The following is a 230,383-nucleotide window of genomic DNA, read 5'->3' as shown; positions in this document are numbered from 1 at the left end:
AACCGCCAGCGACGGCATTCCCGGCTGGGGAATCGCTCGCCCGCGGCATTTGCCCAACGGTGGGCCCGTCAACAGTCGGCGGCGTGAGACTGTCATTCATGGCGTCCACTCTTGACAACCGGGGTCATGGAGAGTCGCCCCGTGTACCCCTTGGTCTGGAGCTCCCGAAAGATCACCACCGCATTCCAGACGTTCTCCGCTAACAGCCGGTCAATGTCGGCTCGATCGCGGGGCTGGCGCCCCGCCGCGGGCCAGTGCGCGCCGCACGGTTCGAGGATGCACGCCCACCTGTGTCGCAATGTCACAGAGATAGAGCCCACGTTGCGCCAATGCCTGAATCATCATGAAGTCCTCCTTTCGCAGCATCTGTCCCTCCTCCGTCGTGATGAGCGGTGAAGGGACATTGTGACTCGGTGTTTAGAGGACTTCTCAGTTCGGTGATGTGAGGACTTATAGCATCGGCGCTGACACAAGGTTGCATGCTCTCGTCTCAACCGGGCGAGTTCTTCCTGTTCTGCACGCAGTGACTGGCGTGTATGGCCCTGGTGTTCGGCCTGTTGCTGCTCAGCCCGCAGCGGTAGAGCAGATGGTCAGCAATACCCAGATCTCTGGCGACGTGTGCAACCGGTCGTACCGAGTCTCGGACCAACCGAACTGCTTCTGCCTTAAACTCTTCCGTATACTGCCGTCTGGTCTTGGTGCTCATCCTGTCCTCCGATTTCATCCTGTTCCTCCTTATACAGGTGTCTGTGAAATCGGGGGAAGATCAGAGTGTCAACGAGTCGCGTGAGTAAGGGAAGGGGTAGAAGCATAACAAATCCTAGGGTATAGAACTTGTGCTTCTTTGTGCAGAGCTGATCCTAGGTTGACCGACTTGATCCTGTTGGCATTGATCTACGTCCGAACATGCCCGTCTCCAATGTCCGGCTTCTCATGAGAGTAAAATAAATTACTTATATATACCTAGTGCTAACGATTGGCAATAGGTGAGGGTCTCCGGGACTCCAAGTCCTGTCACGAGAGGCCGTGTGACGCGTATCTGCCCATCTGGCCTGTGCATCATTGGTAGATATAGATGGCATAGTTTGAAACAGTCTAATCCTACGTTGGTCTAGCCCTCATCCTCGATCGCATAGTGTTCAGATCAGCTTTGGAATACTAACCATGCATGCTGTGGGTACCCACTATGACACTACACGGTTGCACCAAGTTGTGCTCAGAGGAAATTCCGATGTGCAGGTTACCAATATGGATGGGGAGACAGTGCTCTTGGCTCTCAGTGCGGGCGCGCAGACTATCGGCAACATTCATTCAGCCCTCTGTCATCGTTTTGATGTCGTTCCCGAGCGAGCCCTCGACGATCTTGTCATCCTGGTCAATCAGTTGATCCAGGAGGGGCTACTTCAACAAGAAAGGAGGTGAAAAACATGACGAAAGAGACATATGTGCAGCCAGCAGTTACCAAGCACGAACTCTTGCGGGATATCACCACCAAGAGGTCCGGCTATTGTGGCCCTTCCTATAGGGGATGGGGCCGCAACTAAGGCAGCGAAGGAGATGCTGGGGCTGGCTAGTACGAAAGTATTGGCTAGCTCATCCCTCTTAACCCACGCTTGTACAGCATATGAGCCAGATGGGCCGTGGAGGAAAGCAGAATAATGGTGATGGACAACGAACAGTGGGCTATTGGACTCCATCACGAGGGCAATGAGGGGCATGTCAATGGCCAAGATGGGCATCCTGATGTGGTTTAGAGGGAAGGGGGAGTTGAAGCCTGCCGACCCTACTTTCTTTCAAACTCCCTCCCTCGAAAGCATAGCTATCGCGGAAGTCTTTCGATGCTACACATATCAAAGTGCTTGTGGATGAGGCTAGCTAACAAACTGCGTCATTGTTGATGGAGGAAACAGCTATGTCAGGCACATCGCAGGCTCATTTAGTTAATACCGAGGTCTCCCACTGTGACTCTGTTCTGCTGCACCAGGTGGTGCTCAGAGGAAGCCCCGATGTGCAGACTAGCAACATGGATGGGGAGACGGTGCTTCTGGATCTCAGTACCGGCCGATATTACACCCTCAACCGATTGGGGAGCCTAATTTGGGAGCTCTGTACCGGCACACAGACTATCAGCGACATCCATACGATCCTCTGTGATCGTTTTGATGTCGCTCCCGAGCGAGCCCTCGACGATCTCGTCACCCTGGTCAATGAACTGACCCAGGAAGGGCTACTTCAACAAGAAAGGAGGTGAAACAACATGATGAAAGAGATGTATGTTCAGCCAGCAGTTGCCAAGCACGAACTCTTGCGGGATATCACCGCCAAGCGGTCAGGACATGGCAATAATGGTTGGGGTAACAGCGGTTACGATGGCGTGCCAGGAAAGTCAACATTTCAGGACGTCACCCGTTAAGTGAATTGGCTGGCCAATCCTACGGCCAGCTAATTTTTAAGCCAGTTCGGTAAAAGGAAGGGAGGTGAAGTGACATGACGAAAGAGATGTATGCGCAGCCAGTGCTTACCAAGCACGAGCTCTTGCGGGACATCACCGCTCAGCGGTCTGGTTCTGGTAGTCCTAGCGTTGGTGGTGGAGGACATGGCATGGGCGGTGGGCGTCTGTATCATCATTATAATCGGTTCGGTCATAAGCATTGGTAGAGGTATAGGGGAGACGGTCACCAGATTGTCCAACGGGCTGGCTGATTCCACGGATCAGCCAGCTCACCCTGATAGCCGCCTCACGAAGAGCTGTAACCTGGTACGAGGTGGGGAGAATATGACTACGGTAACGGCTGAACAGCCTCTAACTGAGTATCTTTTCTCGCTGCATGGAACGCAGATACGATATGTTACGGCTTCTCCCTGGCTCGCCGCCCCGGTGAATGAATTTCTCAGGCATTTTCGGCAGGAAGTGCGTTGCCCGTCAATTCCGCTCACCTTATATTTCCATGCCGTTGAACATCGGGCTGATATTCCAGTGACCATCTCCTCTTCGGCGCGCCAACTGGCTGTCAATATGGGTGTAGCGGGTGTTGATTGCCCGGAGACCGATTTGCCTTATGAGGTGATTCTTGATGGCGAGCGGTTGATCGCCGACTTCTTCAATGTCGGGGTGTTGGTGGTTGATAGTGTGCAGGGGAGAGCCGATGGTTATCTGATCAATCCTCAGATGATGCCGGAAAGTTTGATCGAATATTTGTTTCACATAGCTTTGATTGAACTCTTGCGACGTCGAGGGCTCTACACTATTCACGCTACGGCTCTGGAGAAGAACGGCAGAGGAGTATTGATTCCTGGCAATAGTGGGCGTGGGAAGACAACCTCATTCATTTCATTGCTTCGGTCAGGGTATCGCTATCTCTCTGATGATCATCCCCTCCTTCGAGATGTCGGAACTCACGTCGATCTACTTCCTTTCCCGATTAAGATCAATGTGACCGAACAAACCGTGGAGTTTTTCCCTGAACTGCGCACTGCCCCTGCTCAGGTGCTTCAGCCTCGATTTCCGAAGCGAGCCTTTCATGCGGAGGATGTCTATTCCACGTCGATTGGTGAGTGTTGCCGTCCGGCGCTCGTACTGTTCCCTCATGTTATTGATGCTCCTCACAGCCATCTCGAATTGCTTCCAAAGAGTCGTGCGTTAGAAATGCTCCTTCCTCAAGCCCTATTGGTCTATGACTCAGAGGTTGCAAGACGAGAATTTCAGGTCTTGGCGAAACTTGTCCAGCAGGTGGATTCTTATCGTTTGCACTTTGGCCGAGACATCCTGGAGCTTCCTCAACTCATCACACCTCTTCTTGAGGGGGAAACGCGATGAGCGACTATTCCTGTACGCGGAAGATCCCGTTGGGATCGGAAGCGGAACTGCTTGTCTGGTGTGCCCGCACAGGGATCACTCAAGATCTCCTGGTGCGAATCCGCCAGAGACTTCAGGAACCATTGGACTGGGCGAGCTTTCTCCAGATGGCGGAATACCATGGCGTGGAGCCTTTAATATACGCAAGTCTCTCTAAAGTCGCGCCCGACCTGGTACCTGCCGAGGCCCTAATCCGATTGCGACAGAAGGTACAAGTCGGGGGCTTGCTGAATCGATCGTTGGCACAGGAACTGATCAAATTGTGCGACGAGTTTGCCCTACGGGGGGTTCCCATTATTCCGATTAAAGGAGCCACTCTTGCGGCGGTGGTGTACGGTGATTTGGGTCTTCGTGACTTTACCGATCTTGATTTGCTTGTCCCTGAATCTGCCGTCGGAGAGGCGCAGGCGGTTCTTACGACATTTGGTTATGAGCCTAGAGATGTCGTTGATGCGCAGAGCGACGACCATGATGATGGCCCACACCAGGTGTTCGTCAAAAGGCGTAGCCTTTGTCGTGTCGACCTCCAGTGGGTGATGGCCCATCAACACTTTGCCTTCCGATTAGATCGTCCAGAGTTCTGGGCACGACGAGTTTCGGTAACCTTTGAGAACCGGACGGTTCCTGGATTGGCGCCGGAAGATTTACTCATCGTACTGTGCGTGCATGGGTCGAAGCATGCATGGGAACAGCTGAAATGGGTTTGTGATGTAGCGGAGCTTCTTCGCTCCCATCCGAACCTGGACTGGACCTCTATCCTGTCCAGTTCATCGGCATGGGGTTGCCAGCGACTGGTCATGATGGGCCTGTCGATTGCCCATCGACTCCTAGATGCCCCTCTACCTGCTGAAGTTTTGGCGCGGCTTGAGAGTGAGGTGGAGATAGAGGTTCTGTCGCATCGCATGCCGGCCACCTTACTGGAAGATGGTCGGGAAGGTGTTTGGGAGGAACAGTCGGCTGCGCTCTATTTTTCACTAAAAGACTCGTGGTGGGCGCGTTGGCGCTTTGGACTTCAGCTTTGTCGCCTCCAGAGTCCTGTGACCGTGACTCCTCCCATATGGTTTCGCTGGCGCAACTCTTTGTTTTGTTTTGCTCGTCTTATTCAACCGGTGCATCGAACGATGAAACGGTTCCTTTCTCCTGGAATTCGAGGAGCCATTAATCGGTGGGTGCCACACAGTGCCTAGGTCTTTGAAACAGAGATCTCTGTGGCCACCTCTTCTGGTAGCGTTAATTTTCTAACGCAATGACGATTTCTTAGCGGATTCTAGCTGGTATTCATCAGGTGGAACAAGGCTCTGCTACACTGAAGATGGGCATAATGGGACAGCTGGACAAATATTGGAATGTGCTTCTGATCGGCCTACTGATTCTATGGGTTCGGCTTCTTTTGCGTCTGAGAAGTCTACCAGCCGTGCTTGCTACATTGAGCTCTGGGTCAGCAATGGGAACCCCTGACGAGGCTGAGATTAGGAAGCTGACATACTACATCGATCGGTGGCTGCGGCTGTTCCCATACAATCAGAAGGGGAATTGCTTTCCCCGATCGTTGGCACTATATCGGCTGGCCCGACGTCGGGGATATCCGGTACGGTTTCATTGTGGTGTTAGAAAGGACCTGTCTGGCCTGGAAGGTCATGCCTGGCTGACACTTGAATCACAGACATTTCATGAGCCCGGGACGCTCTGGCGAGACTTCACTGTCACCTTTTCCTATCCTCCTGACTCAGGACAACAGTCTGCGGCTCTGGGTGTCAACATTCAAGCTCGCAATCGATGGAGCCCCAAAGCGAACTGTTAGGGTGCTATTGCCGATCATGAACACGATACTGAATCGCGTAGGGTCTTTCTTGCACACGGTCCGACGAGCCTTATCGTTCGTATGGCAGAGCAGTCCAAGTCTGGGCAGTGCAAGTATTGTGGTCCGCGTTATTCAGGGGCTCCTTCCACTCGGGGCGTTGTACTTGACGAAGCTTTTAATTGATGCCGTAACTGAAGGACTAAAGTCACCCTGGGATGACGCGTCGTTGACTCATATTCTTGCGATTCTTGCCGGTGTAGCCGGTGTGGCTGCGGTCAGCGCCATTCTCAGCGCTGTGGCAGGGTTGGTTTCAAAAATACAATCCGAGGTCGTGACTGATCATATGTACTCGGTCCTTCAAGAAAAGTCAGTTGAGGTCGACCTTGAGTACTATGAGAATGCACGCTATCAAGATACTTTGCATCTGGCACAGCAGGAAGCACCCTATCGACCAACCGCCATTCTGAATGCGCTGCTCCAGATGGGGCAAAACGCCATTTCCTTGCTTACGATGGCTGCCCTCCTCTGGTGGATGCATTGGGGGGTGATTCCAATTTTAGTCCTAACGGCTATTCCATACTTCATCGTCAAGTTGAAACAGTCCAATCAGCTCTATGCGTGGGAACGGGAGCGGGCGCCACTTGACCGAAAGGCCTGGTACGCTCATATGCTGCTGACCCAAGCTGGTGCGGCGAAGGAGGTCAGGCTATTTGATCTTGGTAACCGGCTGCGGCAGTGGTTTGCCGACGCGCGTCTGATATTGCGTCGAGAACGAATCGCGTTAGAGCGACGATGGGTGTTTTCCGGGTTTGTTGCACAGATTATTGGTATTGCCGGGGTCTTCGGGGTCTGCAGTTTGTTAGTCGTGAGGACCATTGACGGACTGCTGACTATAGGTGACCTTGTCATCTGTCTTCAAGCCGTGCAACGCGCTTCAGGATATTTGGAAGGCCTTGGTCAGAGTGTGTCCAGTCTCTATGAGAGCAATCTCTTTCTTGCCACGTTGGATGAGTTCTTAGGCCTACAATCTCGATTGAGAACTTCAGCAGCTCCCAAAGCGTTTCCTCGCCCAATTGTCGAGGGGCTGGTCTTTGAGCATGTGTCGTTCCAATATCCACATGAGGAACGCGTGGCGATTCGGGACTTCACTTTTTCGATCAAACCTGGGGAGCATGTCGCATTTGTCGGGGCGAACGGTGCGGGCAAGACGACATTGGTGAAGCTCTTGTGCCGTTTGTACGATCCGTCGGGCGGGCGTATCACGATCGACGGGACGGATCTTCGTGATTACCCGATCGCTGATGTGCGAGGCTCGGTGAGTGGAGTGTTCCAAGACTTTGTGAAGTTTCAGTTGTCCGCAAAAGACAATATCGCGCTGGGCGTGAGGGCTTCCGGTGTTGACCCCTTCGCCATCGTGCAGGCCGCAAAACAGGCTGGAATCCACGAGGCTATTGAACGACTACCGAACGGGTATGAGTCATTACTCGGCAAACTCTTCGATGGTGGGCATGAACTGAGTATCGGCGAGTGGCAGAAAGTCGCTCTCGCCAGGTCGATTCTCCGAGACTCGCAAATTCTTATTCTCGATGAACCCACCAGCGCGATGGATGCCAAGGCGGAAGCAGAACTGTTTGAACGGTTTCATGAACTTGCCCAGGGGCGGACGGCGATCTTCATCAGCCATCGGTTGTCGACGGTCAAGATGGCGGATCGAATCTTCGTCGTGGATCAGGGGCAAATTGTGGAGCAAGGGACACACGACGAATTAATGGCACAGCATGGTCTCTATACCAGCCTCTTCCTCACTCAAGCCCAGCATTACCAGTAACACCGATACAGCGCAGCAGATCATTTGGCCCTTGCGGCACTGTCACTTTGAATTACCGGATTTGTTGGTGAGCAGATTCGGAGGCGGTCCGATCGGCTCAAAGTTCTTCAGCAATGGAACATCGTCTTTCTTTACCCACATGATATCGTGGTTATAGGAGTCACGAGGGCCAGATCCACCCGTGAAGGTCTTGCCGTCTGGGGTAAAGGTCCAGCACATATCTTCACCGGGGGTGTTGATGGTGTCGCCAAGATTCAGCGGTTCTTGCCATTCGCCTTTAGGATTCTGATAGGAAATCCACATATCGTGACCTCCTCGCGATCCCATGTCAGGGCGAGTGCTGGTAATAAGGAGGCTCTTGCCATCCTTTGACAGGCCAGTCCAGTGCATATGGTCACGGTAGGGCGAATTGATTCGTGAGCCTAGACTTTCCGGTTTTTGCCAGGCCCCATTTTTCTTCTCGACTTTCCAGACGTCGCTATCTTGGGTGACTCCAGGCTGCTGATAGTTGAAATAGATCAGGCTGTCAGAAGCAATGATCGGACAATGTTCTTCGCCTGTTGGGGTATTGATATGGGGGAGTTCCGGAACATCGTTCCAATTCCTAGCTGGTTGCCAGACCCCATTGATCTTTTGGGTCACGTAGAGGTCCCCAGTAGAGAGATTGCCAGGCTGGTATCTTGTGAAATAGATGATGTTGCCATCATTAGAGAGACTCGGCTCCAGCTCCCAGGCAGACGTATTGATATTTGGTCCCACGGTGGGATCAATACCCGGACCCAAATGAATAGGTTCCTGCCAGGTGCCGTCCACACTGTGCGACATCCAGATGTCGAAGTTATAAGGCACTCCCGGTGAGGAGATGCTGCCTTTACGTCCGGAGGCGAAGATAGCGGTTTTTCCATCCGCACTGTAGGTGATCTCAATCTCGGCTTCTGATGAATTGATCGGTTTGCCTATACTTTCCGAGAGAGAGGTGTCTCCCTTCACATGTCCGCTATGCGGCGCGTCCATTCCTGACATCCCATACGTGAAGGTAGGGATAAGCAAAAGAGAGAGCACCGCCAGAAGGTGATCGAGAAGTAACTTGTGCAATTTCATACAACCTCCGTAGTTCAATGCTGAGCGTTCAGCTACACCATCTGCCTGAGTTTGCGAAGCGTTGTCGTCGTGTATTCGGTCCATGAGATCTCCATCCCATTCCCAATCTCTTCATAGATAGGAGACAATTCAGAATCCCAAGATATTCCCATCGAATCGGGACTCCGTCAGACTTACAACAAGAACATGGCATTGCGGCGGACCTTAAGTGCAGGGCAACTTCCAGTCAACTTGTGGAATATGTTGGGTTACATCGTACGCTGAGGTTGTGGGCTGGGTCCAGATCAATCGCTCTATGGATGCTGGTGGAACCAGAAATCAAGTCGGTGACACGTTTACCTTAGCTAGAAAATAGTAACGCTTGTTTTGCTCAACTCAGCTCAGGGTGCGGCATTACTGCTGGGGCTATTCGGTTGCAGAGCCGTAATCAGTGCGGCTCGCAATTCTTGTGGTAGAGAGGCCACGCCTTTGATCACTCCGGGTCCACCGTTCTGCCAGCGAACAGTGAAGGTTCGGGTTGGGATCTCGACCGGTGGGGTATACTCATCGACCTGGAGCACGACGTCCGTTCCACCATCTATGAGCGCCAGGGATGAGAGTAGCTTGATTACCGGTCCAAGCTCCCGAAGTGTAATGACAACTACCTTGTTGAACAGTCTATTCGTCGAGCCGACTTCTGAGGCAACTCCGGTAGGAGTCAGAACTGCTACGCGGCGAAGCTCATAGTTTTTGAAACAACCCGACGTTTGCAGAAACTCTTTCAAGCCGGTCTGGGCAGCAGCTTCCCGGTTCGACACATCTTTCTGATTCGGGCGCCACTGGGCCGCCCAGAAAACGAGTGCTGAAGCTGTACCATCACACACTGGAGCTTGAGGGGATGGTGAGATGTCAACTCTCGTCGTCGCACAACTAACCAGCATGGCAGCGACTACCAACACCGCTAGAGAGGGCAATAAGATTAATCGGTTACACGTCGGTGGCATCAAATGCTTTGTATGGAGTGTGTGGTCGGAGACTGTGCTTCGTCAAGCGTAGGTTTTCAGCGAGAAAGTGCTGAGATGGAGGGGGGACGGTCGCAGTTAGCCGATGTCTTGGTCAGAGCTTTTCCTGAATTTTCTGCGGATGTGGGTGAAGGACTTCGTGAGGGAGCTATCGGACGAAGCTCTCGAGGCCTGCTGCGTAGGAGTTGCAGTGGCGCAAAACCGGTCCACATCGATCCAGGCTTCGCATCCAATGGAGATCGGCTCTGTCAGGAGGTGATGATCGTTTGAGTTATTGAAGAGGAAAGTCATTTCATCCTTTACGAACCTGGGCTAACCTTACCGCGCAGTTTCTCTTCTGCCTATTCCTCTCTCGTAGGTCAGGCACGTTTTGGGCTTCATAGCGTCCATGTTGTCAGTGCGCCGTATGCGCACTCCTATTTGGTGAACCCCGGTCGGACTTGGGCTTATGTTCGGAAAAGCAAGGAGGGTGCCACGAGGATTTCTTTATTCATCGCTTGATTCTGAAGGATAGTGGAGACTTCCGGGAGTGTCATGATGTGGTATCGCTGTATTCGAAAGGATGCAGATCTGTCTCTTAACCTGTATGGAGCCGAGGCGATGATGAATTCCTGAGGTCGTTCAGACACCTGAAGGAAGGGTCGAGAGCTAAATCTCTCCGGCGTTCACTTGCCGAACTCGTTCGGCGGGGATACTGAGCGCAGCCAAGAGGTAGTCTTTCAATTCGTTACTATAGGGTTGGACGGCAAGGGCCCGTTGCATGCAGAGGAGCCAGGCGTCACGTTCTTCGTATCCGATGGGGAACCGTTTATGTGCTCCAGGGATACTGATGGGGCCGTAGTGTTGCTGAAAGAGCCTCGGACCTCCCAGCCAGCCGCAGAGAAAGTATGTTAATTTTTTTCGTGATTCCGCGAGGTCAGGTGGGTGCATGGCTCGGATGACTTTGGCTTCCGGCAATGTATCCATATTGATATAGAACTCGTCTACCAGCTTGGTAATGCCTTCAAGGCCACCTGCAGCCTGGTAGGGGGTGACTTGGGCGCTGTCTTCTTGTTCATCAATGGACATTAGGTGTTTAGGAGTGTTGAGGGGGGATACCGTTACGGTCTGGTGTAAAAGGGGAGAGCATGAATGGTCGCTGCGTGCTTGCTCCCATCGCATTCCACAGTGAGTTCTGTCCCTGCGGTACTGAAGTCTCGCAGCGGGAATCCAAAGGCGATGGGCTTGTTGAACTGAGGAGAATGGATGGCGCTGCTCACCCAGCCCACCTCACGATCGCCGCTATAGAGTTTGGCTCCATGGGGAGGTATGACGGAATCCTGCAAGACCAGCCCGACGAGTTTGCGGCGCACATTGCCATAGGTATCCATGCGCGCGACAACTTCTTGCCCTGGATAGCATCCTTTATTGAGACTGAACGCTTTCCCCTCAAGGTTGGCTTCAGGTGGAACAATCTCTTCGTTCAAATCTGGCCCAGCTTTCGGGAGACCGGCCTCCATGCGCAAGGCCTCTCGCGCCTGGGTTCCAATGGCTCTGATCCCAAATTTGGCACCGGCTTGCAACGCGCTCGCCCAGGCGGTGAGGAGGCTTTCAACGGGAAGGAGAACTTCGATATCAACCTCGCCCGTTTCTTCGGTGCGTAACACCAGCGCTGAATGTCCTCCGATCTGTGCCGTGATAAAATCGACAGGCTTCAAGTCTGTGACGTCCACGCCGAATGCGGATTGAATGACCTGAGTGGCTTTGGGGCCGCTGACCAACAAGAGCCCCCACGTCTCGGCGCAGTTCTCCATCTTGGCCTTGGTCCCATAAAGCAGGAATTTGCGGAGTGCTTGGAATGTGGCTTCACCAATCTCGCCGACGTCTTCCACTATAACTGTGTCGCTGTGCATGTACAGGCGGAAGTACGTGAGCATCTTGCCTTTGTGGGTTAATAAGCTGGAATAGAGGCCTTGTCCGGCTTGGAGGGGAAGGATGTCGTTGCTGATGACGCTTTGCAACCACTTTACGCGATCCTCACCCGTGACCCGAAGCTTGCCGCGATGGGAGAGGTCGGTTATTCCAACGGCTTCGCGGACAGCACGATGCTCTGCCGCTACGTCTCCATAGTGCACTGGCATCTCCCACCCAGTGATCTCCTCAAATGTCGCGCCCAGTTGGCTATGTTGTTGGTGAAGGCGTGAGTGTTTCATGTTCACTTTCTGTGAGGAGGTCGACTAAAGGTCTTTCAGTCGAAAGTCCTCCACCTTATGACTTGAAGACTGAGGAGTTGATGACCTCTTCAACCAACTCTCTGGTTCGGGCTGAAAATTCATTGCGGGAGACGACCTTCGTCACACCGAGCGCTCTTGCACGATTCCAAGCTTCGACCTCTTCGTGATTGGCAAAGGCCAGGGTTGGAATATCTTTCAGTCGTGGATCCGCTTTGAGCTGTTCCAATGCGTGAAAGGCATTAATGGTCAAGTCGTTCATATTGAGGATGATAGCCCTGGGGCTCACCGCAAGGGTTTTATCGATAATATCCTGCTGCACGCGAACTTTTTCAAGCTGATAGTCCGGTTGGCGCAATGCATCGCGGACTTTGGTGTAGAAGAAGAGATCAGTCACGGCCACAAGAATGGGTTTGGGGTTTGTTTGGTTCATGGGATTGATCTGCTGTTCATCCGGAGAAAGAGGAGAACCCAAAATAGCTCAAGTACACCCCGTTAATTCAACGAGCTCACCAACCGTCCAAGTGCCTTCTTGGCGAGTGCATAGTTAGGATCCAGGGTGAGCGCTGCCTTATATGAATCGATGGCTTCCGTCCAGCTCCCCTTTCGCTCGTAGACGCGACCAAGATTGAGGTGGGGATAGGCAGGGCTTTCATAGCGCTTAGCCTGCATCGCCTTTTGAAACCAGGAAATCGCTTCGTCGAATTCTCCCTTTTCAATCAGGTACGCGCCGATATCGTTGTAGGGATTGCCGAAGTCGGGATCCTGCTCGATGGCTTTGTGGCATTCCTCAATGGCATCATCGAGTCGTCCCATGAAGCTATAGGTCCATCCCAGGAATGTGTAGGCCTCGGCGGTTGGATGGGTCGCGATCGATTGTTTGTACAGGTTGACCGCTTCTTCGAGTTCGCCCTTCATCTGTCGCGCAAAGGCTTGCTGAAACAGCTCCCACGCGTGACGTTTGTCCTCTTCGTGTCCTTCACCTTGGACGAGAAAATCTTGGATATTCATAAGGATTTGGCGAACAGCTTTCAGCCGTTCGCTCCTATCGATCGCTGACGACTCAAGCCTATTCGTTCTTCAGTTTTTTGGCAATCAACCCTGCCCCATACCGGCCTGATAACAACATTGAGCCGAAGGCCGGCCCCATTCGTGGTGTGCCATAGACGGCTGCAACGGCCAATCCAATAACGAAGCAATTCGGATAGACCTCTCCAGTACGATCCATCACCTCTTCCTCGGAGCGCGAGACCCACATGGCCCCGTTTCCCGGAATTTTCTGATACAGGTTTCTCTTATGGAGAAGCTCAACCACAATGGCATCATGGCCGGTGGCATCCACGACGATCTTGCTTTCAAGTGCGATGGGATCGACATGGATAACGTCGTGGCCTGCCATCTCGGCGGTTGTATTGTTGACGACGACACCTTCAAGAATGCCGTCGCGGCGCAGAATCAAATCAACCACGCGGGTCAGGTTCAGCACCTTGGCCCCAGCCTTGTAGGCGGAGGCGATGAGTGCACCCGTCGCGTGTGGAGGATCGACCATATACATGCCCTCGCATTCACGGATCTTCTTGCAAGGTACGCCGATTTCTTCGAGGATCTCGTTGGCCGGCTCGCAGATCGTGGCTTTGTTCATGAGATATCCGCCGTGCCAGAAGCCGCCGCCAAGGGCGAGGCTCTGCTCGATGATCAGGGTCCGGAAACCCATCTTGGCAAGGTCATGGGCGCAGATGAGGCCTGACGGCCCTGCTCCGACGATGATGACGTCGCTTTCGATCAGCTGATCGAATTCTTTATAGTATTCCCGTGCGATCTGACGGGTAATGTCTCGTTCGCGCAACGGCGCTGGTCTTGGCTTTGTCATGGGATGCTCCTACCGATAAATCTCGGAACCGGTTTTTTTGAACTCTTCGGATTTCTCTTTCATCCCGATCTGAATCGCTTGCTGTTCATCGACCTTGAGCTGTGCGGCGTAATCACGGACGTCTTGCGTAATCTTCATCGAGCAGAAGTGAGGGCCGCACATGGAACAAAAATGCGAAACTTTGGCGGCGTTGTCAGGCAAGGTCTCGTCATGGAAGTCTTTCGCGGTATCCGGATCGAGTGAGAGATGGAATTGGTCTTCCCATCGGAACTCGAACCGAGCTTTCGACAACGCGTTGTCACGGATCTGCGCGCCGGGGTGGCCTTTGGCCAGGTCGGCGGCATGAGCGGCGATTTTGTACGTGACCACGCCTATTTTCACATCATCGCGATCGGGGAGGCCGAGGTGTTCCTTTGGCGTCACGTAACAGAGCATCGCGCAGCCGTACCAGCCGATCATGGCAGCACCGATGCCGGATGTGATGTGGTCATAGCCTGGCGCGATGTCGGTCGTCAGAGGCCCGAGTGTATAGAAGGGCGCCTCTTGGCATTCCTTGAGCTGTTTGTCCATGTTCACCTGGATCATATGCATCGGCACGTGGCCGGGCCCTTCGATCATGACCTGCACATCATGCTTCCAGGCGATCTTGGTCAGTTCGCCGAGCGTTTCCAGCTCGGCGAATTGGCCTTCGTCATTGGCATCCGCGATGGAGCCTGGCCGAAGCCCGTCGCCCAGGCTGAACGACACGTCGTAAGCCTTCATGATCTCGCAGATCTCTTCGAAGTGCGTGTAGGCGAAATTTTCTTGATGGTGCGCGAGGCACCACTTGGCGTGGATGGAGCCACCGCGCGAGACAATCCCGGTCATCCGCTTGGCGGTCATGGGAACGTAGGCGAGGCGAACACCGGCGTGGATGGTGAAGTAGTCAACCCCCTGCTCAGCCTGCTCGATCAGGGTATCGCGGAAAATCTCCCATGTGAGGTCTTCGGCCTTGCCGTTTACTTTTTCGAGTGCTTGATAGATCGGCACCGTGCCGATCGGGACCGGCGCGTTACGAATGATCCATTCACGCGTTTCATGAATGTTTTTTCCGGTCGAGAGGTCCATCACGGTATCAGCGCCCCAGCGGATCGACCAGATCATTTTCTCGACTTCTTCTTCGATGGACGAGGCGACGGCGGAGTTGCCGATGTTCGAGTTGATCTTCACCAGGAAGTTTCGACCGATGATCATCGGTTCGCTTTCCGGATGATTGATGTTTGAGGGGATGATGGCCCGGCCACGAGCCACTTCATCACGGACGAACTCCGGGGTGATGATGGCGGGGATGCTGGCGCCCCAGGATTGGCCGGGGTGTTGGGTCACCCCGCCGCCTTTGCCGTTGCGTTCAGCCTGTTCACGCGCCACTTCACGCGACTGATTTTCACGAATCGCGATAAATTCCATCTCCGGTGTCACGATGCCTTTGCGTGCGTAGTGGATCTGAGTGACGTTCCGTCCGGCCTTGGCGCGGAGCGGCTTACGGATATGTTGGAACCGCAGGCTGTCCAGCTTGGAGTCGGCAGCGCGCAGGCGGCCGTAGTGCGAGGAGATCTCGGCCAGCTCTTCAACATCCTGCCGGCTTGTGATCCAGGAGCGGCGGAGCGGCGCGAGTCCTGCTCGGACGTCGATCGTCACGGAAGGGTCGGTATAGGGGCCTGAGGTATCGTAGACAGTGACTGGTTGATTCGGCGTCGGAGCTTGGCCGTTTATGGATTTGGTCGGGCTCAGGCTGATCTCTCGCATGGGCACATGCACCCCGGGATGGGTGCCAGCCACGTAGACCTTGCGTGAGGCGGGGAACGGCGCGGTGGTCAATGTCGTGGGCTTCTGTCCGTTGCCGGTATATTCGCTCATGGTCGCATCCTTTCTAAAGATGAGGAGCGTTGAGGAGGCATCTCAATAAAAAAGCCGTACTCCCTGGGGGGAGGTACGGCTGAGTGCTCACAACGACTGCGGCTGTCGGCTTCCCTACGCTGGTATTACCCAGGTCAGGTTGTGAGGGTCGTCCGCGTGCACGGACTCTCAGCCTCAGGGCTCCCCTAGCTATGAATGGATGATCGTAGTACGCCAAATCACCGAAGTCAATCGGCTATTAGGCCCATGCCGTAGCTTCTCCTTTTGGGACAGAGGGATAGGACTTTTCCGCAAGGTGGGATTCGTTGATTGTAGAAGGGGCCTATCGTAGAATCAACATGCCCTGACGTAGGAGGAGTATTGTGACAGCAACTGCGACGCTACCAAAGCCCATTACCGACTATCAGTCGCTCTCAGCCGATGAGTTGTTTCGCCGGACGGTATCGGCCAAGCGACTGCTGGGTGACCGTGTGATGATCCTTGGCCATAACTACCAACGTGATGAAGTCATTCAACATGCCGACTTTCGCGGGGATTCGCTGTTGCTGGCCAAGCTCGCGGCTGAACGTTCTGAGCGGCCCTACATAGTGTTTTGTGGCGTGCATTTCATGGCCGAGACAGCGGATATTCTCAGCCGCTCCCAGCAGACAGTGATTCTGCCCGATATGGCTGCGGGTTGTTCCATGGCCGATATGGCTGCGATTGAGCAAGTGGATCAATGTTGGGAAGCGTTAGGACGAGTCATTCCGGTCGAAGAAACCGTGATGCCGGCGGTGTATGTGAATTCAGCGGCAGTCCTCAAGTCGTTTTGTGGCGAACATGGCGGAATCACTTGTACGTCATCTAACGCCAAAGCGGTCATCGAGTGGTGCTGGGCCAGGCGCGAAAAGATCTTGTTTTTTCCCGATGAGCATTTGGGCCGGAATACGGCAAACAAGATGGGGATTCCCCGGGAGCAGATGATCGTGTGGGATCCCTATCAACCCAACGGTGGAAATACTAAAGAGGCCATCAAACGGGCCAAGTTGATCCTCTGGAAGGGGCACTGTAGCGTGCATCAAATGTTCCAACCGGTGCACGTGGATCACTTTCGTAAGCAGTATCCTGACGGCAAGGTCATTGTCCATCCGGAGTGCCATGAGGATGTCGTGAATAAAGCCGATCTGATCGGGTCGACCGAGTTCATAATTCGGACCGTGACGGCTGCACCGGCAGGGACGACCTGGGCGGTTGGGACGGAGTTGAATCTCGTCAATCGCTTGAAGCATGAACTCACCGATAAGAAGGTGTTTTTCCTCTCCTCCACGGTTTGCCAATGCGCGACCATGTTCCGCATTGATGCCGCCCATCTCTGCTGGGCCATGGAGAATCTGGCTGAAGGACATGTCGTCAACCGGATTGTTGTAACCGAGGACGACAAGCACTGGGCAAAGGTCGCGCTGGATCGCATGATGGCCGTCAGCTGACGGGATTGTGAAAAGCACTTCCCGCCTTCTGCTCGTGTTGTTCAAGAGCTCAATGTACTGCAAGAGTACGCCTCGCATCCTCGCTTGCTTCAGCCTTGCCGGGAGATCTGTTTGACGATCCCGTATGTAGGCTAAGGACTAGTACCTCGCCCCCCATTCAGGTATATTCACCCGTCGATTCTCTTTATCTTTTCGAAGACGCGGTATGTCCATGGATTACAAAGCCACGCTCAATCTTCCGAAAACCGACTTCCCGATGAAGGCCAATTTGCCGCAGCGGGAGCCCGAGATGCTGGCCTGGTGGGAGCAGCAGAAGCTCTATGCCCAGATCCAGGCCATGGGGCAGGGTCGGCCTCGATATGTTCTGCATGACGGTCCGCCCTATGCCAATGGCCGTATCCATATCGGACATGCCTTGAACAAAGTGTTGAAGGACATCATCGTGAAGTCAAAAACGATGGCGGGGTTCCAGGCGCCCTATGTGCCGGGATGGGACTGCCATGGCCTTCCGATCGAGCATCAAGTCATGAAGGAGCTGGGAGAGAAGAAAAAAGACTTGGATGTGTCGGCGATTCGTAAACTCTGTCGCGCCTATGCGCAGAAGTATGTCGATCTTCAGCGGGAGGAGTTTAAGCGGCTCGGTGTCCTTGGAGAGTGGGAGCATCCCTATCTGACGATGACGCCGAGTTATGAAGCGACGATTATCCGGGAGTTCGGGAAATTCGTCGAGCAGGGGGGCGTCTACAAGGGGCTCAAACCCGTGCTCTGGTGCACGCAGGATCAAACCGCATTGGCGGAAGCAGAAGTCGAATATGACGACCATGTTTCGCCATCGGTCTATATCAAATTTCCCGTGGTGACCTCACCGGCTGTCTTGGCAAAGACCTTTCCTGGCGTGACCTTTCCCGACGGAGCCAAACTGGTTTCCGTAGTTATCTGGACCACGACACCCTGGACGTTGCCGGCTAATCAAGCCGTCTGTCTGCATCGCGACATCGACTATGCGTTTGCTCAGGTCGGTGATGAGATCTTGATCATTGCCGAGAAGTTGTTGGAGGCCGCGGCCAAAGCCTGCAAGTTTGAGGGCTACCGTGTTCTTGGAGTGAAGAAAGGGGGCGAGGGGTTTGCGGGGCTGGAAACTCAGCGCCCGCTCTCGACCGGACTGTCGCCTATTTTGCTTGGTGATTTTGTCACACTCGACCAAGGCACCGGCTGCGTGCACATCGCGCCCGGCCATGGAATGGAAGACTACATTCTGGTCCTCAATCATAATGCCAACGCGTCACCGGGCGAAAGGCTGGAAATTGTGGCGCCGGTGGATAACGGGGGCCGTTTTACCGACATCGTGAAAGAATTTGCCGGGCAGCATGTGTTCAAGGCCAATCCGAAAATTGTGGACTATCTTCAGGCGAACGGTCGCCTGCTCGGCCATGGCTCATTGAGCCATTCATATCCCCACTGCTGGCGTTGCAAGAGCCCCGTGATCTTCCGCGCGACCGAGCAGTGGTTTGTGTCGATGGAGAAAAACGACTTACGGAAAGCGGCTCTGGCAGAGATCGAACGGGTCCGATGGATTCCAAGCTATGGTCGCGATCGGATCTTCGGCATGATCGAGAATCGGCCGGATTGGTGTCTCTCGCGCCAGCGAGTGTGGGGTGTTCCGATACCGGGATTTACTTGTGAAGGCTGCCGGCATGTGTTGGCCGATCCGGTTGTGATTGAGCATATTGCGACCCTCATGGAGTCGAAGGGCGCGGATGTCTGGTTCGAACAGTCCGCCGCTGCGCTCTTGCCCGTTGGAACCGCCTGTCCGAAATGCGGAGGGGCAACGTTCGAGAAAGAGCGGGACATCCTTGACGTCTGGTTTGAGTCTGGGGTGAGTTACGCGGCTGTGGCAAAACCAAAGAAATGGTGGCCGACGGATTTGTACCTGGAAGGGTCCGACCAGCATCGCGGCTGGTTTCATAGTGCCCTGCTGGCCGGCGTGACCACGGATCATCGAGCGCCGTACAAAGCCGTTTTGACTCATGGCTTTGTGGTCGACGGGCAAGGGAAGAAGATGTCCAAGTCGGCAGGGAATGTCGTGGCGCCGCAGGACGTCATCAAACAGTCAGGAGCCGAAATCCTTCGTTTGTGGGTTGCCGCACAAGACTATCGTGAGGATCTCCGCATCTCGCAGGAGATCCTGAATCATCTCATCGAGGCCTATCGGAAAATCCGCAACACGTCCCGATTCCTTCTGAGTAACCTCTATGATTTCAATCCGGATATTCATCGTGTTCCGTACGAGCGGTTGCCTGAATTGGATCGTTGGGCCTTGATGCGCCTCGGCGAACTGATCACCAAAGTCAGGCGGGCGTATGACGATTTTGAATTCCACACCATTTTCCATGCCTTGAATAATTTTTGTTCCGTCGATCTCAGTGCCGTCTATCTGGACATTTTGAAAGATAGGCTCTATACGTTTCGCGCGGATTCTCCCGTGCGGCGCGCGTCCCAAACCGTCCTATTTGACATCATGGTGGCGTTGGCCAAGCTCATGGCGCCGGTCTTGAGCTTTACGGCCGAGGAGATCTGGCGTATGTTGCCGGACGTGGTGCGTCACGAAGCGACGAGCGTCCACCTTACTTCCTTTCCCGAGGATTCCCCGGTTTGGCGAGATGAGCAATTGGCGGCACGCTGGGAGCAACTACTGGCCTATCGATCACTGGCGCAGGGAGAGTTGGAGGCTCGTCGTCGAGAGAAGGTGATCGGATCCTCGCTTGAGGCGCATGTGCAGATCGAAGCCGGGCCTGAGGCCTACCAGTTTCTGACCTCCTACACCGAACATCTCAGTGCGCTCTTCATTGTGTCACGAGTGACGGTGAAGCGAGCCGAAGGCAATCTAAAAGACATTCGCATGACGGTTGAGCGATCGAGTGCCGCGAAGTGCGAGCGTTGCTGGAATTACCGGGACGCTGTCGGACAGGATGCCACCCATCCGACCCTTTGCGACCGATGTGTGGAGGCGGTTCGTTGAGTCTATCGATGCTTCGTAATATGGTGCTGGCGTCGGTGACCGGAGGAATTATTCTTCTGGATCAGCTGACCAAGCAGCAGATCATGCAGACGATGCGGCTCCATGAGTCGATTTCCGTCATTCCGAATCTCTTCAGTCTCACCTACATCCGGAACCCTGGGGCGGCCTTTGGGCTCTTGGCAGGCAGCAGCAACGCCTTCCGCATGGTCTTCTTTGGGTTGACGTCGATCTTTGCGCTTGGCCTGCTAGGGACCATCCTGTTACGGATGCCGGAGGAGGATTGGATGGGGCGGGTCAGTGTCGCCGCAATCCTTGGGGGGGCCATCGGCAACTTGATCGATCGGCTTCGCTTCGGCGAGGTCATTGATTTTCTGGATGTCTACGTAGAGAGCTATCACTGGCCGGCGTTCAACGTGGCGGATTCAGCGATTACCGTCGGCGTGATTGTCCTCATCATCCATTTTGCGTTTGAAAAACGAACAGACTCGTCGGAACCAGAAGCCTCCTCGGCTCCATAAGCCCGTGTAACAGATGCTAGGTTTGAGTTGTGCGTGTTGAGTTCAAACTCAGCACTCACAACTCAGCACCTGTGGTTAGGCCGGCATCCTGACGATAAACCCGCCCTTTTCCTTCGCTTGTTTTTGCTGTTCTGCCGAGAACATGAACAGCGGTTCGCTGTGACAGAACTGGCATTCCTTGGTCGTAATCGTTGCATCGGGTTCCCCAATGCTGACCAGGTATTCCTTCGCGAGTTTGAGCGCGGTGGGCTCATCCGTCGTCATGACATCAAAGTGGATGCGGCCGCTCTTGCCGTGAACCCAGGTATCGTAAACGTGAATCGTATCCGAAGACATGCACAACTCCTTTCAGCGGACAACCAACATGACCACAATGCCGAGAATAATACGATAGTAGGCAAAGACGCGCAAGGTATGCCGTTGGACATAGGTCAGAAACACGGCGATGACCGCCCAGGCGACCAGGAACGAGATCGCCATCCCAAGGCCCAGTGCCAGAAAGTCTTGATCGTTGAACGCTCCGCGTGCCTTCCAGGTTTCATACAGCGTGGCGGCGATGATCGTCGGGAGCGCGAGAAAAAACGAATATTCCGTTGCCACTTTTCGATCCAGCCCTACAAGTAGTCCGCCGATGATCGTGGAGCCGGAGCGCGACATGCCGGGAATCAGTGAGGCGCATTGAGCCAGCCCCACCCAGAAGGCATGCTGTGGTGAGACCTGCTCGAGACTCGTGGCGGAAACGGTGCGTGTGCGTGCTTCGACAAGGAGGATGATGATTCCGCCCAAGATCGACGTCCAGGCCACCGTCAGGGGAGTGAATAGGTATGATTTGATCCATCCATGAGCCAACAGGCCAAGAACGGCGGCAGGCAGGAAGGCGATGCCTAGCCCGAGAATGAACCAGAGGTTGGGGTGGGTCTGCATGGAAGCTTTGAGTCGGTTCCCCCACGTCGTGGTGGGCGAGTTGCCGAGAGAGGACCAGAGCGTCTGACGTTCCCGCCAAGCACCGGACAGAAGCCGACCGATCTTTTCCCGTTCGAAGACAATGACCGCGAGGATCGCGCCCAATTGAATCGAGATTTCAGCATTGGCAGCCACATCGCCGGTGAATCCCAATGCATGGCCCACCAGGATCAGATGACCTGTGGACGAGACGGGTAAGAATTCGGTCAGTCCTTCGACGACTCCAAGAATCACGGCGAGAATCGGGCCCCATTCGTTCATGCGTACACCACCTAGGATTGAAGGACATAGAGGTGTGACCCTCCCTGACCGGCTTTGACACGATGTGAGGGATCATCACAGAGCCGTGGTGATCCGTCAAGCGTCAGATGGAGGATGAAAGGTGTAACGCGACTCGGGGGGTGAGGTGTTCGTACAACAGTAAATATATTGACAACGCCTTGATGTTGGCATACACACAATGCATGGTACGGGTTCAATACTAAAGATACGTGGTAGGATTTGATGGAGGGAGGATCGCATGAGACGTGAGTGGATGGTGGTAGTGCTGGTCGGGGCAGTATTGGCCACAGGATGCGTATCCAACAAGAAGTACCAGGCGGCCTTGACCGAAGCCGATAATGCCAAGATGGAGCTGGAGAAGGCTCGGCAACAGAAGGGCGCTATGGAGCAACAGGTCCGGACCCTCAAAGAGCTGAACGTGAAGTTCGGCAATGACGCGCAGTCGGTTCGTGATGAACTCCAACGCATCGAGCACGGACGAGACGCTGAACGAGGGGCGATCGAAGGACGCACGAAGGAACTTGAAGAGAAGGTGAAAGCACTCACAGCGCAGAACCGAAATGTGAAACAGGAATATCAGGATGTGAAACGCAATAACGATACGTTGAAGTCGCTGGTGGCGCGGTATCAGAAAGAGCTGAAAGATCGCTCCCATGCCGGGCCTGCAGCGGGGGCTGCCACGCTGACTCCCAATCAGCCTTCTTCGGGAACGGGTCAGGCAGCCACGGCCGCTGCATCCGCGGCGATGAATATCAATAAAGTTTCGGCGAACGACATGGTGTTGTTCCTCGGTTTGAAACAGGATGAGGCGGAGCGCATTGTGAGCAATCGTCCCTATCGTGTGAAAGGCGAGTTAGTCGCGAAGAACGTGGTGCCAAAAGAAACCTTTGATCTGATTAAAGATCGGATCTCAGTCACGCCGTAGATCAGATCGCGATCCGTTTGCCGGTAATGTCACGGGCCGTTCTCTTCCCAAAGAGAACGGCCCATTTTTTTGAAGTGCCATCAACTCAGGTTGCTTGGCTCTGTCTATCGTCGTGGGAGAACGATTTGCACAACGATTTCCGACAGAGAGGGGTCTTGGTTGACGATGTAGTGGATTGGTGGAGGGAAACCGGAGGTGTCGCCAGTCATCACTGATTCCCGTAGTTGGCCACGAGTGAACTCATCCAGCAGCCTGCTATCAAAAGTTGCCGAAGGTATTGCGCCTGTATGAGCAAATCGAAGGACGAGCATGCCAGGCGTCGATGGTATGGAAAGCGTCAGTGGCGTATGGGCCGAGAGTTTGGCGTGAGACGGTTCTGTTTCAGCGGTTGGGAACAGGAGTTGGAGATTTGACGAGCTCACGTGCCTCCAGATCTGTAAGTAACCTTCTTGATTGGACTCAATGGTAAGCTCCGACGCTCTCTCCGTGGTGCTATCTCGGAACTGTTCAGCCGGTTCTCTGTGGGTGAGACTATACCGAATGCCCACTGGTTGAATGGGGGAGGCAGGCTTGCTCTTGGCCATCGCTAAGGGTTGGGATGAGAATTCAGACCGATTTGGAGGCTGATCAGACTCGCTCATGGCCTTCTCACGTCGTCGGGTATCCTGTGCCATCGACTTCTTTTGGTCTGGCGGTCCTGCTCCATAGAAGAGCAAACGGGCACTCAGAGAAGCACGTTCTTGGGAGGACACTGCGCTGTCTACTTCGGATTGGTCTTGCAGAGATGGGGAAGCTGGCTGAGACGGCGCAGAGGCAGACACGGTCGGTTGATGCGAGGACGGCGAGGATTCGTCAGTTGATGTGTGTAACAGATTGGTGACTGATTCGGTCTTGTTTGGAACCGTATCCGCCTCCGCATGCGACGCTGGAGCGTCATGGCGTGACTGGCGGGCGCGTCGTTCTACTGGCGCTGTGTGTGAGGGAGGAACGCGATCTGATGTCTTGCCGGTGAGTGCTTCTTTCATCGGTGGAAGTGACGAAGGGGACTTTGGTTCTGACGTGGCCTGAGGTTCGTTGGTTGGAGGAGGGGGCAGTTGCGAGGGGACAGGAACGGGCTGTGAAGCGGTAGGTCCAGCTGTCTCTTCTTTGGTTGTTAGTTGGGATTCTTGTCGAAGACTTTCTTGGTAGACATGTGTTCCGAGCACGGCGGCAAGGACTGCGCCGGCAAGCCCCCCGACCCAGGCAAGTCCGCTTGGGCGGCGGAACCAATCAAGCCATGAACGAGAACCACCGGTGCGTTCTTCGCGAGTCGCTTGCAAGGCCTGCAAGAGCCTGCGGCGTACAACGGGATCAGTGAGTAATTCTTTGAGTGCTTGCTCATCAGCGAGTGCGTTGAACAATTGTTGATCAGTGAGCGCGACCTTGTAGAGCTGTTGTTTTTCCCCAGCCGTCAGCGTATCTGACGCAAACCCACCCAGTAGTTTTTCAAGTTCGTGACTCATCCGTTCATACACTCAACATTCACAGCTCAGCACGTAACACTTTTTTACTCCCAAGATCCTCCCATGAGGCCAAGGAGTTGTTTCCGACAGCGCAGGTCCCAGGTGTAAATCGTATTGATGGAGACTTGGCCCATCAAGGTTTGGATCTCTGGAAAACTCTTTCCCTCTAACTTCCATGTGAACAGTTCTCGGCAGCGTTCGCCCAGTTGCACGATGGCTGTCAGAAGCCGGTCAACTCGTTGCTTCTGATCGAGTCGAATCATAGGATTGTCGCCGGTATCGGCGAGCGGCAAATCTTCGACCGACTCCTGACTATACTCACCGCGACGTAAGGCCTTGCGATGGGCATCCAGCATCTTGTACCGCAGAATCTGAAAGGCCAAGGGGACAAGTTCACCCAGTTCAGTCACGTGTGAATACTTGTCGTACAGGACGGCTAAGACGTCCTGTGTCAGGTCTTCAGCGTGATCCCTCGATACACGTGATGTCGCAAACGCAAGAATCCTTTCGCGAAGGGCCGTTAGTATCTGGTCGTGATCCATTAATGGTCAGTGGCCCTAGTGGTCGTCGGTTCAGATAATAGCTCTCCGATCGATCGGAAGCGGAGACTGAGCCCTGCGCAGACTTCGACTTGCCGGTCAAATCGGTTCTTTGTGCGGATCATCGTCCACAAGTTGCCCAATCCTACGCGACCCCAAGCCGCCAGATGGAATACCGATAGCGGATAATCTGTCCCGAAGAGCAGGCGAGATTGGAGTTCCGGATGATGCCTGAGGTGCAACAACATTTTCAGTCGATGAGGTTGGGTGAGTGCAGAGATGTCGGCATAGAAGTTCGGATAACGTTCGCACAAGTCTCGAAAAGTGGGAAGAAACTTTTCATACAGCATCAGGCCATAGCTGCAGGCATGAGCCGCGATGACCGTCACGCCTTCGTCCAGCGCCAGGCGGAGTCGATGAGGGTCTCCCAAGGATTGGTCCTTCCCGATCAGGCTGAATTCATACCCTACGTGGCTCAAGAAAGGCAGTTTGCGCTGGGCCAATGCACGATAGAACGGCCTGTAGTTCTTATCGGCTGGGTTGAAGTCCTGGGCGTTCGGCAACACTTTGATCAGGACGGCTCCCGCATCGGCGCAACGATGGACTTCGTCAATGGCATCTTCACGCTGCGGGTTGATTGAAGGACCTGCCAGAAACGCATCTGGGTGAGCCTGCACGGTTTTAAAGACATAATCGTTACTGACGAGAAAGTCCGTGTGCTGGCGGTTGAGGAGACCAGTGTGATCATAGACGCCATCCATCCCGAGGAGGACGACTTTCTGGACGTGCCGTGAAGCGTGTAACTCCGTCAGAAGATGGTCGAGGTACTTCTGGTTGGTGTCACGCGGATGGGCGGGTGAGAGGCCATATTTCCACAGGAGAAAACGAAAGAGGGGGCTTCGCAGCAATTTCTGTGAGATGAAGCATCCATTGTCTCCGTCCGGCAGAGCGGCCAGGTGGACATGGCAATCGATCAAGGTCTTTGAAGCGATGTCCTGAGGCATCATCTACGGTGGCGGCAGTTCCGTGACCTGTTGATTGTGCCGTGTGCTCAGGAGTGTTTGCGCCGTGATTGATCCGATCAACGCCAAGAACATGTCCCACTGGGTGTCCCACGCGTCTCCTTGGGTTCCAAGGAATGCATCGGCTGCTTCGCCGGTCCAACGCGCGACTCCCCACTCGAACAATTCGTACGAGGCGCTGAACGCGAGGCAGATAGAGCACACCAGAAAGAAAAGCCAATTTCCAGGCGGAAGAGGGACACGTCGCATCAAGATTTCTCGTGCGAGGATCGCGGGGATGAAGCCCTGGGCGAAATGACCGATACGATCATAATGGTTGCGGGCGAAATCAAATAGGTCCTGCAGCCAATAGCCGAGCGGGACCTGTGCGTAGGTATAATGGGCGCCTACAATCAAGATTCCGGCATGGAGTGCCAATAGGCGAGCGAGTAACGGTGTCAGCGGGAATACGTGATGCGTTCCGATAACGAGGGGAATGCCGATCAGCACCGGCAAGGCTTCGAGAAACCACGTGAACCGGTCTGTCGGTGAGAGCCCAGAGAGAAGAAGCCCTGTGCCGACCAAAGCCAGTAGCAGGTGGGATTCGTGATCTTTGGTAGCCCGCATCAATAGATCACGTGCTCGACCCCAGCCGCTCCATAGCAATGCGCTTCACGCCTCGCAGATCGAGTTTGCCGGTACCAAGGACCGGCAACGCGTCGACCTTCACGAACTGGTTGCGGGCTGGGATGAAGAGATTCGGAAGTCCGAGCGTCGATAGCTGTTCCACAATCCCCGGGATACGATCTTCATCGAGCGTATAGAGCACCGCGAGCCGTTCACCTTTTTTGGCGTCCGGGAGTCCGGTGACGGCAAAGACCTGGGAGTCGGCTCCGGCCACCTGATGCAAGGCCTCTTCAACCTTCCCGTGAGGAACCATTTCGCCACCGATTTTAGAAAATCGCGAGAGCCGGTCGGTGATGGTCAGGAATCCATCGTCATCTAATGCGGCAATGTCTCCTGTGATATACCATCCATCCCGCATCACTTGGGCAGTGAGGTCTTCTCGGCCCAAGTACCCGTTCATGACGTTCGGCCCTTTCACCAGCAACATGCCCGGTGTGCCTGAAGGCAGGGGAGTGTATGTGTCGGGATCGACGATTTGGACCGACACACCAGGAAGGGGCTGGCCCACGGTTCCACGGCGTGAAGCCGGTTGGTAGTAGCCGGCGGCGCGAAAGTCCGGGCAATTGACGGCAATCACGGGGGCGCATTCTGTGACTCCATAGCCTTCGATTGGTCCAACTCCAAATGTGTCCTCGACCGCCTGGGCGAGACGAGCATGAAGCTTTTCCGCACCAGTGAGGATCACCCGGACCGAACTGAATTGCTCCGGAGTACAACGACGGGAATAGAGCTGCAAGAACGTCGGCGTGGTGACGAGAAAGGTGATGCCATGTTTCCTGATCAGTTCACCGATGGCGGTCACATCAAGCGGCGAGGGATGAAAGATCATCGAGGCATTGTTGGACATCACGAACCAGAACACCATGTATCCGAAGGAATGGAAGAAGGGGAGGATGCCGAGCACACGTTCATCTTGATACAGATGGAGCATCTGTGTCGCGCCTTGGCAGTTGGAGTCGACGCTGAAATGGGAGAGCATGACGCCTTTGGGTTCGCCGGTGCTGCCGCTGCTGAAAATGATCGTGGCTAGGCTGTCAGGGGTAAGTGGGGTGGTCTGCCCGCAGGCCCGTTCGATGATGTGACAGGGAGCGAAGAGGGCCAGCAAGGCCGCCTGAAGTTTGTGCTTCGCGCCGATCGTTTTTGCGAGGTCTTCCAACCAGATGATCGATGGACCATCCGGCAGGTCAAGCTTGGCCTTCTCGACGAACAGACGGCTGGTCACAATGGTACGAAGTCCGGCGAGTTGTACCGCGGCTTCCAATCCGGACTTTCCGACCGTGTAGTTTAGATTCACGATGGTCTTGCCGCAGAGAGGAGCGGCGACGTTCACCAAAGCACCGGCGACTGTGGGTGGCAGAAGCACGCCGACCCGCTCCTGTTTGCTCCAAAAAGGGCGAAGGGTTCTCGCCAGGACAATTGACCCGATTAAGGCTTGCAACGATGAGACGTGGGGGCGATTCTGGTCGGCCATGGCCAGGCGGAATGGAGCACGGCGCATCGAACGAATAAATTCCCGATGGAGTGGACGGCGATGGGGCTTCCTCAGCTGCCAAGCGGCTTCACCCAGCTGGCGGATCGTTCCGCGCAGCTCATGGACAGACGTCGTGGGAGGCAGAGGAGCTCCAAATGAGACGGTGACGGGGTAGGGGAGCTGCTCCGGGATCTTCCACAAAAATTTCCCACGATTGAAGCTGAAGATGCTGCCCCACACGCGATCCAAGTGGACTGGAATAATTGGAGTAGAGCGCCCCTTGACGATCCGTTCGAATCCTCGCCGGAACGGCAGGAGCGTTCCGGTGCGGGTGATCTGGCCTTCAGGGAAGATGCAGACGAGATCACCACGATCAAGCGCAGAGCTCGCTTCCCGGAGCGCCTTGAGAATGATCCGCAACCCACCATGGGATGAGATAGGAATCACGCCGAGCGCCTTCATGAAAGGTTTGAAGATGGGTAGCTCGGCATACTGAGAATCCACGAGAAATCGCACGGGGCGATCCGAACTGCTGATCAGCAGAAACCCGTCGATAAAGGAGACATGATTGGGAACAAGCAGTGCCCCTCCGGTTTGGGGAACATGGTGTTGTCCCACGATTCGGAGACGGTAGAGGGTGTTGGTCAGAATCACGAGCATCATCCGGATGGCGGTGTCCGGCAAGATCCATAGCGCCCACAGTGTGCCGATCACGGTCATCCCGGCCGTCGTCAAGAAAATGCCGGTAGTGGAAAGACCGGCGTTTGCCAATGAACCCCCGGCCAGGGAGCCCAAGAGGATGCCGGTGAAGACGCAGGTGTTGGAAACTGAAATCACGGCACCACGCCGGTCTGGCGGTGATTTCCACTGGAGAATGGCATTTAAGGACACGAAGATGAACGCACTGGAAATCCCAAGGGCTCCCAACAAGAAGAAGGTTCCCATGAGAAGAGGTTTCAGGATGCCGAGTAGAAACAGCGCCAGGAACACCCCGATGGCACCCAAGGGGATCAGCCCGTACTCCACGCGGTTTCGTGAGATTCTGCCGACCAATATGGCGCCGATTCCGATGCCAACCGATAGCACTGTGAGCGGAAGTCCCGACTGCGCGTCGGAGAGTTGGAGCACCGCTTTCGCATAGACGATCACATTTTGCATAAACAAACTTGCGATCGTCCAGAAGCAGATTTCCATGGGAATGGCCATGCGCAACATGCGCTCGGTCCGAATTGCCTCCCATGCGATGCGGAGCGTTGCGCCCACGCCACCCTCCGTGCGGGCTGGCACCACCGGCGGAATGGAAAACGCTGTGACAAGGCCGATGACCGACAGGATGGTGAGCGCCAGCGGAGCCAGCCACGTCCGGTCGCCGGCCAGCTGCAAGAGAAAGCCTCCGGCAGCAGTTCCCAGTAAAATGGCCGAAAAAGTCCACAGCTCCAAGAGCCCGTTGCCGGCGGCCAGCCGTTCATGAGGGATCAGCTCCGGAAGAATTCCATATTTCGATGGGCTAAAGAGCGCACTGTGGACACCCATCCCACAGAGGACGATCAGAGGAAGCATGCCACCGGCTGGATTGATCCAGAGTGCGACGGTACCGGCTGCCATCAAGAGGATCTCGACGACTTTGATCGTAATGATGACCGTCCGCTTACTCACGCGATCGGCGAGGGTGCCGCCGATAAGTGAGAGAAGCACCAACGGCAGGGTGAAAATGATGAAGGCCTTTGCGGTTTGGGTTTGCGCGACGGTTTCCAGCTCAGGTCCTGGAGCCATCCCGGCGGTCGCCTGCCGGATGGCGAGCAAGGCCACCATCAGTTTCCAGGCATTGTCGTTGAAGGCTCCGCAGAACTGTGCAGTCAGGAGGCCATGCAGGGAGCGGGAAACAGGTTGTTGGTCTGGACCGGCCGCGGTGGTCATTCGTGTGGGCTATTGTGCCTGATTGTGATGGCTTGGGGAAATAGGCAAGCCGTCCAGTTCCATAATTCTCAGGGCATTTGTCGTTGGACAGGGGCCTGGCCTCAGCTGGTAGTCGAACGTGAGAGCCCCGTCCGACACCGGTTCTTGGAAATGGGCGTTCCGTAGTCGTGGGAAGACCTGTTCTCGGTTGGCTAACTCCAAATCATGCGTGCTGACCAGGTCGAATCCTTCTCCCTTCGAAAGGGCGGTGATATGGGCTTGGCTGCCGATGAGATGTTCGCGGTTGTTGGTGCGCTTGAAGATTTCGTCGAACTGAACAATCAGGAGGCTACGCAGGGAGCGGGAAACAGGTTGTTGGTCTGGACCGGCTGCGGTGGTCATTCGTGTGGGCTATTGTGCCCGATTATGAGGGGCTTGGGAAATAGGCAACCCTTCCAGTTCCATGATTCTTAACGCGTTCGTCGTTGGGCAAGGGCCTGGCCTCAGCTGGTAGTCGAACGTGAGAGCCCCGTCCGACACCGTTTCCTGGAAGTGGGCGTTCTGTAGTCGTGGGATGGCCTGTTCCAGGTCCGCGAGTTCCAAATCATGCGTGCTGACCAAGCCGAATCCTTGTCCCCTCGAGAGCGCAGTGATATAGGCCTGGCTCCCGATAAGCCGTTCACGGTTGTTGGTACCCTTGAAGATCTCGTCGATCAGAAAAAGTACGGGAGCCACGGTACGCTCTTCGGTGACATCGAGGATCGTTTTGAGTCGTTTCACTTCCGCGTAGAAGAACGACAGACCGGCATCGAGCGAGTCGCCAACACGGATGCAACAGGCCAACCGGCTCCAGGTCCACTCAAACGACTGGGCACACACAGGGGCACCGGCTTGAGCTAAGCAGAGATTAATGCCGATGGTTCGGAGAAACGTACTCTTGCCCGACATATTTGAGCCGGTGATGAGGTAGATCGAGCCTAGTTCGGTCAGCCGCACATCGTTCGCGATACGTGTACCTGGAGGCAGCAAGGGGTGTGCGAGTCGGTGTGCGCGGAGAGTCGGGGGAACGCTCTGTTGTCCATCAGCGACGGTGAGAGGAGTCGGCCAGATGTAGTCATGATGCAGATAGGCAAAGGTCGCAAGCGCCGACGCGGCTTCGACTTCAGCCAGGGCATCGAGCCATTGCGGGAGCGCCTGTTGGATCTGGTCTTGGATATGGATCAGTCGGCGCAGAAACCAGAGGTCCCATGGACCGATCGCATTCATCGTCAGGTGGACGAGGGGGTGGGCTTTAATACTGATGGCGTGCAGCGTGCGCGCGGCCTGCTGGAGTTGTCGTGTCGGACTAACGGTGCCGATCAGGGTGGCCCAGGTCGACGCCAGCGTGGTATCCCGTCGCGCGGCGTATCGCTCAATCGAGCCAAGAACCGTAGCGAGACGTTCAGTTTCGTGATGGAGGCCGACCGCATGTTCGAGCAACTCCTCTCCCTGATCGGTCATAAAGTAGATGGCTACATAGGCGGCGAACGAAAACATCCAGTAGCCGGGGAGCAGTCCGAACAGCGTGGCGAAGCCCAGTCCGAGCGTCGTCAGGGCAAGGAGGGCCTGGACGGAAAGGATGGTGTTCAGGTGGGGAAGGCCGAGCCGGTGCTCGATGACCGCAGCCAACCGCTTACCGTTGATCTCTTGGTCGCCCGTGAGTTTGGCGTCGAGTGTGAGTCGGTCACGCAATAAGGGACGAGAGGTCAGTTCCTTGACCAGCGCTTGCCTGCGATGCCACTCCGCCGGGGACGGCGGCTGGTTGAGGAGCCAGCTGTGCAACCGTTCCCGGCCCTGGTCAGAGATGGTGGTGTCGAGCAGATGGGTCAGAGAATGGGGACCAAAGAGATCGAGGTCTGTCGCGTAGGGGTGAGAGCTCGGTCCAACCGCCGATCTTGTCGGGATGTTTGCCCAATCTAACGCGATGCGGGCCAGGTGGGTCTGCTTAATGTGCTTCCACTGGCGGAGCCGATGAATCTGGGTCTCCACCTTGTTATGATAGGCCGCCACGGCGACAAAGATGGCGAGGAAGAGCGCGAGTGACAGGTTGCCGCTGTTGTACCAGTTGAGTTTATAGAGGGTGACGGTACACATGAGGCCGATCAAGAAGAGCGCCAGCCGCCATCTGGTGAACGTGGCGCTGGTTTTCGTGCCGTGAGCAATGAGGCGGTCTGCTCGCCTGATGATCGTCTCAATCTGGAGGGTGCGTGGGCGTACCATAACAGGCGACCTTACTGGAACGGGTGGGGGACGTCAAATCATGAAGCGTATCTCGTGAAGCGTGACAACTCAGATAAACCATCGAGACGAAAAGCGGACCATTTTTGACAATGCCGAATGATTGGGTAGATGTGTGCATTCATGGTTCTTTCGATACTGGCGAATTGCTGAGCCGCCTGGACGATGCAGAGGTGCAGGGAGCCTGGGAAGATGAAGGGAAGGTCCATCTCTATTGGGCGGAGGCCCAGTGGACTGAGGCTCGGCTTTCATCGCTCCGTGCAGCCCTTGCTGATGTGACGGAATCAAGTCAGGAGCAATCGCTGTCCGTGACGCTGGTACCGGCTCAAGACTGGAACGACGCCTGGGCTCGTTCCGTCAAGCCGCTTCGTATCGGTCGAGTCGTCATTCGTCCCAGTTGGGAACCGGTGACGCTTACTCCTCGTGATCTCGAGATCATCTTGGATCCCAAGCAAGCCTTCGGCACAGGGCACCACGCGACGACACGCATGTTGCTGGAGTGGTTGCAAGAGCACATTCGCGGGGGTGAAGAGATTCTGGATGTGGGAACTGGTAGTGCGATTCTGGCGATGGCGGCGGTCAAACTTGGTGCAAATTCTGCCATCGGTATCGAAATTGATCCGGTTGCCGTCGACTGCGCGAAAGAATATGTCGAGCAGAACGGGTTGCTTGATCAGATCGAGCTTGTGTGTGGAACGCTGGCTGATCTGCCGCAAGAGAAACGGCAGGATGCCGGTCTGGTACTGGCGAATCTTGATCGGCAAACGGTCTTAAGCCTTGGGGAGGACTTGGCATCCGTTGCGTTTGGAGGGGCGAGGGTTCTGGTCTCCGGCATTCTTGTGGAGCAAGAATCTGAGATCGTCGAGCGGTTTTCTAACTTAGGTCTAGTCTGTGCTGACCGGCGGGATGATGAGGGGTGGGTGGTGATGCAGTTCTTGAAACCAGAATCCTGTGAGGGAGAAGCCTGACGATGTCGACCGGACCACCGTATCCACATGTGCATCAGATCAACATTTCCGATGGAGGTGTGCCGAAACTTCCAGTCTTGGAAGCCAAGGTGAGCGAACAGGGTGTGGATGGCGATCGGCAGCGCAATCTCAAGTTTCACGGAGGCCCAGACCGCGCCGTCTGTTTGTATTCGCTCGAGCTGATTGAGCGGCTTCAGGATGAAGGTCACCCCATCGATCCAGGCTCTACCGGAGAAAATCTGACCCTGTCCGGCTTGAACTGGGACCAGGTGTGTCCTGGCGTGCGGCTCAGGATTGGTCCTGAGCTCCAGCTTGAGGTGACGAGCTATACCACCCCCTGCCACCACAATGGTCGATGGTTTCGCGATGAGGATTTCTCACGCATTGCACAAAAACTGAACCCCGGCTGGAGTCGGGTCTATGCGAAGGTACTGCGGGGTGGGATCGTCAGACCGGGAGACGTCGTAACAATTGAGTCGTAACACGTACAAATATTTGGGGCTAGAGTTACGGGTTTGGAGTTTCTCGTCTCGAACGTCATGCGAAACGTTGAACTCGCGACTTGAAACCTTAGACTCACGAGTGACGAAGGGTGAGGATGATGGATCGAACACTTGAACCAGAACTCATGGATGATCTTAAACAGGCGGAGGCCTACGCGCGCGCCGACTTCGAAGAAGAGAATCAGGGATTCGTCGAACGGTTTAAAGAGTACTTTCCAGATTTTTCGCAAGGGACGGTATTGGATATCGGCTGCGGGCCAGGCGATATTCCCATCCGGTTCGCCAAGTTCTATCCGACCTGCCAGGTCATCGGCATCGATGCTTCGATTCCGATGATTCAGCTGGGGGAGCAGGCGGTAAAACAAGCAGGTTTATCCGATCGCATTACGCTGCGCTGTGAACGGTATGAAGAGGTTGCTGGAGCGAGAATCGCCGATGCCGTGATCTCGAACAGCCTGCTTCATCATCTGCCGTACCCGTTACAGTTCTGGCAGAAGATTCGCCAGCTCGTGAGGCCAGGAGCGCCGGTGCTGGTGATGGATCTGCTCCGTCCGGAGTCTCCGGAAGCAGCCCAAGCCATCGTCGATCAATACGCCGCCAACGAGCCGGATATCTTGCGCCATGACTTCTATAATTCGCTGCTCGCAGCTTTTACCGAAGACGAAATCGGTTCCCAGCTGGCCCGCATGAATCTCACGCGGTTGTTGATCGATGTGCCGGATGATCGGCATTGGGTGGTCGGAGGGATCATTTATTAGGCGTGGTAAGGAAGGGCTGTCATTCCTCGCCAAGCTCAGATAAACCAGACCTCCAGGGCTTGACCCAGAATAGGCGGTCAAGGAGCATTTAAAGGGTGGTTCTTGGCGGAATCTGATTGATTGCGTAGTATCTACCATGTAGATACTTACCGGAGTATGCAGCATGAAAACGAGAGCGCAGAAGTGGGGGAATAGTTTGGCGGTACGAGTCCCGAAGAGCGTTGCCGCGCAAATAGGACTCAAGGCACAAGACGATTTAGACATCGAAGTTCGAGATGGCAATGTCGTCTTGAAACCACAACTTCGCTGGGTATATCGGCTCGACGATCTGCTTAGACGAATTACCAAGAAGAACGTTCACAATGAAGACGATTCAGGGGGACCGGTGGGGCGCGAGAGCTGGTGATGAAGAAGTCCAAATATGTTCCGAACCGTGGCGAGATCGTCTGGCTGCAGTTTAACCCACAAGCTGCTCACGAATAGGCGGGACATCGTCCGGCACTCGTTCTCTCGCCGGCCAGGTACAATAAGGTCAGTGGCCTCACGCTATGTTGCCCGATGAGCAGTCACCAGGAGGGCTATCCCTTCGAAGTTGTGGTCAGTGATGACCCCCATCGAACAAGTGTCGTTTTGGCGGATCAAATCAAGAGCCTTGACTGGAGGACTCGACAAGCGGTCAAGAAAGGTGTCGTCTCATCTGCCGTGCTCGCGGAAACCTTGAGTAAGCTGCAGACGTTGCTCTAAGTAGGGTGCTCAAGCGATGAAAGACGACCTTCGATCCGAATACGACTTGACTAAACTGAAAAAGGTCGGGCGGGGAAAATATTATAAGCAGGCCATGGCGGGAACAAATCTTGTGCTTGTCGATCCAGATTTGGCAAAAGTGTTTCCCGATTCGGCTTCCGTAAACCGAGCCTTGCGGGTTTTGTGTGACGCGGCTGGTAAGTCAGCTCAACCATCCCGGCGTTCCACCCAAAAGTCGGCACCTCAAAAGCGATCAACTGCATAGTTGCTCCACGCTTCTTTGGCGTCCTTCTTAAGAATTTGACCAAAGTGTTGGAATCAGGTCTCCGAGTGAGTCCCCTTCACTGAGGACGAGGACGAGAGCGGCTCGCAACTTGCCCGCATGAATCTCACGCGATTGTTGATTGACGAACCATGAGTCTAAGGGGTCGCCCATCTCGAAGGCTCCGGTCAAGAGGGCACAGCCGATCATGCCCTCCGTATCCTACAAACGGGGCGAGGTCTCCGACGACGTCTTCCCTCGCCATGGTGGTCGCGTGACTCCGTCGCATCCCGGTTGTCGTCGTCAGCAGTGTCAGCTCGGATTTGAGCCGCACCAGTCACCCATCAGGATCAAGGCGTGGGAGCGAGCCCCGTCGGGGATCCACTCCAGCCCCTGGCACCTCGTGCCCCAGACAACCGTCGGTTCCCGGCCGTGTCCAGCATACCTACGCACAGGACGTCTGGCTACCAGCGGGCTGGCGCCAACCCCATCATGGCTCACGGTCGAGGCGTCTCAGTCCCCACGCCAGTGGCGAGGGAGTTGAAGGGGGAAGACCGGGGCTAATCGGGAGTGCGAGGTGTGGCCTCAACCCCTTTGCGAGCTCCCAGCTCCCCCCAGCTCTGCCGCGCCTAGCCAAAAGCGCGGGACAGATCGAATGGCACCTGCGCACGGAGCATGTGATAGCAGGCCCGCGCCAATTTATGGGCCACGGCCTTCAGCGCCACAAGGGGATGCGTCCGTGCCTGCTTGCGCTGATAATACGTGCGAATCACGGCCTCATAGCGAATGGCGAAGTGCGCCGCCTCGATGAACGCCCAGCTTAAATACTTGTTGCCGTTCTTCGTGTTGCCAGCCCCTTTGCGTTTGCCGTTACTCACATGTTCGCTGCCGACACAGCGACAGTAGGAGGCGAAGTGTCCCACGGTCGCAAACCGCCGCAGGTCACCGGCTTCCAGGAGAATGGTGCCCGCCAAGATCGGCCCGATTCCGGGGACGGTCTGTAAGAGCACATAGCCCGGCTGAGTCCGCCCCGCTTCCCGAACCGTGCCCTCAATCGTGTGAATCTCGTGCTCCAGACATTGCAGCACAGCCAACGAACTGCTGACCGATTGCACATGTTCGGGAAATGGCACAAGTGCCTGAATGCCCTCTGGGGTGAGCTGTCGAAGCCGAGGGAGGGAGAGCCGATTGCCAGTCAGTCGTGTCAGCAGGCTTTGTAGGCTCAGCACGACCATGGTCTTGTGCCGAACCAACTGACTGCGCTTCCGCAACAAGTCCCGCACGGCCCGTTCCGCTTTGGGGTAAATGTACCCGGTAGGGAGCAAACCTAGCCGGAGTAAATGGGCTAACCACTGCGCATCGTGTTGATCGTCAACATGCTTGAGCCCACTATACTGCGGCAGGGCTGGTGCATGAGCGAGGTGGACCCGGTACCCTGCTTCCATGAGCCCGTCGACTAACCAGTACCAATTATAGGTGGACTCAACGACCACGCCCTGCAGCGTGGTCTGATACGGTGTTAAGGCCGTGAAGATCACGGCCAGGTCATTGCGGAGGCGTTTCTGATACAGCACTCGATCCGCTTCATCAATCACGACCAGCACACTATTCGTGGCATGGAGATCAATGCCCGCATAACACATCATCGCAACCTCCTCGGTTAAAGTGGATGAGCCCGTCGCGTTAGCAACGACTCTACTCTTCAAGAGAGGAGCCTTCGAGATGATTATCGGGAGTCTTTATGTAACGTTTGAGAGGCAAGCGATATCAGAAACAGACTCCCGACCTTTGTCTTCCGCTCTCGACTTGAATTTCAAGCTCACGAGATCTCTGTTTACCCTACTGCAACGGTCTGCGGCTCTCGTGCCGCTAGGCTCTTTCGACGGTTGCTGGCAATGGTGCGGTCGATCATCGCGCCGCAATTGAGGCATTTCCAGGCGTAGAACACGACAAAGAAATCCGAGAGCCGCTCCAACATCATCGTCCCCTGACACTTCGGACATTCCATCGATTCCTCCTAAGGTGGTAGGTTCACAACTGAATATATGTTCAAGCAAGAGCTGCGCCATGCTGATGCAGTTCAGTTTCTCAAGGATTATGTAATACGTAAGAAAATATACGTTATATAATTACAAAAGATTGACGCTGTACGAGAGTTATTTCGTCAATGTTTTGTCTAGAAGGGGATCATGGGAGTATTCAGCTGGGGGTGAATCGTGAATTGAGCGGGATGGAAGGTCTAAGGTCGGATACCTCCCATGGCAATGCTCTGGCGGGTAGCTTCGCGTACCTGATGTGGAGAACTATATTCGTGGAGTCATTCAGAGCCAAGACGCTGTGGTAGTCTCTGACCCGAAACGGATGGGAGCCAATGTTAGAAGCTGATTCTCATTGGAAACGATGGGATGTATACAGAGCCATCTCGTTTCTAGCCTCTCATTTCTGCAGGGGCACTGATGTTCCCTTATTGCTCCCGTTTGTATGAGTGTGTAGGATTGGGCATTCTGTACACCGCATTTCGCAGAGGTATCATGCCTCAAAGTATTGTGATAGGTAACAGCCTTATGCGACAGGAGATGAAAGCTACGGAGCCCCCGACTAAAAAAGGCGGTAGTCGAGGAGGGACTTCGGTTGCTCATGAAGGTCAAGAGACAAGAGAGCATTCGTCGATTGCGGGGAAAGGTCGCGTGGGAAGGGCCTCAGTGTGGCGGGTGAGAGCGATAGTCACATAGTGCCTTGCTCATGGTAGTCAGGTTCCTGCCCAGCTGTGCAGTCTAGGCCATCGTAAGGTTGAGGAGTATTGTGAAACAACTGTGTGATCGTGCCATTGTGATCGCATTCCTCGTTCTGTACGCCGCCGTTTCTGTTGGCTGCAGTGATCATGAGAGTATTCTGGTGATCGAGAAGCCAACGGAAGTCTATGCCATCACGCAGGCCGCTTCTGCGCCAGACCCGAACGTGAACATTGAGCCGGGGAAGGTTATTACGACGCTCCAGGCTGGTGAGACGGCCAATGTGGTGGCGGTGTATCACGGCCAAGCGCATGACGGTTTCAAGGTCAAGCTCGCCAACGGGACCGAGGGACTCATCATGGCTGGCGATACATTCAAGGTCACGTCCCGGTGAGTTCTTTGTGTCCTATGAAGTTCAGGCACCTTTTTTGCGTTCATTTCTAGCCTCTTGTACAAGCCTGCCGTCATCGATTACTGTTAATGCCCATGGAAGAAGAGTCGCGAGAACCAGTAGGGCCGGATGACGCAGCCGACAAGGTCATCATTTACTGGGAGCGGGAATATTCCACCGCCTTTCCGCCGGAGCGCCTGAAGTTAGATTTCCATCCGCATCGGCCAATGATGAGCAACATGGCGCTGGAGGAGCAGCGGGCACTTGCGGCCAGCGGATACAAGGTGTTGCCGGACGACTGTGGACCGGTCAGGACGGTAGGGAACTATGGGTGGCTGATTCGCTGTCCGGTCGACGTGAAACTTCGGCGCACGGCGTCCGGAGTTCAGTGGCAGTCGCCGCCTATTTTGCCGGAAGAGCGACTATTGGGGTACAAGAGCTTCACCGGGATGTATGTCGATTTGATTCTGAACAGCGGCTATCCAAAGCTCTGTTGCGGAGTCCGTCTCTACTATCCCAAGCATGTCGGCCTGATGATGAAGGATTTGCCCAACCATTTCTATCACTACCCGGACCGGACGTTTTCTATTTGGGAGGGGATCAAAACACAGGAGTACAAGCGCACGCCGAATCAGTATGCCTGGTTGTCCGACTATGAAGCCTTCACGGCCAATTTTCTGTTACAGCTGCACAAGCCGACGACGATTAAACGTGGTGATCCCATCGGGGTGATCCTGCCGGTACTCCTCCCAAAACAGTTCGTCCTCCAAGAAATTCAGCATCCCTGAGTTATTCCAACCATGCTTGACTCATGGGCACTTCTGCTGCAGTTGCAGGTGGCGCGCAGGTGGGCCAACAGGCCGCTGCGACGCTTCACGAGATCCGTGATTCGCAGCGAACCGTCACGAAGGATGCGGGGCAGCGCTCTGTAGGGGATCTCTCTGGAAGGCTATTGGAGCGCATCCGGTGGGGTTTTGAGGAGTTTGGCGAATCGATTCTTGTCGATCGCCTTTTCATAGGCCTCTTCCGGCGAGATCCATTTTTTTGTGAGGAGATCCTGAATGGCATCATCCAGCGTCTGCATGCCGATGTTTTTCCCGGTTTGCATCTGCGACGCAATCTGAAACGTCTTCGCGTCTCGGATGAGATTACCAACGGCTGGGGTGCATACCAAAATCTCCAGGGCCGCACAGCGACCCTTTTGATCGATTCGCTTGAAGAGGTTCTGTGCAACGATGACACGCAGGGCCGTGGAAAGGGTATTCCGAATCTGCGGCTGTTCGGATGCGGGAAAGACTTCGATGATGCGGTCCACGGTCTTGGCGGCGTTCTCTGTGTGGAGTGTCCCGAATACCAAGTGTCCGGTTGCCGCAGCTTCGACGGCCAAGGCGATTGTTTCGAGATCCCGCATTTCCCCGACGAGAATGATATCCGGATCCTCCCGAAGGGCTCCCCGCAGCGCAGATCCAAACGTGATGGTGTGTAAGCCGACTTCACGGTGATTGACGATGCAGTTCTTACTCTGGTGGACGAACTCGATCGGATCCTCAACAGTGAGAATATGGTCCTTCCTGTGGCGGTTCGCATAATCGACCATGGCTGCGAGCGTCGTGGACTTTCCGCTGCCGGTCGGACCGGTGACGAGGACCAACCCTTTGCGTAGCATAGCCGCGCGCGTCAATACCGGCGGCAGCGCGAGGTCTTCGGCGGAGACGATGGTCGTTGGAATCTTCCGAAACACGGCTCCAATGCCGTGCTTGTGGTTGAAAAAGTTTGAGCGGAAGCGGGCGACTCCGGGAATCTCATACCCGAAGTCGACATCTCCTGTTGATTCAAAGACTTCCTTCTTCGGTCCTGGCGTGATCTCGTAGAGAAGGTCATGGAGGGCTTGGTTATCGAGGATCGCATTCCCCGGGAGACGTTCCAGCTCACCGTGGATGCGAAATGCGGGGGCTTGTCCTGCAATCAAGTGCAGGTCCGAGGCCCCATGCTCGATCATCATGCGGAAGAGTTCATCTATCTTGGGCATCGTGCTCAGCCTCCTGTCCTTCCCGTTGTAGTATACGGATTCTTGTTGTATCGACAAATGAAACTCAGATCTTGGACAAGCCTTTAGCCCACGGTATATATGGACACTTCGGCCGTAATCGCCGATCCGTTGTTGCGACAGGCCGGCGGCCTGCGGGCTCACTCCGCGGACTCTCGACGTACCGCACGAGTACGTTTTAGCTCGTCTGGGATCCGCGCGACGGTCTCACGAGGCGGCTTGGTGATTTCGTTCTTCGACGGTGCTCGGGACTCTGAGCTAGTCGATAGGCGACGAACCGTCATGAATAATGCGGACTGGCCCAAGCTTATCGGGCGTCGGTGTTGGGTGACTCTTGTGGTTCCGGTGGAGGTAACATTTCTGCTTCAGGTAGGGCATCCTCGGGATTGTAGGATTGGGAGGTGATTGGTGGAGAATCAATCGGTGCCCAATTGCCGGGATCTACTGGCGAGACTTCCGCCACGGGTGAGACAGGTGTCGCTGGTCTCTTCACGACTTTTCGATGAACGGACTGCAACGGTGTTGATCGCGACGGGGGAGACGATTGGAGTTGAGACTGAGGTTCAGAAAGGGCTGGTGTGAGGGCTGGAGCTGGGTGAATCTGTGGACGATGGATCAGGCTGTGCCGGCCACGCCCACCGTCGGCACCTTCTGCAACCTGCCATGAGGAGAGCATGACCAGCATCATCAATAGAGGGAGAACTGTTGATTTGTGAACGTCAATCATGGTGATGGATCCCCCCTCCCAGAGGGCCGGAACACAGTCTAGAAATCAGGGGGTTATGCAACCCACATGCTAGCCGCGCGCACAGAGCTGGACTAACGAGGCCGGATCGAAGCCCTGCGTTATGCTTCGTTTGTGTCAGATAGTGACAAGAATGGCCGCGGGTAACTTGCCAGTCTGTACGAATTGCCACCGTAGGGGTGAACCAATTGGTACAGCTTTCCTGCCAGGGTGAGGCTTCTCAGCAGCAAAACTAATGGAGACTGGTTAGTCTGGCTGGTTAGAAAGGTACTGAATCAACCAGTCGGTGATCACCGTCGTCATCCGCTTGAAATCCTCACCCTTTGTAAACTGATGGTCGGCGCCTGGGAGCATTTCGAGGTGTTTCTTCACCTGTAGCCTGTCGTACAACTGTCGGCTCTGATGAAGCGGGACGTGCTCATCCTTGTCACCCTGGACGATGATGGTCGGTGCGTTGATCGACCGTGCAGGGTCATAGGCAATTCGATGCAGAGCATCGTCATAAAAGGCGTAGCGGAGCCGGATTCGGTCAGGACCACCCATGATATTGGGAATCGTGTCCGTTGCCTTCCATCGTGCCATCTCATCGTCCCCGAATCCCAAGCGTAATTCCTCCGCGAAATCGACGACCGGGCATTTGAGTGCCAGGCAAGCCAGATCGGTCCGCTGAGAAGCCGTCAGAATTGCAACCAGCCCGCCGAAGCTCGATCCCATCAGTCCAATCCGTCGATAGCCTTGTTGCTTCAGTAGGTCGATGGCGGCCTGTGCCTGCTGCACTCCGAGGGTCGTGGTGATCTGTTCGAAGGGGCCGTCGCTTTCCCCCTGCCCAAAGAAGTCAAAGCAACAGGTGCCGATTCCATGGTCGATCAGCAACCGCGTGAGGGTCTTATTCGTTGAGCTGGTTTTTGAGGACAAAAACCCGTGGCACAAGACGGCAATCTTGTCCGTTCCTCCTGGAGGGAGGGTCACAATCGAGGCGACTCGATGTCCCTGGGGATCAAGAAAGGAGAAGCGTTCTTCCACGAGGGCATTCTACCAGAGTTGGCGTGGGTGGGTAGAGGCGAGACCAAGATTGTAAGCGAGGTCTGTCACTCCCGCTCCAAGAAGTAAAAATGATCAGTCGGGCCGTGGCCGTGGCCGATTGCCAAGCCATGCCGAATGGCTTGCGTGACGTAGGCCTTCGCCGCTTGTGCGGCATCCAAAACAGAACGACCTCTGGCAAGGTGCGCGGCCAGCGCAGAGGCAAACGTACAGCCGGTGCCATGGGTATGGCGTGTCTCGATGAACTCGCCCTTCAGGACATTGAAGAACCGGCCGTCGTAGAGGAGATCCGTCGCCCGTTCGCTGAGCAGGTGGCCTCCTTTGATCAGCACGTGCTTGCACCCGAATCCATGGATGACCTTTGCGGCTCGTCGTGCATCGGCCAAGGAGGTGATCTGGATTCCCGACAACTGCTGAGCCTCATGAATGTTCGGAGTGACCACGAAGGCGAGCGGCAGCAGCTGCGTCTTTACGGCGTTGACGGCTTCGGGTCGTAAGAGGGGATGGCCGCTCTTTGAGACCATCACCGGGTCTACCACGAGGGTGGCGATCTTTTGAAGAGTCAGCATCTTGACGACGATCTCCACGATGGCCGTCGACGACAACATCCCGGTTTTCACGGCAGCGACATCGAAATCGTCGAAGACGGCATCGAGTTGGGAGGCGATGATGCTCGGTGGCAACTCAAAGACGTCCGTCACTTCCTCGGTATTCTGAGCGGTGATGGCCGTGATGACCGACATGGCGAAGACACCATTGGCAGACATGGCTTTAATATCGGCCTGAATGCCGGCTCCTCCACCGGAATCCGATCCGGCAATCGTCAGGACTTGCTTGATGGTCTGTGGCATTGGTCGCTCTCTAATTCGGATGCTGAAAAATTCCGCCAGCGTCGTTCTCGCCCCACTCAGAGGCTCAACGTACCGAAGCGTACGCCTCACCTCTTCGCTCGCTGAGGCCTTGCCGGACGGTCTTTTTGAGCATCCTCACGTTGTTGTGGTGTGAATGCCGCACGGAACACTCCAGCTCCGTTGTTGGCAAAAACCGATTGTCTCTGAAATCTGCTAAGGCACGACTGCTCCGGGACTAGGAATTGGTTCCAATCTCAATCCATCGATGGTAAATGAGGCATCGTGCCTTGGTAACTGCTCATGAAACAATAATGCGAACTTAGAACCTGAGGCGGTCGACGGTTGAGTGAATATGAAAACTGCGCGCTGCTTTCGACGAGGAGACAGTTCGATGCCCCTCGTACAGAGGCCTTCACGGTTCTGTGCAACGGTCTGATGCCATACGCTTCCATGTTCGTCCTTCAGCACCGTGTTTTGCAAGTGACAGAGCAGCTTGAGGTCACGCAGTGAATGATTTGCAACCGTGACATCCAGCTTGACCTGGCCGTTTAGTCGTGTAATCGATGTAATGATAAACTCATACGCGTCGTTTCGGTGCGTTCCTATTCCGAGCGGTGGGGCTGGTTCTTTCGGCTGCTCGACGGGCAGTGCTCCAGGGAGAACATCTTCCTTTTTGAAGAACGTGCTCAGGGGGCCGGTTTTCGGGAAGATCGTGCGGGTGGCGCTGATCGATTGAGCCTGTTTCGGCGTGATCAGCCGGACGGTCACTTGTAGGCCTTCGGGTGTTTCGCTGTAGGTGCCGGATACGAATAGGTCGGCGCGTATGGCCTTGGCGGCACGCCGGACCGCCTTGGCGTGGGGTGGATCGATGTGCTCAAGCTGCATCTTTTTCATGGTTGAGTAGAGCAGTGTGCGGTCGACTGTGGTCAGTTCACCTGCCACCATGATTTGTGTCCCAAGCTCTTCGGCGAGAAATTGTCCAACCGGTGTCGGTTCACCCTGTGAGTCGGTAAAGTCGAGCACGGCGAGGCGTTGCTTCTTCGCCTTGGCAGCTCGCTCTGTCACATCTTCTGCCAACTGTTTGAGGCTGTCTTCGTAACTCGCAGACGCCCATGATAATGGTGGAAAGGGAAACGGTAAGACAAGGGTGATCAGAAGGAGCAGCAAGCCAATCATACGCATGAATGGTTGTCATTATACTCAGCATGATGCCGGTGTCTAGCGGGCCACAAAAACCGGTTCATGGTCGGAGTCCCGTGGTGCTTGTTCCCGTGCTGTATTTGAGGAATCTCAGATCATTACGAATGTGAAGTCGCTGATGGAATGGAGGCGATGGGTTCAGTTTCCTTGCCATACCAACCTTTCTCGCGATAGGTTGTGCGCTCTCCTCGATCGATCTCTGCTCCTATCCAAGTAGCTACTGCTTCATCTTTGAACTCGACACCATCTTCCCTCGAGAATGGTTCTGCGGATCAGCGAAGCCACACGTCTCAGTCGTAATCCCCTCCTCCTAGCAATCGTATCCTTTTAGATAAGCGACATATCTTTTTAGATATGCCACGAACCGCAAGAATTTAGCATGAATCTCGGAAAGTGTTGAAAAATATACAGACAGCAATGGGAATCGCATTGGTACGTATCTTGATCTATTCGCGTATCGAAGTGAGTCATGGACCATCGTTACCGGGGAACGGAAGGGACATGCGATGCACCACAAGTATAAAAAAGGTGGTAGGACGCAATGAGTAACAAGTCGGGGACTTCAAGCCAAATCATTTCGCTCCCTCAGGGTGGTGGTGCCGTGCGCGGCATCGGAGAAAAGTTCTCGCCGGATCTGCATACTGGGACAGGCAATTTCTCCGTGCCGATCGCCCTCCCTGCAGGACGAAACGGTTTCCAACCAGAAGTGAGTCTTGTCTATAGCACCGGTAACGGGAACGGCCCGTTCGGACTCGGCTGGAGTCTGAATGTGCCAGGGGTGGCGCGTAAGACGTCGGATGGGTTGCCGCGGTACGTCGATGCGCGTGATACCTTCGTGCTGTCTGGGGCAGAGGATCTGGTTGCGGTTGATGTACAAGCTGATCGAACCCGCTATCGGCCTCGTACGGAAGGACTGTTTGCACGAATCATCCATCACCACGATGCCTCGCAAGACTATTGGCGAGTTGAGAGTAAGGATGGTCTCACCAGCGTCTACGGCACCCCAGCGCCGGCTGGTCTCGATCCTGCAGCGATTGTAGATCCTGCCCGGACCAACCGTGTCTTCGCTTGGAAGCTCAGCCGGACGACCGACGTGTTCGGCAACCGCATCGATTACGTCTATCAGCGTGATGCGGTGCGGAACGATGGTCCCCATCGCTGGGATCAACTGTATGTGTCGGAGATGCGCTATGTGGATTATGGCGATTCGGCCAATCCACAGTTTCTCATCCGGGTGCAATTTGTCTACGATGAGCGTCCCGATCCGTTCTCAGAATACCGCGCCGGGTTTGAAATTCGTACCGTGCGTCGCTGTACGAAGATTCGCATCTACACTCTGGCCGATCAGGAACGGCTGACTCGCACCTATCATCTGGATTATCTGGATCAGCAAGAGAACGTCCCCAAACCCCTGAATAAGGTCTCACTACTCCACCGCGTTCGAGTCGAGGGGCATGATGGCGCCCAATCGGAGTTTTTACCGCCGTTGACGTTCGGGTATAGCCGTTTCAGCCCAAATGACCAAACGTTCAGTGCCGTGCAGGGAGCAGAGTTGCCGTCCGGGTCGTTGGCGCGACCGGAATATGAACTGGTTGGACTATTCGGGAACGGTTTGCCGGATATTCTCGAAATGAACGGCACCGTGCGGTACTGGCGCAATTTGGGAAACGGCCGCTTCGATAGACCACGCACAATGGCTGAGTCACCGTCCGGTTTGTTCTTGGCTGACCCAGGTGTGCAGATGCTCGATGCCGACGGGGACGGTCGCGTTGAATTGCTCGTCAGTCGAGAAGGTTTGTCCGGTTACTTTCCATTGCGGTTTGACGGGGTGTGGGACCAAAAATCTTTTCACCGGTATGAGACCGCACCGAGTTTTCGTCTCGACGATCCGAACGTCAAGCTGCTTGACCTGACCGGGGACGGCGTGACGGACGCCATCCGTTCGGGCAATCGCCTGGAATGTTTCTTCAATGATCCCACACGCGGATGGCACCAGACTCGTGTCGTCGAACGTCGTGACCTCGCCGAGTTTCCAAACGTCAGTTTTTCCGATCCTCGTGTCAAATGGGGGGACTTCAGCGGAGATGGGCTCCAGGACATCGCACTCGTGTACGACGGCCATGTTTCCTACTGGCCCAACATGGGATATGGCGACTGGGGTCAGCAGATCGTCATGCGCAATAGTCCACGGTTACCCTATGGCTATGACCCCAAACGCATTCTCATCGACGACGTGGACGGCGATGGCTTGGCCGATTGTGTGTATGTCGGGGATCGAAAGGTGTGGCTCTGGATCAATCAGGGTGGCAATGCGTGGAGCGAGCCGATCGAAATCGCTGGAACCCCGCCGGTCACCGACATGGACGCGGTGCGTTTAGTGGATGTGCTGGGTCATGGCAATCGAGGTGTGTTGTGGAGCCGCGATGCTGATGGATCACGTCGCCCCACCATGTTCTACTTGGATTTTTCCGGTGGGATCAAACCCTATATGATGACCGAGATGGGCAATCATATGGGGGCCCTCACGCGGGTCGGCTATGTCTCCTCCGTACAGTTCTATCTCAAGGACCAAGAGGCACCTTCCACACGCTGGAAGACTCCATTGCCGTTTCCTGTCCAGGTGGTTGCGAAGGTTGAGGTTGTCGATCAGATTTCTCATGGGAAACTCACCACGGAGTACTCCTACCATCATGGGTATTGGGACGGTGCGGAGCGCGAGTTCCGGGGCTTCGGGCGGGTGGATCAACGCGATACGGAACAATTCGACCAGTTTCATGGACTAGGCCTGCACGCCGGACCGGCATTTCTCCCGGTGGCAGAGCGGCAGTTCTCGCCACCACTGGAAACCCGCACCTGGTTTCATCAAGGACCGATTGGTGACGAGTTCGGCGATTGGGATGAACTCGACTACCGCCAGGAATATTGGCCGGGCGATCCGATGGTCTTCACGAGACCCGCAGAGATGACTGCGCAGCTCGAGGCCTTGCCGAGGCGTCGAAAACGAGATGCCTTGCGTGCCCTTCGTGGGACGGTGCTGCGCGCGGAGCTGTATGCCTTGGACGGAACGGAGCGTGAGGCACGGCCCTATACCGTGACGGAACAGTTACAAGGCGTTCGAGAGGAAGTGCCGCCCGCAACCGGCAGTGACAGACGAGCCATCTTCTTCAGCTTTCCCCTTGCTCAACGCACCACGCAATGGGAACGCGGCGACGACTCGCAGACCCAACTCACCATGATGGGGGAGCATGACCAGTATGGTCGCCTGTTATGGCAACTCAGTCTTGCCGTGCCACGAGGCCGCGAGTACCGGTCGGCGGCGGCAAGCAGTGAGCCCTATCTTGCGATCTTCAGCGAAACGACCTATCTGCAGCGCGACGACTCACAACGCTATCTGATCGATCGAGTCGCCAAAACCAGCGCCTACGAAATCGTCAACGACGGGAAGTCCTCGGTCTTCACGCTGTGGGAGACGGTCAAAGCCGGCGGCGCGGTCAAACAGTTGATCGGCCAGACCATCAGCTTCTATGACGGGCCTGGGTTTCAGGGGCTGCCGTTTGGTCAACTGGGCGAGTACGGCGCATTAGTGCGTTCGGAAAACCTTGTCCTCACGGATGGGTTGCTGGCCGATCTGTATCGCAGCGGCGAAAGCCAGACCAGTCCACCAGAGCTTCCACCGTATCTCAAGCCAGGGACGCCGGTGTGGACCGCTGACTATCCGGAGGAGTTTCGCAAGCTCCCGATGTTGGCCGGCTATATCTATCGAAAGGGCGGCCCCGGTGCGATCTCGGCCCAGGGGTATTTCGTGATGGCCGCGAGCCATCTCTATGATTTCCAAGTCAGCGGTGCCAATGGCAAGGGGCGCGGTCTGCTCATGCAGCAGCATGACCCGCTGGGGCGGCGGACGGTTATTTCATACGACAAGTATCACCTGCTCCCGATCAGGGTCACTGATCCCCTGGGGCTGAGCACAGAAGCCAAATACGACTATCGCGTGCTGCAGCCGGAGGTGGTTGTTGATGCGAACCAGAATAGTCAGCGCGTTCGCTTTACGCCGCTGGGTCTTGTGAAGGCGACGTTCATACAGGGCAAAGCCAACGCGGCGGAAGGAGACCGTACTAGGCCGAGTCTGGAACTCAGCTACGACCTCTTGGCATTCAGCGAACGGGGTCTGCCGGTATCCGCCCGCAGCCGCCGATATCAGCATCACGATACGGAGACGGATGTGCCGCTTTCGAAACGAGATGAGACCATCGAGACGGTGGAATATTCCGACGGGTTTGGCCGTCTACTACAGACCCGCGTGCAATCGGAAGAGATCCGGTTTGGTGATGCAAACTTTGGGGGTGGTCTCCTCCCGGTCGATCAAGCCGATGACGCGGGGTCTCGCGCGGCATTCAGTGGGATTCGCAACGGGGATTCACAGCACCCCAATGTACTGGTCAGCGGTTGGAAGACGTACGACAACAAAGGACGGGTCGTTGAGCAATATGAGCCGTTCTATTCGCAAGGCTGGAGCTACTCCGCTCCCGGCGAGGCACAGCTCGGGAAAAAAGCCGTGATGATCTACGATCCGCGCGGTCAGGTGATCCGCACGCTCAACCCGGATGGCTCTGAGCAGCGGGTGATATACGGGATCCCGACCGACTTGGCAACTCCTGAGCAGTTTGCACCAACGCCGTGGGAAGCCTACACCTACGACGCCAACGACAACGCGGGCCGCACCCATGCGGAGCAGGCGCGAGGCTATCAGACCCACTCGAACACGCCGGCGAGCATCGCCATCGATGCCTTGGGCCGTACCGTCCAAGCCATTGCCAGGAACGGCAGCTCGCAAGCTGATTGGCTGGTCACCCGATCCCACTACGACATTCGGGGCAATCTGGTCAGCGTGACGGATGCAATGGGCAGAGTCGCGTTTCGGTATGGACATGACTTGGCCAATCGACCCTGGCGAAGTGACAGCATTGATGCAGGGTTGCGTCGCACAGTCCTTGATGCCGTCGGCAATCCGCTTGAGAGCCGCGACAGCAAAGGCGCGTTGATCCTGTATGGCTATGATGAAGGGAATCGTCCCAATCGACTCTGGGCACGAAATGGACTGAATCAGCCGCTGACTCTCCGTCAAGTGCTGATCTATGGTGACCGGCCTGAGTCTGGATTCACCACGGACGCGGCCCGACAGAAGAATCTGCTGGGCAAACCCTATCAACAATATGACGAAGCCGGGCGAGTCACGGTTGCCGGGTACGACTTCAAGGGCAATCCAGTCAGCCAGAGCCGGCAGGTGTTGAGCGATGCCAAGTTGCTGACGGCCTATGAGAATGCAGCTCAACGCAACTGGGCCATCGAAACCTATCGCGTGGATTGGCAGGCTCCGGCCAACGTCTCCCTAGCAGCCCAGGCGCAAACCCTGCTGGATAGCGCCCTGTACGAAACCAGCAGCCGCTACGATGCCCTCAATCGGATTAAGAGCGCACTCTATCCACAAGACGTCACCGGCCAGCGGCAAGAATTGCTTCTGGTCTACAACCAAGCCGGTGCCTTGGCGCAGGTCATACTCAACGGCCAGACGTACGTCCAGCAGATCGCCTACAGTGCCAAAGGCCAGCGGGTGCTGATCGCTTATGGCAATGGCCTGATGACTCGTTACGCCTATGACGACAAGACGTTCCGGCTGATGCGTATGCGGTCGGAGCGCTACAGTCAACCACAGCCTGACCGGTTCCAACCAAACGGTGAACCGTTACAAGATTTAGCCTACCGGTACGATCTGGTCGGCAATATCTTGCAGATCCTCGACCGCACGCCAGGTAGCGGGATCATCAACAATCCCTCCGCAGCGATCGTCAATGAGAGCAGACTCGCGCAGTTGCTGGCCTCCGGCGATGCATTGCTCCGGCAATTTGACTACGACCCGATCTATCGATTGTTGTCCGCGACCGGAAGGGAGTGTGATCAAGCACCGGAGGCACCGCCCTGGATGGATCAACCGCGCTGTACCGATGTGACCCGCGCGCGCGTCTATACCCAGCGCTATCGGTATGACGCGCTGGGCAATATGCAGGAGCTGAAGCATCAGGGAGCGGGAGTGGGAAGCAACCGACTGTTTGCGACGGCCACGGGGAACAATCGCTTGGATTCCATGACGATCGGCCAGAGTAGCTACCGTTATGTCTACGATGCCAACGGCAACATGCTCAGCGAGCACCAGATGCGGCAGTTCGAGTGGGACCACAGTGACCGACTGAAAACCTTCCGTACGCAGGTCGCGGGCAGCGAACCCTCTGTGCATGCGCAGTATTGCTACGATGCCGGCGGCATGCGAGTGAAGAAACTGGTGCGCAAACAAGGTGGCCAGTACAGCGTGACGGTCTATGCGGGGGGCCTCTTTGAGTACCACCGTATGGTGCAGGGCACCACGGTCCAGGAGAACAACACCCTGCATGTGATGGATGACCAAGCGCGTATCGCCGTTGTCCGTGTCGGCACGCCGTTTCCAGACGATGCGAGCCCCGCCGTGAAATATCACCTGGCAGATCATCTGGGGAGCAGTCATGTCGTGGTCGGCGTCGACGGGGTTTGGATCAATCGCGAGGAATATACGCCGTATGGAGAAACCAGCTTCGGCAGCTTCACCAAAAAGCGGTATCGCTTCACCGGTAAGGAGCGGGATGAAGAGAGCGGTCTCAACTATCACGCTGCCCGCTACTATGCCGCCTGGCTGGCGCGATGGGTAAATGCGGATCCGATAGGACTAGAAGGTGGAGTTAATGTTTGCATGTATTGTTCCGGCAATCCGCTCAATAGAACAGATACGGTTGGCACTGACTGGGAGTTCTGTTGGCCTGGCAGCAAAGGTTGTGGACTAGGAAGTACTGTCGAAGTCCTAGACGACGAAATCAAGGTAGATGAGGGAGTTGCAGGTTTCGGAGATACAGTATCTTTTGGATTGACCCAGAAAGTCAGAGAGGTAGCGGACGTTGACAGCTCGATCGATTACGAAAGTACCCAATACAAAGTTGGCGTTGCGGCTGGAGTTGTACACCAGGTTGCACTTGGAGGGGCAGGTTTAGCTAAATCTATCGGCACTATTGGTGTGATCAATACTGCGAAAGCAGCAGTGGTGATGCATACAGTAACAACGGGACTTGGTCATGGAGCGAATATGATAGATCCTAGCGGAACTACTGGTGCTGTCTTACAGAACGTAATCAACTATGGACCCTCGGTGATTGGACCTGCAAAATCTTTCGTGGGTCGAGTCTTGAGTCAAGATATAAAGCGTAACTTTGTAAGAGTGCCAGGGGCTATTTCAAAAATTACTACGGACCCTGCTGAGGTTGCCTTGTGGCAAGAAATGGAGGCCCTCGGCCTTGAAAAGGGAAGGGTTACCCATCACGACGGAACTTACACTGATACGGTTGGTGGTCCGACATCAGCACGATTAGAAGTCTCTCGAAGCGATATTCGAGTTACCCATGGACACCCTAGGTCACGTATCGCTTTGCCTAGTCCCGGTGATGTTGCCGGGAGCCAAAAAATGCCACAGGCAATTTGGGATGTGCTGGGAAGTGCATACCCATCTGCAGACAAAGTACTCAAAGCTTGTGGGTTACCTCCTTCTGGGGCTGTTATGAAAACTATTTTCCAGGCACCAACAAGCAAATAGGAATAATTGGCTGCTTCCTTATTTAGATGGAGCGTTACTGCGATTGCGTTATTACGTGAGATGAGAGGGGCGACATCAATGCCTATTCACATTTGCGAGTCAAACCGGTCTGATGGGTATCAATAGGAGGATAATCACATGCCAATCATCGAAGAGGTCTTAGCAGAAACTGTCGAAGCGGGGTTAGGTATAACCATTCTCAGTCCGATGGCCGGTGCTCGTGTGGCGGAACACGTTCAGGTGAGCGGATCGGTTTCGCCGATTCGTACCGATACTGGAGCACCGGATCCCAAAATTACGGTCACGAGAGTCACCAGCGTGTGGGTGACATTCGGTCTTGGCGGGGCGTCCGTCCAGGCGACGATGACAGGGGCTCTGTCTTGGCAATGTGCGGGGTCCTTTCCAGCCAGTACGCCCAGCGGTCAACCGCTGACGATCTTTGTGACAGCATCCGCGGATATGCAGAACCGCTATCAGCCGTTGGGGCAGTGGGAAGTGGGGGGGGGAGGTCATATCGAGCATGCCGTCGTGTTTCAGCAAAAGCCCCCCGTTCTCACGGTCCAGGTGACGTCACCGGTCACAACGGACACGCTGCCGTATCTGGCCAGAATCACAGGGACTGCGAGGAATGGAGCGTCGACCGTCACGTCGGTGCAGTACAAGATCGACAACGGGGCTTTTGCCAACGTCGATAATCCAAAGGGAGACTGGAGCGAGTGGAGTAAAACGATTCCATTGCAATATGGTTCCTTTCAATTAACGGTGAAAGCCACGGGAGACCCTTCAGTCCCCTCTACTGAGGACATCAAGACGATCGCAGTTCGGAAACCGTTTGAGCCCACAGAGATTGCACAGGTATTTACCAGCACAACCTACCTCCGCGAACTGATGGACTGTGCGCAGCGGCAGATCAAGATCGGCAGCGGCACGGGGCCTACCCCAGCTGTATTGGCAAGCCGGTTGTTTCAACCCTACGACAAGTTGACAGCCTCGCGTGTGTATGAGTCTTCCAACCAGCCGATCGCACAACCGCGAATTGCCATTGAAGTGCTGCGTCGGGCGTTGGCGTCGCAAAACCAGACCATCCCAGTGGAGCCGGATCAACGGTTCCGCGTGGTGGCGTACCACCATCTCTTACGTGAACTCGGGACCTCCTATGACGAACTTCGGCTGGCGCGATTGGCGGAACCGTCTGAGCGCCGAGCCTTGGCAGCCCGGCTGGGCTTTTCTTTGGAGGGCAGCAGGCCGGATCGTCTGGATCGGATGACGTGGCCGACGGAGGCCGTCACGGATGCCTTGCTGGAAGAGTTCTTTGGGTATCGCTCGACAGCGATAGCCGATCCGCTTCAACTGCCGGCTGCGGCTCCAAGACTCCCGGAGTGGCAGAGTGCGGCGTTGATCACGCTATGGTTGGAGGAGGATGCCCGCACTCGTGATGCCGCGAGCGGTGCGCTGCCGATTCTCGAGCCGGACGTGATCGCCCAGGTCCATATTGCGAATCGTGTCGCCACGAATCCGGTCTTTGCACTCTGGACTGCCCGTCGCAAGTGGATCGATGACACGGTGGTCGCCATCCAGCGGGATGCGGCTACTCAAACGGCGCCTTTGGCCCGCTTCGACCACATCGTGAAGACGTACATTGTCGAGGGGTTGCCGGCTCTGGATCTGCCGGCCTTGGCAGCCAGGGATGCGCAAGGTGAGAATCTGATAATCGAATTGGACCGGTATCAGCTCGATCTGCAGGCGTTCCGGTTTCTGGCCAAGAGTCGTGCCTTACTGGTGACCGGCAGTCTGTTGGAGTCTGAATGGCAGGATGTCTTTGCAATCGTTCTACAAGTGAAGAAACGGCGCCTATTCCGACAGTGGCGTGTGGAGGAACGGCAGATCGGCCTCACGCAGGATCCTGGCGTCTTGCTCGCCGGTGCCAGCGAACCGACGGTCGCGATTCCGGCCTGGCGTGGGACTCTGCGGGCCTATTCCCAATGGCGTCGCTCCTTGCTGGCACGCGCCAAGCAGCGAGAAACGATGCTGGTCAGCTACCAGAAAGCCATTGCTGCGGCTGAAGCCCTGACACTGTCTGGTCTTCGCGATGCCCTGCTGGACCTGATAGGACAACGGCAGACTCCTCCGCAAACTGCTGCTGACACTGCCGAACGTCTGAGTCGGGAGTTGCTCATCGATTTACGCGCCCATGCCGACAGCAAGACTACGCGGGTGGAGCAGGCGATCGAAACGCTGCAGGGCTTGCTCTTCTCGGTACGGGCCGGTCGTTTGCCGGTGGGAACTGGTGGGGCTTGGACCATAAACGAGACCAGCTTTGATCCGGAATGGGTTTGGATGGGTAGCTATCGAACGTGGCTGGCGGCGATTCGGGTGTTTGCCTATCCGGAAAACCAATTGTTCCCGAACCTCTATGTCTCGACCGGTGGTCTTCTGTCTCCGACGCAGTCCTTCATCGGGAAGGATGGGTTGATCGATACGTTGCGGAAAACTCCCAAGATGACACCACAGGTGGCCCGCAATTTGGCGAGACAGTATGTGGAGAGGTTGCGCAACGAACTTGGCACTCCAGCGGTAAACCTACCGGCTGATTTTGTGCTGACCGATCAGCAATTGTCGGCAGAGGAGCTGAGGAAGCGGCAAGAGTTAATCACAAGATTGTTCAGCGGCATCACCGATCCCAATGCCATCCCACAATATCTGCGCGAAGTCTTTTGGCTGGTGCCGATGGCCCTCGCGCAGCGATTACAGGACGACCGCGAATATTTGGTAGCACTGGATTGGTACCAAACCGTCTATGCGTTCGAATTGCCGTTGGATCAGCGGAAGCGCTATCCGGGGCTGACGATGGAGGCGGCCATTCCGTCCTCCTACAGCCGTACGCCAGGATGGTTGACCGAAGAGCTGAATCCCCATGTCGTGGCGCGCACGTCGATTGACCAGAATCAGAAACTGGTCGGGCGAAAGAATGTCTACACCAGATTTACGGTGATGGCGATCGTGCGCTGTTTCCTTGCCTATGCCGATCTGGAGTTTGCCAGGAATGTGGCGGAATCGGTCGCTAATGCCCGCACATTGTACGAAACGGCTCTTGACCTCCTGGCGGTTCCAGACCTTCGGCCAGAAACCGGGCCGACGATCCCATTCCCCGCCAATCCGGTGTGGGAGTCACTGTTGTTGCATGCTCAAACCAATCTGGCCAAGATCCACAATGGGATGAACATCGCGGGTGTGCGCGACGTGCAAATCCAGACCGGCGAGGGGGCGACATTCCTCCCCAGCCAGTACCGCTATGCCTTCTTAGTTGAGCGAGCGAAGAATCTGGTCGGCATTGCCCAGCAGATTGAGAGTGCCTATCTCTCAGCCCTGCAACAGGGCGACGAAGAACGGTACCGGCAGCTTCAAGCTAAGCATGATATTCATGTGGCAGGAAACTCTATCGGTCTGGCGAACTTGAAAGTGGCCGACGCCGCTCTTCTGACGGATGAAGCGGAACTGCAAAAACAACGTGCGGAGATTCAGTACGATCACTTTGATGGACTGCTTGACAATGGCGTCAGTGGGTGGGAATGGGCAGCTCTTGGAGCAATGAGCGTGGCTGCCGCTGCCCATACTTGGGCTGCCTTCAAGGATGGATGGAAGTTTTGGGCGGGAGACGGGTTGGGTCATGTGGCCTCGGCTGCCTCTGTCACGTCTCAAATGCTTCAGACTCAGGCCAGCTTTGAGCGGCGAAAGGAAGACTGGAAGCTGCAACGGAACTTGGCTGCCAAGGACCGAGAACTCGGTCTCCATCAAATTCGTCGCGCCAAGAATCAGCAGCAGATTGCGACACAGGAACGAACCTTGGCCGTTCTGCAACTCGAGCATGCCGAAGCGGTGATGAATTTCTTAGCGAACAAGTTCACCAATGCCGAGCTCTTCGAGTGGATGAGCGGTGTCTTGGGTGGCGTGTACGCGTATTTCCTGCAGCAGGCAACGGCTCTGGCGCAGCTGGCCGAAGCGCAGTTAGCGTTTGAACGCCAAGAGCCGGCGCCTGGTTTCGTACGGGTGGATTACTGGATCGACACGACGGCCGGTGCCGGCACCGAGGCGACCGACCGTCGAGGGTTGACCGGATCCGCACGGCTGTTACAGGACATCTATCGACTGGATCAATATGCGTTCGATACCGATAAGCGGAAACTCCACATGACGCAAACTCTATCGCTGGCCCAGTTGGGCGCTCAGGAGCTCCAACAATTTCGTGACACCGGTGTCTTGACCTTTGCCACGCCCGAAGCCCTGTTCGATCAGGAATTCCCCGGCCACTACCTGCGGCTGGTGAAGCGGGTCAAAGTCTCCCTGATCGCCTTGGTGCCGCCGGTGCGGGGTGTGCGCGCAAGCTTGTCAGCCTCGGGACTCTCACGCACCGTGGTGGCGGGTGACAAATTTACTACCGTCACGCTCAGTCGCTCACCGGAAACGATTGCCTTCACATCCCCATTGAATGCAACCGGGATGTTCGAGTTGGAACCTGAAAACGGCATGTTGCTCCCCTTTGAAGGGATGGGTGTCGACACCGTGTGGCGGCTGGAGCTGCCGAAACCGGCCAACCCATTTGACTATCGCACCATCGCCGATGTCCTACTGACGTTCGAATACACCGCGCTGAACAGCGTGGACTATCGTCAGAAAGTGATACGAGACCTCGATCGATCCTTTTCCGGGGACCGTGCCTTCAGTATCCGGGACCAATTCGCCGATGCCTGGTACGAACTCAATCATCCTGAACAAGTCGAGACGGCTAGGCAGATGCAGGTGACGCTGCCGGTGATGCGCCAGGATTTCCCACTTCATGTCACGGATGTCCGTATTCAGCAAGTGACGCTCTTCTGCGTCCGTGCGGATGGCTATCTGCAAGAAGTGCGGGTGATGTCGCTCGCGCACACGATTCCGGGACTTGATACGGTGACGGCGGGGGAAACTGTCAGTAAGGGTGGCGTCATCAGCACGCGACGTCCAGGAGGGGCACCGTGGCAGCGATTGGTAGGACGGGACCCGGTTGGTGATTGGACGCTGCAACTGGAGAATAGCCCATCGCTCCGCCAAGCTTTCAAGGACGAATCGATTCTGGATGTCGTGTTGGTGCTGACTGTGGGTGGTGTGACTCCAGCCTGGCCATGATACGAAGCATGATGGAGACGGAGGTGATGAGAAACCTCCGTCTCCGAGGTGTGCCGGAAGGCTTGAAACGGCCACGGACGTTGTATTTTCTCTAACATATCAGCTATTTCCTGCCAGACCTCTTCTGCATCATCCCATCTTGGTCGTTGAGTCTCTGTGCCACCTCCCGTCCGTGTTTGACAAGCACGCTTATCTGTAGAGTACACTGCCACCCCTAGATCCCCCCATTCACTCCTACTGTCCTAAGGAGGCCTCCATGCCGAACAGTTTCTGTGTAAAGATGCTCAGTGCAGCGGGTCTGTTTCTCTTGTGTCTCACGAGTTGGGTCGGTGCCGAAGAGCCGGCAGGTGCCGTCAGTGAGGCACGCCTGGTCGCGCAATACAACTACTCGATCCACATTCTCGCCATGCTGGTGGTGGGATTTGGATTTCTGATGGTATTTGTCCGCCGGTATGGCTTTGGTGCGACGACCGGTACCTATCTTGTGGTTGCAACAGGACTCCCTCTGTACATGTTATTGCGGGCCAATGGGGTGGTGGGCCATGAGTTGAAGGCGCACACGGTCGATGCACTCCTGTACGCTGAATTTTCTGTAGCGACGGCATTGATTGCGATGGGGGCGGTGCTGGGGCGTTTGCGGGTCTTTCAATATGCGCTGCTCACGTTGCTGCTGGTGCCGCTCTATGCACTGAACGAATATCTTGTGTTGGACAATGGCGCTGGGCTGACCAAAGGGTTTCAGGATTCGGCTGGTTCAATTGTCATCCATGCGTTCGGGGCCTACTTTGGGTTGGCAGCGTCATTGGTCCTGACGACGACGGTGCAGCGGAGTCAGCCGATTGAATCCGATCCGACCTCCGATCGATTTGCCATGCTGGGATCGATGGTGCTGTGGCTGTTCTGGCCGAGTTTTGCGACGGCGATTGTGCCGTTTGAACAAATGCCTCAGACTGTTGTGAATACGATTCTGGCTCTGAGCGGGGCGACGCTCTCAACCTATTTCCTCAGCACCCATTTCCACCATGGGAAAACATCGATGGTCGATATGGCCAATGCGGCATTGGCCGGTGGGGTGTCGATCGGCTCGACTTGTAACCTTGTCAGTCCGACCGGTGCGTTTGGTATTGGATTGCTGGCCGGTGCCTTGTCGGTCATTGGGTATGTGTTTATCCAGCCGATGCTCGAATCGAAGATCAAGCTCGTCGATACATGCGGCGTGCACAACCTGCATGGGATGCCTGGGCTACTCGGCGGACTTATGGCGATCATTGTCGTGCCTGGCGTGGCCGGCGTTCAACTGGTGGGGATTGCCATGACGCTTGGGATCGCCATTATCGGAGGGGCTATCGCCGGTGCCGTGATTCGAGCGACTGGGACCACTGAGCAGGCCTACGAAGATTGCCACGAATTCTCACATGTACCAGGGCCGGAGAGTGAACGACGGGTTGAGGAACTGGCGCTTGGTGCGAAGGCCGATATCAACGCGTTGCAGAAAGAGCTGCTTGCTCGGACTGCCTCTCGCACGTAAGCGGCAGGGTCTCTTCCGATTGCCTGTGAATGACATGGTGGGAGGTCTGGACTAGCCGGACCTCCTACCATGTGGAACTCTGTGTCCAGGCTCATTTCCCACCAACTCCTATAAATGCGGTTCGGTCAAGTACTGAAACGGGACGGCTATTCTCCCAGCCGTTTTTGTTTGGGCAGGTTATAGCTAAGCCTGTATTTACTGATAGTGGTCGAGATGGAGTTGTGCGATCATGTGGGCATGAGATGCTCCTCAGATTTGCGCCAACGGGTGGTAGAGTTTGTTCGAAGTGGTGGCAGCAAGGCCGAAGCGGCTCGGCGGTATCAGGTGGGTGAGGCGAGCGTGTACCGCTGGCTGAAGCCTGGCGGCGTGACCTACAAGCGCCCCGGTCCACAGCGGCCCCACAAGCTGGATTGGGACGCGTTGCGCCGTCATGTAGAGGAACACCCTGACCGGACGCACGCAGAACGGGCTCGGCATTTCCAGGTTTCCCGATATTGTATTTGGAACGCACTGCGCAAACTGGCGGTGACCCATAAAAAAAAGACTGGGGTACCATGAGCGCGACCCGCTTCAACGAAAACGGTTCCTCCGTCTGCGCGAGCGGTTCCTGCGCCGCGGCAAACAACCCGTCTACATCGATGAATGTGGGTTTGCTCCGTCGACGGCGCGGCGCTATGGGTATGCACCGAAAGGCCAGCGCGTGGACGGCTTGGTCTCCGGGCACCGACGGCCACGCACCTCGTTGATTGCTGCGCGTATGGACGGGCGACTCGAAGAACCGTACCTGTTCGATGGGACCTGCGATACGGCGGTCTTCAATGCCTGGCTCAAGACGAGGTTGTGTCCGCGTCTGAATGCTCAGCACCTCGTGATCATGGACAACGCCGCGTTTCATGCCTCGCCGGAAACGGCGCGGCTCATCGCGCAAACAGGCGCGACCCTGCTGTTCCTCGCGCCGTATTCTCCAGACCTGAACCCTATCGAACATGATTTCGCCGCCCTCAAGAAGCGCCGGGAGTATCAGGAGCAGGCCACCCTCGACGACATTGTGAAAGCCTATCACTGATTACAGGCTTAGCTATATGGGTCGAGCAAGTTTTGTTTGGTGCGCCCCACAGGACTGAATTTAATGGGCTTCAGATCCGTCAGTAAAACATCAAGAGGGTAAGCTGGGTGGGTTGGTGCGCCCGACAGGACTTGAACCTGTAACCTTCTGATCCGTAGTCAGATGCTCTATCCATTGAGCTACGGGCGCGAATCGAGAATATTTTGAAGAAGATTGGGTGTTTGGTCGGGGGGCAGGAGAAATTAAACCAAACATCAGTGGAATCTGCCATCCCTGAAACTCATACCCCCCTCGTCCATCTTTCAACACCCCCGAGTACGGCAGGGAAGTTTATACAGTGGGCGGTGAGAGAGGGTCAAGTAAAACCGGTAGCATAAGTTTGGGTGGCTGGAGGTAAAACGGACTTGCGATCTGAATATGGGTGAGGCTGGGGTGGATATTCATGAACTGAAAGTGCGTCTGCTTCAGTGTTCGGCTCTTGTCAAAACGCAGATCAGCGGGGAGCGCTCAGTTTGTAAACCTGTTGGATCAATGGTGAGGTGTCAAAACTGGTGCGTAGGCGTTCGTCGTGCAGGCAAATGTTGATATCATCAAGGACCTTGCGGGCTTCCACATAGGCACTGTATGCAGCGTCTGGCCGACGGCGCGCTTCGTTCAGTCGGCCGAGCGCGACGTGAGTTTTCCAAATTTGAGTCGGATTTCCCGTTGTTTGTGCAAAGGTCAAGGCTTGCTGCAAGGCATGCAGGCTATCATCCCACCGGCGTTCGGCCAGCGCGATTTCGCCACGCAGCCGCCAGCCCTTGGCAAGATTCTTTGTTGAGTTAGTGCGTGTAGCGATTTCCAGACACTGATTGGCCCACTCCCACGCCTTGGCGGGATTGCCGCAGATAAGGCTCAGATCCCCCATGGTCGAGAACAGGTGCGTCGAGTATCGCCAGCGCATCCAGTCGCTGGTGGCAGGATGCTTCACCATTTTATAGGTTTCCTCTGTGACTTCCTGAGCCTCAGGGAGTTTTCCTTTAGCCAATAATATATCAGCGAGGTTGATGTTGGCATTGGCAAAGGTCTCAGGATCGCCGCGCTTACGTGCGCCGTCCGCACTCCGCTTGTTCATGTCCAGTGCGCGCGTATGGTTGTCAAATTCAATCCAGAGCCATCCCAACGTGTTGAGGACACGAAGGCTTATCACTTCAGCACCGACTTTCTCAGAGAAGGCCAGATGTTGCTCCAACTTCATCAGCGCTGCATCGTATTTTCCTTTGCCGATGCAAACAAGGCCGGAGATCCACACGGTCCATAGTATAGGCATCACCAAACGATGCTCGTGCGCAATGTGGACTGCCTCCTCTACTTGCTGGGCTGCTTCCACGTATTCCCCTGCCCAGTTCCGTTGAAGCGCAAGGCAACCGAGGGAGAGTGATTCCGGAACGTGCGCGGCCGTCGCGCGGCCGATGCGCAACGCCTCAGTCCACTCGATTCGAGCTGCCTCGAGCCGCTCGGTTGTGGCGTAGATGTACCCATTTGTAAAACGGCTAGCTGCGATGACCGGTGCAGCATCGACTTGGGTGGCGACATCGAGTGCCTGTCTGGATTCTTCGAGCGCCTTGTCGAAGTCATGTGCCCAGAATGACGAAAATGCCATGCTGGCCAGGGCAGCGCCTTCTTTCACTTTGTCTCCCATGTGCCTGGCGAGGGCGAGCAGGCACTCGCTTTCGGCATGCGAGTTTGAAAAATCGCTGAGAGCGAAATAGGCATTCGCTTTGGTCTCCCGGATTGACATGAGGACCTTGACGTCCGCGGTCCCCTCGAGCCGACTAGTGACGTCGAGGGCTTTGTCATAGAGGACAACGGCTTCTCGGTTGGCGAACGATTTCAGCGCCTTCTCGGCGCTTCTGAGCAAGTAACCGAGAGCATGTGACCAGTCCTCCGCACGGGTGAAATGATGCGCGAGAACCTCATATTGTTCGGTGAGCCGATCTGCATAGAGTGTCTCGATGGCGAGCGCGATGATCCGGTGCAATTCCTTACGCCGCTGAATGAGCAAGGAACCGTATGCGACGTCATGGGTGAGAGCATGCTTGAAGATGTAAGCCTGTTCGGAGGAAAGTCGTTTTTCGTAGATGAGTCCCACCGCCTTTAGTTCTTGTAAAGGACTTGCGCGACGATCTTGGATGTCGGTGATGCGGTCAAGGAGCCGGGTGCTGAATTCTCGGCCGATGACGGAGGCAAGTTGAAGGATTTTTTTGGGTGCCTCGTCGAGGCGGTCGATTCTGGCCATGATGACGTCTTGGATGGTGCTAGGAACGAAGATTTCCGTGATCCGCTTGGCCAGGACGTATCGTTCACCGGATCTTCGTATGGCTCCAGTCTCCTGGAGAGATTTTATGATCTCTTCCAGGAAGAAGGGATTCCCTTCCGCCCTTGAGGTGACCAGCCTGTGCAAGTTTTGTGGCAAGTGCTCCACAGATAGTACGGATTCCGCGATGTGCATGCTGTCCTCTGCAGATAGCGGTGTGAGCCTGATGTTGTTGTGGTAGGTGCGCTCCCCGAAAGGATGTGAATAACCGGTCCGGTACGTGAAGATATCAAGAATCCGATTAGTGGGCACGATAGTGGCCATCAGGGATAAATAATCTTCGGTTGCCATATCCATCCAATGACAATCTTCGTGCACCCGTATGAGGGGTTGGATAGTTGAGGTACCTACGAAAAACTGGCGCAAGGCATCGAATGTTTCGCCGCGCCGTTGCTGAGGATCCATGGTGAGAACGGCGGGGTCACCAGGCTCAATTGATAAAAGATGCCGAAGGTAAGGGATGACAGGGCGTAAGTGTTCTCCAACCTTCAGAACGCCGAGCTCGATTTTGTCGGCGATTGTGCCCTCGTTATCCTCACCCTCGATTCCGAAGGTCCGCTTCATCATGTCGATGATGGGATGCATCGCCATTGATTGACCAAATGACATGCATTGCCCCTCAAGCCAAGTCGCATCGCCGCTTAGCTTCCGATGGAACTCGTACAGGAGCCTGGACTTTCCAATACCCGGCTCGCCGACGATGAATGCAACTTGCCCCTGTCCGCCCCGTGCCTTCTCGAAGCAGTCGAAGAGCGTCTGCAGTTCGCGCTCGCGTCCGACATAAGGCGTAAACCCGTCCTCGGCCGCGACTTCCATTCTCGTGCGGCCTTCGCGCACTCCCAGGATTTCCCAGGCTACTACGGGTTCCGTCTTTCCCTTCAGAGTAAGACCACCGAGTATGCGAGTCTGAAAGTACCCTTTGACAACTCGGTGGGTGGCTTCTGATACGAGGATCTGTCCACGGTCTGCGGCCTGTTGTAGTCGTGCCGAAATGTTGGTGGTGTCGCCCATCGCAGTATAATCCGTACGAAGGTCTGTACCGATGGAGCCTACGACAACAAGACCGGTATTCAGGCCTTGACGGACCTGGAAGCTGAGATTCCGTTGCTGCTGAAGATCTTCTTGATAGGCTTCAAGAGCTTTGCGTATTCCCAGCGCTGCGCGGACTGCGCGTTGAGCATGATCCTCATGAGCCATGGGTGCCCCGAAGAGAGCCATAATTCCGTCGCCTAGGAACTGGCTGACCGTACCTTCGAAGTGATGAACTTCCTCCAGCATCAGCTTAAAGGCATACTGCATAATGGTATGGACGTCTTCGGGGTCAAGCCGCTCGGACATTGAGGTGAAGCCGGCGACGTCGACGAAGAGGACGGTGACTTGCTTACGTTCACCCTCCAGCACGGCCAGAGAGTTGAGGATCTTTTCGGGGGAACGCTTCAGTGTGTAGCTCGCTGGAGTTTTAGAGAAGACTGAGGAACTGGTGAACAGAGTTTCTGGGCCAACCTCAGCGCCGAGTGGCGATCCACAGCCATCACAGAAACGACTGCCTGGCTCAATTCTTAAACCACACTTCTGGCATACCATCTCCAGAAGTGTCCCGCATTCTCGGCAGAATTGAGCTCCTTCACGGTTCTCAGCTCGACAATGAGAACAATACATGTTCGTTATTCTGGCCTATACTGGGTGAAGTCAACCATATTGCCCATTGAACCCTCTCCTCTGGAGTTGGTACTGCGCTTTGGTGCCAAGAGGCGGAGCGCTGAATCGTAACATATTCATGATTGGCATGCCTTGAGTAGACAGACATTCTGCTTTTGAACGCAAGATACCCCGGTTATGAAGCGAGAGATAGGGGCTGAAGTAGTGAAGCGCAATGAATGGTGCCATGCACCATTCAGATATTTATTCTGAGATCACGGGTGAGAGCGAGATATGGAAGGCTGTCTCATCTCAGCTCATGCCAACCTTAGTGCTTGTACGGTTCTCTTATGGAGGAGGGTGCGAGGGATGGTTGCCAGAAAAGTCTGTGCTCGGGGTGTTTGTTGATTAAGGGATAACCTTGCTGACTTCGTTTGAGAATGTACTTTCAGCTCCATCCAGATTAAACGCGGAAACAACGAAGAAATAGGTGGTGCCTGTTGCCAGCCCGGTGACGGTGTACGTGGTGATATCCGTGGACGTCGTTGCAATTGGCGTCCCATAGGTGCCCGAGGCTGTCGCCAGATAGATCTTGTATCCAGCGATATCAGCTCCAGCGCTTGCGTCCCAAGAAAGCAAGGCGGTGCCACTATCTGAGGAAAATTGGGAACCGAGGGACGGGTTCTCCGATGGACAGGCCGTCAGAGCGAATAACAGGATAGCGAGGTGCAACATCTGATAGGAACGAGTCATTGGTCTAGCCATGCGACATCCGTGATTGTGTGCGGTGACTCAGTCGGTACTGCGAGCAAGGCTTGTACCCATACCTACGCGGAACTAATCCGGCAGAAGTCATTGAAATGCTGAAGAGTGAGGAGGATTGTCTGGAATGACAGAGGTGGAAGGCTACAGGGTATCAGTCAAGGTTGTACGACCATGTCAGGCCCTGTCCTTCTTTGCAACTTCTAATGACTGGAACAGCAGGTAGCCGAGGGATGCTGAAAGTGGTGGAATGCGGGCCTGTCTACTTAGAAACGACGAGGGGCTTCCTACGGAGTAGGAAGCCCCTCAATCAGACATCAGTAAGTTGAAACTTACTTGCCGCCCTTGTCCTTCTTGCCCTCATCGCCGAAGGTGTCGGCATGGCCGCCCTTCTTCTCTTCCTTCTTGTCGCCATAGGTGTCCATGTGGCCACCCTTCTTATCCTTTTTCTCCTCAGCCATCACCACATGGCCGCTCTTCTTCTCTTCCTTCTTTTCACCGGCGAAAGCTGGTGCGCTGAACGTGACTGCCACTGCCACTGCCATCACTGCCATCAACATGCTCTTCATTATAGGAACCCCCTTATAAGAGTTTAGAAGAATGTGTGCCGCTCATTGGCACTTGCCCAGATATACAGCAAAGGTAATGCCGCTCCTGGTTCCTCCTCACATGAGACCAAGAGCATTGATGAATCAGTAGGTTAGAAAATTTCTCTCATGAAGGCTCGAAGGGTTTTCCCTACAGGAGGCTGTAGCAGAATAGCTGTGATCGAGCTAAACCGCCTCAGTTCATCCAGGTTGATATGGGGAGCTGATGCGAGGAGCCAAGATGATTGAACCCGGTACGAAGTGCCGAGGGAGGACAGCCAGTAATTTCCGGTGAGAGGATCACTCCAAGCCTTGTGGCTTCATGGTGGGGTACCTAGGTGAGATAGAATACGATATATATGCATTCCTATGTATATTGAGTGAGAAATTCTACAACGTATCGTGAGGCGGTGGGTGAGCACTATCCGCCTGAAATCACCGGTCGGATTTCAATCTGGTCCTGATCGAAGAGCATCTCATCCTCGGTCACCAATTCATCTCCTCGAATAACGAGGTGCGCTTCGACGACGAGGTTTAACTCTCGCAGGAGATCCTTGGCTCGTTTTGGACCTTTGACGCTAATTGATCGTGAAGGATGACTCAGTTGGACTTGCATGCTTCGATCATACGAGTAACTGGGATCAAGGGGCAAGGGTGAAGTGACCACGCATAGGTACTCTTCAAAAACCGACGTCGCTTAGCATAGAGCCGACAGTTTGCTCTTGGCGTATGCCAGCCCTTCTTCCACGGTGAAAAACTCTCCGTCTAACTGAGCTTCAAAGCAGTCATCCAGTAATCGGCCCATATCCGGTCCAGGCTGAACGCCGAGTTCTAACAGATGTCGGCCCATCACGAGAGGGAGCGGGACCTGCCGATCCACTGCCAGCGCGGTGGCACGGGTCAGGAGCCAGTCTCCGGCAGGGAACCCATCAAACAGCTTCGGCGGACGGCCTGCATGATCGGCCCGAGCAACACGGACCAAACGATCGATACGAGTAACCTGTCGGGCGAGACGCCGGATCGCACTGTCCGATGCCTGAACATCGAAGAGTGCACGGGGACGGAGGTGACACTGTACGAGGGGGATGACGTCATCAATCACATCTTGTTGGTTGGTCAGCCGTTCTAGAAAGTCTTTCGTTGGTCCCATTCCTTCCGATTCATGTCCTCGAGATGTGATGTGCTCGCCGTCGTCCTTGGTCGTCGTCGGTTTCCCGAAGTCATGGCAGAGGATCCCCAATCCCACGATCAGATCGTCGCGTTCATGGCCTGTGCGCTCTGTTGCAAACCAGTCCAAGCAGTGGAGGGTATGAATCCAGACATCACCTTCAGGGTGCCAACGAGGATCCTGAGGGCAGCCCTGAAGCGCGGCAAGTTCGGGATAGAAGCGGAGCCAGCCGCATTGGTCTAAAAAGTGTAGCCCAATGGAGGGTTTTCGACTCAGCAGGAGAAACTTCTTCCATTCTTCCCAGAGCCGCTCACGCGGATGCCCGTCCTGCGACAGTGTTCGGCAGAGGGCGATGGTTTCTGGTGCCACGCTCAGCTCGAAGCGGGACGCGAGGTGCATACCCCGGAGCACTCGCAATGGATCCTCGATGAACTGATGTGAGGCGTGGCGCAACCGACCACTCGCGAGGTCCTCTCGACCATTGAAGGGATCCCGTAGCTCCCTCGTATCAGGATCCCAGGCCATGGCGTTGATCGTAAAGTCACGTCGCGCAAGTGCCTCGTCGATCGGCATGTCCGGATCGGCTTGTCGTAGAAGACCAGGAATCGATGTGGCCTCGGTGGTGTGGGGACGGGAGGGAATAGAGATGTCGATGGGAAACCCCTGGAGTTTGAATATGGCAAAGGCCTTTCCTACAAATTGGACGGAGAACTGTTCAGACAGCAAGGTATGAAGCTGTCCCGGCGGTACACCGGTGACTTCGAGATCCAAATCATGGGGCTGTTGCCCAAGTACAAGGTCGCGAACCGTGCCACCTACTACCCAGGTTCTGCCGCCGATCCGACGGACGCTTTCTTCAATGCGGCGAAGGACTCCTGCAAGTGCGGGATCCCTCAGGCGGAAGCGGGTTGGCACTTAGATCCCCGCTTCACGGAGGAACTTGGCCGACTCCTCCGGCGATACGGGATTGATGTAAAATCCTGTCCCCCATTCGAAGCCGGCAACCTGTGTGAGTTTGGGAATAATCTCGAGGTGCCAGTGATAGTAATCCCCTGTTTTTTCGTGCAGGGGAGAACTGTGTAGGATGAAATTGTAGTGTGGACGTGCCAGCACTTTGTCCATGCGGCGCAACGATTCCGAAAGGATCGGAGCAAGAAACTCGAATTGAGACTTCTGACTCTCCTCGAAGTAGGCCGCATGACGCTTGGGAAGTATCCACATCTCGAACGGAAAACGTGGCGCGAAGGGAGTCACGCAGAGGAATTCTGGGTTTTCCGCCACGACGCGATCTCCATCAGACAGGTCTTGCCGAAGGATATCGCAATAGATGCACCGTTCTTTTTGCTGGTAATGCTGATGGCATCCATCAAGCTCCTCCTGTACGCTGGTCGGGACGATCGGGAGAGCAATCAGTTGGGAGTGGCTGTGCTCCAAGGTCGCTCCGGCGGAGGATCCATGGTTCTTGAAAATCAAAATATAGCGGAACCGCAGATCCTTACGGAGATCCAGCATCCGGTCGCGATAGGCCCACAGCATGTCCTCAAGTCGCTTCGTCGGCATCTCCGCGAGGCCTTCGACATGGGTCGGGGTTTCAATGATGACTTCATGTGCGCCGATTCCATTCATCCGGTCATAGAGACCGATGCCTTCGCGCCCCATCTCGCCTTCCACCTGGAGTGCGGGAAACTTGTTCGGGACGACCCGTACGGTCCAGTTCGGAGAGTTGGGAGCCGATGGTTGCGGCCGATAGGCCATGATTTCTTTCGGGGTCAGGCGCTCTTGTCCGGGACAAAACGGGCAGAGAGATGCGGAACTTGCGCGAGCCGGTTGAGGGGAGATGAAGTCATGGGGGCGGCCGCTGCGTTCCGTTGAAATAATGACCCAGCGACCGACTATGGGATCACGTCGTAGATCGGGCATCTGTTCCTCCGTAACTCGTAATAATGTGAAAGGTGAAAAGTAAAAGGTTCGGGTTCTTGAGCGCGAAGAAGCGCCTGGTGGCTTCTAGGCTTCACTTTTCACATCTTGTTTTTCACTTCCGATCATACTCTCCACATTCCTGCCTCAAATTCTGGTCCCGGTACGGTGAGCGCGGCGGGACGCTGGCTGGGGTAACGGGCCACTTCGAGGCCATGTTCTTGCACAGCGACTGAAAGCTGCATCGCGTGTCCTGTTTCCAGATCGAGGTCCTTCCAGGGGACTGCCAACTCCAAGACGGTCTGTGCGTGAATCGACTGACGGGAGCCGACGGTTTGCCAGACATCCGTGGTCGTTTGGCGAGACAGTTGAAATTCTCCTTGGCCTGACAAGGAGAGGGGAAACGTGAGCCGATACTTGGATTGTGGGCCCTGTAACACGACATCGACGTCGAGACCTTCTTTCTTGAGATTGGTCTCATCGAAGTCGAATCGCATGACAAACTGATTAAGGTTCCAGCCGAAACGGATGGCTGTGAAGATCCCATCTGCCTTCCACATGGCTCCGAGTGGCGGCTGAGTGCTGATGGTGCCCGCTCCCCGCCATTCGAAGAAGTTGGTGACCATGCCGTCGATGATGGGCGTGAGGAGCCCGACAGGCTGTTGAACCATCTCGGAATCACATGGCATCGCTTTCGCGCAGATCGCCTGGTTGAGTTGGTCTGGAGGCGGTAGGCCCATGTGTGTCCAGACATTACGGAGATGCGTTCTGAAGAGGCGATCGAATTCTGGCTTGAAATCGGTGTCGAAATCGTCACCATACCACCAGAACCAGTCACTACCCTCCGCAGCGTACAGCTCACGCCATGCGGCTTGAGCACGATCCGGCGGAAGACTCGGCGCACGATTTAGCAGTTGCGTGCGAGTGTGTCCCAGCAGGTCCCACCCGCCATTGTCTTCTTGGTGCCCGATCCAAATTTTGTAGTCGGAATTGATCCAGGAACCGGAATGCAGTGCGGATAGGTGCTGTGTGGGTGGTACCGAGGCCAGCGCGGTGGAGATCATTGAAGACTGGACCGTCAGTTGTCCGGTCTGATCCAATGCACGATTCGCGAAGCCTCCATAGAGGAGCGAAAGGAATCGTTCTCCTCCATCGTGGTAATGTTCCCACGGGTTTTCGCCGTCTAACACAATGGCAATGATGAGTCGTTCTTGAGAGCTATCGCGGATGACTCCTCGCAATCGTCGCGTGACGTCGTCGGCAGCCGCTTCCGGCGTTGTCTTGTGATAGATGAATCCAAAGGCATCGGAGATCTCTCGGTCGCGGAACAGAATGGACAGAGACTGCTCGGCCTCACCGATGTGGTACGGTTGATACAAGTCGGATGATCGGTGCCATGGCAGACCGCCCATGGCGAGGGATCTAGCCAGAATACCTTCGTCGGTGGCTAACCAGTGGAGGCCTACTTGATGGACCAGCGGAAGCATCTCGGGGCAGACAGATCCTTCTGACGGCCACAAGCCGGACGGAGGTTGGCCGAACGTGTGTTGATGAAAGAGGACGGCGTCTCGGAGTTGCGCCTCTGCATCCTCATACGCCCGGAATCGGGCCGGCAAGGGGAGGTCGGGTCTGGCGCGACGGGTCATGTCCGTGTCGATCACCAAGGGTAGAATCGGGTGGAAGAAGGGAGTCGTGGTGAGCTCGATTTGTCCCTGTTCCATGAGCTGCCGGTACATGGGAACAATCTCTTGGACGACGGTGCGCTGCAGTGCCAGCACCTCCTGTTTTTCCTCCTCGGTAAAGCCGCGATTTTTCTGGCGCAGGTCGGCCAGGCGAGGATACTGTTTGATGGTGCCGTATCCGAACCAGGCTAGGTTGTGCCACATTTGAAGATCGAGGAGTTCTTGTGTTGAAAAGTGACGGGCAATCCGAGGAAGATCCTGATCATTGACCTCCAACCCTCGTTTGACGAGCAGCTCATGGTACCGTGGATAGGGCCGAACCATGGTTGCCCAATTGGCGGAGAAGAAATGCCGAACCACAAAAGCCTTTTCTTCCAGCGTGAGATCTGCCGCTGGTCGTTGGGCGTGCTCGAGAAAAAGATCGAGCACCGTTCCGGTTCCGATCTCCTGTAACTGGAGGAGCAGCGATGGGGTAAAGTTGAATGTTGCGCGTACCTCTGGAAATTGTCGGAGTAAATAGGCCATATCATAGTAGGCCTTGGTTGCATGGAGGCGGACCCACGGCATACTGGCCGATGCAGTCACCGGGTCCGTGTAATAGGGCTGGTGCATATGCCAGAAAAAACAGATGTGGGCCTGCTTCATCGCGACTGATTCCTTTCGTTTTTTCAGTATGTCATAGGGGGTATAGGCATGCAATCTGCCGATAGGTTTTGGAAACTCTGGAGTACTGGGGGAATGATATGAAGGGGTTCCTGCGTTTATGGGGGCCGGTTTGTGCTTATGCTGGGATCATTTTCTACATGTCGTCGCAGTCGCACCCTGAAGAGCAGGTGCCGTTCGTCATTCATTTCAGTGATAAAGCCTTACATGCCCTCGAATACACGGTGTTGGGTGCGTTATGTTACCGGGCTTTTCACGCGACCCCGCGTGAAAGGTGGCGACGGCAGGCGATGCTGTTGGCCATCGTCTTCACGTCGCTGTACGGAATCAGTGACGAAGTCCACCAAGTCTTTGTTCCATTTCGAGAGTCCAGTTGGCTCGATTGGGTAGCCGATACAATCGGTGGAGCCATTGGTGCAGGTGTCATGTCCAGGATCTTGAGTCTGAGACCGATGAATTCCGTTCCAGAAGCCTCTCCCTAAAGTCAGCTGAACAATACGGCATTCGTGACAAGCTGCCCGATGCCCGCTATACTCACCCCGATATGGTCAAGGGTAACCAGACTTCCTCCAAGGTGCCGTTAGCGTCTCCGGATCCTGCCGTCCTGGCCGATGCTATTGCGACAAAGTTGCAACCAGGTCTTGGCCTAAAGAGCCTCACACCGTTGGCTGGAGACGCCTCCAACCGACGGTATTTTCGTGCGACCCTGATGGGAGGACCCCCGAATTCTGTCATCGTGATGCAGCTTGCTGAGCCGGAAGGGTTCAAACAGTCGGAGGAGGCGGTCAGTGGGACGGCACATCAGATTGCGGAATTGCCGTTTATCAATATCCGGTCTCATCTGGCCAGGGTGAAAGTCCCCGTGCCGACACTCTACTACTATGATCAGTCGGTAGGACTCCTGTATCTGGAAGATTTTGGCGATGTGACCTTAGCAGATGCCGTGAGTTGTGCCGATCAGGCTCAGTTGGAGTCGCGTTACAGGCAGGCTATTGACGTGCTCGTACAGATGCAGGTTGACGCCACCAAGGCGGATGATCGCACCTGCCTTGCGTTTCATCGAGGGTTTGACGCTCCGTTGCTGATGTGGGAGTTTGATCATTTTCTGGAGTATGGAGTCGAGGTACGGAACGGCAGCCCGTTAGCCGATGTCGATGCGGAGGCCGTTCGGCGAGTGTTCAAGAATATTGCCGATCAGTTGGCCAGTCAACCGCGGATCTTTACGCATCGTGATTACCATTCTCGTAATTTGATGGTCGATGGCACACGACTTGGTGTGATCGATTTTCAAGATGCGTTAATGGGGCCGGCTAGTTATGACTTGGCGTCACTCGTGCGGGATGCCTACATCCAGCTAGACGAAGTGCTGGTCGATGAGTTGGTGGAGTACTACCAGGACCAAATGACAGACCGTGGTGTCAGCCGAATTGATCGGACGGCCTTCCGACGACTGTTTGATCTCACGAGTATTCAACGAAACCTGAAGGCAGCCGGTCGGTTTGTTTACATCGATCGCGTCAAGGGCAATCCAAAGTTTTTAGCGGATATTCCTCGTGTGCTGAGTTACGTCAAACAAAATCTTCAAAAGTATCCGGAGCTCGAGCCACTGAAACGACACCTCGCCCCCTATGTGCCGGAATTGCAATAGAGGACTGAGGGATGAGGACTGAGGATTGAGCATCGAATCGTTGACTCAGCACTCAGTCCTCAGTTCTCAGCACTGAATCCTGTGAAGGCCATGATTCTTGCCGCGGGTCTCGGGACTCGCCTCAGACCGCTGACGAACACGATTCCTAAGCCATTACTTCCGATTGCCGGTACTCCGCTCATTATTTGGAACCTGCTGCTGCTGAAGCGGCACGGATTTCACCACGTCGTCGTCAATTTGCATTATCTGGGGCCGATGATCGAGCAGGCCTTGGGCGACGGCTCGAAATTCGGGATACGGATCATCTATTCCCATGAACCGATCATCCTCGGGACCGGTGGAGGAATTAAGAAAGCCGAGCCGTATTTTTCAGGAGAACCGGTACTGATCCTGAACGCAGACACGTTAGTCGAACTCGATCTTGAAGCCTTGCGGGACTTTCATCGCTCGCGTGGAGCGGCCGCCACCTTGGTCTTACGGGAAGATCCGGATGCCGAGCGCTGGGGCTTGGTAGAGGTGGGAGAGCAGAGTCGGATCTTGCGTATCACGGGGCGAGGGATCAGCGAGGCGCCGACGATCGCACAGCGTATGTTCGCGGGGATTCACATCCTTCATCCCCGGCTGCTGCAGCAGGTACCGAAGGGGGTTGTTTCTTCAATCATTGATCCCTACGTGGCGGCCATCGAACGCGGAGAAACCGTGCTGGGCTACGACCTTCAAGGATACTGGTCGGACATCGGAACGCCCGAACGCTACACACAAGCGGAGCACGATGCCCGTTCCGGGCGGATTCGATTAGAAGAACGTTCCCCTCGCAGCACATCCCATTGATCACAACGCTTGTCAACAGCGTGCCGTCTGGCCGAATACGATGGGTCGCTCAGCGGCTTGTGCCAAGCTCGGCCATTCCCAAAACTTTCGGTTGAATTTCCGTGCGGCACTCGCGCCACAATAGCCTTAGGACGCTCAAAACGGCCGTCCAGCAAGACCATAGCAAGCGAGGGGGGGAGGCGTACGCTTCGGTACGTTGAGCCTCTGAGCGATGTGAGAGCGCCGCTGGCGGACTTTTCCAGCGTCCGGTCAGACTTTTTGGTGTTTGAGAAGGCGTGCGAGATAGGTGCGCTGGAGTTTGAGCGATTCGGCGGCCTTGGTTTGATTGCCCTCGGCCCGTTCCATGGCTCGTGTGATAATGTAGCGGCTGTGTTCTTCCATGGATTCATGGTAAGGCAGGTCGAGGTAGGATTGTAGTGCCTCATCTTCATTTTTGCGCAGCTCTGCGTCATCCGACAGGAGTGCCAACATATCCGGCTCGATTGTGTCTTTGGGGCTCAGGACGACAGCTCGCGCGATGACGTTGTCTAACTCGCGGATGTTGCCGGGCCATGGGTAACGGGTTAGTGCCTCCACGGCAGCCGCACTGAGGACCATACCGGGGCGCTTGGCATCTCGCGTATGTCGCTCCAAGAAGAATTGTGCAAGCGCTGGGACATCTCCTTGCCGCTCACGGAGCGGCGGGAGCGTCAGTGTGACGACATTGAGCCGAAAATACAGATCTTCCCGGAACTGGCCAGCTTTGACGGCCTGACGAAGATCTCTATTGGTAGCGGCGATGATGCGGATGTTGACTGATACGGTCTTGGACCCACCGACGCGTTGGAACTCCCGGTCTTGAAGCACACGAAGCAACTTGGCTTGCAAGGTGAGCGGCATATCGCCGATTTCGTCCAGGAAGACCGTGCCCCCGTCGGCCATTTCCAATTTACCTTTTTGCTGTCGATCCGCTCCTGTGAATGCCCCACGCTCGTGGCCGAAGAGTTCATTCTCAAGGAGTGTCTCGGTCAATGCCACACAGTTGATGACGATGAGCGGCATGGTACAACGAGGGCTCCACTGATGGATCGAACGTGCAAAGAGCTCTTTCCCTGTCCCACTCTCCCCCAGCAGTAATACCCCTGCATCGGACTTGGCGGCTCGCTGTGCTGCTTCAACGACGGAGCGCACCGACGGGCTGTTGCCGACGATATTCGCGTAACGGCCGTCGACCTCAGAGCGGAGGTAAGCGACCTGCCGTCGGAGCGTATCTCGTTCCAGTGCTTTACGGATGACGATGAGGAGGTGGTCATTGTCGAGAGGCTTGGTCAGAAAGTCGTACGCGCCTTCTTTCATGGCTTCGACGGCGGCCTGAATGGAAGCATGCGCGGTCATCACAATGACCGGCGGGCTGTCCGCCGGTTTCATCTGGGCTAAGCGCTTGAGCACATCGAGGCCGGAGAGCTTGGGTAGTGTCAGATCCAGCAGGACGAGGTGAGGCGACTCATGCACAATGACATCAAGAGCCTGCTGTCCCTCGAGTGCGACAACGGTCTCGTATCCGGAGGCCTGGAGTCGATCCTCCAGCATCAGTACGATGTCTGGATCGTCGTCAACGATGAGGATCTTTGCGTTCATACGTCAGACGTGTGGTGTGATGGGGTACGCGTGAAGCAACGAGGCTGGTGCATGCTCTCGCACTGATAACTCCCTGCTACCCACTCACCACCCCTCACTGACTGTCCATTACATTGATGACGAGCCCGGTCAACGGTTTCGGATAAAAATACGTGGACTTGTGCGGCATGCGTTCTCCCGCCGCTGCAACCGCCTGGACTTCGCTGACTTTGGTCGCGTTGAGCAGAAAGGCTCCGGTCCCTGTGCCACGGTGCACCCAATCGAGCGCCTCAAGGTCATCCTTGGTGTAGAGAATCGCTTCCTGCTCCTGTTGGGTCTGACAGAGCGTTGTGACGATGAGTTGTTGCAGCAAGGAGACGTCGAGTTTGGTGCGAGGTGAAGCCGTTGCTGAAGGTCGATGACTTGGCTTCAACGTGAGGGTCATGTAGCGAGAATCAGCTTGTCTCGCGAGGCCAAACACCGGTGCCTTCGTTCCTTCCGTCCGTAAGCTGGTGAGGAACTGGGTACGGACCTGTTCATGGGAGGATGGGGTAAAGGGAAATTCTCGAAACTCGAACACCTCGCCCAGCATCCGCTTGATTTGTTCGAACGGAGGTAACGGGGTGGTGGTGACCCGGTGCGTTGGTAACACCGTCAGACCTGGATCTTCAAGCGGGGCGAGTAACATGAGGACTGAATCATAGGGCTGGAGGCCTGTCTGTGTGGAGGCCTGTTGTCGTCGCAGCTTTTGATAATTCAACGCCGTTTCGTAGCGGTGATGGCCGTCCGCAATGAACAGCGGCTTACTCTGCATGGCCTCAGTAATCTGTTTCAGCACGGTGTGGTCGGTCACGGTCCACAGGCACTCTCGACAACCAGCCTCATCCTGGAAGTCATAGCAGGCTGGTTTGCCGTTAGTCTCGGCTTCCAAACGTTGGATGATGGTTCCCTGTGGATCCGAGTACAGGGACCAGATTGGGCTAAAATTCGCTCGACAGGCCTCAATGAGATTCAACCGATCCGTCTTTGCTGCGGCACGGGTGTTTTCATGCGGGTAGATATGCCCCGAGTCCAGTGCTTCCAATTTGACCAGTGTTAGGAATCCACGCAGCAGCTTCTTCGGAGCATCGGGAGCGGAGTAGGGGGGACGGTATTCAATGGTGTGGTAATAGATGGTCGGTTGCGCATCGCGCTTGAGAATTCCCTCCGTGATCCAGCTTTTCAATGTCGAAGCGGCACGGGTGTAGCGGTTGTGCGTTGGACTGTCACCGGGCTGGTCAAGCCCAAGCTCCATACGGATGATATTGTGGGGATGTCGGTCATGGAGCTGTTTCTGTCCGGCTGTATCGATAATATCGTACGGTGGGGAGATGACATCGGTGATCGCCCCGACAAGCGTCTGATCGTACCGCAGCCCGTGGAACGGAAAAACCTGTGACATGAGCAACTCCCTGGCAATGTCGTGGTCGTAATCGCGACGACGGTTTGATGGTTACAGGAGAGAGCGGGGTCCTTTCGCCCTACGCCGTGCCGCTCCCACGGCCAGGCGTCTTTCCGACTGGCGGGAAGACTGTTACCGGTCTCGGGTAATCATATAATCCGCAGCGACGGATAGGGCGCGCCGCGCCGTACTATCCTCGAAGCAGTCCAGTTCATCCTTCGCAGCTGTGATATAGGCGCGTGCGCGATCCATGGCATAGGTGATCGACCCAAAATTGGCCATCAACGAAAGAATGCGCTCCAAGTCCGTCGTGCTCAGTGTCCGCGTCTCCATGCGGTCCTTGATCATCTGACGGTCCTGCTCTGAACACTGCTGCAACAAATGCAGCAGCGGCAGCGTCGCCTTTCCTTGACGCAGATCCTGCCCGATCGTTTTGCCGAGCGATTCGCCGTTCGCAATATAATCCAATGTGTCGTCCGCGACCTGGAAAGCGATGCCGAGATACTGGCCGAAGCGAAACAGGGCGTCCTGTTGCGACTCAGATGCTTCCGCGAGAATGGCCCCCATGCGGCAAGCCGCTGCAATCAACCCCGCCGTCTTGTGCTCGACGATTTTGATGTAATCGATCTCGGGCATTGAGGGGTTTCCATTGTAGTAGAGCTGCAGCACTTCCCCTTCTGCCATCTTCTTACAGGCCTCGGCGAGGACTTCATTAATCCCCTGACTTTGAAATTCGACGACCTTGCACATCGCTTTCGTATAGAGGTAGTCGCCGACCAGAATGCTGATTTGGTTTCCCCACACCTTGCGCGCGGTTCGTCTTCCCCTCCGGAGATCGGCATCATCCACGACATCGTCGTGTAGGAGGGTCGCGGTATGAATGAATTCAACAATACTGCCAAGTTGGTGATGTTCAGCTCCCGCATATCCACAGAGGCGGGCGGAGAGCAGTAGGAGAAGGGGTCTGACACGCTTTCCTCCGCCACTCAAGATGTGTGCGGCGACGGTATTGACCAAGGTCACGCTGGAATCGAGGTTCTTCCGTACGCGATCCTCTACTCCATCCAGCTCCGTCCGATAGGACTCCCACACATCTGACATGCTGTGTAGAGTAGCGATGACTGGACCTTGTGTCATGCCGCGGATGGTATGGCAGCCAAGGAAATAAAGTCAAGCAAATGAAAGGGGTATAAGCCCGATGCAATCTTGACAGAGGAAGGACCCATCCAGTAAGTTCTCAACATAATTAACCCACGCGAGTGAGGTTCACCCTGGATGCGGATGGTAAGGTGCGTCCACTCCAAGGGTGCTTGCTTCGTCCCCATGCCATCCATTATAGACAAAACGTCCATTGTTTGAACGAGATAGATCTATGACTATTCCTGGATTTCCCCACCGACAGGGACTCTACGATCCGCAATACGAGAAGGATTCCTGTGGGATTGGTTTCGTCGTCAATATCAAAGGGAAAAAATCCCATGACATTGTCCGTAAAGGACTTCAAGTTTTAGAGAATTTGACACACAGAGGGGCCCAGGGGGCTGATTCCCACACCGGAGACGGGGCGGGTATTCTGCTGCAGACTCCACACTCATTTCTGAAGCGGGTTGTGGGCGATGTAGGTGTCTCCCTGCCGGATCTGGGCGAGTACGGGGTTGGTCAGCTATTTCTACCTCCCAATACCGACTCTCGGCGGCTCTGCGAGAAGGTATTCAACGAGATTATTACAGAGGAAGGTCTACGTCTACTCGGTTGGCGCGATGTGCCGGTCAAGAGTGATCAGATCGGTGCTCTTGCACGAACGACAGAACCGTTCATGCGACAGGTTTTCGTCGCGAGAGATGCGTTAAACGAAACTCAGTTCGAGCGAAAACTCTACGTTGTTCGCAAGCGAGTCGAAAAGGCTGTGGCAGAATCGGCCATTCAAGGACGAGAGCACTTCTATGTTCCGAGCCTGTCAGCCAACACCATCGTCTATAAGGGGTTGTTGTTGCCGCATCAAATGGCGGCTTACTATCAGGATCTCACTGATGAACGGATGGTCAGCGCACTGGCGCTTGTGCACTCGCGCTTCAGTACCAATACGTTTCCCACCTGGCCCCGGGCCCATCCCTATCGGTATGTGTGCCATAACGGCGAGATCAATACACTCAAGGGGAACGTCAATTGGATGAAGGCACGTCAAGGGCGCCTTCATTCAGAGCAATTCGGGAAAGACATGGAGAAGCTCTTCCCGATCGTCTCCGAGGATCAAAGCGACTCGGCCTGCTTGGACAATGCCTTGGAATTTCTGCTGCTTGGTGGCCGTTCGCTGCCGCATGCCATGATGATGTTGATTCCGGAGCCGTGGGTGGCGAATCCACAGATGGATTTAGATCGTCGCGGGTTTTATCAGTATCACGCGGCAATGATGGAACCGTGGGATGGGCCCGCGGCTGTGTGTTTTACAGACGGTAAGTTGATCGGGGCAACGCTGGATCGAAATGGGCTGCGCCCCTGCCGGTATCACGTGACCACCGATGGTCTGGTGGTTCTCGCGTCTGAGGCCGGGGTTCTGCCGGCTGAGGCGAAAGATATCAGGATGAAGGGACGGCTCCAACCGGGTCGTATGTTCCTCGTCGATACGGTGCAGGGTCGCATCATCGACGATGAAGAGATTAAAGCTGGAATCGTCGGTCGCAAACCCTATCGGAGTTGGGTCACGCAATATGGTGTGTCGCTGGACGAGCTGCCGGATCCGCTCAATGTTCCGCAGCCGGACCACCCCACGATTCGCCAGCGGCAGCAGGCCTTCGGGTACACGGTTGAAGAACTGAAGATGGTCATCACACCGATGATCGTGATGGGGGAAGAGGCGATTTCCTCAATGGGAACCGACACTCCGTTGGCGGTGCTGTCCGATCGACCGCAGCTCCTGTTCAAGTATTTCAAGCAGCTCTTCGCACAGGTCACGAATCCGCCGATCGACCCGATTCGAGAACAGCTCGTGATGTCGCTGGTGACCAACATCGGTCCGAAGCCGAACTTGATGGATGAATCGCCTGAGTCCTGCCGCCGTATCAAGGTGCAGCAGCCGATTCTCACGAACGCCGATTTGCAAAAGATCCGTGGTATTTCCGATCCGCACTTCAAAAGCAAGACACTCCGGATGCTGTTCCGCGTCGCCGAAGGACCGGATGGGCTTGGCGAGGCGGTCGATGAGCTCTGTCAGCAAGCCTCGCACGCCATCAAGGAAGGCTACAAGTTCCTGATCTTGAGCGATCGTGGGGTGAACGAGCAATGGGCGCCGATTCCAAGTTTGATTGGTATCTCTGCCGTTCACCACCACCTGGTTCGAGAGTGTACAAGAACCGAAGTAGGGTTGATCTTGGAAACGGGTGAACCACGCGATGTGCATCAGTTCGCCTGTTTGATCGGCTATGGTGCAGGAACGATCAACCCATATCTGGTGTTCGAATCGCTGGTGGATATGGAACGTGACAGCTATCTGCCCGAAGGGCTCGATGCGCAGACGGCGGAGGGGAAATTTATCAAGGCCATCAACAAGGGGCTGCTCAAGATCTTCTCAAAAATGGGAATCTCCACCGTGCAGTCTTACTGCGGTGCGCAGATCTTCGAGGCGATCGGGTTGAATCGCGAATTGATCGATCGATACTTCACCGGCACACCGTCGCGTGTCGAAGGGGTCGGTATCCGCGAAATCGGGGAAGAGACGTTGCGCCGCCATCGCGTGGCCTACGAGCCGGCCGCGATCCGCCAACTCGACTTCGGAGGCGAAATTCACTACCGCATCCAGGGTGAGCATCATAACTGGAATCCGGAGACGATCTATAAGCTACAACATGCCAGCCGCTCAAACGACCCGAAGACGTACGCGGAGTTTGCGCAGGTCGTGAATGATGAGGGCAAGCGGCGCTCGAACCTTCGTGGGTTGCTGGACTTCAAGTTCGATCCTCAGCCCATTCCGATTGAAGAGGTGGAATCAGCTAAGGAAATTGTCAAGCGCTTCAACACCGGTGCCATGTCTTTCGGTTCGATCAGCAAAGAAGCGCATGAAACGCTGGCAATCGCGATGAATCGGCTTGGCGGCAAGAGCAATACGGGTGAAGGTGGGGAGGATCCGGAGCGGTTCATTCCCTTGCCGAACGGCGATTCCAAGAATAGTTACATTAAACAGGTGGCGTCGGCCCGATTCGGAGTCACGGCGCATTATCTTGTGAATGCGCGGGAACTGCAGATCAAGATGGCGCAGGGGGCGAAACCGGGAGAAGGGGGCCAGTTGCCCGGTCACAAAGTGGACGAGAACATCGCTCGCTTTCGCTATGCCACACCTGGTGTGCAGCTGATCTCACCTCCGCCTCACCACGACATCTATTCGATCGAGGATTTGGCCCAACTGATTTTCGATCTAAAGAATTCGAATCCTGATGCCGGTGTCTCGGTGAAATTGGTATCGGAGGTCGGTGTCGGGACGGTCGCGGCCGGAGTTGCGAAGGCCCATGCAGATAAAGTGCTCATCAGTGGAGACTCCGGCGGCACAGGCGCGTCGCCGCTCTCATCCATTAAATACGCAGGCATTCCTTGGGAGCTTGGGTTGGCAGAGACGCATCAGACATTGGTGCTCAACGACTTGCGAGGGCGTATCCGAGTTGAAACAGATGGCCAGATGAAGACCGGCCGAGATGTGGTCATTGCCACGTTGCTTGGCGCGGAAGAGTACGGGTTCGCGACAGCCCCGCTGATTGTCGAAGGCTGCATTATGATGCGCAAGTGCCATCTGAATACCTGTCCTGTCGGAATTGCGACGCAAGATCCTGAACTACGCAAGAAGTTCAACGGCAAGCCGGAACATATTGTCAACTACCTCTTCTTCGTGGCCGAAGAAGCACGGCAACTCATGGCAAAGCTCGGCTTTCGGACGATCAACGAGATGGTGGGGCGTGTCGACAAGCTGAAGATTACCAAAGCGGTCGATCATTGGAAGGCCAAGGGACTTGATCTGACGCCGCTGTTGACGGCGCCGGATGTTTCCGTGGATGTGCCGCGGTATTGTGTGCAGAAGCAGGATCATGGTCTCGCGGATATTCTGGACAACAAGCTCGTCGATCTTTGCCGGGCCGCGATTGAGAAGGGTGAGAAGGTGACGGTCGATCTCCCTATCAGGAATATCAACCGGACGACCGGCACGGTACTCTCGAGTAAGATCGCCAAAAAGTATGGACTGGATGGATTGCCGGAAGACACGATCTCGATCAAGTTCTCCGGCTCAGCCGGTCAATCCTTCGGTGCCTTCCTCGCGAAGGGTATCACCTTGACGCTGGAGGGTGAGTCCAACGACTACATCGGAAAAGGGCTGTCCGGAGGTAAGATCATTGTCTTTCCGCCGAAGAATATTCTCTATAATCCGGAGGAGACGATTTTGATCGGCAATACATCGCTGTATGGGGCGACGCAGGGCGAAGCCTATTTTTATGGAATGGCGGGCGAGCGGTTTGCCGTGCGGAACAGCGGAGCGCAAACCGTTGTCGAAGGGACAGGCGATCACGGTTGTGAATATATGACGGGTGGTGTAGTGGTAGTCCTCGGTATGACCGGTCGAAACTTCGCTGCGGGTATGTCCGGTGGCGTGGCGTTCGTCCTGGATGATGAGGGAACATTTCAGAGCCGTTGCAATACGGGAATGGTCGAACTGGAGACGCTGAGCACGAAGGAAGACAAGCAGCTGCTTCATGGGCTGCTCACGAAACACTTTATGTATACCGGAAGTCGGAAGGCCAAACAGATACTCGATGCGTTTGATACGACCTTGCCGAAGTTCGTCAAGGTGATGCCGGTCGATTACAAGCGTGTCCTTGAGGAACGGAAACGGAAGGCGAGTGCAGTCCACTAAAGCAGGACTGAGTAGCGAGGACTGAGGTCTAAGACGATGAATTCATATTCATATTGTGGCACTCAGCACTCGGTCCCCAGATCTCAGCACTAGGAAAAAGATGGGTGATCCAAAGGGTTTCATGAAATATGCCCGTGAGGGCCCGAAGCGTAAGCCGATTGAGCTACGTGTGCTCGATTGGAAGGAGATGTACGAACCGATCCCTGAGGAGAAGCTCAAGGCTCAGGGTGCGCGCTGCATGGACTGCGGTGTACCGTTTTGCCAGGGTCATACCGGTTGCCCAGTCGTCAATCTGATTCCGGAATGGAACGATCTCGTCTATCGCGGGCGTTGGAAAGATGCGCTGAAGGCGCTGCACACCACGAATAATTTCCCTGAATTTACGGGACGTCTCTGCCCAGCCCCCTGTGAAGGGGCTTGCGTGCTCGGGATCAACCAAGATCCGGTGTCCATCCGCGTCATTGAATGGAACATTGTCGATCGGGGTTTTAACGAAGGTTTTGTTACGCCGATCGTGCCGGTCGTGAACACCGGGAAGACCGTGGCGATCGTCGGTTCCGGTCCGGCTGGATTGGCTGCCGCACAGCAATTGGCTCGGGCAGGCCATGCTGTGACGGTCTTCGAAAAGTCCGATCGGATCGGTGGCTTACTGCGCTACGGCATCCCTGACTTTAAGATGGAAAAGTGGGTGATCGACCGACGTCTAGAGCAGATGAAGGTGGAAGGGGTGACGTTTCGGACCGGCGTCGCTGTCGGCAAAGACATCACCGGTGAACAGTTGCGCCGGCAGTTCGACGCGGTGGGACTCACGATGGGTGCCGAGCTGGCTCGTGAGTTGCCGATTCCTGGGCGTGAGCTGAAGGGTGTGCATCTGGCGATGGAGTATCTCACCCAGCAGAATAAGCGTACGGCCGGCATTCCCATGACCGAAGAGCCAATCACCGCGAAGGGGAAACGTGTCGTCATCATCGGCGGCGGCGATACAGGGTCGGACTGTCTCGGTACGGCACATCGCCAAGGGTGTGTAGAAGCCCATCAATTCGAATTGCTGCCGGAGCCTCCTCCGCAACGGGCCGACTCAACTCCCTGGCCTCTCTGGCCGATGCAGCTCCGTACGTCCCATGCTCATGAAGAAGGCTGTGACCGGCAATGGAGTGTGTCCACGACGAAGTTCTCCGGCCACGACGGTCAAGTGACCAAGCTTCATGCCAATCGGGTGAAGTTTGAGAATGGTAAGTTCACACCGGTGCCTAACAGTGAATTTGAGATAAATGCCGATTTGGTGCTGCTCGCCATGGGCTTCACCGGTCCCGTCAGGAATGGTTTGCTCGATAGCCTCGGTGTGAAATATGACGCACGTGGAGCTGTGGTAGCTGACGACAACTTCATGACCAATCTCGACGGCGTTTTTGCCGGCGGCGACACCAAACGTGGTGCCTCACTGATCGTCTGGGCCATCGCCGAAGGCCGAAAGATGGCGGCAGGGATCGACAGGTATCTCCATGCGAATCGGTCCGCAAAAAAGTCCTTCTCCTAACTCATAACGAACACCCCAAGGGATTTCTGTGGGTCATATCCCGACGAACCTGTATTTCTGCGCGAGCGTTGCGTCAATATGCCGAATCAGTAGACTACGGGATTACTGCCATCAACGTCGATCTCGGTCGGAGGGAGCTAGGGAAGGTCTGATTAATTCAGAGTTTCACTTGAGAGCCAGTCGAATCTCCAATGTTTTGAGAGGTGGCTTGGCAAAAGTGAGAATTAATCAGATCATTCCTAGTTCAAAATGCCATCAGCTCCATCAAGAACGGAATCCCTGTGAGCTCCTTGCCCGGCTTGTCTAAAAAAGGTAACCGGTTGACAGGCAAGCACCTGACGGAGGAAGAAGGATATTCTCTGCAAAGGTTCCTCTTCTTATGAATTCCTGGACTCAGCCATCCTGCCAAGCAGAGATTGCTAGAACACTAGCTGATCTGAGAGAGAGCCAAACAATTAGATAAGCAAGGTTAAGTAGGAATGATGGTCAGAGAACAATTGCGCTAACGGTTAAAAATACCAGGACGAACTTGGTAGGCAAGTCGGCGAGCGACTGAAAAACTAGACGTGCCGGCGTCCGTGACGGGTAGATCGGCCCGCTGAAAGAGCACTCAGACTCTCATTACTCGGTTGAGGTAGTTGTATCATGGCACAACTTGTACTCGTTTTATTTCTTTTGTTTTTCCCTAGCTGTCGTACAAATGTACAGAAGGTTCACGAAATTGTCCGGGGTGATGCGAATATTTCATCTGATTCTGCTCCCGTTGGTCCAGGGCAGTTAACATCAGACGACAGTGTGGAGTTCGTAGTTTATCACGCACCAACAATGTTGGATGTCAGGAACGCAACTCGGATTGGATCTGTAAATATGTACGCTACAGTGGAGCAAACTCAATATGGTCGGTTCCTTCTCCAGTCGATGAAAGAGTTAGCATTTCGAAGGCAAAGAACACTCAACGAAACAGAAGCACGATTGCGTAGGGAGGAAAGCAGTATCCAACAATTAAAATCCCAGTCAAATGAGGAGTGGAAGAAAAGAGATCAAGTGCTTAGGCAGGAAGTCGAGAAGTTTAAGGTTATGGCAAGTGATTTCAATCAGGAAGTTGCGGTAGCACAACAGAATTTCGTCCAACAGTTTAAAGATCGGGTGTTGCCAGTGATTGAGAAGATTGCATCTCAGAAGGGGTTGGAGTTGGTCATCGATCCCCTGGAAGGATCTCCTCAGGCCACACAGGCTAGAAAGGCATTGACGCCAATGGGCAAGGAGATCCTTGAGCGGCCTTTGGAAGATCTCACATTGACTGTAGTAGGTGAAATGGATAAGTATCCCTAAGGTAAATAATTTAATTTCACATGCCTCAATAATAGGTAGCAAGGCTCGGGTCATGCTTTGTGTATGTCGATAAGGAGGAAAAATGGTCGGGAGACTTTTATAAACACTCCCTACTTTGAAAGTAGGAGGTTTGTACTAGTCCATGGGCGATGGGTAGGGTCTGTGATGGAAATTGGGCTATGCAGAGACAGGGCTGAGGGGCAGTTCGTCATGCTCAACGTGGGTGCAATAGCCAGGGATTTCGCAACCGCCTTTGGTCTGACGAAGAACCGGCGAAAGCATCAGCTTCTGCCGGTTCTATTTTGTCGACGGCACGACTAGCGGCCGCGGTGTCCTCTGCCGCCCATATCATGCCGCATATCTCGGCGGTCGTGGCGGCGATCTTGACGATCGTGCTTTAGATCTCGATGATCCTCTCGAAGGTCTCGACGATCTTGGCGCATGTCACGCCGATCTTGTGCCAGTTCTCCTGGACCAGCGCCGGACTGTCTGTCGTGTCGCAGCTCTTGCCGATCTTCACGAAGATCACGGCGATCTTCTCGGATGTCGCTTCTGTCCTCCCTAATATCTTGTCGATTGTGCTGGAGGTCACGTCGGTCCTCGCGTAAATCCCCCATCTCTCCTCCAGCTCCACCACTTTGGGCGTAGACGATCGAATGAATTGTCATCAGACTGAGTGCCAGGCTCCCGAGCATGACCCATTCTCGTGATCCCATTCATTCCTCCTTCGTGGTTCGTAAGTTGTCTTTAAAGCTTAGCAGAAGATTTTGCGGTCGCTTTTCTTATCCATTCATGTCCTGCCCAGCAGCTAAGAGGGCGGGTGTCATGAGGCACGAGGGTAGCGGGAGTCTCCCTTGATCAGCATAGAGACTTCGACGGCGAGCAGAGGGTCTAGTTAGGGTGGCGCAACGAGCAACGGCAAAACGTGAAAGTATTGGTCAATGGAGGAATTACGATGTAAGAACACAGCATTATGAATTATTTAAAAAGGCCCATACAAGCCGTGCTTGGGAACTTTGGTTTGGAGGTGCGGAGAAAGCAGGCTAGGGGAAAAACGAAACTTGAAACACTTCTGGCGCAATACCGGGTCGACATGGTGTTCGACGTCGGCGCCAATATCGGGCAGTATGGTCCCTGGTTTCGATGGATCGGCTTTGACAAAACCATTGTGTCGTTTGAGCCGATCTCGCACTTATTTCAACAATTGAGCCAAAATGCTCAGTCTGATCCGAAGTGGTTAGTGGAACAGGTTGCCTTAGGTGAAAAAGAGGGATCTTGCGTGATCAATGTATCAGGGGGGCATGGTGGGGCCAGCTCGCTTCTGACGATGACCGAACATGTCGTGAAGAATGCTCCTGATCAAGCCGTCATCCGACAAGAAGAAATTAGAGTTACCACTGTTGAAAAAATGATGAAGAAATATTACCCGGAAGGTGATCGCCTCTTTCTGAAAATCGATGCACAGGGGTATGAACGGAATGTGATCGAGGGCATCGGCAGCGGATTACACCGCGTTGTTGGGCTGAAGATGGAGATGTCGCTTGTGGAGAATTATCGTGGTGAGTTGTTGATGGTGGATATGCTGCCTCGTCTGAAAAACATGGGGTTCCATTTGGTGGAGTTTGAGAACGGCTGGTCGAATGACAAAACCGGTGAAATGTACCAGGTCGATGGCGTGTTTTTCAGAGCCGATAGGCCGGCGGGCACCAGTGCCGGCGAAAATGAGAAGGCCGACGCGCTTACGCCAGGGCGGCACTGAGAACCAGCTCTTCTTCGTGAGCGTGATCAGAAACAGTCGTGACTTCTCGACCTTCGATCAGATCAGTGATGCGCTCGCGATGGGCTTCAGCGTACCGTAGAAACTCGATCCCAAACTGGTTGTCCTTGTGCCACCGCACGATGGAGACGTCGATGCCAAGAGGAGAGTCAATTTCGGGAGCCTCAATATGCAGCGCGAGGTAGGTGCCTGGAGTCAGCGTCAGGTTGCTTTGCAGTCGGCATCCCGTTGCAGAAAGATCGAAGAGGACCCCTTCTGCTGCGCCGTGGTCAGTCTGGACACTGGCAGAATACCGCACGTACTTTCTTGGGCTATTCCTTAGCCTCATAGCTGCCTCCTTGCTAATCCCTATCTGGTGTCTATATCGGTACGGCCGATAAAAACTTGATGGGTTGAAACAGAGTACTCTTCCGCTTGATTCGTTATAGACTTGGCCTCTTGAAATTCTTTATCCTGCGGAGAACTTGTCTCTCGGAGAACTGATCAATGACTCATCAAACCTATCCGCGAAGCGCCAAAGTCCTGCTGGGCGGTATTGCTCATCTGGGACGGTTCATCGATAAGATTCGTCTGCGTCATGCCGGACAGATTCAGGACTACAACTACATCACGGTCGGGTTCGACAAGTACCTGATCGACTTTCTTGGCATCGATGCCACGGCATTCGAACAGCGAGTATTAGCCGGGGGGACGGATGAAGACTTGCTGGCTTGGGTGAGGGGCAATGGCCGCAAGCCATCAGATCAGGAAGTTGCGCAATGGTCACAAGGGCTATTGGCTGCTGGTACGAAAGACGAGGCAGCGCGTCAGCGATTTCACGAGAGGCTTGAAGAGATCGCAACCAAGCGAGGGGTATCGATCAGTTCCTTACCATCCGTCACCACTTGGGCCGACGTCATTGAACTTGATGAAGGGCGTCTCTGATTTTAGATTGCGTGGACAAAAGTTTTGGCGATCGGCTGTCTCGTTCTGCTCATGCTGTGTGTCCTCTGAGCAACAGTCTTCGCCGGATATCTTTGGAAGCAACAGAGTCGTTTGTAATCGAGGCTCTGTCTATCGCATTTCCGTCCAGAGGCCTATTTGTGAACGGAACGCCAATTGACGGACTGTGGTTCGAACCACCGTGACATCATGTGTCTGGTCGATCGACTGGACCTGTTCGTTCGGCGAGAAACGTATCGAGAAGAATCCTCCCGTGAAAGCAGAAAATGCCAAGGCTCGCTCGGTCGTGATTGCAACGGCGACATGGCCGCGCCCCTGCAGTTGTTTTACGGACTCATTTGGTCCTAATGCATCACTGAACCAATGGCCACGACTCTCTTGGAATCCGTAGAACTGTCGATTGGTCTGAATCAGCAGCACACGTGGGAATACCCGGTGCTGCTCAACCTGCTCCTCGACCCCCAATTGCACTTCTGTCCATCGGTGTAAGGCTGAAGAAAATCCCAATAGTCGGCGGGTGGTTTGAGCGAAGCCTGCTGGTCCGTGCGCTGCGGTGGTGACGATCGTTTCATTAACTCCCAGTGGCTCTTCCACGGGACTCCCGCCCCCTGGTAGGGCAACGACCCTATCCTTTACGACTGTAATCAGGACATCGACAGAGCGGATTTGTGCGTGGACAGGATTTGGGCATAGAGCGGCTGCGAGTAGGAGAGGGAGACCCCAGCGTCTGATAGAAAGGGCCATCGGTATCCTGCTTGTAGGGCTGTTTGTCTGTCGCGTTGCCATGCTGCATCATACAGGGAATAGATCTGGGCTGTCTTCAGGCGCGCTTGCCTCATACTGCCGCTCGATTATGCGATGGAAGTCGTGGTTGTAGACGTAGTCAGAAAGGAGAACCGCCGTCGATCCTAATGGACCGGCGGCGGTTTTTCATCATGAGCCGTGGACTGGTGAAGGGTTAGACCGATGGAAGTGTCAGCAGTTTCTTCATCTCGCAGTGGGCCAGCACGACGTCTGGGGCGCGCTGCAACGCCTCAAAATAACTCCGCTCATATCCATCGCCCAGTTCAGAGGGGCGAATGAGCCCTCGGATTTCTGTTAATAGCATCGCGACGTCATCAACCGTTGGTTGATCATGCCCGTCGAGCAGTTCATCGATGCGGACAACCATGTTGGATAGTGGATGGAGCCAGGTAAACCAGGGGTCGTTCATCACCAACTGGAGGAGCTGGCCGGTAGAGTCCACTCGGCCATAAATCCGCTCATAGGTCAGTTGCTCGGCGACAATCAAGGCTTTATGTAAGCCTAAGAGTCCATGCCGAACATCGGCCAAGGTTCGCCGCAGTGGATTGGTTTCTCGGACATCTGTGTGTTTCGATTGAATAGCCATAATAGTTATTTTAGCAGCTCGGTTGAAAGTTAGGGATTCAGGTGCCATCCCACTGTGAGTGACTCGCTAGGATTCTTATCGGATGGCAGCCGATTGTTCTGTAGTCATACTCTGGCGCATAGGTGAAATGAGGATTGGCCTTCGCCGGTCGGGCATCTGCGATGTGATGAGAAGAATCGATGGTGCCATGAACCCGTCCATCACCGTTCCGCAACCGTGGAGGATGAGAGGTCGGATGTCCCTTGGTAGTACGGATGCTGATCTGCCTGCCTTTGGAAAGGCTCACTGTTTTGAGGACTTAACAGATTCCCATAGGACGAGAATAATTCACCGGTCAGTCGAGCCGTGTTCTCGGGATCGGTTGGGCGTTTTCGACGGATATAGTCATTTAATAGATGCCCCTCGGCTGTCTTGTGAAGATGTGGCTGGCGCAAATTCATGCGGTAACGGGCGATGGCGCCGGCTACTCGGCTGATGAAGGTGACGGTTCCGTCTTGTTGGATCTGCTCGACAATGCCGACGTGTGTCAGCGGATCATTCAGCAGACCATCTCCATTGAAATCCCAGGTGTTATCAAAGAACACTAGATCACCTGGGTGGACGTCCTTATCTCGGTGAAGCATGCCATGTTGACGCACATGGTTGTGGATGAGGCGGACGCCGTTCGCATTCATCTCGGGGTGGCTACTTCGATAGAGGTCAATCCCGTGCTCCAAAAAGATGGCTCGTGTCACTCCTGCACAGTCATAGTGGATACGCTGACCTTTGATGGTGATGGTCTTTGATCCTAATAACCGTACGGCAGAGTGAACGATGGCGGATCGACTGGGCAGGGACGTGAGCAGGGGGGCGGGAGCCGGTATGTGAGGACTGAAGGGTGGCTGATGGCTCAGGACTGGTTGTTGAGACAGGTCCATTGTCTCGCCGGGGCTTTGCACGGGGATGAAGGATTCCATTGCTGTTCGCTGTGGTTTTTGGGCCGGCGTGGCGCAGCCTGTCAGGGATACAATTGCGATGGTACCCATGATGGCGATCTGTCGCATCGGTCCTCCGTTCGCTACCGTACGTTGACAAATCGCCCGTGAGCCGTCTGTCGGAGTGCATCGATCTCTTCTTGCCTGGTCACCGACAGGGGAATGGTATGGGCTAATTCTTCGATGAGCAGATCGGTTGTGAGCGGTGTTTTTTGATGGAGTGCCCGATAAAGGGCAGCCACCACGGCCTGTTCAATTTCAGCCCCGCTGAAGCCATCGCTGGCGCTGACGATTTTGTCGAGGTCAAACTGCGCACTGTCTTGCTTGCGCAGGCCCAAATGAATCCTCCAAATTGACGCGCGTTCCGTATCGTCCGGCAAGTCGACGAAAAAGATCTCATCGAATCGCCCTTTACGAAGAAGTTCAGGGGGGAGTGATGAGAGGTCATTGGCCGTCGCGACCACGAAGACCTCGTGCTTCTTTTCCTGCAACCACGTGAGAAAGGCTCCGAATAGGCGGCGACTCAGGCCTGCATCCGCCTCGCCATTGCCACCTCCCGCGACCATCGCTTTCTCGATTTCATCGATCCATAGGACAATCGGGGCCAAGGCTTCGGCCATTTCGATGGCCTTCCGAAAGTTCTTTTCCGATTCTCCGATGAACTTGTCGAACAATCGTCCGGCATCAAGCTTCAGCAGGGGGAGTGTCCACTCGCGCGCGATCGCCTTGGCTGCCAACGACTTGCCGCAGCCTGGCACGCCGACCAACATGATGCCTCGAGGCGGGGTGAGGTTGAGTGACTTGGCTTCGGGGGTAAAACCCACTCGGGCGCGCTCCAGCCATGCTTTGAGATTACCGAATCCGCCGAGCTCAAACCGGTTGTCTTCCAGGGGATAATATTCCAGTAGACCGCCGTCTCTGATCGCTTGGACCTTGCGTTTCAGGATTGTTTGCACGTCCTCGGCCGAAAGCGTGCCGCGCTCCACGATACAGTGGGCGATGACCTGGCGGGCTTGATGGAGTGTCAAGCCGTGGAGCGCACGGAGGATTGCGTCGGACTCCTCGGATGAGGGGCCTCTTTCGGCCGCTTTGGTCTCACTGATCGAACGGAGGATACTGTGCACGAGTGTGGTGGAACGCGGACGAGAGGCGAAGCGAGGTCCCAATGACTGCAGCAGACCTTGCAGCATCGATTGCAGTTCGTGTCGATCCGGCAGCTTCAAGTCCAGCCGAACGGCGATCTTGTCGAGATCCAGTGGCAGCGTGATCGGTTGACCGGTCAGGATGCAGGTGGCTCGCGTTCGACTGAAGATGGCTGCAACCTCCCGTAGCTGACGGCAGACGGCAGCATCTTGGAGATGTGGCCCCAGATCTTTCAGCCAACATACCGCCTCGACTGTTAATCCATGGAGGTGCTGAAGGACTGCCAAAGGGGTCGAGGTGAGTTTGCTCAAGGTCTGGCCTTCATCGGCGCGGGTGAGTCCTCTGGTGACCGACCATTCAAAGAGCGGCATCCGTTCCTGGGCTGTGACGGATTGCAGGAGGGCCAGGACCCGTTCCTCTTCCACTGTTTCAATAACAACGAGGGGGTGAGAAGAACGGATCAGTGTACGGAGATCATGGACGGTGGTTGAGAACGCCATCGGAGGAAAATGCTAGCACGAGGCTCGACGCTGACCAAGAAAACCACAGAATGTCACTCGTCTACGCAGGAAGCTACAGCTGTGAAGGAATGCGAGCGAGTGTCGCCGAAGAAACCAAAGGGACCACGGCTATTAAGCCGTGGGACTCCACTTGGTGGGTGAGCCAACGTGTGTCTATCCGCTGCCGCTATAGGCAATCGGGATCTGTTGGGGAACAGGCGCTGTTCCCAGCCTGAGTCCACACTATTCATGAAGGGCTGAAGCGCTGTCGGCGGGGGATGGACTTGCGACGCCGTACACGAGTGTGCCCGCTAGGCGTCTGTCATAGCGGCGAAGCCACAATTCTAGGAGCGGCATACAGGAACGTGGATATGTCCCTAATTGAGCTGTGGGGAGCTTCGCGAATGTGGGTTAGGTTTTCTGAGGATTTTCGAGCACCTTATTGATTTCGCTGATCAGGCGGCGCTCGATTTCCGTCGTCTCTTCATGACTCACACTCAAGATCCGTCCGCCCTGCGCGACCCGTTCGAACTCTGCTTTCACCCCAAGCTTCGTGACACTATCGGGGAGGGCTTCAAGCGAAACGAGATATTGATTTCGTGAACCTGTCATTTCAAGCGTCGCAGGGTTGGAAATCTTGCGCTCGGTCACATAGACCGCGCGTTGTTCGGTCTTGACGCTGACTTTCAGGTGATAGCCATTGCGCGCCAAGGCGTCTTCCACCACTTTGGCCACCGTCGGCATGGGTCGCGGTAAGGTATCGGACTGGGCACCTTTCTCATCGACTTTCAGGGATTCCGCCATCTGTGCGGCGATCATGCGTTTGGTTTCGGCGAGCTGTAGCTCCATTTGTTCGTTGAGCCGTTTTGCGTCTGCTTTAGTGACCTCCATGCTGCTCTTGGCATCACGGAGTTCTTGATTGAGCAGATCGATCTGTTGCTGCATCACCTTATTCCCGTCTTGCAACGAGCCTAAGAGGGATTCCTGCCTCGTCAGTTGCTTCTTGAGTGCTTCATTCTCCGTGCGGAAGGGATTCTCCCGATTGGTATCTGGGGCACAGCCGAGTGCAATCATGAACCAGATGATGCCAATTCCCAGTGACTGTGGACTGACGAGTGTTTTATCCTGCACGTGTACTCCTTCCAAGTGGGTAGTACGATTATCTACGCTTCGGTTCGACTTGTAAATGTGATATCGGAAATTTGATTGTCTGAGTGGTCTCTCGATATGCTCATCAACGATGAAGAAGATGGTTGTCTGTATTATGATGCTATTGCCCTTGCTTTTCATGGAGTTGTCGGGGGCGATGGAAGGAGGGCAGGTCTCAGCTGTTGTCCTGCCGGAGGACTATGATCTGTACGGCCGGATCATTGAGGGCAAATTTCTTACGTCGCAGATCCAATTGGTCCTACTAGAACGGATGACGGTCTCGCGGCTTATGCCGAACCAGCCCGATTCCATGACGTTGGCATTTTTTCAGCAGCAAGAATTCTTCAATGGAATGGTACCGCAAGATCTGGCCTACGATTTTATCGGTGCCAACCAGATACCAAGTCGACTTGAAGGCCAATTTCAGTTCGGCGTGCGCTATCGATTCGTGTCAGGAGAAAAAAACGAAGACGTGGAGGCACGCCTAGCGGTTCCTGCTGTGAATGATCATACGAATGGCGTTGGAATCTCCCTCAGTGCTCGATCGCCTGGCGTTCTCGCGCGTGGGGCGAACGCTGAAGAACGATCAAGCGCTCGTGTACGTTGAGAATAGGCGTCGGGATGGAACCGGAGCGGGGTTCCTGGTGTGGTTCCATCGGTTGGAACAGGTATGGCAGATTCTTGATACGGAAGTCGTCTGGACTATCCGTGGCAAGGAAGATGGAGACGAATCGTAAGAGCCCTGGCTTGCATCGGATACCAGAGCCCTGTAGCATGCCTCTGTCATGGTGTCGTTGATCAGAAAGACGTTTTCGGTCCCACCGCTCGGCTGTAATTGCTCGATTGTCGGTGATCCCGTCACGAAGCAAGCGGTCATCATCGATCCCGGCGGCGCCCCGGAGCGCATTCTCCAGGAAGCGCAGCAGCTCGGATTGACCGTTACCCACATCCTGCATACCCACGCCCACTTCGATCACTTTCTGGCGTCCAGCGAGATCAAGCGGGTGACCGGCGCCACGATTTGTCTCCACCAAGACGATCTTCAGCTCTGGGAAAACCTCGAACTGCAGTGCCGTATGTTTGGGGTGTCCTATGTGCCGGCCCTCTCACCGGACTACTGGCTCGTCGATGAGGAAAAGGTGATGTTAGGGCAGGTGCCGATTGTTGCCCTCCATACGCCGGGGCACACACCTGGGTCGATGAGCTTCCATATGCCGAACGATCGGCTGGTACTGGCAGGTGACACCCTTTTCCGTGGCAGCATCGGTCGGACAGACTTATGGGGTGGAAACTTTGAGGCGATTGAAGAGTCTATTCGAGAACGACTCTATACCCTTGATGATGCCACGACGGTGGTCACCGGTCATGGACCGGAGACCGAGATCGGTCTCGAAAAAGAGTCGAATCAGTTTGTGCGTGTCTAATGACGCGCGTGGGCGCGTCCCTGGGACTTGCAGCTGTTCAAAAAGGTCGTCATGCTGGGCCGCAGCGAGCGAGGAGGCGAGTTGTACGGTGAGTCTCTAAGCGACGTGAGAACAACGCAGACGGCATTTTTCAACAGCTGCGCTACTCTTTGGCCATTCGTTCTTTCAGCCGCTCCATCCGTTTCTCGGTAGCTTGTTTAATGAATGTCATGTTCTCGGCAAGATGTTGCTGGGCGTTGATTTTCCCCTCTTCCCGGCGTTTCTGCTGATCCAGCCCAAATTGGGCAATGCCCGGTCCGTCTTCCTTATTCAACGCTTTCCAGATCTCTGCACAGCGCGGCTGTTGAGCAGGCGGATACTTGTCGCAAGGCGGATCTGCAGCCAAAGCAACCGATGCCGAGACGGTCAAGTTACAGATCAGAACCGTTAACGCCCACTTGAATTGATTCATCCGTCTCTTCCTCCCAAGGGCTCGTTCGCATTTTCAGCACAATACCACAAGTCGTGAGGTCGCATAGACCCTTCGTCGAGCCGCCTGGAAGGTGCTCTCACTCAACGTCGTGAGCGATCTGGAACGCAAGGGGAGGTGGGGCAAAGATGGTGGTAAGAAGGGAGAAATGTTAGAGTTGAAAACGATGGCTATGCATACTCCTCCACACCCCGGCGAGTTCATTACCTGGGTCTATCTGAAACCCAACAATCTGAGCGGCCGCGAACTGGTCGGTAAGCTTGGTGTGGCGGCATCAACGCTGAATCGTGTTCTGACGGGAGCAAGCCGCATCAGCCCTGAAATGGCGTTACGCCTTTCCAAGGCTCTTGGCCGTTCTCCGGAGAGTTGGCTGGCCATGCAGTCCAATCATGATCTCTGGCATGCGAAGCAGTGTGTAAAACTGGGCAAGGTCGGGAAGGTCCGGTTCACAGCGGCCTAGAAGAAATTGGCAACCAAGTCGATGGTTACTGAAAGGGGAAATGCGGGGGTGGCCGAAACGTGCTGATCGTTCCGCTGAAATTGCACTCTGCTCCCTATGAGTAGATATAAAGGACTCTCTTAGCCTAGTTCACAGGAGAAGGGTCTTGTGGATACCAAGTACATCCAGATTTGGGAATAAGACTTGCGGTTTCTGCGTCAATCTCAATGAATTCGCCAAAAACAATTTGGGGGGGGATCGTCTTGTGAGTTTAGGACTTTCGAGCAAAGCTTATCTTCTAGTTCTTGACGAATCACTACTTCAGCTTGTGTTGGGTTGAGTTCATGTACTGCTCGTGTTGTGAAAAAACCGAGCCGTTGTACGGCTCCTTCAACTTTCACCAAGAAATTTTGTCCTTCGATCAAGGTCTTGAATATTTTCATGCCGGGCTGTTTTGTAACGTGTTGGGGGAGAAATGATGGCCGACTCAGATTTTCATCGCCTCGTTGACTTCAGCGAGGGTTGTTTTGGCCACAACCGCTGCGCGTGTGCTGCCGGCATCGACGATCTCATCGACACGTGATGGCTCCTGCGTGAGTTTGGCACGCTTCTCCCAGATCGGTGCCAGCTGGTCCACCATCCGGTCCGCCACCAGTTTCTTGCAGTCGATGCAGCCGATCGCGGCGGTGCGGCAGTCTTTGTTGATTTGGTCTTGAGTTCCCTGTGGGGAATAAATCTTATGGAATTCATAGACCGGACAAAGATCGGGGTTGCCGGGATCAGTCCTTCTCACACGAGCCGGATCGGTGACCATGGTCTTGAGCTTCTGACGAACGACCGGTTCGGTGTCCGAGAGGTTGATCGTATTGTGATAGCTCTTGCTCATCTTGCGGCCGTCGGTGCCGATCACCTTGGGAAACTTCGTCAGATGTTCCTTTGGTTCCGGAAACACGGAAGCCTTGTAAATATCGTTGAAACGTCTTGCAAGTTCTCGCGTCAGCTCAAGGTGAGGGAGTTGATCCTTGCCGACCGGCACAAAATCGGGTTTGTATAACAAAATGTCGGCGGCCTGTAGAACCGGGTAGCCCAGAAAGCCGTATGTGGTGAGATCTTTCTCCTTGATCTCTTCCTGCTTTTCTTTATAGGTCGGATTCCGTTCGAGCCAGGACACGGGAGTCATCATCGAGAGCAGGAGATGGAGGATCGCGTGTTCAGGAATCCGGGATTGAATGAAAATCGTGGCACGATCCGGATCAATGCCGCCGGCCAGCCAATCGATCAACATGTCACGAACGAATGTTCGGATACGGCTGGTATCCGCATAGTTCGTCGACAGGGCGTGCCAGTCGGCGACGAAGAAGTAACAATCATACTGTTCTTGTAAGGCTTTCCAATTTTCCAGTGCGCCCAGGTAATTGCCGAGGTGCATCAGGCCGCTTGGCTGCATCCCACTCAAGACTCGCTTTCGAACTGCCGTCATTCAGTCACTCCTGGGCGTAGGCCAAGTGCGGTGGATAGAATGGTTCCAGACAAGCCCTTGGCAAAGGTTCCTGTGATCATGTGAAGGATGCCCAGCTCTTTGTCGAACACGATCAGTCCGACCAAGATGAGCATCCCGTATGGCTCCAACCTGGCTAACGCCATGGCTGGTTGAGGGGGTAGTACGGCCGTTAAGATGCGGCCACCGTCGAGCGGTGGAATGGGAAGCAGATTGAAAAGAGCCAGGAAGACGTTGATCATCACGGAGTAGAGCGCCATGACGGCAATCGGTCGCAGAAACATGGACCCAAAGAGACTGGATGTCGTCTCGGCGTCTCCGGTGTTGCGGAGGGACAAGGTTGGTTCGACCGTCAAAATCAAAGCAAGGAGCAAGGCGCTGGCGACGGCCAGCAGTAGATTCATTCCTGGTCCGGCCGCCGCCGTGAGTGCCATGTCGCGCCGAGGCTGATGCATATTGCCAGGGTTGATCGGGACCGGTTTAGCCCAGCCCAGGAGAAAACTTCCCGGCAGCATCAAGCAGATCAGCGGGAGAATCACGGTACCAAATGGGTCAATGTGAGCCAACGGGTTGATGGTGAGGCGACCTTGCAGTTTTGCGGTCGAGTCACCGCACTTGTCCGCCATCCAACCATGCGCATATTCATGGAGCACCATGGCAAACAGGAGCGGGAGTCCCATGTAGGAGATGGTGTGGAGGATTTGTGACAACGAACTCATACCCCTGCGCTCAGTTCAGTTGCACAAACTTACCTTGTTTTACTTGAAGAAGAAAGAGCGGTCGGTGCAGAGCCCCGTCCTGCCCGAATCCGGCCGGTCCCGTCAGGGTCGGGAGATTGCGTGAGGTCGCGAGGTAGTCGTGCAGGGCATCTCCGGAGGTGGCTCCATGGCGGATTCCATCGATGGCAATTCTTGCGGCATCGTAGCCCTGCATGGTGAAGAGTGAGGGAGAGGATTCAAAGCGTTTCTGGTGTCGTTGGACAAATTCCTGCACGCCGGGATTGGGACTATCAATGAAGAAGGCATCGACGAATGTTGCGCCGTCCACGGCACGATCTGCGGTGCGAGCAAAGTCCTGGGAATTCCATCCGTTGGTCCCGAGAAGGGGAACCTTAATATCGTGGAAGGTCAGTTGTGCCGCGAGAAGGCCGATCTCTTTGGAGCGACTGGGAATGAAGATCGCGTCGAAGCCTGGTGTGTAGAGGACTCGTTTTTCATTTCGGCTCAGGGGTTTACCCGTCGGATTGGTCACCTCGACGGGGACTGCCAACCCATACTTTTTCAGGTCCTCGGCCTTGAGCCGCTGGATTTGGGGAGCAAAATTGGTGTCCCCTTCCTTAAACGCTTCCATGGCGATAATTTCGCCGTCCAGCCGCTGCACCTCCTGCGCGAAGAAGCGAGCCAACTCGCGTCCATAGACGGTATCGGGATAGAGAATGCAGAACCGTCGATAGCCCTGTTCGTTGGACGCGTAGGTTGCGATCCGTTCGGCCTGCATCCCATAGGTCAGGGCTGTACTGAAGAGGTAATTGCCCAACCGCCGGACGTTGGGGAGTGTGGCAGCCGGTGTGATCAACGGGATTCTCGTCTTCTGGGCCATTTCAGCCATGACCGGAAGATTCTTTGACAACATCGGACCGATGACGATGAGCGGGCGATCCTCATGGAGCAGTGTCGAAAGATCATCCAGAAAACCCTGCCGGTCGGCGTCATGGTCTTTGACGATCAACCCAACGGGTGGTGACCCTGGCTGTTCACGAGCCCGTTCCACCGCCAGTTGAATACCTTGAAGGACATCTGTGGCGAACGTGGACAGCGGTCCCGACAGTGGAAGGACCGCGGCAATGAGATATTGATTAGCTTTCAATCTGGTTTTGATGAGATCCAGGGATTCATGCACTTTCGGGACGGAGGGGTGTGCAGGAAACGCCGCTAGGAAATGCCGAGTTTCCCGTTCCGCCAAGTGGTCTTCACCCCGTCCGATGTAATAGTCGATGAGACGAAGTGAGGCGAGGTCGCCGGGATACGAGCGAGGATAGGCTTCGCGCACGCGCGTCAAGCCACGCTTATCCAGCTTGTCCGAGATGAACTGACGGATTTGTTCTCGTGTCTCGGTCATCTGCCCATCTGAGCTGCCAGCCATCCCCTCCAGCAAGGTGTGGATCGCCCGCACATAATCTTTCTTGTTAGCCAGCACTTCGGCTGTCAGCTGCTGTACCTCACGTTTCGTAGTCTCGTCCTGTGTGGTTGTCCGAACCTGAGCCAATAACGGCAGGGCCAAATCGAGATTGCCCATTGCCGCATGAGTTCGGGCCATCAAGAGCTTGCCCCGTTCAAGCAGATCAGATTCAGGAAACTCCAATTGGAGTTGGTTGAGAGCACGAAGGGCTTCCGCATAGTCTTTCATGCCGTAGAGGGCGGCGCCGAGTAGCAAGTAGGTGTCGTCAAGGTGTTCAGGGGGAGGGGTTGTGGTCAAGAATCGACGCAGCATGGTCACCGCCGATTCCGATGCGCCTTTTTCAATCAACTGCTTGGCCTGGTTCAACACTGGTGGGATGGGAACGATGGGTTTGGAGGACTCAGTTGGTCCAGTGACCTCCGATCGTGTCAGGCCGAGGGCCTCACCGAACGTGAACGTCCCGCTGATGGTGAGAGCCAGCAACAGTCGGACAGCGTGGGGCAATGGGCGATGTGAATAGCCGAGCATTCCATTCGGTCAATGGTAGACCGTACGCAGACTAGTATCGGAAAGGCGCAGGCCTGTCAAGGAGAACTATATGGGAGTGTCATTGTACGGAACGTGCGAGTTGGCTATAGTTCGGGTACTTGATGTCCACGAGTACCCCATCGACCGCGCTCCTTGACCCTCTAGTTGAACGATATCTCACACAACTGAGAGTTGAAGGAGGGTTGGCCACGAATACGGTCGAGGCGTACCGGCGCGACCTGTTCCGATTGCAGCGACATTTGTTGACGCATCGACTTCGCATGAACGATGTCGTCTCATCCCACGTGATCCGGTCGTTTTTGGCTGCTCTCAAGCAGGAATCGCTTGCGACATCGTCTGTTGCTAGGATTCTTTCGGCCACACGAGGGTGGTATCGGTTTCTTGTGCGGGAACGTGTATTGGAAGGGAGTCCTCTCCGTGAAGTTGCGGTAGCACGCCGGCCTGTTCGTTTACCCAAGACGTTGACGAGATCTGAGATGACTGCGCTGTTGGAGTTGCCCGTGCGGGATCGGATTGAGGATCAACGCGATCGAGTGATGGCGGAATTGTTGTATGCGTCAGGTCTTCGTGTATCGGAACTCGTGGGGTTGACGCTTGCTCAGGTGGATCTACATCTCGGCTGCCTTCGAGTCGTCGGAAAAGGTACCAAGGAGCGCATGGTCCCAATGGGGCAGACTGCGCGTGATCTATTGAGTGAATACCTTGACCACGTTCGTCCGGCGCTTCTGAAGCGCCGCTCCACGCGAGTGTTGTTCGTCAGTCGCCGTGGGCAGGGGTTGACCAGACAAGCCTGTTGGAAGCTGCTTCTGCAGCGGGCACGACGCGCAGGGATTACGAAGTCGATTTCGCCGCACGTGCTTCGACACTCGTTTGCCACGCACTTGCTGGAAGGGGGGGCCGATCTTCGAGCCGTTCAAACGATGCTGGGGCATGCCGATATTGCGACAACCCAGATCTACACGCATGTAGAACGAAGCCGGCTGAAGCGAGTTCATCAACAATTTTTCCCGAGACAGCTTACGCGACGAGGGCCGAGTGGAACAAAAGCCTGAGGAGGGAGACTTCCTTTTATACGTAGGATGTCATCAAGAGCAGTGAAAGAGGTGCACGCTGGTTGACAAGGCAGTTTGGACTTGATAGGCTCCGCTGAGGTTGCTAAGGAAATTGGGCGGATAGCTCAGTTGGGAGAGCGCTGCCCTTACAAGGCAGAGGTCACAGGTTCAATCCCTGTTCCGCCTACCAATGTGGAATTGTGGTAAGCAGCGGCAGGGAGAGTGATGTTGTACGGAGGGTTTGTTCCTCAGCTCGGGGCTTGATCGGCGACCAAACTGAGAGCGTCTTGTCATTTGCAATCTTCCGCCATAGCTAGATTTTGCGGGGCCGTCGTTCAGCCTGGTTAGGACGCCAGATTGTCAATCTGGAGGTCGCGGGTTCAAATCCCGTCGGCCCCGCCATTTTTCCCCAGTGTTTGATACAATCCACGTTGCACAGAGCGACTGAAATCTAAGGAGGCACGTCGAGACTCGTATGTTTCAAGCTGGCCCACTGGGAATCATCATGTCGTTGGGGATCGTCTCCAAGGTGGTCCTCTTGTTACTGTTGGGTTTTTCCATCATTTCCTGGGCGGTTATTTTCTATAAGTGGGCAAGCTTTCGTGCCGCCGACGAGAAAGACCGCCGTTTCATGGCGGTGCTCTTGCGGGCCCGAGATGTCGAAGAAGTCTCGCGGCAGGTGCAACAAACGACCGGAAGCCCCTGCGCAAAGATTTTTCATACCGTCGTCCAGCGGATCGGCTATATCCCTACGGAGATGAAAGAGAACGGCGCGCTCGCCTTTGATCGGCATGTGATGGAGCGAACGGCGGCTCATATCGCTCAGAGTCAAATCGCCAAGTTGGAATCTTTTCTTCCTTTCCTTGCGACAACCGGAAATATCAGTCCGTTCGTTGGGCTGTTGGGAACCGTGATGGGCATCATCGATTCGTTTCGGGAAATCGGTGCCCAGGGCACGGCCAGTATTGCGGCTGTAGCCCCTGGAGTGTCTGAGGCCTTGATTGCCACCGCTGCCGGGTTATTCGCGGCGATTCCTGCGGTCATTGCCTACAATTACTTCCTGACGCGCATCAGGCGTACGGCGTTGCAGATGGATTCCGTTGTGGTGGAACTCCTGGCCCTGATCCCACCTCAGGCCAAGTCCGTTGATCCAGTTGCCGCCGGAGCGAAGGGATGATTTTCGAGACAAGGCAGCGTCGGTTTTTGGCCGAGATCAATGTGATTCCACTGGTCGATGTGGTCTTGGTGTTATTAGTCATCTTCATGGTCACCGCGCCGATGCTGTATCGTGGAATGGACATCAAATTGCCGACGTCTGCCTCGAACACCATCAAACCGGAAATTCGAGCCGTGTTGACGATCGAAAAGGATCAACGGCTGTATCTCGACAAAGATCAAGTCAGCGTGGCTCAGCTCGAGCGAAAGTTGCATCTCCTGAAGCAAGAACATGCGGAAGTCTCCTTGTATTTACGTGCCGATCGTGATGTGCCGTATGGGGTTGTGGTTCAGGTCATGGATGGAGTCAAAAAGGCCGGGATTGAAAAACTCGGCATGGTGACCGATCCCACAACCGGCCCCGAACGGATCACGGAGGCGACGTCTCCTCTGCCTAACCAGTAGGATTAAGGTTCACGGTGCAGGCTTGGACATCAGCCGGTATGATATCGGATGATGAGTGGCAGGCGAAGCTGGCTCGCCGCCTGAGCCGTGCCCTGTTCGTCTCCCTCGTGTTGCATCTCGGTATCTTGGCCGTCGTGGCGTGGATTCGCTTGCCGCGTCACGGTGAACGACCGCTCGCGTCCGTCGAGATTTCGCTGGCCAGCCTTCCGGCGCCTCAGGTGAAAACTCTTGAGCCTCAAAAGAGCCAACCGGTTTCGAAAGAGAAAGACGTAGAACGCCCCAAACCGACGCCGCAGAATAAGTCCGTCGACTCGCCTAAACCGATTGAGCGTGCCACGACGATTGCGCCACCAAAGGCAGTTCCCGTCCCGAAGCAGGCATCGGTACCGCCTCCGGCTGTTTCTCCCCCGCCGGTTTCTCCTCCCGTCACTCGGGCGAAATCATCGAATGATGTGATGAGCGAGATCATGAAAGGCATCGAGTTACCACCGGATGCTCCGAAACGCGGAGACCTCAGTCCTGAGGAGAAGCCGAGGACGACATCGGCGATGAAGCTGCCTGATGTACCGGTCGTGTCGGATACGAAAGATCTCACGGGGAAGCCTGTGGTCCAGAAATCGTCTTCGTCCCTGACGGAAGATCTTGCGAAAGACTTGGATGAAGAGTTCAAGAAGATCAGCAAGCTGGAAGTGCCAAAAGCCGCGGCTTCGGTCGATGTTCCGGTAAGGCCTGCGCCCCAGCCGGCTCCCCAAGTTGAGGCAAAAGTACCAAGTGTCAAGGCCGTCGATACGACGCTGAAGGTTCCAGGAATGGCTCCTGGGTCGAATGCTTATCTGGCGCTGGTCCGGCAGCGCATCAGTAATAGCTGGAGTGCTCCACCGCTGGACCTGACCAACCAGGTGTATGTGGTCATCGTCCAATTCAGACTGCATCGGGACGGGAAAGTCACGGGTGTCTCCATCGAACAATCGTCCGGGAACGAGTATTATGATTTGGCGGGGAAGCGGGCGGTTCTGAGCGCAAATCCATTGCCGGCCTTCCCGGCCGATATTTCCGATTCATACTTTGATGCCCACTTTACCTTCACCGTGGGCGAGCCCCAAGGATAAATTATGACGCTACGAACGCTCGTGATCGCGGGTTTCTGTGCCCTGGTCGGCCTGGTGTGGATCATCGAATCTGGTGCTGCCGACGTATTCCTCGAAGCGGCGAGGCCTGATTTTCAAAAAATTCCATTGGCCATTGCCGGAATTGAGAATCTGGGTGGTACGGAGTCACCGGAGGGTCGCGTGAAGCTCGGCAGCCGTATTGAAGAGGTCCTCAAAACGGATGTGCGTCGCTCCCTGGTGTTTGCTCTCGTCGATGTGAATGGTCTCGGCATTAAGTCCGGCCAGCTGGGAGCTGAGCCGGATCCATCCTTCAAACACGCGGTTGAGAACGGCGTGTCGGTCGTGGTGTGGGGACGAGCTGGTATTAAGAGTGGGAATAAAGATGCCGATGTGAATATGGACGGCTATGTCTATGACGCCGGGAATAACGAGGTAGTCGGTGGGAAACGATACGTGGGCTCAACCTCGGTGGTTCGGCTGATGGCCCATCGATTTGCGGATGAGCTGGTGTTTCGTTATACCGGAGAACCGGGGATCGCTCGGACGAAAATCGCCTATGTGTCGGAGCTGGGATCGGCGCGGGAATTGTTCCTGATGGACTATGATGGATACGATCCGCGGCAACTGACGGCCGACGGATTTTTGAACTTGATGCCGCGCTGGTCTCCCGATCGACGATATTTGGTCTTTACGACCTACCGCAATCGGAATACGCAAGATATCGATCTCCTGGAGCTCGCGACTGGAAAACGCTGGACCCTGGTCTCACAGGGAGGACTGAACATCACGCCGGCACTTTCTCCTGACGGGAATTTTCTTGCGTATTCATCGAGTTCAGAGGGGAATGCGGAACTCTATCGCATGGACACCCACACGAAAGCGGTGCAACGGTTGACGACCAATGCCGGCGGAGATCTTTCCCCTTCCTGGGCACCGTCTGGCCGTGAGTTGGCCTTTACCTCTGACCGAAATGGCGGACCGCAAGTGTTTCTCATTAGCGCGGATGGATCCAATGTGCGCCGATTGACCTTTGAGGGAGATTATAATGCGGCTCCCGCCTGGTCTCCTCGAGGGAATTGGATCGCGTATGTGTGCCGGACTCCACGAAAAGAGTACAAGCTTTGTCTGATCACGCCCGATGGGCAGAAACGCGTGCAGCTGACAACCGGGCCGGGGGTTGATGATTCCCCTTCGTGGTCCCCTGACGGACGTCACATTGTATTTAGTTCCACTGCAGACGGGAAAAGCCACATCTATATGATTAATACGGACGGGAAAGACTTGGAACGGATTACCTTCACGGGGACTCACAATAGCGCACCGGCATGGTCTCCCGCCTCGTGATTTTTATGCAAGGCATTGACGAGAATCGTCCTCCACGGTATGAAAAGAAAGAACACCTGATGAGAAGGGAATCGACTCGATGAAAACATTAGCAGTCACCCCCCTACCAGTAATTCTTGGTGTGCTCCTGCTGCTGAGTCCGGCTTGCTCAAAGAAAGCCGTCCAATCGGGAGGCGATACCCGTGCGTTACAGGAAGAGATGGCACGAGGAGGGGCAAAAGGTGGGACAAGTTCGAGCTTCCCCGATACCTCGTTTTCCGGAAAAGATGATGCGAATGGTCTGCGGGGAATAGATCGAAACCCATTAGAAGAACGGCTCGGTAGCGGTGGTCACAACGGAAGTGGAACGGTGAGCCCGAATAGTACGCTGATGGCCAAGTCCGATCCTGGGGCTGCGACGCGTCAGCTCGCTGAAATACGTGCGGAGCAGACGGCATCCGCTGCGGCAGGTTTGCGGGATGTCTTTTTTGCCTATGATAGTTTTTCCATCACAGACGAAGGGCGCCACGCGCTCAGCAACGATGCGGAGTGGATCAAATCAAATGCACAGGTCCAGCTGAAGATCGAAGGCCATTGTGACGAGCGCGGTACGTCCGCGTATAACCTGGTGTTGGGCGAGAAGCGGGCAAAAGCCGTTCGAAACTACCTCGTCGAGCTGGGGGTGGTTCCTCAGCACCTCTCGGTCGTCTCCTATGGAAAAGAACGGCCGTTTTGCACGGAACATGGGGAACAGTGCTACTCGATGAATCGTCGAGGGCATCTTGTCGTGAAGGTCGGGAAATAGTGCATGTCGGACACGCGGTCGGCATGATCGCTTCCTTGTCGTAATCGGTCCACTGGAGTGCAAGGTATGAAGTCTCAACTGCGAACCACGCATGGCGTGCTACTCGGTTTGGCGGTGGGCGGGCTTTTCTTGCCGGGGTGTGTCGCACAGCAGTCCGATTTGAAAAAAACCGAAAAAGATTTCAAGCAGACGAGTGCCAAGCAGACTCAAGAAATTACGACTCTGCGCGAATATGAGATCCCCCAGTTGCGTGGAGAACTGGAGAAGGCGCTGCATCTGACCAAAGACCTTCAGGCCAGGCAGGAAGATCTTAAATTCAGGTCGGCGCAGGCCGAGCAGCAGACCAAGAAACTCGAACAGTTGGCGGCGAAGCTGGAAACCGACGGCAGCACGCGATACCTGTGGATGCAGAAGAGCTTTGAGACGCAAGATGCCAAGGTCTCGGCACGGCTGGACGATCTGGCAAAGGCGATGGAAGCGCTCAAAAAAGAAGTCATCGACGTGGTGCAACGCACGAATGAGGGTTTGGCCAAACGCGTCGATGCCAAGCTGGATGGGCACCAAAAGGAGTTGACCGATCATCAGAATAGGATGGAGCAGGTTTCTCAGAAGTTTACGCAATTTAATCAGGCGTTGACAGGGTTTCGGGAAGCCCTCACCGGCTTGAACGATCGGGTGGGTGAAGGGGAACATGTCTCGAAGAATCTTGCCGCCAAGCTCGAAGTGGATTCAAAAACCACGGCGACACATGCAGAGGACGTGAATCGGAGTGTGGTCTCCATCACGAAGGCACTTGAAACCGTCGGAAAAAAAGTTACGGCGCGCCTCGATGAGCAAGACAGTCGCATTGACGCCCTGATAAAGACCGTTGAGCAGGTGTCACATAAGCCTGTGTCATTGCAGCAGGCGACGAAGTCCTCCCAGCATTCGTCGGTGGGGCCGAATGAGACGATGCTGGAAGGAGGGGATGCATCAAAAGTGTCTGGCGGGCAGGACACGTCAGGCGGTACGACGACGATCACTCCTCCTCAAGAATCGCCTAAGTCGGACCCTGTTCAGGTGACAGCCGATCCCCCAGATCGGGTTCGCTATGAACGGCTGTTGGCCTTGTTCCGTGACGGGGATTTGGAAGGGGCTAGGCAAGGATTCACCGGGTTTCTCGACGAGTTTCCCAATTCGAACCTTGCGCCGAACGCTCGATTTTGGCTTGGGGAGTCCTACTTTGGCGAGAAAGATTTTCAGAAGGCGATTGATGCGTACGATAAGGTAGAGGTCGACTATCCGAGCAGTGCGAAGGTGCCGTCGGCCATTCTGAAGAAAGGGTACGCGTATTTGGCCATGAAGGATAAGAAACGAGCTTCATCGGCCTTCAAACAGGTTGTCACGCTCTATCCCAAGAGTGTCGAGGCAGGGAAAGCATCCGATAAGTTGGTTCAAATCAAGGAGGGGCGGTAAAGCATGCGAGCCCGTACCGTCATGTCCACAGCGATCATAGCGGGATGGTTGGGATGGGGGATGGTTCTTTCCGGATGTGCGAAGCACGCGGACTTCATGCAGACCCGCGACCAGCTTTCGACGATCTCCAAAACGCAGGATCAAGACCATCAACGGGTCGATGCCGTGGTCCGTCGCTTGGAGGCGATCGAGCGAAGCAAGGAGAGCAAGGATCCAGACGTGACCAAGTCTCGCTTTGATGATGTGACGGCCCGTATTCAAAAGCTGGAAGGCCGGCTTGCGAAGTTGGAGGAGACGGTGAGCCAGGCGTCTGCCAGGTCGGACTCCTCACCTGAACCGCGTGCGGCGAAGATGGTGAAGTCGACACCCCCGACAGAGGCCGTGGTGACGGCATCGGGCATCACGCCGACCTCGGCGTTTAATTTGGCCTATAATGATTATCTGAGCGGTAAATATGAGCTCTCCATCGCCGGATTCCAACGATTCATCAAGGACTTTCCCGGTACGTCGCTGACTCCCAATGCCCAATACTGGTTGGGCGAGTCCTATTACAATTTGAAAGAGTACGGTCGAGCCATCCAGACCTTTGATTATCTTGTCGCAGAGTATCCTGGGAATGAGAAAATGCCGGCCGCGCTCTACAAGCTTGGGTTAGCCACAGCCGAGACAGGTGATCTTGCCAAATCGAGGAAGAATCTGAAACGGGTGCTTGAGGAGTTTCCATCGTCGGATGAGTCCAAGTTGGCCAAGCATAAATTGGCCGAGCTCCGATGAGCGTCCACGCCGTTCGACGTCCTGCCTTGTTCCCAGTCCCATCCCGCGTGAGGAGCCTGGTGCCGTGCTGAAGACAGACGGCAGCTCGAAGATCCGCCTATTGCCGGAAGACGTGATTGGTCGCATTGCGGCCGGGGAAGTCGTTGAGCGCCCTGCTGCAGTCGTGAAAGAACTGCTTGAAAACAGCATTGATGCGGGGAGTCGTTCCATCTCGATCGACGTGAAGGATGGAGGCCTCTCCTTGATTCGGGTGACTGATGATGGGGAGGGGATGAGTCGTCAGGATGCGATCAGTGCGTTTCAGCGCCATGCCACAAGTAAACTCCGGTCTGATGCCGATCTATGGTCCATCCGCACGATGGGGTTTCGGGGGGAAGCGTTGCCGAGCATTGCCGCCGTGGCGCATGTTCGGTTGCTGACCGCGACCGGTTCGGACGAGGTAGGGACGAAGTTGGAAGTTGCAGGGGGACTCGTTGGAAAGGTGACCGACGCCCCTCCGGTCGTTGGGGCCAGAATCGAGGTCATGGGGCTGTTCGAGCATCTGCCGGCCAGGAAAAAATTTTTAAAGTCGGCCCCGACGGAGTGCACGCATATCATTCGAGTGGTGCAACAGGCGGCGCTGGCTTGGCCGGCTATCCAATTTCGTTTCAGCCAGAATGCCCAGGAATTGTTGAACTACCCAACCGTGCGATCAGAAAAGGAGCGGATCGCACAGGTGTACCCACGTGCCTTTCTCGATCACGGTCTTCCTATCCATAGTGAGCAAGCCGGCGCCAGCCTCACGGGCTACATTATTGATGCGAGCCATGCGAAGGCCTCACGGATTCCACAAGAATTGTTTGTGAATCGTCGACCCGTTCGGAGCCTGACGGTGTCCCACGCTGTGGGGGAAGGCTATGGGTCATTTCTTTCCCGGGGTTGCCATCCACGGTTCGTGTTGTTCCTCGATGTCGATCCAGAACGAGTAGATGTCAACGTCCATCCGACGAAGCGGGAAGTGCGTTTTTCGGACAATGAGTTTATCCATCAACTCGTTCGACGAGCGATCCGCGAGCGACTGAGCGGCGGAGGCAGCGCACAGGGACTTGGTGACAGGGAAATAGGAGACCAGGCCACCGTGCATATCCCGGTCTCCTGGCCTGGTCCTTCTGCTACGACCGTGTCTCGTCCAACGGAGACGGCACCCTTGTCACCATCAAATTCGGACGTGCAGCTGGCATTTGCGAATGAAGCGGCGGAGCCATATGTCCGAGTGCCCGCCGGGGAAGTGGTTGCATTGGGACAGATCAATCGGACATTCCTCGTCGCGCAAGTGGGTGGAGACCTCATGGTGGTCGATCAACATACAGCCCATGAGCGGGTGCTGTTTGAGCGGCTGTATCGGGCCTGGACGGTCAGCAGTCTTCAGGCGCAACCGTTGCTTCTGCCCGATCCTCTGGATTTACCGCCGGATCATGTGGCCTTGATCTTGCGCCATCAGGAGGACCTGGGGAAGTTGGGCTTAGAGATCGAGCCGTTCGGTGCCACAACGGTCCTACTCCGATCGACGCCGGTCGGACTGGGTCCAGTCGATCCAAAAGTGTTTTTGGAGGACCTTCTTGAGGACTTGAATCAATGGGAACGAGTGCCTGTGCTTGAGGCACGGATACGGTCGGTGCTGGCATCCTTGGCTTGCCACGGTGCTGTCCGGGCTGGTCGCTCGATGAAGCTGGAAGAAATCAAGGTGCTGGTCGAAGAGTGGCGGGCTGAGGGAGAGATCACCACCTGTCCTCATGGACGACGAACATCCTTTCGACTCAGCACCGACGATCTCGAGAAAATGTTCGGGCGAGCCGGTTGGTAGGTTATGCAGGGTGAAGGAGAGGCTCAGCTCCCATGGATCTTGTGGCGCTCTGGTGATCGCTTCTGGTCGGCAGTGACATGACCATGCGGGTGGACATTGCACGTCGCCGTCGGCCGCTGGTCGTCCTGCTGGGGCCAACTGCCGTTGGTAAAAGTCGAGTCGCGATACACGTCGCCAAGCATTTTGACACTGAGATCCTGACGGCGGATTCGCGCCAAGTGTATCGCGGAATGGATATTGGAACGGACAAGCCGACTGCCGAGGAGCAGCAGACTGTGTCGCACCGGCTTCTTGATCTGGTAAATCCAGATGAAACGTTCAACACAGGCTGGTATCGACGTATCGCACTGGAGCACATCGAGCGATTATATGCAGCCGGCCGACTGCCCTTCGTCGTTGGAGGGACTGGCCTCTACATCAGGACGTTGGTTAGGGGACTATGCCCTGCACCGCAGGCCGATCCTAAGGTGAGGGCAGAACTCAAGGAGTTGAGAGAGCAGGGGGGGCGAAACGGTTTGTATGCTGAATTGATCCGTGTCGATCCTGCAGCAGCAACCAAATTACATCCGAATGATGAGTCGAAGGTGATGCGGGCACTGGAGGTGTACCGACTGTCGGGGCGCTTGATGTCCGAGATGCAGGCTGAACACCGGTTTCAAGAGGCACCATTTTCATCCCTATTGATCGGACTTCATCAGACCACAGACGTGCTCTATCGACGGATCGATGAACGCATCGATTGGCAGCTGGCTCATGGAATGGTAGAAGAGACGCGGTCTCTGCTTGCTCGTGGATACAGTCGTGAGCTTGGGGCGATGAAAGGTCTTGGATACCGACACATCGCCACCTGTTTGGCGAAGGAATATGATGAGACGGAAATGGTGCGCCAGTTCAAGCGCGACACGAGGCGCTTTGCGAAACGGCAGATGACTTGGTTTCGAAAGGAGCCTGGTGTCGAGTGGTTCTCCATTGGCGAGGGCGAGTCGCTTGAGCAGGTGGGAAGCCGAGTCATCACACGCATCGAAGAATTTCTGAAAGGTCATGAGTCGCAACAACAGCCTGCAATGGTGCGGGCGTAGTGAGAATAGGATGTGGTATGCCAAGAAAACAGCGTGATGAGCGGGTGACAGTCGGAGTGATCGGAGGAAGCGGACTCTATGAGATTGAAGGGCTGACAGGCGCACGTTCGATCCGAGTCCGTACGCCCTTTGGGGCTCCATCCGATGTGATCAGGGTGGGTATGCTCGAAGGAGTTCGGGTGGCGTTCCTGTCTCGCCATGGACAAGGGCATCTCTTGAATCCAAGTGAAATAAATTATCGCGCCAACATTTTTGCGCTCAAGTCCCTCGGTGTATCGCACGTCATTTCGGTCAGTGCCGTCGGCAGCATGAAAGAATCGATTCATCCGGGCGACGTCGTGGTGCCTGACCAGTTCATCGATCTCACTAAGCGTCGCGTCTCGACATTTTTTGAACAGGGGCTTGTGGCCCATGTTGCGTTCGGTGAACCGATTTGTGCGGAGCTGGCCCACGCGTTGCGCTCAGCCGGGGAGCGAGTCGGAGCCACGCTGCATGCTCGTGGTACCTACGTGTGCATGGAAGGGCCACAGTTTTCGACCAAGGCGGAATCACGGCTCTACCGGCAATGGGGGGTCGATGTGATCGGGATGACCAATATGCCGGAAGCTAAACTGGCTCGCGAGGCGGAGTTGTGTTATGCGACCTTGGCGTTGGTCACCGACTATGATTGTTGGCACGAGACGGAAGAGGCTGTGACCGTGGAGGCCGTGCTGGATACTCTCCACCGCAATGTCACGTTGGCGAAACAGATTCTCCGTACGGTGATGCCGTCGTTCGCGAAACCGATCGAGTGTGCCTGCCATCGGGCGTTAGACCATGCGATTTTGACTGCACCGAAACGAATACCGACTGCTGTGCGGAAGAAGCTTTCGGTGCTTATCGACCGTGCCCTGACACCACAGAAAGGAGCTCGTTAGGCAATGGGGAAATTGTTAGTGGTTGGATCAGTTGCGCTTGATACGGTGAAAACTCCGTTCGGGGAGGGAACGGAGATTCTTGGAGGGTCAGCGACATACTTTTCGACGGCGGCAAGTTTCTTCACCTCGGTGGCGCTCATTGCGGTGGTTGGGGAAGACTTCCCCCAACAGCACGTTGCGTTTCTGAAGAGCCGTGGAATTGATCTGACGGGATTAGAGCGTCGACCGGGAGCGACCTTTCGTTGGAAGGGGGAATACACGCATCAATTGAACGAGGCGCACACGCTGGATACGCAGCTCAACGTGTTCGAGACGTTTCGCCCGCAGATTCCCGAAGCCTATCGAGCGCCGGATGTTCTGTTCCTTGGCAATATCCATCCTGAACTTCAGCTCGATGTGCTGCAAAAGGTCACGCGCCCAGCGCTCGTTGCGTGCGACACGATGAATTTTTGGATCAACGGTCAGCGAGAGGCCTTATGGAAAGTTCTGGAGAAGGTCGATGTCCTGATCATCAATGACGGCGAAGCGCGTGCCTTAGGCCAAGACTCCAATCTCGTGAAAGTCGCAAAATTGGTGCTGTCACGAGGGCCCAAGCATCTCATCGTGAAACGCGGAGAATACGGCGTGCTCATGTTCAACGAGAAGCACGTCTTCGGGGCACCGGCCTTTCCGCTCGAAGATGTGCGCGATCCGACCGGTGCCGGCGATACCTTTGCCGGCGGGTTTTTGGGCTATCTCGCCGCTACCGGGAACTATTCCCCTGAGGCGATGAAGCAGGCCATCATCTTTGGAAGCGTTATGGCCTCATTTACAGTAGAAGCCTTTAGTCTTGACCGATTGCGAATCCTGGATTACAAAGAGATTCAGGCACGGTTCGCTGAGTTTAAGCGGCTCACGCATTTTGAGGACATATGACGATCTGGAACAGATACCGACCCCATCGACGTCGAGCCTATCGCGCATTGATCTGGATGGGACTTGTCGGTGTCGTGGCCGGCTGTGCGACCGAGAAAGAGGTGCTCCAAAAATCACAGGGACATTACCAAGAAGGAGTGGCCAGCCTTCCTGGTGATCGACAGAAGGCTTTCGTGTCGTTCCAGAAAGCGGTTCAATTGAACCCGGACAACAAAGAAGCGCGGTACGCATTAGGCCATGTCTACGCGCTGCAGGGTAAACTACTTTATGCTGAAGAGCAGTTTCGGGCGGCGCTGAAGATCGATGAGGGGTACTCCGAAGCGCATACGTATCTTGGGCAAGTTTTAGCCAATCAGGATCGATGGGCCGAGGCGGTGCAATCCTATCGGTCGGCGTTGGCGAATCCTTTGTATCTGACACCGGATCTGGCTCGCTTCCATCTCGGTCGTGCCTTGGCGCACCAAGGCGATCTCCAGGGAGCGATGGAGGCGTTTGAAGATGCGGCCTCCGCCAGTCCGCCGACGGTTCCGCCGGCGATGACGCATCTCGAGCTTGGTCGTGTGTACTATCAGCTGGGGTATGCGACGCGTGCGCGCGAAGTACTGAAGAAGGTGGCGACATTGGACAAAGAGGGCGAGTGGGCGACAGCGGCGTCAGATCTCTTGACGCGATTGAAGTAGGAGACCTATGGAGTCGGTCGGCGAATTCTTTCGGCAGGTCCGGGAAACCAAGGGATTGACCATCGATGAGGTGGCGTCGAAAACCCGTATTCGCACGGATTTCGTCAAGGCGCTCGAGGACGGTAATTTTGCCAAACTGCCTGATCAAGTATTCGCGCGGGGGTTCGTGCGGTCGTATGCGAGATCGCTTGGATTGGACGAGGAGGACGCAATTCATCGGTTTATTCAATCGGCTGGCTCTTTTTACGAGAAACAGGATGAGCGGGAACGGCTCAAGGTTCGTCAGATTGAGGAAGACCGTAAGCGTCAGGCCAATCGAAAGGCAGTGGCGATCGCCATCGGTATTGCCGTCCTGACACTGGTCTTCCTGTTGAGTCGTGAGCAATCCACGGTCTTCCGGCGCGGTGCGCCAGAGCAGGTCTCGGCGACCAAACGTACCACTCAACCAAATAAAGACGTGGCGGAATCGGTAACTCGCGAGCCTGAGCGTACGGTCGACGCAGCAAAGTCGGTTGAATCACAGGCCGGAACAATCCACAAAGCGACCGCAGAGGCTCCGCGTCGCCAGGACGCAGCCGTACCTGAGGTTGTTGCGCCGCGCGTTGAATCCGACGCGACATCTGTGGGAGCGCCGGGTTCCGCTGGCAGTGATGGCCCTCTGGCTGGAATTGGCTTGAATGCCATTGAGAGTCGTGGCGACGGACAGTTGAATTTGGATCTGGAAGCAACCGAGCTGAGCTGGGTTGTCGTCCAGATTGATAATGGGAGTCCGCAGGAGTCCTTGCTTCGGCCCGGTGAAAAGGGTCATTGGACTGGGCAGGATCAATTTATTCTCACCCTCGGGAATGCCGGTGGTGTAAAGGCTGAGTTGAACGGTAAACCTCAAAAACCATTCGGCCCCAGTGGTAAAGTCGCCCGCGATATTGTGTTGAAGCGGTAGACAGCCTACCGATTGCAGTTCTCTTCCCTGTCGTTGTGCACCTTCTGATCCGACCTTTCTATGATCCGGTTGTGTGCCCTTTCGTCGGGCTGGAGCACGGCTTTCGTACGGGAACCCAAGAGGCAGGTGTCCCGTCCGCGCGGACAGTGAAGGTTTCAGTGGTGACACGCTGCCTCATTTCCTGACGAATCCCGCCTCAGCGTCTCATCGTGAGCTGATTTCTGCTCGCTTCTGACCAATTGTCTTCGACTTCGACCTCTTCTTTACGCTCATCCCCCTCGTTTTGCGCAGACGAGTCGGCGATCTCCATGGACAGCACCTGCTCAACACATTGCCCCCCGCCGTCGCTCTCGTCAGCCTGACGGCTGCAGTATGCCCTCGATGGGCTGATCTCGACCTGACCGTGAGTGTGGCGCGAACACATCAATTCCCGCCCAGACTTCTGCGGGAGTCCGGCCTTGCAAATGATCGTGCGGCCGATCGTGGTTGTACCAAGTGCGACTCTCCCGCAACGCCATACTCAATTCGTTCCCGTCTGCGATGGATCCTCTCGCCAATTCCCGCTTCCCTGTGCCGATGAACCGCTCAAGAGAATAAGAAAAGGGGACAGGCTACTTTTCAGGCCGGGATTGCCGTGGACGGCCACGAGCACGCAACGTGGACTCCAGCCCGAGTCGGGCTGCGATGCGGCGTTGCCACTGGGGGGACCCAAACGGTTGTTGCCGATTCACACAGGTGCGAAGGGTCGTGAGGTCGTCGTCGAGCAAGGGGGCGTCGAGTCCGTGGCGCCCCTCCGCTGAGCGTGACGCCGAGCGCGGAGCTATCAGGTGGGGATATCGCAGACTGGACCAGGGCCACTCGTCGGCGTGCTTCACCAACCGCGCTCGGACCGGATTGTGCAGAACATAGCGGAGGACGGTGAGCAGATGGCCGTCTTGTTGAATCGGGAAGCTTTTGAATCGGCCTTGCCACACATGCCCATGACTGCGGTAGAAGCGATGATAGCGACGGACATGACTGGTCATCCACCAGTGCATGAAGGGGCTGAGGGACGCATCACGGACTGGTTGGAGCACAAGATGAAAATGGTTGGGCATCACGCAAAAGGCGAGTATCTTGACGGGATGTCTGGCTTTCGCGGCGGCGAGCAGTTCCAGAAAGGCTCGGTAGTCGCCGTCGGTGTGAAACACGGTGGCGCCGCCGTTGCCGCGATTGAGGACATGGAAGGCATGGCCGGCCAGATGGCCGCGAGGGATGCGGGGCATGGGGAGAGGATACGCAGGGCAGCGGCACGATTCAAGAGAAAAGTAGCCTGGGTGCATTCAAGATCCTAACGCAACAGGTGGTGAAATGCATGCGCGGGGCTGTGCCAGTTCAGAATTTTCCGTGGCCGATCGTTGAGCATTGCCTGCACTCGCTTGATCTCGCCTCGTGACACCTTGTTAAAGTGGGTCCCGGCGGGAAAGAACTGCCGTAGGAGCCCGTTGGTGTTTTCGTTGGTGCCCCGTTCCCAGGGAGAGTGGGGATGCGCAAAGTAGACCGGCATCTGTGTCTGGGTGGTAAAGCGCCGATGGTCGCGCATCTCCTGCCCCTGGTCATACGTGAGAGACCGGCGGAGCTGCGGCGGCAGTGTCCGGATAGCCCGGACAAAGGCCCGTCGTACGGCGGTCGCATGCTTGGCCTTCAGCGGGACCAGCAGGGTAAACCGTGTTGTGCGTTCGACGAGCGTCCCGAGCGCCGAGGCATTGGCATGGCCGACGAGCAAGTCGCCTTCCCAATGGCCCGGCACGACACGCGCAGCTACTTCGGCTGGTCGGTCATCAATGCTGACCATCTCCTGGACGGCATGCGAGGAGAGCCGGACCTTGTGGGGCCGCCGAAAACGATGCCGCCGCCGGAGGTGCCGAGTGAGGGCGCGCTTAACGGTGTCGGGGGGTAACCCATAGAGATAGCCATAGATGGCTTCATGCGAAATCTGCCTCGCGGGATCTTGAGGATACTGCTGGCGCAAACTGTGGGCAATCTGTTCTGGCGACCAGCGTTGTGCCAGTCGGGCCAAGACCGCTCGGCGGAGTCGGAGGTCCGCCGCAAGCTTCCGGGGTTTCCGTGGCTGATGGGCCCACCGAGTCGCCCGTTGATGGGCTGGCACCGCGCGATAGGTCACCGGGCTGGTGCGGTGCCGAGTGAGTTCACGTGACAGCGTGCTAGGCGCGCGCTGCAGGGCGTGAGCCGTTGCACGTAAACTATACCCGGCGGCGAACATGCGACTGAGTTCTTCACGTTCCATAAGAGTCAATCGGTGATAGTGTCCCATGTACAACTCCTTGGTTCCTGGAATCTCCAGGATACAGGCGTTGCACTAGGACCTTGAACCCACCCTGTCCCCTTTTCTTCTCCCCCGAGTGCCACGTACGATGCGGCGAATGAACAGACAACCTTCGCCGGTGCGACACTGACCTACGATGCCAACGGCAATCTCACGAACGACGGCACGAACACGTACGTCTGGGATGCCCGGAATCGGTTGGTGTCGATCAGCGGTGGAGCAACGGCCTCTTTCAAGTACGATCCGCTGGGACGCCGAGTGAGCAAGGTTATTGGCAGCACATCGTCCCAGTTCTTATATGACGGGAACGATATTGCGGCCGAGATTGGAGGCAGCGCAGTTGGCGCGAGCTATCTGCGAAGCCTGAACATCGATGAGCCGTTCATTCGACAAGCAGGTACTGGGAATGAGTTCTATCACGCCGATGCACTCGGGAGCAGCCTGGCCTTAAGCAACACGCAGGGCGCTTCTGGAACAACGTACACCTACGAGCCGTTTGGGAAGACGACGGTCACGGGAACGAGTGCGAACACATTGCAATATACGGGACGGGAGAATGATGGGACGGGGTTCTACTACTATCGGACGAGGTATTACTATCCACACATGCATCGTTTTACTAGAGAAGATCCGATTGGGTTTTATGCCGGACCGAACTTCTATACTTACGTCAGCAATCGAGTGACCCATTTCAATGACCCATGGGGTCTCGATCCCTCACAAAGAAGTAGATTTAGCTTTTCAGCTGGTTATACATGGGGGACGGAGGGAAAACAGTGTACTTTGGGGGAGGGTTGCAAGCCTACCACAACATTTCCCCCGGCATTTCAATTCACGCTCTTTCAAATCTCCTATAACCAGCCACCACCAAATTTGAATCCGCTGAATGTCAATCTGAATATCTACAGCCATAATCCCGCTAGCTATCCTGCTCTTGGGGGCGATGTTAGCATTGGCACATTTATCTACGAGAACCCGAATCCTGACCCAGGTGGTCAGACTATGCTGCAGCAAGGATTCTCACTTGGTTTGGGAGTAGGTGTGGGGTCTCCCGTTTCGATATCGCGATAGAATTCATGTGTCAGGATGATCTTTTGTCCGTTTTGGAAAGCGAGCTGCCATGATTGAACGTGGAACCCGCAGTCTGGTGACGGAGTCGAGCACGGCGGAACTGGTGCAGCAAGTAGTATTCTTTGGACTAGTACCGGTTGTGCTCGGTGTCATACTGATTTGGACGACCAAGAAAGGGACAAATGTTCTTATAGACCCCCCTTCCTGGTTGGAACCGTGGCTTGGGAGGAAATCGTTCCTTTGGTCTATGCTCGGGAAAAGGGGGGAGGAGTTTCTCTATTATATAATGGGCGCCGGAGGCATTGTCATAGGAAGTCTTCTAAGTTTTGAGAGGCTCGTCGTTCTTGCACACCGATTCGGCTTATGACGGCATCGGGAGTACGCTCGCTCTGACGAATCTGTCAGGTACACCAGCCATTCAGTACTCCTACGGGCCCTTCGGGAAGACACAAACCACCACCCCTTCTTTTGCACATTGTCCCGTCCGCGTGTCCGGCGGAGGTTTTTGTGAGATTCGGGAGTGGATTGTCTTACAAATCTCGTCTCATCCCTGCTTTGCGATCTGAATTATTACCCTTCTGACCGAGTTTTTTGGCGTTTGTGCTTCCTTTTCTCTGTGTTCATCGTTCTTTGCGCACACTCGTCCGTTAGGATCACGGACAGATCTTCCGTACGCCAACTGAAACTGTTCGCCTCACACTCCTCACATTAGCCCGGTTTCGCGGTGAAGATATCGATCCCGGCCCAGACCTCGGCAGGGGTCCTCCCCTGGAGATGATCATGGGGCCGAGCATGGTTGTACCAGCACCGCACATTTCGTAACGCGGTCTCGAACTCTTTGCCGTTCGCGATCGGGGCTTTGGCCAATTCCCGTTTCACCGTGCCAATGAACCGCTCGATGCGCCCGTTCTGCCAGGGACAGCCGGGCTCGGTGCGTTGGTGGCGGATCCCCAACAGCCAGAGCCCAAGCCGGAACCACCGCGAGACGAACACGGCTTCATTGTCGGTGCGTATGAATGTTGGTCGGCCATAGCGCCTCACGGCTTGTGCAAGTTCCTGCAACAATCGCATCGATGACTTGTTCGTAAGGGATTGCAGCCGCAGGCAGGCTCGGCTCCCATGATCCACGAGCGCGAGAGCCACATGCGGCTGCCCCTGCTGATCCGTCTTCGTTAAGAGATCGCACCCCCAAATCCGATTGCGCGGCATCGGACGAGGAATGCGGTGCTTCAATTTCCGCCGCGCCTCATAAATCAGATATTGATGTCTTCGGCAGGTGTCGGCCACATAGGTCTTACTCACGGTCATCTGCTTGCGTGCCGCCCACCGCCGATTGAAATGATGGGCGATCGTGCGGCAGCCGGCCTCTGGCATCAGCGCCTTGAGCCGAATGACCTCGTCCCGGACCCAGGTCGGTTTCGGCTGGTTACATCGTACGCCACTGTCACATCATCGTGGTTATTGTGGTTACTAATGAGGCATGGATGGCCTTGCTGAGGCGCAAAGGTGTCACGGATGGACTGAATACAAGGGAAGGTGGACCTGATAAGCCACATAAATGGCGAAATTTGAATGCTTTCTTTTGGACAGGATTGGCATGAGGTTTGATGTCCTTCGACATGGGATCATGAAATAAGTAACAGGCGGTGCCGAGGGATGTTTTCTTGACAGAAATTTAGACTGGTTGGTATAGTTCGAGCGTTTAACTGGCTGTTGAAGGTAGCGATGATGAGTCGGCGGCCTGACGCTCGATACAGGCTGGGTGGGTTTAACATAATCTAAGGAGGACATGTGATGGGGTATCTGTCCAAGTTTTTGGGAATTACCGCAGCAGTGATGTTTCTCTCGGTCTCGGTGGTGGGAGCTGAAGAAAAGGATCCAACCAAGCCTCGCGTTCCGCCGGATCAGATGGCGGATGCAAAGGCACTGAAGAATCCGATCGCCACCTCGCCTGAAAGCATCGCCAAGGGCAAGGCATTGTATGAAGGGAAAGGTACCTGCTTCAATTGCCATGGCAAGGCCGGCGATGGCCAGGGAGAAGCGGGCAAGATCCTGAATCCAAGCCCACGCGATTTTACCAACTGCAAGTTCCACAAGAAGCGGAAAGATGGCGAGCTTATGTGGGTCATCAAGAACGGCAGCCCTGGGACTGGAATGGTATCCTTGGTCCCGGCAGCGATCACCGAAGAAGAAGCTTGGAACATCATCAATTATGAGCGGAGCTTCTGCAAGAGCGAGTAACGACTTGCTCGGCTGATCCTCGTAAGTTCATAAGAGAACTAAGAAAAAGAGAGGGTGGGGAGGGAACTCCTCACCCTCTCTTTTTGCGTGTTGGCCTATCTGGAGGCACGAATGGTCCACGTGGTTCATGACGCCTTTCCGACCCAGGTCATACGTTCTTCGCTTCGCCACGCCAGTTGCTACCACAATCCAGATACTGGACGTTCTGTGCCGCGATCCCCTCGTTTGAGGGTGGGGAATAGTGATGTTGGAAGGCTTGGGGGGATTGCGCCTTGCATACAAAAAGGGGTACAGTCCGCCGGACGAGCTAGAATCGCCTTAAAAGCTCGCACGCGATGACCTATATTACAGCGAACCATCAGTGTTCTTATTTTGAACTATGAGGAGGGCGACTATGCACAGCCTATGTCCATGGGTGAAGTGCCGAGTAGCAGTCGTAGCAGCATCGCTCGCGCTTGTATCAGCGGGAATGACGTTCAGTGTCGGCACAGAAACAAGTCATGCAGGGGAGGGTGACCTCCCACCAGGGATCGTGGCGGCAGACCTTGAATACAATGGGCACGTCACCGTCGGAGGGGATCCCGTGACGGTCAAGATTGCCACGCCGAACAAGAATGGGGCAATGACTTTTCAGGGGACGGCTGGGCAACGCATCAATCTCGGTTTTAGCGCGGTCAGTCTTACGCAGTTCCAAGTGTCGGTCTATGGGCCGGATGGTGGGTTGATCGCCAGACAGCCGACCGCAGTCAAGAATTACTATGCGACCATGGGCAATCGGCCACTTTCCTCACAGACGCAGGTCCAGACATCTGCGACCGCGTACCAATTCACCGCCGACTCCGGAGCAACCATCTCATCCAGCGAAATGAATGGCAGCAGTGTGGATCTGATGGAGCTACCGGTGACCGGGGCCTATACGATTTTCTTCGACCCCCTCAGCACCTATACGGGAAGCTTCACAATCACCGTTTCAAATGAACTGGAGGGCGCGATTGTCCCTCAGGGTTCAGCAGTACCAGTTGGCATTGGGCGCGCCGGGCAAAACGCGCGCTATACCTTCTCAGGGAACAGCGGCCAAGCGGTCAGCCTGCAGTTGAGTGATGTGACGATCAGAAGCGGGTATGTCTCCATCCTGAAGCCAGACGGCACTCCCTTGGGCAAACCCACCTCGTTTGCGTATGCTGGTGCGGTGGCGGACGCTCAAATTCTTCCAGCGTCCGGGACCTATGCCGTGTTGATCGATCCTGAACTGAATTACACCGGCAGTGCGAAACTCGCACTCTACAACGCACCGGATCTTACCGGCACCATGATGGTGGACCAAGTGGTTGCAACCACGACCTTGACGGTACCAGGTCAACGCGCGCTCTACACGTTTAACGGGACGGCAGGTCAATGGGTCAACCTTGGTCTCACGGGGGTCTCGATTGCCTCCAGTACGCTCTCGATGCTGAAGCCGGATGGCAGCACGTTCGCCTCGACGACGATTGGGGCCAGTGGTGGTAGCCTCGACCCAAGCACGGCTTTGCCGGAAACCGGCATCTACACCGTTGTAGTGGATCCGGTGGGGAATAACACCGGTAGTATGACCCTCGCGCTGTCGTCACCCGTCTCCGGCACGATTGCGCTCGATGGGGTGCCAGTGACCGTGAGCCTGAACAAACCAGGTAAAACGGCACGGTACACGTTCAACGGCAATGCCGGACAATGGGTGAGCCTTGGGCTTACAGCGGTTGGACTCACGTCGAGCAGCGTGTCGCTGCTGAGCCAGGATGGAACCCCACTGGCTTCTACGGCCGTCGGGACGGCTGGTGGTGCGCTTGAAATATCCAACCCCTTGCCGACCACCGGTGTCTATACCGTGCTGGTTCGTCCAGGTGGACCCTATACCGGAAACATGACACTCACACTCTCCACGGAGGTGTCAGACTCGCTTAAGATCAATGCCGCACCGAGACAGATCATGATCAGTCGAGCCGGTCAGAGCGGTCGCTATACGTTTAGCGGGACGGCGAACCAGCAGATCACAATCAAGGCGAGCAATAATAAGTTTGAGACCGTTGCCGTGAACCTCTATACTCCGAGTGGAGTCCTGCAAGCGGGGGCGACGAGTTCCGCGTCCAGCTTTAACCTCAATACGGTGACGCTAGCCACGACGGATACGTACACGATCACCATTAACCCTGCGCTGGTGGAAACCGGGAGTATTCAACTTCAAGTCGTCGGTCAATAGAATCAGCCTGTGTGCAGAGACGTTCACTCGCTTGTGCTCACAGCGATGCTGATGAAGAGAGGGTGGGGAGGAAGCTTCCCACCCTCTCGTTTATGCCACAGAGCCAACTACGACAGTCGAAGTATGTGGATAAGGCTAAACCAATTAATCATGGTTATGGTACAGGGATGGCCTATGCATGAGATTTTCAATGTAGAGTCTTGTCCGTTCGAAAGAAGGAAGGGCTGACGCTCACGGGAGCGGCAACACGGTTTGATGTGGGGAGGGCCAGTGTGGTGCGCTGATTGGGAAGGAGCTGCTGACCGTCGGGCTGTTCGATACCAATGTTGATGTCGATCTCTATACTGGCTGGGTGGGGCAAGACCTGCTGCTCAAACTGCCTCCCGCATCGATCCTTGTCATGGATAGTGCCACGTTCCATAAGCAGGGGGACACACAAGCCGCACTGATTCATGACGGACATACGCTGGAGTCTCTCCCGCCCTATAGCCCAGACCTCAACCAGATCGAGCATAAATGGGCGTGAGCCAAAGCCCTCCGCAGAAAGTTGCGCACGTCGGTCCAGACCATCTTTTCTCGGTCACAGATTGAATCATTCTTAAGTGGTTAGGCCATTCCAAACCTCGACGATCGTGCAAGGCACTCCAACCGAGATGGGCGACCAGCACGGGGCGATGTTCATGCAACGCATGAGGAAGCGCGATTCATTACGGGGTATGCGATGCGTGAGATCGCGCGTGTATGGGTGAGGCGTCCCTGTGGGAGCAGAACCTCATGGCCACGGAGATCGAGATTCGCAAAGGAGGGTTTCTGCCATTCTACAGCCGCGAATTCGACTCTTTGACCTGTAACAAGATTCTCACCGCCATCGAGCGAGCCGTGCAGTCCGGTGCTCGCGAATCGGGAAGGAATCGTGCCATTCTGTGGGTGGAGAACCCTAGGTCATTGAGGCAGCAATGCAGCATCCGCATCTCCTGCGCTTTGCACGATTCAGGACTAGACCTCAATGAATCAAGACCGCAGTCGTTGAAGCCCTGGAGCCAGTCCGCGAATCAGTGCGGACTGGCTCCAGTATGACAACGGCGCCTCGGTGACTGCTAGCGCATCAAGGCCGTGCCTTCTTTATTCCAGTAATAGTAAATGGACATATTGGGGTAGATGGCGTTGATATCGTTCTGCCCAGCGATCGAAAATAAGCATCCTGCAGCGGCCACCAACGACCCACCAGGGCCGTGGAAGAGGGTGTACTGAATAGAGGGCTCCAGCCCGATCAGGTGATAGCTTGCGGGATTGATATTGAGACCATGCCCGTCCGCCCGCCAGGGCACGCCATGGATCGAGAGGAACTCCAGGGCCAAGCCGAACCCCCGCTTGTCGTCCACGATCCATTCTGCGATGGCCCGTGTATTGATGATATCCCCATTATACGTGGTCCGGCCTCCCGTGCTGCCGGGGATGGTGTAGGTATAATACACGGCTCCCATGAGCCGGAACGGCTGGATATTCTTTCGCCACATGAGGCCTTCCGTAAACGCGAGCCCTCCGAATCTGGTGGCGGGAAGGCGACCTAGGGGTGCGAATCCACCGGGAACGGGATGTGTGCCGAACGTATCCGTGCCGAACCACTGACTCGTTGGAAGACTGATGCCGTTGTAGAGCGTCCAGGTGCCATGCCACGAGTCCGGGTCCTGTACGCGCAGACGCCACTTCAGAAACAACGTAGTGTCCCCCAAGCCGATATCGTTGGCATGTCCGGATCCTTGTCCTCCGGCCAACGACGGCCCCGTGCCTTTAAAGGAGTTGTACCACAAGAGTTGGGGCGCAACATTGAGCTCGAGGTTGTCCGTGACGCCATACCCAAAGAAAAAAGTGGGGGCGACTGCCCTGAGGTGAACCGATGAGTCGTGATGTCCCAATGTCACGCTATTGCCATACTGTGAGTTCCCGACCTGGCTGAAGACATAGAGCTGGGCCAGAAACTGACCTTTGGGTGAAACATCAGCCGCGTTGGTCAAGATCGGCCCATGGCTGAACGGATTCCAGCTTTTCCGGTACCGTTGAATTTCTTGGGGGGTCGGGAAAAATCTCGTACTCCAATCCGGGGAGGGCCTCCAGAAGGAATACGCCGCATCGCTCGAAGACGCCGTGTTTGCAGAAGTTTGAGCGCTGCTCTCTTCACCCCACGCCCAGTTGGGTGTAAACCCTCCCAGACACCACTGAGAGGAAACTAAGAGCATCAGCATTTGGCACAACGTGGTGCATAGTGCGTTCGGGGCACGGAGTCCCGCAGACAGGCCTATCTTTCTCCATGGTCTCATTATCAGCTCCTGAGTTGAGGAAATTAAGGATTGAATTGATACGCTAGACGTGGGTCATCGAAGATTTCGCGTTGGGGCAACAGGCAATACGGTTGGGTAGAATGAACGGGGCGATCCCCATGCTGTCGCGGTGTACCGTCTCACCTGGTCCTCCACGGAAGGTTGATGAACTCTGGTTTTGCCCAACCCGTTTCAAAACACAGAAGATTCGACTGGTCTGCGGTTGAAACTCCGAATAAATCAGACCTTCCCCAGGGCAATGACCGTGCCTTGTCGTAGAAAAATGGAAACCACCTTGGAAAGATGTAGGTAGGAGTAGAGCTTATTCGAAGTACGGATGTAGCTTTGTGTGAAGCGTCCCGTGAATCCCTTCTTAAGAATGGGACATGAATTCCAAGGTTAGTTTTAGCAAATCAAGATATATCAATGCGTTGCATTGTCTAACTCGTTGGACATCGCTATTTTAAAAGTTGAGGCGTTATGGGACACATGTGCAGCACCACGCTGCACATGGTCGTTTCATGTTTCGTTTGTCTACGCAGGAAGCTACCGCTGTCCCTCCTTCGCTATCGTCTGCTACGGAGGATGGATATGGCGGTAGAGGAAGACGCAGTGAGTACTCTTCGAAGCCTTGGCGTAGGATGGCAGGTTCCGGCAAGTTTCGCCGAAGGAACTAAGGAACCAGGGCTGTGAAGCCCTGGGGGTCAGATCTTATATTGTCCCTTCTGGATCGCCGGCGCTCCGCACTATTCTCCGTAAATATCCGACAGTCCGTCAGGTCCTTCACGGCTTGGCGATAACGGCGGTCGCATCGGGGTGAATCCAAGATGCGGCCGATGATAGTGATACCGGTCCAGAAATGCACGCACCTCGCCCTGGAGTGTGGGCAGTTCTTCTACTCGATAGGAGATCCACCCCAAGCATTCCTTGCGCAGGGTTCGATTGAAGCTCTCAATATACGCCTGCTCGTTCTTCTTATAGGGACGGGCGATGCGATGTCGTGTACAATACTGGAGCACCTGTTGGGCAAACACGCCTTTGAACTCTGAGCCCCCATCGGTCTGGATGATCTGCACAGGCCCGGTAAAGCGGCGAGTCATGGCTGTGCGCAAAAACATGGCCCCATCCTCGCTTGTTAGTCCGGTCCGCAGAACGACATCCGCTTCCTTCGTATAGATGTCCACCCCGGTAAAGGCGAAGACCTCGCCAAAAACCACGGTATCCATCTGAATGACCGCGCGGGGAACCGTGGCAATCGGCACAACGCCGCGTGGCTGATTGGTCCGGCCCCGAGGCCGTAAGACGTATCGTTCAGCCAAGATTTCATAGATCTTGGGAACAGAGAGATGGATATGCTGTTCATGAGCCAGAAAGTACTGAATCTTCTGCCCACAGCAGTCGTATTCACGGGCGCGAATCGCCCAGACAAGGCGTTTGACCGCTCCCGGGACCTGTCGTGCCGGACGTGGCCCCGTCTTGGCCGCAGCATAGCGATCCAGAAAGACAGAGAGTCCTTCGATTCGAACCGCCTTCAGCCAGAGTCCTATGGTTTCTCGATGGCGCTCAAGTTGGCCCGCGATCGCGGAAACGGAGAGCCCTTGAGTCGCCAGTTCCGCTGCAAGAATGATCCGAGTTCTTGTGTCCATGTCCAGAGTCTACTCTGGACTGTCGGATATTTACGGCAACAATGCGCGCTCTTGCTGGCGACTGAAGCCCAAATCTGGTTCAGAAACAATCCGGATATGTATTATGAGGGTGGATGCCTTTAACCGGTACACCTCCTAATCTTTCCGGACGAAAACGATCAACAGTTGCTCATTGGATTTGCAGCGTCGATGTGCAGTATGAGAGCCGGCTTCATTGCTCACGTGAGGGGGTGAACCGCGTATTACTGAACTGTTGTGAATCGTGCTTGTTAGGGTGCTTCTGATGCCGAGAGAGAAGGTAGTGTGGTGAGGACTAGGTCAGTAGCTTTGTCATCCGCTTTGAGCAATGGGATGATCTGAGGACGTTGGGTCGTCCCAAACTGTGATTTTGACGCCCAGGCGACTTTTTGCCGCACGAATCCGCTCATCTCTCCAAGCGTGACTTTTCCATCTCGATTCGTATCTGCTTCCCCGCGCAGGCCGCGCAGCAGGTAGTAGGTAAAGAGACCGTGACGATGGGCGTCATCCTCGATACCGGTTGCGAGCCCCTCGACGGCGATCAATCGAATCGTGTTCTCTCCATCCAGGTCCCATCGCGGGGTGGGGGGTGTTTTGGTCTGGTCGACAATGGGAGACGTTTTCCCGTCGAAGATCAAGATAGCCTGTTGCGGATGCAGTCTCGCAAGGACTGACTCCAGTGCGCTTAGTCGATACAGACTGGTTGGAGTCTTGGTCCCGTCATAGGGCACCAGCATGATTTCCCCTCTTGGCGAAACCATCGCTTGGCCGGAATAGTAGATGATCACGATCCCGTCCGTCGTCGAACGAGTCGGGAGCCATTCGCGCAGGGTTTTTTCGATCTGCGCAGAGGTGGCCTTGCGGTCTGTCAACAGGGCGATATTGGAAGACGGCACACCTCCGAGCGTCTGAAAATACTTAGCGACCGTTTCCGCATCATGCGCCGCATGCGTGCGTGATGGAATCTGTTGCGTGAGAGTGGAACTGATGCCGATGGCAACGACGGAGATGGCTGGGTGTTGAACAGTGGATGCTTGGGTTGATACCTGATCGACATCGTCACCTCTAGTTCCCGTCGGAGCGATCGTGAAGGACAGGGTTTGAGGCGGGGCTGCGGCGCCACTGCGCTCCTCAACGATCACTCGAATCTCAGCCTGTTCCGGCTGCGCGAGCAGGGGCAGGGTGGCGACAAACTCCAACGATCGTGTTTGGCCAGGTTGCAGAGGCGGAATTCTCAAGACGGTCGTGGGAAACTGTTCGAGGGTGAGCCGAGTTCCTGTCAACGAGACCGAGGCGTTCTCCACCAGAGTTGATCCTGTATTGACGACGTCGACGCGGACGCGAATATGTTCGCCACCTTCGAACATGAGATCGCTGTTTTCATCGAGTAACAGCGCCTTGAATCGGAGAGCGGATGACGCCGCAGAGCCATTTGGTTGTTCGGGGCGTATTGGGCTCAAAGTGGGAGGCACGATGAGGCTTTCCGATGGTGGAGCCGTCGGCTCGGTCGAGCTGAGCGCGTCATGGCTCGCGGCAGCTTGTTTTGCGGTGAGGGCGACCCTGGTTGCAAAGTCGATGGTGGTGTCCTGGATGAACGGACCAATGATGTAATCGCAGTTCTTTGAGATCTGTTCGAGTCGCAGACGTTCCTGGCGGGACACGGCAATGTCCGTTTGCCGGAGCAACGTCCCTGTTCGGTCATAGATTCGGGCGATCGCGTTGAGATGGATCAGGGCCGGGGCACGGTCGTAGAGTGCCTCTTTATTGAGATCGAATGACGAGTCGACTAGGTCGACCTGGACGACATGGTCCGGTGGACCGGCACTTTCTGCTCCCTCAGAAACCACACGGTCAAAGGTTCGGTGAAGGCCTTCCTGTAAGGCTTCTTGCAAGCGCTCCCCTAACGGAAATTCCTGGAGCTGCCCGCATGTATCAGTATAGCGAAGCGTGAGGTCCTTGAGGGCGGATGACGTTTCCAGTTTGGCGCTGGCGGAAAGGGGAGTCCCCATTGGAGGGAACTCAAGATGTGTCGCGCAGCCGGCGAGGACGAGCAGTACAGCGCCGATCCAAGCGCCTGCTAGAATGCCTCTATTGCTGAGTCGGTGGTCGTGGGTCACTGCCGAGTCTACTTCTGCTGGTATGATTAAAACTACCCATTTGTCACGGTACTGGAAACCTCACGTGAATGCAACGGGTCTTAAGGAAGCCTGGTCTACAACACAACGGTTTGATGTGGTAGAGACTTGTCATGCGCTTGCCGATCCGGGCGGACTGGTTCCGCTCCTGTCGTCCGGCCTTTTCTCCTTTGAAGCCGATCAAATGAGTAGTGTAAGATGGATTGTTAAACTGATGCGGAGGCTCATTTCCAAATAGGACTCTTGAAGAAGAGTCACATCCTGGAGGACTTTAGATATGTTCATGTGGACTCAGCAAACGACGAACATGCTCATCGGTTGTGGATTGGCCCTGTCCGCGTTTCTTGGAAGCGGGTGCGTGTCACCCGTCTCGGCTTCAGGGGTTCCTCCAGCATGGGCGCAGGGGTTCTCGGAGATTGTCAAAAAGACGACGCCTGCCGTCGTGAACATTGCCGTCACCGGCGGAGGAGAAGGGAGTCGGAGGCGAGGAGGAGTTCCTCCTAACCCATTCGGAGCCCCACCTCCTGGGGAAGAGCCAGGTGAATCACCGACTCCGCCGACGCCCCATGGTGGCCCCCCTGCTCCGCACGGCAAACCTGACCAGAGTGCCGGTTCCGGGGTCATTCTTGATGCCAATGGGTTTATCGTGACCAACAATCACGTTGTAGAAGGGGCGACCCAGATCACTGTGACGTTGAGTGATCGGCGGGAGTTTTCTGCCAAGGTCGTCGGGACCGATCCAAAGACGGACCTGGCGGTGGTGAAGATCGATGCCAAGGATCTCCCGTCACTCAAGTGGGCAGAGTATGAAAAGCTTGAGGTCGGGGATCTGGTGTTAGCCGTCGGGAGTCCTTTTGGTCTGAGCTCGACCGTGACGCTCGGCATCATCAGCGCCTTGGGGCGTGGCAATGTCGGGATTGCCGATTATGAAGACTTTATCCAGACCGATGCGGCCATTAACCCAGGAAATTCTGGTGGAGCGCTCATCAATATGAATGGGGATCTGATCGGGATTAACACTGCGATTTTCTCGAGAACGGGCGGATCCGAGGGAATCGGGTTTGCGATTCCCAGCAGCATCGCGCTCGATATCGTCGATAGCCTCCAAAAGACGGGGAAAGTCGTGCGCGGGTGGATGGGGGTGGCGATTCAGGAGATTACGCCGGCCTTGGCGAAATCCTTCAAGCTTCCGGATCAGCGAAAAGGCGTGTTGATCAGCGACGTCAACGAGAATGGCCCCTCGCATGCCGCCGGAATCAAGCGGGGTGACGTGGTGGTGGCCTTCAATGGGAAAGAGGTGCAGACGGTCAGTCAACTGCGTAATCTGGTTGCTCGAACCGTTGTCGGGAAAGACGCCCAGGTGAAGGTCGTCCGGGAAGGGAAGGAGCAGGTCATTGCCGTGAAGGTGGCGGAGCGTCCTTCGGATGAGATCTTGGCGAAGAAGGAGCCGGGGCCGCCGAAGGAAGCGGGAGAGCAGATTAAGCCACCGGACAATGTGTTGGCATCGCTTCGTGTTCAGGCGTTGGACAATGCGTTGATGAGTCAATTGAACATCCCTTCCAAAACGACTGGGGTGGTGGTCACTTCGGTGGAGCCTGGTGGACAGGCGGAGGCGGCCGGCTTGCAGCGCGGCGATGTCATCCAAGAAGTCAACCACGAATCCGTCAAGACGCTCAGCGAGTACCAAAAGGCCGCCGAGAAAATTAAAAAAGACGAGCTCGCGGTGTTGCTGGTCAATCGTCAGGGGAACAGCCTCTTCGTGGCGGTCAATCCGAAGTAAGACGCACAGGGGTAGATGTTGATCCGCCGAGCTGCTGGTTGCCAGAAACTCAATCGGCAGATCGTCGGATCAACGGATTCCCGTATGCACGAGGCTCTGTGTTGAACAAACTGAACCAGTGGCTGCAAGATTCGGTTTTCAAGCCGCTGGAGGATAAGAAAATGCCGGTCATGGAACACCTTGTGGAGTTCCAGGTCCGGCTGACCCGTACGGTGATCGCATTGGCCGTCGTGTTTATGGGGACCTTCTTCTATGCCGATGCGTTAGTCAAATGGCTGCGCGTTCCGCTTCAGAACATGTTCGTTCCCAGTCAGTTGACCTGGGAACCCACCGATCTCCCGACCGTGCCGTTTGTGTTTCTCGCTCCGGCGGAGGCGCTCTGGCAGAACGTCAAGGTAGCTGGCCTGTGTGCCATTGTGCTCGCCATGCCGTATCTGTTGTACGAGATCTGGCGGTTCGTGGTTCCTGGGCTGCACGCTCAAGAACGGCGGTTTGTCGGGCCGTTCGTGTGTGTCAGCGCGGCGGCGTTTTATGCGGGGGCAGGGTTTTCATTTTTTTTCGTTCTGCCGTTTGCCTTAAATTTTTTGATTTCGTACGGCGTCAACGCGGGATTTGCACCGCAGATTTCTATTGCGCAATATGTCGGCTTCGCCCTCTGGTTTCTCATGGTGTTTGGGCTGATTTTTGAAGTGCCGTTGGCGCTGACGCTCATGGCGAAGCTCGGGTGGGTGGATGCGCCGTTCCTGATTCAATATTGGAAGTGGGCGCTGTTAGGGTCGTTCGTGATCGCGGCGATCCTGACTCCCACGCCTGACCCATTCAATCAAACGCTGATGGCAGGTCCGATGTTTCTGCTCTACTGGGTCGGAATTTTTGGAGCGAAAGTCTTTGGGAAAAAACCCACGGCCGATACCGAGTCCGACCAGCCTTCAGTTCCGACGGTCGCGATGGCGGGGTCCGGAGTCGGAGGGCGTGCTGCCGGCGTGGCGGTGCCGAACTCTTCCACAGGAGAGGATTATGTGGGGGTTCCCGGCAGTCGACAGCGTTAGCATATACAGGCGCAGGATAGCCTGCTCGCCGGAAAGATAGACCATGGCACGTGAACTCAATGTGATCAATACCAGTGGAAGCGGAGATGCCTGCACCTATATGTGGGCCTGCGCCATCTGTGATGAAACGGAACAATGTCAAAAGGATAAGGAAGGACATAGCCGCTGGCTGGTAGCCAAGCGAATGGAGCGGATCGAGTACAAGGTACTCATCATGAGCAACAAGGGTGGTGTGGGGAAGAGTACCTGTACCACGAACATTGCGGTGAGTTTGGCGCTCAAAGGATGGCATGTCGGGATTTGCGATATGGACATCCATGGTCCCAATATTCCCAAGATGGTCGGAGCCGAAGGACAGAAGCTCAAGATCAGCACCTCCGGCGGGATTATTCCTTTTCAGGCGTACAATTTGAAAATTGCCTCCATGTCGTTTCTGTTGCAGAACTCGGATGATCCCATCATCTGGCGAGATGCCTATAAGTATGAATTCATCAATCAGCTTCTGGGTGGAGTCGATTGGCAAGATCTGAATTTTCTCCTGATCGATCTTCCTCCAGGGACGGGCAACGAATCAGTCACCACGATCGATTTGCTCGGCCAGGTCAGTGGGGCCGTCATTGTCACGACTCCTCAGGAAGTGGCCTTGCTTGATTCGCGAAAATCGGTGACGTTTTGTAAGGATAGTGATGTGCCGATCATCGGCATCGTGGAAAACATGAGTGGGCTAGAGTGTCCACACTGCCATACGCATATCGATGTGTTCAGAAGGGGCGGTGGGGAAGCTTCCGCGAGCGATATGGGCGTTCCGTTCTTGGGACGAATTCCGCTCGATCCGGACGTGGTCACACAATCGGATGCCGGGGAACCCTTCGCGCTCTTCAATTCCGATACACCCACGGCGGAGGCCTATCACCAGATTGCCAATCAGGTCGAAGCGTTCTGTAAGAAAGGGACGTCGCTCCTGAAAGTGGGAAAGCCGACTGCTGGGCCAATGAGAGGATTCAGCCAGTGAAAGCGACCGATGCCATGAACGGATTGACCCAACTCCATGAAGCGCAACGGATCGTGCTTGATGCGACACCGGTGTTGGGAGTTGAAAAGGTCTCGATTCTGGATGTCTTGGGTCGTGTGCTGGGTGAAGACATCGTGGCAGAGCGAGACAATCCTCCGTGGGACAACTCAGCCATGGATGGGTTTGCGGTGAGGTGGGAGGATATCAAACAGGAGCATGCTATCCAGAAGCCGGTGACTCTTTCGATTATCGAAGATGTTCCAGCCGGGACGATGCCGACGAAAACAGTCGGCCCTGGGCAGGCGATCCGGATCATGACCGGCGCGCCGATGCCCCGAGGGGCCGATACGGTGCTCAAGGTCGAAGACACTGAGCCGACACCCGCGTCGGTACGTGTGTTGAAGCCGGAACCGAAGGGTGCCAATATCAGACCGCAAGGTGAGGACGTGAAGAAAGGCGACTGTATCATCGCACAGGGGACCAGAATTCGTCCCGGTGAGGCGGGGATGCTCGCGATTCTTGCCAAGTCCTTGGTATTCGCCTATCAGCGCCCGCGGGTGGCGATCCTGTCGACCGGCGATGAATTGGCTGATCTGGATGAACGGTTCAGTGACGAGAAGATCATCAACTCGAATAGTTATGGGATCGCGTCGGCTGTGCAAGAAGCCGGAGGGGTTCCGCTCTTGCTCGGCATTGCCCGGGACACACCGGCCGCTCTCAAGGAAAAGATTTCGCAGGGGTTGACTGCCGATATCCTGGTACTGTCCGGCGGAGTCTCGATGGGTGACTATGATTTCACCAAAGCCGTCTTCCGGGAACTCGGAGCCGAGATGAATTTTTGGAAACTTGCGATCAGACCTGGGCAGCCTTTGGCATTTGGTTTGATTCAAGGCAAGCTGGCTTTCGGCCTTCCCGGTAATCCTGTCTCATCCATGGTGACGTTCGAGCAGCTCGTGAGACCGGCGCTGCTGAAGATGAGCGGATGCCGGACCTATGGACGACCGGTGTTGCAGGCCATCTTTCAGGGGACTTTTTCAAAACGCACCGATCGACGGCATTTCTTGCGAGGGATCCTGACACGAGAAGATGGTCTGTTCAAGGTTCGGACAACGGGCGATCAGGGCTCCGGTATTCTGACATCAATGGTCAAAGCCAATTGTCTGATCGATGTGCCGGTGGAAGTCGAGCGGGTGAATCCCGGCGATGAGGTCACGGTCCAGCTGTTGAGCGGTGAGGCCTGGCTATCCAAGGCAGAGCATGGACATTCCGTCGTCCATCGTCCCTCGTGTTGTGAATAGAATAGGAAATGAACGGTCACAGCATGTCCATTCCGATCGTGTCTTTTATCGGTCGCTCGAATAGCGGCAAGACCACGTTGATTGAGCGCGTGCTCCCCGAACTCGTGAAGGCGGGCTATCGCGTGGCAACCGTCAAGCATACAGGGCATGGCTTCGATCTTGACACGGAGGGCAAGGATAGTTGGCGTCATAAACGCGCCGGTGCCAGCAGTGTCATCGTCGTCTCGAAGGGGAGTCTGGCCCTTTTTGCTGATGTGTCCGAACAGCTCAAGGTGGAAGAAGTCCGAGACCGTTTCTTGGATCGCTCGTATGATCTCATCATCGCAGAGGGATGGAAGAGCGAGGGCTATCCCAAGATCATTGTGGTGCGCGATCAAGTAGGCGAAATCTCCTACTCATCAGACGGTCTTCTTGCGGTGGTGTCCGATAAGCCGTTCGATCTTCCGGTGCCTGTGTTGCATCTGGATGATGTCGTCGGTGTGGCTGAGCTTCTGATTCGGCAGTTTCCCCTTCGACGCCGGGAGCATGAACTCGACTGCTAGGACCACACTGGTATTGGCCGTCATGGTCGGAGCCGTCGCTCTGGCGGGGATTGCGATTCCATTGACCGATCAGCCTGAGTTCTGTGCCGGATGCCACACCCTCGCGCCTTCTTACCAAAGCTGGGCCAAATCCTCTCACAAAGAGATTAGTTGTGTTGCGTGCCATGTGCGGCCAGGTCTCCAGGGGTGGCTTACAGACAAGGTCTTGGCTGGCGCCAGAGATACGGCTATCACGTTTCTGGGGACTCCAACAGAAGTCCACAATCTCAAAGCGACAGTTGATTCGGGAGTGTGCATGAGCTGTCATCGACACATTCTTCGCGTGTCTGAGATTGCTCCTCGCGATCTTCCGTTACCGGTGAACGATGTGGGGCTGGTCGTGGGCCATCGGCAACATATGGAGGCATTCACCGTTCGTGGACAGGGAGAAGGCTGTACGACCTGCCATGCCGGTGTCGTACATGATGCACCAATCAAAGGCTATCCCATTGTGATCCCACGTGGCCATGTATCTGCCGACAGCAAGCCCTGGTATCCCACCCATCCGGAAGGATCCGCCCTGCGCACCAGAGCCCTCAACGACTGTTTTCGCTGTCATGACGGAACGACTCAGTATAGGGGCAAGGTGTTGAACAGAAAGTGTGACACGTGCCATATCTCCGACAAGATCAGCGGCGCACTATTGTTTAATTGACTGACCTGACTTGATGAGTCCAATGCCGAATCCTGTTTTGAAGGTCTCACAATTGACGAAGCGTTTCGGCGACTTTACGGCTGTGGATGGCGTGTCGTTCGAGATGCATCCGGGGGAGATTCTTGGATTGTTGGGGCCCAATGGAGCCGGCAAGACGACCACGATTCAGATGTTACTGGGATTGGTCACACCGACATCGGGTACGATTGAGGTGTTCGGTCTGGATCTGTCGACGCATCGGGAGGAAATCCTGCAGCAGGTCAATTTTTCGTCCACCTACATCTCGATGCCGCAAGCGCTGACGGTCGACGAAAATCTTTGGGTGGTGGCGAGGTTGTATGGTCTATCCGATATGGCGCAGCGGATCGACAACGTGGTCAGAAAACTCGAGATGGAAGAGTTCCGACGGAAAGTGACCAGGAAGTTGTCATCCGGGCAGATGACGAGACTGGCATTGGCCAAGGCCATTCTCACGCAGCCGCGCGTCCTCTTTCTTGACGAACCAACGGCGAGCTTAGACCCTGATGTGGCGTACAAGATCAGGGCTCTGTTAAAAGATGAGCAACGATCGTCGGGCCTGAGTATTCTGTATACGTCCCACAATATGCGGGAGATGGAAGAAATGTCAGATCGGATTATTTTTCTCCAGCGTGGACGGTTGGTGGCCGAGGGGACGGCGCAGGCTATCGTGGATCGGTTCGGCCAAACAGATCTCGAGGAGGTCTTTTTGAAGTTGGCTCGGGAATCAACGGCTTCGTTGTCATCATGATGCATCCGCTCATCGAGTTCGTTCTCGGGGTGGTCTCGGGAGGATTGGCCGTCAGCACGGCGTGGGGATTGTTTTGGCTGGGGGTCAGCCTGAAGGGACGTGCGCGAGGAACCTGTGGATGGCCGGTTGTTCTAAAAAGCACAGTTGCCGGGGTGGTCCCACTCTCGTTGGTCGTCGCGGTTCTCTGGTGGATGGGGGGACGGGCGAACCTGGCGTTTGGGATTGGTGTACTAGGGATGCCGATCCTGTTATTAGGGCTCTGGTTGCGGCGGATGCCTGATGGTCGACGGGCGGGGACGCATATGGTTGCCGGGGTTAGGCAGCTGATGGGAGAAATCCTCGGTACCCATCAGGGATGCGGTGGCTGTGACCATGAGCATAAACATGAGACCTGCGGATGAAACTCCATCGTGTCACGGCATTAATCTTCAGGCATCTGTACCTCTATCGAAGAAGCTTGCCCAGGATTATGGAGATTTTCTACTGGCCGTTTCTCGATCCTGTGATTTGGGGATTCATCACCTTGTATCTTGCACGGTATCAACCACAGGTTCCCGGGTTCGTGACGTTCTTCTTGGGAGCACTCATTCTCTGGGATATCCTATTCCGTGCGCAGCAAGGGATCACGATCACATTTCTCGAAGAGCTCTGGGCACGCAATCTTATGAACTTGTTTGCGAGCCCGCTGAAGCCGAGCGAATTTCTCGTGGCGACGATGGCGATGAGCATCATGAAGGTCACGGCGGTCTCGATCGTCATGGTGGTCTGCGCCCTTGTTTTTTATTCCTATAACGTCCTGATGATCGGCTTGTGGCTCGGTCCATTTGTGGTGAACCTTGTCGTAACCGGGTGGATCATCGGCGTGTTTACCACGTCGCTCATCATGCGATTTGGGCAGGAGGCAGAAGTCTTGGCCTGGAGCATGGTCTTTCTCTTTCAGCCGATTTCTTGTGTGTTCTATCCGATGGAGGTCTTGCCGGTCTGGCTTCAGGGGATCGCGTGGGTGAACCCGGCAGCACATATTTTCGAGGGGATGCGGGCTGTATTAACGGCCGGGCAGGCGCCGCTTAGCCATCTGGCCTGGGCGATCGGGCTCAACGGGGTGCTGGTGCTCGGCGTGGTTGCTTGGTTCTACCGGACGATGGCCTATTGCAAAGATCACGGGCTTCTGGTTCGAGTTGGAGAGTAAGGTTGTAATCGGCAAAGCGCTATGCTAGTGTAGCTCTGACTGGTATCGCCCTGGGCCTCGCGATACCGAGTGACTATCAGAGAAGGCCCACAATGTCGATGTTGCCTTGTCCGGGAATCTTGTCGGAAGTCAGACCTAAGCCGCTGCATCGATCGCGTCTTCGGCCCGCTCCTTCCCCGTTCCTCGTGCTCAAGACAATGTCATTATCCTAAAGGAGGAACCCCAATGGGTTCGAAGATCTATGTCGGTGGGTTGCCATACTCGGCGACCGAGCAGCAATTGAGTGACTTATTCGCAGCGCATGGTGCAGTGGCTTCTGCCCGCATCATTACGGATAAGTTCACCGGGCAATCCCGGGGATTCGGCTTCGTGGAAATGTCGTCCGATGCCGAAGCTCAAGCTGCCATCACGGCACTCAACGGGTCTGAAATGGGTGGCCGAACTCTTACAGTCAATGAAGCACGTCCCCAGGAGCCACGGACAGGTGGTGGTGGTGGTGGTGGCGGGCGTGGTGGATTCGGTGGAGGCGGTGGTCGCAGTGGAGGCGGTGGAAAGCGCGATCGCTGGTAAGTAATCGGTTCCAGACATTGGACGGAGGGGCTGCCATCATGTATGGCAGCTCCTCTTTTTTTATAACTGGGGTAGGTGAATTGATCTATCTCACAGGGTTCCAATGTTAGGATACGTGATGGGATCATGAATGGCATGCCATCAGTAGTAACGCTTGACGACATCAAGACATTTTCATTTCAGAGGAGTCCGGTCTTGGTCGTTGAAAACTTCTGGTCTGCGGAAGAGCGACAGTTCTTTCGTGACCGGATGAATCAAGCGGCTTGGAAAAGTCTTTCGGATCTTCCCAATGTCCGCGAAGACTTTCCACAATCTGGAAACTGGGCAAAAGCAGAAATCGGTCCGCCGGAAGGCCAGCGGTTGTTATCGAGGGTTCAGTTTCCGTTCCTCCAGGACTACATCGAGTCCTTTCCCAATATCATAGGGCGTCATCTAGGATTCAGCTACTATTCCTACTCAGCAGGCGATTGTCTCCTCACCCATGATGACACGGATCAGGGCCGGCCTATCGCTGGGCGTCGGACCCTGCAACGCCGGATCGCCCTGGTCACGTATCTTCATGAGGAATGGCAGCCGGATTGGGGCGGGGAGTTGATCATCTATGCCGCACGATCAGGTGAGCAGATGGCTCAGCCTGACCTTGTTCCGACACATTGTATCGAGCCGCGTCCGGGATCCTTGGTGATGTTTACCGTGCCTCGATTCCATCGAGTGTGTCGAGTGGACGCCACGGCTGGTCAGCATCGGCGATTATCGATTGCCGGATGGTTTATGACGGAACATCCGTAGCAGAGTAGGATTCAGCGAGAGAGACTGTGACGCGTATTGTAAATGAGAGCCTTGGTCTAACCCTTAGCCTGCACCGAGTTCAACCAAACCACTCAGCATCATTGGCGGCACGGGCTGGCTGTTCCACTCCAAGGGGTATGGCCGGCTGCGCGAGCACATTTTTCACCAGGGCAATCAGGCGATCACGTTCGAACGGTTTCGCGAGAAACGGAAGCGTTCCTCGTTTGATCCCATGGCTCATGAGATCCTTGTCAGGATTGCCTGACATAAGAATGATGTGAAGCCCGCTCCTGATCATCGTTGCGCGCACAGCCAGCTCAAGACCGTTGACGTGGGGGAATTGGTTGGAGGCCGAGGCCAGTTGAAAGCCTGGTGGAGGTAACACCAGGTCTGTCAGTAACAGATCGATCGGTCCGTTGTGCTGTGTGCAGATCTTCAGCGCTTCCGAACTACCATCGGTTCCCAGAACAGTGAAGCCCGCTTCTTCAAGAAACGCCTTGCAGAGGTTCACGATCGGAAGATCGTCGTCGACGATGAGAATGGTCGGTGGCTGTGTTTGTTCTGCCGTCATGTGCGTCCTCTACCGTTTGAGGCTATCATAGTCCCGTCCGTACGATAGGGCGAGAGAAACCGTTCTTTCAGGCAGGATCAGCACATCCGGTGAGGCCAAGATTCGATGTGGTCGGTATCCGCCTCGAGCGGGGCTGTAAGGAGGAGTACGATACACCTCAATTGTGACGAGTCCGATTCTTGATCGCGTCCAGTCTGATCTTATCTAAACTGATGTGTACTGATTTCTCTTGGGTGACGATCACCGCACCAGGAGCTTGTCCTTTTGCTTTTTTGACCCACTTGCGCCTGGTGTAGATGACCTCGCCTTTGCCGCTTTTCTTCAGATCACTATAAAGCAGGGCCAGGGTTGCTGCATCACGAAGCGTTTCCGGTGGAGGATCCGTCCCCTTCTCCAGGCGAACCACGACGTGTGATCCTGGCGTTCCGTGTGCATGTAGCCAAAGATCATCGCTCTTGGCCAGGCCGAAGGTGAGTTCATCGTTCTCTCGAGCATTGCGTCCAACGAAGATCGGGAGCCCGTCGGTCGAGGTAAATCGACGGAACGGGCCTCGTGGCTGAGCAATGGTACGAGCTCTCGTACTGGCGGCGACGCTCGGCCGGGGAGAGGGTGTTGCAGGTGGAGTCCAAGTTTCTTGCTCAATGTCCTGAAGTTCTTGGCGCAGCCGCGCGAGACCAAGCTCGGCTTGTTCAATGCGAGGTTTGAGTTCCCGTTCAGCGACCAGATGTTTTCGATGTTTTCGAAAGTAGTCGTCCATATTGCCATGCGGTGATTTCATCGGATCGAGTGGAATCGTGATCGTAGGAAGCTGCTCATCAAAGTAATCAGTCATCTCGATATGATCGGTACCCTTCGTGATGGCCCCGAGATTGGATTTGATCAATTCGCCATACCGCGCATAGTCATGGTAGGCGGCTGCTTTTTCGAGGTCGCCTCGCCAGGCTTCGATCAATCGCTGCTCTTTCTTGAGCGATTTCTTGAGAACACGTCGGCGTTCTTCTCTAATTCGGTCGACGGTGTGGGTGGACTCTTGATCGCGATAATAGGCATCAATCGCTTCTGAAACAGGGTGCACGCCACCGGCGTGACCTGCGAAACGGCTCGGTGCCGGTTTTGGGGCCGAGTTGCTCTGGAGTGGTAGCGCATAGGTTTGACCGATCGCCGTGCCCTGGCGCGTGAGGTTTCGCAGGATTCGGCGTTCGGTATCGAGGACGAGGATGTTGGCCCTGGGCCCAGTCAACTCACACATGATGACGCGAGGTCCATCTCTGCTGGTCATCTGCAGCTCGACAATACGGTCGTTCTCGATCTGCTGGATTGCGTCCAGTTTGGCCCCCTGAAAGTGGGCCCGCAGAAATTGGCAGAAGGGGGGCGGCGTCGGCGGGTTGAGATGGGAACCAGTGGTGAGGTGGAGTCTGGCGCTGTTCGGTTCACATGAGATCAACAGCCGATGGGTTTCACCCGGCACCCGAATATCCAATACGATGGTGTGGGTTTGTGGTTGATGGATCTTTTGTATCCAGCCGCCGCGTAAGACTGGAACGATCTCCGCGAGAACCAGTGTCAGATCGGTCCTATTCAATATCATGAGAGGTGTCCCCCTGTCGGCCAGTCAGGTATAACTCTGGTGCTGGCACTACCACGCTGTTGAGGAATATCTAGGCACTCACGATAGGTGTGCCGTGTCTGACTAACAGGGAATATGGTGGGTTGCTTTGCTTCGCGCTTGCACGCACGTTCCCGCTGCGCTAGAGTCCTGCCATTATTGTTTGCCATCGTCTTGCTATGCATCTCCTTGATCCCCGACCTCTCATCAAGTTACAACATGAATTTCGTCTCTCGATGCGCCGCCTGCATGCTGATCTGTGCCGAGAACTTCGTGCTGACTACGCTGACCTGTCTAAGGAATTAAAGCTTCCAGCCAGCTTCTTTGACCATCTCCGGTTAGCCTTCCCGCTGGAGTCCTATTCTACATGGAAAGTTGTCGGCTGGATTGAGACGCTGAATGATCTGCTGTATTTCCTCGACGTCTATCAACAACTGAACATAGAGCAGGATCGGACGGATTTTTCCGTGCAGCTGTTTGACGAATGCCAGGAGAAGTTTTTCGAACACGGCTACTTCAACGATGTGTTCCCAAGCGGGCGTCCACAAGCACGTGGTCTGGGAAAGAGGGTGTTTGCACTGTGTCGACGCTTGGCGGGGGAGCTGGCGCAAGAGGCTCTCTGGTTTGACCCGAGCTTGTCGGTCACATGGATGCGGCGGCAAAAGATGGCCCGGTGGGATGTACCGGGAAGTCTACAGGATCAGTTTGAGAAGGCGGAACTTCCGGGAGCCATCGCCACCGGTATTGCGGGAGCTTGGTGCCAGGCACCACAGAATAAGCGACGGATCTTGTCCCGCTCGTCGGGGGGCGTGGTTTTTCGGGTGGAGTCCAGTGAGATACGGGTAAAGATCGGCAGAATGGTGTTACCGGTCTGGTCTGAGCTGGAAAAAAGCGGGCAATGGCACTGGGCCTATCGCTCTCCTGTAGTCGCAGCTCAGAGTAAGACTGGTCCCGTCACCGTTGGTCCAACGTTGGTTTATGGAAAGGATCGACAACCAAGAAGAGTGAAGTCCACTGATCGGCGACAGGTCGAACGCATCACTCGTGCGTGGGAGACGATTCGACTCGCTTGGCCTGACGGGCATAACGTGCTGGCACTATTGACCAACCGCATTATCCCACTTCACGCAAGGGGTGTGGTCAGCTTCAGCTACCGCCATCGACCGGGCCTCTCGTTTATCAATTGTTTCGATCGTGACAACCTCGATCTGATTGATGATGTGATCCATGAGAACAGCCATCACCACTTGAATCTCTTGCTGCGCAAGAACGTCATGTATCGCGGGGATCACAATCAGCAGATTTTCTACTCTCCTTGGAGACGCAGTCTGAGGCCCTTGCGAGGCATTCTTCACGCGACGTTCACCTTTACCATGGGTGCGCTGTTATTCCTGCATCTTGCCTCATGGGGGGCAGGACACACTGGATCAGTGAGATGGAAACAAGCCGGACTGTCCCAGCGAGACCTTCAACGGGCGTGCTTCCGTTGTTTGGAAGAAGTGGAATCAGTCCGCTATTCCCTGCTGGATTTGCAGTATGCCGATCAACAGTTGGGGTGGCTCACCAGTACCGGCCAACAACTTGTACGGGAATTGGCCGCGGCGATTGCGCATATTGAGGGAAGCAGTAGGCATTTTCGTCGTGATGTCGAACGGTCTTCATTTGGTCCTGCGTTGCGCCGGCACATCAGGGAACTTCAAGGAGCTCGCCACAGCTATGGGCCGATTCGCGTGAGTGAATCCGGAGCGTAGAAGGTTCTCTATTTCTTGACGATCAGTCTAATCGGAGTAGACTCGGTCGCAAGAGGTGAGAGCTATGCGCGACCAGGAGAAAAGACAGCATGGCAGTCTTGCACAGGTTGCTCTACTCGGGTGCTTCTGTAGCCTGACAGTGATTGCCGGATCGGCTGCGGCAGAGGCCGCCACGATTGAGAACTCCAAGTCCATCAAGATTGAGAAGTTGCTGACACTGATCCGAGTTTCAGAACTGGAATCAGAGTACGAGTCACTTACCCAAAAATATGTCAGCGACTACGAGCAACAGATCCGAAAGTCCATCGCGGTCAGCTATCCCAATGTGTCCGGTGACACGAAGAAAGAAATCGAACGGCTGCTCGATGCCTTTCTGAAAGACATCAGGCAGTCAATGGGGAGGGTGGAAACCCTCCACGATCATCTCAAGCAGGCCTATTCGAGAAACTTTGGCGAGGAGGAACTGGATCGCCTGATTGCGCACTACTCTTCTCCTGTTGGTGAAAAGGATGCCGGGATGAAGAAGAGCGCAGCCATCGAATACAACTCGATGTGGACCGCCCAATTCATGAATCAGTACAAAGCCCGGGTTGAAAAGCTGCTCCAGGTGGTTGCCCTGGTTGCGCGAGGCAAGGCGAAGCAGGGCGCCTAGCCAAAGATCGCACGTGGCCTTCCACGTAGGTATAGCTCTCTTACCCACCGTACCGCAAATTTTGCCAAGCGATTGATGCAAGCGGACTGGCGTGATGTGTCGCTCTTATCGTGGAACGCAGGAGGGGGTCAGTGGAATCTAAGCGTAGGCGAATCACCAAGAGAGTCATCGTGGGAAGCGCCCTTGTCGTTTTGGTCGGTCTGGCAGATGGGGGGCAGGCCCAACCTACGCTAGATCGGTCATCTCCCTCCGTCGTTTCGTGGAATCGAACCCTGCCCACGGAGGCGCGGTTCATCGTGCTGGCAAACTTCAACAGTGAGGCGGTATTGGATCAAGACACGGGTTTGCTCTGGGAGCGGTCTCCATCAACGGCACGCACGGATTGGAAGGCGGCTAGGTCTTCTTGTCTGAATAAGGCGATTGGTGGCCAGAGAGGGTGGAGGTTACCATCGATTGTGGAACTGACCAGCCTACTTGACCCATCTGTCCAGGATTCTGAGGCGATGCTTCCCGCCGGCCATCCCTTTCTGAATAACCCCGCTGGCTTCTATTGGTCAGTTTCTTCAGATGGTGAATCCTCAAAGGCCTGGCACCTCCACTTGAGCAATGGCCATGTCCACATGACCAGTAAAGCCTCCACCTTCAAAGTCTGGTGTGTGCGGGGAGGAGGAATGGTAGACAAGTAATGATCTACTTTGTTCCGTAACGATGTGCAAACCTCGAGCATGAATCTCTTCATCCTCCCCTGATACAGTGTCAGAGTTAAATCAACATGAGGCGAGCCTACTGATTGGCAATCGCGCTCATGATATGTCTTAGCTCAGGGAAGCGAATCACTCAACTAACCCTGGCCAGCTGTCCAATCCTCTGGGCAAGGAAAGTATAATGTGCGGTCGTGATGAGCATTCCAGAAAAGGGAAATCGACAAGGCTGAAGGTCAAGGTAAGGGTTGGTCAAGCGAGGATGAAATCCGTTCTGAGGGAATTGCGAAACCCGTACGGGCCCATGTTTAAACGGCTGGCCAGGTGACTGCTGCTGCGCATCATGAGAGATGATGATAGAGCTCGACGTACTTCCGCATGATCCGTTCGCAGCGGCATGAAACGAAACCGTGACTTCTATGCTTCCTGCATCAGTCTTCAGCTATCAAGACCTTCATGGCTCCACCCTCACATCCACAAACGCCGGCAGACTGTCCGCTCCCTTCTTATCCGTCACGCGCAGCTTAAAGCGATAGGTCCTTGGCTCTGAGACGGTTGGGGCGAGGAAGGAAGCCTCTGAGTTGTTGGCATCGAGGAGCGGGACCTTGTTGCCGCGCACTTGGCTCCAACTATAGTAGAGCGCTTCGCCTTCCGGGTCTCGACTTTTTAGGCCGCTGAGCTTCACTCTGGAACCGGCCTTGACCGACTTGTTCGCTCCTGCATCTGCAAGCGGAGGCTCATTCGGTTCATCGTTCACATTCACGTCGACATCAAGCGTGGTTCGCCTACCACGATTGGAGACGGTGATGGTGGCTTTTCCATTCCCGACGATCTGCAGGAGGCCATCACCTAGGACTTTGATGACCGTACTATTGGAGGAGATATAACTCGTTCCGCTGGCTGGAGAGCTGATGCGCCGGGCGACTCCATCGGCAAATTCTCCAATCACGGGGAGTTCGAACACCTTTCCCATCGAGTCTACGTGGCCGAAGGCCGACGATTGTCCGGCTCGTCCCAATTGCAACGGCTTCTCCGTTTCAAAATCAATGGCGGTGAGAGCCGCAGGGGGGGCAACGTTCACCATCACTTCATCAAACACGGATCTGGTTCCCAATCGTCCACGGGAAATCTCAGCCACTGCCAAGAGACGCATCGGCCCGATCGTGTCGTGTGGCACGTTGAGTGGTCCACCAAACGGTGGGTCCTGTTCGATGGATCCGATCATGGCGACCGGCGCCACGATGGAGCCAGTGGCGGTTGAGTCATCCTGTTCAACCAAGACCTCATCTCGCTCACCGTACCAATAGTAGCGGACCTTGATGATACCGGCGTCTTTGCCCAAATTCACACGCGCTGTAACGGTCGTTCCAGCAGCGAGCGTGGCGCCTTCTGGTGGCTCGGTGATTTGGAAGGCATGAACCGGAGGTGCCAGTGCAAGGCACGCGGTGACGAGAACGAGGTGAGAGATCCGACGCCGGGCGTCACGACGCATTGTCATCGCGTCAAATGGTAGGGGACATCGATGAGAATCACCCGCTCTTTGAACAGCAGTGAGGCTTTGAGCATGAGCGCTCGTTGGTTATGGAGGATATTCTGCCACCATCGTGCCGGTAGGATCTCCGGGATCACGACGGTCACCCAGCTGTTCTGATCTTTCTCGAGGACTTCCTCGACGTAGTCCAGCAATGATCCCAGGACCGAACGATAGGGCGACGACAGCGCGATCAAATTCACGCCGCCTCCCCATTGAGCCCACTGGATTTTGACCTTGGCGCTTTCTTGAGGATCCACGTCGATGTACACAGCACGGACTTCGCCCGGTCGACTCCGTGCATAGTCCAGTGCACGCACCACGGCACGATTCATTCCACTGACGGGAATAATGACGATATTGCGCCGAGGTAACGGCGGTCGTTCCCCTCGTCGGTCCAGTGCGATCTGTTCGCTGACCGCTTTATAGTGGGAGCGGATGCCCTGAAAGATGAGTAGGAGAATGGCGACGAGTACAAAGACGATCCACGCACCCTGCATGAACTTGGTGGTGGCGATGATGATCGTCGCAATACCGGTCGTCAGGGCACCGGCTCCATTGACGATCAGTTTCGTCTGCCAATGTGGCCCTTTCTTCACAAGCCATTGTTTCACCATGCCGGCCTGAGACAGTGTAAACGAGGCAAACACGCCGATGGCGTATAAGGGAATCAACCCGTGTGTGTCGCCCTCAAAGATCACAAGCAGGAGACAGGCAAAGAACCCAAGAATGATGATGCCGTTCGAAAAAACCAATCGATCCCCGAAGGTCGCCATCTGATGGGGCATGAATCCATCGCGCGCCAGGATCGACGCCAGGTGTGGAAAACCGGCAAAGGCACTGTTCGCGGCCAATACCAACAAGGCCATGGTGCCGATCTGTATGGAGTAGTAGATGGGGCCTGTACCGAATGTCAATCGAGCGAGTTGGGAAATCACGGTTTCATCAATCTTGGCCAAAATGCCGTTATGGTAAGCCATCCAACTGATACCCATAAAGAGCGAGGCTAGGATCACGGACATCCAGACCATGGTGATCGCGGCATTCCGTGGCTCCGGTGGACGAAAGGCCTTGACTCCGTTTGAAATGACTTCCATCCCGGTCACGGCAGAGCACCCTGCCGCAAAGGCGCGGAGGATGAGAAACAGGGTCAGCGCTTCTGTCTCGACAGGGGTTGGGGGAGGGAGAACTGTGCTGGTACTTGCAAGAGATCGAATGGTCCCGACGAGCACCAGAAGGCCAAGGGCGCCTATGGCAAAATAGGTTGGAACGGCAAAAAACTTGCCGGATTCACGAACTCCACGGAGGTTCATCATGATGATGAACAGAATAGCGACCAAACCAAGAGCCTCGCGGTGAACGAATAGACTTGGGATGGCGGATGTCAGGGCCGCAATACCGGCGGCCACGCTGACCGCTACGGTTAAGACATAGTCGATCATGAGTGCCGCAGCCGCCACGAGAGCCGGACGGTCGCCCAGGTTCGTCCGTGCGACGACATAGGCCCCACCTCCTTCAGGATATTCGTGGATGATTTGCCGGTAGGAAATCGTCAACATCACGACGAGAAACAGGATGGCGAAGCTGACGGGAATCGACCAGGCGACGGCTGCCGGACCAGCGAGAATCAACACCAGTAGAATCTCTTCCGTTCCATAGGCGACGGATGAAATCGCGTTTGACGAGAAGATGGCAAGCGCGACTGTTTTGGAGAGCCGTTCGTGCCTTGCTTGAGCGGTCTTAAGGGGGTCTCCGACGAGCCAGCGTTTCAGAAACATAGAAGGATTATCTCATAAACCTCGAACTCGGGTGAATGTTAAGATGGTCTTGGTATAGGGCGAAGGACCCAGAGTCGTCGACTCCCGTTCTGGCACGCGAGCCCGATAGCAAATTCCGTACGAGTTGACGCACAAAGACCAATAGGGTATGGTAATGCTACATTTCACTTGTGCTAGTCCGGCGAGAGAAATGCTTCAACCATAACGGACTTCGCGATCGCATCGCGACCAGGTCCAGTTTGGAGCGGCACCCGCCCGGTTGTTTCTCCCCTCGGTTCTCTGATCCCGTCATAATGCGATCAAACTGAAAGGATAGTTTAGTGGATACGTCTGCTTCACGCAATTTTCACGCCCTCGGTTTATCTGAGGCTCTTTTACACGACTTGGCCGATGCCAAGTTTATTTCGCCAACTCCCATTCAAGAACAAGCCATCCCTCCCGCTCTGGCAGGACGGGATGTGATCGGATGTGCCCAGACCGGTACGGGCAAAACGGCAGCGTTTGTGATTCCGATGATTGAACGGCTGTCCACCTTACCGAAAGGGCAGCCGAAGGCTTTGATCCTCGCGCCGACGCGTGAGCTGGCCTTGCAGACCCTGACCACGATTGAGAAGCTTGGTCGGAGTCGGCGTATTTCTGCGACCGTCATCGTGGGAGGCGCAGATATGCAAGCCCAAGTACGAGGCTTGCGGCAGCGACCAGACATTCTGGTGGCGACACCTGGGCGACTTCTTGATCATATGTGGAACGGCACGATCTTGTTGTCATCCATTACGATGTTGGTCTTGGATGAGGCAGATCGGATGTTGGATATGGGCTTTGCGCCTCAAATCAATCAGATCCTTGATGCCTTGCCGGAAGAGCGGCAGACCTTGCTCTTTTCGGCCACGCTCCCGGCGGATCTTGCCCGGTTAGTTCAAGCCAGCGTCCACAACCCCGTCCGCGTCATGGTGGCACCATCAGCCACGACCGCCGACGGAGTGACTCAGGAGGTGCATCATACCTCGCATGCCGACAAACCTGATCTTCTCTTGTCGCTTTTGGGGGCCGACAAAGATACCGCGCTAGTCTTTACACGAACGAAGCACCGTGCCGATCGAGTGGGGCGGATGCTGGATCGTGCGGGTCATCGAGTAGCGGTGTTGCACGGCGACCGCAGTTTGTCACAACGACGCGCTGCACTGGAAGGTTTTCGACGGGGGGCCTTCCGGGTGTTGGTGGCAACGGATATTGCGGCTCGTGGGATTGATGTTGCCAATATCGGTCATGTGATCAATTTCGACTTACCGAACGTTCCCGAAGACTACGTGCACCGGATCGGCCGTACGGCTCGGATGAAAACGACCGGTCGTGCCACGAGTTTTGTGACCAGCGAGGATGCGCAACAACTTCGTGCGATCGAGCGTCTGTTGGGACTCACCGTTCCAGTCGCGCCAGGAGGCGGGGCTCCCGCACATGCGAGTCCGCGCGAGCATCAGGACATTCACCGGAATGGACGTCCCGCTGTGAGCGAAGAACGACAGGATCAACCACGGTCTTTCCGCAGACGGAGAAGGCCTCACTCCAGACCTTCGGCGCATGGGACGACGACAGCACCACGTCCGTAAAGTTGAAAAATAGTTCGCAGAATCCACCTCGTGAGATAGAGTATTTCTCACGAGGTGGATGATGCAGACGATTCAACCGGCTGGTGTGACACGAAGTACACCTCGGCAATATCCTCGGGTTCGGATTCTTACACCCTTCACCTGTTCTCTTTCCTCCATCGGCACTGGTTGGTGGTTTCGAAAGTCCGTGCATGATGTCGGCCTGGTTCATGATCTGTCGACCGGCGGGTTGTGCTTAAGCACGGATGCTCGGATTGAGCCAGGTGACCAGGTATCCCTCACGCTTCGATTAACCAAGAGCGCTCCCCCGGCAGAAGTGGCCGTGGCCATCGTGTGCTGGAGGTATCAGCAATTTCATGGGCTTGCATTCACGAGAGTGTCCGAGGCGGTGTCACGGCGGTTGGCTGAGTACATGAATGCGACAGGGGAGGAGGAGTAAATGATCATGGATGATTCAGACTTCACTTCAAGCAGTGGTCGAAGTGTGCCTCAGTTGCGACGATATCCTCGTGTCCGCGTGTCGGCTCCGTTTCCTTGTTCGTTTGCGCGTGTGGGGCGCCTGAAAAAGGGAGTGGTCGAACAAGGGCTAGGCATCATCTATGATGTGTCGGAAAAAGGGGTGCGGGTCATGACAGAGGCGGTCATTACGCCAGGCGACCGTATTGCCATGCAGTTGCGATTGCCGAATCAGTCAGCGTCGATGGTCATCGAAACCGCGACCGTGCGATGGGGCAAGGAACAGATTTATGGAGTAGAGTTTGAGGGGTTGTCTGCTCATGACAACCAACACCTTCAGGCCTTCATGACCCATCAGTCGAAGCCTGGGGCCGGATTGACCGCCTGAGTCTCCGGCGGTCGAGTGTGATGACTGAACGCGTTGACCGCTGCTGAGGAGTCACCGCCTAGGGCCATCTGCCAGCGAGACAAATTGCTTGCGAAATCCCACAACTTTCACCAGATAATCTCTGGTCTCTTGATATGGGAGATTGGCGCGCAACCGGTCGTAGACGGCCGGAGGCTCGAGCCCGTTGATTTGATTGATGGCAGATGTGGAGTTGCCAGCAAACGCCTTGAAGACATTTCCCGTTCCGGTGTTATACGCCGAGATGACACAATATTCTCGTGAGACTTCATTATCGACCTGCTCGAGCAGATTGTACGACAGCACGTTGAGATAGGCGCTGCCGAGCTCGATGTTGTTCTCTGGGTCGAACAGGTACTCGCGCGAGGGAATCGTATCTTTCCCCTTTGCTTTTCGGTACGCATCTCGGCCTCCACTGGTTGGAACCAGCTGCATCAGACCGAAGGCAGGGGCGGAACTCACGGCAAACGGGTTGAAATTGCTTTCCGTTCGTATGACGGCAAAAATGAGGCTTGGGCTGATCTTGAATTGCTCCGCAAATCTGGTCACGGTTGCTCGATATTTGTCCGCTTGTTTATTCGTGAAGTTCGCCACCATTTTGATTTCGGCAATCAGCGCTTGTTTTGTGACACCGTTCTGGTCCACCGACCTTCCCTTGGCGCTCTCGAGACTGGATGTCGCAAAGGCTTCCGCTTGAGCTGGGGTGCGGATCGGCTGTCCCTCCTGATCCAGCACCAGTCCAAGTAAATAAGGCGCATGGTCACTGGTCAGGGTGACTGGCTTGTCGGAAAATAGATCGACGGAGCGCGGATCGTCTGGTGTGAGCAAGGTTGTGACGATCGCGTTCTTCAAACTCTCCTTCGGGGCCTTGTCGTCCAGTGTTTCTACCAGGATTGTTCCGTTGTCGAAATCCACGATCGTCCGGCTCATATAGTTCTGGGTATATTTGACGTATTTCTTCTGTTCCGGAACCTTGACTTCTTTCTCACCCCAGGTCTGTCGGACCTTGCCTGTCAGGGCGGTCATGATCGTGTTGAAATCACGCTGAACCGTCCGCAAATCTCTGATGACGGCCTCGGGGTCACGCTGGTAGGCATCGACACGCTCTTTCAGGATCTGCTTTGGGTCCTTACCAGTGGCCACGTCGAGGACGGTCCGTCCGGTACGACTGCCGAGTACTCGTTCAGTATTGGTGAGCACTCGATCCGCAGATTCGCACCCGCCGAGGAACAGGAGTCCGGCAAGAAGGAATATGGATGCTCGCATGGTAGGGGCACCTCCGTAAGAATGGACCTATTGTATCGGGTTGTGAGTGAAAACGGAAAGAGTTGATATCTGTGCCGGACCAACCGGCCGATGGAATTCTACTTGATGGCGACGGCTTTCACTTCCTTGTATGTGGTGTGGCCCTGCAAGACTTTTTGGATCCCGTCTTGGACGAGCGTGGTCATGCCATCCTCGATCGCGGCCTTCAACATGTCTTCGGTGCGCGACTTTTGTTGCACCATACGTTTCATGCGGTCCGTACCGAGGAGCAGTTCGTGTAATGCCACGCGTCCTTTGAAGCCGGATCGATTACAGATTTCACAGCCCTTCCCGCGAGCCAGCCTGAAGGTATTGTCTTGCTTGATGCCGAGCTGATCCCAATAGTCTGCCCCGTACCCCTGTCGGAGCTCTTCGTACTCTTCTTTTGTTCCAACATACTGTTCCTTGCAGTCCTTACAGATCCGACGAGCCAACCGCTGTGCCAAGACGCCTAACATTGCATCGGCGAAGCTGAAAGGGTCACAGCCCATATCCAGCAAGCGGGTGATGGTTTCCACCGCACTGTTAGTATGCAAGGTACTCAAGACGAGATGGCCGGTGAGAGACGCTTCGATGCCGGTATCGGCCGTTTCTTTATCCCGCATTTCTCCCACCATGATGACATCGGGGTCGGCACGGAGAAATGCTCGCATGGCAGTCGCGAAGGTGAAGCCGATCTTCGGCTGTACTTGGACTTGGCGTAGACCGTATTGAGTGATTTCGACCGGGTCCTCCGCCGTCCAAATCTTGATGTCCGGGGTGTTGATATTCCCAAGCACGGAGTGGAGGGTGGTAGTCTTTCCGGAGCCGGTGGGCCCCACGCACAAAATGATACCGTATGGTTTTTCTGAAATCTCCTTGAGGACCTTCAGGTTCCGATCCGAGAACCCCATTTTGTCGAGCGGTAGAGGCTCGCTCGCCGCAAGGATACGCATCACCACATCTTCGTTATAGCCGGCGGTGGGCAGTGTGGCGACGCGAAGTTCAATTTCTTTTGATTCGGAAAGCTTGAATTTAATCTTCCCGTCTTGAGGTTTGCGGCGCTCAGCGATATCCAGGCTGGCCATGATTTTGAGTCGGGAGACGATGGCACGGCGGTAACTCTGTGGAATCTTCATGTATTCGAAACAATCCCCGTCGACTCGGAATCTGACCAGGGTCTCTCGCTTTTCTCCATATGGTTCAATGTGAATATCCGAAGCATTTTGACGGTACGCATCGGCAATGATCTGGTTGGCCAGCCGGACGATGGCGCTGTCATTTTCATCGAGCCCGGTGGCGGAGGATTCCTCCATGGCCTCGGACTGGGCCTCGGTGACCAGTTCGCCGAGAATGTCGACCACATTCTCATCAAGTTTCCGCCCTCCGGTGTCACTCTGCCCGGTTGCGGATGTCAGAAACTGAGCGATGTCCCGGCGGAGGCTGACGGCGAATCGAATATTGAGGCCTGGGAAGGTGCGTTTGATATCTTGGACACGGTCCAGATCACCCGGATCATCAGTCAAGATCTCGATGGCGGTGCGGTCCCGCTTCAACGGCATCCAGTGGTTCTTCTTGAGATAGTCGACATTGAGGTTTTTCAACAGTTCAACGTCAACGATCGTTCGCTCGCTGTACTCAATGTAGGGACACTTATAGAACTGGGCAAGGGATTTGCCGAGGTCAAGTTTTTGGACTTTATGCTTTTCGAGCAGAATGGTTTCCAGATCATTTGTGCCCTTCCGGGACTCGGCGAGCGCCTGCTCCAACTCATTCTGAGTGATTCGGTTGCTGCCGATTAAAAGATCGAACTTGGTGGGATTCTTCTTTGATGTTTTCTTGAGGTTGAAAAAGGCGATGCCCAGGGCCTTGGCGATTTCGTCGACCGCTTCTTCGTCCTTTCGTGTAAACCGACTCCCACTCTTCTTATTGAGTAACTGGAGGACGCCCATGAGATACTTATTGTCGGCCACGACCGGGTAGGTCAGGACTTGCTTGGTCTTGAAGCCGGTACGTTTGTCGTAGGACGTGTCGTGGAGCAATGCGGGGTGGATCGCTCGCAGTTCCGCAAGGTTGTACGCATCGGTGATATTGACGGGGCGAAGGTACTTCGCACAGAAACCGGCTAAGCTTTGCTCGGTAATGGGAATACGGACTTCTTCTGCTCCGTCGATGTGAGGAACCTTTGAAAAGATTTCCTTCTTCTCTGAATCGAATGCAAAGAGCGTCAGATCTTGAGCGTCGAAGACGCTGAGGATGTCTTTATGAAGGTCAAGGAGGATGTGGTCGAGGTGACTGGCCGCGTGAATCTGTGCAGTAATGCGCTTCAGATGCTCCGCATGATCGACCTTGTGTTGGAGGTCCTGGACATTCGGCATCATCGATGTCGTGTGCATCCGGCCGAGGTGGTCGAGAACTGGATGTGAAGGAGTCTGGTTCCGCGCTGGATGAACTGGTGCTTGGTCATGACGTGGTCACAGCGTTCGGCAGTCGCATGGCACCCCCAAAGTCAACCACTCCGCCCTCATGTTCATTTGGAGACTCAACGCACGGAAAGTCGAAGGCAAGGTGCCTCTTCGTTTCTTTTCCTGCTGTTGTCCGTATAGGCTCAGTCTAGACGAATAAGACGAGAAGGCAAGGGAAAGGCGATTTCTGTCGCCGAGGTTCGGTCTGTGCACGCAGTGTGAGCGGACCGCTTACAGTGCGGATGGATCAGCTTCGAGGGAACGCGCTTTCAGATAGGCGATGAGCTCATCCGGTGCGATTCTGGACTTGACTCCGCTTCTTCGTATCTTCGTTTCAACGATACCATCTGCCAGGCCCTTGTCGCCGATGATGAGTTGAAAGGGTGCCCCAATCAGGTCGGCATCGTTGAATTTAACACCAGCTCGATCGGCTCGATCGTCCCATAAGACTTCGAATCCGGCTACCATCAGGTCGGTATAGAGACGAGAGGCGACATCCGTCGTCCGCTCCGATTGGCTGACGGTCAAGAGATGCACATGGAATGGCGCGATGGGATAGGGCCAGATGATGCCCTTCTCATCATGGTTTTGCTCAATCGCCGCTGCGGCGGTACGCCCGACACCGATGCCGTAGCAACCCATGATGGCCAGACGTTCCTTCCCCTGGTCATCAAGGATCGTGGCAGTCATCTTACGGCTATACTTTGTACCGAGCAAAAAGACCTGCCCAACCTCGATCCCCTTTGCCAGCGTCAACACACCGGCTCCCCGAGGAGAAGGATCGCCGGGTTGCGCGTTACGAAGGTCGGCAAATTGTTCGACGGTAAAGTCGCGATCGAGGTTGGCGTCTTGATAATGGGTATCAGCTTTGTTGGCTCCAATGACGACGTTTCTCATTCCCTTGATGGCGTGATCGGCCAAGACTCGAACCTGCTGCAGCCCGACCGGCCCCGCAAATCCTAGAGGTGCTCCCGTCACACGTTGGACCGATTCCGGATCAGCCAGCATCACATCGGTGACTTGGAGGAGCCGAGCCAATTTGACCTCGTTCACCTCGTGATCTCCCCGGATCAACACGGCAATGGTGTCGGTTCCAGCCCGATAGAAAAGAGTTTTGACTAGTTGGCGCGGGGTAATCTTGAGAAAGGTCGTGACTTCGTCAACCGTTCGACGCTGCGGTGTCGCGATGGGCGTCATGGGGCGCAGGGGAGACGTATCAACCTCAGAAGGAGGGAGCACTTCGGCTCGCTCAAGATTGGCGGCGTACAAGCCTTGGTCGCTGTACGCTACCGTGGCTTCGCCGGTTTCCGCCAACACCATGAACTCGTGTGAGACATCCCCGCCGATCAGACCTGTATCGGCTTCGACCGCCCGGAAGCTCAGTCCGCATCGCGTGAAGATCCGGGTATAGGCGTCGTACATTTTTTGGTAACTGGCCTTGGCGCCCTGTTCATCGATGTCAAAGCTATAGGCGTCCTTCATGATGAATTCACGGCCTCGCATGAGCCCAAAACGGGGACGGATCTCATCTCGAAACTTTGTTTGAATTTGATACAAGTTCAGCGGAAGTTGGCGATAGGAGCGGACTTCCCGTCTGAAGAGATCGGTAATGACCTCTTCATGCGTGGGGCCCAGGCAAAAATCTCGTTCATGACGGTCTTTGAAACGGAGGAGTTCCTTGCCGTAGTAGTCCCAACGAGCCGTCTCTTTCCAGAGCTCAGCTGGAGATGCGATCGGCATCAGGAGTTCTTGTGCGCCCGCGCGGTTCATTTCCTCTCGGATGATCTGTTCAATTTTTCGGATCACGCGCAGACCGAGTGGAAGATAGGTATAGATGCCTGCCGCCACCTTTCGAATCAAGCCCGCGCGCAACATCAGCCGATGGCTGACGGTTTCCGCTTCACCGGGGTCGTCCCGCAAGGTGGGGATCAGTAATTGAGACGTCTTCATGGCGTTGTAACTATTTGGGTATGAGTTGACCAGTGGAAGATTTCAGCATTCCGCCTAGCGGGCGAAGATCCGTTCTAAGTCATTCCAGAAGGCGAAGATCATGACTCCGACCAGGAGTACCAATCCGACCTGCTGGGCGACCTCTCGTTGCCGTTCGCCGAGCGGCTTGCGCAGGATGCCCTCAATCAAGAAAAAGAGCAAGTGCCCGCCGTCGAGGATGGGAATGGGGAGCAGGTTGAGCACCCCGAGGTTGATGCTGAGGATGGCGATCAGGAAGACGACGCTGGAGGCACCTTGAGATGCGGCTTCCCCAGAAATATTGGCGATCGTCAACGGTCCGCCGATATTCTTACTCGAGATGTCGCCGACGATCATTTTGTAGAGACCAACTGCGGTCAGTTCGGTCCATCCCCAGGTGGCTTCCAATCCGTGGTAGACGGCCTCTGCGGGATTATTCGAGTGCATCAGCGAACGGCCAGGACCTGAAATGCCGATCTTTCCAACTTCGAGTGCTTGCCCGTTGACGGTCACCTTTTCACTGGTCGGCGTGACGGTCAACGTCGTCCTGGTTGCTTCCCGAAGTACTTCAAAGGTGAGTGGCTTGAGCGGGTGTTCTCTCACCTGCGTCGTCATTTGTGCCCACGTGTAGATGGTGTGCCCCTCGATCGCGACGACGCGATCCCCAGGCTGGATTCCGGCCGCTGCGGCAGGTGATCCATGCATCACCGAGGTAACCAGCGGCGGTGTTTCTTCCACCCCGATGGTGTAGAGCGGTTCGTCATTGTGCGTGCCGTCCCCGGCGATTGTGATGGGGGTGGCGGTGATGGTTTTGAGTTGTCCCTCTCTGCGAATTTCGAGTGCAATGGGTTGTCCCTTGCTCTTTACGACGAGATCCAAGAGCTCGGTCTTCGTCGAAATATCTTTCCCGTTGACCTTGACGACTCGGTCGCCCACTTCCATCCCGGCTTTGGATGCGGGTGAATCGGGAACCAACGCTTCAATGTCGGCGCTGAGGTCACGGAAGGTTGGGACAAACAGAGGCGTACCGGTGGACAGCCACCCGGCAAAGATCAGGTACGCGAGAATGAAGTTAAATCCAGGACCGGCTGCAACGATCAGCACCTTCCCCCAGAGACCCTGATGAGCGAATGATCGGCGACGATCGTCAGGGGTTGTGGCCTCTGTTTCGTCCTCCCCGAATAATTTGACATAGCCGCCGAGCGGGACGGCTGAAACGAGGTACTCGGTTTCGCCCACCTGTCTGCCGAAAAGTTTCGGACCGAAGCCGATGGAAAACTTAAGGACTTTGACTCCTACCCAGCGTGCGGCCAGAAAGTGACCGAGTTCATGGAAGGCGACGAGGACACCCAAGACCACAAGAAACCACCAGGCCTTCTGGAGCAGCAACCACAAGGTATCGGGCGACCAAGAAAGTACAGACGTCATGGAAACTCCCTGTCTGGGTTCAGTCTTCTACTCTAACATTCGCGGCGTGAAATGCAAACGATCATGAGCGAGGCAACGCGTGCACCAACGATTCTGCCTTTTCCCGGGCCCAGCGATCTGCTTCCAAGGCATCATCGAGGGACGTAATGGCCTGTTGGGTATGCGCGTCCATAGTACTGCGGATCACCGATGCAATTTCAATAAACCGAAGGCCGTGGTGTAAGAAGGCGTCAACGGCGATTTCGTTGGCTGCATTCATCACGGCTGGCATGCTCCCTCCGACTCGAAGTGACTCATATCCAAGATTAAGACAAGGAAAACGGTCATGATCGGGCTTACAGAAGGAGAGCCGTCCGATCTCCGTCAGGTCCAAGGAAGGCAGGTCGAGAGCCATCCGGCCGGGATATCGCATGGCATACGAAATGGGAGTCCGCATATCCGGGAGCCCCAACTGCGCGATCATCGAACGGTCGTGATACTCAACCAGAGAGTGAATAATGCTTTCGCGGTGCACCATGACATCGATGCGGGATTCAGGAATATCAAATAGCCAGCGGGCCTCGACGACTTCCAAGCCCTTATTCATCAGTGTCGCGGAATCAATCGTGATCTTGGCACCCATCTTCCAGTTCGGATGCTGCAGGGCTCGTTCCGGCGTGACATGCTGGAGGTCCTCTTGGGAGAGAGTCCAGAGCGCGCCTCCTGAAGCTGTCAGAATCAATCGCCGGACGTCTTCAATCCGGTGGCCTTCCAACGACTGGAAAATGGCGCTATGTTCACTGTCGACGGGGAAAATCCTGACCCCGTATTTTCTGGCCTCCTCCTGCATCAACTTCCCGGCCATGACCATTGGTTCTTTATTCGCCAGGGCAATGTGCTTTCCACTGCGGATGGCGGAGAGAGTCGGGAGGAGGCCGGCGGCGCCGACAATGGCGGAAATCACCAATTCAGCATCGAGTCCAGAGGCGACGGAGGCGATCCCTTCTTCACCAGAGTGAATCTCCACGGGAAGAGAGGCGCACCGGGCTCGGAGGATCGCGGCGGAGGATTCGTTCGCGACGGCGACTGCCTTGGGTTTGAACTGGTGAATCTGTTCTTCTAACTTTTCTATGTTCTTGCCGGCGGTTAATCCGACTACCCGGAACTCATCGGGAAACCGTTGCACAATGTCCAAGGTACTGGTGCCGATCGATCCGGTCGATCCCAGGATGATAATTGACTTCATGTCATCTCCTCTCCATCTCTGAGTAGAGGGCTATGGAAGCGGCAACAGGCCTCGAACATACACGACATAGTAGTAAAAAGTGGGAGCTGTGAACAAGAGACTATCGATCCGATCGAGCATTCCGCCGTGCCCCGGGAGAATTCCTCCGGAGTCCTTGACGCCTGCTCGGCGTTTAATCGCCGATTCAAAAAGATCTCCGACCAGGCCTGTAAGGGTCAGGAGGATGCCGAGTGCGACGGCGTCGGTCCATGAAAGCGCTGAGGCGAACCACAGTTGTGCCAAGAGTGCAGCTGCAATGGCTCCAATTAGGCCACCAAGTAGTCCCTCATAGGATTTCTTCGGACTGATGGAAGGCATGAGCGGATGCTTGCCCCACAAGGTGCCGGCATAGTAGGCGCCGGAGTCTGATGCCCAGGTGACGACCGCTAGGAACAAGGCGAGGAATGCTCCTGAGGGTAGGCTGCGAACTGATACGACCGTACTCAAGGGGATGCCCACGTAGAGCACACCAAACAGGGCGAGGAGCGGGTCTTTCCATCGGTACGACGATGAGGTGCCGACAACCAGCACGGTGAGAACCAATGCGAATGCACCACCGAGCAGCAGTTCAGGAAGGGGAACCGACAGGTGTGAGTGGGCGACGGTCAGAACAAAGACAGCCAATCCGATGCCGACGAGAAGGTAATTCAACCGTGATTGGAAGCTGAGGCGATACAGTTCAAGCAGAGCAATCGACCCGACGGCGATCAGGAGGAGCGTGAGGGCCCATGGCGCAAGGTGGACGATGATGAGGTAGACGGTAGGAATCAGCGCTACGGCGGTATAGAGCCGACGGAGATCAAAGTGTCGCGTAGGTGCAGGTGAAGTGGTCACAGATCTCGAATGATGGAGGATAGCGTCTGGAGCGAGCGGATATCCCACAAGGATTTATTATGATGGTACGGTACTGAGTACTCTGCCGAATCGACGTTCCCGGCGTTGATATTCGATCAGCGCGAGGAGGAACTCTCGTCGCCGAAAATCCGGCCACAGAGTCGGGGTAAAGCAGAGCTCGGTGTATGCCAGCTGCCATAAGAGAAAATTACTGATCCTGGCTTCTCCGCTTGTCCGGATCAGGAGATCCGGGTCGGGGAGTGGATGGGTTGAGAGGTGCCGCTGGACCGTGGGTTCATCGATCTGCTCGGCCTGAATGGTCCCAGCTTGCACGTCCCTCACCAAGGCCTTCACTGCATCGACGATTTCTGCGCGCCCTCCATAGCTGAGCGCGACGGTCAGGACTAACTTCTCGAGATGGGCCGTTTCTTTCTCGGTTGTGCGAACCCAGTGCTGCGCGGAGGGTGGAAGCAGCTCGTGGCGCCCGACGGCGCGAAAGCGGACGCCTTGCTCAATGAGACTTGCCCGTTCCGTGGAGAGGTAATGTTCCAAGAGTCCCATCAAGGCGCTGATTTCTTGAGTCGGACGATTCCAGTTCTCCTGGGAAAAGGCGTAGATGGTCAGGGCATGAATGCCGAGCTCCAGGCAGAGCGTGATCATCTCTCGGACGGAGTTGATGCCTTCACGATGGCCGGCAATGCGAGGGAGGCCGCGTAGTTCCGCCCAGCGCCCATTACCATCCATGATGACGGCCACGTGCTTGGGGAGCAGGTCAGCCTCCAACTTGGCGCTCAATTCGCTTTCGGACGGGTGGTCGAGGTCTCCGGTAGGACTGCGAGTCATAATGTCCTGAGCAAGCGTGTGATGATCGTCATCAGCAGGTAGAATCGTGTGCAGAGTCTACTGACGGGAACCGGGAATGTCAAACGATCTCCTGGGAAATACTAAGAAATACGAGGTTTCACCGATTGTTGCGTTGCGTGGTCAGAAACGAATGGGCTATACTCCCCCCGTACCAGTCGACTCTGACGAAGGAGCAAGAGGCCTGTATGCCGGAGCCGGTTCAACTGACGACGTTCGGTGTCACGGAGATCGAGGCGCAGCAAGCACTCGATCGGGTGAAGGTCCGAGACGTTGACTACGCGGATCTCTATTTCGAATCTCGCACGTCCGAATCAGTCTCGATGGAGGAAGGCATCGTCAAACGGGCGGCCAAGAGTGTGTCGCAGGGGGTGGGGGTTCGAGCGACTGCAGGGGAGAAGACGGGGTTTGCCTATTCGGATGAATTGACGAAGCGGGACCTTGAGATTGCCGCCGACACGGCTCGGTATATCGCCAATTCCCCCAAAGGCCATTCCACGGTTCCGGTGCCCACACAGCGACGACCGACCCGTGATCTCTATCCGATCGAGAGGGCAAAGGCCGAGGTGGCGACAGCCGAGCGCGTGGCGCTCCTGAATGAAATCGATGCTGAAGCCAGGCGTTATGATCCTCGGATCAAGAACGTGATGGCTTCATTCAACACAGAATATAAGGTTGTGCTGGTGGCGACTTCGGATGGGACACTCGTCAGTGATATCCAGCCGTTGTCACGCCTGCAGATTACGTGTATCGCTGAAGATCGGGACAATCGCCAGATCGGCAGTTTCGGCGGCGGTGGCCGGGTTGCCTTTGCCTATTATCGCGAAGAGAATCGTCATTTAAGTTATGCCAGGGAAGCCGCGCGGGAAGCGATTCTCAATTTATCCGCGGTTGATGCGCCGGCCGGAGTGATGCCGGTTGTGTTGGCCGGTGGGTGGCCCGGGATCTTGTTACACGAAGCGATCGGACATGGGCTCGAAGCCGACTTCAATCGAAAGAAGACCTCCGCGTTTTCCAGCCTGATCGGCAAACGGGTCGCATCCGACGTCTGTACGATCGTGGATGACGGCACCCTTCCCTTTCGGCGTGGCTCCCTGAACATGGATGATGAAGGGACACCGACCGGCTGTACGACGCTCATCGAGAAGGGCATCCTCCGTGGCTATATCACAGACAAGCTCAATGCACGCCTTATGGGGATTCCCCTCACCGGTAACGGACGACGCGAGAATTATCAAAGCGTGGTGCTCCCGCGCATGACGAATACGTTCATGCTGGCCGGGGAGTCTGATCCGCAGGACATCATTCGATCCGTCAAGAAGGGTCTCTATGCCGTCTCGTTTGGTGGGGGACAGGTCGATATCACGAACGGGAAATTTGTGTTTTCCGCCAGCGAAGCCTATCTCATCGAGGATGGCCGGATCACCAAGCCGGTGAAGGGGGCGACGCTGATCGGCAATGGCCCGGAAATTCTGACGAAAGTATCGATGGTGGGGCACGATCTCACGCTCGATAACGGGATTGGGACGTGCGGGAAGGATGGCCAATCGGTGCCGGTCGGGGTCGGATTACCGACCATCAAGGTGGACGAAATTACAGTCGGTGGTACACAGCGATAACCGGTTTGCCCGCGCCAACTGCGCTTCCTCACAATCGGTCAGGATGTGGTTGACGGATCACTTTTGGGAAGAAGTGTGTGATGCTCGAAAAAATGACTGCCTCAACTAGTGCCAATGGCTATGCTCAGCTGGCAGCCGATGTGTTGGCTCAGGCGAAGGCTTGTGGGGCGACCGAAGCAGATATTGTCGTTGCCGACGGAGAGACCTTCTCGGTTCAGGTACGAGTCGGGACGGTTGACCGACTGACCAAGGCGAGAGAGAAGCGTTTGGGCTTACGCGTCTTCATCGGGAGGCGGTCTGCCACCACATCCACGTCTGACTTTTCACGGGCCTCTCTTGATCGGCTGGTGGCCGACACCTGTACCTTGGCCGGCGCGGTGGTCGAGGATGATGTCTCGGGATTGCCGGATGCTGGTCAGATGGCCACTGAGCAGCCTGATCTTGATCTCTATGATGACACGGTGCTCGATACGGATACCCAGATCGATTGGGCCAAGCGTGGAGAGGCTGCTGCGTTCGCGACAGACTCACGGGTGACGAATTCCGAAGGTGCGGAGTTCGATTCTTCATCGGGCCGAGTCGTGCTGGCCAATAGTCATGGATTTGTGGGGTCGTATAAAAGCTCGAACTTTTCCCTGTCTGTGTCTCCGATTGCGACCGAGTCTGCGACAGGCGGCATGCAGCGGGATGCCTGGTATCAGGTACAACGAAAGTTTGCTCGACTAGCGTCTGCGGAATCGATCGGACAGGAAGCGGCGCGTCGTGCGATTCGCCGATTGGGCGCACGCAAGGTGGCGACGAAACGTGTGCCGGTGGTGTTCGATCAAGAGACAGCCGGGAGCCTTCTGGCAAACCTCTGCAGCGCGGTCTCCGGCTATGGACTCTACAAGCGCGCCTCATTTCTGCTGGATCAACTAGGCCAGACGATCGCTTCGGACCTGATGACCATCTACGACGACGGCCGTATGGTCGGCGGCCTGGGGTCACGTCCGTTCGATGGTGAAGGGTTGGCGACACGCAAGAATACCATCGTCGAGCGAGGGGTATTAAAGAGCTATTTGCTCGATACCTATTCGGGGAAAAAGTTGGGTTTGCCGTCGACGGGCAACGCCTCACGGAGTGTGGGGGAGAGTCCCTCCGTTGGCCCCACCAATTTTTATCTGGTCCCTGGAGTGAAGAGTCAGCAAGAGATTATTGGCTCCATTCAAGAAGGCCTCTTTGTGACGGAGTTGATTGGGTTCGGCATTAATATGGTGACGGGGGATTACTCGCGAGGAGCCTGCGGTTTCTGGATTGAGAACGGAGAGCTGGCCTACCCGGTTGAAGAAATTACTATCGCGGGAAATTTGAAACACATGTTGAAGGACATCGACGTGGTTGGAAGCGATCTGGTGTTCCGAGGTCGAATCGCCAGCCCGACCGTCAAGATTGCCGAAATGATGGTGGCTGGTAATTGATGAAGTGCTGAGTATTCATTTCTCTCTTTCCTCGATGACTCGCCACTAACACAGAACTCAGCACTTGCGGAAGCGCAGAGGTAGCTCATGGTGGCATCGATTCGAGAGACAACCGCTCAGTATCAAAGTGGAAATGTGGGCATGAAGGCCTTTGTGGCAGCTCCGCAGACGAAGGACCAGCGTCCGGCTATTCTCATTGTCCAAGAATGGTGGGGACTCACGGAGTACATCAAAGATATCGCAAGACGTTATGCCGCGGAAGGCTATGTGGCGATTGCTCCGGACCTCTATTCACGTCTTGGGCATGCGTTGCCCACGGATGCCGGTGAAGCCGGGAAACTCATGAACGCCCTGAAACAGGAAGACGGTCTTACTGATCTGAATGCCACGGTGGCCTATCTGAAGTCAGTTCCAGAGGTCGACGCAACGAGGATTGGTGTTACAGGGTTTTGCATGGGTGGTTCTTATGCCCTCATGTTGCCTTGTGTGAGTTCAGAGATTAAAGCAGCGGTTCCGTTCTATGGTCAGGTGCCGAATCCCGATACACCCATTCAGAAGCTGGCCTGCCCCGTACTGTATCTCTATGGTGAGGACGACGGTTGGATTACGAAAGTGGACGTCCAGCGGTTAGTAGCGGCCTTGAAAAAATACAACAAGACCGGTGAGATCAAGACTTATCCCGGGGCTCCCCATGCATTCTTCCGAGATACGGACCCAACCGTGTATCGGCCGGAAGCGGCTCAAGACGCATGGGCGAGAACCAAGGCCTTCTTTAAACAACACCTCGGCTAAATCCTTGTTGAGTATGGATGCCGGAACGTCGCACCGAGGGGGAATTATTTCAGATGAAGAGGGGACACGTGATGAGATCACTCTGGACTAGCGCACTGTTGGCACTCGCGCTGATTCCCGGAATCAGTACGGCTGCGGAATTTCGCCTCACGAGTCCGACCATTAAGCCCGCCAGCACGATCAGTCAGAACCATGTCTTCGACGGATTTGGCTGTACCGGAAACAATGTGTCTCCTGAGCTGCGCTGGGCGAACGCTCCGAAGGGAACCAAGAGTTTTGCGGTGACCATGTATGACCCCGATGCACCGACTGGTAGCGGATGGTGGCATTGGGTCATGTTCAATATTCCTGAGGACATTTCGGCATTGGCTGCGGATGCGGGAAGACCTGGTGGGCCTGGTGCGCCACAAGGCAGTGTCCAAAGCATGACGGATTTCGGCGAACCGGGGTACGGGGGGCCCTGTCCGCCTGTAGGCCACAAACCACATCGCTATATCTTCACGATCTACGCGTTGAAGGTGGAACAGTTTTCGTTGAAGCCTGCAACTCCCGCCGCCATGGTCGGGTTCTATCTTAACCAGAATACTTTGGCCAAGGCCTCGCTCACCGGCTTGTATAGCCGCAAGTAACCCGGAGTTGGAATACACGCCATGCCACTTGATGCCGTTCTCGGAAAACAGATGCTGCAGCTGATTACGTCGCGCTACGACGATCGGCATTGGAGAAAGCGCATTGAAAAGACCTTAAGCTTACCGCAGTCCGGTGTGACAGATCCCGTCCAGCAGCAGATCTTCATGTATCTAAAGCATGACCTCAAAGCGTATAAATCCAGAAGGGCCGATCCGGACTCCTGGATCATCGGTGGATATGCGACGAAGGAAGTCATCAATCGAGCCAAGTTCCAACCGCAGCTTGTCGGCGCTTCCCTCAAGCAAGAGGATGTCGCGTTTCTGGGAACGGATCCAGGAGAGGACGTGACAGAAGCCTGGTGGGATGAGATGTTAGTGCAGTGGTTCGATGTGCCGGAAGAAGAGAAGCCTGCAGAAGATAACGAAGACAGTCAGCCTGCCGATTCAGAATCCTCATCCACAATCCAATCCAAAGCGTAGATTTATATCTCGAATGTCCGGACGATGATGTAGTGCTGCGCCCATAGTAAGCGGCGATTTTATCTGAGGTTTGCCCCCTTCATAGCCTTTCGCTATTCTGCGCTGTCATGGACATCGATGCCATTCGTAGTAAATCCATTCGAAAAGGTAACTTTTTTGTCACGGATCACACGATTACTGAAGGTTTCAAGGACGGGATCAGTGTGGCTGACATGGTTCATGCAATTCAGGGGGGCACTCTTCTACGCCAACACCGGACCAATCAACCAGCGAAGTAAATTTTGTAAACTGTGGGATCATATTGACGGGATCAACCAGCATGAACTCGCGGGCGCCCAGAATCGTGGGATCAAACTCGGAATAGGCGAGCCACGGACGTTCGCCATTATCACCTGTGGACACCTGCACCCATTTCATCGGAGCACTCCCATCGCGTTTCGACAGGAGCACACACCATTGTGGTCGTAAGACCTTCGCAAGACGATGTTCTCTGGGTTGAAACTCCTCGGCATAAGAGGTGTGGGCAATCTCCCAGCAAAACTGACAGAGGATACTATACATCCATCGCCGTTCTTCATCCGTGACGGCTAAGTCGTAAAACCGTTGAGCCCATCCGAACCACTCTTCGGCATACACCGTCCTCATGAGATCCCTCGGCCCCTCTTGCTCAGTTGCGCCGACAAAATCGCTGCTGTTTGGATGGAGCGTTTGACTCATCCGATGGCCTCGCTCAGCTCGCTCGGGCCAGTACCACTTCTGGTCGGTGAGCAGGCCTTGTGGTTGACGTAGGAGATCAAGCTCATTCGACTACAGAATGTGTTTCAGGATTGGAGCTGTCTTGGGAAGCAGTCATCAAGATACTCCCCGTCTGAGGTTTGTTATACGAGCGATCTTTTGGGTAATTGCTGGAGGATGCTGCCACAGTGTGAGCGATGGTGTCGAGAAAGAAAACGGCGGTGAAAGAGTGCCGGTCCCATCTGGGAAACAAGTGCAGTGGATCCACGCCTCAGAATGGGCTTGGGTATGGAGGCCAGCCTGGTGGGTATGAGAGCGTGGCATTGTGAGGATTGTCCGGACGTGTGTCGTGATGATGTCAGTGGATAGGAAAGAGCGTTCGCGAAGAGCATATTGGCTTTTGGCTGTCAACCGCTCGGCTCTTCAGGGAAGACTTGTTCAGGAGTATAGTGTCATCCCAATATCAATCAACCGTATTGACTCAGAAACGTTCAAAGGAGATTGTCGTGATGCGACAGTGGGGAATAATTCTGGCTATCGTTGTGCTGCTGCCCGCGCTTGTGGCCATGCGGCCTATGGATGAGGCCTTGCTAGAGGCCACGTGGCTCGGTAATCGCGCACAGGTGCAGGCGCTGCTTCATGAGGGGGCAGATGTGCGGGTCGCGGATGAGAACGGCGACACCCCGCTCCACCGCGCAGCCAGGAAGGGCCATCATGAGATCGTTGCACTTCTGCTTGAGCATGGAGCGGTCGTAGATCAAACCGATCTGAATGGATGGACTCCGCTCTTTGACGCAGCCAGGAACGGTCATCGTGAGATCGTCGCACTTCTATGGGCTCATGGTGCCGTCGTGAACCGGGCTGATGTGAATGGCTGGACGCCACTCTTCGGGGCAACCATGAAGGGTCATCGGGATGTCGTGACACTGCTTCTGGAGCAATGGGCAGCGGTGAACCAGGCAGACATCAAGACTGGTTGGACCCCACTGTATCTTGCCATGATGCAGAACGATTCAGAGATGGCGGCCCTTCTCTTGGAACACGGAGCAGCCGTTAATCAAGGACCCATGGAGGGTGATCCCCCGCTGTTTCTGGCAATCCGGAAGAGCCACCCTGAGATGGTGGCGCTGCTGCTGAAGCACGGCGCAGCGGTGAACCAGGCAGCCCGTCTGGGCTGGCCTCCGCTCTACATTGCGGCGCAGCAGGGCCATCAGGATATCGTGGCACTCCTGCTGGAGCGTGGTGCGGCGGTGAATCAGGCCGATGGATGGGGGTGGACCCCACTCCACGTGGCAACAGAGAAGGGTCATCACGAGGTGGTGGCAACTCTGTTAAAGAGGGGGGCGGAAGTGGACTTCACCACTAAAGAGGGTGAGTCACCGCTCCATATTGCAGCATTGGCCGGCCAGCGAGACATTGTTGAAGACTTGCTCAAGCACGGCGCAAGCAAGACCATGAGCACGAACAACGGAAGCCGCCCTGTGGACCTCGCCCGTTCCAAAAAACACGCTGATCTTATCCCATTATTGGAGCCGTAGGGAGCTGAGTATCCACTATGAGTGTCACTATTACGCGCAACGGCGTCCCTTCTGTTGTGTTGTTGAGAATGGAGCAGTCTGAGGGGTTTGTGGATACGGTCGAAATTCTGAGCGATCAGAAGTCAATGTATTCGCTGCGTCGATCTTTGAAGTGGACTGAGAGAGGGCAGTGGGTCAGCCACCGCTCGGTGTTTGGTTGAGCGAGTTGAAACAGAAATGCTATCCGAACAAATCCATCTGTGCCGGCTGAGGCGATTCGATATTCAGGACTGGGGCGGCTGGGGTTTGGGCTGTGCTGGTTGGTTCGGCTGGTTTCGTGTTCTTGTCGAGGAATTCTTTAAGTTTCTTAAAATCTTCCTTCAACGTTGGGAGCAAGTTCCCCTGGTGCAGGGCCGCAGCAGGATGCAGTAGCGGGAAGAGTACGAAGTCTTTCAGGTGGAAGGCTTGTGCCTTCACTTTCGTGATGCCAACCTTGCGTTCCAACAGCGTCTGCGTGGCCCAGTTGCCAAGCGTACAGACCAGTTTCGGCTGGATCAACTTGATCTGCTGTAGCAAGAACGGTTTGCAGGTCTCCACTTCGTCTGGCTCTGGGTCACGATTGTTTGGTGGCCGGCACTTGATGACGTTTGCAATGTAGATCTGATCACGCGACAGACCAGCCGAGGCCAGGAGATCATTCAACAGTTTCCCCGCAGCACCGACGAACGGCTCGCCTTTCTGATCTTCGTTGAATCCTGGCGCTTCTCCCACGAACATAATGCTGGCCTGGGGATTTCCCACGCCGAAGACAACTTGGCTGCGCCCTAGCGTGGCGAGTTTACACCGCTCGCAGTTCACGAGCGATTGCGCGAGTTCTTGGAGTGGAGTGAATGTCATGAATGAAGCAAGCCAAAGAAATCGTGGCGGTATCTTAGAAATGGACGAGCCGGTATGTCAATGAAGATCATGAGAGTTTTTTTGGGAAATCTGCATGCTGGCCGAGGTGAACTAATTCAACTGGTAGCCCTTTGCCGCAAGGCAGGTGTCCCGCATGGCGTTGATGGTTGAAAGACCATGCAACGCCCGGGCATGATCGGCCGGACTCTGGGCACCGCCGCTGAACGGGAAAGGCGAGCTCTGGCTATAGAAATGCTGTTCGTTTGCTAATCTCGCCTTATACTCGCACTCCATATAATCCCGCTCCACATCGTAACGGCTGTATCCGGCTGGGTGGCCCCCACGCTCAAACGGATTGGGTGTGCAGCCTTCGACTGTCGCTATGAGCAGGAGTGCGAGAAGTGTGATCCATCCAGTCATTGGGTACTCGTACCATTCAGGCAGTCATAGGTCAAGATTGGTGTCCGGTAACGATGTCGGCGCAGCGGCGGGCGCTGACAAGGGCGCTCTCAATGTTCGGGGGCCAGTTCGTGTCGGTCCAGGCTCCGGCGACCAATAGATTTGGGACGGGGCTTTGTTGAAGCGGACGGAGTCGGGCGGCTCCCGGTGCAAGCAGCAGCGCGGCGTGGTCATCTCGAAAGACCTGGCGGGATGTGATGTCGCTCAGAGACAGGTCAGGAAACACGGTGGTGATCTTGGCTTGCGCGACGTTGACCACCTGATCCTCGCCTAATTCCATCAGCGAGCTCTCGGTTTCTGCCAGACGCACGACGACTTCACGTGTACCAATAGGAGATCTCGTGAGGTGATGGAACGGCTTGCTGTCGAGCAGGAGCAGTCGCGGCTGCTGGTTAGTGGATTGAATGGTTAGCTGCACCACGATCTCACTGAGGCTTTGGAGTTCCGTCAGATGGGCAAAGTAGGCATAGCGAGTAAGAAACCGTTCGGGAAGCAGGCGGAGGAGGGCCTGATATGAGAGGGCGCTGATGTACCAGCCGGCTTGCAAGGCTGTGCCGTTGGGGAGTCGAATGTCTTGTATCCCCTCTTGTCCAAATCGGATGTGCGGCGGTTCTGCAAGGGGGATGAACCGAACGGTGTCTCCGTGAAGTACTTCTTTGAACGGGGTGAGCAATCGCTGATCAATGGTTCCCGGCCGGTATGTGAGCCTGGCGTCGGACGCCTCACGCAGGAACACGGTTGACAGGATGTGCACAAAGGTTGCTGCGGACAGACGGGGCAGTGCGTTGCCTGTCAACCACTGAGCGAGTGGGGCCCAAATCCGTTCCCTGGCTTCTGTGCTTTGGCCGGTGGCATTGAGCCACTCATCTGCTGTGCGATTCTCTAAATCTGCCGGAAGGGTTTCGGCCTGTTCCCAAATCTGCTCAACATGGGAGAACAGTCTCCAACGGTCCTGCCAGGATAGGCCATGGAAATTGAAGACACTCATCATCCAGTGCAAGGTGCCCGGCAGTCTGGCAGACTGATAGGGCATGGTCTGTCCAGTGGGGAGTCGAAATTCGAGAGGAATGGTCTGGTCAGAGCTTGGGTGTTGCGCGTGGGCGAGTTTCTCGAGTGCCCGCTTTGTCTCATGATGGCATCCAAGGGTGATTGATGTGGGATCGGACGGGTTGGTCCGGAATCCATCAAGCCAGTCTGAGTACTCGAGGAGGGTGACCTGGTAGCCTTGTTGGTGGAGCTGATAGGCTGTTGCCAAGCCGGCCAGGCCGGCACCCACAATCAAAACGGTTTGTGGGGACGGTGCAGTCACGAGAATCGTGAGCGGAGCCACACCCCTAGGGCGATCATCACCCGTTGCGTGGTGGTGAGGCTGATCCGGGGCCCGAACACCTGATAGTTCGACCGTTCAATCCGTTCCAGGATCCGGCTATAGATCCCGTGCATGATTTCTGCCACCGTGAGCGCACGTCGTTCACCTGAGGAGAGGCCCGCCAGGGCCGCTTCGGCTCGCTTATAGTAGTGATGGGCTTGGGATGCTTCATATTCCATCAAGACGCGGAACTCAGGAGAATAACTCTGGTTGAGCAGCGCCTTCTCCGGATAGTTCCACTTTCGCAAGTCGTCCAACGGGAGATAGATCCGTCCCTCCTTGGCATCGGCTCCCACATCACGTAGGATGTTCGTCAGCTGGAACGCCATGCCCAGAGCGACCGCATAGTCTTGTGCGCGTGCGGATGTGACGCCAAAGATATGGAGGCAGATGAGTCCGACGACAGATGCCACACGGTAGCAATAGAGCGACAACTCATCGAACGTGACATATCGGTTATTGAAGAGATCCATCTCGACGCCCTTGATCAGCTCCTCAAAGTAGGCCTTCGGAATACTCAACGCTTTTACATGGTGCGCGAGGCTCACCATGATGGGAGTCGTCGGTGTTCCGGAATACACGGCATCCAGTTCTTCACGCCAGTGCTTCAGATCGTCCTTGGGATTGCTGCCGGCAGCGGGTTCATCGACGGCGCTGTCGACCGCCTTGCAGAAGGCATAGACTGTGTACATGGCATCGCGTTTGGCTTTTGGAAGAAACAGGAACGAATAGTAGAAATTGCTGCCGCTTTTCTTGGTGTAGGCGGTGCAATAGGCTTGAGCGTCCGAAGCCTTCATGAAGCACAGTCTCCAGCTAGTACGGATGGTTCACATTTGATCGCCCGAGAGCAATCGAGCGGGTAATCCTGATTCGGGTGGAGAATGTCGGCCAAGAGCTCCACCCCATCAATGAGTCGAGGGCCGGGACGGCTGAAATAGGAGCCGGCATCCACAAGATACATGTCTGACCAGGATGCCTGTGCCCGTTGCCATGCCGCTTGAATAGATCCGGCCTGTCGCAATTCGTTGAGCGTTCGATCAACCGAGTACCCACAGGGCATCACGATGACCACATCAGGCTGTGCGGTCGCTACCTCATCCCATGTCGTCTGGTACGAGGGGCTGTTCTTGGAGCCCAGCACGTTGTAGCCCCCGGCTAAGTCTACCATTTCCGGGACCCAATGGCCGGCGACATACAGAGGATCGAGCCATTCAAGACATACCACCCGCGGACGGACGGCCACTTTCTCCGTCCGGAGGCGGACCCTCTCCAATCGATCTCGGAGCGTGGCTACAAGGGCTTCTCCTTTTGGAACGGCACCAACGGCGTCGGCAATCCGCTCGATGTCATGAATCATATCTTCTAGGGTCGTTGGACTAAGAATCAGCAGCTCTGGGTGGCGTTGAAGCAATTGCATGGCCCTGGTGAGTTGGTCTGGGGTCACTGAGCAGACGTGACAGAGGTCCTGCGTCAGGATGAGATCGGGCCGAGCCTGCAGAAAGGCCTCTTCTCGTAGCTGGTAGAGTTGGTGTCCTGTTCGAACCAAATCTTTGACTCGTTGGTCGACTCCACTGCTGGTGCTGTGCTCTGCGTCGACCAGTGATTGAATCATGACTGGGACCCGGTGAATCGAAGGGGGAAAGTCACATTCATGGCTGATGCCGACGAGCTGGTCCTCCAAGCCGAGCGCGACGATCACCTCTGTTGCACCTGGGATGAGTGAGCAAATTCGCATAATGATGCTGAGCCTAGGTCGGCCACAATCGTGCGCGTATCTCGTCCAGGCGCGTTTCGCTCAAGCTCATCGTGATGGCATCAGCTTCGTGGAGCTCTTGCGCGGTGTGGGTGTTGGCAACGGCTAACACTCGCATGCCCGCAGCTTTTGCGGCGCGAATACCCGGCCGAGAATCTTCAATGACTAGGCACGAGCTGGTTGGTATCGCGGACGTCGACTGCTGGCGGTTCAACCCGGCCAGGGCCTGAAGAAACGGTTCCGGATGGGGCTTGCCATTCGCCACGTCCTCGGCGCTTGTGATGTGACCAAACGCCTTACGAAGGCCGATCTGCTCGAGCACGAGTTCGATTTCTGGTCGTAGCGCACCGGAGGCAATGGCGAGTGGATAGATGGCCGCCGCGTCTTCAATGAACGCTCTCACACCGGGAAAGATAACGAGATGTTCTTTGATCGAGGCCATATAAGCGATGGCTTTCTTGGCCATCAGGTCTTGGACCAGCGAGCTTGAAACGGGACGGTGATTGATTCGAAGTGCTTCCAGGATGCATCCCCGATCATCAAACCCAAGATAGTCGGTGTAATAGTCTTTCTCGGTCAAGGTGATCTGGATTTCGGCCAGTGTCCGGCGGAGGCCTTCAAAGTGGAGGGGTTCGGTGTCGGCGATCACACCGTCAAAGTCAAAGATCACAGCGCGCATGGAGTCCTACCAGTTGTGATGTCGTCTTTACGAAAGTGGACGGGCGGCATTATAGCACAGCGGGAGGGTAGTGGTAGGATTACCTACCCTCCCGCGGGAGATGAGCGGTGGACGATCAGGGTTTCAGTTTGAGCTGCTGTTCAGCCAGCCATCCCTTGGTGCCGAAGTCGGAGCGGATGGAGTAGACCCAGCCATTTCCTTGGAGTTCGCCGTCAAGAATCGTGAAGGCGGTTCCTGGGGGAATGCTCGGCCCTGGCTTTGTCCCTTCGGCGTCTTGATGAAGCTGCACCTTCTGACCGGGCATGGCCGGATTCGGCATGACGCTGACTCGTTGCCCCTCACTAAAGAGTGGGGCCGGGGTTGCGACAACCGGTGCGGCCGGAGTCGGTGCTGGCGTTGAAGCCGTCGGCATCGGTGGTGCAGCCGGCGGTGTGGGAACCGGTGCCGGAGCCGGCATTGCGGCTTGCGGTGCCTCAACCGGTGCAATAGCTGGGTCTGGTGGCGGTGTCACGGCTTTCGGCGGTGCCGCTGGGGGAACAGGGACCGGAGTCGGGGGGACCGGCTTTCGAGCGATCGGTGGTTGAGGTTGTTGGGCTGGTGCATCGCCGAGGAGCGGGCCAAGATACTCCATGATCAGGTCCGGCTCCATCGCAAGATAGGCGCCGCCACCGAGGAGGAGAACCAATAGCACCAGCAAGAGCGGACGCTTGTTCGATTGCTTGGGTGGCTTCACGGGTGACGGTGATCGAACGGTGGTCGTCTGCTCCAATTCCTCTTCGGTGAATTCGAGATCCGGTTCAGGTTGACGTGCGAAGAACAGGCTCCACGTGAGAGGATTGTCGGCAAACGACGGACCTCCAGCAGTAGCAAACATCGAGCACCTCCCTCTAGCAGACGGCATCGTCATCTCTTGAAAAGTACTTATCATCAAGCGCGTAGACTGTCAATTTTGTGTGAAGATTCAGCAGGATCTCGTTAACAGGATTGCACATGGGAACAGGAGAGCACCTGATGTTCTCGGCTCCCGGCCCGATACACTGTCACGCCTTTGCAGCCAAGTTCATAGGCCAGTGTGAAGGCAGCGGCAACATCCACGGTTGTCGCGGACGGAGGGAGATTGATCGTTTTGGATACCCCGCTGTCGCTGTGTCGTTGAAAGACGGCCTGCATCCGGACATGCTGTGCCGGAGCGATATCGTGTGCAGTCACAAACAGCCGGCGAAGATCATCTGGAATCTGAGACAGATGTTGAATCGATTCGTGCCGACCGATCTCTTCACGTAACTCACAGAGGGGGAGGGCTCTGGCCCGAGCTCGGCGAAGGAACTCCGGATGAAGACGTTGGAGCCGGATGTCTTCCATGATCGTATGGGCGACACTGACCCCGTAGAGCGGTTCAATTCCAGCGGAACAATCAGCCAGAATACTGATGGTCCCGGTTGGGGCGATGGTCGTAACCGTTGCATTCCGCCGGGGCGGACCCTCGGCTTCCAGCGGACTGCCCTTGTAGGCAGGGAACGGTCCTCGTTCCTGTGCCAGACGATGCGAGGCTTCGTAGGCCTGTCGGCGAACAAATCCCATCAACTGATCCGCGATGTGCAAGGCGTCATCGGAATCGTAAGGAATGTCCAGCTGAATGAGAAGATCAGCAAACCCCATGATGCCCAACCCGATCTTTCTGGTGCGTTTCGTCCGGGCTTCGATCGATGCCAACGGGAAACGGGTTCGATCGAGTACATTGTCGAGAAAGCGAACCGCCACCGGAATGAGGTTGCCGAGTCGTTCGTAGTCGATGCTGCTCGTACCTCGATGCGTGGTGAGGCATCGGGCGACATTGATCGATCCGAGGGTACATGATTCATAGGCCAAGAGGGGTTGTTCGCCACAAGGGTTCGTGGCTTCGATCGCCCCGAGATGAGGCGTGGGATTCGCCTTATTGATGGTATCAAGAAAGAGGACACCAGGTTCACCTGATCGCCAGGCGGCTTCGACCAGCCGATCAAAGACCATTTTGGCGGGGAGGCGTCGGACTGGTGTGGCGCTCCGTGGGTTGATGAGTGCATACGATCGGTTTTGGTTGACCGCCTTCATAAATCGGTCTGTGAGTCCCACCGAAAGATTGAAGTTTGCCATTTCATGCGGCTGCAGTTTCAGCGCGATAAAATCCAGAATGTCGGGATGGTCGACTCTCAGGATACCCATATTGGCGCCCCGCCTGGTGCCGCCCTGCTTGATGACATCGGTGGATAGATTGAACAGACGCATGAACGAAATGGGGCCTGATGCGAGTCCATTGGTGGTGGCGACTCGGTCGGCATGAGGGCGAATATGGCTGAACGAAAACCCGGTTCCTCCGCCCGATTGATGAATAAGGGCTTGATACTTCACAGTGTCGAAGATCGATTCCAGGGAATCGTCTATCGGCAGCACGAAGCAAGCCGAGAGTTGTTGAAGAGGACGTCCGGCGTTCATCAAGGTCGGTGAATTCGGGAGAAATGTCAGGGATGCCATGGCCTCGTAGAATTGGTTGGCCAGCCGGCGTCTGCGTGCGGGTGGTTCGAGCGAGGCGACATCGTCGGCGACACGGTGAAACAATGCAGAGGGAGACTCGATAACGACGCCCCGTTTGTTCCTGGCCAAGTACCGTTGGCGCAAGACCGTCAGTGCATTGGGAGACAGTGGTGGGGTGTGGTTTCTGATGCCCATTGGGGAGACTGCCTCTATTATAGCCCCTTCCTAGAAGCTGGAACATTGGGCGAGAAGTTAGAAGTTAAATGGGATGAGCCTCTTGCATGTCCCTTGCGCCGGAAGGCAGAATGCGACGGTGAATCATCATGAAATCCTATCGCGAAGAACTCTGGTTTGAGACGAAGACCAGGCGAGCCTACATCAACATCACACCGCAGATTGAAGCCTTGATCCGCAAGAGCGAGGTGCGGGAAGGGCTGGTGTTGGTGAATGCCATGCACATTACGGCGAGCGTGTATATCAATGACGATGAACCGGGTCTTCTGCGGGACTATGATGACTTTCTCGAACGACTCGCTCCTCATGAGGCACGCTATCGACACAATGAAACCGGTGAGGATAATGGGGATGCGCACCTCAAACGGCAGGTGATGGGGCGAGAAGTGCTTGTCGCCATTACAGAGGGCCGGCTCGACTTCGGCCCATGGGAGCAAATCTTTTACGGGGAGTTCGATGGTCGCCGGCGCAAGCGCGTACTCGTCAAAATCATCGGTGAGTAAGGGGCCTTTGTGCATGGCCCTTTCGTCATGCCGACAATGTTGTTCGCGCTTGCACGGGGTACAAAAGTTTGGCAACATGCAGTCTGAGTTATAGGGCCATCGGTCGTGGCTCGTGTCGTAAGGAACAACAATGCTAGCCTGGTCTCGTCCGGACCCACTCACACGTGATCTCATCCATCTCATCAACGCCCGCCGTCATGAGCACGGGGATGCCGATGATGCCATCGATACCCTGCAGGCATTTCTGGAGCAGGGGCGTGAGCATGATCTGCTGACCGTTCTGGCCGCGCTCGATGAAGAAATGGCCGAGTGGCTGTTCGATCTGGTTGCCGAGGCGAGTTGTACGTTGCTCTTGGACGGGCCGCATGATGAAAAGCCGACCTATGCCACGATGGCCGCACTGGCGCTTCCGCTCCAGGCAAATTTGACCTCGCCGCTTAAGCTGAAGATCGATCCGATCGCAACCGCTGATTTGCTGCACAAACATCTGCAGCTTCCTCCAGGCACGGTCGTTCGAGTTGAATCGCGGCTGCTGACCGATGCCACGCTGGAGATGTTGAATCTCCAATTGTTCCATGATCATCTGGTGACGGTCGCTGATTCACGACGAGTCCAGTCCATCGTCGCTCGGTTGCTTCCACCGGTTGAGAACACCGCCTTTCTCTTGTTTGAGATGATGGGGGCCCCGGATCCGGGGTTGCCGGACTCATGGGAAGATCACCAACGCCGTGAGATTCTTGAGGGACTCGTCAAGCAATGTCCGGAGCTCGCCTGCGCACCAGACATGATCGAAGCACCGGTGTATGCCGCCTATGCGATGTTTGATGCCCAAAATGCCGTACGGCTTCACCATCTGGCGGATGAGACTGCTGCGGTGTGGCGGGAGTTGGACCCGCTCGTCAGGTCTCGCACCATCGTGCACCTTCACACGCAATGTGGGAATGGGGTCTACATGCCGGTGTGGACCGACTTGTTCGATCCGGAACTTCCAGAAGAGCATGGTCCGGTCTGGACCTCGCCGGATGTCTGGGTGTTCACGGCGGATCTTCCGATCGAATGGCCGGGAGAAATGCTGACCAACCGTCTTTTAGCCGAGGGCTGTACCAGGTTTGAAAATCATATCGTAGAAGCTCCAGAGAACTAGCTGTCCCCTTCCGGTTTAACTTCTCGAGATTTCTTCAGTGTGTGTAACATCACTCCATGTAATGGGTCTGCGCAAAACGCCTGTTTCGGTGATTTTCGAGCGGCTTTATTTTATTCTCACCTCGATGGTGCAACCAAAACAGACGAACCAATCTGCAAAGGCCACAGCGAGTCTCGTCACGGGAGGTGGGTTGATCCTCGTCTGGGCGATCATCTGGACGAATTTCCCGTCGAAGGACGAGCTCTTGTCCGCTCAATCAACAACAGTATCCGCAGACCGGCCACGCCAAGTTGAGCTCGACCTGACAATCCCCGGCGTACCACGCCGGTCTCTGCAGGGCTCGACAGGAACTGAAGAGTCATCACGTGGCACAGCAGGTAGTGGGAACGTTGCTCTGCAGGACAGTCGTGCGAGACAAATTGCGGAGGTACGGTGCGATGCACACGTGCAGGAATTTTGCCCCGACTCACTCACCGGGGACGAGAGACGACGTTGTGTGACGCAGCGCATGCGACAGTTCGATCAGTCCTGTCAGCAAATCGTCCGACAGCGCATGATGCGGTGGAAAGCTGCCGATGGATATCGGTTGGCTTGTGCGGCAGATGTCAAGCGCATGTGCCAGACCGTAGAGTCGGGGGAGGGCCGCATTCTCGCGTGCTTACAAGAACACGAACAGGATCTCTCGGAAGCCTGCTACCAAAGCCTGCTGAAGGGTCGACCTCATTTCACAAACTGAACACTCCACCCTGCGTGGTATTCTGATGTGAGCCCTGGCGTATACGATGCCGAGGGTTCACGGCTTTCATCTTTATGCCGCCAACCCTTGGGTGCAAGAGCGAAGCGCTGTGGCAAACTCGCCGGCGCTGCGGTAGCGTTGGGCCGGGTCTTTCTGCAACGCGCGATCCATGACGTCCTTGACGGTGGGAGGTAGATCAGGTCTGAGCGCCTTCAGACTCGGATGGGGTGTCTGGGCGATGGCGAATAAGAGCGCGGATACGTTGTCGGCCAGGAACGGAGGCCGACCGGTCAGCAGTTCGAACATGACGACGCCAAGCGAGAAGATATCAGAACGTCCGTCTACCTTTTTCCCTGCGATCTGTTCCGGAGACATGTAGGTGGGCGTACCCATCACGATATTCGTCTGAGTCTTGGCGGACATCGCCATCTTGGCGATACCGAAATCCATGATCTTCACGACTTGTTCCTTGGTCAGCATGATATTGGCCGGTTTGATATCACGATGGACCACGCCTTGTTGGTGAGCATAGTCCATTGCCTCGGCGACGGTGGCCACGATCGAAGTCACATGATCGAACGGCAGCAACTTTGGTTTCCGTGACCACTCCTTGAGCGTCGTCCCTTCGAGCAGTTCCATGGCGATGTATCCAAGAGCCCCCTCTTCCCCTGCATCGAAAATCGTGACGATGTTTGGGTGTGACAACCGACCTGTGGATTCCGCCTCCCGAAAGAATCGTGCCTTTAGTTCCTGGAGTTTATCGGGATCGTCGGTCTCGTCGAGCCGCATGGTTTTGATCGCCACGAATCGCTGAATAGTCGGATCCTTTCCGAGGTACACCACGCCCATTGCTCCACGTCCCAACTCCTTTAAAACTTTATAGCGACCAAGTGTCGAAGGTGAGCCGCCCTGTGTGGTGGGGTGACGAGGTGCGGTGCCCACTTCGCAGGCGTCATCCTCTTCCTGTCCGAGCGCATCGGGTGTTGTGAGGGAGGCTGTATGGTGAGTTGTCTTCGATGGTGTTGCAAAGAATCGGTGGAGCGCATCAACATTGAGCAACCAGGTCGTGGTAATCCAGAGACCGGTGAGAGTGAGGATTGCCGTTTGAGCGATGGCATAGCGTGCTATCCCAAGGCTGTCGATGAGCGAGGGGCCCAGAACTCGAAGGGTTTTGTCCACTGCCATGACGATGAAGAGGGTCGTGACGGGAAGGGTCATCCGTTTAAGGAACGACTGGCCTTGTCCGTCATCCGGCATCGTGTGAACCAGGCGGGCTGATATCAGGAAGAGGGTCACAACTCCGATCGCTTCGATGATCAGGTGAACAGTTTGGGCGCCGTTCAGACCGAAGAGGGTGAGTGGAAACGATTGAGCCGCAGATAGTTTGCTCAATATGGGACCAGCGAAGAGAGCCGCGCAGGTCATCAGAAAATACGGTAGAGCCCAGCGTGACGTAGTGATCATAACCGACGTGTTGAGAGGACAGGCAGAGTCTAGCCGATCTGAGAAGGGAGTCAACGGATTGAAGAAATCATGCGATGGACACGAACCGATCGAAGCCCATCTGGCAGGATGTGGAAAAACCCCGCCAGCGGCGTTCTCGCTTCGCGCAGAGGCTCACCGTACGGCACAGAGTACGATTCGCTTCTCCGCTCGCTGCGGCCTTGCTGGACGGACTTTTTGCGCATCCTGCCAGGCTGTTCAGCGTCGTCTCACGTCTCGATATCTGTGACGGCTACAGAGGTCAAGATGAGTTTGCCCGCAACCTGCTAGACCCGTCCGACAGCGGCCTTCATTTTCGTGAGCAGAGAGGTGGGGACATGCAAAGTGCCCTTGCCGATTCCAACGTCAATGTCGGGTTTCGTGAGACCATGGAAGTCGCTTCCTCCGGTGACCAACAGGCCGAGCTGCTGGGCAAGGCTCAGATACTCGCGCGTTTGACGGGTTGCATGGGTGCTGTAGTAGACCTCCACACCATCGAGTCCAGCAGATTTGAGATCTCGAACCAGTTCGATTAACGAGCGATCAGCGAGTTTGACCCAGGTCGGATGGGCCAAGACGGCCAATCCTCCAGCTGCTTTAATCCATTGAATGGCTTCAGCGGGACTTGGGAGATCGCGAGGCACGTAGGCGGGTTTTCCATCGGCAAGAAAACGATCAAAGGCCTCCTTGGCCGACGAGACCACCTGTTTGTCCATCAAGGCACGAGCGATGTGTGGTCTACCCACTGAGTCACTACCCGCAAGAGCTCGAACTTCGTCGTAGGTGATGTCAATCCCGAGTGCTTGGAGCCGTTCAACGATTTGTGGATTGCGCCGGTGTCGACTGTCACGCAAGGTTTTGAATCGTTCATTGAGGGCAGTATCTTGCCAGTCAAGAAAGTAGCCAAGAATATGCAACTCTGATCGGTCACTGATGGAGCTCACTTCGACACCTGGGATGACTTCAATTCCACAGTGTTCCCCCGCCGTGACTGCCTCGGCCACACCGGTCATGATGTCGTGATCTGTGATAGCGAGGGCCGTCACACCGGCTTGATGCGCGAGGCGGACGACCTCTGCGGGCGTACAGCTTCCGTCAGAGTGGGTTGTATGAAGATGAAGGTCCAAGCGGCTCATACTAAAGTTCCAGGGGTGAAAGGTTTTTGTGCCACGAGTTGCGCCGTGTAGGCCAAATCTCCGTCTCGAGCCCCTTCATGTAATCCTTCATCATAGTGAAGGACACGAAGTCCGGCGGTAAGGCCCAATAGCTCCCCATGGCTCAGGCAGAACTCCCGACGCCGTGGATGCTGGTAATGGAGGTGCTGATCGATGAGAAAGGTCTCATAGACCAACAGTCCACCAGGTTTCAGTGCGCGAATGAGATGTGGAAAGAGCGGTCGATGCAGATACAAGAAGACGAGGATAGCGTCATGTCGTTCCTCCCCAAGATCCGGCGGATGCGGGGATTCCAAGTCCAGTGCTTGCGTCGTGACGCCGGCGAGCTGTCTCGATCGCGCGTCGGTCAACAGTTGTGCGAGCGCTTGCTCATCTCGGTCGATGGCCTCGACCTGGTACCCGAGAGATGAGAGAAACAACGTGTGTCGTCCTCTTCCCGAGGCGACGTCGAGGACCAACCCCTTGGGGAGGCGATCCAACTGCTGTACGAGAAACCTCGATGGGTATGGATCTGCGCGGAGCAACAGTTGGGCAAACCTGGTTCGCTCAATGGTAATGCCGACTGATGAGGTGATATGGACGAGTGGCGGATGCAATTTGCGCAACCAGAGCTTGATCCGATCAACAGGGAATTCGGCAAAGATAACAGCCATGAACTGTTCGGCGAATGACTCTAGAAGTTGCGCCTCTCGGCCGGTTCCGATTTCGACGATACGGCTGACCACGGCCGCGTAGTCGATGGTGTGGCGTAGATCGTCAGAAATCCCCGCATGATCCATCCGGCAATCCAACTCCAGATCGACGGCGAGGGCTTGCGGGCGCGCGCGTTCTTCAGGTGTCATGCCGCAACGACCACGAAATTCCAATCGTTCGATGCAGATCTGGTTGGTCATGAGGGCATTGTCGAAGATCCTCTTTTGACCTGTCAAGTCAGTGGGAGGGAAAGTGAGAGGGAGGGGCAATGGCGAGGATAGAGGCTGTCGGTCGGGTTAGACAAAATAACGGCTGGTATCGAATTTGTGCTCGGTGTTGTCGACCAACCGGATAATGCTGTATCGGTAGTTGCCGGTCTCGTCTTTCTCGGTCAGGTCCAGCTCGGGGCCGTTGTCGATGGGATTGCCCTGTGCATCAGTGATAATTTTGACAATCGGCCGCTCGCTCTCGGTTTTATCGACGGCTGGCTTGAGCACGACGGCGAATTCGTCCGAGTCCAAGACGACCAGGCTGCCGATTGGAATGATGCCCACGCAGGTCACAAATAGCTTGAGAAGACTGGAGTCGAAGCTCTTGCCGGATTTGGCAAGCATCATGGTGAGGACCTTCGCGGGAGACATGGGCTCACGGCGGTAGACACGAGACGATGTCATGGCATCGTAGCAATCCGCGATCGTCAGAATGCGGCCGGTGAGTGACAGCTTCCACGGTAGTTTCAACTTTGGATAGCCGGAGTAGTCCAGATTCATATGGTGTTCAAACGATGCGGCGACCATGCGCGCCGGCAGGTTGGTGATGCCGCGCAACTGTGTGAGTGTCAAGACTCCCTCCGTCGGATGGTTTCGCATCATGGTCCAGTCGTCTTCCGTAAACTCTCCAGGCTTATTCAGTACCTCAAGCGGAATGGAGGCCTTGCCCATGTCATGGAAGAGTGCGGCCAATCCGAGGTCGGCTAGCTCGACCTTTGGGTAGCCGGCTCGATTGGCGAGCGCGATGGAGAGGAGCGCGACGTTGACGGAATGGTTATGGGTATATTGATCGTGGCAACGCAAGGTCGTGAGACCCAGCAAGATCGGCTCGTCTTGCATCATGAGATCAACGATATTTTGAATGGCACGCTTGGCATGTTTAAAACTCAAGGCCTTACCGTCGCTGGAGGCTTGCGTCAGGTTTCCGACGGCTTCAGCGGCTTTCCCATAGGCCGATTTTGATTGGGCCTTATGTCGAGCTTTGGCATTTCCGCCTCCGAGGAGATCCTCGCTGAGAGTGAGAGACCGAGGATCTTTGAGGGTGACAGCTGTGACTGCCAGTTTGCTCAACGTCTGCCTGAAGTCTTCGATTGATTTGGTTGCGGGGTCGAGTGTGACAAACAGATGGGCGAACTCTCGAATTTCTTTCGATGTGACTGATGACTCGAAGGTGATCCCTCCGATACCCCACTTCTTCCATGCATCGATGATACTTGAGACAACCAGCATCTGCTGTGCGGTCACTTTGAGATAGTGCTCGCCCAGAAAGAGAAAATCATCTTGCAACCACACAGTGACTGGTTGATCGTGGGCCAAGGTTTGAATGAGTGTCAACATGGTCTCGACCGGTTTGTCGAGTGCAGCATTCTCGCGGCCATGGATCTTGGAGGTCTTGATCAGGGTATTCAGCTGAGTGATGAGTTGGAATCCCAACATCACCAGTTGCTGGTCGAGAATATCGTCGGCCTCCGACCCGTGGCCAATTTTCCGTGAAAGCGATGTTTCGTGTGTCAGGATCGGCTGAAGGCCTTCTATGCGCGAGGGCTTTTGCAGAAGTTTGAACGGACGTTCGTTCACGGGCGAGCCTCTTGGGAGAAGGTGTCAGTAGAAGGAGCTCCACGCTGGAGACGTTGTGCTTGTGTCAGTGCAGCGGCACAGGCTTGACGAACTACCGTGGAGCCTTTTTGAGCACCGATGGACAGTGCGTCCATTGCCGCGGGAGTGGCGAGTTTGCCAAGCATTTCAGCACCCAGGACCGCCAATTCTTCTTTCTTTTTACGGTTTCTCCACGCCCATCCGGTCATGAGTTTTTGCCAATAAGGGATCGCCTCATCCCCGCAAGTGGCACGGATGGCCTGAAACACCGCACGACGCTCACTGAGAGGACGGTCCACGAACTGATCCTCTGAGAGGAGAGGAGACCACAGGGCAAACGGAACCGTGTATTGGCCAGACATCAATGGTTTCAGTGCTGCAAACCGGACGCTTTCATCCGTATCATCCATGAGTGAGACGAGTTTGGTGCCGTTTCCGTTTGGACGGAACAGGCTGATGGCGCGGATGACGTCCCGTCGGACATGGGCATCGGGGTACCGAATCACCTTTTCGATCGATTCGATGAATTTGGGGTTGTTCCATTTGATCAGGATTGCCAGCAGATGGCGGACATAGGCTGGTCGACGATCGAAGAGGCCCCTGACCACGGAGTCGGGGTGATCCTTGGCCAACACCGCTAAGGCATCGGCTACGATGGCCTGGTGAGCCGGCACCGTGAGCTTCCCAAGCATCGAGCAGAGCGCCGGGACGGCATCTGGTGTCATCAACAGCAGAACCGTAGACAGCCCTTCGACATTCGCATTGGGAGTGCGATTCAGGTAATTCTCAATTGTCTTGACCCGTTCTGCACGACTCAGCCCACTAAGGACAGACGCCAGCTGTTGTTTGTGTTCATCACCGAGATCCGGTCGAACGGTGTCGGTTTCATGTAGCAGGCTCAAGACACTTTCGAGGACCGTCCACTTTCCCTCCTGTAGCAGTGAGTCGACGATAGTGCTCCAGAGGCTAAAGAGCTTCGTCAATAGCTTCGAGGATTGTTCCGACGCCAGGATGGCCGTCAGCATGTCCAAAATGTACATGAGCGCATCTTGTTTTCGCTCGCTCTCAATTTCTTTTGCCAGAGTGGCGAGTTCTTCTTCGGTAACCTCAAAGCCGGTCAGACCGGACTGAAACCGATTCGTAGCATTGCCGCCGCTCGTGCCATCGCTTCCCGCTCGCTTTTTGCGGTTGACTTCCTGGTCCAACAACGCTCGGAGTGTCGTATCCGAGGAGCTGATCTTCCCATCCAGCCGGAAAAAGCCGTCATTGGCCTTCGAGAGTTCTTCAGCCGTTGCGACGGTGATGGTTGACAGATTTTTTGACCACAGGCGAGTGACGATGTCGTCATCGTCCTCGTCGGTCGTCTCGATCTCTTTCCAGAGAGCGGATAAGAAAAAGGAGAGGTCCTCTTCAGTGAGACCTTGATAGAGGACCAGTTCTCGAATACCGTCGGCATACAGTTTGAACGCAAGACTCTCGCCTCCGCCCTCCGATGCCGATTCGTAGACGACATAGTCTTTGCAAGACAATTCAGACCGCTGAACCAAAATGGCCAGCTTTGCGTAGGTTGACAGGTGCGCAGTGAGTTCTTCAAACAGCTGATGCGAGAACTTCTGAGCGACTGGGTTGGCGGAACCGTAGGTTCGATTCGACTTTGCAGTTTTGTCCAATAGCTTCAGGACACGCTTGATTGAGACGATCTCCGGATCTTCCGCGCCTCGTGCTGCAACGGCAGCCGCGAGCATCTCCTGCGCCGACGTGACGTTTATGGACATAAGAGTAAGACCTACCGAGAGATCCAATATTCGTCAAGGAAATCACCATTCTTCGCTGTTGAGGGTGCGGAAGGGCTGCAGCATGAGCGGCTTGTATGACATCAGAGGCATCGGTAGAATCGACGTACGCGATGAGCCGATCACCTCTCATGATCTGTTTTGGGGATAGTCTAACGGCGGGATTCCAGTCACCGACAAGGGAGAATCCGACCGGACGAGAGACTCCGTACGGACAGTTCCTCCAGTTGTATCTGGATGATGCGGTAGAGATTCGCGTCAGCGGGGTTTGTGGTGAGCTGACAGGAGAGATGGTTGCCCGATTTGGGCGAGACGTCCTCGATCACAAGCCGAAGTATGTGACTATCCTCGGCGGAACAAATGATCTCGGTTGGCAAGCGTCACCGCAAGACATCATCCATAATCTCATCACGATGTATGAGCAAGTTTTGGGAATGGGGAGCTTGCCGATTCCCGTGACGGTTCCCTCCATTCGCGTGGAAGGTGCGGCGGAGAGCCGGGAAGGACAGGCGTGGGTCGCCGAGCACCTGGCTCGTCGAAGCCAGTTGAATCGACTGATCCGGGAGTATGCCGATTTGAAACGACTTGCCTACGTTGATTTATTCGCTGCGACGGCTGAGCTAGAGAGTGGCCAACTGGCAGTAAACTATTCAAACGACGGCATTCACCTGACCACCGCAGGCTATCGGCTCTTTGCTGAGCGAGTCGCCCTGGTTTTACAACCGCTCTTGGAACAGGGCCGCCGATGACGAGATCTACGCTCCAGGCCGTCACTGATCGAGACTTTGCCCGAGTGGTTGAAGCCAGCTCCGTACCGGTGCTGGTCGAGTTCTGGAAACCTGCGTGTGGTCATTGCCGAGCGTTGATGAAAGAATTGGAGCAATTACAGGAAGAATTGGAGGAGCAGGTAGCTATCCTGACGATGAACGTTGAGGAACAGTTTCAGATTGCCGCCGAGTTAGAAATTGCGTCGCTCCCAGCGCTGGCGCTCTACAAGAACGGTGAGTTGGTGACCTTCATCGGAGGGCTTGGGAAAAAGGAGGCCATACGGACGAAGATTGAAACCGCTTTGTCCGGCTGATTCCGCTGTTTATCGGGCTTCTTACAGCACCCGCCAGGTGCGGCCGTCGTTTTGGATCAGGCGATCGGCTTCAACAGGCCCCCAGCTGCCGGCTTGGTATTCAGGGAGCCAGCGCTGGCCGGACTTTTCCCAGGCTTCGAGGATCTGGGTGATCCAGGCCCAGGACGCTTCGACTGCGTCACGGCGCATGAAGCGGGATGCATCGCCTGCCATCACGTCGAGTAGAAGGCGTTCGTAGGCCTCTGGGGATGGCCGGCCGAAGACCTCTCCATACTTAAAGTTCATCTCTACCGGATGGGTTTGCGCGCGCGTGCCGGGCACGCGAGAGACGATACGAAGCGACAAGCCTTCCTCCGGTTGAATCTTCAAGGCCAGGACGTTTGGGGCTTGAGGGTTTTGTTGGTTGGCATTGAAGAGGATCTGCGGGATCTCTTTGAATTGGACCGCAACCTCGCTGGCCCGTAAGGGTAACGCTTTCCCCGTACGCAGATAGAAGGGGACTCCCGACCAGCGCCAGTTCTCGACGAAACATTTTACGGCCACATAGGTTTCGGTGGTGGAGTCTGGTTTCACGCCTTTCTCACGGCGATAGCCCGGCACCTGTGTGCCATGGACTTTTCCCTCGGTGTATTGCGCTCGCACGGTACACGTATCGACATCTTTGGCCGTGATGGGTCGCAGGCAGCGGAGAACTTCCATTTTGGCGTTTCGCACGACGTTCGGGTCCAGCGAGTAGGGCGGCTCCATCGCTACCAGGCACAGAAGCTGGAGGAGATGATTCTGAATCATGTCTCGCAGTGCGCCCGCCTCTTCGTAGTAGGTGGCTCTCGTCCCAACCCCTTCGGCTTCGCTGACGGTGATCTGGACGTGGTCGACGTACTTGTGGTTCCAGATCGGCTCAAAGATGCTGTTGGCAAAACGGACGACCATGAGATTCTGAACGGTCTCTTTGCCCAGATAATGATCGATCCGGAAAATCTGCGATTCGTCAAAGACCCGGCCGGTGACTTCGTTGATGGTTTTCGCGGAGGCCAGGTCACGCCCGACCGGTTTTTCGACGATGATGCGGGTATAGGGGGAGTGAGCACCGGGAGAGCCTGACAGGCCGGCATGCGACAAGCCTTCGCAGACGGAGGTGAACGAGCTAGGCGGAATGCTGAGATAGAAAATGCGGTTTCCCGGTAGTTGGAACTTCTGCTCCAGTTCCTCGATGCGAGCCTTGAGTTGCGCATACGTCTGCGCGTCGTCGTTCCCTCCCGCCATGTAAAACAGGTGTTCGGAAAAGGCCTTCCATTTTTCCTCGAGTAATTCCTGGCGAGAATGTTTGATGACCCCTTCACGAACGGTGGCTCGAAACTCTTCATCGGTCATTGGGGTGCGCCCAAGACCGATGACGACATAATTCGACGGCATCAGGGTATCAAGAAGGAGATTGTAGACGGCCGGAATCAGGCGACGGCGGGCCAAATCACCAGAACCTCCAAAAATGACCAGTGCGCAGGGTTCAACGGGAGGGAGTGGCTCCCGGACAGGGTTGACATCGATGCGTTGCGTATTCGTGGGTGTCATGGATGATTCCTCAGACAAAGCGGCTTATGATTTGCGGACGGCGTGACCGCCGAAGGCATTGCGCAAGGCCGCCAGCATTTTTTCGGCAAACGACTGCTCCTGCCGTGATCGAAATCGTGTGAAAAGCGCTGTGGTGAGGGTAGGGACCGGAACGTCTTTTTCGATGGCGTCGGCGATCATCCAGCGGCCTTCTCCGGAATCCTGGACGTATCCCTTCAGCTGATCTAGTTTCGGATCCTGTTTGAGCGCGCCGGCTGCCAACTCCAAGAGCCATGATCGGACAACGCTGCCCTGCATCCACAGATCCGCGATACGGGCTAGGTTCAGCTTGTACTCACTCTTCGACATCAACTCGAATCCTTCGGCATAGCCCTGCATCATGCTGTATTCGATCCCATTGTGGACCATCTTCACGTAATGTCCGGCGCCGACTGCGCCGACATGCGCCCATCCATTCTCAGGGGCCAAGGTTTTGAACACCGGGGCGAGTTGTTGGACAACGGCTTCTTCGCCGCCCACCATGAGGCAGTACCCCACCGTAAGTCCCCAAATGCCTCCGCTGGTTCCAGCGTCCACGTAGTGAATCCCTTTGGTCTTCAGCTCTGCGGCGCGCCGCACGTCGTCGTGGAATCGCGTGTTTCCCCCATCCACGATGGTGTCGCCAGGCTGTAACAATGCGGCAACGGCTTTGATGGTTTCTTCGGTCGGGGCTCCGGAGGGAACCATAACCCAGACGGCTTTGGGCGCGCTCAGCTTACCGACGAGATCGGCAAGGGATGAGGATCCGATGCAGCCCAGGCCTTCGGCCTGCTTGATCAGGTCGTTTGAGCGATCATAAACTACTATCCGATGTTGGTCGCGTCGAAGCCGCGTGACCATGTTCATGCCCATCTTGCCTAATCCGATAAATCCCAGTTCCATAAAAAGGCTCCTTGGTATGAAGGTCGGTGATGAAGAACTGTGCCGGCCGATGGAGTGGCATAGCCAGAGGCGCAGGCTACTTCCATCGCCGGCAAGTCATGTCGTCATGCAGAGGTACTGGTCCTGTACCCTCCGTGGTCAATCGATACGAGCCGGATTCGGGACATCCTTAAAGAGGAGATCGGCAAATTGCCGGCCGAAGTTGAGCCGGTCGGCGAGAGTCGCGGAGGTCAGGAACTGTCCGGCTAGGTCGGCGAGGGTGGGCTCGCGGGAAAACATGAACCGATGGACATCCACCGGTGCGACCAGCCAAAACCCTCTCAGCCGAAAGAAGGCGGAAATGCAATCTTCGTAAAACAGTGTCAATAGGTAGTAGGCGGTGCCCGGTTTGTCTACGAGGTCCTGCGCCTTGCCTAAGAGATGATAGCATTCCGCTTTGAGACGAATCTGCTCATTGATGGACGCAGACGGCGGGCCCTGTCGGAAGCGCTGATGGACTTTGTCGAGGAGCTTGGCGCAGACACCGTCGTGATCGTAGAGGATCCGACTTTTTCGCAAGAGGGAAGGGAGTCGCAGGGAGTAGGCAAGGTCTTCTTCAACCGAGCGGTGGCCATGATAGCGGATATCAGCGAGTCGCTCGCCGACTCGGAGAATTTCATGACCCTCCGCTTCACCCTTGACGAGAGCAAGCAGATCGATATCGCTATGGGCGGTGAGTGTACGTCGTGCCCCGGATCCGACCAGGAGGATGCCGACTAAGTCACCTCCTCTACGGCCCTTCACGTGCCGGACGGCTACTTCAATGCCGTCTTCAAATCCTGGAGGCGGAGGACTCTCCGGTTGTTCCGGCGGCTCCGGCACGTCGAGCAACTCGGCATTCAGTTCTTCACGAGTAGGAGTGGTGGACGCCGTGATGGATTCCATAGACATCTATACTTGTTGCGGGTGGTTATGGATGATGGCTGTCTTGCACATTTATGACGCGAGGTCCCCCATCCCGCGACATCACTTCGGCATTCTATGGATCAAGGGATAGCCTGTCAATGTCGAATGCTCATCGAGGGAGCACCCGCGTGAAGGCTACGACGGCTTCTTCAATCTGAGGCTCTGCAATATCCAGGTGTGTGACGGCGCGATAGCTCTTGCCGCCGACCGAGTTGATGAGCACCCCCTGCTCTTTGAGTGCGGTAACCAGTTCGTTCGGTGAGCGTCCCTCGTCGAGGATGTCGAAGATCACGATATTCGTTTCCACATGCTGTGGGGCAATCTGGATCGCTGGAATTTGTTGAAGCAAGCGGGCCAGCTTTTTCGCATGTTCGTGGTCGGTCTTGAGACGAGCCACATGTCGTTCCAACGCATAGATGCCGGCGGCGGCCAACACACCGGCCTGACGCATGGCGCCTCCGTACATGCGACGAAAGCGACGGGCTCGCTCGATGAGCTTGGGATCGTTGGAGAGGAGCAGCGATCCGACGGGCGCGCCGAGTCCCTTCGAGAGGCAGAGCGAGACGGTTTCAAAGTGCTGAGCATACGCGGTCGGCGGAAGCGTCGTGGCGGCCACGGCATTGAAGAGTCTGGCGCCGTCCAGGTGCATCGGGATGCCGTGCCGCACCGCAATCGTGCGAATTTTTTCGATCGTTGAAAGGGGGTAGATGGTGCCGCCGCCGGCATTGTGTGTATTCTCCAGACAGATCAGCGCGGTTGTGATGCTGTGCGGATCAGTCGGTCGGATCGCGGCTTCCACCTGCTCAGCCGTGATGATGCCGCGTTCTCCCGGCACCCAGTGCAGCTGCACGCCGGCCAGGGCACCGGCTGCACCCTGCTCGTATCGGACGATATGGCTTGTGCTTTCGACGATGACTTCTTGTCCTGGTTGGGTCTGAACGCGAATCGCCAGTTGATTGGCCATCGTGCCGGAAGGAACGAAGAGACAGAACCGCTTGCCCAGCATCGCTCCGGCCATGTCTTGCAGTCGATTGACGGTCGGGTCTTCGCCATAGACGTCATCGCCCACGTCCGCGCGGGCCATCGCCTTGCGCATCTCATCGGTCGGTTTGGTGACGGTATCACTACGAAGATCAATCATTCCCACGGCCTCCCTCGCCTGCATTGTTCATGAACACTTCTACTGCACCCGCCGATACGCCGCTGTGACAAGCCTGGCCGCGGTCTGTCAGCGGCCAGGCGAGCAGGCTCGCCCTTCGTGACTTCGACATACTGTTTTAAGTATGCCTTGGTTTCTCAGGGCTCCGCGTGCCCGTCTCGTCTGGCGTGTCGTCGGTTTCGTCACGAACTGTCATGAATAATGCGGGCTAGCATGTGGCAGGGCATTGTAACAGATCTTCTACTTGCAGGCGACGATACACCTGATACACTGCGGGCGCCATGGATGATCCACGTCATGCTCGACTTCAGCGATGGGCCGACTTCCTAGGAGCAAAACAGGAAGAGTTGGTGCCCTTGGCCTGGGCGTTCGCCTATTTCTTCTGCCTCCTGTGCGGGTATTCCATCCTCCGTCCCGTACGTGACGAAATGGCCATCGAAGGGGGACTCAAGCATCTCCCGTGGATGATGACGGCGACGTTTCTCACGATGCTCGCGGCTACGCCGCTCTTCGGGTGGCTCTCTGCGCGATGCTCACGCTATCGACTGTTGCTGACGGTGTACGGGTTCATTATTGCGAATCTGCTGGCCTACTATCTGTTGATGACAAGTCATGTGTATCCCGAGTGGGTGGCCCGCAGCTTTTTTGTGTGGCTCTCAGTAATCAATCTATTGATCGTGTCGGTGTTCTGGAGCTTCATGGCCGATCTCTTCACAACCGAGCAGGGGACAAGACTGTTCGGAGTAATTGCGGCAGGGGGGAGTAGCGGAGCGTTGGTCGGCCCGTTGATCACAACCGGACTGACGTTTGTTTTTCCGGTGCCGGTGCTCATGCTGGCCTCGGCGGGATTTCTGTCCCTCTGTCTGGGATGTATCTATCGACTCGAACGATGGGGACGTGAACGGTCCGAACATCACCAGCCACGACCAGGTGATCCGCTTCACGGCAGCTTCCTCGCCGGCATTCGTCTAACTCTCTCCTCGCCCTACTTGATGAAGATCTGCGGATACCTGGCTTGTCTGACCATGACCGCCACATTTCTCTATCTTGAGCAGACTCGCCTGGTATCGGAATATCTCGATCAGCCCGAAGCCCGCACGCGACTCTTTTCCAGTCTGGACTTTACGACTGGTCTGTTGACGTGGTTGACCCAGGTGTTTCTCACGCAACGAGTCATTCGGCGATTCGGTCTGGTCGCTCCATTATTGTTTTTGCCCGTGATCAGTGTGATGGGATTTTTGGGCATCGCCTTATGGCCGACTCTTGCACTCTACGTGGTCTTTTCCGTGTTACGGCGGGTGGGGGAGTATGCGCTCTCGAAGCCGGCACGTGAAGTGCTCTTTACTGTCGTCAGTCGTGAAGAGAAATATAAGGCCAAGAATTTCATCGACACGGCCATCTCGCGTGGTGGCGATGCCTCAACCGGATGGCTGGTCACGGGTGTAAAAGCCCTTGGTGCCACGACGGCTCAGATCGCATGGGCCATGGTGCCGTTGATGTTCCTCTGGGCTTGGTTGGCGACGGTGCTGGCTCGGCAAGAGAGCCAGCGGTCGTCATCACCTTCGTAGAAGACTGTGTGAAGCTGTTTTGTCTCGTTCTGAAAAACGAATGAGGTGCTTCAGCTCTTGGCGCGTCTGAGCAGTCGTCTCATCAAGAGATGGCATACAACGGCTCCCGACAGCCTCGCAGGCCGTGTAAGCCTGTCATACGTTGCTGTCGCTGACGTTACGGTTCGAGAAGTTTCGCACGCGCGTGTCGAGTGTAGCGGCGTCCGCTCATTTGCCGGAGCCTGTCGGCGAGATCAGAACAGCCCTGTGAATATGGAGGGTGTCTTGGGTTGGCTCGTTCGTGGTTCGACTCGCGCACCACGAACGAGGCTTGTCCCAAGACTGCGTCAGAGGCTACCGATTAATCGTGGACCGTCACCGATCCGATGACGTACGAGCTGGTTCGGCCTGCTCTGGCTCCTCGGATTCGTACTTCGGAGACATCGCGTACATGCTCACGGAGCGTCCACGTGTTGTTGGCTTGCAGCTCGGGCCAGAACCACCAGGTGCCGTCGCGCTTCCGGAACCAGAGCTGGATCGAGGTATCAGGGAGCACCTGAATGGATTCCATGTCAAAGTACATGGGCGCGTGGGTGTCGGTTGTGCTGAGCCATATCTTGACCCATTGGCTTTGGTCATGAGAGGTCAGGACGCGCGGGGTTCTGACCCAATCCACATCGGTGCATTTCCATTCCACGAGTCTGCCGAATCCTCGTCCCAGGCCGTCTCCCGGATCCGGAAGGGTGTAGCACTCGATGCCCGTCTCCATACTCAAATGGTAATGGGCCGAGCCGATGGTCTCAAGGTTGACGTCGCTGCGAGAACAGTGTTGACGGTAGGTCCAGCAGTTGGTGTGCTTGGTGCTGTCGCACATTTGCAGCTGCCCATTCGGTCCACGGCTGCTTTTGAGGGCCAAGGTCGATCTGGCATGCCCGTAGATCTGTCCCAGTGCAGCTTCGTCGTCGAACGTGACCAGGCACGATTGGCGAGAACCCTCGGCCGAACGCGCTTGCACGGCTTTGGGCGGTTGGCTCTCTCGCTCTCGTTCGGCGACTTGTTCAGGGGTGGCCTGCGTCGGTGCCGCCAACGTCGGTGAGGATTTCAACTGCGCGCAGGCTCCCAACGTTGCTGTGAGGATTAGGCAGAACGCCAGGTACCACCCGCGTCCGTTCATTTGCACTCCAGACCGCATTGTTCCTCCTTCGTCCGGCTCACCGCGAGGTGTTCGCGCCGGTTTGCTATTCGTCATTCTTCTCGATCAGTGCCGTATTCGGTACGCCTTGGATCTCGACGATGGTTTACTGATTGAAAAATCGCGTGGTATAGTCCGCCGTCTCCATCATCAGGTCGGTGCTCACGAGGTGATCGTGATGGCAACGACGCAGTTCAACCTGTTTGCGGATCATGAGGCCTATGGCGATTGACGTTCCTGCCAAATTATACATCGAGAAGCTCCTGAAAGACTCACGGAGTATCGCAAGCGCCATGGGGCTCCTCCCAGGCTCGGTCAAGACGAGGGCCCTTCACGCCATGGCTGAGCGCGTGGCCTCCGACCACGGCACAATTCTAACGGCGAATGCGAAGGATGTCGAGGCGGTGGGAAAGTCTTTTGGGGAGGGGACCGCAAAGGAGCGGATGAAGGCTGCCGTGGCCCATGTGCGGGTGACGGCTGAGCAGCTCCACGAGCTGGTTGAACAACTTCATCAGATTGCCGAGCTGCCGGATCCGGTGGGGCTGATGGTGTCACGGCAGGAGCGTCCGGATGGCTTGCTCGTCTCGCGGGTTAAGGTGCCGATCGGCGTGCTTGCCGTGCTTTCAGAGCGCAGTCCGCTCGTCAGTATGGAGTCGATTGCCCTGGGGTTCAAGTCTGGGAACTTCTGTATTCTTCGTGGGGCTCCAGAATGGCGGTACACGTACCAGGCGATTGACGCGGGATTGCGTGAGGCGGCCGTGAAGAGCGGAGTGCCGGCTGGGGCGTGGGTTCTGATTGATCGGCCGGACAAGGATGTCGCGATTGAGCTGATGCGATCGGCAAAAGCGGTGGATGCTCTCATCGTGAGAGGCGGCGCCGGGTTACGAAAGGCTGTCGCGGAGCAGGCGAAGGTGCCGGTGTTGTGCGATGACGGTGGGGTGACGCACCTGTATATCGATGGCGACAGCGACATTCCAATGGCGCAAAACCTCGTGATTAACTCGAAGGTCCAACAGCCGGGAGCCTCCAATTCCCTGGATACGTTGCTGGTGCAACAGGTGATTGGACGACAGTTCCTGCCGCCGGTGATTAATCGATTACTTGATGAATTTAAGGTAGAAGTGCATGCCTGCCCGAAGACTGTTGCCCTCATGGGGCAGATGGCCATGACGGGCCATACGGCGATCGTTCCCGCAACGGAGGCGGATTGGCGCACCCAGTTTGCCGGACGGACGTTAGCCATTAAGATGGTGGAAGGTTTGGACGAGGCCCTGGCTCACATTGCCGCCCATCGCCCCTGCCTGACAGCGGTGATCGCCACCAACCGCTATGAGTCGGCGATGCGATTCACCAGAGAGGTCGATGCCGGCGCCGTGCTGGTGAATGCGTCAACCAGGCTCCATGCCGGGGAGGCTTTTGGGATGGGACGCGATATGGGGTTGAGTGTTGGGAAGCTGCATGCGAAGGGCCCGATTGGTCTGGAGCAGCTGACGTGTGAGAAGTATGTCGCATTCGGATCCGGTCAGCTGCGGTTACCCCATCCGGTGCCGGAGACATATTTCGACGCCATCATGTTGAAACGGCCGTAGGCGCCTACTGAAAAGGCTTCCCAGCTTCGTTCTCAGTCGTTCGAACCACACTCACCGTACCCCTGCCGTGTACGCCTCGTGGTTCTCGCTCCCTGCGGCCTTGCTGGGAACCGTTTTGAGCAGGCGCCTGACGAATGGCCAATGATTCACTGCAACGATTGCTCCGTGAGCATCTGGCCTGGTGGGGACTCCGACGGTTCACGTCCGACCGGGACTACTTTGCCTGGCAACAGCAACAATTCTCTCCTGATGATCTCAAACAGCTGGCGTTATGCGCTCAACGAAAACGCGAAGGCGATCATCACGATGAGACGGCGTTCTATGATCTCGCGGCCCAGCCGAAGATTTTTCCGGTGCTGTACAGCCAGCGGTATGACTATTACGAGGCGATTGCTCCACGGATGGCTGTGCAGTGTAGTGACGCAAAACGTATCCTCGATTTTGGTTGTGGGCCTGGCATTCTGACCTCTTTTTGTGCACGCCTATTTCCGGAGAAGAGTTTTCTAGGAATCGACCGGTCATCCGCGTCTATTGCAGTCGCCCAGAAACAGGCTGACCGGCTGGGCTTGCACAATCTTCGCTTCGACTGTATGGATGGAAACATCCAGCCGCTTTCCGGTGGTTACGACCTCGTGGTGGCTACGCATGTGCTGGTTCAGGCTGAGCAGGATCCCGGTCTTCCAAGTCGAAGTTGGCGAACCTTTGAACGCGAGCATGATCTCGCGCTCCAGAGGTCATTTGAACAGCGCATTGGGCTTGGCCCTCGGCTGGACAACCTTCTGGACGTTCTGTCTTCCAATGGCCGTGTGATTGTGTGTGAGAAGACCAGGCAACTGGCCAGACGAGTTCCCTTTCAGCGAGCCTTGGCGGCGAGAGGATTACAGCTTCTCGAACCTCCAATTCTAGTCCGATACCAATCAGTCGAAGAACCGGTTGAGGATGGACCGTTCTATGTGTTGCAGCGGGGGAGTCAGCAGACCGTTGACTGGGATGAATCACCAGAACCGGATGATGGTCGTCCATTTTCTCCTGAAGCAATTGCGACCTTTCCCGATGCCGAGAATCCCCTCTACGAAAATCATTGGCCTTCGGCTCAAGCCGCATGGGAACAACTCATTGATCGTGATGTGCTTGCAGACACCACACGTCAGGGGTCGGATGGTCGACAGGTGCATGTCGAGTGGGGAAGGGGCTCAGGGGTGCACTATCTGTACTGTGCCAACACCTTCGATCAGCGCCAGTTGGTCATCGTGGAGCAGGCTCGCGCTGGGATGTTGGACGTCTATTATCAAGAAATTATACAAGGGCTTGGGTAACGTTACCTTTCAAGGAATTGCAGTAGGAGGGATGGAGCTGGCGAGAGGAATCGAACCTCCAACCTGCGGTTTACAAAACAGGCATCAGGGGTTGCTCAAGTCATTGAAGACTTGGGCAATCCCCGCTTCTATTGAGGATTGGGCGTCCTAAGTCATCTGTCTGTTTTTGTCTCTGTTCGCCGTCAGTACCTCCCGGCTGTCCCTCCGGCTAACAGTGGCGTAATATAAGTGTAAACACTAACATAGGCATGTTTTCCGGTTACCTCCTCTGCGAATGAGGACTTCGACGAGTACGGCCATGCGCATGAGAGGAAGTCTCCCGGAGGGAATTCAAAACGATCATGCTCCAATAGGGAACCAATCGGAAAAGGAACCAGAGGGGGCTCCGGAAATTCAACCAGTGTGTTAAGTGGTAGGTTGGCTTCATCTGCCTCACTGAGGGGTGGTTACCCAAAGGCGCGAGGCAATGCAGCGAACACGACGAAATCACGGAGCAACCTTCAAAGCATAGGTCGCCCTGGCCGTTATCAAAGGCGAGATGACGCTGGCTGAGTTGGCTGAACAATTACAGTGTCCACCCCACCTAGATCACCGACTGGGCACGGGGTGTGGGTGATGCCGGGTCAGGCCTATAGCCCACTGACGGACGAAGCCCTGACGCGGGACTCATTTTCAGACATGGATGTTGCGGTGCGGCGTAACAAGCGTTGGGAAAACGAACCCTGGTCTTTTGGTGTCCGAGGGGAGTTCGCCTACGATCAGAACCAAGAGGGCATTCAGGAACAAGACATCGTCTTCTGGTACGTGGGGCATTTTCCGCATAAGGTTGCACTCGGTCCGATCAAGAGGCTGGCACTTGGCCCGTTTCTTCGTGTTCAGCGATAGAAAGGAACTGATCTGAGGGCCACGGGACAAGTCGACCTCTGGCAGAGGCTACACTCACAGTAGACAGTGAGCCGAGCGATACGGCATAGCTGCAGCTCCCTGCTCAAACACGCGCCACACAATCGAGAGCATGTTCGGGTGGGTCAGGAATTGGCGGAAACATGCTATGTGAGACGAGTGCCGTCCTCACACCTTCTTCTCTGCGACTGGTCTCGCTGCCGCTATAGTCTTCTCTCTCAATGAATGAGTCCTGAGCCTAGATCCCTGTCATATGTTTGGATCGAACAGCGCAACCAGCTATATTCGCTTCAATTGGACTTCCCTGCACCAGTCGTTATATTTTTCCTGCAAGAGTAGATCTTTCGTCACCCCGTTCGGGATCTGATAGGCGCGTGTACATTGAACCTGGCTGATTCCATCGACTGCACCATGGAACCGAACCAGGACGTACTGTTCGTTGGCGCCGTCCCTGGAAAGGCAGGTGCTCTCACGGAGAATCTGTACCGGTGTGGTATGGTCTTCCCACGATGTATACCGCGAGAGGGTGTTGTGTTCCGGCTTATCGATGCACAGGGTGGATTGCAGAGATCTAAGTTGTTGAGACAGCTCCTTGATACCGGCAATTGCCAGTGCCAGCATCCCATCAGTTCGAACTGAAGTCGCAAAGAAATCACTTTGCTCGTCAGCATCCACCAACTCAGGGAAGATCTCCTTGACTTCCTCGGCGATAAATCCGAGATTGCCCTTGCTCTGATTGTGATACCCCGGTTTACGATCAAAACGGGCAGGGTTGAGTGCTTCAATCCTGTCTAGTACCTTGCCAATGTAATCGACATTTTCCTTCTCTCTAATGGACGACCATTGGCGCAGTCCCGAATACCCGACGGTTGCCTCACACACAACATCCCATGTGTGGATGCCTCCATCCCAGTTACTCGGGTAATGCCCGCCACCATGAGGGTCAAGTCCACGGGTGCCAATATTGCCAGTGAATAAGACCCCGCGGTTTGGAAAATCGTTAGCAATGACAAAACGCTCTTCGTTTACATCCCCAAATCCCATCCATGCTTTCCGTCCGGCGTTAATCCCATCCGGATACCACTGAATGTATGCGTGATCCCTCCCTTCGAGACTCAACACTCCTCCGTTTCCTGCAACATGAAGCCGAGAGGTCAAATTGGCCGTTCCGATGCCGATGTTGCCGGTCCCCCGTACGAAAACCAGCCCCCGATCCCATAGCCAGTTGCCATTGGCATCATCTCCGGTGATATGAAGGAAATCGCCCCCTCCATTGGTTCTGCTGTGAAAGATAAATTTCTGCCCATTCACATCACTGCCAGCGATGATATCCGCAGTCACGTGCAATTTTGCTTTAGGGATTGTCGTCCCGATGCCGACGTTGCCTGTTTTGGTAATGTTGAGCGCATCACCCCCACCAACTGTCCATAGACTCAATCGTCCCCCTGGGCGATTGGTTATCTCAACTCGACTGTCCAAGCCTTCATTCGTACTGAGCCGAAGATAGGCTTGCTCCCCTGTGGACTCAAACAAACCAACGGCGTCCGCTGCAACCACATGGAACTTATGATTTGGGCTGGCCGTTCCGATCCCGATATTGCCGTCGTTTTTGATGACAAGCAGATCTCGACTGCCATGGCGAAAAGTGGTGGTTCCTGAGTCAGCGCCATAGTTGCTGAACGAGAACACACTATCACTGCCGCCGTTGTAAGCGAAATCCGCTTCAGGGTCTTTGGGTGAAAAAATCCTCAGATCTCCCCAAGCGTCCCCTGCTGAGAGATGAAGTTGGGCTTGCGGTTCCTGCGTCCCAATCCCAAGAACTCCATCCAGGTAATAGGTTTTGTCCGCCGCATTGTCATTCTGTCCGTCATTGAGAGCCGGACTCATCTGCAAACTCCTTTCGGTGGAAAATGCCATGTCGCAGAGCACATCGCTGTGACTGCTTGTTAGACTACTAAAGGTAGTGAATAACCTATAGGCCAATCTGCTTCGATCGGGAACATTGAAAACAGTAGGGCCTAAAAGGCTTTAACTTAGTTTTGCGCCGACCTGCGAATAGAATCTGTGGCCTAATCAGGCTCCAACCTGGCTTCGAGCGCCGTTGCTCTGGGTCGAGTCCACTCGTGTCGTATTGCCAATTGGCTTATCCTCAGGAGTGCCGCTGGATTTGAGCTCTTCCTCCAAGACTTGGATTGCTCCGCTGATTCGTAACAACGTCTGGTGCAGCGTGGTTTGTTGTTGTTCCAGCTCAGTCACTCGTGCGCGCCCTGCGTTGAATTCCCTCTTCAGTTCTCCTAGCCGTCGTTGTAGTTGTTGACGCATGGTATTCTCCTCTTCCTAAGTGATGTCATGCTCATAACGTCGTTGTGCCATTGAGGCTAACTGAGACCACCTCGCTCATCAGTGAGGCTCATCTCAAGGTGACAAAAACCTCGATGATACCCACTCCCTCAGTCAGCGACTCCAATGCCTTCCCGATGATGGTCCCTGGAGCATGGAGTTCCATCCCATCCACGATACGGGGCGTCGCTTTCATTGCATGCCCTCTCATCGACGATGAAGTCAGGAGATCTCCTCTGGTGATCGGTCCATTCTCAGCCGTCACGCGGCAGGGAACACGTCCGCTTAAGGCAACGGGATACGCTCGTTTCCCGTCCTTCCGATCATCGGCTTCTCCATGTTCAGCATTCAACAAGAACCCCGGCTGCGTAGAAATCACACCCAATGCGAGGCTATCGTTTGCCCGTTCTGATCTGACAATGCGATCGTCCTTCGGATCTAAACACACCACATCTCCCGCTTCGATCTCCATATCAGAAAAATAGTTCTCGGCCAGGTCATGAGGACTTGTATCGATGCCATGAGCCGACCAGATTGTTCCTTCTGCTTCGATGTCCCATGTGCGAATCCCTCCCCCCCAACCTGATTTTTTAGGGGTTGCGGGGTACCCATTGGTTCCAATGGTACCCGCAAAAACGGCGCAGCCGTTTCCCGGATTGAATTCCCACCCCCTCGATCCTCCGACATTGAGCCCCATCGGAGCAAACAATCCAGGAGTATGGACTCCGCTAGGAAATGCTCCGTCTTGGTTTAAGCGCAACCATAGATCAGTTGAGCGAAAGGCGTGTTTTCCGTTGAGCTGGATATCGCCACTGTCAGTAATCACCATCTTGTCCTGATTATCGACACGGAAACCGATCCAGCCAGCGCCGGACTTCTTGTTGATCAGTGCATATTGGCCGCTGCTGTGATGGAGAAATCCATAGATAGTCGGACTGGTGGCACTGGCGTGGCTTAACCCAGCCCAATCTGGTCCATGTCCGACATCGCCGAGAAACACGTTGTTGATCACTCCGTTGCCTCCGGTGACCTGGAGGCGGTGGTTCGGGCTGGCCGTGCCGATCCCGATATTGCCGTCGTTCTTGATGACAAGGAGATCTCGATTACTATGGCGGAAGTGCGTTGTTCCTGCGTCAGATCCATAATGGTCAAAGAAGAATACATTATCACTGCCCCCGTTGTACGCGAGATCAGCTCCAGGGTCTTTGGGGGAAAAAATCCTCAGATCTCCGAAGGGTCCCTCTGCTGAGAGATGGAGTTGGGCTTGCGGTTCTTGGGTCCCAATTCCAAGAACTCCATCAAGATAGTATGTTTTTCCAGACTCATTGTCAGTTGGTTGTTCATTGACGGTCGGATTCATCTGCGAACTCCTCCTATACAAAAGATTGTGAATGATTGCGTAGTTCAGCCTTTGCTGAGCAACGTAACCGAGCTATCTCAAAGTCCATCCGTCGTACTTGTCTCCGATAATGGGGACGAGTTGGACTCGGGCCATCATTAGTTATCTCTGCGAAGAAAGTTCCGTGGCTGCCGTAGTACGACTCTTCCGTCCATGGTTCATTGATTCCCCGGCTAGAGGCTGAGGTAGGCACGAGGGTGAATGCACAGGTGAGAACTATGCGACGGAGCAACGGAGAAACCTCTTTTTAGATGATGCTGGGGATCTGTCCAACACGTAGTAAGTACCTACACCAAGTCATAGAAGTGAAAATCACAAATTGGTTCTGTTTTGACGAATGGGCGTTGCATAGCGGATGAGGTGTTTCAAGACCGCGCTGTGTTCAAGTTTGTCACTCACTGCTTGGAAGAGCTAGATCGTGAGTACTCAGTCTGAGACACCCTGGATACAGCGTAATACCAAGGTGTGAAGAACCTGTCGAAAAGGACCTCCAATAAATCCATTACCTCTCTGCGATTGTAGGTGCTTCAGTCTGCACGCAGCCTCGCCAGTGCGGGGGAAAACCACCGTGCTTGCCCATACGGGCTCGAACAAATCGCGTAATCGGGCTCATGCGTATTTCGATGCGCGTCACGGCCCCACGATGTACGAGCAGCACGACGAGCTAAGGGGGCAAGATCGTGGGCGCCAGATCGCCAAGCATGGTCAAGTGCAAGAACAAATTCTTCGGGATGAGGATAGAAGGGCGACAGCGAATTGGCGCGATCCACGTCATCTTGTGCAAAATCCAATGCGGCGTCGAGCATCGCATAGGTCTCTCGAACGCCAGGGAGATGAAGGAGGCCGAGCGTGGCCATCAATGCGAGGATATTCGCATGTGCTGTGCAGTCAATGAGGTCAGTCTCAGTCGTTTCACGTGCCCAGGTCTTGAATACGCCGACACGTCTCCACGGGGGGCCTACTCCCTCGAGCCGCCTGACACGATGTCGTACGAGGCTTAGGCAGGCGATCCTCCGCGCCTCGTCTCGGCTCAAACGGCCCAGAAGATAGAGCTCAAGCGTCATGAGAGCCGTGTCATCTGCGTCGTCGGGGAGATCAGGAGCCCAATGCGGGCGATGAGTGGACGACCAAAAACGAAACCCTCCCTGTTCTGTGCGGCAGATTTCGAGCGCGTCGAGCATCGGTGGAGGGACGTATTGGCCTGAGAGCCGCAGTGCGCGAATGCCAAGTGCTGTTACGAAGCCATTTATATCTGGATAACTGGTGCCATTAATCATGACGACGCTTGGAAGAAAATGAGCTGTCATACCGGCCTTAAACCGGTCTGGATCCAGGTACCGACTTCGCGCTGAAAGCCAATCCCAATCATTCCATGTCGCCAGAGGCCGTCTTCGGTGCCTCCACTGAGTGCTTCATAGAGAGCTGTATCGTAACCATTGGGCTTAGCGAGTGCCAGGAGAGCATTGCGTACATGATCATCCGAAGAATAAAGATGTTTGGCAATGACAAACAAAGTGAGGCCTGCGAATGCCCCTGTTGTATCGAAGGCAAGACTGATTCCCGATGTGGCAGGCAGTTCGCGCTGTCGTACACACCCTTCGACTAGTTCCAGAAACGTGACAGAGTTTCCATCGAGCTGATGGACAAGGCTACGCAATGTCATCGCCTCTAGGTTTGTGGTGCGAGCATAGAGTTCAATTCCACCCGTAGTGCTGAGACCGGCCATGCGCCAGAGCATATGTGGTCTGGGTATGGTGATTGCGCTTTTATCTAGTACCGATTGCACCCAACTACTGCTCACCAAGGCAGAAGGCAATTCGACATAAAGCTTATAGGCCACATCCTTCTCAGAACAGCGTGCTCCGATCCAGGCACCAAATTGCAATTGGGTATCTATCTGTGCTCGCTGTAGTCCATCCACCGCATGAAATCCATGGACACCCAACGCTGCTAAGGTCGCAAGTGCCTGCGGGAGACGTTGATGATCTGGTATCTCTGCCGGCGCTGCCTCGAAAGTGAAGCGCAAGTCCCGATTACGAGATGACCAGGCAAATTCGATCGGATAGCCGGTGTTGGTCAATGAGCTAAATCGAAAAGCCATATCAGGCCAGATTGAAGCGGTAAGGGCATCTCGCACATTGCCTAAAATGCCTTGAGCACGGGCGTAGGCCTGGGGCACAAGGTGCTTGATCAGGGCAAGGGTTCGGTCTATTGGCTCAATGTCATTCATTGTACCGGAATGAGTTGCTCCTCCGTCTCAACCCAAGCGCGTTGATCAAAACCGCTGTTGGTGCCGACGAAAGTTAAACGGAATCGATAGCGGCGATGATCCTTATCGCGCAATGCGATGCGGAGCTTGGCCGGGTTGGTTTGTGTGCCAGGAACCTCGAGACGCTCACTCCGTTCATAGGCATTCGTTGTATCTTTGTATTCGACATCAATAAAGACGCGTTGTACGTTGGTGGGATTGAAAAGTGGTATGAACTCGAGCCGGAGTGCATCGACAAATGGGTCGTGAACGACCACACTTGGTACGTCGATTTCCACGGAGGGGGTGGTTTGCGACGTACCGTCCTTCAAGTTATGTGTCAACCCAACGGTGACCCGTCGGTTTGGCGGCGCAGGTCGTGTACCACGCAGTTTCCAGCTTTGAGGGGCACTGTTCTCTTGGAGAATGAACGTAGTGTGCGGTTCAGGAGTGGAATAGCCTTCGGCCTGCAATCGTACTTCAATGGAACTGAGGACCTGCCAGTCGATGTCACCGGGGACAATGGGAATTTCCCTGAATTCGACATGCTCATAGGGGTTGACAAAGAGGGTCCGGTCTTGTGTTCTGGATGGAGGTATCTCGTAGCTGAATCGATCTCCGGTCCATCCGGACTGAGGATCAAAGTGGTATTGCGTTGATACTGCATAGTCAATGTCTCGGGTTTCATTCATGAACACCCGAAACTCTTTGGGCCCTGGATCATTCGAGGTAAAGACGAAATCGCCATGTTTGTGATTGAGTGGATCCGCAGGGTTACCGTAATCAAGCGCCACCTGTCCTGAGGACAGGCCGATCCGGGCGAAATCGATTGGGATGCTGGCCTCCACTTTGAATTCTCGAAAAAAAGGATCGTCAAGATCGATTTCCTTGAAATATTTGGATTTGTCGCCCTGGTCCTTGAGCAGGAGACCGAAGAAGCCTTGCGGTGCATACGTGCGACGTACGGCTTCAGCCCGGTTATAGCGGAATGTCAAAGTCTTTCGCTCTTCCTGGCGAATAAATTTGAGTTTGAGAGAAGCCACGACGGGAGTGCTACTGCTTGAACCTCCAGCGTTTGGTTGAGGTTGGGGCTGAGGCTGTGGCTGTGGTCGAGGTTGCTCTACCTGGATCGAGGCCGGACGGTGAAAATGTCCTCGAAAAAGAACGGGTCGGCCCGTACCAGCGACCCGACCGGTCACATGCACCACGCGATTGTCCGGATCTCCGCCCATGGGTGTGTGAGTGCCGGGGCGTGTTGAGGCCGGGCTGTCACCATGGGGTGGTGAGCTTATGAATTGGCCACCGGATCGCTGTACAATGGCCTGTGCCACATCGAGCCGGCGCTGTGACAGTCGCGTATTATGCCGTTCACGATCAGGTTCACTGGCTCCTGATACATGTTCATGACTCGCATAGGCATCGAGCCGGACCTGTTTTGGTACTGGTAAAGCCTGGATCCAGGCGCGTAGACGATCGGCTCCGCGTTCTGGTCCGCTCCAGTTACCGTCGCCTTCGATTCGCAACGTGCCGGAGGCATCACGAAAACGTGGATCGGTCGTCGTATTCTCAACATAGGCGCGAAAGTCAGGGCTTGGTGGATTGGTCTTCCATCCAGCCTCTGTAGGTTTATCAAAATCAAAAAACAGGCCAAAAACCTCTTCACGCGTCTCGGTTTGAGCCGGCCAATCAACCTCGATATTTTTGTCGGAGTTAGGGTCGACGGTCACAGTCGCCCGACCGCCTGCGTCGAGTGCGACAACGGATCCGTTCACTTTCAAGACCGCCCCGGTACCTGTGACCGTGATGCTCTCCTGCAAACCTTGGCCTGCGGGTGTGTGCGCGACACCATAACCGGAAGGGAGTGGTGAAGGATCAGTCCGGTCCGTGATGAGTGATGCCGGCTGGATTTGTTCGGTAGATTGGCCTGGTTGTGCGGTGGAACCGGTATTCGTGCTGGTGGTGGTTGACGGCCGATTCCCTTGCAAGAGGTTTTGCCCCGTACTAATGACCTCACTCAGAGGCGTGGCAGTGGCTTGAGACGCAGCGAGTTGGCCAGGGGTGAGAGTCGGTTCAAACCACTTCGAGAGAAGATCCTCTTTGAAGAAATCGAGCGCCCATTTTTCTTGATCTTTCTCATCCTGCTCATCAGTGAAGTGGAACACCTTAATCTTGATGGCTCCCGATTGAACGAGCGATTCGAATGCGGCATCGATGCCAGCACGGAAAAATTGGTATTGCCCCTCAAGGCTCGCACTGAAATGGGTAAACATACGCTCAAAATCTGCCGTAATCTCGACGTCGAGGGACGGCCGCATTGCCAGATACTTCATGCTGTAGGCCACACCGATAGGTGTCAGGCCGTCTTGGAAAGCCTGTTCCAAGATCGTCGCTCCTTCTGCCGAAAGGGTGAGACTGAAGGCAGCTTTATTTGCGGAATCCATTGATGGAATGGTCGCTCCGAGAATGAGCTCTACGGCGTTAAAGGCTCCTGGCGGAGGGGCCGCGGCAGTCGTACCTCCTGAACCCTGCACATTGAGTGCGATGCATTGCACCGAACCTTCCTCGAAGGGGGCGGCAGTCAATCGAACCTGACCCGTGACACCTGGTTCTGCCTGAACTCGGGCAAGGATGCGCTGTTCAAGACGATCCGGCAGTTTAAGGGTGGATTCAAACATGAGAAATCCACCACCCTTCACACCACCGCCTGGTGTAGCCGATTTGTATTTCAGGCAGCTGAACGCAAGTCGACCATCCGTGTCACGTCGAGCCAGATCAACGGGACCAGGAAGGTACCAGAATGTATTGGGATCTGCATGGTCACGAAATACGCTGATGCCATCAATGGTGAAGGGTTTTTCAAGGCTGAGCATGATGGTGCCTCATATAAGTAGGATTAAATATCATCGGCTGTCGCGCCATCCTTGGAGAAAACTCTCCTCCATGCGGTTTTCCTGGCCCCGCAGTTGTGGAGACTGAGTCTCGCCCGGAAAGTACTTGTCCATCGACGTGCGCACGCGAGTCGTCAGTTCGTCGACCAAACTGCGATGATCGATCTGGAAATTGCTTGCGTTGACGAGGTCGAGAAACGCCTTCGTGAGTAGGCCGTGGCCGACTGCTTCATGCTCTTGTGCCGTCTCTGCGGCTGTTGAGGCGGCGATGAGTGTGGATTTCGATTCTTTAACGAGACGGCGACTTGTGTCTTCCTCGACGGCGACGCCAGAATTTCTGGCGGAAACACGGGTGATATTGTTGGCCAAAACTGGGCGTCTCTGTGGTGGGAGACAGATACCGCATGGAAAGAGCGTGGTGCATTGCGCAAGTTGACTGATCAGTTCAGGGGAAAAGATGGGCGACCGTCTGCGCCGTGCGTGCTCACTTTCATTGTGCATGCCGCCGGAGTGACAGGAATCGAGGACAATGGTGAAATTGACGAATGATGGTTGTAAAGAATCGGCGGCTGCAAAGATTTCGTGGTCGCTGATGAATTGGCCTGAATAGGGGATAATGGTTTCGTACATCTGCGAAGGGTTGGAGGGATGAGGGGTACGTCCCCCATGGCCTGAATAATAGAAGCACACCACGTCGCCGGGCTGAGATATGGCAAGCACATAGCGTAGTGTTCGACGGATACGGCTTGACGTGGCATTGGCATCTACGAGATAGAACATATCTTGCGGGTCAAACAAAAATGCATCCTGAAGGAGGTAGTAAAAAGACGAGGCATCCGACACGCAGAATCGCAATGAATGCCAGCCATTGTTTTGTACTGAATAGTCATTGACGCCCACAATAACGGCTCGCTTAGTCATTTGTCGTTTCCTTTCAATCGAGGAGCGTTATGTAAGAAGGATCACCATGTTCTCGTCGGTCTCGACCGCTGCTCGACGTTCGGTTGCCCCGTCCACATGCACCAGCGTGAGTTGATACCGGTAGCGTTTCTGTTTTGGATCCATGATCGAAAATCGCACATTTGTTTCAGTCAGATTGGGGTCAAGCCGAACACGCTGTTCGCGGGTATAGGTGTTGGCTTGATCAACGTAGGTGACATCCAGCACGGCAGCTTTGAGTGTCGGCCAGTCGAGCATGGGGAAAAACGTTACGTCGAGGCTTGCAGGAAATAGATCGTTGACGAGCACACTGGTCGATTTCGTGCGTAAGAGTGTCCCCTCTTTTGTCGTGCCGTCTTTCAGATGATGGGTCAGTTTGTAGGAATATTCACGCTGGTCCGGCTTTGAAAGACGCAGCTTCCAGGACTGTGGGCTGCTGTCGGGTGCGATGCGGAATGTCTTGCTCACGGTCCAGGGCGAGGAATCGCTATATGACAGTTCGACATCGATGAAATCGACAATGCCTGGATCGACGCGGCCACGCTCGATGTGAAGGTCGAGAAAACCAAGCGCCTCCATGGGATGTACAATGAGAGTGCGATCAGAGGTTTCTTTGGCCGGCAATTCGTATGAAAAGGTCTTGCCCTCCCAACCGCTGGTTGGATCGAAATGGAACTGGGTTGTAACGGTGAATGTACGGTCTTTCCGAAGATTGACTGCAAAGTCGACCTGTTTGGGCCCACGATCTTCTGCCGTGAACCTCATGTCGGCGTGTTTGTAGTTTTGCGGATCATTCTGAGGTCCATAGTCTAATGCGACATGGATTTCGCTGAGGCCTACCCCGGAAAAATCGAAAGGCGCTTTGGTTTCAACGGAGATGGTCCTGTAGAAGGGATCGTCGAGGTCGATCTCGATAAAGTGCTTGGAGCGTTCGAGATCAGCGGTAAGGAGGCCGAAAAACCCCTGTGGCGCATACATTCTTTGCTGGGCTTCCGCACGTGTGTATTCCAGGATCGCCGTACGCTGTTCCTCCTGGCGGATAGCCTTGAGCTTAAAGGACGCAACCATCCCTTCGTTTTGTGCAGTATTTGGATTGTCTGTTGCTGCAGGTAGACCTCCATTCGGATTCCTTGTGGAAACATCGGCCGAGCCACTCGCTGGAGCCGGGGTTGCCGGAGCTGGACTACCTGTCCCTTCCGTTGGGCTTTCAACATTGGCGGCAGATGCAGTACCCGGAAGTCCTTGCGGTGTATCACCGCGGCCGGTCTCTGCGGTCGGGCTTGGACCATGATCAACCGGCTCCGGTGCGGGTTGTGAAGGGTCTGGGCGTGGCGGCGGTGACGGTTGTGGTGGGCGTAGTTGTGCACCAAGTGCGCGAACCTGGTCGAGTGAAGTGGCTTGAGCGGCGGGAGCGGCAAGGATTCCAGGCACCAGGACCGGGGTAAACCAGTTTGTGAGTACCTGCCCTTTAAAATAGTCGAGTGCTTCTTTGATGCGCGTCTCATTCTCTGTGGTATTGGTGAAATCAAGCACCTCGATCTTAATGGCCCCGTTGCGGACCAACCGTTCAAAGCCGAGATCGATACCGGCGCGTACAAATCCACGCTGACCATCCGCAGCCGAGCTGAAATGGCTGAAGATCTGTTTGAAGTCGGCTGTAATCTTGACGTTGAATGCGGGACGTAGTCCGGTATATTTCAAGTCATAGATTACGCCGACCGGCGTGGTTCGTTCCTGAAATGCCTTTTCTAAGATCGTTGTACCTTCGGCCGATAGCTCAAGGCTGAAGGCAGCGACGTTGTCCCCTTGGAGCGATGGCTTCGCGGCACCGAAAATCGTATGGACGGCGCGAAAAGAACCCGGTGGAGCATTGGGATCCGATGCTGCAGTGGCACCGCCGGCACCTTGTACGTTGAGGGCGATACACTGTACGGTTCCTTCGTCAAACGGCACAGCGCTCAGGCGTGGAGTACCACGGGAGATACTGGACAGACGCTCGAGAACTCGGCGTTCGAGGTCACGATCCAGCTTAAGTGCCACTTCGAATGTCAGGAATCCGCCGCCTCGGCTCGCAGTACTGGGTAGTCGTTTGAATTTTAGAAACGTGAAGGCGGCTCGACCATCGGCTGCTCGCCGTGCTAGCGCCACAGGACCAGGCAAATACCAAAATTGACGTGGATCTGCATGATCTTTGAAGATGGTGACGCCTTCGATCATCAGCGCTGAAGAATCGAGTTGAAGCATGGGGATCTCCTCAGGGAACCTTCACGATCAGTTCAGTCGTATCAGAGGCTGTCCAGTCGATATTGAGCTCGAGGCCGTTTTCGAACAGGAGGTTGGCGCGATATTCATATTTCTTGCGTGTTTCGTCTACGTACTGATATTCGAACGAACCATGAGCTTCAGGTGCCTCGAAAACGAATGTGTCGGCAAAGCTCAGATTGGACATGAGGTCCTCAAATCGTAAATCGACCGTTACACGTTTTAGACGGCGTTGGGCGAAGTTGACCGGCGGCATGATCCCAATGATCCGGCGGCCCTTCGAATCGGCACTAGCATGAATGCGTCGCTCATTCGTCATGGATTCAGGTAATTCAAGGAATCGGCCATCCTTGTAGTTGACGGAAATCTTGTAATAGACGGTCTTGCGGGTGGGGTCGCGAAGATCAACGCTAAAGGTTTTTGCAGCAATGCCCTGCTGGAATGAGAAGGAATCTTCTGCCAGCAGATTGTTCGCGGGATCCTTATAGCGAAGGTCAACAAAGGCCTGCTCCACCTCTTCCCAACGAAAAGACGGCACAACTTCCACCACGCGTCGAGTAGGAAACGGATTGCGAACCGTGATTTGCGTCTCGCTGCTGGGTGTCCAGGCACGCTCGATGTCACGGTTATTCATGGCACGGAAGAGGACACGATATTCGAATGTCGTCTTCGTCGGATCGAGGACGAACATTTTCCAAACGGCGTCGGGTTTCTCCTTGGTGAGGCGTAGGAGGTCGCGTTGTTTGATGCCATTGACTTCATCCGTGTAGCGCAAGTGAAATTCCACGGAGGAGTAGTCGTTCCAGGGAAAGTTCTCGGCCAACAACGTGATCGGCGAGATGGTGTAGAGTTCCCGCGGAACGATCTCCACATTGTCGATATCAGTCGTTTTCTTTGCCGAACCGAGCGTGAGCGGACGTTCCGTCGAATCCACGTTCTTAAATGTGACTTCGTACTCAACCTCGACATCGCGCTGCATGGCTCCATTCTGGAGTTGGCTCAACCATGAAAAATTTGTCTCGGGCTGGGTGGCTGTCAGCAGTGCGTTGGTGGGCTGATCTCCATAGCGCGCGCGAACATTGACGCTTGATATTTCATCGGCGGCAAAATCCGCCCGTGTCACGATCCGTACCGTGCGTTTCTTGAACCAGTCGTTATTGAGATCGACATGCCTCACGAAACGATCGAGTGGCATCGGGATATCGCGTAAGAGCTTGAACATGCCTGCGAGGTGACCTTGTGGATAAATGCTCCTTTTGATTGTGACTCGTTCCGAAAAATTCACATTGAGGACCTTGCGGTCAATGCGAGTGTAGTCCATTCTCTTATAGGAAAAACTTGCGTTTGAGACTTGAGCTGCCGGACCGCCTGCCGCCATTGCGCTTGTTGTGCCGGCGAATTTAGCCGCAGCGTCTAAACCCCTTTCAAAGTCGGATGGTTTCTCCGGGGTCCAAGGTGGGAGACTTGGGGTAAAGAAGGCGTCCGTAATCATATTGCGGACCTGGGCGAGTGCGGCATCCCTGCGATCGATAATGCCTTTGCTGTCGTCACCTTCAGGCACAAATGTATCGGATTCCAGCACAATGGCACGGGACTCCACCAGTTCATCCACGGCCTTGCCGATCTCGGCTGAAAAGAACATGAATCCGGCCTTGAAACTCTCATCCATGTGTTTCTGAACCCTGTCCCAGTCAATACTCAATTTGATGGCATACGCCGGCCGTAGCCCAAGAAAATCAAGTGAATAGATGACGGCAACCGGCATGATCTCACCATCAAGGCATTGTTCCATCATGGTGAAACCTTCTTGGTCGAGTCGGATGGAAAAAGCCGCTTGGTTTGAACCATAGAGAGCGGGTTTCTCATTCTGATCGATCTTCAGCACGAACGCCGGACCTGCGATTCCCGGTGTCGTGCCAGGCGCATCGCCTGTCTTTTTTCCGAGCATCATCAATTTGACGCCGCCATCAACCAACGGGACGGAAGCGATGCGCGGCATATTGCGGAGGTTCTCGTTGTTGGCGATTTCTCGGGCAAGATCGTCGACCTGTGATTGTGCCGCACCGACGTTGCAGTCAAAATTAAGAAATCCACCGGTGCCCGCATCGCCACGAAAGCCGATAAGCGAAAATTGGGGAACCTCAATTCCTAAAGTCTCATCTCGCACCGTGGTGAGGTGTGGGGAGAGGGGTAAGTAGTACCACTGTTCAGGATCGGCATGATCCGGGAAGATAGAAATGCCGTTGATTTCTCGAACGCGACTGTCGAGCAGTAGCATGGCAAGAGCTCTCCTTCTGCGTTAGGATGGCAGTTCTGGGAAAATGCTCAGGTTGACTTCGTTGTTTGGGCCCACGACCTTACGGCTTCCGTCCTGCAGGAAGAATGTCGAGGTCCAAGCATAAGAGGTCTTACTCGCATCTTTGAGAGCGACCTTCCATCTTTTTTCAGGTTCGCCGCTCTTGAATCGCACATCCATGCGCTCGTTGACCCCATTGGGGACATCTGCATAGCTCAGACTGACGTTGACGAGCTTGACGAGGCTCCAATTAATGAGATCCGGGACAACCGCCACTTCAAGGAAATCCGCCACCCGATTCCCCACTTGGACGATGGAGCGCTTGGCGACCGTCTCAGGGATGTCAGTTGTCGTGCCATTTTTGAAGGTGATGGCTCCCGAGTACGTCAGTGTGCCAGAATCCTCGTCGATCACTGGAAAATGCCAGTCAAAAAATGGCTGACTCTTTGAGAGATTGAGCTGCGTGCTTTGGCGATAGTTATTCAGTTGGTCAACGTAATCGACCGCCAGCGCAATAGATGCAATATCATTCTCGAGGTCGCCAATTGCCCGGAAGCCGAAGGTTTTTATTGCAGTAAATGGATCATCTATATTCAGTTCCCTCGCATGTTGTTCGCGTTCAGAAGTTTTAATCTCACGCCCATCTGACATCTGATAGGTAATCTGATACGTGACAGCCCCGCTGCGAGGCCGACTTAATACCTCGCGCAGCCTGAAATTGGCGGCCGTCTTCGTCATGTTGTACTTTTTCTCGATTGCTGTCCCCGCATCGTCATAGCGTACGGTAATCATGGCTCGATCAACCTGCCCGAAATTGATGTCGCCGGGAGCGATGTCGAGTGAAAGAATGCTGAGATCGCCGACACTGATGATGAGGCTTGGGTCGTCGGTTTCGATTTCTTGAGATTGGAAACTTACCTGACTGTCCTTGTAGTTGACTTTGTAAGAATACTTGTACTTGCGAATGCCCTCATGCACGATGAATTTGAATGTCTTAGCGTCGTCGGGGTTGGTGAACACATGGGGCTTCACCGCCGCGTTTGGCCCATGTGGGTAGTTGAGGTTTACTTCCACACTGTGGACAGGAAGGTCGGCAAAATCTGCATTAACCTGGACCCTGACTGTGAGATCTTTTAGAAACTCGTCAACCCCAATGTTCAAATAGTAGTCATCCCATTTGAGTGGTTGGTTGTTGGCATCTTTCATCGAGGTGATGGTCGGCAACATACCCTGCGGATTCTTGTTGACGATGATCGTATTCTCCTGCTCCCATCCAACGACGACATCGGCGATTTGGGTTTGAGAGATGGTGCGGCGAATATCTTCAATGTCTTGGCCTTCTCGTAACTCTTTCGTGTTGGGATCAACCGCTTGGATCTCCTTCAAGAGGTTCTGTTGTACTTTCGTTTCGAGCTGTTTCATGATGTGGTCGCGTATATCTTTCTCGAGCTTGGCTTGATCCTCAGCTTTTAGATTTGGGATCTGAATGAAATCAAATGACGTCTTGGTCACATCGTTCTTATAGCGACTGGAACTGACGATTTCCGTGTAGGAATCTTCAGACCAGAAGTTATCCTCGGTGTTAATATCCTGGAAGAATGAGTAAAATTCTGTGGCATGCCATTCGCCACGGGCTATCATTTTCGGAAGCTTGCCGAAGTAGTTTAGTTCATAAACCACTTGAATAGCTGATGCGGCGCCTGTGCTTAAGGCTTTTTTGAATATTGCAGTTCCGAGCAAAGACAATTCCATCATGAAGGAGGCAATGTTTCGTCCGTAGAGGGACGGTTTGCCGGCACCACGAATTTTCTCGATCATCTTCCCATCTTCTGTGAGGATGAGTTTAACTGTTCCGTCGGTCCAGTTGATGGGTGCGATTTGCACCGCTGGTGGCTGAAGGTTGAGACTACGGAAACGATCGTCAACCTCCTTTTGCAGATCAACGGTAATGTTTTTTTCATCTTCCAGAGGAATTGACAATTCGGTGTCAAACGCGATAAATCCGCCGAATTGATTATCTCCATCTTCGCGTAAATGCGTATACTCAACAAAACGCAACGCGAGGCCGCCGTTGCTCAGCCGTGCGAAGTTTACCGATCCTACGTCTTTGGGGAGAATATAGAAGGTGCGTCCGTCAGTATCGCCGTGGACCTGATAGCCATGAAGTGTTCGGATGTCGTCAAGCTTGAGCATGGGAGAATTCCTTTCTTCTGATGTATGAAGTGCACTAGGTGCTGGATTCTCATGTTCGTCTTTTTAATGCCGGAAAATGCCGGCTGCAGTGTCGGCAACTATAGGCATTAGGTCAAACAAAGGCTATGTAAAATGTACGTACGTATGTACTGCAAGCCCAATGCCGGTAGATTAATATGGGTGACCTGTGAAAACTCGGGAGTTTATCGTGTGCGATATTTGTGGAGCGGTTTGGTGTATCGAAATAGATTCAGGGGGGGGATCTAAAAAGATACAGTTTGCGGGAGCCTCGTATATTGGTCGTGAGGGCATGACGGCATTGTGCACCATCCGGCATATCGATAGCGGAGTAACCAGATGAGGATATGTTGTTATGAGGAGTTTGGTCGCTGGTTGAGCGAAGATTGCTCACAAGGGTGGGAGTAAGGTGCGGAGGTTCGTTTACCATTCTGGCGGATCGGGGGCAGGTCTCGCATGCGCCTCTGGTCGAAAAGCCAAGGTCTGTCGAGGGCGGCTGAAATATGCTCTCACATCACGAAAGAAGATGGCGATCAGCTAGCTAATCCCCAATCAGCCGCATCAGTTTCGTAGAGTCGAGTGGCTGGGGGGGATGACGAGGGCGCTGTATTCGAAGCCTGTGTGTCCGTACGGGTCTCTTCACGGATAGTGGTTTCCCCCTCTCGGCCCACCGATGTGGTCGTCCACGTTGCAGATTCGTGGACCATGTGTTCAGTCGCAGATTGTGTCGAGTGTTTCATTGTACGCTCAGTGACGGTATAGCGTAAGCGAAGAAGACCTCGCTCACCCTTCAGAGCTTTCTTTATGGTCGGTGCTTGATCTGCCGTCAGCATTGTATTAAAGGCCGCGGCATAGGGGGGCATACCGGAAGAGGTAGCTTTGAGAAAGGGTTTGAAGTTTCCAGAACCGTCGCTCAGCAACAGTTCGACTTCCCCAACCTCCACGAGAGCGGGCCGCAATGTCACGACATGGGCGTCGGCAAAATTCAGTTTCGAGGCAAGTTTGTTTCGCACAGTTTCAAGCTCGGGACCTTCTACCCCCCACTGTGTTGTCAATGAGATCATCACAACAGTTCCTGCCTCAATGAGCGAGATTTGCTTGCGCCCAGTGGTATCACTCGCAATTCCTGCTGCCGTTGGACGATAAAAGTATGCTCGTGGTTCGTCCGGAACCTGGGAGAGTTCGACACCATCGATAATCAGTGGTGAGGGGGTCGGCATGGGATCCTCCATTGGAGCTAGAGCAAGAAGAAGGGGTGTATCTGGATTAAGGGGGGCCGACCAGGCGCCTGCAGGTGTGTTATCGGAAACAGCCCAGCGCCAGCAGTAGCCCGCACGAAATGGCGAGAACGCCACGTATGAGAACTCGGCTTCCGGTGCAGCAGGGGTTAGTCTGACCAGGCGCCGTCGCGAGGGATCGTCCAGTCGATCTTGTGGCGCACATTCGACGAGCATTTGACGAATTCCGCTTGTGAAGGAGGCCTTCAGAAGCGCGCGCCGCGCACCGGTTCCCGGAAAGCTGAATGGGTCCAAGCGAGTTGGTCGGAGGGGGAGAACTTCCGTTTCGATCCGAACTCCGGTTGAGCGGGAAACTGCCGTGGCAATCAATTCCGGTTGTATCACGTCGCGCGGTACAAAGACGGCTAGTTCTTGGGCATTTTCATCCAGTACGCCTTTTCCCGCCCAGGATGCGGTGCCACGCGATCCACGGACACGAATTTCGATCTGTGCCTCAACAAGAAAGGAAGGGTCGGCCTCAAGGATCACGAAACTGGCTTCGAAGGCGCTGGGAGGAACAACGAGAAAGGTAGCATTGCCGTTCCCTTCATAGGTCTGGACTGGGCCTTCCAAACTCTGTGCTGTTCCACCGGCATCCAACACTGCCAGTGTGCGCCACGTGAATCGTAAAGGCTCATCAGGCGAAAGCCTAAGATCAACTGTTTGATATGCCGTTTCTGCATCAAGCTCAACGCTGGCCTGGGCGGTGTGGGGCCGTGCAGGCAGGAAGGGAGGGGCGCTAATCTCAATACCAAGAAGCAATACACCGATGCGGCGTTTCGGTAAGTTCCCCGCCACGGTGATTTGCCGCCATCCACTGTGAAAGGCTGGTGCATCAATGCGCTGGACGAGGTGCTTCTCGAAGTCGACAGCGGACAACGCACGTGCCGAGCCGAGGGGGTCGGCGGTAAGGATGAACCCCCGAGGGACGAGCACTGGCTGGTCCAGATCGAAACGTACCTCACTGCTGGGCACATCAGCTGGGGTGGCGCGCAAATAGGGACTCGATCCGACACCATTGGGCGAGAGTTCGAGCTTTCCGAATCGGGCAGCAAAACGGTCAAGTAGTGCCTGTGCGGTAGCCTTCGCGTCGTCATCAGTCACTGGCTTCGTAAAACGCAGAGGCAATGTCGTGATTCCGGCAGCCATGGCGTCGTACAGCGCCTCTCCCGAGATAGTCTCCTTGGTGCCCCAAAGGACAGCATGCAAAGTGGACGGATTGAAGGTCACCACATTAGCGACCCGCGGCGCAATGCCCTGCCGAATCACCAATACCTCGGCGAAAATCGTAGACAGGCCTCTTCTCAGCATTTCGAGGAAAAGGTCAGCATCTGCTCCTTCGAGGGAGAGGTGTAATGCCAAGTTGGTGCCGTGGGGATCAAGTCTGCGCGGAATACGTAAAGCCTCGGGCAATTTGAATGCCGCAGGTGCTGAAAAACGGACCCATCCCTCTTCGACTTCTAAGGGATTAACGCGCAAGTGGGGTGCGTTTGCCAGTAACACCTCACGCGCAGCGGTAAGATCGTAGTCCAGCCGGAAGCGGACTGCCAAGAGTCCGAATGTGCTGACCCCAGAAGCGCCGAGGTCTTGGCTGTAAAGGTCCAGGCGAAACTCCGGCGTTTTGGTGGCATCCTCAGCTACGGGCAGGCCGGACGGCGGCGATAGAAATGTTCCGGGTGTGTCGTAGGCCGCGAAGAGCAGATGACCTGCCGATCGATGTGGATTGTGCCAATCCGGATACCCTTGGAGCATCAGTTGCCTCCTTTGGGAACCGGCAAAAAGGCAGAGTTGTCCTGACGCCAGTCCGAATCAGCTATGCGACCGGATTCGTAGAAAATCGTCTGGCGGTACCAGTAGGGCGTAGTTTTGGGAGGAGTACTGGGGAACAGCTGTTCGTACAGTGAGGTTGGAACAGAGACCTGCGTATTGAGATGTGAAGCATCAAGAGTCACGGTCACGTTGTTTTGAAACTCAAGACCGATTGATGTGACCCTTTCATCCGGTGGCTGGCCTTCGGCGAATGCGGTTGGCGCCCCGCTCACGGTGATTGTTCGTGACCCGGCAGGGAGTACTGATTCGTCAATAATGTAGTCCCAGATTTTCTTATGGTCTGGTAGGCCATGGATCTGGCTGATGTCAAAAATTGCATCAATACCTCCCTCCCCCGGCAGAGACTGTGAGGGGTGGATAGTTATCTCGATACTAGCACTGGGTTGAAGCACGACCGGTGTAGAGAGGTCGAGGCCATCGATTCGACCCTGCACCTGAACGCCGGCACGCCTGAGCCAAACGGGGAGAGCCTCAATCCCGAATGGACTTTCTGTAGCGTTCTGTAATGTCGCTGTGACCGTTCCGGCAGTTGAGTTGGTCTGCTCCTTGTACAGAAAGACTTCGCCTTCCATATCGGCGAAACGGATATTCACTGGGATAAGGTCCGGTGCACTGAGATCCGTCGAGACAACCACTTGGCCACGAAACAGCGGCACATCGCGTGTGGATTTAAGTGCTGCGAAGATCTGTTGAAAATCTTTTTGAGCGACGTACTCGTGGATTGAGAATCCGTTACCGAGATCGACAAGAGAATCTGTTTTAACGGTCTGTACCAGACCTGAACGTAATACACTTAGTTCTACCTGGGCTTGCGCGGTCAGCGATTCCAGCTCCGGCTCATTGCCTGTCGTTGCGCTAGAGACAGGAATGTGAGCTCTCAGTGCAACTTTGGCGGCAAGGAGGCGTGCTCCATCGAGGTCAGGCCGTAGTTCGGCAAAAATCTCAATGAGGTCCCTCTGTTCAGGATTCTCATTCTGCACAGGGCGGATCGTCATTGCTGGAACGAATGGTGCGATTCGTGTTCGTGCAAGCTTGAAGGAGTCCGGGAGGAAAAAGAACCGGTTGGGTTTAGTTTGGTCACGAAAGTAAGAATGTTGACGGCCATTGGGACCATCGGGAGGATAGCGCAGCACAATGCGCTCGACCTCTGCTCCTCCCTGTGTTCCTGCACCTGCTGAAAATATGTATGGATGTGTCACTGGATCAAAACGTAATGCTACGGTATCGACAAGAGTGCGACTGGATGATAGGACCCTCGGTGGTGGAGGTGGAACTGGGGGGGGCGTCACCCTCGGATCAATGAAGGGGCTGGCTAGGAGGCTATAGTCCCAGCTACCGCTTTCTGCTGCTGGAGCATGCGTGCCTCCAGCCATACAAGCAGAATTCGCAACATATCGCCCATAAAACAATCCCTGACATTTGTTACACCATCGCCAATCACTCTGGCGAAATGTATTCGGAGCTACATTGTGTGGGAGGCTATAGTCCCAGCTACCACTTTCTGCTGCTGGAGCATGTGTGCCACCTGCGGGACATAGCGAGTTAGCGGCACCAGGACCATAAAATAGTCCTTGGCACTTGTTGCACCACCGCCAGTCACTCTGTCGTGATGGATCTGGCGCCGCATTGTAGGGGAGACTGTAGTTGCCACTTTGGCTCTCCAACGGCGGGGTATGTGTTCCGCCAATAGGGCACCGTGAGCTTGAGACACCGGGACCAAAAAATAGCCCTTCACACTTCTTGCACCATGCCCAGTCTTGCTGAAGGTTTAAGCCATCAAGTGGGACAGAGATGCGGACCTCAGGCGGCGGCGTGACCGGAGTGCGAGTCGGGAGTGGTTCGAAAGGCTCTTGTGGTCGAAATCGCGGGCGCACAGCCATTTGTTCCCTTCTAATCTCCTCTCGATCTCTGTCGTCAGTTCTCATGGCTGCACCCTCCTCATCGTAGAGGAAAGGATCAAAGGCTGTATTGTTGCGGTGTCGAGAGCGACGGTCTTTCGTCTTTGCACAAAGAGGTTGAAGGGAATTGGGGGTGGGCTACCTCCCCCAGGTTTGGGGGGCGTAGGAATGCAGACGTCGATCTGACGCATCACGACGAGGCGCGCCTGGGATTCATCTTTCCCGAAGGCCCGTAACACCGCGTCTCGCTCCGCAAGGGTCAGACGAAACTCGATGACCGTACCGTTCGGATCTGGTGTAACGGCAAAAGCTTGAAACTCCTTCTCCATGGTTGTCCCAGCCATGACATATCGGAGAGACCACGTGGTTTTGTGCGGAAGCGGTTGGCTTGTTCGTGCCGTTTCTGCGACTTCGGGGGCGGGGTAAGGTGCAAGACCAAATGTCATCGACCATAAACTGTCAGCTTCAAGCTTGATCGCAATTTCGTAGCGCCCTTGCGAGTCGCGTAGGCGATATCGCTGGAGGAGGAATGTTTTTGAAGGATCCTTGCCGTCTCTATAGATCACCGTATCGGTCGGCTCGGTCTGAGGACAGATAGGGAAGGGAGCTTCCGTCTCGGGTACGCTTGCAGAAGAGTTGATGAGAGTCGGATTCCATAATATAGCCGTAGTCTTTTTCGTTAATGCTTGAGGAGAGGGCGCTAGAGTTGCATTGGGCTGAAAAGTCGCTTCACTGAGGCGTAGGAAGTTAGTTTCCGGCATAGGGTGAGCTCCATTCGTTCAGGAAGTGGGGCAGCTACAAATCGTTCTGCAATTACGTTTGAGTGCGGTCTGATACGCAGATGCGCGTGTTATCAAACACGTTTTGAAATCTCATGTGGGACATGTGTGCAAGACATGTACTCAAAAACCTCACCGACAGTTCTGACATCAGCGCCGTGCTGTCAGCTCTTAATCTGAAGGGGCCGTACTCGCTGAGGTTTGTTAACGCAGTCCTGGGTGATGACGACTGCTCAGTAGTTCCTGCAGTATCGAGTTTTGTAATAGTTTGCGAGTCCTGGTGCACGAATTCTGACAATCGGCCGCATTAGAATTGAACCTGCGTACGTATCTTTTTAGATTCAGCTCTGTATCCTTTTGGATTCACTCGCCTGCAGGCCATGGTTATCTTGTGTGTGTCAGATTCAAACAAGGAAAATAGGTGTGGTCGACACGGCATATTTATTGCGGCGAGCATCATTGTTGTAGCGACGTAGCCATCGCCACAGGGCAGGGTGGTAGGAGGGGCTGGTGGCGGGATGTCTACCGCATTGCAAAATGACTGCAGGTGAGCGTGAGGCCTTGAGACTGGCGCTGAACTATTACTATCTATGTACCTCCCGGCTATATGATGTTGTGAGTGTTAACTCCTGAGCAGACGGTGATGAATGGTTTGCTCGCTATAGGAAATATTGTGGAACGGCAGACCGACATCACGATTAAAGAACTCGATGAGGGGGCCAAAAAGTTCAATTCCTTCTACTTTCAAGACCGGCTTCATTTTGCGGTAGGCTGTGCGTTCAATGTGGTTGAGGTGCAACAGCGGTTACACACCAGCAAGTCGACCCGCCCATCCAACTTATCAATGTAAAACTGGGTGTTGCTGTGATTCCGTGGATGGCACCGCATACGTATAGGTTCAACAGATCGTAAGTCTCCCTCACAGGAGCATCGATTCCTGTTGAGAGCCAGCACTGTGAAAAACAATCTTATGGCTGCGGTTGCAAAATACACCAGCATGAGATGCGGGCACGAGAAGAATGCAGGGGAATAAGAGTGGACTGCCGCGAGCACCCATTTCGTCGGCTTACGAGGAAGAGCCTGGACTCGTTGGATTGATCAGAGGATAGTGGAGCTGGCGAGAGGAATCGAACCTCCAACCTGCGGTTTACAAAACCGCTGCTCTGCCGATTGAGCTACGCCAGCATCTCAATGATTTGAAAGCGGTACACTTTTACAGACTCTCAGCCTTGAGGTCAAGTGTTCCAGTCGTGTTCTCTTCGCGACTTCGCTCAGGTAAGAACGAAGCGAGGTGACCATGCCTTCCTCCCATTGCGCCAGCATGCGGGTGCCGATGGCTTCGAAATTCGGATGGTCTTTTTGGTCTGAGAGGCGAAGGTACTGCCACGTGCGCCGAAGCCATTCCGTAGGCCAACGTCAGCGGCGTCGGTCCAGACCTTGATCATCAGGCGCCTCGTTCATCAGATCGTCGAGCCTGAGGCGGCGCGTACGGGAGTCCTGCAGGGTAAGTTCCAGCCCCAGCGCCGTCAGAATGTTGGTGATCTTCGAATAGCCGAGCTTGCCCAGTCGCGCATTCTCCAACGCCTCGAGCGTGGAGCGTGCCACTCGGGCCTTCTTCGCCAGGATGGGCTGACTCCAGCCCAGCGACTTGCGCTTTTTCGCGATCACTTCCCCTATAGAAGGCATGGTTAGCATGTGACCAACATACTAGTCATATTAGCTAAATCAAGCCAATATGAGCTGTATATTATGCAATTTAGCTCGAGTTCATCCCTACCGATGAACTCCGGTCGACGTTCGAAGGCTGGTTTACCCCTGCCATCCACTACATCATCACTGAGGAGCTACTGTTAGCCGGTGCGAGAAAGCTGGGCATTGTGGTGTACTGACTTGAGTCACTCGACGTTGACATTCGCGCCCCTCAATATTGAGACTTCATGGGACGCTTAGGTCAGAGTGTCATTGTCAATCACGCTCACACGTCGGCTAAGCCAACGATCTTGATCATATCCGTCTCGGTGTTCGCACAGCACGGGCAATAAGATGGCCCCCTGTCTGATCTCAGGAAAAACAAACTGCATGTCGAGAATCCGTAAACAACGCCGGACCGAAAGCCGGACGTTCATCCCCGTTTACCTGGTACTAAGCGCTTTGGCGATAACCATTCATAGGCATGAGGAGAAGAGCAAAGGTGGCGGATACCTTTGTTGGCGGGTTGCACGGTACGCAACGTGAGATTTAATTATAGGCCACTTATTCGGCAGCACTCTTTGCTAAATCGTTACCCTATCTCAACCGGTTTGGTGAGAACGGCGTATCCCATTGCCGAACCTTGTTGGATGTCCAAATCACCGGCGATTCAGTAATCTCCCGAAATTGTAAGAGAACCTGCAGCCTCCAAATCCACTAAAGATTTACAGCTCAAAGAAACTTGCTATTCTGCAGAGAGCAATTGCTGGAGTCGTGTGATCAGTCCTGCGAGGTTGGCATGGCACTCCATTGAAAACAACGGCATTCGTTTGCTGCAACCAGTAAAGTTCGAACAGATACACCTCAAAGAACGGGGTGATCTTCAGCGTCTCTTTCGCGACCAAACTGACATTGTTGTTGAAGATGGAATGGTGCTTGCTGAGGAGTTTGGCTCATGGGAAGATTCGTCCCGACGAATCGATTTGCTGGTTCTCGACAAGGATGCCAACCTTGTGGTTGTGGAACTCAAGCTGACCGATAGTGGCGGGCACATGGAGCTACAGGCCCTCCGTTACGCCGCAATGGTATCGACCATGACGTTCGCTTAAGCCGTCGAGGCCCATGAAGAATATCTTCATTCACGAGGCTCCTTTGCCAATGCCAAAGAGGCGATTCTAGAATTCTTAGGGTGGGAAGAGGAAGCGGAAAGACGATTTGCCGAGGTCGTCAGATTAGTCCTCGTTTCTGCTGACTTTTCTAAAGAGATCACCACCACGGCATTATGGATGAATGAGCAGGGTCTCGATATCCGTTGAGGGAAGAAAAACGGGGCAGGCTACTTTGTTTGGTGTGAACTAGGCTCCGCCTCATCTCCAAAGGCTGAGCACGACGCCGAACAGGATGCGCCGCTAGCCTCCATTCTTGACAAGGCATTCAAAGGGAATTCTGATGCGTGATGCCACCGACAAAAAGCGGCCTCGTTCGGTTGCTGAAGAGTTACTGGAAGAACTGCGCCATAAGGCTGAAGGTACGTCGATCCGTTACTGGTATCAGTTTCGCATATCCTGGGTTAGGTGTGCCAGGCACCGTAATCCCGATCAGCCATTTCTGCGAAACATGGGCCATGCCGCACTGGTCGCCGAAATGGGTCAAGCTCAAATATAAATATAAACCATAAAGCTCTCGATGCCATTTCTTACCGACCTCGATTCGCGCGCAGCCATCAAGGGCTCCCGCGATCCACTTGGCGTTCAGTCCATCTGGACCCGCATGGGCAGGCACGTTGTTGGCAACCTAACGACTGTTAGCACCTCCGTCCGGGACTTCACTGTAACGATGCTCGGCTACTACTTCGCCGAGCGCGTGGCTGAGGAGACGGCCGCCAGTGACGATCTCAACGTCTTCCTGCGGTGGGAGCAGCTATCGGCATATGCACGAGGTGGAGGGAACAACGATTGGGCGTTCCGTGGCACTGAGCGTACGAAGAACTATTGGAACTCGGCCGACCGAGTTCGGCTTGGAGCGGACTCTGGCTCTTTCATCCTTAGCGATCAGAAGACCTACGGGCTTTGGGGTCTTTATAGCGTGCCTTCTCGATCCTCAGGTCTCGTTGAGGGCAGCCCAACCCGATTGACAGCCGAGGCCAGGCAGTTCGTTGAGGAGAACTACCTCCCAGTTCTTGACGGAAAGTCGATGGCACGCGGGGAAGGGCTGGTCGATATTCTGGGTAAACGATCGGTCGAGCTGCGACCGAAAGATCGGGACCGCGTGTTATTCGGCTCCGTTGCCAAAGTGCTGCGCCGGAAGTTCAGCAGCGCCGAGCGCTCCCTGTATGTCCGACACCTGATCGAGGGAGGCCCGAAAGATTCAACTCAGGGCGGCCAGCGTCTTCTTGCCGAGGCAATGAAGACGACCTTCGACGTCAAAGACTGGCAGCTTTCTCCGGTTGTGGTGAGCCACTTGGCGAAGCAGTGTCGTGCCAAGTCTGGCGACACCGGCAGGAAAGTGGCCGACTACCTCGAGCACATCAGGCTCGCGGAGCAACTCTTGGCTCCATGCGTGAGCCTCTTTGCTTATTCCCTGAGCAGTGATAACCAGCGCCTTGATGACGTGGCCGTCACTATTCGTAAGGAGTGGGGACCCGAACTTCGGTCAGTGGATCCAAAAGCCCTCGAGGCCATCGAGCCTGAACTAATTGGCGCCTCCGGCGAGCGTGAGTCTGCTCGGCGGTGGCTGACCATTGCCGGGGATTTGGCGCAAGGAGACTATGCCAAGGTCATCACGCAGCTCATCGACCAGAACCGCGAAGTAATGGTGATGCGCGGAGGCGCGGCGCCGTGGTTGGAAATTCGAGATGGCAAGTTACATGTGAAGTTGGCCGTAGAAACCGGCTATTTGCCGACGAAGAAAGATCTGCCCACGCATTGGATCCATTCCTACTTCCTGGACTCGCTCCGAACTGTTACGAAAGAGCTTGAGGTATAGGCGATGCCGGACATTCCCCGTGCAGTCCTCTCTGAGCAGATTGAAGAACACCTCGGCGGTCGGCGCCTTTTGGCCGCGGTGTTTGTCACGTTTCGGTTCGAGCCGGAGTTCTTTGAGCAGCAAGTACTTCCGGTATTCCTCAATGTGGCGACAAGTCACTCCGAGGCGATCCGGCGTGTACAGTTGGAGGACGTACTAAAGGACGTTCGCCACCGGGTTGCGGTGTACTACGACCAGAACGGCCTAGCTCCTAATGCAGGACCAGCCCGGCAGGATGTGTCGCGAGTTCCGATCGTTCACCGCACAGGGATCTTTCATCCCAAAAACGTCTTTGCCCTCGTCGAAGAGCTGGACCCCGACAATGACGGCCACCGCGCCCAGTCGCTCGTGGTCGCATGTATGTCTGCGAACTTGACGCGTGCTGGCTGGTGGGAGAACGTCGAGGTTTGTCATATTGAGACAATTGCTCAAGGCGAAGGTACCCGTCTCAAGGAAGACCTGTTCCGCTTCCTCGAGGGTCTTGAGCGAAAGGCGGGCGATAAGGCCGCGGATGGGCACGCGTCAATCAAAGCAATCAAGAGCTTCCTGCGCACCACGGACCAACGCCTTGTGCGTTCGTCCGGCGGGCGGCTCCACACCCACTTCTTTGACGGCACCACAACCGTGCCCAAGTTCATTCGGGAGGCCACAGGCAGCGCGATCGATGGTCTCTATCTCGAAGTAATCTCGCCCTACTTCGACGCTGGCCCTGAATCGAAGCCGCTCAGCGACCTCATTGCCGAATTTGCTCCCAAGGAAGTGCGGGTGTTCCTGCCGCGGAAGGAGACCGGCGAGGCACTGTGTTCGGCCGAGCTGTTCGAATGGGTCCGATTACAGTCAGATGTCAGCTGGGGCCGGCTGCCGAAAGATGTGATTCGTGGCGGCAAGTCGGACGACGTGAAGTCCCGGACAGTGCATGCAAAGGTATACCGGTTCTTTCAAGCTAACCCGAAGCGCGAGTATCTATTCGTGGGTTCAGTCAATCTGACTGGACCCGCGCATCGCAAAGGAGGCAACCTCGAGACCGGATTTCTCGTTGAGCTAGATCCAGTTTGTCGTCCGGACTGGTGGCTGGAGGCTGACCGAACCAAACCAACGATCTACGAGCCTCGGGGCGAGGATGAAGGCGCTGCTAGTACAGCCGGTTCCAGGCTGTCGCTTCGGTACTGGTGGGATTCAAAACGTGCGGAGGCCTACTGGGACAGTGGAGAGAAGTCGCCGCGGCTTCAGATTTCGCGGGGCGGCGTACCGCTGTTTGCCGTCGACCCGATCTTAGCAAGGCAGTGGGTTCAGTTGGAGACCTCGAATGCCACCGCGATAAAGGGGACGCTTCAGTCTACGTCCATCTTCATGGTCGAAGGAGATCGTCCCGAGCCTGCTGCCGTACTTGTCCAGGAAGAGGGCATGACCCAGCGCCCGTCGCTGCTGTTCGACCTCACGCCGGCGGAGATCCTGCGTTACTGGTCGTTGCTAACGACGGAGCAGCGAGCCGCGTTCCTCGAGGCTCACGCGCCAGAGATTGCGCTGACGGGCGAAGGTGCTGACCTGGTGGCGAAGCACGAGCGTCTCGATGATCGCGACAGTTTCTTCGACCGATTTGCCGGAATCTTCATCTCGTTCGGTCAGCTTGAGCAGAGCGTGCGAGAGTCGCTGGCTGCCGGCAAGGATCGGGCTGCCGAGTATCGCATGTTTGGGCAGAAGTACGACTCACTCGGGCGCCTTCTCACGCGTATTCAAGACGATGGAGCTAAGAACACCGACAATCTGATAGAGCACTATGTGATGGCGCTCTGCGCTAGACAGATGGTCACAGAGCTGCGTAATGATTGGCCTCACTTCTTTGGTAAGCATCCTGAGGAGGCTAAGCGGCTGGAGCAACAACTTGGTATCGCAGTCGAACTGCGAGCGCGGCTGAGTGAGGGTAAGAACCGCACAATGGCCGAATTCCTTCTATGGTTCGAAGAGTGGTTTCTGAAGCGGGCAAAGCCGGTTAAGCAGGAGGCGGAGGCGTGATCAATCTCCAAGCCGCCGGGCAGCTCCTCAATTTCGGCGCCAGTATTGGCGAAGGCCGTCGAGCTGATGAACAGCTTGAGGGAGCCGTTGCTATCCACAATATTTTAGAGAAGTACAATGTAGCCTATCTTGCTGACGAAGTTGGCATGGGCAAGACCTATGTGGCTCTTGGCGCGATGGCAGTGTTCAGGCATTTCAATCCGGAGTTCCGGGTTCTGGTGATCGCGCCAAGCGAGAATATCCAGAACAAATGGATGAAGGAGCTTGGCAATTTCTGTGCGAATAATGTGCGGTTCCCTGATCTTCGCGTGAAGTCCATCCGAGGCGGGCCGGCCAGACCGATGGTGTTGTGCAGCAACCTGCACAGTTTCGTTCACGAAGTCGGTGTAGACGCGCGCCGGGACTTCTTTCTCAGGATGACGTCCTTCAGCATGGGGCTGAAGGGCGACAAGGAAGGCTGGAAGGTTCAACGTGAGCAGATTCGGTGTGAACTGCCTTGGTTGGCCGATGAGGTGTTCGTCCTCCGAAGTAAAGAGGCCTTCAAGGACAATTATGCGCGTGCGGTGTGCTGTGCCATTCCATCGTTTGACTTGGTGATTATTGACGAGGGGCACAAACTGAAGCATGGTTTCCGCGAGGGTGTCGCCGCCAGAAATCGAATGCTGGCCCTGGCGATGGGCCGAGATGTCGAGGCGGATCCCAGGTTGTTTCCCGGCTACGGTCGAAGGGCCAAGAGAGTATTGTTTCTGTCCGCCACGCCGATCGAGGAATCGTATCAGCAACTCTGGAATCAGTTGGATGTGTTCGGTATCGCTGGGCCTTACACCGAATTGAAGAAACGCGATGTCACGGACGAGTCAAAGAAGGAAACGGCCTCCCGGTTTCTTGTTCGTCGGGTGACTTCGATGCAAGTCAACGGCGCTGAGTTGACCAAGAACCAGTACCGTCGTGAGTGGCGGCAGGGCGGCGTTCTCGAGCACGACAAGGCAATCAAGGTCACGGATCCTCGGAAGCGACTTGTCGTGGCGTTAGTACAGAAGAAGGTGGCTGAACTTCTGGGGTCGGGTAAGTTCAACATGTCGTTCCAAATCGGTATGCTTGCCTCATTCGAAAGTTTTCTGCAGACCAGCAAGTTGCGACGGGACGATGAAACCAGCAACTTTGATGATCCAGACCAGGCTCGGGACCTCAGTGAAGCGGTCAAGGAAGGGCTTGACGTGCAGGATGTCAATCGCCTCGCTCAAGACTACTACAATCGTTTTCAGGAACACCTTCCACATCCCAAGATGGATGAGGTGGTTGAGGCTCTCTCAACGGCGTGGCTGACAGGCAAGAAGACACTGGTGTTTGTCCGCCGAGTTGCCTCGGTCAAGGAACTGAAACAGAAACTTGATGAGCGGTACGACAAGTGGCTCATTCCGTACCTCCGAGAGAATCTGCCGCAAGAAGTAACAGGTGCGTTCGATTCCGCTGTGGTTCGCTACCGCGCAGAAAAGAAGGCGATTGACGAGGCTCGGCAAGCTCGAATGACAGGGAGTATGGAGGCTGCTGATGATTCCGAGGATAATCGGGGAGGCACAGACACGTTTTTCGCCTGGTTCTTCCGGGGTAAGGGGCCGAAGGGGTTTGTCAGCGGTGCACGCATTGCCCAACGGTTCATTCGGTCTGGATCTGCTTACCGAAGCTTCTTCGAGAGAAATCATGTGGCCGAGGTGCTTACCGTTGAGCCGGGTCAGGTGGTGGACGGGTTGGCCTTGGCGACGGGATACTCCCGGGCGGAACTCAAGGCGGAAATTCAAAAGCGCGCGGTATGCTTTCTGAGTGCCCGGGCGACCAAGCATTCGGCATACGCCCGTTTCGTTGCGGCTCAGGCCGCCGCGCTTGAACTTCTGGGCGAGAGTAAGAGCACAAAGGCTGAGTTCGCACGACTGGTATTCGGGCAGGTTTACCTGAGCGAAGCTAAGAGGCCGGCTGCGAACCAGCCCTTGGATGTTTTGCCGAGCCTTGAGGAGCGGACTTTCTTTACCGAATTGCTCAAGCCCCAATGGCAGGCCCTGCGTATGGACCTCTGGCCGCAATCAGCGAAAGAAGAGCTACAGGATAGTTTCCAAGAGTCAGAGCTCAGGGCGAAAATGTTGGCAACGACGGCTCGGCTCGGACACGGTCTAATCGACATCTACCTGCTGACCATCGGGCGCCTGAAGACCCTCGCTCTGCGGAGTCTGGAGTCAGATGACGATGCAGGCTCGGACTTGGAGTCGCGTCGGCTTGTGGAATATCTCGAAAGGCTCGAGCAACAGAGGGTGACTTCGTTGTCCAATCGCCGATGGGCGGCGTTCGATGAGTTGCGCGAGGTGGCTTCGAACTTCCGGTTGGTGCTCGATGTCAATGTACCTGAGGTTCGGGCGAAGACGTTTAGCGAGGTGGCCAGGCTGTTTGGAACGCTGTTGGGGCAACAGCAACCCGTTGGTGGAATGTTTGGAAAAGTGAGCAAGCAGCTTGTTCAGCAATTCAGAATGCCCGGGTATCCGTTCGTGTTGGTGACCACGGACTTGTTGCAGGAAGGTGAAGACCTGCACACATTCTGTTCTTCGATTCATCACTACGGCATTTCATGGACGCCGTCGTCAATGGAGCAGCGGATTGGTCGAATTGACCGCGTGCGATCTCAGACGGATCGGCGCTTGTCGGATCTCCAACGAGCGCCTGATGGAGAGGATCTACTGCAGGTACACTTCCCGCACCTTCAGGACACCGTCGAGATCTTGCAGGTCGAACGCATACTCGAACGGATGAACGTATTTCTCCGCCTCATGCATGAGGGATTGGGCACAAACGAGTCAGAGGACAAACATATCGATGTTCAGGAGACTCTTGCCCGAGGGCGTCGGCCCGTCGAGGTCATCACGAAGAGGCTCGAATCGGCCTTTCAAATTAGAAAGGACGTATTAAAGGGAGAAGTCCAAGAGCTCGACGTAACGCCGGATTTTGCTATGACCAGCATTCAGCGGCTTGAATCATTGCGGTGGCTCATGGGGAACCTGCTGAGCATCGAGTGGTCACCAGACCTCCATTCCGGGCAGTTGCTCGGGACTATGAAGTTGAACAGTGGACGTATTCAGCCATTCACGCTCTTCCTTGATTCTCTCGGGAGCCGGTTACTGCTTCGGTGTGTCAGTCCTGTCGGCATCGTTGACTTTGTTAACATGCTCGAAGCAATCGTATCTAGTGTCGCATCGCATCGTGTGCGTCTTGGTGCAGTGGAGGAATGCGACCAAGGCTCTTACAACCTCACGGTTCAGGAGGACGTTCTGCTTGCAGAGCCCCAATATGATGCGACTCGTGCAAGGGCGCTACTTCGGCGTGTTGCTGAAGAGGCCGATCGACTCGAGCTGATTCATCTTCTGGGGCGTGACCAGTTGCTCGGTGTGTTTCGAAAGGAACTCCTTCGTGAAGGTGGAAGCCAAGAATGATTGATTGGCGCAAACTCTGCACAGGAGCGCAGGACGTTCAGATTGACGGTGAAGCCGTTGTGGTTACGCTTGGCCGTGGGCGTCAGCATCGGGTTGATGTTGCGTCAAAGGGTGAGGCTGTTGAACTACGCGCCGTTATCGCACGGCGCGCCATGGTAGATGAGCAAGACAATCCAGCGCTGGCCGCCTGGTATCGCAACCGCGCCGTTAGCCTCGTTGGGTTTCGAGTCGATGATCGAGGGCGCTTAGTGGGCGAGTCGTGGGTGCCTGGTGCCGGTCTGACCGCTGACGAGTTCTTGGTGTACTTGCGAGGCATTGCTACGGCTTGCGATTTGTTTGAGTTTCAGTTAACCGGGAAAGACAGGGAGTAGGTGCTCAATGCCGCATGGAGAGGCGGCAAAGTATGTTGTGGAGCTATCATGAACAGCAGCGATCGAATAGCTCGTCAGGCACAAGCCCGACGCGGTACTCACCACGATCCAAACTCTCAAAATCATAGAGGGTTCGAAGTACCCTCTGGTGGCTGGAACCTATAATGAAACTGCTGCACTATAAACAGAAGACCAACACGCAGATTCAGGGTCAGGCATGACTATCGACTTATTGGAATCTGGCGTGTCCACTGCCTTCAGTCCCTACGGCAGCCCTTTCAGCAATCAATCGGCGAGGAATCCCTTCGCGACTGACGCGCCATGGCTCTATGATCAGCAGGGAAACTACCGTGGCAAATTGAGCGCCAATCCGTATGATACGGACTCAACCAGCAACCCCTATGGCCGATACGGCTCGCGGTTTTCCCAAGATTCCATCAACAACCCGTACGGCGTCGGCAGCCCGTATCGTTCTGACAGTCCCACCAATTCCTACGGCCGTGGCTTGCGAATCGAAGGACAGTAATAGATCCACACACCGCTCCGCATTGATCGTCAGGCCCCGAGTGCAAGAAAAACATCCGCTGCCGTCGATCGCACGGTTAGAGAATTTGGTTCATTCTACAAAAAAAGGTAGGGTCAGCTCTGGTATCGTACTGAGGAGTTGCGAGTGGACGGAGCTGAATATTGCCGATCGGTGGTTAAGCAGCGGACTGCTTGTTCACATCCCAGCCTGGAAACACCAGGACGGCTGGGTGGCATTGCAGCACCAGCGCCAGCATCTTGGCCCGTTCGACGCCCAGATTAATGGTGTCGTTTTCGATCGCTGAGATAGTGGACTGTGGAATTTTGGTCCTGCGAGCCAGTTCGCTCTGCGTGAACCCCTGAAGTTCACGGACAATCCGAACGGATTCGCCTACCGACACCGCAGCCCGTACTTTTGCCGGACGAACGTCCTTCGTTTTCATCAGTGCCTCCGATAATCGTGCGCGGTTACGTCCATGACTACTACCAGGATTCGCTGCGCTTCAACCTTGTAGATCACTCGATACTGGGCATTTAATCGTGATGAGCGATGTCCTTCCCATTCTCCCCGAAGCTGTTCGTCATGGAACCCCTTGATGAGGCGTAAACCGGCAGGGCCTGAGATTCGTACGATGTCTTTCCACTTCTCATAACATTTCAGTAACTCGACCGGAAGGCGATCAAGGCTCTTGCTCGCTCGACGGTGTTCGTAGATCTCCCACATGGACGGCTGTACTATACCATATTAGATATAGCCCATCTCAACTCCTTGGTTTGGATCAATAGGACCAGGCTGTTGTACCCTAACGATTTACACAGGATAACAAGGACGCTGAATGCGTTACTCACTGCTCTGCATTGATCGTCAGGGCCCGGGTGAAATAATAATCCACCCCGTCGAGGGCGCAGTTAGGGAATTCAGTTGTTTCTCAATGCGTGCTTCTTGCTGCAGCTCGGGTCTGAATCACGACAGCGCATTCGCCCTCTGTTCGGATGGACGGAGGGGAGGGTGTCCCGATGTTCGATCGCCTACTGCGCATCCGGTCCTCGTCAAAGTAATTGATATCGCTTGCAATGGGTGCCTTGGGCCATTATTCTAAGCCCGCTACGCATTTCGCATTCCAAATTGTATGAGTATGAACACAGTCAACGTACTGATTGTCGACGATGATGCGGCCGTCCGGGCGATTCTGCAGGAGGTGCTCCTGCACGAGGGCTATGGCGTGTCCATGGCCGAAGACGGTCACGCGGCGATTCAGGTTGCCAAAGAGTCGGTCGTTCATATCGTGATCACGGACTTGCAGTTGCCGGATATCGATGGGTTGGAGATCATCGATCGTCTGGTCAAGCAGGATGCCAAGATCATTCCCATCATGATGACGGGGTTCGGAACAATTGAAACCGCGGTGCGGGCTATGAAGTCCGGTGCCTTTGATTTCATTACCAAACCCTTTGATCTTGAGACCGTGGCGGTCGTGGTGCGAAAGGCGGCGGAGTTTTATCGGCTGCGACAGGAAAACCATCTGCTACGGAAAGCCGTCCGTGATCAGTATCGGTTGGAGCAG

196 protein-coding genes, 4 tRNA genes, 2 pseudogenes and 1 riboswitch (1 of these 203 only partly in view) are annotated in these 230,383 nt (G+C 55.2%); of the genes and pseudogenes, 98 read left to right on the top strand and 104 right to left on the bottom strand.

What is annotated here, in order from left to right; translation table 11 throughout:
• Window positions 1-210 precede the first annotated feature (210 nt).
• Window positions 211-366 carry a helix-turn-helix domain-containing protein gene (locus COMA1_RS20685; protein ID WP_141654385.1) on the bottom strand — a complete coding sequence of 52 codons (156 nt, stop codon included), beginning with the start codon at window positions 364-366 and terminating at the stop codon, window positions 211-213.
• Window positions 367-490: 124 nt separating this feature from the next.
• Window positions 491-724 (bottom strand): transposase, encoded by a 234-nt coding sequence (locus tag COMA1_RS16810; protein WP_090750665.1) that lies wholly within the window; start codon window positions 722-724, stop codon window positions 491-493.
• Window positions 725-1,164: 440 nt separating this feature from the next.
• Between COMA1_RS16810 and COMA1_RS16805 the strand changes: the two genes are divergently transcribed.
• From COMA1_RS16805 to COMA1_RS16780, 8 genes are all read left to right on the top strand, one after another.
• A complete protein-coding gene (locus COMA1_RS16805) occupies window positions 1,165-1,422 on the top strand; it encodes a PqqD family protein (RefSeq protein ID WP_090750663.1) in 258 nt (85 codons plus the stop codon).
• Window positions 1,423-1,912: 490 nt separating this feature from the next.
• Window positions 1,913-2,251, top strand: coding sequence for a PqqD family protein (locus COMA1_RS16800; protein ID WP_176698133.1), 339 nt, complete (start codon window positions 1,913-1,915; stop codon window positions 2,249-2,251).
• Window positions 2,252-2,257: 6 nt separating this feature from the next.
• Entirely contained in the window at window positions 2,258-2,413 is a 156-nt protein-coding gene (locus COMA1_RS21155; protein WP_176698083.1) for a hypothetical protein, read from the top strand.
• A gap of 74 nt (window positions 2,414-2,487) precedes the next feature.
• Window positions 2,488-2,658, top strand: coding sequence for a hypothetical protein (locus COMA1_RS21150; RefSeq protein ID WP_176698132.1), 171 nt, complete (start codon window positions 2,488-2,490; stop codon window positions 2,656-2,658).
• 118 nt (window positions 2,659-2,776) lie between these two features.
• Window positions 2,777-3,817: a phosphoenolpyruvate carboxykinase (ATP) gene (locus COMA1_RS16795; protein ID WP_141654384.1), complete on the top strand. Its 1,041-nt coding sequence runs from the start codon at window positions 2,777-2,779 to the stop codon at window positions 3,815-3,817.
• On the top strand, window positions 3,814-5,043 hold the full coding sequence (locus COMA1_RS16790) for a nucleotidyltransferase domain-containing protein (protein ID WP_090750657.1): 1,230 nt from the start codon (window positions 3,814-3,816) through the stop codon (window positions 5,041-5,043). Before COMA1_RS16795 ends, COMA1_RS16790 begins: the two co-directional genes overlap by 4 nt.
• 134 nt (window positions 5,044-5,177) lie before the next feature.
• Window positions 5,178-5,657, top strand: coding sequence for a lasso peptide biosynthesis B2 protein (locus tag COMA1_RS16785; protein WP_176698131.1), 480 nt, complete (start codon window positions 5,178-5,180; stop codon window positions 5,655-5,657).
• A gap of 16 nt (window positions 5,658-5,673) precedes the next feature.
• The gene (locus COMA1_RS16780) at window positions 5,674-7,485 is read left to right on the top strand and encodes an ABC transporter ATP-binding protein (RefSeq protein ID WP_176698130.1); all 1,812 of its coding nucleotides are present in this window, start codon (window positions 5,674-5,676) and stop codon (window positions 7,483-7,485) included.
• Window positions 7,486-7,527: 42 nt separating this feature from the next.
• Here COMA1_RS16780 and COMA1_RS16775 read toward each other — a convergent pair whose 3' ends face one another.
• The 8 genes from COMA1_RS16775 to thiC form a co-directional block, all read right to left on the bottom strand.
• Entirely contained in the window at window positions 7,528-8,586 is a 1,059-nt protein-coding gene (locus COMA1_RS16775; protein ID WP_090750651.1) for a PD40 domain-containing protein, read from the bottom strand.
• 380 nt (window positions 8,587-8,966) lie between these two features.
• The gene (locus tag COMA1_RS16770) at window positions 8,967-9,383 is read right to left on the bottom strand and encodes a hypothetical protein (RefSeq protein WP_141654383.1); all 417 of its coding nucleotides are present in this window, start codon (window positions 9,381-9,383) and stop codon (window positions 8,967-8,969) included.
• 852 nt (window positions 9,384-10,235) lie between these two features.
• On the bottom strand, window positions 10,236-10,655 hold the full coding sequence (locus tag COMA1_RS16760) for a group II truncated hemoglobin (protein WP_090750645.1): 420 nt from the start codon (window positions 10,653-10,655) through the stop codon (window positions 10,236-10,238).
• Between the two features lie 32 nt (window positions 10,656-10,687).
• On the bottom strand, window positions 10,688-11,779 hold the full coding sequence (ygfZ, locus tag COMA1_RS16755; protein WP_090750643.1) for a CAF17-like 4Fe-4S cluster assembly/insertion protein YgfZ: 1,092 nt from the start codon (window positions 11,777-11,779) through the stop codon (window positions 10,688-10,690).
• 55 nt (window positions 11,780-11,834) lie between these two features.
• Window positions 11,835-12,230, bottom strand: coding sequence for a response regulator (locus COMA1_RS16750; protein WP_090750699.1), 396 nt, complete (start codon window positions 12,228-12,230; stop codon window positions 11,835-11,837).
• Between the two features lie 62 nt (window positions 12,231-12,292).
• Window positions 12,293-12,808 (bottom strand): tetratricopeptide repeat protein, encoded by a 516-nt coding sequence (locus tag COMA1_RS16745; protein WP_090750642.1) that lies wholly within the window; start codon window positions 12,806-12,808, stop codon window positions 12,293-12,295.
• A 58-nt stretch (window positions 12,809-12,866) separates the two neighbouring features.
• Complete coding sequence (locus COMA1_RS16740; RefSeq protein WP_090750641.1) at window positions 12,867-13,667, bottom strand: sulfide-dependent adenosine diphosphate thiazole synthase; 801 nt, start codon at window positions 13,665-13,667, stop codon at window positions 12,867-12,869.
• Window positions 13,668-13,676: 9 nt separating this feature from the next.
• Entirely contained in the window at window positions 13,677-15,563 is a 1,887-nt protein-coding gene (gene thiC, locus COMA1_RS16735; protein ID WP_090750639.1) for a phosphomethylpyrimidine synthase ThiC, read from the bottom strand.
• Window positions 15,564-15,657: 94 nt separating this feature from the next.
• Window positions 15,658-15,760: riboswitch (TPP riboswitch) on the bottom strand.
• A 165-nt stretch (window positions 15,761-15,925) separates the two neighbouring features.
• On the opposite strand from thiC, the gene nadA reads away from it, so the two are divergent.
• The 3 genes from nadA (at window position 15,926) to lspA (ending at window position 20,566) form a co-directional block, all read left to right on the top strand.
• A complete protein-coding gene (gene nadA / locus COMA1_RS16730) occupies window positions 15,926-17,029 on the top strand; it encodes a quinolinate synthase NadA (protein WP_090750638.1) in 1,104 nt (367 codons plus the stop codon).
• A gap of 211 nt (window positions 17,030-17,240) precedes the next feature.
• Complete coding sequence (gene ileS, locus COMA1_RS16725) at window positions 17,241-20,048, top strand: isoleucine--tRNA ligase (protein WP_090750698.1); 2,808 nt, start codon at window positions 17,241-17,243, stop codon at window positions 20,046-20,048.
• 8 nt (window positions 20,049-20,056) lie between these two features.
• Window positions 20,057-20,566: a signal peptidase II gene (gene lspA, locus COMA1_RS16720; protein ID WP_090750636.1), complete on the top strand. Its 510-nt coding sequence runs from the start codon at window positions 20,057-20,059 to the stop codon at window positions 20,564-20,566.
• A 75-nt stretch (window positions 20,567-20,641) separates the two neighbouring features.
• On the opposite strand, the gene COMA1_RS16715 is transcribed toward lspA, so the two are convergent.
• Both COMA1_RS16715 and COMA1_RS16710 read right to left on the bottom strand, forming a co-directional pair.
• On the bottom strand, window positions 20,642-20,902 hold the full coding sequence (locus COMA1_RS16715) for a DUF2024 family protein (protein WP_090750634.1): 261 nt from the start codon (window positions 20,900-20,902) through the stop codon (window positions 20,642-20,644).
• A 12-nt stretch (window positions 20,903-20,914) separates the two neighbouring features.
• Window positions 20,915-21,790, bottom strand: coding sequence for an undecaprenyl-diphosphate phosphatase (locus COMA1_RS16710; RefSeq protein WP_090750632.1), 876 nt, complete (start codon window positions 21,788-21,790; stop codon window positions 20,915-20,917).
• 259 nt (window positions 21,791-22,049) lie between these two features.
• On the opposite strand from COMA1_RS16710, the gene COMA1_RS16705 reads away from it, so the two are divergent.
• Window positions 22,050-22,736 (top strand): GumC domain-containing protein, encoded by a 687-nt coding sequence (locus tag COMA1_RS16705; protein WP_090750630.1) that lies wholly within the window; start codon window positions 22,050-22,052, stop codon window positions 22,734-22,736.
• 104 nt (window positions 22,737-22,840) lie between these two features.
• On the opposite strand, the gene COMA1_RS16700 is transcribed toward COMA1_RS16705, so the two are convergent.
• Genes COMA1_RS16700 through COMA1_RS16670 form a run of 7 tightly spaced genes read right to left on the bottom strand, consistent with a single transcriptional unit; the run spans window position 22,841 to window position 32,091 of the window.
• Window positions 22,841-24,238: a hypothetical protein gene (locus tag COMA1_RS16700; RefSeq protein ID WP_090750628.1), complete on the bottom strand. Its 1,398-nt coding sequence runs from the start codon at window positions 24,236-24,238 to the stop codon at window positions 22,841-22,843.
• A gap of 44 nt (window positions 24,239-24,282) precedes the next feature.
• Window positions 24,283-24,780 carry an RNA polymerase sigma factor gene (locus tag COMA1_RS16695; protein ID WP_090750627.1) on the bottom strand — a complete coding sequence of 166 codons (498 nt, stop codon included), beginning with the start codon at window positions 24,778-24,780 and terminating at the stop codon, window positions 24,283-24,285.
• Entirely contained in the window at window positions 24,780-25,784 is a 1,005-nt protein-coding gene (locus COMA1_RS16690; protein ID WP_090750625.1) for an amidohydrolase family protein, read from the bottom strand. Before COMA1_RS16690 ends, COMA1_RS16695 begins: the two co-directional genes overlap by 1 nt.
• Window positions 25,785-26,405: a DUF2238 domain-containing protein gene (locus COMA1_RS16685; RefSeq protein WP_090750623.1), complete on the bottom strand. Its 621-nt coding sequence runs from the start codon at window positions 26,403-26,405 to the stop codon at window positions 25,785-25,787.
• A gap of 7 nt (window positions 26,406-26,412) precedes the next feature.
• A complete protein-coding gene (locus COMA1_RS16680; protein WP_245631132.1) occupies window positions 26,413-29,853 on the bottom strand; it encodes an acyl-[ACP]--phospholipid O-acyltransferase in 3,441 nt (1,146 codons plus the stop codon).
• A 9-nt stretch (window positions 29,854-29,862) separates the two neighbouring features.
• Window positions 29,863-30,234: a P-loop NTPase family protein gene (locus tag COMA1_RS16675; RefSeq protein ID WP_090750621.1), complete on the bottom strand. Its 372-nt coding sequence runs from the start codon at window positions 30,232-30,234 to the stop codon at window positions 29,863-29,865.
• Between the two features lie 9 nt (window positions 30,235-30,243).
• Window positions 30,244-32,091 (bottom strand): MutS family DNA mismatch repair protein, encoded by a 1,848-nt coding sequence (locus COMA1_RS16670; protein WP_090750619.1) that lies wholly within the window; start codon window positions 32,089-32,091, stop codon window positions 30,244-30,246.
• Window positions 32,092-32,201: 110 nt separating this feature from the next.
• Here COMA1_RS16670 and COMA1_RS16665 point away from each other — a divergent pair, with 110 nt between their 5' ends.
• The 6 genes and pseudogenes from COMA1_RS16665 (at window position 32,202) to COMA1_RS16640 (ending at window position 35,347) form a co-directional block, all read left to right on the top strand.
• Window positions 32,202-33,077, top strand: a complete 876-nt coding sequence (locus COMA1_RS16665; protein WP_090750617.1) for a 50S ribosomal protein L11 methyltransferase — start codon at window positions 32,202-32,204, stop codon at window positions 33,075-33,077.
• A 2-nt stretch (window positions 33,078-33,079) separates the two neighbouring features.
• Window positions 33,080-33,559: an MOSC domain-containing protein gene (locus COMA1_RS16660; RefSeq protein ID WP_090750615.1), complete on the top strand. Its 480-nt coding sequence runs from the start codon at window positions 33,080-33,082 to the stop codon at window positions 33,557-33,559.
• A 116-nt stretch (window positions 33,560-33,675) separates the two neighbouring features.
• Window positions 33,676-34,338 (top strand): class I SAM-dependent methyltransferase, encoded by a 663-nt coding sequence (locus COMA1_RS16655; RefSeq protein WP_090750613.1) that lies wholly within the window; start codon window positions 33,676-33,678, stop codon window positions 34,336-34,338.
• A 163-nt stretch (window positions 34,339-34,501) separates the two neighbouring features.
• Window positions 34,502-34,744, top strand: coding sequence for an AbrB/MazE/SpoVT family DNA-binding domain-containing protein (locus COMA1_RS16650; RefSeq protein WP_090750610.1), 243 nt, complete (start codon window positions 34,502-34,504; stop codon window positions 34,742-34,744).
• A pseudogene (gene mazF / locus COMA1_RS21655) lies at window positions 34,744-35,082 on the top strand (endoribonuclease MazF). Before COMA1_RS16650 ends, mazF begins: the two are co-directional and overlap by 1 nt.
• 16 nt (window positions 35,083-35,098) lie before the next feature.
• Entirely contained in the window at window positions 35,099-35,347 is a 249-nt protein-coding gene (locus tag COMA1_RS16640; RefSeq protein ID WP_090750608.1) for a hypothetical protein, read from the top strand.
• 626 nt (window positions 35,348-35,973) lie between these two features.
• Here the strand turns inward: COMA1_RS16640 and COMA1_RS16630 are convergent.
• Window positions 35,974-36,990, bottom strand: coding sequence for an IS110 family RNA-guided transposase (locus COMA1_RS16630; protein ID WP_090742717.1), 1,017 nt, complete (start codon window positions 36,988-36,990; stop codon window positions 35,974-35,976).
• A 188-nt stretch (window positions 36,991-37,178) separates the two neighbouring features.
• Window positions 37,179-37,352, bottom strand: coding sequence for a hypothetical protein (locus COMA1_RS21145; protein WP_090750604.1), 174 nt, complete (start codon window positions 37,350-37,352; stop codon window positions 37,179-37,181).
• 794 nt (window positions 37,353-38,146) lie between these two features.
• Here COMA1_RS21145 and COMA1_RS16620 point away from each other — a divergent pair.
• The gene (locus COMA1_RS16620; protein WP_090750602.1) at window positions 38,147-38,470 is read left to right on the top strand and encodes a hypothetical protein; all 324 of its coding nucleotides are present in this window, start codon (window positions 38,147-38,149) and stop codon (window positions 38,468-38,470) included.
• A gap of 86 nt (window positions 38,471-38,556) precedes the next feature.
• Complete coding sequence (locus COMA1_RS16615; RefSeq protein ID WP_090750600.1) at window positions 38,557-39,255, top strand: hypothetical protein; 699 nt, start codon at window positions 38,557-38,559, stop codon at window positions 39,253-39,255.
• 161 nt (window positions 39,256-39,416) lie between these two features.
• Here the strand turns inward: COMA1_RS16615 and COMA1_RS16610 are convergent, their stop codons facing one another.
• From COMA1_RS16610 to COMA1_RS16595, 5 genes are all read right to left on the bottom strand, one after another.
• Window positions 39,417-40,496 carry a type IV pilus twitching motility protein PilT gene (locus COMA1_RS16610; protein WP_090750598.1) on the bottom strand — a complete coding sequence of 360 codons (1,080 nt, stop codon included), beginning with the start codon at window positions 40,494-40,496 and terminating at the stop codon, window positions 39,417-39,419.
• Between the two features lie 325 nt (window positions 40,497-40,821).
• Window positions 40,822-41,241: a hypothetical protein gene (locus COMA1_RS20675; RefSeq protein WP_141654382.1), complete on the bottom strand. Its 420-nt coding sequence runs from the start codon at window positions 41,239-41,241 to the stop codon at window positions 40,822-40,824.
• Between the two features lie 264 nt (window positions 41,242-41,505).
• Complete coding sequence (locus COMA1_RS16605; protein WP_090750596.1) at window positions 41,506-42,282, bottom strand: alpha/beta hydrolase family protein; 777 nt, start codon at window positions 42,280-42,282, stop codon at window positions 41,506-41,508.
• A gap of 65 nt (window positions 42,283-42,347) precedes the next feature.
• Window positions 42,348-43,151: a bifunctional hydroxymethylpyrimidine kinase/phosphomethylpyrimidine kinase gene (gene thiD / locus COMA1_RS16600; RefSeq protein ID WP_090750594.1), complete on the bottom strand. Its 804-nt coding sequence runs from the start codon at window positions 43,149-43,151 to the stop codon at window positions 42,348-42,350.
• 213 nt (window positions 43,152-43,364) lie between these two features.
• Entirely contained in the window at window positions 43,365-44,333 is a 969-nt protein-coding gene (locus COMA1_RS16595) for a FlgO family outer membrane protein (RefSeq protein ID WP_090750592.1), read from the bottom strand.
• A 559-nt stretch (window positions 44,334-44,892) separates the two neighbouring features.
• Between COMA1_RS16595 and COMA1_RS16590 the strand changes: the two genes are divergently transcribed.
• The 5 genes from COMA1_RS16590 to COMA1_RS16570 all read left to right on the top strand — a co-directional run bounded on the left by COMA1_RS16590 (window position 44,893) and on the right by COMA1_RS16570 (window position 59,777).
• A complete protein-coding gene (locus tag COMA1_RS16590) occupies window positions 44,893-52,020 on the top strand; it encodes a SpvB/TcaC N-terminal domain-containing protein (protein ID WP_090750590.1) in 7,128 nt (2,375 codons plus the stop codon).
• Window positions 52,021-52,158: 138 nt separating this feature from the next.
• On the top strand, window positions 52,159-57,183 hold the full coding sequence (locus COMA1_RS16585; protein ID WP_090750588.1) for a Tc toxin subunit A-related protein: 5,025 nt from the start codon (window positions 52,159-52,161) through the stop codon (window positions 57,181-57,183).
• A gap of 256 nt (window positions 57,184-57,439) precedes the next feature.
• Window positions 57,440-58,711, top strand: coding sequence for an ammonium transporter family protein (locus COMA1_RS16580; RefSeq protein ID WP_090750586.1), 1,272 nt, complete (start codon window positions 57,440-57,442; stop codon window positions 58,709-58,711).
• Between the two features lie 237 nt (window positions 58,712-58,948).
• On the top strand, window positions 58,949-59,269 hold the full coding sequence (locus COMA1_RS16575; protein ID WP_245631137.1) for an IS630 transposase-related protein: 321 nt from the start codon (window positions 58,949-58,951) through the stop codon (window positions 59,267-59,269).
• Window positions 59,244-59,777 (top strand): IS630 family transposase, encoded by a 534-nt coding sequence (locus tag COMA1_RS16570; protein ID WP_090750581.1) that lies wholly within the window; start codon window positions 59,244-59,246, stop codon window positions 59,775-59,777. Before COMA1_RS16575 ends, COMA1_RS16570 begins: the two co-directional genes overlap by 26 nt.
• Before the next feature lie 113 nt (window positions 59,778-59,890).
• Here COMA1_RS16570 and COMA1_RS16565 read toward each other — a convergent pair.
• The 9 genes and pseudogenes from COMA1_RS16565 to COMA1_RS16530 all read right to left on the bottom strand — a co-directional run bounded on the left by COMA1_RS16565 (window position 59,891) and on the right by COMA1_RS16530 (window position 70,532).
• Window positions 59,891-59,966: transfer RNA gene (locus COMA1_RS16565), tRNA-Arg, on the bottom strand.
• A 304-nt stretch (window positions 59,967-60,270) separates the two neighbouring features.
• Window positions 60,271-63,534, bottom strand: a complete 3,264-nt coding sequence (locus COMA1_RS16560; RefSeq protein WP_245631131.1) for an ATP-binding protein — start codon at window positions 63,532-63,534, stop codon at window positions 60,271-60,273.
• Window positions 63,535-63,666: 132 nt separating this feature from the next.
• A pseudogene (locus tag COMA1_RS22240) lies at window positions 63,667-63,792 on the bottom strand (zinc-ribbon domain-containing protein); the annotation flags it as partial.
• Window positions 63,793-64,179: 387 nt separating this feature from the next.
• Window positions 64,180-64,536: a fibronectin type III domain-containing protein gene (locus COMA1_RS16555; protein ID WP_090750578.1), complete on the bottom strand. Its 357-nt coding sequence runs from the start codon at window positions 64,534-64,536 to the stop codon at window positions 64,180-64,182.
• A gap of 329 nt (window positions 64,537-64,865) precedes the next feature.
• Entirely contained in the window at window positions 64,866-65,093 is a 228-nt protein-coding gene (locus tag COMA1_RS16550) for a hypothetical protein (RefSeq protein WP_245631130.1), read from the bottom strand.
• Between the two features lie 448 nt (window positions 65,094-65,541).
• The gene (locus COMA1_RS16545; RefSeq protein WP_090750574.1) at window positions 65,542-65,736 is read right to left on the bottom strand and encodes a MoaD/ThiS family protein; all 195 of its coding nucleotides are present in this window, start codon (window positions 65,734-65,736) and stop codon (window positions 65,542-65,544) included.
• 81 nt (window positions 65,737-65,817) lie between these two features.
• Window positions 65,818-67,203 carry a CCA tRNA nucleotidyltransferase gene (locus COMA1_RS16540; protein ID WP_218055407.1) on the bottom strand — a complete coding sequence of 462 codons (1,386 nt, stop codon included), beginning with the start codon at window positions 67,201-67,203 and terminating at the stop codon, window positions 65,818-65,820.
• Window positions 67,204-68,208, bottom strand: coding sequence for a galactose-1-phosphate uridylyltransferase (galT, locus tag COMA1_RS16535; RefSeq protein ID WP_090750572.1), 1,005 nt, complete (start codon window positions 68,206-68,208; stop codon window positions 67,204-67,206). It lies immediately after the preceding gene.
• Window positions 68,209-68,330: 122 nt separating this feature from the next.
• Window positions 68,331-70,532 (bottom strand): glycoside hydrolase family 57 protein, encoded by a 2,202-nt coding sequence (locus tag COMA1_RS16530; RefSeq protein ID WP_090750570.1) that lies wholly within the window; start codon window positions 70,530-70,532, stop codon window positions 68,331-68,333.
• Window positions 70,533-70,630: 98 nt separating this feature from the next.
• Between COMA1_RS16530 and COMA1_RS16525 the strand changes: the two genes are divergently transcribed.
• From COMA1_RS16525 to COMA1_RS16515, 3 genes are all read left to right on the top strand, one after another.
• Window positions 70,631-71,032 (top strand): VanZ family protein, encoded by a 402-nt coding sequence (locus tag COMA1_RS16525; protein ID WP_090750568.1) that lies wholly within the window; start codon window positions 70,631-70,633, stop codon window positions 71,030-71,032.
• Window positions 71,033-71,124: 92 nt separating this feature from the next.
• Window positions 71,125-72,198 (top strand): aminoglycoside phosphotransferase family protein, encoded by a 1,074-nt coding sequence (locus COMA1_RS16520; RefSeq protein ID WP_176698128.1) that lies wholly within the window; start codon window positions 71,125-71,127, stop codon window positions 72,196-72,198.
• 90 nt (window positions 72,199-72,288) lie between these two features.
• The gene (locus COMA1_RS16515; protein ID WP_090750564.1) at window positions 72,289-73,029 is read left to right on the top strand and encodes a nucleotidyltransferase family protein; all 741 of its coding nucleotides are present in this window, start codon (window positions 72,289-72,291) and stop codon (window positions 73,027-73,029) included.
• Window positions 73,030-73,278: 249 nt separating this feature from the next.
• Here the strand turns inward: COMA1_RS16515 and COMA1_RS16510 are convergent, their stop codons facing one another.
• The 3 genes from COMA1_RS16510 to COMA1_RS16500 form a co-directional block, all read right to left on the bottom strand.
• Entirely contained in the window at window positions 73,279-74,646 is a 1,368-nt protein-coding gene (locus COMA1_RS16510; RefSeq protein ID WP_090750562.1) for a sigma-54-dependent transcriptional regulator, read from the bottom strand.
• A 94-nt stretch (window positions 74,647-74,740) separates the two neighbouring features.
• Window positions 74,741-76,066, bottom strand: coding sequence for a DUF1015 domain-containing protein (locus tag COMA1_RS16505; RefSeq protein ID WP_090750560.1), 1,326 nt, complete (start codon window positions 76,064-76,066; stop codon window positions 74,741-74,743).
• 132 nt (window positions 76,067-76,198) lie between these two features.
• The gene (locus COMA1_RS16500) at window positions 76,199-77,203 is read right to left on the bottom strand and encodes a polyprenyl synthetase family protein (RefSeq protein WP_090750558.1); all 1,005 of its coding nucleotides are present in this window, start codon (window positions 77,201-77,203) and stop codon (window positions 76,199-76,201) included.
• 235 nt (window positions 77,204-77,438) lie between these two features.
• Between COMA1_RS16500 and gltB the strand changes: the two genes are divergently transcribed.
• The 3 genes from gltB (at window position 77,439) to COMA1_RS16480 (ending at window position 84,825) form a co-directional block, all read left to right on the top strand.
• Window positions 77,439-81,956 (top strand): glutamate synthase large subunit, encoded by a 4,518-nt coding sequence (gltB, locus tag COMA1_RS16490; RefSeq protein WP_090750554.1) that lies wholly within the window; start codon window positions 77,439-77,441, stop codon window positions 81,954-81,956.
• A 100-nt stretch (window positions 81,957-82,056) separates the two neighbouring features.
• Complete coding sequence (locus COMA1_RS16485; protein ID WP_090750552.1) at window positions 82,057-83,493, top strand: glutamate synthase subunit beta; 1,437 nt, start codon at window positions 82,057-82,059, stop codon at window positions 83,491-83,493.
• Between the two features lie 645 nt (window positions 83,494-84,138).
• The gene (locus tag COMA1_RS16480) at window positions 84,139-84,825 is read left to right on the top strand and encodes an OmpH/Skp family outer membrane protein (RefSeq protein ID WP_090750549.1); all 687 of its coding nucleotides are present in this window, start codon (window positions 84,139-84,141) and stop codon (window positions 84,823-84,825) included.
• Window positions 84,826-85,142: 317 nt separating this feature from the next.
• Here the strand turns inward: COMA1_RS16480 and COMA1_RS16475 are convergent, their stop codons facing one another.
• Window positions 85,143-85,541 (bottom strand): hypothetical protein, encoded by a 399-nt coding sequence (locus COMA1_RS16475; RefSeq protein ID WP_090750547.1) that lies wholly within the window; start codon window positions 85,539-85,541, stop codon window positions 85,143-85,145.
• A gap of 257 nt (window positions 85,542-85,798) precedes the next feature.
• On the opposite strand from COMA1_RS16475, the gene COMA1_RS16470 reads away from it, so the two are divergent.
• On the top strand, window positions 85,799-86,584 hold the full coding sequence (locus COMA1_RS16470) for an FkbM family methyltransferase (protein ID WP_090750545.1): 786 nt from the start codon (window positions 85,799-85,801) through the stop codon (window positions 86,582-86,584).
• Here the strand turns inward: COMA1_RS16470 and COMA1_RS16465 are convergent.
• Window positions 86,565-86,930, bottom strand: a complete 366-nt coding sequence (locus tag COMA1_RS16465; RefSeq protein ID WP_090750543.1) for a PilZ domain-containing protein — start codon at window positions 86,928-86,930, stop codon at window positions 86,565-86,567. The two genes, COMA1_RS16470 and COMA1_RS16465, sit on opposite strands and share 20 nt — an antisense overlap.
• Window positions 86,931-87,088: 158 nt before the next feature.
• Here COMA1_RS16465 and COMA1_RS16460 point away from each other — a divergent pair, with 158 nt between their 5' ends.
• Entirely contained in the window at window positions 87,089-87,526 is a 438-nt protein-coding gene (locus COMA1_RS16460; RefSeq protein WP_090750541.1) for a DUF5069 domain-containing protein, read from the top strand.
• Window positions 87,527-87,655: 129 nt separating this feature from the next.
• Here COMA1_RS16460 and COMA1_RS16455 read toward each other — a convergent pair whose 3' ends face one another.
• From COMA1_RS16455 to COMA1_RS16435, 5 genes are all read right to left on the bottom strand, one after another.
• Entirely contained in the window at window positions 87,656-88,288 is a 633-nt protein-coding gene (locus COMA1_RS16455) for a hypothetical protein (RefSeq protein ID WP_141654380.1), read from the bottom strand.
• 214 nt (window positions 88,289-88,502) lie between these two features.
• Complete coding sequence (locus tag COMA1_RS16450; RefSeq protein ID WP_090750537.1) at window positions 88,503-88,934, bottom strand: hypothetical protein; 432 nt, start codon at window positions 88,932-88,934, stop codon at window positions 88,503-88,505.
• A 200-nt stretch (window positions 88,935-89,134) separates the two neighbouring features.
• Window positions 89,135-89,977 carry an NlpC/P60 family protein gene (locus COMA1_RS16445; protein WP_090750535.1) on the bottom strand — a complete coding sequence of 281 codons (843 nt, stop codon included), beginning with the start codon at window positions 89,975-89,977 and terminating at the stop codon, window positions 89,135-89,137.
• Window positions 89,978-89,991: 14 nt separating this feature from the next.
• On the bottom strand, window positions 89,992-91,551 hold the full coding sequence (locus COMA1_RS16440) for an AAA family ATPase (protein WP_090750533.1): 1,560 nt from the start codon (window positions 91,549-91,551) through the stop codon (window positions 89,992-89,994).
• Between the two features lie 411 nt (window positions 91,552-91,962).
• Window positions 91,963-92,682 (bottom strand): hypothetical protein, encoded by a 720-nt coding sequence (locus COMA1_RS16435; protein WP_090750531.1) that lies wholly within the window; start codon window positions 92,680-92,682, stop codon window positions 91,963-91,965.
• Between the two features lie 118 nt (window positions 92,683-92,800).
• On the opposite strand from COMA1_RS16435, the gene COMA1_RS16430 reads away from it, so the two are divergent.
• Together COMA1_RS16430 and COMA1_RS16425 are read left to right on the top strand one after the other, a co-directional pair.
• Complete coding sequence (locus COMA1_RS16430) at window positions 92,801-93,307, top strand: hypothetical protein (RefSeq protein WP_090750529.1); 507 nt, start codon at window positions 92,801-92,803, stop codon at window positions 93,305-93,307.
• Window positions 93,308-93,485: 178 nt separating this feature from the next.
• Window positions 93,486-94,124, top strand: coding sequence for an MBL fold metallo-hydrolase (locus COMA1_RS16425; protein WP_090750527.1), 639 nt, complete (start codon window positions 93,486-93,488; stop codon window positions 94,122-94,124).
• Between the two features lie 142 nt (window positions 94,125-94,266).
• Here the strand turns inward: COMA1_RS16425 and COMA1_RS16420 are convergent, their stop codons facing one another.
• On the bottom strand, window positions 94,267-94,575 hold the full coding sequence (locus tag COMA1_RS16420) for a hypothetical protein (protein WP_090750525.1): 309 nt from the start codon (window positions 94,573-94,575) through the stop codon (window positions 94,267-94,269).
• A gap of 184 nt (window positions 94,576-94,759) precedes the next feature.
• Between COMA1_RS16420 and COMA1_RS16415 the strand changes: the two genes are divergently transcribed.
• On the top strand, window positions 94,760-95,053 hold the full coding sequence (locus COMA1_RS16415; RefSeq protein WP_090750695.1) for a HigA family addiction module antitoxin: 294 nt from the start codon (window positions 94,760-94,762) through the stop codon (window positions 95,051-95,053).
• A 466-nt stretch (window positions 95,054-95,519) separates the two neighbouring features.
• On the opposite strand, the gene trpS is transcribed toward COMA1_RS16415, so the two are convergent.
• Genes trpS through COMA1_RS16400 form a run of 3 tightly spaced genes read right to left on the bottom strand, consistent with a single transcriptional unit; the run spans window position 95,520 to window position 99,236 of the window.
• Window positions 95,520-96,512, bottom strand: a complete 993-nt coding sequence (trpS, locus tag COMA1_RS16410) for a tryptophan--tRNA ligase (protein WP_090750523.1) — start codon at window positions 96,510-96,512, stop codon at window positions 95,520-95,522.
• On the bottom strand, window positions 96,509-97,249 hold the full coding sequence (locus tag COMA1_RS16405; protein WP_090750521.1) for a site-2 protease family protein: 741 nt from the start codon (window positions 97,247-97,249) through the stop codon (window positions 96,509-96,511). The genes trpS and COMA1_RS16405 overlap by 4 nt, the downstream gene beginning before the upstream one ends.
• Window positions 97,250-97,259: 10 nt before the next feature.
• Complete coding sequence (locus COMA1_RS16400) at window positions 97,260-99,236, bottom strand: penicillin-binding protein activator (protein ID WP_090750519.1); 1,977 nt, start codon at window positions 99,234-99,236, stop codon at window positions 97,260-97,262.
• 122 nt (window positions 99,237-99,358) lie between these two features.
• On the opposite strand from COMA1_RS16400, the gene xerD reads away from it, so the two are divergent.
• The 16 genes from xerD (at window position 99,359) to COMA1_RS16320 (ending at window position 113,769) form a co-directional block, all read left to right on the top strand.
• The gene (xerD, locus tag COMA1_RS16395; RefSeq protein ID WP_090750517.1) at window positions 99,359-100,309 is read left to right on the top strand and encodes a site-specific tyrosine recombinase XerD; all 951 of its coding nucleotides are present in this window, start codon (window positions 99,359-99,361) and stop codon (window positions 100,307-100,309) included.
• A 114-nt stretch (window positions 100,310-100,423) separates the two neighbouring features.
• Window positions 100,424-100,499: transfer RNA gene (locus COMA1_RS16390), tRNA-Val, on the top strand.
• Window positions 100,500-100,633: 134 nt separating this feature from the next.
• Window positions 100,634-100,711, top strand: a tRNA-Asp gene (locus COMA1_RS16385).
• Window positions 100,712-100,784: 73 nt separating this feature from the next.
• On the top strand, window positions 100,785-101,486 hold the full coding sequence (locus COMA1_RS21880) for a MotA/TolQ/ExbB proton channel family protein (protein ID WP_090750515.1): 702 nt from the start codon (window positions 100,785-100,787) through the stop codon (window positions 101,484-101,486).
• Window positions 101,483-101,929, top strand: coding sequence for a biopolymer transporter ExbD (locus tag COMA1_RS16375; RefSeq protein ID WP_090750513.1), 447 nt, complete (start codon window positions 101,483-101,485; stop codon window positions 101,927-101,929). Before COMA1_RS21880 ends, COMA1_RS16375 begins: the two co-directional genes overlap by 4 nt.
• A 38-nt stretch (window positions 101,930-101,967) precedes the next feature.
• A complete protein-coding gene (locus tag COMA1_RS16370) occupies window positions 101,968-103,038 on the top strand; it encodes an energy transducer TonB (RefSeq protein WP_090750512.1) in 1,071 nt (356 codons plus the stop codon).
• Between the two features lie 3 nt (window positions 103,039-103,041).
• Window positions 103,042-104,382: a Tol-Pal system beta propeller repeat protein TolB gene (gene tolB / locus COMA1_RS16365; protein ID WP_090750510.1), complete on the top strand. Its 1,341-nt coding sequence runs from the start codon at window positions 103,042-103,044 to the stop codon at window positions 104,380-104,382.
• A gap of 79 nt (window positions 104,383-104,461) precedes the next feature.
• Complete coding sequence (gene pal, locus COMA1_RS16360; RefSeq protein ID WP_090750508.1) at window positions 104,462-105,166, top strand: peptidoglycan-associated lipoprotein Pal; 705 nt, start codon at window positions 104,462-104,464, stop codon at window positions 105,164-105,166.
• A 66-nt stretch (window positions 105,167-105,232) separates the two neighbouring features.
• Window positions 105,233-106,621 carry a tol-pal system protein YbgF gene (ybgF, locus tag COMA1_RS16355; RefSeq protein ID WP_090750506.1) on the top strand — a complete coding sequence of 463 codons (1,389 nt, stop codon included), beginning with the start codon at window positions 105,233-105,235 and terminating at the stop codon, window positions 106,619-106,621.
• A 3-nt stretch (window positions 106,622-106,624) separates the two neighbouring features.
• Entirely contained in the window at window positions 106,625-107,395 is a 771-nt protein-coding gene (ybgF, locus tag COMA1_RS16350; protein WP_090750504.1) for a tol-pal system protein YbgF, read from the top strand.
• A 64-nt stretch (window positions 107,396-107,459) separates the two neighbouring features.
• Complete coding sequence (gene mutL, locus COMA1_RS16345) at window positions 107,460-109,238, top strand: DNA mismatch repair endonuclease MutL (protein ID WP_176698127.1); 1,779 nt, start codon at window positions 107,460-107,462, stop codon at window positions 109,236-109,238.
• Between the two features lie 77 nt (window positions 109,239-109,315).
• Window positions 109,316-110,317, top strand: a complete 1,002-nt coding sequence (miaA, locus tag COMA1_RS16340; RefSeq protein ID WP_090750500.1) for a tRNA (adenosine(37)-N6)-dimethylallyltransferase MiaA — start codon at window positions 109,316-109,318, stop codon at window positions 110,315-110,317.
• Window positions 110,318-110,334: 17 nt separating this feature from the next.
• Complete coding sequence (gene mtnP / locus COMA1_RS16335; RefSeq protein ID WP_090750499.1) at window positions 110,335-111,234, top strand: S-methyl-5'-thioadenosine phosphorylase; 900 nt, start codon at window positions 110,335-110,337, stop codon at window positions 111,232-111,234.
• 3 nt (window positions 111,235-111,237) lie between these two features.
• Window positions 111,238-112,149 (top strand): PfkB family carbohydrate kinase, encoded by a 912-nt coding sequence (locus tag COMA1_RS16330; protein ID WP_090750497.1) that lies wholly within the window; start codon window positions 111,238-111,240, stop codon window positions 112,147-112,149.
• Window positions 112,146-112,829 (top strand): tetratricopeptide repeat protein, encoded by a 684-nt coding sequence (locus COMA1_RS16325; protein ID WP_090750495.1) that lies wholly within the window; start codon window positions 112,146-112,148, stop codon window positions 112,827-112,829. The genes COMA1_RS16330 and COMA1_RS16325 overlap by 4 nt, the downstream gene beginning before the upstream one ends.
• A 7-nt stretch (window positions 112,830-112,836) precedes the next feature.
• Window positions 112,837-113,769, top strand: coding sequence for a helix-turn-helix domain-containing protein (locus COMA1_RS16320; protein ID WP_090750493.1), 933 nt, complete (start codon window positions 112,837-112,839; stop codon window positions 113,767-113,769).
• A gap of 353 nt (window positions 113,770-114,122) precedes the next feature.
• Here COMA1_RS16320 and COMA1_RS22235 read toward each other — a convergent pair whose 3' ends face one another.
• The 3 genes from COMA1_RS22235 to COMA1_RS16305 all read right to left on the bottom strand — a co-directional run bounded on the left by COMA1_RS22235 (window position 114,123) and on the right by COMA1_RS16305 (window position 116,083).
• Window positions 114,123-114,347, bottom strand: a complete 225-nt coding sequence (locus COMA1_RS22235; RefSeq protein WP_090750491.1) for an integrase core domain-containing protein — start codon at window positions 114,345-114,347, stop codon at window positions 114,123-114,125.
• A gap of 33 nt (window positions 114,348-114,380) precedes the next feature.
• Window positions 114,381-115,034, bottom strand: a complete 654-nt coding sequence (locus COMA1_RS16310) for an REP-associated tyrosine transposase (protein WP_090750489.1) — start codon at window positions 115,032-115,034, stop codon at window positions 114,381-114,383.
• Between the two features lie 65 nt (window positions 115,035-115,099).
• Window positions 115,100-116,083 (bottom strand): IS30 family transposase, encoded by a 984-nt coding sequence (locus tag COMA1_RS16305; protein WP_090744603.1) that lies wholly within the window; start codon window positions 116,081-116,083, stop codon window positions 115,100-115,102.
• A 270-nt stretch (window positions 116,084-116,353) separates the two neighbouring features.
• On the opposite strand from COMA1_RS16305, the gene COMA1_RS16300 reads away from it, so the two are divergent.
• Entirely contained in the window at window positions 116,354-117,166 is an 813-nt protein-coding gene (locus COMA1_RS16300; protein WP_176698125.1) for an RHS repeat-associated core domain-containing protein, read from the top strand.
• Window positions 117,167-117,874: 708 nt separating this feature from the next.
• On the opposite strand, the gene COMA1_RS16290 is transcribed toward COMA1_RS16300, so the two are convergent.
• Window positions 117,875-118,540 (bottom strand): integrase core domain-containing protein, encoded by a 666-nt coding sequence (locus COMA1_RS16290; RefSeq protein ID WP_090750482.1) that lies wholly within the window; start codon window positions 118,538-118,540, stop codon window positions 117,875-117,877.
• A 420-nt stretch (window positions 118,541-118,960) separates the two neighbouring features.
• On the opposite strand from COMA1_RS16290, the gene COMA1_RS16285 reads away from it, so the two are divergent.
• From COMA1_RS16285 to COMA1_RS16270, 4 genes are all read left to right on the top strand, one after another.
• Window positions 118,961-119,407, top strand: coding sequence for a c-type cytochrome (locus COMA1_RS16285; protein ID WP_090750480.1), 447 nt, complete (start codon window positions 118,961-118,963; stop codon window positions 119,405-119,407).
• Between the two features lie 394 nt (window positions 119,408-119,801).
• Window positions 119,802-121,640 (top strand): hypothetical protein, encoded by a 1,839-nt coding sequence (locus COMA1_RS16280; protein ID WP_141654379.1) that lies wholly within the window; start codon window positions 119,802-119,804, stop codon window positions 121,638-121,640.
• Window positions 121,641-121,920: 280 nt separating this feature from the next.
• Entirely contained in the window at window positions 121,921-122,166 is a 246-nt protein-coding gene (locus COMA1_RS16275; RefSeq protein WP_090750475.1) for a transposase, read from the top strand.
• A 248-nt stretch (window positions 122,167-122,414) separates the two neighbouring features.
• Window positions 122,415-122,717: a hypothetical protein gene (locus tag COMA1_RS16270; protein WP_141654378.1), complete on the top strand. Its 303-nt coding sequence runs from the start codon at window positions 122,415-122,417 to the stop codon at window positions 122,715-122,717.
• Between the two features lie 20 nt (window positions 122,718-122,737).
• Here the strand turns inward: COMA1_RS16270 and COMA1_RS16265 are convergent, their stop codons facing one another.
• From COMA1_RS16265 to COMA1_RS16255, 3 genes are all read right to left on the bottom strand, one after another.
• Entirely contained in the window at window positions 122,738-123,958 is a 1,221-nt protein-coding gene (locus COMA1_RS16265) for a hypothetical protein (protein WP_141654377.1), read from the bottom strand.
• 746 nt (window positions 123,959-124,704) lie between these two features.
• Window positions 124,705-125,604 carry an integrase core domain-containing protein gene (locus COMA1_RS16260; protein WP_090750467.1) on the bottom strand — a complete coding sequence of 300 codons (900 nt, stop codon included), beginning with the start codon at window positions 125,602-125,604 and terminating at the stop codon, window positions 124,705-124,707.
• A gap of 269 nt (window positions 125,605-125,873) precedes the next feature.
• Complete coding sequence (locus COMA1_RS16255) at window positions 125,874-127,739, bottom strand: caspase family protein (RefSeq protein WP_141654376.1); 1,866 nt, start codon at window positions 127,737-127,739, stop codon at window positions 125,874-125,876.
• Between the two features lie 295 nt (window positions 127,740-128,034).
• Between COMA1_RS16255 and COMA1_RS16250 the strand changes: the two genes are divergently transcribed.
• The 11 genes from COMA1_RS16250 to COMA1_RS16200 all read left to right on the top strand — a co-directional run bounded on the left by COMA1_RS16250 (window position 128,035) and on the right by COMA1_RS16200 (window position 137,449).
• Window positions 128,035-129,537 carry a Do family serine endopeptidase gene (locus COMA1_RS16250; RefSeq protein WP_090750463.1) on the top strand — a complete coding sequence of 501 codons (1,503 nt, stop codon included), beginning with the start codon at window positions 128,035-128,037 and terminating at the stop codon, window positions 129,535-129,537.
• 98 nt (window positions 129,538-129,635) lie between these two features.
• Window positions 129,636-130,586, top strand: coding sequence for a twin-arginine translocase subunit TatC (tatC, locus tag COMA1_RS16245; RefSeq protein ID WP_245631128.1), 951 nt, complete (start codon window positions 129,636-129,638; stop codon window positions 130,584-130,586).
• Between the two features lie 43 nt (window positions 130,587-130,629).
• Entirely contained in the window at window positions 130,630-131,598 is a 969-nt protein-coding gene (locus COMA1_RS16240; RefSeq protein WP_176698123.1) for an Mrp/NBP35 family ATP-binding protein, read from the top strand.
• On the top strand, window positions 131,595-132,896 hold the full coding sequence (locus tag COMA1_RS16235) for a molybdopterin molybdotransferase MoeA (protein ID WP_090750461.1): 1,302 nt from the start codon (window positions 131,595-131,597) through the stop codon (window positions 132,894-132,896). The genes COMA1_RS16240 and COMA1_RS16235 overlap by 4 nt, the downstream gene beginning before the upstream one ends.
• A 23-nt stretch (window positions 132,897-132,919) precedes the next feature.
• Entirely contained in the window at window positions 132,920-133,438 is a 519-nt protein-coding gene (mobB, locus tag COMA1_RS16230; protein WP_090750459.1) for a molybdopterin-guanine dinucleotide biosynthesis protein B, read from the top strand.
• Window positions 133,422-134,132: a cytochrome c3 family protein gene (locus tag COMA1_RS16225; RefSeq protein WP_090750458.1), complete on the top strand. Its 711-nt coding sequence runs from the start codon at window positions 133,422-133,424 to the stop codon at window positions 134,130-134,132. Before mobB ends, COMA1_RS16225 begins: the two co-directional genes overlap by 17 nt.
• A gap of 22 nt (window positions 134,133-134,154) precedes the next feature.
• Window positions 134,155-134,901: an ABC transporter ATP-binding protein gene (locus COMA1_RS16220; RefSeq protein ID WP_245631127.1), complete on the top strand. Its 747-nt coding sequence runs from the start codon at window positions 134,155-134,157 to the stop codon at window positions 134,899-134,901.
• Complete coding sequence (locus tag COMA1_RS16215; RefSeq protein ID WP_141654375.1) at window positions 134,898-135,302, top strand: hypothetical protein; 405 nt, start codon at window positions 134,898-134,900, stop codon at window positions 135,300-135,302. The genes COMA1_RS16220 and COMA1_RS16215 overlap by 4 nt, the downstream gene beginning before the upstream one ends.
• Window positions 135,299-136,090, top strand: coding sequence for an ABC transporter permease (locus tag COMA1_RS16210; protein WP_176698122.1), 792 nt, complete (start codon window positions 135,299-135,301; stop codon window positions 136,088-136,090). Before COMA1_RS16215 ends, COMA1_RS16210 begins: the two co-directional genes overlap by 4 nt.
• A 225-nt stretch (window positions 136,091-136,315) precedes the next feature.
• Window positions 136,316-136,660 (top strand): RNA recognition motif domain-containing protein, encoded by a 345-nt coding sequence (locus COMA1_RS16205; RefSeq protein WP_090750450.1) that lies wholly within the window; start codon window positions 136,316-136,318, stop codon window positions 136,658-136,660.
• Between the two features lie 135 nt (window positions 136,661-136,795).
• Window positions 136,796-137,449 (top strand): 2OG-Fe(II) oxygenase, encoded by a 654-nt coding sequence (locus tag COMA1_RS16200; protein ID WP_176698121.1) that lies wholly within the window; start codon window positions 136,796-136,798, stop codon window positions 137,447-137,449.
• A gap of 79 nt (window positions 137,450-137,528) precedes the next feature.
• On the opposite strand, the gene COMA1_RS16195 is transcribed toward COMA1_RS16200, so the two are convergent.
• Together COMA1_RS16195 and COMA1_RS16190 are read right to left on the bottom strand one after the other, a co-directional pair.
• Window positions 137,529-138,020, bottom strand: a complete 492-nt coding sequence (locus COMA1_RS16195) for a response regulator (RefSeq protein WP_090750446.1) — start codon at window positions 138,018-138,020, stop codon at window positions 137,529-137,531.
• A 157-nt stretch (window positions 138,021-138,177) separates the two neighbouring features.
• Window positions 138,178-139,608, bottom strand: coding sequence for an Rqc2 family fibronectin-binding protein (locus COMA1_RS16190; protein WP_090750444.1), 1,431 nt, complete (start codon window positions 139,606-139,608; stop codon window positions 138,178-138,180).
• Window positions 139,609-139,862: 254 nt separating this feature from the next.
• On the opposite strand from COMA1_RS16190, the gene COMA1_RS16185 reads away from it, so the two are divergent.
• The 3 genes from COMA1_RS16185 (at window position 139,863) to COMA1_RS16175 (ending at window position 142,715) form a co-directional block, all read left to right on the top strand.
• Complete coding sequence (locus COMA1_RS16185; protein ID WP_176698120.1) at window positions 139,863-141,377, top strand: aKG-HExxH-type peptide beta-hydroxylase; 1,515 nt, start codon at window positions 139,863-139,865, stop codon at window positions 141,375-141,377.
• A 64-nt stretch (window positions 141,378-141,441) separates the two neighbouring features.
• The gene (locus tag COMA1_RS16180; protein ID WP_090750441.1) at window positions 141,442-142,029 is read left to right on the top strand and encodes a DUF2059 domain-containing protein; all 588 of its coding nucleotides are present in this window, start codon (window positions 141,442-141,444) and stop codon (window positions 142,027-142,029) included.
• 131 nt (window positions 142,030-142,160) lie between these two features.
• Entirely contained in the window at window positions 142,161-142,715 is a 555-nt protein-coding gene (locus COMA1_RS16175; protein WP_176698119.1) for an Lcl C-terminal domain-containing protein, read from the top strand.
• Between the two features lie 469 nt (window positions 142,716-143,184).
• Here COMA1_RS16175 and COMA1_RS16170 read toward each other — a convergent pair whose 3' ends face one another.
• Both COMA1_RS16170 and COMA1_RS16165 read right to left on the bottom strand, forming a co-directional pair.
• On the bottom strand, window positions 143,185-144,222 hold the full coding sequence (locus COMA1_RS16170) for a PKD domain-containing protein (protein ID WP_090750437.1): 1,038 nt from the start codon (window positions 144,220-144,222) through the stop codon (window positions 143,185-143,187).
• Window positions 144,223-144,224: 2 nt separating this feature from the next.
• A complete protein-coding gene (locus COMA1_RS16165) occupies window positions 144,225-146,039 on the bottom strand; it encodes an APC family permease (RefSeq protein ID WP_090750435.1) in 1,815 nt (604 codons plus the stop codon).
• Window positions 146,040-146,359: 320 nt separating this feature from the next.
• Here COMA1_RS16165 and COMA1_RS16160 point away from each other — a divergent pair, with 320 nt between their 5' ends.
• The 3 genes from COMA1_RS16160 to COMA1_RS16150 are packed head-to-tail and all read left to right on the top strand — an operon-like array spanning window position 146,360 to window position 148,490.
• Window positions 146,360-147,646 (top strand): DEAD/DEAH box helicase, encoded by a 1,287-nt coding sequence (locus COMA1_RS16160; protein WP_090750432.1) that lies wholly within the window; start codon window positions 146,360-146,362, stop codon window positions 147,644-147,646.
• A gap of 58 nt (window positions 147,647-147,704) precedes the next feature.
• Window positions 147,705-148,085 (top strand): PilZ domain-containing protein, encoded by a 381-nt coding sequence (locus tag COMA1_RS16155; RefSeq protein ID WP_090750430.1) that lies wholly within the window; start codon window positions 147,705-147,707, stop codon window positions 148,083-148,085.
• Between the two features lie 6 nt (window positions 148,086-148,091).
• The gene (locus tag COMA1_RS16150; protein WP_176698118.1) at window positions 148,092-148,490 is read left to right on the top strand and encodes a PilZ domain-containing protein; all 399 of its coding nucleotides are present in this window, start codon (window positions 148,092-148,094) and stop codon (window positions 148,488-148,490) included.
• 51 nt (window positions 148,491-148,541) lie between these two features.
• Here COMA1_RS16150 and COMA1_RS16145 read toward each other — a convergent pair whose 3' ends face one another.
• From COMA1_RS16145 to COMA1_RS16115, 7 genes are all read right to left on the bottom strand, one after another.
• Window positions 148,542-149,774: a murein transglycosylase domain-containing protein gene (locus COMA1_RS16145; RefSeq protein ID WP_090750426.1), complete on the bottom strand. Its 1,233-nt coding sequence runs from the start codon at window positions 149,772-149,774 to the stop codon at window positions 148,542-148,544.
• Between the two features lie 98 nt (window positions 149,775-149,872).
• Entirely contained in the window at window positions 149,873-152,173 is a 2,301-nt protein-coding gene (locus tag COMA1_RS16140) for a GspE/PulE family protein (protein ID WP_245631126.1), read from the bottom strand.
• A 315-nt stretch (window positions 152,174-152,488) separates the two neighbouring features.
• Window positions 152,489-154,207: a proline--tRNA ligase gene (locus tag COMA1_RS16135; protein WP_090750423.1), complete on the bottom strand. Its 1,719-nt coding sequence runs from the start codon at window positions 154,205-154,207 to the stop codon at window positions 152,489-152,491.
• Between the two features lie 54 nt (window positions 154,208-154,261).
• Complete coding sequence (gene rseP, locus COMA1_RS16130) at window positions 154,262-155,653, bottom strand: RIP metalloprotease RseP (RefSeq protein WP_090750421.1); 1,392 nt, start codon at window positions 155,651-155,653, stop codon at window positions 154,262-154,264.
• A gap of 61 nt (window positions 155,654-155,714) precedes the next feature.
• A complete protein-coding gene (locus COMA1_RS16125) occupies window positions 155,715-156,878 on the bottom strand; it encodes a 1-deoxy-D-xylulose-5-phosphate reductoisomerase (RefSeq protein ID WP_090750419.1) in 1,164 nt (387 codons plus the stop codon).
• Between the two features lie 30 nt (window positions 156,879-156,908).
• Window positions 156,909-157,751, bottom strand: coding sequence for a phosphatidate cytidylyltransferase (locus COMA1_RS16120; RefSeq protein ID WP_176698117.1), 843 nt, complete (start codon window positions 157,749-157,751; stop codon window positions 156,909-156,911).
• Between the two features lie 57 nt (window positions 157,752-157,808).
• Window positions 157,809-158,594 carry an isoprenyl transferase gene (locus tag COMA1_RS16115; protein ID WP_090750416.1) on the bottom strand — a complete coding sequence of 262 codons (786 nt, stop codon included), beginning with the start codon at window positions 158,592-158,594 and terminating at the stop codon, window positions 157,809-157,811.
• 206 nt (window positions 158,595-158,800) lie between these two features.
• On the opposite strand from COMA1_RS16115, the gene tldD reads away from it, so the two are divergent.
• The 5 genes from tldD (at window position 158,801) to COMA1_RS16090 (ending at window position 163,589) form a co-directional block, all read left to right on the top strand.
• Window positions 158,801-160,231: a metalloprotease TldD gene (gene tldD / locus COMA1_RS16110; protein WP_090750414.1), complete on the top strand. Its 1,431-nt coding sequence runs from the start codon at window positions 158,801-158,803 to the stop codon at window positions 160,229-160,231.
• A gap of 80 nt (window positions 160,232-160,311) precedes the next feature.
• Window positions 160,312-161,688 carry a TldD/PmbA family protein gene (locus COMA1_RS16105; RefSeq protein ID WP_090750411.1) on the top strand — a complete coding sequence of 459 codons (1,377 nt, stop codon included), beginning with the start codon at window positions 160,312-160,314 and terminating at the stop codon, window positions 161,686-161,688.
• Between the two features lie 87 nt (window positions 161,689-161,775).
• Window positions 161,776-162,480 (top strand): dienelactone hydrolase family protein, encoded by a 705-nt coding sequence (locus tag COMA1_RS16100; protein ID WP_090750409.1) that lies wholly within the window; start codon window positions 161,776-161,778, stop codon window positions 162,478-162,480.
• A 71-nt stretch (window positions 162,481-162,551) separates the two neighbouring features.
• Window positions 162,552-163,109: a YbhB/YbcL family Raf kinase inhibitor-like protein gene (locus COMA1_RS16095; RefSeq protein WP_090750692.1), complete on the top strand. Its 558-nt coding sequence runs from the start codon at window positions 162,552-162,554 to the stop codon at window positions 163,107-163,109.
• 21 nt (window positions 163,110-163,130) lie between these two features.
• Entirely contained in the window at window positions 163,131-163,589 is a 459-nt protein-coding gene (locus tag COMA1_RS16090) for a hypothetical protein (RefSeq protein ID WP_090750407.1), read from the top strand.
• A gap of 198 nt (window positions 163,590-163,787) precedes the next feature.
• Here COMA1_RS16090 and COMA1_RS16085 read toward each other — a convergent pair whose 3' ends face one another.
• Complete coding sequence (locus COMA1_RS16085; RefSeq protein ID WP_090750405.1) at window positions 163,788-164,306, bottom strand: hypothetical protein; 519 nt, start codon at window positions 164,304-164,306, stop codon at window positions 163,788-163,790.
• A gap of 527 nt (window positions 164,307-164,833) precedes the next feature.
• Here COMA1_RS16085 and COMA1_RS16080 point away from each other — a divergent pair.
• Window positions 164,834-165,862 carry an ankyrin repeat domain-containing protein gene (locus COMA1_RS16080; RefSeq protein WP_090750401.1) on the top strand — a complete coding sequence of 343 codons (1,029 nt, stop codon included), beginning with the start codon at window positions 164,834-164,836 and terminating at the stop codon, window positions 165,860-165,862.
• Between the two features lie 219 nt (window positions 165,863-166,081).
• Here COMA1_RS16080 and COMA1_RS16070 read toward each other — a convergent pair whose 3' ends face one another.
• From COMA1_RS16070 to COMA1_RS16035, 8 genes are all read right to left on the bottom strand, one after another.
• Window positions 166,082-166,738, bottom strand: a complete 657-nt coding sequence (locus COMA1_RS16070) for a uracil-DNA glycosylase (RefSeq protein ID WP_090750399.1) — start codon at window positions 166,736-166,738, stop codon at window positions 166,082-166,084.
• Between the two features lie 111 nt (window positions 166,739-166,849).
• Window positions 166,850-167,158, bottom strand: coding sequence for a hypothetical protein (locus COMA1_RS16065; RefSeq protein WP_090750397.1), 309 nt, complete (start codon window positions 167,156-167,158; stop codon window positions 166,850-166,852).
• 31 nt (window positions 167,159-167,189) lie between these two features.
• A complete protein-coding gene (locus COMA1_RS16060) occupies window positions 167,190-168,527 on the bottom strand; it encodes an FAD-dependent oxidoreductase (RefSeq protein ID WP_090750395.1) in 1,338 nt (445 codons plus the stop codon).
• Window positions 168,503-169,363: a presqualene diphosphate synthase HpnD gene (gene hpnD / locus COMA1_RS16055; protein WP_090750393.1), complete on the bottom strand. Its 861-nt coding sequence runs from the start codon at window positions 169,361-169,363 to the stop codon at window positions 168,503-168,505. Before hpnD ends, COMA1_RS16060 begins: the two co-directional genes overlap by 25 nt.
• Window positions 169,360-170,301: a cobalamin-binding protein gene (locus COMA1_RS16050; protein ID WP_090750391.1), complete on the bottom strand. Its 942-nt coding sequence runs from the start codon at window positions 170,299-170,301 to the stop codon at window positions 169,360-169,362. Before COMA1_RS16050 ends, hpnD begins: the two co-directional genes overlap by 4 nt.
• Before the next feature lie 13 nt (window positions 170,302-170,314).
• A complete protein-coding gene (locus COMA1_RS16045; RefSeq protein ID WP_090750389.1) occupies window positions 170,315-170,998 on the bottom strand; it encodes an HAD family hydrolase in 684 nt (227 codons plus the stop codon).
• A 115-nt stretch (window positions 170,999-171,113) separates the two neighbouring features.
• The gene (locus COMA1_RS16040; protein WP_090750387.1) at window positions 171,114-171,872 is read right to left on the bottom strand and encodes an SH3 domain-containing protein; all 759 of its coding nucleotides are present in this window, start codon (window positions 171,870-171,872) and stop codon (window positions 171,114-171,116) included.
• 101 nt (window positions 171,873-171,973) lie between these two features.
• Window positions 171,974-173,704 (bottom strand): adenosylcobalamin-dependent ribonucleoside-diphosphate reductase, encoded by a 1,731-nt coding sequence (locus tag COMA1_RS16035; RefSeq protein ID WP_090750384.1) that lies wholly within the window; start codon window positions 173,702-173,704, stop codon window positions 171,974-171,976.
• A 128-nt stretch (window positions 173,705-173,832) separates the two neighbouring features.
• Between COMA1_RS16035 and COMA1_RS16030 the strand changes: the two genes are divergently transcribed.
• From COMA1_RS16030 to COMA1_RS16020, 3 genes are all read left to right on the top strand, one after another.
• Window positions 173,833-174,246: a secondary thiamine-phosphate synthase enzyme YjbQ gene (locus tag COMA1_RS16030; RefSeq protein ID WP_090750382.1), complete on the top strand. Its 414-nt coding sequence runs from the start codon at window positions 173,833-173,835 to the stop codon at window positions 174,244-174,246.
• Window positions 174,247-174,376: 130 nt separating this feature from the next.
• Window positions 174,377-175,390 carry a hypothetical protein gene (locus tag COMA1_RS16025; protein ID WP_090750379.1) on the top strand — a complete coding sequence of 338 codons (1,014 nt, stop codon included), beginning with the start codon at window positions 174,377-174,379 and terminating at the stop codon, window positions 175,388-175,390.
• A gap of 61 nt (window positions 175,391-175,451) precedes the next feature.
• On the top strand, window positions 175,452-176,126 hold the full coding sequence (locus tag COMA1_RS16020; protein ID WP_090750377.1) for a cysteine rich repeat-containing protein: 675 nt from the start codon (window positions 175,452-175,454) through the stop codon (window positions 176,124-176,126).
• A gap of 72 nt (window positions 176,127-176,198) precedes the next feature.
• Here COMA1_RS16020 and COMA1_RS16015 read toward each other — a convergent pair whose 3' ends face one another.
• The 5 genes from COMA1_RS16015 to COMA1_RS15995 all read right to left on the bottom strand — a co-directional run bounded on the left by COMA1_RS16015 (window position 176,199) and on the right by COMA1_RS15995 (window position 183,116).
• Window positions 176,199-177,590 (bottom strand): serine/threonine-protein kinase, encoded by a 1,392-nt coding sequence (locus COMA1_RS16015; protein ID WP_090750374.1) that lies wholly within the window; start codon window positions 177,588-177,590, stop codon window positions 176,199-176,201.
• A 305-nt stretch (window positions 177,591-177,895) separates the two neighbouring features.
• On the bottom strand, window positions 177,896-178,744 hold the full coding sequence (locus COMA1_RS16010) for a PHP domain-containing protein (RefSeq protein ID WP_090750371.1): 849 nt from the start codon (window positions 178,742-178,744) through the stop codon (window positions 177,896-177,898).
• Window positions 178,741-179,676, bottom strand: a complete 936-nt coding sequence (folB, locus tag COMA1_RS16005; RefSeq protein WP_090750368.1) for a dihydroneopterin aldolase — start codon at window positions 179,674-179,676, stop codon at window positions 178,741-178,743. The genes COMA1_RS16010 and folB overlap by 4 nt, the downstream gene beginning before the upstream one ends.
• Before the next feature lie 96 nt (window positions 179,677-179,772).
• Window positions 179,773-181,323 (bottom strand): HD-GYP domain-containing protein, encoded by a 1,551-nt coding sequence (locus tag COMA1_RS16000; RefSeq protein WP_090750365.1) that lies wholly within the window; start codon window positions 181,321-181,323, stop codon window positions 179,773-179,775.
• Window positions 181,320-183,116 carry a HEAT repeat domain-containing protein gene (locus COMA1_RS15995; protein ID WP_141654373.1) on the bottom strand — a complete coding sequence of 599 codons (1,797 nt, stop codon included), beginning with the start codon at window positions 183,114-183,116 and terminating at the stop codon, window positions 181,320-181,322. Before COMA1_RS15995 ends, COMA1_RS16000 begins: the two co-directional genes overlap by 4 nt.
• Window positions 183,117-183,247: 131 nt before the next feature.
• On the opposite strand from COMA1_RS15995, the gene COMA1_RS15990 reads away from it, so the two are divergent.
• Together COMA1_RS15990 and COMA1_RS15985 are read left to right on the top strand one after the other, a co-directional pair.
• Entirely contained in the window at window positions 183,248-183,883 is a 636-nt protein-coding gene (locus COMA1_RS15990; protein WP_176698116.1) for an SGNH/GDSL hydrolase family protein, read from the top strand.
• A complete protein-coding gene (locus COMA1_RS15985; RefSeq protein ID WP_090750359.1) occupies window positions 183,880-184,215 on the top strand; it encodes a thioredoxin family protein in 336 nt (111 codons plus the stop codon). The genes COMA1_RS15990 and COMA1_RS15985 overlap by 4 nt, the downstream gene beginning before the upstream one ends.
• Window positions 184,216-184,236: 21 nt before the next feature.
• Here COMA1_RS15985 and zwf read toward each other — a convergent pair whose 3' ends face one another.
• The 4 genes from zwf to COMA1_RS15965 all read right to left on the bottom strand — a co-directional run bounded on the left by zwf (window position 184,237) and on the right by COMA1_RS15965 (window position 188,791).
• Window positions 184,237-185,784, bottom strand: coding sequence for a glucose-6-phosphate dehydrogenase (gene zwf / locus COMA1_RS15980; RefSeq protein ID WP_176698115.1), 1,548 nt, complete (start codon window positions 185,782-185,784; stop codon window positions 184,237-184,239).
• A gap of 24 nt (window positions 185,785-185,808) precedes the next feature.
• Complete coding sequence (gene gnd, locus COMA1_RS15975; RefSeq protein WP_090750357.1) at window positions 185,809-186,705, bottom strand: phosphogluconate dehydrogenase (NAD(+)-dependent, decarboxylating); 897 nt, start codon at window positions 186,703-186,705, stop codon at window positions 185,809-185,811.
• A 138-nt stretch (window positions 186,706-186,843) separates the two neighbouring features.
• Entirely contained in the window at window positions 186,844-187,629 is a 786-nt protein-coding gene (locus COMA1_RS15970) for a nucleotidyltransferase domain-containing protein (RefSeq protein WP_090750354.1), read from the bottom strand.
• A 130-nt stretch (window positions 187,630-187,759) separates the two neighbouring features.
• Entirely contained in the window at window positions 187,760-188,791 is a 1,032-nt protein-coding gene (locus tag COMA1_RS15965) for a threonine aldolase family protein (protein ID WP_090750352.1), read from the bottom strand.
• A 299-nt stretch (window positions 188,792-189,090) separates the two neighbouring features.
• Here COMA1_RS15965 and COMA1_RS15960 point away from each other — a divergent pair, with 299 nt between their 5' ends.
• A complete protein-coding gene (locus COMA1_RS15960; RefSeq protein ID WP_090750350.1) occupies window positions 189,091-190,377 on the top strand; it encodes an NTP/NDP exchange transporter in 1,287 nt (428 codons plus the stop codon).
• 340 nt (window positions 190,378-190,717) lie between these two features.
• Here the strand turns inward: COMA1_RS15960 and COMA1_RS15955 are convergent, their stop codons facing one another.
• On the bottom strand, window positions 190,718-191,548 hold the full coding sequence (locus tag COMA1_RS15955) for a hypothetical protein (protein ID WP_090750347.1): 831 nt from the start codon (window positions 191,546-191,548) through the stop codon (window positions 190,718-190,720).
• A gap of 43 nt (window positions 191,549-191,591) precedes the next feature.
• Here COMA1_RS15955 and COMA1_RS15950 point away from each other — a divergent pair, with 43 nt between their 5' ends.
• The 4 genes from COMA1_RS15950 (at window position 191,592) to COMA1_RS15935 (ending at window position 195,338) form a co-directional block, all read left to right on the top strand.
• The gene (locus tag COMA1_RS15950) at window positions 191,592-191,780 is read left to right on the top strand and encodes a hypothetical protein (protein ID WP_090750345.1); all 189 of its coding nucleotides are present in this window, start codon (window positions 191,592-191,594) and stop codon (window positions 191,778-191,780) included.
• On the top strand, window positions 191,770-193,137 hold the full coding sequence (locus COMA1_RS15945; RefSeq protein ID WP_090750343.1) for a glutamate-5-semialdehyde dehydrogenase: 1,368 nt from the start codon (window positions 191,770-191,772) through the stop codon (window positions 193,135-193,137). The genes COMA1_RS15950 and COMA1_RS15945 overlap by 11 nt, the downstream gene beginning before the upstream one ends.
• Window positions 193,138-193,271: 134 nt before the next feature.
• Entirely contained in the window at window positions 193,272-194,453 is a 1,182-nt protein-coding gene (locus COMA1_RS15940) for a class I SAM-dependent methyltransferase (protein WP_090750341.1), read from the top strand.
• Window positions 194,454-195,068: 615 nt separating this feature from the next.
• Window positions 195,069-195,338, top strand: a complete 270-nt coding sequence (locus COMA1_RS15935) for a hypothetical protein (RefSeq protein ID WP_090750339.1) — start codon at window positions 195,069-195,071, stop codon at window positions 195,336-195,338.
• Window positions 195,339-195,635: 297 nt separating this feature from the next.
• Here the strand turns inward: COMA1_RS15935 and COMA1_RS15930 are convergent, their stop codons facing one another.
• From COMA1_RS15930 to COMA1_RS15870, 13 genes are all read right to left on the bottom strand, one after another.
• The gene (locus tag COMA1_RS15930; protein ID WP_176698114.1) at window positions 195,636-197,243 is read right to left on the bottom strand and encodes a tail fiber domain-containing protein; all 1,608 of its coding nucleotides are present in this window, start codon (window positions 197,241-197,243) and stop codon (window positions 195,636-195,638) included.
• Window positions 197,244-197,429: 186 nt separating this feature from the next.
• Window positions 197,430-197,678 carry a hypothetical protein gene (locus COMA1_RS15925; protein ID WP_090750335.1) on the bottom strand — a complete coding sequence of 83 codons (249 nt, stop codon included), beginning with the start codon at window positions 197,676-197,678 and terminating at the stop codon, window positions 197,430-197,432.
• 88 nt (window positions 197,679-197,766) lie between these two features.
• Window positions 197,767-199,056, bottom strand: a complete 1,290-nt coding sequence (locus tag COMA1_RS15920) for a hypothetical protein (RefSeq protein ID WP_090750333.1) — start codon at window positions 199,054-199,056, stop codon at window positions 197,767-197,769.
• 566 nt (window positions 199,057-199,622) lie between these two features.
• Window positions 199,623-200,402 carry a hypothetical protein gene (locus tag COMA1_RS15915; protein WP_090750330.1) on the bottom strand — a complete coding sequence of 260 codons (780 nt, stop codon included), beginning with the start codon at window positions 200,400-200,402 and terminating at the stop codon, window positions 199,623-199,625.
• Window positions 200,399-201,325 (bottom strand): hypothetical protein, encoded by a 927-nt coding sequence (locus COMA1_RS15910; protein WP_090750328.1) that lies wholly within the window; start codon window positions 201,323-201,325, stop codon window positions 200,399-200,401. The genes COMA1_RS15915 and COMA1_RS15910 overlap by 4 nt, the downstream gene beginning before the upstream one ends.
• Window positions 201,322-204,213, bottom strand: coding sequence for a hypothetical protein (locus tag COMA1_RS15905; RefSeq protein WP_090750326.1), 2,892 nt, complete (start codon window positions 204,211-204,213; stop codon window positions 201,322-201,324). The genes COMA1_RS15910 and COMA1_RS15905 overlap by 4 nt, the downstream gene beginning before the upstream one ends.
• Before the next feature lie 30 nt (window positions 204,214-204,243).
• Complete coding sequence (locus COMA1_RS15900) at window positions 204,244-205,152, bottom strand: caspase family protein (RefSeq protein ID WP_090750324.1); 909 nt, start codon at window positions 205,150-205,152, stop codon at window positions 204,244-204,246.
• Between the two features lie 27 nt (window positions 205,153-205,179).
• Window positions 205,180-207,414, bottom strand: coding sequence for a hypothetical protein (locus COMA1_RS15895; protein ID WP_090750323.1), 2,235 nt, complete (start codon window positions 207,412-207,414; stop codon window positions 205,180-205,182).
• A gap of 10 nt (window positions 207,415-207,424) precedes the next feature.
• A complete protein-coding gene (locus COMA1_RS15890) occupies window positions 207,425-209,710 on the bottom strand; it encodes a hypothetical protein (protein ID WP_090750321.1) in 2,286 nt (761 codons plus the stop codon).
• Window positions 209,711-209,731: 21 nt separating this feature from the next.
• Window positions 209,732-211,921 (bottom strand): hypothetical protein, encoded by a 2,190-nt coding sequence (locus tag COMA1_RS15885; RefSeq protein WP_090750319.1) that lies wholly within the window; start codon window positions 211,919-211,921, stop codon window positions 209,732-209,734.
• A gap of 551 nt (window positions 211,922-212,472) precedes the next feature.
• Window positions 212,473-214,968 (bottom strand): hypothetical protein, encoded by a 2,496-nt coding sequence (locus tag COMA1_RS15880; RefSeq protein WP_090750317.1) that lies wholly within the window; start codon window positions 214,966-214,968, stop codon window positions 212,473-212,475.
• Window positions 214,968-216,245: a hypothetical protein gene (locus tag COMA1_RS15875; RefSeq protein WP_141654372.1), complete on the bottom strand. Its 1,278-nt coding sequence runs from the start codon at window positions 216,243-216,245 to the stop codon at window positions 214,968-214,970. The genes COMA1_RS15880 and COMA1_RS15875 overlap by 1 nt, the downstream gene beginning before the upstream one ends.
• Before the next feature lie 722 nt (window positions 216,246-216,967).
• Entirely contained in the window at window positions 216,968-217,705 is a 738-nt protein-coding gene (locus COMA1_RS15870) for a hypothetical protein (protein WP_090750312.1), read from the bottom strand.
• A gap of 661 nt (window positions 217,706-218,366) precedes the next feature.
• On the opposite strand from COMA1_RS15870, the gene COMA1_RS15865 reads away from it, so the two are divergent.
• The gene (locus COMA1_RS15865; protein WP_090750311.1) at window positions 218,367-218,573 is read left to right on the top strand and encodes a hypothetical protein; all 207 of its coding nucleotides are present in this window, start codon (window positions 218,367-218,369) and stop codon (window positions 218,571-218,573) included.
• A gap of 259 nt (window positions 218,574-218,832) precedes the next feature.
• Here COMA1_RS15865 and COMA1_RS15860 read toward each other — a convergent pair.
• Both COMA1_RS15860 and COMA1_RS15855 read right to left on the bottom strand, forming a co-directional pair.
• Window positions 218,833-218,908, bottom strand: a tRNA-Thr gene (locus COMA1_RS15860).
• A gap of 231 nt (window positions 218,909-219,139) precedes the next feature.
• A complete protein-coding gene (locus COMA1_RS15855; protein ID WP_090750309.1) occupies window positions 219,140-219,418 on the bottom strand; it encodes a helix-turn-helix domain-containing protein in 279 nt (92 codons plus the stop codon).
• A 770-nt stretch (window positions 219,419-220,188) separates the two neighbouring features.
• On the opposite strand from COMA1_RS15855, the gene COMA1_RS15850 reads away from it, so the two are divergent.
• Window positions 220,189-220,521, top strand: a complete 333-nt coding sequence (locus tag COMA1_RS15850; protein WP_090750307.1) for a PDDEXK family nuclease — start codon at window positions 220,189-220,191, stop codon at window positions 220,519-220,521.
• A 388-nt stretch (window positions 220,522-220,909) separates the two neighbouring features.
• On the opposite strand, the gene COMA1_RS15845 is transcribed toward COMA1_RS15850, so the two are convergent.
• On the bottom strand, window positions 220,910-221,194 hold the full coding sequence (locus COMA1_RS15845; protein ID WP_090750305.1) for a hypothetical protein: 285 nt from the start codon (window positions 221,192-221,194) through the stop codon (window positions 220,910-220,912).
• On the opposite strand from COMA1_RS15845, the gene COMA1_RS15840 reads away from it, so the two are divergent.
• The 5 genes from COMA1_RS15840 (at window position 221,183) to COMA1_RS15820 (ending at window position 228,819) form a co-directional block, all read left to right on the top strand.
• Window positions 221,183-222,397, top strand: coding sequence for a hypothetical protein (locus tag COMA1_RS15840; protein WP_141654371.1), 1,215 nt, complete (start codon window positions 221,183-221,185; stop codon window positions 222,395-222,397). The two genes, COMA1_RS15845 and COMA1_RS15840, sit on opposite strands and share 12 nt — an antisense overlap.
• A gap of 3 nt (window positions 222,398-222,400) precedes the next feature.
• On the top strand, window positions 222,401-224,449 hold the full coding sequence (locus COMA1_RS15835) for a phospholipase D-like domain-containing protein (protein ID WP_090750299.1): 2,049 nt from the start codon (window positions 222,401-222,403) through the stop codon (window positions 224,447-224,449).
• Window positions 224,446-227,922: a helicase-related protein gene (locus tag COMA1_RS15830; protein WP_090750298.1), complete on the top strand. Its 3,477-nt coding sequence runs from the start codon at window positions 224,446-224,448 to the stop codon at window positions 227,920-227,922. The genes COMA1_RS15835 and COMA1_RS15830 overlap by 4 nt, the downstream gene beginning before the upstream one ends.
• A complete protein-coding gene (locus tag COMA1_RS15825; RefSeq protein ID WP_090750296.1) occupies window positions 227,919-228,293 on the top strand; it encodes a YbjN domain-containing protein in 375 nt (124 codons plus the stop codon). The genes COMA1_RS15830 and COMA1_RS15825 overlap by 4 nt, the downstream gene beginning before the upstream one ends.
• Before the next feature lie 217 nt (window positions 228,294-228,510).
• Window positions 228,511-228,819 (top strand): hypothetical protein, encoded by a 309-nt coding sequence (locus COMA1_RS15820; protein WP_176698113.1) that lies wholly within the window; start codon window positions 228,511-228,513, stop codon window positions 228,817-228,819.
• 175 nt (window positions 228,820-228,994) lie between these two features.
• Here the strand turns inward: COMA1_RS15820 and COMA1_RS15815 are convergent, their stop codons facing one another.
• Window positions 228,995-229,261, bottom strand: a complete 267-nt coding sequence (locus COMA1_RS15815; RefSeq protein WP_090750294.1) for a helix-turn-helix domain-containing protein — start codon at window positions 229,259-229,261, stop codon at window positions 228,995-228,997.
• Window positions 229,261-229,542 carry a type II toxin-antitoxin system mRNA interferase toxin, RelE/StbE family gene (locus COMA1_RS15810; protein ID WP_090750292.1) on the bottom strand — a complete coding sequence of 94 codons (282 nt, stop codon included), beginning with the start codon at window positions 229,540-229,542 and terminating at the stop codon, window positions 229,261-229,263. The genes COMA1_RS15815 and COMA1_RS15810 overlap by 1 nt, the downstream gene beginning before the upstream one ends.
• A 412-nt stretch (window positions 229,543-229,954) precedes the next feature.
• Between COMA1_RS15810 and COMA1_RS15805 the strand changes: the two genes are divergently transcribed.
• Window positions 229,955-230,383, top strand: the beginning of a protein-coding gene (locus tag COMA1_RS15805) for a sigma-54-dependent transcriptional regulator (protein ID WP_090750290.1). It continues 1,023 nt past the right edge of the window; 429 of the gene's 1,452 nt are visible here — the first part of the coding sequence; the start codon lies at window positions 229,955-229,957; its stop codon lies beyond the right edge, outside the window.

Origin of the sequence: Candidatus Nitrospira nitrosa (assembly GCF_001458735.1) — a bacterium.
Lineage (GTDB): Bacteria > Nitrospirota > Nitrospiria > Nitrospirales > Nitrospiraceae > Nitrospira_D > Nitrospira_D nitrosa.
The sequence above is the reverse complement of the archived record's forward strand: the minus strand, read 5'-3'. Positions and strand labels throughout refer to the sequence as shown.

Coding starts and splice junctions, on each gene's coding strand:
- COMA1_RS16400 (WP_090750519.1), bottom strand. CDS start 99,236: ATGCTCGGCTATTCACATCGCCCATTGCCCCACGCTGTCCGACTGTTG.
- COMA1_RS21150 (WP_176698132.1), top strand. CDS start 2,488: ATGACGAAAGAGATGTATGCGCAGCCAGTGCTTACCAAGCACGAGCTC.
- COMA1_RS15995 (WP_141654373.1), bottom strand. CDS start 183,116: ATGTCCATAAACGTCACGTCGGCGCAGGAGATGCTCGCGGCTGCCGTT.
- ybgF (WP_090750504.1), top strand. CDS start 106,625: ATGCGAGCCCGTACCGTCATGTCCACAGCGATCATAGCGGGATGGTTG.
- COMA1_RS16655 (WP_090750613.1), top strand. CDS start 33,676: ATGATGGATCGAACACTTGAACCAGAACTCATGGATGATCTTAAACAG.
- COMA1_RS16680 (WP_245631132.1), bottom strand. CDS start 29,853: ATGACCACCGCGGCCGGTCCAGACCAACAACCTGTTTCCCGCTCCCTG.
- rseP (WP_090750421.1), bottom strand. CDS start 155,653: ATGACGTCTGTACTTTCTTGGTCGCCCGATACCTTGTGGTTGCTGCTC.
- COMA1_RS16260 (WP_090750467.1), bottom strand. CDS start 125,604: ATGGACACAAGAACTCGGATCATTCTTGCAGCGGAACTGGCGACTCAA.
- COMA1_RS16105 (WP_090750411.1), top strand. CDS start 160,312: ATGCTCGAAAAAATGACTGCCTCAACTAGTGCCAATGGCTATGCTCAG.
- COMA1_RS16445 (WP_090750535.1), bottom strand. CDS start 89,977: ATGCGACAGATCGCCATCATGGGTACCATCGCAATTGTATCCCTGACA.
- tldD (WP_090750414.1), top strand. CDS start 158,801: ATGCCGGAGCCGGTTCAACTGACGACGTTCGGTGTCACGGAGATCGAG.
- COMA1_RS16040 (WP_090750387.1), bottom strand. CDS start 171,872: ATGTTTGCTACTGCTGGAGGTCCGTCGTTTGCCGACAATCCTCTCACG.
- COMA1_RS16785 (WP_176698131.1), top strand. CDS start 5,178: ATGGGACAGCTGGACAAATATTGGAATGTGCTTCTGATCGGCCTACTG.
- ygfZ (WP_090750643.1), bottom strand. CDS start 11,779: ATGAAACACTCACGCCTTCACCAACAACATAGCCAACTGGGCGCGACA.
- COMA1_RS16305 (WP_090744603.1), bottom strand. CDS start 116,083: ATGGGACACTATCACCGATTGACTCTTATGGAACGTGAAGAACTCAGT.
- COMA1_RS16640 (WP_090750608.1), top strand. CDS start 35,099: ATGAAAGACGACCTTCGATCCGAATACGACTTGACTAAACTGAAAAAG.
- COMA1_RS16190 (WP_090750444.1), bottom strand. CDS start 139,608: ATGATATTGAATAGGACCGATCTGACACTGGTTCTCGCGGAGATCGTT.
- COMA1_RS15955 (WP_090750347.1), bottom strand. CDS start 191,548: ATGCGGTCTGGAGTGCAAATGAACGGACGCGGGTGGTACCTGGCGTTC.
- COMA1_RS16155 (WP_090750430.1), top strand. CDS start 147,705: ATGATGCAGACGATTCAACCGGCTGGTGTGACACGAAGTACACCTCGG.
- COMA1_RS16150 (WP_176698118.1), top strand. CDS start 148,092: ATGGATGATTCAGACTTCACTTCAAGCAGTGGTCGAAGTGTGCCTCAG.
- COMA1_RS16180 (WP_090750441.1), top strand. CDS start 141,442: ATGCGCGACCAGGAGAAAAGACAGCATGGCAGTCTTGCACAGGTTGCT.
- COMA1_RS16505 (WP_090750560.1), bottom strand. CDS start 76,066: ATGTCACAGGTTTTTCCGTTCCACGGGCTGCGGTACGATCAGACGCTT.
- COMA1_RS16025 (WP_090750379.1), top strand. CDS start 174,377: ATGCTAGCCTGGTCTCGTCCGGACCCACTCACACGTGATCTCATCCAT.
- COMA1_RS16135 (WP_090750423.1), bottom strand. CDS start 154,207: ATGAAGACGTCTCAATTACTGATCCCCACCTTGCGGGACGACCCCGGT.
- ileS (WP_090750698.1), top strand. CDS start 17,241: ATGGATTACAAAGCCACGCTCAATCTTCCGAAAACCGACTTCCCGATG.
- COMA1_RS16745 (WP_090750642.1), bottom strand. CDS start 12,808: ATGAATATCCAAGATTTTCTCGTCCAAGGTGAAGGACACGAAGAGGAC.
- COMA1_RS16125 (WP_090750419.1), bottom strand. CDS start 156,878: ATGAAGTCAATTATCATCCTGGGATCGACCGGATCGATCGGCACCAGT.
- COMA1_RS16530 (WP_090750570.1), bottom strand. CDS start 70,532: ATGAAGCAGGCCCACATCTGTTTTTTCTGGCATATGCACCAGCCCTAT.
- COMA1_RS15935 (WP_090750339.1), top strand. CDS start 195,069: ATGCCGGGTCAGGCCTATAGCCCACTGACGGACGAAGCCCTGACGCGG.
- COMA1_RS15945 (WP_090750343.1), top strand. CDS start 191,770: ATGGCGATTGACGTTCCTGCCAAATTATACATCGAGAAGCTCCTGAAA.
- COMA1_RS16415 (WP_090750695.1), top strand. CDS start 94,760: ATGGCTATGCATACTCCTCCACACCCCGGCGAGTTCATTACCTGGGTC.
- COMA1_RS16100 (WP_090750409.1), top strand. CDS start 161,776: ATGGTGGCATCGATTCGAGAGACAACCGCTCAGTATCAAAGTGGAAAT.
- COMA1_RS16165 (WP_090750435.1), bottom strand. CDS start 146,039: ATGTTTCTGAAACGCTGGCTCGTCGGAGACCCCCTTAAGACCGCTCAA.
- COMA1_RS16515 (WP_090750564.1), top strand. CDS start 72,289: ATGATTCTTGCCGCGGGTCTCGGGACTCGCCTCAGACCGCTGACGAAC.
- COMA1_RS16200 (WP_176698121.1), top strand. CDS start 136,796: ATGCCATCAGTAGTAACGCTTGACGACATCAAGACATTTTCATTTCAG.
- COMA1_RS16750 (WP_090750699.1), bottom strand. CDS start 12,230: ATGAACCAAACAAACCCCAAACCCATTCTTGTGGCCGTGACTGATCTC.
- COMA1_RS16310 (WP_090750489.1), bottom strand. CDS start 115,034: ATGCCCCGCATCCCTCGCGGCCATCTGGCCGGCCATGCCTTCCATGTC.
- COMA1_RS16430 (WP_090750529.1), top strand. CDS start 92,801: ATGGTTGTCTGTATTATGATGCTATTGCCCTTGCTTTTCATGGAGTTG.
- COMA1_RS16330 (WP_090750497.1), top strand. CDS start 111,238: ATGGGGAAATTGTTAGTGGTTGGATCAGTTGCGCTTGATACGGTGAAA.
- COMA1_RS16475 (WP_090750547.1), bottom strand. CDS start 85,541: ATGGGATCACGAGAATGGGTCATGCTCGGGAGCCTGGCACTCAGTCTG.
- COMA1_RS16790 (WP_090750657.1), top strand. CDS start 3,814: ATGAGCGACTATTCCTGTACGCGGAAGATCCCGTTGGGATCGGAAGCG.
- COMA1_RS16030 (WP_090750382.1), top strand. CDS start 173,833: ATGAAATCCTATCGCGAAGAACTCTGGTTTGAGACGAAGACCAGGCGA.
- COMA1_RS16085 (WP_090750405.1), bottom strand. CDS start 164,306: ATGAGTCAAACGCTCCATCCAAACAGCAGCGATTTTGTCGGCGCAACT.
- COMA1_RS16250 (WP_090750463.1), top strand. CDS start 128,035: ATGTTCATGTGGACTCAGCAAACGACGAACATGCTCATCGGTTGTGGA.
- COMA1_RS16695 (WP_090750627.1), bottom strand. CDS start 24,780: ATGGATCACGACCAGATACTAACGGCCCTTCGCGAAAGGATTCTTGCG.
- COMA1_RS16020 (WP_090750377.1), top strand. CDS start 175,452: ATGGGTCTGCGCAAAACGCCTGTTTCGGTGATTTTCGAGCGGCTTTAT.
- COMA1_RS16665 (WP_090750617.1), top strand. CDS start 32,202: ATGCCGAATGATTGGGTAGATGTGTGCATTCATGGTTCTTTCGATACT.
- COMA1_RS16775 (WP_090750651.1), bottom strand. CDS start 8,586: ATGAAATTGCACAAGTTACTTCTCGATCACCTTCTGGCGGTGCTCTCT.
- COMA1_RS16455 (WP_141654380.1), bottom strand. CDS start 88,288: ATGGCCCTTTCTATCAGACGCTGGGGTCTCCCTCTCCTACTCGCAGCC.
- COMA1_RS16320 (WP_090750493.1), top strand. CDS start 112,837: ATGGAGTCGGTCGGCGAATTCTTTCGGCAGGTCCGGGAAACCAAGGGA.
- COMA1_RS16010 (WP_090750371.1), bottom strand. CDS start 178,744: ATGAGCCGCTTGGACCTTCATCTTCATACAACCCACTCTGACGGAAGC.
- COMA1_RS15990 (WP_176698116.1), top strand. CDS start 183,248: ATGAGCCGATCACCTCTCATGATCTGTTTTGGGGATAGTCTAACGGCG.
- COMA1_RS15820 (WP_176698113.1), top strand. CDS start 228,511: ATGACTATCGACTTATTGGAATCTGGCGTGTCCACTGCCTTCAGTCCC.
- trpS (WP_090750523.1), bottom strand. CDS start 96,512: ATGACGGCAGTTCGAAAGCGAGTCTTGAGTGGGATGCAGCCAAGCGGC.
- COMA1_RS16760 (WP_090750645.1), bottom strand. CDS start 10,655: ATGTCCATTGATGAACAAGAAGACAGCGCCCAAGTCACCCCCTACCAG.
- COMA1_RS16700 (WP_090750628.1), bottom strand. CDS start 24,238: ATGAGTCACGAACTTGAAAAACTACTGGGTGGGTTTGCGTCAGATACG.
- COMA1_RS16555 (WP_090750578.1), bottom strand. CDS start 64,536: ATGGCTAGACCAATGACTCGTTCCTATCAGATGTTGCACCTCGCTATC.
- COMA1_RS16015 (WP_090750374.1), bottom strand. CDS start 177,590: ATGATCACTACGTCACGCTGGGCTCTACCGTATTTTCTGATGACCTGC.
- COMA1_RS16095 (WP_090750692.1), top strand. CDS start 162,552: ATGAGATCACTCTGGACTAGCGCACTGTTGGCACTCGCGCTGATTCCC.
- COMA1_RS15960 (WP_090750350.1), top strand. CDS start 189,091: ATGGATGATCCACGTCATGCTCGACTTCAGCGATGGGCCGACTTCCTA.
- COMA1_RS16710 (WP_090750632.1), bottom strand. CDS start 21,790: ATGAACGAATGGGGCCCGATTCTCGCCGTGATTCTTGGAGTCGTCGAA.
- COMA1_RS16285 (WP_090750480.1), top strand. CDS start 118,961: ATGGGGTATCTGTCCAAGTTTTTGGGAATTACCGCAGCAGTGATGTTT.
- COMA1_RS20685 (WP_141654385.1), bottom strand. CDS start 366: ATGCTGCGAAAGGAGGACTTCATGATGATTCAGGCATTGGCGCAACGT.
- COMA1_RS16115 (WP_090750416.1), bottom strand. CDS start 158,594: ATGACTCGCAGTCCTACCGGAGACCTCGACCACCCGTCCGAAAGCGAA.
- lspA (WP_090750636.1), top strand. CDS start 20,057: ATGCTTCGTAATATGGTGCTGGCGTCGGTGACCGGAGGAATTATTCTT.
- COMA1_RS16690 (WP_090750625.1), bottom strand. CDS start 25,784: ATGATGCCTCAGGACATCGCTTCAAAGACCTTGATCGATTGCCATGTC.
- COMA1_RS21145 (WP_090750604.1), bottom strand. CDS start 37,352: ATGGAATGTCCGAAGTGTCAGGGGACGATGATGTTGGAGCGGCTCTCG.
- COMA1_RS16630 (WP_090742717.1), bottom strand. CDS start 36,990: ATGATGTGTTATGCGGGCATTGATCTCCATGCCACGAATAGTGTGCTG.
- COMA1_RS15970 (WP_090750354.1), bottom strand. CDS start 187,629: ATGGAATCCATCACGGCGTCCACCACTCCTACTCGTGAAGAACTGAAT.
- COMA1_RS16205 (WP_090750450.1), top strand. CDS start 136,316: ATGGGTTCGAAGATCTATGTCGGTGGGTTGCCATACTCGGCGACCGAG.
- COMA1_RS15835 (WP_090750299.1), top strand. CDS start 222,401: ATGCCGGACATTCCCCGTGCAGTCCTCTCTGAGCAGATTGAAGAACAC.
- COMA1_RS16740 (WP_090750641.1), bottom strand. CDS start 13,667: ATGACAAAGCCAAGACCAGCGCCGTTGCGCGAACGAGACATTACCCGT.
- galT (WP_090750572.1), bottom strand. CDS start 68,208: ATGCCCGATCTACGACGTGATCCCATAGTCGGTCGCTGGGTCATTATT.
- COMA1_RS16615 (WP_090750600.1), top strand. CDS start 38,557: ATGCCCATGGAAGAAGAGTCGCGAGAACCAGTAGGGCCGGATGACGCA.
- COMA1_RS15815 (WP_090750294.1), bottom strand. CDS start 229,261: ATGAAAACGAAGGACGTTCGTCCGGCAAAAGTACGGGCTGCGGTGTCG.
- COMA1_RS16265 (WP_141654377.1), bottom strand. CDS start 123,958: ATGAGACCATGGAGAAAGATAGGCCTGTCTGCGGGACTCCGTGCCCCG.
- COMA1_RS15905 (WP_090750326.1), bottom strand. CDS start 204,213: ATGCTCAGCCTTGAAAAACCCTTCACCATTGATGGCATCAGCGTATTT.
- COMA1_RS16370 (WP_090750512.1), top strand. CDS start 101,968: ATGATATCGGATGATGAGTGGCAGGCGAAGCTGGCTCGCCGCCTGAGC.
- COMA1_RS15865 (WP_090750311.1), top strand. CDS start 218,367: ATGAATGGTTTGCTCGCTATAGGAAATATTGTGGAACGGCAGACCGAC.
- COMA1_RS16325 (WP_090750495.1), top strand. CDS start 112,146: ATGACGATCTGGAACAGATACCGACCCCATCGACGTCGAGCCTATCGC.
- COMA1_RS16545 (WP_090750574.1), bottom strand. CDS start 65,736: ATGCAAGTCCAACTGAGTCATCCTTCACGATCAATTAGCGTCAAAGGT.
- xerD (WP_090750517.1), top strand. CDS start 99,359: ATGTCCACGAGTACCCCATCGACCGCGCTCCTTGACCCTCTAGTTGAA.
- COMA1_RS16225 (WP_090750458.1), top strand. CDS start 133,422: ATGAACTCGACTGCTAGGACCACACTGGTATTGGCCGTCATGGTCGGA.
- COMA1_RS15840 (WP_141654371.1), top strand. CDS start 221,183: ATGGGCAGGCACGTTGTTGGCAACCTAACGACTGTTAGCACCTCCGTC.
- COMA1_RS16240 (WP_176698123.1), top strand. CDS start 130,630: ATGGCACGTGAACTCAATGTGATCAATACCAGTGGAAGCGGAGATGCC.
- COMA1_RS15985 (WP_090750359.1), top strand. CDS start 183,880: ATGACGAGATCTACGCTCCAGGCCGTCACTGATCGAGACTTTGCCCGA.
- COMA1_RS16220 (WP_245631127.1), top strand. CDS start 134,155: ATGCCGAATCCTGTTTTGAAGGTCTCACAATTGACGAAGCGTTTCGGC.
- COMA1_RS16715 (WP_090750634.1), bottom strand. CDS start 20,902: ATGTCTTCGGATACGATTCACGTTTACGATACCTGGGTTCACGGCAAG.
- pal (WP_090750508.1), top strand. CDS start 104,462: ATGAAAACATTAGCAGTCACCCCCCTACCAGTAATTCTTGGTGTGCTC.
- COMA1_RS16405 (WP_090750521.1), bottom strand. CDS start 97,249: ATGAGTTCGTTGTCACAAATCCTCCACACCATCTCCTACATGGGACTC.
- COMA1_RS16460 (WP_090750541.1), top strand. CDS start 87,089: ATGACTCATCAAACCTATCCGCGAAGCGCCAAAGTCCTGCTGGGCGGT.
- COMA1_RS15920 (WP_090750333.1), bottom strand. CDS start 199,056: ATGAATCCGACCGTCAATGAACAACCAACTGACAATGAGTCTGGAAAA.
- COMA1_RS16065 (WP_090750397.1), bottom strand. CDS start 167,158: ATGACTGGATGGATCACACTTCTCGCACTCCTGCTCATAGCGACAGTC.
- COMA1_RS16595 (WP_090750592.1), bottom strand. CDS start 44,333: ATGCGTATGATTGGCTTGCTGCTCCTTCTGATCACCCTTGTCTTACCG.
- ybgF (WP_090750506.1), top strand. CDS start 105,233: ATGAAGTCTCAACTGCGAACCACGCATGGCGTGCTACTCGGTTTGGCG.
- zwf (WP_176698115.1), bottom strand. CDS start 185,784: ATGACACCCACGAATACGCAACGCATCGATGTCAACCCTGTCCGGGAG.
- mtnP (WP_090750499.1), top strand. CDS start 110,335: ATGCCAAGAAAACAGCGTGATGAGCGGGTGACAGTCGGAGTGATCGGA.
- COMA1_RS15900 (WP_090750324.1), bottom strand. CDS start 205,152: ATGACTAAGCGAGCCGTTATTGTGGGCGTCAATGACTATTCAGTACAA.
- COMA1_RS15910 (WP_090750328.1), bottom strand. CDS start 201,325: ATGAATGACATTGAGCCAATAGACCGAACCCTTGCCCTGATCAAGCAC.
- thiD (WP_090750594.1), bottom strand. CDS start 43,151: ATGCCACAGACCATCAAGCAAGTCCTGACGATTGCCGGATCGGATTCC.
- COMA1_RS15880 (WP_090750317.1), bottom strand. CDS start 214,968: ATGCTCCAAGGGTATCCGGATTGGCACAATCCACATCGATCGGCAGGT.
- COMA1_RS16270 (WP_141654378.1), top strand. CDS start 122,415: ATGGCCACGGAGATCGAGATTCGCAAAGGAGGGTTTCTGCCATTCTAC.
- COMA1_RS16550 (WP_245631130.1), bottom strand. CDS start 65,093: ATGTTGATGGCAGTGATGGCAGTGGCAGTGGCAGTCACGTTCAGCGCA.
- COMA1_RS16145 (WP_090750426.1), bottom strand. CDS start 149,774: ATGCGAGCATCCATATTCCTTCTTGCCGGACTCCTGTTCCTCGGCGGG.
- COMA1_RS16045 (WP_090750389.1), bottom strand. CDS start 170,998: ATGCGCGCTGTGATCTTTGACTTTGACGGTGTGATCGCCGACACCGAA.
- COMA1_RS16035 (WP_090750384.1), bottom strand. CDS start 173,704: ATGGGCATCAGAAACCACACCCCACCACTGTCTCCCAATGCACTGACG.
- COMA1_RS16375 (WP_090750513.1), top strand. CDS start 101,483: ATGATTTTCGAGACAAGGCAGCGTCGGTTTTTGGCCGAGATCAATGTG.
- gltB (WP_090750554.1), top strand. CDS start 77,439: ATGACTATTCCTGGATTTCCCCACCGACAGGGACTCTACGATCCGCAA.
- COMA1_RS16660 (WP_090750615.1), top strand. CDS start 33,080: ATGTCGACCGGACCACCGTATCCACATGTGCATCAGATCAACATTTCC.
- COMA1_RS16470 (WP_090750545.1), top strand. CDS start 85,799: ATGAATTATTTAAAAAGGCCCATACAAGCCGTGCTTGGGAACTTTGGT.
- COMA1_RS16140 (WP_245631126.1), bottom strand. CDS start 152,173: ATGATGCCGAATGTCCAGGACCTCCAACACAAGGTCGATCATGCGGAG.
- COMA1_RS15810 (WP_090750292.1), bottom strand. CDS start 229,542: ATGTGGGAGATCTACGAACACCGTCGAGCGAGCAAGAGCCTTGATCGC.
- COMA1_RS15855 (WP_090750309.1), bottom strand. CDS start 219,418: ATGCTAACCATGCCTTCTATAGGGGAAGTGATCGCGAAAAAGCGCAAG.
- COMA1_RS15915 (WP_090750330.1), bottom strand. CDS start 200,402: ATGACAGCTCATTTTCTTCCAAGCGTCGTCATGATTAATGGCACCAGT.
- COMA1_RS16610 (WP_090750598.1), bottom strand. CDS start 40,496: ATGCCCAAGATAGATGAACTCTTCCGCATGATGATCGAGCATGGGGCC.
- COMA1_RS16090 (WP_090750407.1), top strand. CDS start 163,131: ATGCCACTTGATGCCGTTCTCGGAAAACAGATGCTGCAGCTGATTACG.
- COMA1_RS16080 (WP_090750401.1), top strand. CDS start 164,834: ATGCGACAGTGGGGAATAATTCTGGCTATCGTTGTGCTGCTGCCCGCG.
- miaA (WP_090750500.1), top strand. CDS start 109,316: ATGACCATGCGGGTGGACATTGCACGTCGCCGTCGGCCGCTGGTCGTC.
- hpnD (WP_090750393.1), bottom strand. CDS start 169,363: ATGAAGGCTTCGGACGCTCAAGCCTATTGCACCGCCTACACCAAGAAA.
- COMA1_RS15885 (WP_090750319.1), bottom strand. CDS start 211,921: ATGCTCAAGCTTGACGACATCCGAACACTTCATGGCTATCAGGTCCAC.
- COMA1_RS16050 (WP_090750391.1), bottom strand. CDS start 170,301: ATGCGAATTTGCTCACTCATCCCAGGTGCAACAGAGGTGATCGTCGCG.
- COMA1_RS16670 (WP_090750619.1), bottom strand. CDS start 32,091: ATGGTACGCCCACGCACCCTCCAGATTGAGACGATCATCAGGCGAGCA.
- COMA1_RS15870 (WP_090750312.1), bottom strand. CDS start 217,705: ATGCCGGAAACTAACTTCCTACGCCTCAGTGAAGCGACTTTTCAGCCC.
- COMA1_RS16480 (WP_090750549.1), top strand. CDS start 84,139: ATGGCACAACTTGTACTCGTTTTATTTCTTTTGTTTTTCCCTAGCTGT.
- COMA1_RS16210 (WP_176698122.1), top strand. CDS start 135,299: ATGAAACTCCATCGTGTCACGGCATTAATCTTCAGGCATCTGTACCTC.
- COMA1_RS16465 (WP_090750543.1), bottom strand. CDS start 86,930: ATGAGGCTAAGGAATAGCCCAAGAAAGTACGTGCGGTATTCTGCCAGT.
- COMA1_RS16585 (WP_090750588.1), top strand. CDS start 52,159: ATGCCAATCATCGAAGAGGTCTTAGCAGAAACTGTCGAAGCGGGGTTA.
- tolB (WP_090750510.1), top strand. CDS start 103,042: ATGACGCTACGAACGCTCGTGATCGCGGGTTTCTGTGCCCTGGTCGGC.
- COMA1_RS16780 (WP_176698130.1), top strand. CDS start 5,674: ATGAACACGATACTGAATCGCGTAGGGTCTTTCTTGCACACGGTCCGA.
- COMA1_RS16195 (WP_090750446.1), bottom strand. CDS start 138,020: ATGACGGCAGAACAAACACAGCCACCGACCATTCTCATCGTCGACGAC.
- mobB (WP_090750459.1), top strand. CDS start 132,920: ATGTCCATTCCGATCGTGTCTTTTATCGGTCGCTCGAATAGCGGCAAG.
- COMA1_RS16450 (WP_090750537.1), bottom strand. CDS start 88,934: ATGGCTATTCAATCGAAACACACAGATGTCCGAGAAACCAATCCACTG.
- COMA1_RS16590 (WP_090750590.1), top strand. CDS start 44,893: ATGAGTAACAAGTCGGGGACTTCAAGCCAAATCATTTCGCTCCCTCAG.
- COMA1_RS16500 (WP_090750558.1), bottom strand. CDS start 77,203: ATGACACAAGGTCCAGTCATCGCTACTCTACACAGCATGTCAGATGTG.
- COMA1_RS15825 (WP_090750296.1), top strand. CDS start 227,919: ATGATTGATTGGCGCAAACTCTGCACAGGAGCGCAGGACGTTCAGATT.
- COMA1_RS15940 (WP_090750341.1), top strand. CDS start 193,272: ATGGCCAATGATTCACTGCAACGATTGCTCCGTGAGCATCTGGCCTGG.
- COMA1_RS16580 (WP_090750586.1), top strand. CDS start 57,440: ATGCCGAACAGTTTCTGTGTAAAGATGCTCAGTGCAGCGGGTCTGTTT.
- COMA1_RS16800 (WP_176698133.1), top strand. CDS start 1,913: ATGTCAGGCACATCGCAGGCTCATTTAGTTAATACCGAGGTCTCCCAC.
- COMA1_RS16440 (WP_090750533.1), bottom strand. CDS start 91,551: ATGGCGTTCTCAACCACCGTCCATGATCTCCGTACACTGATCCGTTCT.
- COMA1_RS16705 (WP_090750630.1), top strand. CDS start 22,050: ATGAGACGTGAGTGGATGGTGGTAGTGCTGGTCGGGGCAGTATTGGCC.
- COMA1_RS16070 (WP_090750399.1), bottom strand. CDS start 166,738: ATGACATTCACTCCACTCCAAGAACTCGCGCAATCGCTCGTGAACTGC.
- COMA1_RS16795 (WP_141654384.1), top strand. CDS start 2,777: ATGACTACGGTAACGGCTGAACAGCCTCTAACTGAGTATCTTTTCTCG.
- COMA1_RS16290 (WP_090750482.1), bottom strand. CDS start 118,540: ATGCCAGAGGCCGGCTGCCGCACGATCGCCCATCATTTCAATCGGCGG.
- COMA1_RS16215 (WP_141654375.1), top strand. CDS start 134,898: ATGATGCATCCGCTCATCGAGTTCGTTCTCGGGGTGGTCTCGGGAGGA.
- COMA1_RS15895 (WP_090750323.1), bottom strand. CDS start 207,414: ATGCTTCAACTCGATTCTTCAGCGCTGATGATCGAAGGCGTCACCATC.
- thiC (WP_090750639.1), bottom strand. CDS start 15,563: ATGAGCGAATATACCGGCAACGGACAGAAGCCCACGACATTGACCACC.
- COMA1_RS15890 (WP_090750321.1), bottom strand. CDS start 209,710: ATGCTACTGCTCGACAGTCGCGTTCGAGAAATCAACGGCATTTCTATC.
- COMA1_RS15925 (WP_090750335.1), bottom strand. CDS start 197,678: ATGCGTCAACAACTACAACGACGGCTAGGAGAACTGAAGAGGGAATTC.
- COMA1_RS16525 (WP_090750568.1), top strand. CDS start 70,631: ATGAAGGGGTTCCTGCGTTTATGGGGGCCGGTTTGTGCTTATGCTGGG.
- COMA1_RS16485 (WP_090750552.1), top strand. CDS start 82,057: ATGGGTGATCCAAAGGGTTTCATGAAATATGCCCGTGAGGGCCCGAAG.
- COMA1_RS16420 (WP_090750525.1), bottom strand. CDS start 94,575: ATGAATCAATTCAAGTGGGCGTTAACGGTTCTGATCTGTAACTTGACC.
- COMA1_RS16650 (WP_090750610.1), top strand. CDS start 34,502: ATGAAAACGAGAGCGCAGAAGTGGGGGAATAGTTTGGCGGTACGAGTC.
- COMA1_RS16280 (WP_141654379.1), top strand. CDS start 119,802: ATGCACAGCCTATGTCCATGGGTGAAGTGCCGAGTAGCAGTCGTAGCA.
- COMA1_RS16805 (WP_090750663.1), top strand. CDS start 1,165: ATGCATGCTGTGGGTACCCACTATGACACTACACGGTTGCACCAAGTT.
- COMA1_RS16185 (WP_176698120.1), top strand. CDS start 139,863: ATGCGCCGCCTGCATGCTGATCTGTGCCGAGAACTTCGTGCTGACTAC.
- COMA1_RS15965 (WP_090750352.1), bottom strand. CDS start 188,791: ATGATTGATCTTCGTAGTGATACCGTCACCAAACCGACCGATGAGATG.
- COMA1_RS16425 (WP_090750527.1), top strand. CDS start 93,486: ATGGTGTCGTTGATCAGAAAGACGTTTTCGGTCCCACCGCTCGGCTGT.
- COMA1_RS15930 (WP_176698114.1), bottom strand. CDS start 197,243: ATGAGTCCGGCTCTCAATGACGGACAGAATGACAATGCGGCGGACAAA.
- COMA1_RS16575 (WP_245631137.1), top strand. CDS start 58,949: ATGAGATGCTCCTCAGATTTGCGCCAACGGGTGGTAGAGTTTGTTCGA.
- COMA1_RS16685 (WP_090750623.1), bottom strand. CDS start 26,405: ATGCGGGCTACCAAAGATCACGAATCCCACCTGCTACTGGCTTTGGTC.
- COMA1_RS21155 (WP_176698083.1), top strand. CDS start 2,258: ATGATGAAAGAGATGTATGTTCAGCCAGCAGTTGCCAAGCACGAACTC.
- COMA1_RS16510 (WP_090750562.1), bottom strand. CDS start 74,646: ATGAACGCAAAGATCCTCATCGTTGACGACGATCCAGACATCGTACTG.
- COMA1_RS16170 (WP_090750437.1), bottom strand. CDS start 144,222: ATGCGTCGTGACGCCCGGCGTCGGATCTCTCACCTCGTTCTCGTCACC.
- COMA1_RS20675 (WP_141654382.1), bottom strand. CDS start 41,241: ATGATTGACGTTCACAAATCAACAGTTCTCCCTCTATTGATGATGCTG.
- folB (WP_090750368.1), bottom strand. CDS start 179,676: ATGACCAACCAGATCTGCATCGAACGATTGGAATTTCGTGGTCGTTGC.
- COMA1_RS16810 (WP_090750665.1), bottom strand. CDS start 724: ATGAAATCGGAGGACAGGATGAGCACCAAGACCAGACGGCAGTATACG.
- COMA1_RS16675 (WP_090750621.1), bottom strand. CDS start 30,234: ATGACCACCGCAGCCGGTCCAGACCAACAACCTGTTTCCCGCTCCCTG.
- gnd (WP_090750357.1), bottom strand. CDS start 186,705: ATGGAACTGGGATTTATCGGATTAGGCAAGATGGGCATGAACATGGTC.
- COMA1_RS21880 (WP_090750515.1), top strand. CDS start 100,785: ATGTTTCAAGCTGGCCCACTGGGAATCATCATGTCGTTGGGGATCGTC.